The sequence below is a fragment of the Bradyrhizobium sp. Unk1 genome (genome assembly GCF_059512345.1).
Window position 1 is genome coordinate 1 of the sequence record NZ_JCAMOP010000007.1, and the last position, 226,044, is coordinate 226,044.

General features: G+C 63.4%; 207 protein-coding genes, 3 tRNA genes and 2 pseudogenes. 130 read left to right on the forward strand and 82 right to left on the reverse strand.

What is annotated here, in order from left to right:
- Positions 1–1,631: 1,631 nt before the first annotated feature.
- Complete coding sequence (locus AC5ZFO_RS10620) at positions 1,632–1,934, forward strand: hypothetical protein (protein WP_496122049.1); 303 nt, start codon at positions 1,632–1,634, stop codon at positions 1,932–1,934.
- A 47-nt stretch (positions 1,935–1,981) separates the two neighbouring features.
- Here the strand turns inward: AC5ZFO_RS10620 and AC5ZFO_RS10625 are convergent, their stop codons facing one another.
- The 3 genes and pseudogenes from AC5ZFO_RS10625 to AC5ZFO_RS10635 all read right to left on the reverse strand — a co-directional run.
- Positions 1,982–2,152 carry an Arc family DNA-binding protein gene (locus AC5ZFO_RS10625; RefSeq protein WP_496122050.1) on the reverse strand — a complete coding sequence of 57 codons (171 nt, stop codon included), beginning with the start codon at positions 2,150–2,152 and terminating at the stop codon, positions 1,982–1,984.
- Between the two features lie 95 nt (positions 2,153–2,247).
- On the reverse strand, positions 2,248–2,403 hold the full coding sequence (locus AC5ZFO_RS10630) for a hypothetical protein (RefSeq protein ID WP_496122095.1): 156 nt from the start codon (positions 2,401–2,403) through the stop codon (positions 2,248–2,250).
- 131 nt (positions 2,404–2,534) lie between these two features.
- A pseudogene (locus AC5ZFO_RS10635) lies at positions 2,535–2,894 on the reverse strand (ABC transporter substrate binding protein); the annotation flags it as partial.
- 184 nt (positions 2,895–3,078) lie between these two features.
- Here AC5ZFO_RS10635 and AC5ZFO_RS10640 point away from each other — a divergent pair.
- The 3 genes from AC5ZFO_RS10640 to AC5ZFO_RS10650 all read left to right on the forward strand — a co-directional run bounded on the left by AC5ZFO_RS10640 (position 3,079) and on the right by AC5ZFO_RS10650 (position 4,215).
- The gene (locus tag AC5ZFO_RS10640; RefSeq protein ID WP_496122051.1) at positions 3,079–3,405 is read left to right on the forward strand and encodes a hypothetical protein; all 327 of its coding nucleotides are present in this window, start codon (positions 3,079–3,081) and stop codon (positions 3,403–3,405) included.
- Positions 3,406–3,523: 118 nt separating this feature from the next.
- Complete coding sequence (locus tag AC5ZFO_RS10645) at positions 3,524–3,928, forward strand: hypothetical protein (protein ID WP_496122052.1); 405 nt, start codon at positions 3,524–3,526, stop codon at positions 3,926–3,928.
- A gap of 29 nt (positions 3,929–3,957) precedes the next feature.
- A complete protein-coding gene (locus AC5ZFO_RS10650; RefSeq protein ID WP_496122053.1) occupies positions 3,958–4,215 on the forward strand; it encodes a hypothetical protein in 258 nt (85 codons plus the stop codon).
- A gap of 837 nt (positions 4,216–5,052) precedes the next feature.
- On the opposite strand, the gene AC5ZFO_RS10655 is transcribed toward AC5ZFO_RS10650, so the two are convergent.
- On the reverse strand, positions 5,053–5,205 hold the full coding sequence (locus AC5ZFO_RS10655) for a helix-turn-helix transcriptional regulator (protein WP_496122092.1): 153 nt from the start codon (positions 5,203–5,205) through the stop codon (positions 5,053–5,055).
- 37 nt (positions 5,206–5,242) lie between these two features.
- Here AC5ZFO_RS10655 and AC5ZFO_RS10660 point away from each other — a divergent pair.
- A pseudogene (locus tag AC5ZFO_RS10660) lies at positions 5,243–5,500 on the forward strand (transposase); the annotation flags it as partial.
- A gap of 631 nt (positions 5,501–6,131) precedes the next feature.
- Here AC5ZFO_RS10660 and AC5ZFO_RS10665 read toward each other — a convergent pair.
- The 7 genes from AC5ZFO_RS10665 to AC5ZFO_RS10695 form a co-directional block, all read right to left on the reverse strand.
- Positions 6,132–6,857: an energy transducer TonB gene (locus tag AC5ZFO_RS10665; RefSeq protein ID WP_496122054.1), complete on the reverse strand. Its 726-nt coding sequence runs from the start codon at positions 6,855–6,857 to the stop codon at positions 6,132–6,134.
- The gene (gene exbD / locus AC5ZFO_RS10670; protein ID WP_074122279.1) at positions 6,854–7,288 is read right to left on the reverse strand and encodes a TonB system transport protein ExbD; all 435 of its coding nucleotides are present in this window, start codon (positions 7,286–7,288) and stop codon (positions 6,854–6,856) included. Before exbD ends, AC5ZFO_RS10665 begins: the two co-directional genes overlap by 4 nt.
- A gap of 4 nt (positions 7,289–7,292) precedes the next feature.
- Positions 7,293–8,102 carry a tonB-system energizer ExbB gene (exbB, locus tag AC5ZFO_RS10675; protein WP_496122055.1) on the reverse strand — a complete coding sequence of 270 codons (810 nt, stop codon included), beginning with the start codon at positions 8,100–8,102 and terminating at the stop codon, positions 7,293–7,295.
- Positions 8,103–8,148: 46 nt separating this feature from the next.
- Positions 8,149–10,563: a TonB-dependent receptor gene (locus tag AC5ZFO_RS10680; RefSeq protein WP_496122056.1), complete on the reverse strand. Its 2,415-nt coding sequence runs from the start codon at positions 10,561–10,563 to the stop codon at positions 8,149–8,151.
- A gap of 120 nt (positions 10,564–10,683) precedes the next feature.
- The gene (locus tag AC5ZFO_RS10685; protein WP_496122057.1) at positions 10,684–11,058 is read right to left on the reverse strand and encodes a hypothetical protein; all 375 of its coding nucleotides are present in this window, start codon (positions 11,056–11,058) and stop codon (positions 10,684–10,686) included.
- A 644-nt stretch (positions 11,059–11,702) separates the two neighbouring features.
- A complete protein-coding gene (locus AC5ZFO_RS10690; RefSeq protein ID WP_496122058.1) occupies positions 11,703–12,248 on the reverse strand; it encodes a hypothetical protein in 546 nt (181 codons plus the stop codon).
- A 71-nt stretch (positions 12,249–12,319) separates the two neighbouring features.
- On the reverse strand, positions 12,320–13,747 hold the full coding sequence (locus AC5ZFO_RS10695; protein ID WP_496122059.1) for a DUF1254 domain-containing protein: 1,428 nt from the start codon (positions 13,745–13,747) through the stop codon (positions 12,320–12,322).
- 725 nt (positions 13,748–14,472) lie between these two features.
- Here AC5ZFO_RS10695 and AC5ZFO_RS10700 point away from each other — a divergent pair.
- Positions 14,473–15,915: an FAD-binding oxidoreductase gene (locus AC5ZFO_RS10700; protein WP_496122060.1), complete on the forward strand. Its 1,443-nt coding sequence runs from the start codon at positions 14,473–14,475 to the stop codon at positions 15,913–15,915.
- A gap of 36 nt (positions 15,916–15,951) precedes the next feature.
- On the forward strand, positions 15,952–19,281 hold the full coding sequence (locus AC5ZFO_RS10705; RefSeq protein WP_496122061.1) for an adenylate/guanylate cyclase domain-containing protein: 3,330 nt from the start codon (positions 15,952–15,954) through the stop codon (positions 19,279–19,281).
- Between the two features lie 808 nt (positions 19,282–20,089).
- On the opposite strand, the gene AC5ZFO_RS10710 is transcribed toward AC5ZFO_RS10705, so the two are convergent.
- The 3 genes from AC5ZFO_RS10710 to AC5ZFO_RS10720 all read right to left on the reverse strand — a co-directional run bounded on the left by AC5ZFO_RS10710 (position 20,090) and on the right by AC5ZFO_RS10720 (position 22,751).
- Positions 20,090–21,529, reverse strand: a complete 1,440-nt coding sequence (locus AC5ZFO_RS10710) for a hypothetical protein (RefSeq protein WP_496122062.1) — start codon at positions 21,527–21,529, stop codon at positions 20,090–20,092.
- Between the two features lie 577 nt (positions 21,530–22,106).
- Positions 22,107–22,319 carry a hypothetical protein gene (locus AC5ZFO_RS10715; protein WP_080584279.1) on the reverse strand — a complete coding sequence of 71 codons (213 nt, stop codon included), beginning with the start codon at positions 22,317–22,319 and terminating at the stop codon, positions 22,107–22,109.
- A 102-nt stretch (positions 22,320–22,421) separates the two neighbouring features.
- Positions 22,422–22,751 (reverse strand): hypothetical protein, encoded by a 330-nt coding sequence (locus tag AC5ZFO_RS10720; protein ID WP_496122063.1) that lies wholly within the window; start codon positions 22,749–22,751, stop codon positions 22,422–22,424.
- Between the two features lie 229 nt (positions 22,752–22,980).
- On the opposite strand from AC5ZFO_RS10720, the gene AC5ZFO_RS10725 reads away from it, so the two are divergent.
- Positions 22,981–23,220 carry a cold-shock protein gene (locus AC5ZFO_RS10725; RefSeq protein WP_496122064.1) on the forward strand — a complete coding sequence of 80 codons (240 nt, stop codon included), beginning with the start codon at positions 22,981–22,983 and terminating at the stop codon, positions 23,218–23,220.
- A gap of 63 nt (positions 23,221–23,283) precedes the next feature.
- On the opposite strand, the gene AC5ZFO_RS10730 is transcribed toward AC5ZFO_RS10725, so the two are convergent.
- The gene (locus AC5ZFO_RS10730; RefSeq protein ID WP_496122065.1) at positions 23,284–23,667 is read right to left on the reverse strand and encodes a hypothetical protein; all 384 of its coding nucleotides are present in this window, start codon (positions 23,665–23,667) and stop codon (positions 23,284–23,286) included.
- A gap of 1,027 nt (positions 23,668–24,694) precedes the next feature.
- Between AC5ZFO_RS10730 and AC5ZFO_RS10735 the strand changes: the two genes are divergently transcribed.
- On the forward strand, positions 24,695–24,856 hold the full coding sequence (locus AC5ZFO_RS10735; RefSeq protein WP_080584152.1) for a DUF2934 domain-containing protein: 162 nt from the start codon (positions 24,695–24,697) through the stop codon (positions 24,854–24,856).
- A gap of 495 nt (positions 24,857–25,351) precedes the next feature.
- Here AC5ZFO_RS10735 and AC5ZFO_RS10740 read toward each other — a convergent pair whose 3' ends face one another.
- Positions 25,352–27,295: a hybrid sensor histidine kinase/response regulator gene (locus tag AC5ZFO_RS10740; protein WP_496122066.1), complete on the reverse strand. Its 1,944-nt coding sequence runs from the start codon at positions 27,293–27,295 to the stop codon at positions 25,352–25,354.
- A gap of 417 nt (positions 27,296–27,712) precedes the next feature.
- Between AC5ZFO_RS10740 and AC5ZFO_RS10745 the strand changes: the two genes are divergently transcribed.
- On the forward strand, positions 27,713–27,913 hold the full coding sequence (locus tag AC5ZFO_RS10745; RefSeq protein ID WP_496122093.1) for a hypothetical protein: 201 nt from the start codon (positions 27,713–27,715) through the stop codon (positions 27,911–27,913).
- A gap of 2,210 nt (positions 27,914–30,123) precedes the next feature.
- Here the strand turns inward: AC5ZFO_RS10745 and AC5ZFO_RS10750 are convergent.
- Positions 30,124–30,279 carry a hypothetical protein gene (locus tag AC5ZFO_RS10750; RefSeq protein WP_496122067.1) on the reverse strand — a complete coding sequence of 52 codons (156 nt, stop codon included), beginning with the start codon at positions 30,277–30,279 and terminating at the stop codon, positions 30,124–30,126.
- Positions 30,280–30,926: 647 nt separating this feature from the next.
- On the opposite strand from AC5ZFO_RS10750, the gene AC5ZFO_RS10755 reads away from it, so the two are divergent.
- Both AC5ZFO_RS10755 and AC5ZFO_RS10760 read left to right on the forward strand, forming a co-directional pair.
- Entirely contained in the window at positions 30,927–31,235 is a 309-nt protein-coding gene (locus AC5ZFO_RS10755) for a hypothetical protein (protein WP_496122068.1), read from the forward strand.
- A gap of 78 nt (positions 31,236–31,313) precedes the next feature.
- On the forward strand, positions 31,314–31,517 hold the full coding sequence (locus tag AC5ZFO_RS10760) for a cold-shock protein (protein ID WP_212488757.1): 204 nt from the start codon (positions 31,314–31,316) through the stop codon (positions 31,515–31,517).
- Positions 31,518–32,146: 629 nt separating this feature from the next.
- On the opposite strand, the gene AC5ZFO_RS10765 is transcribed toward AC5ZFO_RS10760, so the two are convergent.
- On the reverse strand, positions 32,147–32,368 hold the full coding sequence (locus tag AC5ZFO_RS10765; RefSeq protein WP_496122069.1) for a hypothetical protein: 222 nt from the start codon (positions 32,366–32,368) through the stop codon (positions 32,147–32,149).
- Positions 32,369–32,737: 369 nt separating this feature from the next.
- Between AC5ZFO_RS10765 and AC5ZFO_RS10770 the strand changes: the two genes are divergently transcribed.
- From AC5ZFO_RS10770 to AC5ZFO_RS10780, 3 genes are all read left to right on the forward strand, one after another.
- Complete coding sequence (locus tag AC5ZFO_RS10770; protein ID WP_496122070.1) at positions 32,738–33,013, forward strand: DUF6894 family protein; 276 nt, start codon at positions 32,738–32,740, stop codon at positions 33,011–33,013.
- A 346-nt stretch (positions 33,014–33,359) separates the two neighbouring features.
- Positions 33,360–34,367, forward strand: coding sequence for a PIN domain-containing protein (locus tag AC5ZFO_RS10775; protein WP_496122071.1), 1,008 nt, complete (start codon positions 33,360–33,362; stop codon positions 34,365–34,367).
- 195 nt (positions 34,368–34,562) lie between these two features.
- Positions 34,563–34,808, forward strand: a complete 246-nt coding sequence (locus tag AC5ZFO_RS10780) for a hypothetical protein (protein WP_496122072.1) — start codon at positions 34,563–34,565, stop codon at positions 34,806–34,808.
- A 383-nt stretch (positions 34,809–35,191) separates the two neighbouring features.
- Here the strand turns inward: AC5ZFO_RS10780 and AC5ZFO_RS10785 are convergent, their stop codons facing one another.
- Together AC5ZFO_RS10785 and AC5ZFO_RS10790 are read right to left on the reverse strand one after the other, a co-directional pair.
- Positions 35,192–36,433 carry a tyrosine-type recombinase/integrase gene (locus tag AC5ZFO_RS10785; protein ID WP_496122073.1) on the reverse strand — a complete coding sequence of 414 codons (1,242 nt, stop codon included), beginning with the start codon at positions 36,431–36,433 and terminating at the stop codon, positions 35,192–35,194.
- Positions 36,434–38,252: 1,819 nt separating this feature from the next.
- On the reverse strand, positions 38,253–38,837 hold the full coding sequence (locus tag AC5ZFO_RS10790) for a TetR/AcrR family transcriptional regulator (protein WP_282523480.1): 585 nt from the start codon (positions 38,835–38,837) through the stop codon (positions 38,253–38,255).
- Between the two features lie 160 nt (positions 38,838–38,997).
- On the opposite strand from AC5ZFO_RS10790, the gene AC5ZFO_RS10795 reads away from it, so the two are divergent.
- Positions 38,998–39,972: an alpha/beta hydrolase fold domain-containing protein gene (locus AC5ZFO_RS10795; protein WP_496122074.1), complete on the forward strand. Its 975-nt coding sequence runs from the start codon at positions 38,998–39,000 to the stop codon at positions 39,970–39,972.
- 122 nt (positions 39,973–40,094) lie between these two features.
- On the opposite strand, the gene AC5ZFO_RS10800 is transcribed toward AC5ZFO_RS10795, so the two are convergent.
- Positions 40,095–40,334, reverse strand: a complete 240-nt coding sequence (locus AC5ZFO_RS10800) for a hypothetical protein (RefSeq protein WP_028152628.1) — start codon at positions 40,332–40,334, stop codon at positions 40,095–40,097.
- A 343-nt stretch (positions 40,335–40,677) separates the two neighbouring features.
- On the opposite strand from AC5ZFO_RS10800, the gene AC5ZFO_RS10805 reads away from it, so the two are divergent.
- The 3 genes from AC5ZFO_RS10805 (at position 40,678) to AC5ZFO_RS10815 (ending at position 44,130) form a co-directional block, all read left to right on the forward strand.
- Complete coding sequence (locus AC5ZFO_RS10805; protein ID WP_282523478.1) at positions 40,678–41,586, forward strand: dihydrodipicolinate synthase family protein; 909 nt, start codon at positions 40,678–40,680, stop codon at positions 41,584–41,586.
- A gap of 144 nt (positions 41,587–41,730) precedes the next feature.
- Positions 41,731–42,702 (forward strand): SDR family NAD(P)-dependent oxidoreductase, encoded by a 972-nt coding sequence (locus AC5ZFO_RS10810; protein ID WP_028152626.1) that lies wholly within the window; start codon positions 41,731–41,733, stop codon positions 42,700–42,702.
- 309 nt (positions 42,703–43,011) lie between these two features.
- The gene (locus AC5ZFO_RS10815) at positions 43,012–44,130 is read left to right on the forward strand and encodes an alpha/beta hydrolase family protein (RefSeq protein WP_282523476.1); all 1,119 of its coding nucleotides are present in this window, start codon (positions 43,012–43,014) and stop codon (positions 44,128–44,130) included.
- 138 nt (positions 44,131–44,268) lie between these two features.
- Here AC5ZFO_RS10815 and AC5ZFO_RS10820 read toward each other — a convergent pair whose 3' ends face one another.
- Entirely contained in the window at positions 44,269–44,775 is a 507-nt protein-coding gene (locus tag AC5ZFO_RS10820; protein ID WP_028152624.1) for a MarR family winged helix-turn-helix transcriptional regulator, read from the reverse strand.
- Between the two features lie 407 nt (positions 44,776–45,182).
- Between AC5ZFO_RS10820 and AC5ZFO_RS10825 the strand changes: the two genes are divergently transcribed.
- The gene (locus AC5ZFO_RS10825) at positions 45,183–46,712 is read left to right on the forward strand and encodes a porin (RefSeq protein ID WP_063982925.1); all 1,530 of its coding nucleotides are present in this window, start codon (positions 45,183–45,185) and stop codon (positions 46,710–46,712) included.
- 268 nt (positions 46,713–46,980) lie between these two features.
- Here the strand turns inward: AC5ZFO_RS10825 and AC5ZFO_RS10830 are convergent, their stop codons facing one another.
- From AC5ZFO_RS10830 to AC5ZFO_RS10840, 3 genes are all read right to left on the reverse strand, one after another.
- The gene (locus AC5ZFO_RS10830) at positions 46,981–47,484 is read right to left on the reverse strand and encodes a GcrA family cell cycle regulator (protein ID WP_282523475.1); all 504 of its coding nucleotides are present in this window, start codon (positions 47,482–47,484) and stop codon (positions 46,981–46,983) included.
- 72 nt (positions 47,485–47,556) lie between these two features.
- Complete coding sequence (locus AC5ZFO_RS10835; RefSeq protein ID WP_007603456.1) at positions 47,557–47,754, reverse strand: hypothetical protein; 198 nt, start codon at positions 47,752–47,754, stop codon at positions 47,557–47,559.
- Positions 47,755–47,954: 200 nt separating this feature from the next.
- Positions 47,955–48,896, reverse strand: a complete 942-nt coding sequence (locus AC5ZFO_RS10840) for an acetamidase/formamidase family protein (RefSeq protein WP_282523474.1) — start codon at positions 48,894–48,896, stop codon at positions 47,955–47,957.
- Between the two features lie 232 nt (positions 48,897–49,128).
- Here AC5ZFO_RS10840 and AC5ZFO_RS10845 point away from each other — a divergent pair, with 232 nt between their 5' ends.
- From AC5ZFO_RS10845 to AC5ZFO_RS10855, 3 genes are read left to right on the forward strand one after another with little or no spacing between them, the layout of a single operon-like run.
- Positions 49,129–49,845, forward strand: a complete 717-nt coding sequence (locus AC5ZFO_RS10845; protein WP_282523473.1) for a YdcF family protein — start codon at positions 49,129–49,131, stop codon at positions 49,843–49,845.
- 60 nt (positions 49,846–49,905) lie between these two features.
- Positions 49,906–50,688, forward strand: a complete 783-nt coding sequence (locus AC5ZFO_RS10850) for a DUF169 domain-containing protein (protein ID WP_282523472.1) — start codon at positions 49,906–49,908, stop codon at positions 50,686–50,688.
- A gap of 9 nt (positions 50,689–50,697) precedes the next feature.
- Complete coding sequence (locus AC5ZFO_RS10855) at positions 50,698–51,876, forward strand: saccharopine dehydrogenase family protein (protein WP_282523471.1); 1,179 nt, start codon at positions 50,698–50,700, stop codon at positions 51,874–51,876.
- A 138-nt stretch (positions 51,877–52,014) separates the two neighbouring features.
- On the opposite strand, the gene AC5ZFO_RS10860 is transcribed toward AC5ZFO_RS10855, so the two are convergent.
- Positions 52,015–53,211, reverse strand: a complete 1,197-nt coding sequence (locus AC5ZFO_RS10860; protein ID WP_282523470.1) for an FAD-dependent monooxygenase — start codon at positions 53,209–53,211, stop codon at positions 52,015–52,017.
- Between the two features lie 147 nt (positions 53,212–53,358).
- On the opposite strand from AC5ZFO_RS10860, the gene AC5ZFO_RS10865 reads away from it, so the two are divergent.
- The gene (locus AC5ZFO_RS10865) at positions 53,359–53,829 is read left to right on the forward strand and encodes a MarR family transcriptional regulator (protein ID WP_049803079.1); all 471 of its coding nucleotides are present in this window, start codon (positions 53,359–53,361) and stop codon (positions 53,827–53,829) included.
- Here AC5ZFO_RS10865 and AC5ZFO_RS10870 read toward each other — a convergent pair.
- The 3 genes from AC5ZFO_RS10870 to AC5ZFO_RS10880 all read right to left on the reverse strand — a co-directional run bounded on the left by AC5ZFO_RS10870 (position 53,804) and on the right by AC5ZFO_RS10880 (position 58,024).
- On the reverse strand, positions 53,804–55,057 hold the full coding sequence (locus tag AC5ZFO_RS10870; protein WP_282523469.1) for an O-antigen ligase family protein: 1,254 nt from the start codon (positions 55,055–55,057) through the stop codon (positions 53,804–53,806). The genes AC5ZFO_RS10865 and AC5ZFO_RS10870 overlap by 26 nt on opposite strands.
- A 162-nt stretch (positions 55,058–55,219) precedes the next feature.
- On the reverse strand, positions 55,220–56,770 hold the full coding sequence (locus AC5ZFO_RS10875) for an undecaprenyl-phosphate glucose phosphotransferase (RefSeq protein WP_282523468.1): 1,551 nt from the start codon (positions 56,768–56,770) through the stop codon (positions 55,220–55,222).
- Positions 56,771–56,890: 120 nt separating this feature from the next.
- Complete coding sequence (locus AC5ZFO_RS10880) at positions 56,891–58,024, reverse strand: glycosyltransferase family 4 protein (protein ID WP_282523467.1); 1,134 nt, start codon at positions 58,022–58,024, stop codon at positions 56,891–56,893.
- Positions 58,025–58,224: 200 nt separating this feature from the next.
- Between AC5ZFO_RS10880 and AC5ZFO_RS10885 the strand changes: the two genes are divergently transcribed.
- Positions 58,225–60,513, forward strand: a complete 2,289-nt coding sequence (locus tag AC5ZFO_RS10885; protein WP_282523466.1) for a GumC family protein — start codon at positions 58,225–58,227, stop codon at positions 60,511–60,513.
- A 270-nt stretch (positions 60,514–60,783) separates the two neighbouring features.
- Here AC5ZFO_RS10885 and AC5ZFO_RS10890 read toward each other — a convergent pair whose 3' ends face one another.
- Positions 60,784–61,965: a GNAT family N-acetyltransferase gene (locus AC5ZFO_RS10890; RefSeq protein ID WP_282523465.1), complete on the reverse strand. Its 1,182-nt coding sequence runs from the start codon at positions 61,963–61,965 to the stop codon at positions 60,784–60,786.
- A gap of 112 nt (positions 61,966–62,077) precedes the next feature.
- On the opposite strand from AC5ZFO_RS10890, the gene AC5ZFO_RS10895 reads away from it, so the two are divergent.
- Positions 62,078–63,121, forward strand: coding sequence for a polysaccharide deacetylase family protein (locus AC5ZFO_RS10895; protein ID WP_496122075.1), 1,044 nt, complete (start codon positions 62,078–62,080; stop codon positions 63,119–63,121).
- Here the strand turns inward: AC5ZFO_RS10895 and AC5ZFO_RS10900 are convergent.
- Positions 63,111–63,332 (reverse strand): DUF2842 domain-containing protein, encoded by a 222-nt coding sequence (locus AC5ZFO_RS10900; RefSeq protein ID WP_208087159.1) that lies wholly within the window; start codon positions 63,330–63,332, stop codon positions 63,111–63,113. The genes AC5ZFO_RS10895 and AC5ZFO_RS10900 overlap by 11 nt on opposite strands.
- 110 nt (positions 63,333–63,442) lie before the next feature.
- Between AC5ZFO_RS10900 and AC5ZFO_RS10905 the strand changes: the two genes are divergently transcribed.
- Positions 63,443–64,519: a COX15/CtaA family protein gene (locus AC5ZFO_RS10905; RefSeq protein ID WP_282523463.1), complete on the forward strand. Its 1,077-nt coding sequence runs from the start codon at positions 63,443–63,445 to the stop codon at positions 64,517–64,519.
- A 5-nt stretch (positions 64,520–64,524) separates the two neighbouring features.
- On the opposite strand, the gene AC5ZFO_RS10910 is transcribed toward AC5ZFO_RS10905, so the two are convergent.
- From AC5ZFO_RS10910 to AC5ZFO_RS10925, 4 genes are all read right to left on the reverse strand, one after another.
- Complete coding sequence (locus AC5ZFO_RS10910) at positions 64,525–64,869, reverse strand: hypothetical protein (protein WP_282523462.1); 345 nt, start codon at positions 64,867–64,869, stop codon at positions 64,525–64,527.
- A gap of 117 nt (positions 64,870–64,986) precedes the next feature.
- On the reverse strand, positions 64,987–66,267 hold the full coding sequence (locus tag AC5ZFO_RS10915; protein WP_282523461.1) for an O-acetylhomoserine aminocarboxypropyltransferase: 1,281 nt from the start codon (positions 66,265–66,267) through the stop codon (positions 64,987–64,989).
- A 138-nt stretch (positions 66,268–66,405) separates the two neighbouring features.
- The gene (locus AC5ZFO_RS10920) at positions 66,406–66,990 is read right to left on the reverse strand and encodes a CoA-binding protein (protein ID WP_028149016.1); all 585 of its coding nucleotides are present in this window, start codon (positions 66,988–66,990) and stop codon (positions 66,406–66,408) included.
- A gap of 106 nt (positions 66,991–67,096) precedes the next feature.
- On the reverse strand, positions 67,097–67,921 hold the full coding sequence (locus tag AC5ZFO_RS10925) for an enoyl-CoA hydratase (RefSeq protein ID WP_282523460.1): 825 nt from the start codon (positions 67,919–67,921) through the stop codon (positions 67,097–67,099).
- An 86-nt stretch (positions 67,922–68,007) separates the two neighbouring features.
- Between AC5ZFO_RS10925 and AC5ZFO_RS10930 the strand changes: the two genes are divergently transcribed.
- The 6 genes from AC5ZFO_RS10930 to AC5ZFO_RS10955 all read left to right on the forward strand — a co-directional run bounded on the left by AC5ZFO_RS10930 (position 68,008) and on the right by AC5ZFO_RS10955 (position 71,693).
- Entirely contained in the window at positions 68,008–68,436 is a 429-nt protein-coding gene (locus AC5ZFO_RS10930) for a PaaI family thioesterase (protein WP_039147848.1), read from the forward strand.
- 157 nt (positions 68,437–68,593) lie between these two features.
- Positions 68,594–69,058 carry a 50S ribosomal protein L13 gene (gene rplM / locus AC5ZFO_RS10935; protein WP_008137961.1) on the forward strand — a complete coding sequence of 155 codons (465 nt, stop codon included), beginning with the start codon at positions 68,594–68,596 and terminating at the stop codon, positions 69,056–69,058.
- 1 nt (position 69,059) lies between these two features.
- A complete protein-coding gene (gene rpsI / locus AC5ZFO_RS10940) occupies positions 69,060–69,539 on the forward strand; it encodes a 30S ribosomal protein S9 (RefSeq protein ID WP_007611021.1) in 480 nt (159 codons plus the stop codon).
- A 230-nt stretch (positions 69,540–69,769) separates the two neighbouring features.
- Positions 69,770–70,990 carry a GGDEF domain-containing protein gene (locus AC5ZFO_RS10945; RefSeq protein WP_071913313.1) on the forward strand — a complete coding sequence of 407 codons (1,221 nt, stop codon included), beginning with the start codon at positions 69,770–69,772 and terminating at the stop codon, positions 70,988–70,990.
- 70 nt (positions 70,991–71,060) lie between these two features.
- The gene (locus AC5ZFO_RS10950; RefSeq protein ID WP_014494818.1) at positions 71,061–71,297 is read left to right on the forward strand and encodes a hypothetical protein; all 237 of its coding nucleotides are present in this window, start codon (positions 71,061–71,063) and stop codon (positions 71,295–71,297) included.
- 99 nt (positions 71,298–71,396) lie between these two features.
- A complete protein-coding gene (locus tag AC5ZFO_RS10955) occupies positions 71,397–71,693 on the forward strand; it encodes an antibiotic biosynthesis monooxygenase family protein (protein ID WP_131868129.1) in 297 nt (98 codons plus the stop codon).
- Between the two features lie 78 nt (positions 71,694–71,771).
- On the opposite strand, the gene AC5ZFO_RS10960 is transcribed toward AC5ZFO_RS10955, so the two are convergent.
- Positions 71,772–72,905: an AI-2E family transporter gene (locus AC5ZFO_RS10960; RefSeq protein ID WP_282523459.1), complete on the reverse strand. Its 1,134-nt coding sequence runs from the start codon at positions 72,903–72,905 to the stop codon at positions 71,772–71,774.
- Between the two features lie 137 nt (positions 72,906–73,042).
- Between AC5ZFO_RS10960 and AC5ZFO_RS10965 the strand changes: the two genes are divergently transcribed.
- Positions 73,043–73,759: a hypothetical protein gene (locus AC5ZFO_RS10965; RefSeq protein WP_496122076.1), complete on the forward strand. Its 717-nt coding sequence runs from the start codon at positions 73,043–73,045 to the stop codon at positions 73,757–73,759.
- 90 nt (positions 73,760–73,849) lie between these two features.
- The gene (locus AC5ZFO_RS10970; protein ID WP_282523457.1) at positions 73,850–74,623 is read left to right on the forward strand and encodes a gamma-glutamyl-gamma-aminobutyrate hydrolase family protein; all 774 of its coding nucleotides are present in this window, start codon (positions 73,850–73,852) and stop codon (positions 74,621–74,623) included.
- Between the two features lie 50 nt (positions 74,624–74,673).
- Here the strand turns inward: AC5ZFO_RS10970 and AC5ZFO_RS10975 are convergent, their stop codons facing one another.
- Positions 74,674–75,651, reverse strand: a complete 978-nt coding sequence (locus AC5ZFO_RS10975; RefSeq protein WP_282523456.1) for a GlxA family transcriptional regulator — start codon at positions 75,649–75,651, stop codon at positions 74,674–74,676.
- A 150-nt stretch (positions 75,652–75,801) separates the two neighbouring features.
- Here AC5ZFO_RS10975 and AC5ZFO_RS10980 point away from each other — a divergent pair, with 150 nt between their 5' ends.
- From AC5ZFO_RS10980 to AC5ZFO_RS10995, 4 genes are all read left to right on the forward strand, one after another.
- On the forward strand, positions 75,802–76,059 hold the full coding sequence (locus AC5ZFO_RS10980) for a tautomerase family protein (RefSeq protein WP_282523455.1): 258 nt from the start codon (positions 75,802–75,804) through the stop codon (positions 76,057–76,059).
- 172 nt (positions 76,060–76,231) lie between these two features.
- The gene (locus tag AC5ZFO_RS10985) at positions 76,232–77,647 is read left to right on the forward strand and encodes an NfeD family protein (protein ID WP_282523454.1); all 1,416 of its coding nucleotides are present in this window, start codon (positions 76,232–76,234) and stop codon (positions 77,645–77,647) included.
- Positions 77,644–78,411 (forward strand): slipin family protein, encoded by a 768-nt coding sequence (locus AC5ZFO_RS10990; protein ID WP_282523453.1) that lies wholly within the window; start codon positions 77,644–77,646, stop codon positions 78,409–78,411. Before AC5ZFO_RS10985 ends, AC5ZFO_RS10990 begins: the two co-directional genes overlap by 4 nt.
- Before the next feature lie 75 nt (positions 78,412–78,486).
- Positions 78,487–79,623 carry an asparaginase gene (locus AC5ZFO_RS10995; protein WP_282523452.1) on the forward strand — a complete coding sequence of 379 codons (1,137 nt, stop codon included), beginning with the start codon at positions 78,487–78,489 and terminating at the stop codon, positions 79,621–79,623.
- A gap of 113 nt (positions 79,624–79,736) precedes the next feature.
- Here AC5ZFO_RS10995 and glnA read toward each other — a convergent pair whose 3' ends face one another.
- Both glnA and AC5ZFO_RS11005 read right to left on the reverse strand, forming a co-directional pair.
- On the reverse strand, positions 79,737–81,146 hold the full coding sequence (glnA, locus tag AC5ZFO_RS11000; protein WP_254120141.1) for a type I glutamate--ammonia ligase: 1,410 nt from the start codon (positions 81,144–81,146) through the stop codon (positions 79,737–79,739).
- A 152-nt stretch (positions 81,147–81,298) separates the two neighbouring features.
- Positions 81,299–81,637, reverse strand: coding sequence for a P-II family nitrogen regulator (locus tag AC5ZFO_RS11005; RefSeq protein WP_007603495.1), 339 nt, complete (start codon positions 81,635–81,637; stop codon positions 81,299–81,301).
- 383 nt (positions 81,638–82,020) lie between these two features.
- Here AC5ZFO_RS11005 and AC5ZFO_RS11010 point away from each other — a divergent pair, with 383 nt between their 5' ends.
- A complete protein-coding gene (locus tag AC5ZFO_RS11010; protein WP_282523451.1) occupies positions 82,021–83,520 on the forward strand; it encodes an NAD(P)H-hydrate dehydratase in 1,500 nt (499 codons plus the stop codon).
- A gap of 128 nt (positions 83,521–83,648) precedes the next feature.
- On the opposite strand, the gene AC5ZFO_RS11015 is transcribed toward AC5ZFO_RS11010, so the two are convergent.
- Positions 83,649–84,977 carry a multicopper oxidase family protein gene (locus AC5ZFO_RS11015; RefSeq protein ID WP_282523450.1) on the reverse strand — a complete coding sequence of 443 codons (1,329 nt, stop codon included), beginning with the start codon at positions 84,975–84,977 and terminating at the stop codon, positions 83,649–83,651.
- 154 nt (positions 84,978–85,131) lie between these two features.
- Between AC5ZFO_RS11015 and AC5ZFO_RS11020 the strand changes: the two genes are divergently transcribed.
- The 6 genes from AC5ZFO_RS11020 to AC5ZFO_RS11045 all read left to right on the forward strand — a co-directional run bounded on the left by AC5ZFO_RS11020 (position 85,132) and on the right by AC5ZFO_RS11045 (position 92,644).
- A tRNA-Leu gene (locus tag AC5ZFO_RS11020) sits at positions 85,132–85,216 on the forward strand.
- 174 nt (positions 85,217–85,390) lie between these two features.
- Positions 85,391–86,752 carry a trigger factor gene (gene tig, locus AC5ZFO_RS11025; protein ID WP_282523449.1) on the forward strand — a complete coding sequence of 454 codons (1,362 nt, stop codon included), beginning with the start codon at positions 85,391–85,393 and terminating at the stop codon, positions 86,750–86,752.
- 303 nt (positions 86,753–87,055) lie between these two features.
- The gene (locus tag AC5ZFO_RS11030; protein ID WP_282523448.1) at positions 87,056–87,688 is read left to right on the forward strand and encodes an ATP-dependent Clp protease proteolytic subunit; all 633 of its coding nucleotides are present in this window, start codon (positions 87,056–87,058) and stop codon (positions 87,686–87,688) included.
- Positions 87,689–88,149: 461 nt separating this feature from the next.
- Complete coding sequence (clpX, locus tag AC5ZFO_RS11035) at positions 88,150–89,421, forward strand: ATP-dependent Clp protease ATP-binding subunit ClpX (protein WP_014494834.1); 1,272 nt, start codon at positions 88,150–88,152, stop codon at positions 89,419–89,421.
- A gap of 324 nt (positions 89,422–89,745) precedes the next feature.
- Positions 89,746–92,169 carry an endopeptidase La gene (gene lon / locus AC5ZFO_RS11040; protein ID WP_282523447.1) on the forward strand — a complete coding sequence of 808 codons (2,424 nt, stop codon included), beginning with the start codon at positions 89,746–89,748 and terminating at the stop codon, positions 92,167–92,169.
- A 70-nt stretch (positions 92,170–92,239) separates the two neighbouring features.
- Positions 92,240–92,644: a GFA family protein gene (locus AC5ZFO_RS11045; protein WP_496122077.1), complete on the forward strand. Its 405-nt coding sequence runs from the start codon at positions 92,240–92,242 to the stop codon at positions 92,642–92,644.
- Between the two features lie 72 nt (positions 92,645–92,716).
- Here AC5ZFO_RS11045 and AC5ZFO_RS11050 read toward each other — a convergent pair.
- A tRNA-Val gene (locus tag AC5ZFO_RS11050) sits at positions 92,717–92,793 on the reverse strand.
- Positions 92,794–93,218: 425 nt separating this feature from the next.
- Here AC5ZFO_RS11050 and AC5ZFO_RS11055 point away from each other — a divergent pair.
- Positions 93,219–93,410 (forward strand): hypothetical protein, encoded by a 192-nt coding sequence (locus AC5ZFO_RS11055; protein ID WP_282523445.1) that lies wholly within the window; start codon positions 93,219–93,221, stop codon positions 93,408–93,410.
- 179 nt (positions 93,411–93,589) lie between these two features.
- Positions 93,590–94,450 carry a class I SAM-dependent methyltransferase gene (locus AC5ZFO_RS11060; RefSeq protein ID WP_282523444.1) on the forward strand — a complete coding sequence of 287 codons (861 nt, stop codon included), beginning with the start codon at positions 93,590–93,592 and terminating at the stop codon, positions 94,448–94,450.
- A 123-nt stretch (positions 94,451–94,573) separates the two neighbouring features.
- Here the strand turns inward: AC5ZFO_RS11060 and AC5ZFO_RS11065 are convergent, their stop codons facing one another.
- The 6 genes from AC5ZFO_RS11065 to AC5ZFO_RS11090 all read right to left on the reverse strand — a co-directional run bounded on the left by AC5ZFO_RS11065 (position 94,574) and on the right by AC5ZFO_RS11090 (position 101,796).
- Entirely contained in the window at positions 94,574–95,548 is a 975-nt protein-coding gene (locus tag AC5ZFO_RS11065) for a cation diffusion facilitator family transporter (RefSeq protein ID WP_282523443.1), read from the reverse strand.
- Between the two features lie 2 nt (positions 95,549–95,550).
- A complete protein-coding gene (locus AC5ZFO_RS11070) occupies positions 95,551–98,769 on the reverse strand; it encodes an efflux RND transporter permease subunit (protein ID WP_496122078.1) in 3,219 nt (1,072 codons plus the stop codon).
- Positions 98,762–99,739, reverse strand: a complete 978-nt coding sequence (gene ihpB, locus AC5ZFO_RS11075) for a divalent metal ion exporter adaptor subunit IhpB (protein WP_282523441.1) — start codon at positions 99,737–99,739, stop codon at positions 98,762–98,764. The genes AC5ZFO_RS11070 and ihpB overlap by 8 nt, the downstream gene beginning before the upstream one ends.
- On the reverse strand, positions 99,736–101,010 hold the full coding sequence (gene ihpA / locus AC5ZFO_RS11080) for a divalent metal ion exporter subunit IhpA (RefSeq protein ID WP_282523440.1): 1,275 nt from the start codon (positions 101,008–101,010) through the stop codon (positions 99,736–99,738). The genes ihpB and ihpA overlap by 4 nt, the downstream gene beginning before the upstream one ends.
- A 54-nt stretch (positions 101,011–101,064) precedes the next feature.
- A complete protein-coding gene (locus AC5ZFO_RS11085) occupies positions 101,065–101,433 on the reverse strand; it encodes a hypothetical protein (protein WP_282523439.1) in 369 nt (122 codons plus the stop codon).
- Positions 101,434–101,553: 120 nt separating this feature from the next.
- The gene (locus tag AC5ZFO_RS11090) at positions 101,554–101,796 is read right to left on the reverse strand and encodes a hypothetical protein (RefSeq protein WP_282523438.1); all 243 of its coding nucleotides are present in this window, start codon (positions 101,794–101,796) and stop codon (positions 101,554–101,556) included.
- Positions 101,797–102,149: 353 nt separating this feature from the next.
- Here AC5ZFO_RS11090 and AC5ZFO_RS11095 point away from each other — a divergent pair, with 353 nt between their 5' ends.
- Entirely contained in the window at positions 102,150–103,034 is an 885-nt protein-coding gene (locus AC5ZFO_RS11095; RefSeq protein WP_282523437.1) for a hypothetical protein, read from the forward strand.
- Between the two features lie 65 nt (positions 103,035–103,099).
- Here the strand turns inward: AC5ZFO_RS11095 and pepT are convergent, their stop codons facing one another.
- The 6 genes from pepT to AC5ZFO_RS11125 all read right to left on the reverse strand — a co-directional run bounded on the left by pepT (position 103,100) and on the right by AC5ZFO_RS11125 (position 108,168).
- The gene (pepT, locus tag AC5ZFO_RS11100; protein WP_282523436.1) at positions 103,100–104,350 is read right to left on the reverse strand and encodes a peptidase T; all 1,251 of its coding nucleotides are present in this window, start codon (positions 104,348–104,350) and stop codon (positions 103,100–103,102) included.
- 104 nt (positions 104,351–104,454) lie between these two features.
- Positions 104,455–104,784 carry an HU family DNA-binding protein gene (locus AC5ZFO_RS11105; RefSeq protein ID WP_282523435.1) on the reverse strand — a complete coding sequence of 110 codons (330 nt, stop codon included), beginning with the start codon at positions 104,782–104,784 and terminating at the stop codon, positions 104,455–104,457.
- A gap of 195 nt (positions 104,785–104,979) precedes the next feature.
- A tRNA-Asp gene (locus AC5ZFO_RS11110) sits at positions 104,980–105,056 on the reverse strand.
- A 159-nt stretch (positions 105,057–105,215) separates the two neighbouring features.
- Positions 105,216–105,419 carry a hypothetical protein gene (locus AC5ZFO_RS11115; protein ID WP_071913352.1) on the reverse strand — a complete coding sequence of 68 codons (204 nt, stop codon included), beginning with the start codon at positions 105,417–105,419 and terminating at the stop codon, positions 105,216–105,218.
- Positions 105,420–105,561: 142 nt separating this feature from the next.
- Complete coding sequence (locus tag AC5ZFO_RS11120; protein WP_282523434.1) at positions 105,562–106,857, reverse strand: spinster family MFS transporter; 1,296 nt, start codon at positions 106,855–106,857, stop codon at positions 105,562–105,564.
- A 120-nt stretch (positions 106,858–106,977) separates the two neighbouring features.
- Positions 106,978–108,168 (reverse strand): aromatic ring-hydroxylating dioxygenase subunit alpha, encoded by a 1,191-nt coding sequence (locus AC5ZFO_RS11125; protein WP_282523433.1) that lies wholly within the window; start codon positions 108,166–108,168, stop codon positions 106,978–106,980.
- Positions 108,169–108,352: 184 nt separating this feature from the next.
- Here AC5ZFO_RS11125 and AC5ZFO_RS11130 point away from each other — a divergent pair, with 184 nt between their 5' ends.
- From AC5ZFO_RS11130 to mtnK, 26 genes are all read left to right on the forward strand, one after another.
- Positions 108,353–108,868, forward strand: coding sequence for a MarR family winged helix-turn-helix transcriptional regulator (locus AC5ZFO_RS11130; protein ID WP_496122079.1), 516 nt, complete (start codon positions 108,353–108,355; stop codon positions 108,866–108,868).
- Between the two features lie 175 nt (positions 108,869–109,043).
- A complete protein-coding gene (locus tag AC5ZFO_RS11135) occupies positions 109,044–111,293 on the forward strand; it encodes a TonB-dependent siderophore receptor (RefSeq protein WP_496122094.1) in 2,250 nt (749 codons plus the stop codon).
- Positions 111,294–111,315: 22 nt separating this feature from the next.
- On the forward strand, positions 111,316–112,452 hold the full coding sequence (locus AC5ZFO_RS11140; protein WP_282523431.1) for a PepSY-associated TM helix domain-containing protein: 1,137 nt from the start codon (positions 111,316–111,318) through the stop codon (positions 112,450–112,452).
- The gene (locus AC5ZFO_RS11145) at positions 112,452–112,682 is read left to right on the forward strand and encodes a hypothetical protein (protein WP_496122080.1); all 231 of its coding nucleotides are present in this window, start codon (positions 112,452–112,454) and stop codon (positions 112,680–112,682) included. Before AC5ZFO_RS11140 ends, AC5ZFO_RS11145 begins: the two co-directional genes overlap by 1 nt.
- 248 nt (positions 112,683–112,930) lie before the next feature.
- Entirely contained in the window at positions 112,931–113,296 is a 366-nt protein-coding gene (locus AC5ZFO_RS11150; RefSeq protein ID WP_094977661.1) for an NADH-quinone oxidoreductase subunit A, read from the forward strand.
- Positions 113,287–113,874, forward strand: coding sequence for a NuoB/complex I 20 kDa subunit family protein (locus AC5ZFO_RS11155; RefSeq protein WP_061847881.1), 588 nt, complete (start codon positions 113,287–113,289; stop codon positions 113,872–113,874). Before AC5ZFO_RS11150 ends, AC5ZFO_RS11155 begins: the two co-directional genes overlap by 10 nt.
- 11 nt (positions 113,875–113,885) lie before the next feature.
- Entirely contained in the window at positions 113,886–114,497 is a 612-nt protein-coding gene (locus tag AC5ZFO_RS11160; RefSeq protein WP_014494856.1) for an NADH-quinone oxidoreductase subunit C, read from the forward strand.
- A gap of 2 nt (positions 114,498–114,499) precedes the next feature.
- Positions 114,500–115,696 carry an NADH-quinone oxidoreductase subunit D gene (locus tag AC5ZFO_RS11165; RefSeq protein ID WP_282523430.1) on the forward strand — a complete coding sequence of 399 codons (1,197 nt, stop codon included), beginning with the start codon at positions 114,500–114,502 and terminating at the stop codon, positions 115,694–115,696.
- Positions 115,696–116,658 (forward strand): FkbM family methyltransferase, encoded by a 963-nt coding sequence (locus AC5ZFO_RS11170; RefSeq protein WP_282523429.1) that lies wholly within the window; start codon positions 115,696–115,698, stop codon positions 116,656–116,658. The genes AC5ZFO_RS11165 and AC5ZFO_RS11170 overlap by 1 nt, the downstream gene beginning before the upstream one ends.
- A 10-nt stretch (positions 116,659–116,668) precedes the next feature.
- Positions 116,669–117,280, forward strand: a complete 612-nt coding sequence (gene nuoE / locus AC5ZFO_RS11175) for an NADH-quinone oxidoreductase subunit NuoE (RefSeq protein WP_282523428.1) — start codon at positions 116,669–116,671, stop codon at positions 117,278–117,280.
- A complete protein-coding gene (locus AC5ZFO_RS11180; RefSeq protein ID WP_028149053.1) occupies positions 117,280–117,480 on the forward strand; it encodes a hypothetical protein in 201 nt (66 codons plus the stop codon). The genes nuoE and AC5ZFO_RS11180 overlap by 1 nt, the downstream gene beginning before the upstream one ends.
- 15 nt (positions 117,481–117,495) lie before the next feature.
- The gene (gene nuoF, locus AC5ZFO_RS11185; protein WP_014494861.1) at positions 117,496–118,821 is read left to right on the forward strand and encodes an NADH-quinone oxidoreductase subunit NuoF; all 1,326 of its coding nucleotides are present in this window, start codon (positions 117,496–117,498) and stop codon (positions 118,819–118,821) included.
- Positions 118,822–118,826: 5 nt separating this feature from the next.
- Positions 118,827–120,902 (forward strand): NADH-quinone oxidoreductase subunit NuoG, encoded by a 2,076-nt coding sequence (gene nuoG / locus AC5ZFO_RS11190; protein ID WP_282523427.1) that lies wholly within the window; start codon positions 118,827–118,829, stop codon positions 120,900–120,902.
- 4 nt (positions 120,903–120,906) lie between these two features.
- On the forward strand, positions 120,907–121,974 hold the full coding sequence (gene nuoH / locus AC5ZFO_RS11195) for an NADH-quinone oxidoreductase subunit NuoH (RefSeq protein ID WP_063982981.1): 1,068 nt from the start codon (positions 120,907–120,909) through the stop codon (positions 121,972–121,974).
- A gap of 7 nt (positions 121,975–121,981) precedes the next feature.
- Positions 121,982–122,476: an NADH-quinone oxidoreductase subunit NuoI gene (gene nuoI / locus AC5ZFO_RS11200; RefSeq protein ID WP_014494864.1), complete on the forward strand. Its 495-nt coding sequence runs from the start codon at positions 121,982–121,984 to the stop codon at positions 122,474–122,476.
- 9 nt (positions 122,477–122,485) lie between these two features.
- Entirely contained in the window at positions 122,486–123,124 is a 639-nt protein-coding gene (locus AC5ZFO_RS11205) for an NADH-quinone oxidoreductase subunit J (RefSeq protein ID WP_282523426.1), read from the forward strand.
- Entirely contained in the window at positions 123,121–123,429 is a 309-nt protein-coding gene (nuoK, locus tag AC5ZFO_RS11210) for an NADH-quinone oxidoreductase subunit NuoK (protein ID WP_008547737.1), read from the forward strand. Before AC5ZFO_RS11205 ends, nuoK begins: the two co-directional genes overlap by 4 nt.
- A gap of 8 nt (positions 123,430–123,437) precedes the next feature.
- A complete protein-coding gene (nuoL, locus tag AC5ZFO_RS11215; RefSeq protein WP_282523425.1) occupies positions 123,438–125,510 on the forward strand; it encodes an NADH-quinone oxidoreductase subunit L in 2,073 nt (690 codons plus the stop codon).
- Complete coding sequence (locus AC5ZFO_RS11220; protein WP_282523424.1) at positions 125,511–127,019, forward strand: NADH-quinone oxidoreductase subunit M; 1,509 nt, start codon at positions 125,511–125,513, stop codon at positions 127,017–127,019.
- 22 nt (positions 127,020–127,041) lie between these two features.
- A complete protein-coding gene (gene nuoN / locus AC5ZFO_RS11225) occupies positions 127,042–128,478 on the forward strand; it encodes an NADH-quinone oxidoreductase subunit NuoN (protein WP_282523423.1) in 1,437 nt (478 codons plus the stop codon).
- 1 nt (position 128,479) lies between these two features.
- The gene (locus AC5ZFO_RS11230) at positions 128,480–129,286 is read left to right on the forward strand and encodes a biotin--[acetyl-CoA-carboxylase] ligase (protein WP_282523422.1); all 807 of its coding nucleotides are present in this window, start codon (positions 128,480–128,482) and stop codon (positions 129,284–129,286) included.
- Entirely contained in the window at positions 129,286–130,956 is a 1,671-nt protein-coding gene (locus tag AC5ZFO_RS11235; protein ID WP_282523421.1) for a ribonuclease J, read from the forward strand. The genes AC5ZFO_RS11230 and AC5ZFO_RS11235 overlap by 1 nt, the downstream gene beginning before the upstream one ends.
- Positions 130,957–130,997: 41 nt before the next feature.
- Positions 130,998–131,402, forward strand: coding sequence for a methylmalonyl-CoA epimerase (gene mce, locus AC5ZFO_RS11240; RefSeq protein ID WP_282523420.1), 405 nt, complete (start codon positions 130,998–131,000; stop codon positions 131,400–131,402).
- A gap of 11 nt (positions 131,403–131,413) precedes the next feature.
- On the forward strand, positions 131,414–131,689 hold the full coding sequence (locus AC5ZFO_RS11245) for a DUF1467 family protein (RefSeq protein ID WP_038943027.1): 276 nt from the start codon (positions 131,414–131,416) through the stop codon (positions 131,687–131,689).
- A 45-nt stretch (positions 131,690–131,734) separates the two neighbouring features.
- Positions 131,735–132,082: a hypothetical protein gene (locus tag AC5ZFO_RS11250; protein WP_282523419.1), complete on the forward strand. Its 348-nt coding sequence runs from the start codon at positions 131,735–131,737 to the stop codon at positions 132,080–132,082.
- Positions 132,083–132,117: 35 nt separating this feature from the next.
- A complete protein-coding gene (gene mtnK, locus AC5ZFO_RS11255; protein ID WP_282523418.1) occupies positions 132,118–133,410 on the forward strand; it encodes an S-methyl-5-thioribose kinase in 1,293 nt (430 codons plus the stop codon).
- Between the two features lie 13 nt (positions 133,411–133,423).
- On the opposite strand, the gene AC5ZFO_RS11260 is transcribed toward mtnK, so the two are convergent.
- A complete protein-coding gene (locus AC5ZFO_RS11260) occupies positions 133,424–134,299 on the reverse strand; it encodes a hypothetical protein (protein WP_282523417.1) in 876 nt (291 codons plus the stop codon).
- Between the two features lie 212 nt (positions 134,300–134,511).
- On the opposite strand from AC5ZFO_RS11260, the gene AC5ZFO_RS11265 reads away from it, so the two are divergent.
- From AC5ZFO_RS11265 to AC5ZFO_RS11290, 6 genes are all read left to right on the forward strand, one after another.
- Positions 134,512–136,101, forward strand: a complete 1,590-nt coding sequence (locus AC5ZFO_RS11265; protein ID WP_282523416.1) for an ABC transporter substrate-binding protein — start codon at positions 134,512–134,514, stop codon at positions 136,099–136,101.
- 60 nt (positions 136,102–136,161) lie between these two features.
- On the forward strand, positions 136,162–137,085 hold the full coding sequence (locus AC5ZFO_RS11270) for an ABC transporter permease (protein ID WP_282523415.1): 924 nt from the start codon (positions 136,162–136,164) through the stop codon (positions 137,083–137,085).
- On the forward strand, positions 137,082–137,903 hold the full coding sequence (locus tag AC5ZFO_RS11275) for an ABC transporter permease (protein WP_282523414.1): 822 nt from the start codon (positions 137,082–137,084) through the stop codon (positions 137,901–137,903). The genes AC5ZFO_RS11270 and AC5ZFO_RS11275 overlap by 4 nt, the downstream gene beginning before the upstream one ends.
- Positions 137,900–138,880, forward strand: a complete 981-nt coding sequence (locus tag AC5ZFO_RS11280) for an ABC transporter ATP-binding protein (protein ID WP_282523413.1) — start codon at positions 137,900–137,902, stop codon at positions 138,878–138,880. The genes AC5ZFO_RS11275 and AC5ZFO_RS11280 overlap by 4 nt, the downstream gene beginning before the upstream one ends.
- Positions 138,873–139,925: an ABC transporter ATP-binding protein gene (locus AC5ZFO_RS11285; protein ID WP_282523412.1), complete on the forward strand. Its 1,053-nt coding sequence runs from the start codon at positions 138,873–138,875 to the stop codon at positions 139,923–139,925. Before AC5ZFO_RS11280 ends, AC5ZFO_RS11285 begins: the two co-directional genes overlap by 8 nt.
- 207 nt (positions 139,926–140,132) lie before the next feature.
- Positions 140,133–140,351, forward strand: a complete 219-nt coding sequence (locus AC5ZFO_RS11290; protein WP_063982993.1) for a hypothetical protein — start codon at positions 140,133–140,135, stop codon at positions 140,349–140,351.
- 310 nt (positions 140,352–140,661) lie between these two features.
- Here AC5ZFO_RS11290 and AC5ZFO_RS11295 read toward each other — a convergent pair whose 3' ends face one another.
- The 3 genes from AC5ZFO_RS11295 to AC5ZFO_RS11305 form a co-directional block, all read right to left on the reverse strand.
- Positions 140,662–141,612, reverse strand: coding sequence for a transglycosylase SLT domain-containing protein (locus AC5ZFO_RS11295; RefSeq protein WP_282523411.1), 951 nt, complete (start codon positions 141,610–141,612; stop codon positions 140,662–140,664).
- Positions 141,613–142,257: 645 nt separating this feature from the next.
- A complete protein-coding gene (locus AC5ZFO_RS11300) occupies positions 142,258–143,208 on the reverse strand; it encodes an ABC transporter substrate-binding protein (RefSeq protein WP_282523410.1) in 951 nt (316 codons plus the stop codon).
- 388 nt (positions 143,209–143,596) lie between these two features.
- Entirely contained in the window at positions 143,597–144,220 is a 624-nt protein-coding gene (locus tag AC5ZFO_RS11305; RefSeq protein ID WP_282523409.1) for a LysR family transcriptional regulator, read from the reverse strand.
- 128 nt (positions 144,221–144,348) lie between these two features.
- Between AC5ZFO_RS11305 and AC5ZFO_RS11310 the strand changes: the two genes are divergently transcribed.
- From AC5ZFO_RS11310 to AC5ZFO_RS11320, 3 genes are read left to right on the forward strand one after another with little or no spacing between them, the layout of a single operon-like run.
- Positions 144,349–145,218, forward strand: coding sequence for a VOC family protein (locus AC5ZFO_RS11310; protein ID WP_282523408.1), 870 nt, complete (start codon positions 144,349–144,351; stop codon positions 145,216–145,218).
- A 1-nt stretch (position 145,219) separates the two neighbouring features.
- Positions 145,220–145,606, forward strand: a complete 387-nt coding sequence (locus AC5ZFO_RS11315; RefSeq protein WP_282523407.1) for a RidA family protein — start codon at positions 145,220–145,222, stop codon at positions 145,604–145,606.
- 41 nt (positions 145,607–145,647) lie between these two features.
- A complete protein-coding gene (locus tag AC5ZFO_RS11320) occupies positions 145,648–146,352 on the forward strand; it encodes an L-2-amino-thiazoline-4-carboxylic acid hydrolase (RefSeq protein ID WP_282523406.1) in 705 nt (234 codons plus the stop codon).
- A 117-nt stretch (positions 146,353–146,469) separates the two neighbouring features.
- On the opposite strand, the gene AC5ZFO_RS11325 is transcribed toward AC5ZFO_RS11320, so the two are convergent.
- The 3 genes from AC5ZFO_RS11325 to AC5ZFO_RS11335 form a co-directional block, all read right to left on the reverse strand.
- Entirely contained in the window at positions 146,470–147,423 is a 954-nt protein-coding gene (locus AC5ZFO_RS11325) for an amidohydrolase family protein (RefSeq protein ID WP_282523405.1), read from the reverse strand.
- 361 nt (positions 147,424–147,784) lie between these two features.
- Positions 147,785–148,177, reverse strand: a complete 393-nt coding sequence (locus tag AC5ZFO_RS11330) for a hypothetical protein (RefSeq protein WP_404979839.1) — start codon at positions 148,175–148,177, stop codon at positions 147,785–147,787.
- Between the two features lie 26 nt (positions 148,178–148,203).
- Entirely contained in the window at positions 148,204–148,548 is a 345-nt protein-coding gene (locus tag AC5ZFO_RS11335; RefSeq protein WP_282523404.1) for a hypothetical protein, read from the reverse strand.
- Between the two features lie 443 nt (positions 148,549–148,991).
- Here AC5ZFO_RS11335 and AC5ZFO_RS11340 point away from each other — a divergent pair, with 443 nt between their 5' ends.
- From AC5ZFO_RS11340 to AC5ZFO_RS11360, 5 genes are all read left to right on the forward strand, one after another.
- Positions 148,992–150,122: an ABC transporter substrate-binding protein gene (locus AC5ZFO_RS11340; RefSeq protein WP_282523403.1), complete on the forward strand. Its 1,131-nt coding sequence runs from the start codon at positions 148,992–148,994 to the stop codon at positions 150,120–150,122.
- Between the two features lie 101 nt (positions 150,123–150,223).
- On the forward strand, positions 150,224–151,162 hold the full coding sequence (locus AC5ZFO_RS11345; RefSeq protein ID WP_404979841.1) for an ABC transporter permease: 939 nt from the start codon (positions 150,224–150,226) through the stop codon (positions 151,160–151,162).
- Positions 151,156–151,944, forward strand: coding sequence for an ABC transporter ATP-binding protein (locus tag AC5ZFO_RS11350; RefSeq protein WP_259258893.1), 789 nt, complete (start codon positions 151,156–151,158; stop codon positions 151,942–151,944). Before AC5ZFO_RS11345 ends, AC5ZFO_RS11350 begins: the two co-directional genes overlap by 7 nt.
- Positions 151,945–152,096: 152 nt before the next feature.
- Positions 152,097–152,897, forward strand: coding sequence for a class I SAM-dependent methyltransferase (locus AC5ZFO_RS11355; protein WP_282523401.1), 801 nt, complete (start codon positions 152,097–152,099; stop codon positions 152,895–152,897).
- A gap of 375 nt (positions 152,898–153,272) precedes the next feature.
- Positions 153,273–154,316, forward strand: coding sequence for a medium chain dehydrogenase/reductase family protein (locus AC5ZFO_RS11360; protein WP_496122081.1), 1,044 nt, complete (start codon positions 153,273–153,275; stop codon positions 154,314–154,316).
- A gap of 243 nt (positions 154,317–154,559) precedes the next feature.
- On the opposite strand, the gene AC5ZFO_RS11365 is transcribed toward AC5ZFO_RS11360, so the two are convergent.
- The 4 genes from AC5ZFO_RS11365 to AC5ZFO_RS11380 all read right to left on the reverse strand — a co-directional run bounded on the left by AC5ZFO_RS11365 (position 154,560) and on the right by AC5ZFO_RS11380 (position 158,676).
- Positions 154,560–155,588 carry an ABC transporter permease gene (locus AC5ZFO_RS11365; protein ID WP_028149079.1) on the reverse strand — a complete coding sequence of 343 codons (1,029 nt, stop codon included), beginning with the start codon at positions 155,586–155,588 and terminating at the stop codon, positions 154,560–154,562.
- Positions 155,589–155,600: 12 nt separating this feature from the next.
- Entirely contained in the window at positions 155,601–157,103 is a 1,503-nt protein-coding gene (locus AC5ZFO_RS11370) for a sugar ABC transporter ATP-binding protein (RefSeq protein ID WP_282523399.1), read from the reverse strand.
- Between the two features lie 6 nt (positions 157,104–157,109).
- A complete protein-coding gene (locus AC5ZFO_RS11375) occupies positions 157,110–158,132 on the reverse strand; it encodes a sugar ABC transporter substrate-binding protein (protein WP_028155964.1) in 1,023 nt (340 codons plus the stop codon).
- 139 nt (positions 158,133–158,271) lie between these two features.
- Positions 158,272–158,676 carry a globin gene (locus tag AC5ZFO_RS11380; protein ID WP_282523398.1) on the reverse strand — a complete coding sequence of 135 codons (405 nt, stop codon included), beginning with the start codon at positions 158,674–158,676 and terminating at the stop codon, positions 158,272–158,274.
- A 499-nt stretch (positions 158,677–159,175) separates the two neighbouring features.
- Between AC5ZFO_RS11380 and AC5ZFO_RS11385 the strand changes: the two genes are divergently transcribed.
- The 11 genes from AC5ZFO_RS11385 to AC5ZFO_RS11435 all read left to right on the forward strand — a co-directional run bounded on the left by AC5ZFO_RS11385 (position 159,176) and on the right by AC5ZFO_RS11435 (position 170,394).
- Positions 159,176–159,550, forward strand: a complete 375-nt coding sequence (locus tag AC5ZFO_RS11385) for a DUF2946 domain-containing protein (RefSeq protein ID WP_282523397.1) — start codon at positions 159,176–159,178, stop codon at positions 159,548–159,550.
- An 84-nt stretch (positions 159,551–159,634) separates the two neighbouring features.
- Positions 159,635–162,040, forward strand: a complete 2,406-nt coding sequence (locus AC5ZFO_RS11390; protein WP_282523396.1) for a TonB-dependent receptor family protein — start codon at positions 159,635–159,637, stop codon at positions 162,038–162,040.
- 26 nt (positions 162,041–162,066) lie between these two features.
- Positions 162,067–163,278, forward strand: a complete 1,212-nt coding sequence (locus AC5ZFO_RS11395) for a sialidase family protein (RefSeq protein ID WP_282523395.1) — start codon at positions 162,067–162,069, stop codon at positions 163,276–163,278.
- A complete protein-coding gene (locus tag AC5ZFO_RS11400; protein WP_282523394.1) occupies positions 163,275–163,772 on the forward strand; it encodes a TlpA family protein disulfide reductase in 498 nt (165 codons plus the stop codon). Before AC5ZFO_RS11395 ends, AC5ZFO_RS11400 begins: the two co-directional genes overlap by 4 nt.
- 28 nt (positions 163,773–163,800) lie before the next feature.
- Positions 163,801–164,322 carry a copper chaperone PCu(A)C gene (locus tag AC5ZFO_RS11405; protein WP_282523393.1) on the forward strand — a complete coding sequence of 174 codons (522 nt, stop codon included), beginning with the start codon at positions 163,801–163,803 and terminating at the stop codon, positions 164,320–164,322.
- Entirely contained in the window at positions 164,322–164,756 is a 435-nt protein-coding gene (locus AC5ZFO_RS11410; RefSeq protein ID WP_282523392.1) for a hypothetical protein, read from the forward strand. The genes AC5ZFO_RS11405 and AC5ZFO_RS11410 overlap by 1 nt, the downstream gene beginning before the upstream one ends.
- A gap of 20 nt (positions 164,757–164,776) precedes the next feature.
- On the forward strand, positions 164,777–165,295 hold the full coding sequence (locus AC5ZFO_RS11415; RefSeq protein ID WP_282523391.1) for a YcnI family copper-binding membrane protein: 519 nt from the start codon (positions 164,777–164,779) through the stop codon (positions 165,293–165,295).
- Entirely contained in the window at positions 165,295–166,857 is a 1,563-nt protein-coding gene (locus AC5ZFO_RS11420; protein ID WP_282523390.1) for a copper resistance CopC/CopD family protein, read from the forward strand. Before AC5ZFO_RS11415 ends, AC5ZFO_RS11420 begins: the two co-directional genes overlap by 1 nt.
- A gap of 151 nt (positions 166,858–167,008) precedes the next feature.
- On the forward strand, positions 167,009–168,328 hold the full coding sequence (proS, locus tag AC5ZFO_RS11425; RefSeq protein ID WP_496122082.1) for a proline--tRNA ligase: 1,320 nt from the start codon (positions 167,009–167,011) through the stop codon (positions 168,326–168,328).
- Positions 168,329–168,401: 73 nt separating this feature from the next.
- On the forward strand, positions 168,402–169,682 hold the full coding sequence (locus AC5ZFO_RS11430; protein WP_014494909.1) for a lipoprotein-releasing ABC transporter permease subunit: 1,281 nt from the start codon (positions 168,402–168,404) through the stop codon (positions 169,680–169,682).
- Between the two features lie 7 nt (positions 169,683–169,689).
- Positions 169,690–170,394, forward strand: coding sequence for an ABC transporter ATP-binding protein (locus AC5ZFO_RS11435; protein WP_028153958.1), 705 nt, complete (start codon positions 169,690–169,692; stop codon positions 170,392–170,394).
- Positions 170,395–170,524: 130 nt separating this feature from the next.
- On the opposite strand, the gene AC5ZFO_RS11440 is transcribed toward AC5ZFO_RS11435, so the two are convergent.
- Complete coding sequence (locus AC5ZFO_RS11440) at positions 170,525–171,604, reverse strand: alcohol dehydrogenase catalytic domain-containing protein (protein ID WP_496122083.1); 1,080 nt, start codon at positions 171,602–171,604, stop codon at positions 170,525–170,527.
- A 109-nt stretch (positions 171,605–171,713) separates the two neighbouring features.
- Between AC5ZFO_RS11440 and AC5ZFO_RS11445 the strand changes: the two genes are divergently transcribed.
- The gene (locus tag AC5ZFO_RS11445; protein ID WP_282523387.1) at positions 171,714–172,487 is read left to right on the forward strand and encodes a helix-turn-helix transcriptional regulator; all 774 of its coding nucleotides are present in this window, start codon (positions 171,714–171,716) and stop codon (positions 172,485–172,487) included.
- Between the two features lie 90 nt (positions 172,488–172,577).
- Here AC5ZFO_RS11445 and AC5ZFO_RS11450 read toward each other — a convergent pair whose 3' ends face one another.
- Complete coding sequence (locus AC5ZFO_RS11450) at positions 172,578–172,877, reverse strand: hypothetical protein (RefSeq protein WP_282523386.1); 300 nt, start codon at positions 172,875–172,877, stop codon at positions 172,578–172,580.
- Between the two features lie 303 nt (positions 172,878–173,180).
- Between AC5ZFO_RS11450 and AC5ZFO_RS11455 the strand changes: the two genes are divergently transcribed.
- The 5 genes from AC5ZFO_RS11455 (at position 173,181) to AC5ZFO_RS11475 (ending at position 179,027) form a co-directional block, all read left to right on the forward strand.
- Positions 173,181–174,644, forward strand: coding sequence for a tetratricopeptide repeat protein (locus AC5ZFO_RS11455; RefSeq protein ID WP_282523385.1), 1,464 nt, complete (start codon positions 173,181–173,183; stop codon positions 174,642–174,644).
- A gap of 354 nt (positions 174,645–174,998) precedes the next feature.
- The gene (locus AC5ZFO_RS11460; RefSeq protein ID WP_282523384.1) at positions 174,999–176,432 is read left to right on the forward strand and encodes a DUF1254 domain-containing protein; all 1,434 of its coding nucleotides are present in this window, start codon (positions 174,999–175,001) and stop codon (positions 176,430–176,432) included.
- 567 nt (positions 176,433–176,999) lie between these two features.
- Positions 177,000–177,665, forward strand: coding sequence for a hypothetical protein (locus AC5ZFO_RS11465; protein WP_306664559.1), 666 nt, complete (start codon positions 177,000–177,002; stop codon positions 177,663–177,665).
- Positions 177,666–177,754: 89 nt separating this feature from the next.
- Positions 177,755–178,216, forward strand: a complete 462-nt coding sequence (locus AC5ZFO_RS11470; protein ID WP_282523382.1) for a YybH family protein — start codon at positions 177,755–177,757, stop codon at positions 178,214–178,216.
- A 226-nt stretch (positions 178,217–178,442) separates the two neighbouring features.
- On the forward strand, positions 178,443–179,027 hold the full coding sequence (locus AC5ZFO_RS11475) for a DUF6647 family protein (protein WP_282523381.1): 585 nt from the start codon (positions 178,443–178,445) through the stop codon (positions 179,025–179,027).
- Between the two features lie 382 nt (positions 179,028–179,409).
- Here the strand turns inward: AC5ZFO_RS11475 and AC5ZFO_RS11480 are convergent, their stop codons facing one another.
- Both AC5ZFO_RS11480 and pdxR read right to left on the reverse strand, forming a co-directional pair.
- On the reverse strand, positions 179,410–180,681 hold the full coding sequence (locus AC5ZFO_RS11480; protein ID WP_282523380.1) for a hypothetical protein: 1,272 nt from the start codon (positions 180,679–180,681) through the stop codon (positions 179,410–179,412).
- Between the two features lie 203 nt (positions 180,682–180,884).
- A complete protein-coding gene (gene pdxR / locus AC5ZFO_RS11485; protein ID WP_282523379.1) occupies positions 180,885–182,294 on the reverse strand; it encodes a MocR-like pyridoxine biosynthesis transcription factor PdxR in 1,410 nt (469 codons plus the stop codon).
- Positions 182,295–182,404: 110 nt separating this feature from the next.
- Between pdxR and AC5ZFO_RS11490 the strand changes: the two genes are divergently transcribed.
- A complete protein-coding gene (locus tag AC5ZFO_RS11490) occupies positions 182,405–182,866 on the forward strand; it encodes a carboxymuconolactone decarboxylase family protein (protein ID WP_282523378.1) in 462 nt (153 codons plus the stop codon).
- A gap of 50 nt (positions 182,867–182,916) precedes the next feature.
- Positions 182,917–183,555, forward strand: coding sequence for an HD domain-containing protein (locus AC5ZFO_RS11495; protein WP_282523377.1), 639 nt, complete (start codon positions 182,917–182,919; stop codon positions 183,553–183,555).
- 8 nt (positions 183,556–183,563) lie between these two features.
- On the opposite strand, the gene AC5ZFO_RS11500 is transcribed toward AC5ZFO_RS11495, so the two are convergent.
- The 3 genes from AC5ZFO_RS11500 to AC5ZFO_RS11510 all read right to left on the reverse strand — a co-directional run bounded on the left by AC5ZFO_RS11500 (position 183,564) and on the right by AC5ZFO_RS11510 (position 185,607).
- Positions 183,564–184,874 (reverse strand): MFS transporter, encoded by a 1,311-nt coding sequence (locus AC5ZFO_RS11500; RefSeq protein WP_282523376.1) that lies wholly within the window; start codon positions 184,872–184,874, stop codon positions 183,564–183,566.
- Between the two features lie 156 nt (positions 184,875–185,030).
- A complete protein-coding gene (locus tag AC5ZFO_RS11505) occupies positions 185,031–185,285 on the reverse strand; it encodes a DUF3551 domain-containing protein (RefSeq protein WP_282523375.1) in 255 nt (84 codons plus the stop codon).
- A 1-nt stretch (position 185,286) separates the two neighbouring features.
- On the reverse strand, positions 185,287–185,607 hold the full coding sequence (locus tag AC5ZFO_RS11510; RefSeq protein ID WP_282523374.1) for a DUF3551 domain-containing protein: 321 nt from the start codon (positions 185,605–185,607) through the stop codon (positions 185,287–185,289).
- Between the two features lie 254 nt (positions 185,608–185,861).
- On the opposite strand from AC5ZFO_RS11510, the gene AC5ZFO_RS11515 reads away from it, so the two are divergent.
- The 15 genes from AC5ZFO_RS11515 (at position 185,862) to fabZ (ending at position 206,465) form a co-directional block, all read left to right on the forward strand.
- The gene (locus AC5ZFO_RS11515) at positions 185,862–186,581 is read left to right on the forward strand and encodes an outer membrane protein (protein ID WP_282523373.1); all 720 of its coding nucleotides are present in this window, start codon (positions 185,862–185,864) and stop codon (positions 186,579–186,581) included.
- Positions 186,582–187,079: 498 nt separating this feature from the next.
- A complete protein-coding gene (gene dnaE / locus AC5ZFO_RS11520) occupies positions 187,080–190,583 on the forward strand; it encodes a DNA polymerase III subunit alpha (protein WP_282523372.1) in 3,504 nt (1,167 codons plus the stop codon).
- Positions 190,584–190,909: 326 nt separating this feature from the next.
- Positions 190,910–191,665 carry a carbonic anhydrase gene (locus AC5ZFO_RS11525; protein ID WP_282523371.1) on the forward strand — a complete coding sequence of 252 codons (756 nt, stop codon included), beginning with the start codon at positions 190,910–190,912 and terminating at the stop codon, positions 191,663–191,665.
- A gap of 175 nt (positions 191,666–191,840) precedes the next feature.
- Positions 191,841–194,357: a caspase family protein gene (locus tag AC5ZFO_RS11530; RefSeq protein ID WP_496122084.1), complete on the forward strand. Its 2,517-nt coding sequence runs from the start codon at positions 191,841–191,843 to the stop codon at positions 194,355–194,357.
- Positions 194,358–194,587: 230 nt separating this feature from the next.
- On the forward strand, positions 194,588–195,583 hold the full coding sequence (locus AC5ZFO_RS11535) for a 30S ribosomal protein S2 (protein WP_028151700.1): 996 nt from the start codon (positions 194,588–194,590) through the stop codon (positions 195,581–195,583).
- Positions 195,584–195,717: 134 nt separating this feature from the next.
- Positions 195,718–196,641 carry a translation elongation factor Ts gene (gene tsf, locus AC5ZFO_RS11540; protein ID WP_282524947.1) on the forward strand — a complete coding sequence of 308 codons (924 nt, stop codon included), beginning with the start codon at positions 195,718–195,720 and terminating at the stop codon, positions 196,639–196,641.
- Between the two features lie 60 nt (positions 196,642–196,701).
- Positions 196,702–197,418 (forward strand): UMP kinase, encoded by a 717-nt coding sequence (pyrH, locus tag AC5ZFO_RS11545; RefSeq protein ID WP_282524946.1) that lies wholly within the window; start codon positions 196,702–196,704, stop codon positions 197,416–197,418.
- Positions 197,419–197,482: 64 nt separating this feature from the next.
- The gene (gene frr / locus AC5ZFO_RS11550) at positions 197,483–198,046 is read left to right on the forward strand and encodes a ribosome recycling factor (protein WP_282524945.1); all 564 of its coding nucleotides are present in this window, start codon (positions 197,483–197,485) and stop codon (positions 198,044–198,046) included.
- A 10-nt stretch (positions 198,047–198,056) separates the two neighbouring features.
- Entirely contained in the window at positions 198,057–198,815 is a 759-nt protein-coding gene (locus tag AC5ZFO_RS11555; protein WP_282524944.1) for an isoprenyl transferase, read from the forward strand.
- The gene (locus AC5ZFO_RS11560) at positions 198,812–199,654 is read left to right on the forward strand and encodes a phosphatidate cytidylyltransferase (protein WP_282524943.1); all 843 of its coding nucleotides are present in this window, start codon (positions 198,812–198,814) and stop codon (positions 199,652–199,654) included. Before AC5ZFO_RS11555 ends, AC5ZFO_RS11560 begins: the two co-directional genes overlap by 4 nt.
- Positions 199,655–199,658: 4 nt before the next feature.
- A complete protein-coding gene (gene dxr, locus AC5ZFO_RS11565; RefSeq protein WP_282524942.1) occupies positions 199,659–200,882 on the forward strand; it encodes a 1-deoxy-D-xylulose-5-phosphate reductoisomerase in 1,224 nt (407 codons plus the stop codon).
- 44 nt (positions 200,883–200,926) lie between these two features.
- Positions 200,927–202,078, forward strand: a complete 1,152-nt coding sequence (rseP, locus tag AC5ZFO_RS11570) for an RIP metalloprotease RseP (protein WP_282524941.1) — start codon at positions 200,927–200,929, stop codon at positions 202,076–202,078.
- Between the two features lie 174 nt (positions 202,079–202,252).
- A complete protein-coding gene (gene bamA, locus AC5ZFO_RS11575; RefSeq protein ID WP_282524940.1) occupies positions 202,253–204,811 on the forward strand; it encodes an outer membrane protein assembly factor BamA in 2,559 nt (852 codons plus the stop codon).
- 128 nt (positions 204,812–204,939) lie between these two features.
- Positions 204,940–206,007: a UDP-3-O-(3-hydroxymyristoyl)glucosamine N-acyltransferase gene (gene lpxD / locus AC5ZFO_RS11580; protein ID WP_496122085.1), complete on the forward strand. Its 1,068-nt coding sequence runs from the start codon at positions 204,940–204,942 to the stop codon at positions 206,005–206,007.
- Positions 206,004–206,465, forward strand: a complete 462-nt coding sequence (fabZ, locus tag AC5ZFO_RS11585) for a 3-hydroxyacyl-ACP dehydratase FabZ (protein ID WP_282524939.1) — start codon at positions 206,004–206,006, stop codon at positions 206,463–206,465. The genes lpxD and fabZ overlap by 4 nt, the downstream gene beginning before the upstream one ends.
- 24 nt (positions 206,466–206,489) lie before the next feature.
- Here the strand turns inward: fabZ and AC5ZFO_RS11590 are convergent, their stop codons facing one another.
- Positions 206,490–206,813: a KTSC domain-containing protein gene (locus tag AC5ZFO_RS11590; protein WP_282524938.1), complete on the reverse strand. Its 324-nt coding sequence runs from the start codon at positions 206,811–206,813 to the stop codon at positions 206,490–206,492.
- A 277-nt stretch (positions 206,814–207,090) separates the two neighbouring features.
- Here AC5ZFO_RS11590 and lpxA point away from each other — a divergent pair, with 277 nt between their 5' ends.
- The 3 genes from lpxA to lpxB are packed head-to-tail and all read left to right on the forward strand — an operon-like array spanning position 207,091 to position 209,940.
- On the forward strand, positions 207,091–207,885 hold the full coding sequence (gene lpxA / locus AC5ZFO_RS11595) for an acyl-ACP--UDP-N-acetylglucosamine O-acyltransferase (protein ID WP_282524937.1): 795 nt from the start codon (positions 207,091–207,093) through the stop codon (positions 207,883–207,885).
- Between the two features lie 19 nt (positions 207,886–207,904).
- Entirely contained in the window at positions 207,905–208,762 is an 858-nt protein-coding gene (locus AC5ZFO_RS11600; protein WP_282524936.1) for an LpxI family protein, read from the forward strand.
- Complete coding sequence (lpxB, locus tag AC5ZFO_RS11605; protein ID WP_282524935.1) at positions 208,759–209,940, forward strand: lipid-A-disaccharide synthase; 1,182 nt, start codon at positions 208,759–208,761, stop codon at positions 209,938–209,940. Before AC5ZFO_RS11600 ends, lpxB begins: the two co-directional genes overlap by 4 nt.
- On the opposite strand, the gene AC5ZFO_RS11610 is transcribed toward lpxB, so the two are convergent.
- The 8 genes from AC5ZFO_RS11610 to gltX all read right to left on the reverse strand — a co-directional run bounded on the left by AC5ZFO_RS11610 (position 209,937) and on the right by gltX (position 219,277).
- On the reverse strand, positions 209,937–210,704 hold the full coding sequence (locus tag AC5ZFO_RS11610) for an SDR family NAD(P)-dependent oxidoreductase (RefSeq protein ID WP_282524934.1): 768 nt from the start codon (positions 210,702–210,704) through the stop codon (positions 209,937–209,939). The genes lpxB and AC5ZFO_RS11610 overlap by 4 nt on opposite strands.
- On the reverse strand, positions 210,701–211,816 hold the full coding sequence (locus AC5ZFO_RS11615; protein ID WP_282524933.1) for an ABC transporter ATP-binding protein: 1,116 nt from the start codon (positions 211,814–211,816) through the stop codon (positions 210,701–210,703). The genes AC5ZFO_RS11610 and AC5ZFO_RS11615 overlap by 4 nt, the downstream gene beginning before the upstream one ends.
- 10 nt (positions 211,817–211,826) lie before the next feature.
- Positions 211,827–212,684 (reverse strand): carbohydrate ABC transporter permease, encoded by an 858-nt coding sequence (locus tag AC5ZFO_RS11620; RefSeq protein ID WP_282524932.1) that lies wholly within the window; start codon positions 212,682–212,684, stop codon positions 211,827–211,829.
- The gene (locus AC5ZFO_RS11625; RefSeq protein ID WP_282524931.1) at positions 212,677–213,600 is read right to left on the reverse strand and encodes a carbohydrate ABC transporter permease; all 924 of its coding nucleotides are present in this window, start codon (positions 213,598–213,600) and stop codon (positions 212,677–212,679) included. Before AC5ZFO_RS11625 ends, AC5ZFO_RS11620 begins: the two co-directional genes overlap by 8 nt.
- The gene (locus AC5ZFO_RS11630; protein ID WP_282524930.1) at positions 213,597–214,883 is read right to left on the reverse strand and encodes an ABC transporter substrate-binding protein; all 1,287 of its coding nucleotides are present in this window, start codon (positions 214,881–214,883) and stop codon (positions 213,597–213,599) included. The genes AC5ZFO_RS11625 and AC5ZFO_RS11630 overlap by 4 nt, the downstream gene beginning before the upstream one ends.
- Before the next feature lie 58 nt (positions 214,884–214,941).
- On the reverse strand, positions 214,942–216,120 hold the full coding sequence (locus AC5ZFO_RS11635; RefSeq protein ID WP_282524949.1) for an ROK family transcriptional regulator: 1,179 nt from the start codon (positions 216,118–216,120) through the stop codon (positions 214,942–214,944).
- Between the two features lie 267 nt (positions 216,121–216,387).
- Positions 216,388–217,692, reverse strand: a complete 1,305-nt coding sequence (gene gltA, locus AC5ZFO_RS11640) for a citrate synthase (protein WP_282524929.1) — start codon at positions 217,690–217,692, stop codon at positions 216,388–216,390.
- Positions 217,693–217,849: 157 nt separating this feature from the next.
- Entirely contained in the window at positions 217,850–219,277 is a 1,428-nt protein-coding gene (gene gltX, locus AC5ZFO_RS11645) for a glutamate--tRNA ligase (RefSeq protein WP_282524928.1), read from the reverse strand.
- 143 nt (positions 219,278–219,420) lie between these two features.
- On the opposite strand from gltX, the gene AC5ZFO_RS11650 reads away from it, so the two are divergent.
- The 4 genes from AC5ZFO_RS11650 to AC5ZFO_RS11665 all read left to right on the forward strand — a co-directional run bounded on the left by AC5ZFO_RS11650 (position 219,421) and on the right by AC5ZFO_RS11665 (position 224,227).
- Positions 219,421–221,097: a glutamine--tRNA ligase/YqeY domain fusion protein gene (locus AC5ZFO_RS11650; RefSeq protein WP_282524927.1), complete on the forward strand. Its 1,677-nt coding sequence runs from the start codon at positions 219,421–219,423 to the stop codon at positions 221,095–221,097.
- Between the two features lie 13 nt (positions 221,098–221,110).
- A complete protein-coding gene (locus tag AC5ZFO_RS11655; RefSeq protein WP_282524926.1) occupies positions 221,111–221,497 on the forward strand; it encodes a YybH family protein in 387 nt (128 codons plus the stop codon).
- 88 nt (positions 221,498–221,585) lie between these two features.
- Positions 221,586–221,819 carry a DUF2171 domain-containing protein gene (locus tag AC5ZFO_RS11660; RefSeq protein WP_063194708.1) on the forward strand — a complete coding sequence of 78 codons (234 nt, stop codon included), beginning with the start codon at positions 221,586–221,588 and terminating at the stop codon, positions 221,817–221,819.
- A gap of 95 nt (positions 221,820–221,914) precedes the next feature.
- The gene (locus AC5ZFO_RS11665) at positions 221,915–224,227 is read left to right on the forward strand and encodes a ComEC/Rec2 family competence protein (protein WP_496122086.1); all 2,313 of its coding nucleotides are present in this window, start codon (positions 221,915–221,917) and stop codon (positions 224,225–224,227) included.
- A 9-nt stretch (positions 224,228–224,236) separates the two neighbouring features.
- Here AC5ZFO_RS11665 and AC5ZFO_RS11670 read toward each other — a convergent pair whose 3' ends face one another.
- Positions 224,237–225,178, reverse strand: a complete 942-nt coding sequence (locus AC5ZFO_RS11670; RefSeq protein WP_282524922.1) for a GAF domain-containing protein — start codon at positions 225,176–225,178, stop codon at positions 224,237–224,239.
- Between the two features lie 224 nt (positions 225,179–225,402).
- The gene (locus AC5ZFO_RS11675; protein ID WP_282524921.1) at positions 225,403–225,837 is read right to left on the reverse strand and encodes a hypothetical protein; all 435 of its coding nucleotides are present in this window, start codon (positions 225,835–225,837) and stop codon (positions 225,403–225,405) included.
- Positions 225,838–226,044: the final 207 nt, after the last annotated feature.

Genomic DNA, 226,044 nt, shown 5'->3' on the forward strand with positions numbered 1-226,044 from the left:
GGGCAAGGCGGCCGTGGAGGCGCGACCCTAACGGATTACGCCGGGTTCTGGTTTCAAATGGGTCGGGGCGGACGTGCTACTACGGGACGCCCGCCACTAGAGCCGCAGGTTGCCTTCGGCAAGGCCGGCGGCGGTGGCCGTCGAAGCCACGAGTGAGCGCAGAGCTTTTCGAGCGCGCGGCACCTGCGAAGCTGACGCAGCGAGCCGAGCGCCTCGTTTAAGGAGTGCCCCTCGTTTAGGAACGACCGGCCGATTGCCGAGTTTTCCCGAGGCCCCCACGAGGGCGACCCGTCGTGACTGGCCTCACAGCGCACTGTCCGGCAACAGCGCGCTGTGAGGCCGTTTTGCCAGTCACCCGAGCGTGCACTCGCATTCGCCCGATGCCAAGGTGAACAATCCGAACAACAATCCCGATTGCGACAGTGACAAGTGCCGCTACTCCGCAGGTGAGGTCAGGATTTACCCCGGCACCCATCCTCCGCTGACCCTGTGCGCAACCTGCTGGGCTCATGAGAGCGCGCGACGGCGATTTAAGACCGGCCTGCCGGTGCTGAAATGGGCACAGGGAAAACCTGTCAGCGCTCTGCCCTCATATACGGACTGAACTCAGGCGCCGTCTGCGGAGCGGCATTCAAGGAGAGTGTTGCGCCACCACGCGGGTGCGCGGGTCTCGATGGCGAATTTCCAAAGACGCTCCAGAATACGCTCAACACCATCGAAACGGCGGCGAGGATCAAAAGGTCACGGATCATGATGCCCCTCCCTTTTGCTGGTTTAATGGGGCAACAAACCCAACGTTCCTAGACGAGCCGCTCGCCGCTTCGCGGCGTGGCCTGCGAGCCACACGTCCGACCAAACCGAGACGATCTGTCGGGATTCGAACAGACGCGTCAGCGCCATGTATTCAGCCTACAGCCATTGGAATGGACGGCGGGTCGGCCCAGTGGTCTCCTGCAGAGCCACCGGGTTTTTCCGGTCTGCGAGGGCGAGTAGCCGAGGGCGGTGTGTGGCTGAGGGCAAATGGGTTTGGATAGTAATCTTCATTTTAAAATCGCTGTCATCGCCCTTGGCGCGTTTACGACCGTCTTGGCGATCAAGCTGATATTTCTTCCTGAGGCGTTGAGGTTCCCGGCCGTCATTATTTGCACGGTAGGGTGCAGGCGCGCCGATGCTCTCGGTGCGCTGACGCAAAGGGTTTTGCGTTTCAATTCGTTGGTTAGGGCTCGTCTTTGATGTGGGGTGATCCGCTGCCCCGGCGCAGCGCGTCCAGAGCATTGCGAGCGTGGCGCACAGCCGCCTGGTTACCGGCTTTCTCGATGTGCTCTATGGCCCATATCAGATATTGCATGGCAGCCTGGGTAGAAGGATCAGTCATTGATGGTATCAAGTCAACGGTTCGGGGCTGGCGTTCTTACATCGCGCCGTCAGTTCATCTCCCTAGACGAGAGTCCGATGTAGCAATTGCGCTGAGTTGCCATTCGTTCCTGGCACTGTAGTTCATGCTGCTCGGAATTGCCTACGCGACGCGGCTGCATATTGCGCATTATGGATTTGCGAAAACCGCATTTGTCGATGCATCTTCCCGGGCTGTATAAGTCCGGAGCTTCTTCTCCCTATTCGAAGAGGCTATCATGGACGCATTGCATACGTGGCTTTCGCAACAGCACCACGGGTTGCAAACCTTCCGCGAATTCCAGCAAAGACTCTACGAAGCTTGCAAGGATGAGCCTGGCCACCAGGGTCTGTGTCGGCTGCTGAACACCGTCGTCGACAACTATGTCGATACGTTCGACGAAGAGCCGTTACCGGTCGCGGTCGCCGACCATGCCTATCAGCGTCTGCTCGATCTGGTGGCTGACATCGATTTCGCTGCAAGCGCCGAGCAGCGCCTCGCTACGATCAACCGCGTGGCAGCCAGCGATTTGCGGCACTAAAGCACGACAGCGCTATCGCCGACGGGGAGGCCGGCTTTCGCGCCATGTCAGGTCGTCTCCAGCCGCTCGATCGGCTGAGCGTCTGGCTGGCCAGCCTCGAACGACTGCTCGATTCTCTTTTCCAGCTCGGCGCTGATCGATCTGCCGTTGGCGGACGCGGCAGCGACGAGCTTCTCATAGACGGTGGGCGATAACCGGGTAGCGACGCTTGGTTTCATGATTGCGGATGATGCCTTGTGTTGTTTTGTGCAGCAAGCCCGCTCGCGTCCCAAAACTCAGGCATCCTGACGACCAAGATGACAGGGTGCGGTCATTACTCTCGCCCGGCGGCAGTGACCCTCGACGAACGAAGCCAACGCTGCATTTCTGTGATCGCTTCCGATTCGAGCGCCTGCCACAGCAATTCGCCGCGCTTCTTGCCCGGTCGCAGCCGCTCCGCTGCGGCAAACAATGCCACACTTTCCGCCAACGTGACTTCTTCGAGTGAACTATTGGACAATGGCTTCCATGGCCTCGGCTGGCGCCAGCCTCCTGGGCCGCGGCGGGAATAGGCGAACCCATAAGCCCATTGTATTGGATGAGAAGAGCGAGCAAGCCAAGTTGTGATAATGACGGAAAGATTTCGCGCAGCAGTTCAATCCGCTTTCCATGAATGGATGGACCGGCGTCGATGCTCGCTCCCGTAAAATTGCCGCCCGGGCGAGCCAGACTTTCAGCAATCCCCGGTCGAACGGGGTCGCCAGTTATCGTCACGATCGGGATACGCGATGTCAGTTTCTTGAAGATGAGCGCGCCAGGAGCACCGAGGAGAATGACGTCCGGGTTGCTGCTAACGATCCGTCGCCAAGGCTTCAAGGCCGGAGGTGTTTTGCTCTCGGCCAAACTAGCGCGCTGGACCGAGGACCGTAACGACGATCTCTGGAGGGTGACCAGCAAGAAGCGGCTCCCCCTCCGGACCAAGCCAACGCGGCCGGGATCGAGCTGAAGATCGCCAAGATGAAGGACATTCAGCGCATCATTGGCGAGCCGCCAGAGGCGCCAGTATGGTCGTGAACGCAGTATTCGTCATTTGCGAACGACGTGTTCGCCAATCGGACATGGGCATTTGTCGGGATGCTGTCCATACCATCGAGCGAGGCGCCAGTTGATCGACCATCGCCGCGACGCCACGCGCCGTGCGCAGGTGGGTCAGCGGCGAGTTGGCCGTGCCGCGCCACATCGCGTTGCTTGTCAACCTGATGCTCGACACCGGCACCAAGCCCGAGGAGTTGCAGCCATTAGCGACCAGACTTACCACGTCATCATGGCAGTGCTCTTTGTCCTCGTGAGCGGCGGCTATTTCTTGGAAGCAATGCGCCAGCTCGACCTCGATGCGTACGGCGCGAACGACTTCCGCTATGCGCAGGTTGTCGCTGAAAAGCTCATAGGCTGGGCCCTCATCACGGCGTTATTCGCGTGGCTGTGGCTCTGAACCAGACGCCCGCTGAAAATGCCAAAGGCGCGAGGGCGACCTCGGCCCGTTTTCAATCCTCCATGGCTGGATGGTGTAGGTGTGTGCCGGGCGCTGGAGACCCTTTTGGGACCAAGCGGTGATCATTGAAATTCTGGCCCAGATCATTTTACATCTGACATCGTACTGTTGGGCGTTGTTGTGGTCGAGACTGCGCAGAGAACGCAAGCCACCGCGCCTTGAATGGCAAGTTGTCGAAGGAAGCTGCGTTGGTCAGGGTGCAGGAACCTCTCAAAGAGAGCAATCAAACATGAGCCAACCAAGGTTCACCTACGATCACACAGCCCTTAAAGTTACCGCTCTCGACGCGGCCAACGAGCTGCTCAACCATGTTGGCTGGGGCGCCGACGATGAGAGCGAACGTTGCGCGATCATCGGTGTGTGTAGATCGCATATCACGGAGGCCATCGACAGGATGGCAATGACACGCGCCGACGCCTTCGCCCTCATCGACAAAGTCGCCGAACAGATGAAATCGGATTGAGATGAATTGAACGAAATGGCCGAAAGCTGATGACCGATGCATCAGACACTGATGATGTCGCGCGCTACAATCACGAGCGCAACGCCATCCTGCTGTCCGGCGATCTCGCGCGCTTCAAGCAATGGGCAACCGGCAAGGGTATCGTTTTTCGCGATGAGCTGCAGGCCGAGAACACCATGCACAAGTGCATCACCGCTGTGCAGTCGCTGCCGATGGAGCTGCGGCGCAAGTCGAAGCGGTGGCTGGAGGAGCGGGGATTAGAAGCGCTGGATAATGGCGATGTCTAGGGCGTGTCCTCATAAGGAGGAGACGTCAGCTTTTTGGGTCTAAGCAGAAATTCGTTGCTCAATCAGAGTGTTGCCGGTTTTGACCCGGAACGGACATTATGAATGTTTTGAAAGTAGTTGCGCCCCAAGAGTTTCACCAACTCGGCGGGTTGCAGATATCAGCCCTGGCAATCGGTCTGACGCAACTGTCTTCGTTCCATTAAATGGAACCAATGGGCATTCTTCGAAGGTGCGCGAAACATTTTCGCATCCCTCTAACTTAAGTGGATTGTGGGGCCTAACCGAAAGGTCGCGATATGGAACCGACCAGTCGAATATCGGACCACATCGACCATAGGACTGCCCGGTCGGTCTGTGACGAGGTGTGTGACAGATTGCAACAGAACTTATCTCTTGAAGCCACGCCTCTGCCGCCCTACCTCGAACGTCTAGTCGATGAATTGCGCAAACAGGAGCGTCATCCAATTGATGGCGTCGCAGCGCCCGCTAACCGTTTCCTTCATGCGACGCGGCGGGTAGTCGCGGCCGTCTGAGCGCGTAAAGAAGAAGCCGTCGCGGCGCTTAACCCGGCGACGGCTTTTCCGCTAATCTTGTCGCTGAGGCATTCCAGGCTTGGCCGCGCCTGACGCGATCAGGACGTGCTCGTTCAGTGAACGGTCAAGCCGTCGGCGAAGCCGCGGCTCGCCCTTAGAGGACTGCTTCGCAGGGTCTAGCTGACGTGAATTGCTCGCGTTGCGCTTTTCACAGTTTGACCCATACGCGACATTTGCCTTGGCGGCAGCCCACTATATCGCAATTTTCAAATCAAGAAGTGGCCGCGGTGTTTCGCCCACACGATCAGTAAAGATGTCGTCGCCATGCGCCGGGGGTAACGCCGGTCAGCTTTGCGAAGAAGCGGGTGAAATGAGACTGGTCGTTAAAGCCGCAGGACAGCGCCACATCCGAAAGCGGGAGTGTTCGATCGCGTAATAAGCTTTTGGCTTGATCCACACGGCGTTTCAACAGTCACTTATGCGGCGAAAGGCGCGCCCGAGACGTTGCACTGTCCTTCGCTGGCACCGGGGGCTTTGAGCAGTCGCGACGTGAGCGCAAGAAGATTGAGATGCGGTTCGCACGCCTGAAGCGCATCCTGAGGCTTGGTCGATTGCGATTGCGTGGTCCGCGAGGCGCACAAGATGAGTTTGTCCTCGCCGCCGTCGCTCAGAACCTGCGACGACTCGTGGCCCTGGCCGCACGCCGCCACCTGCCAGGGCTCTGCGCATCGCGTAGCGTCAGAGTTGAGTAACGAGCGGCAGGGCACGGCGCGTCAAAGCCGTGGCCCGTAAACAACAGGCGCCAGTCGCATCGGTAGCGGCCAACTTTTGCTACGAAATCGGCCCAAGAGGCGACATCGCAGGAATTGGTGAGGTTCAGAAGCCGCAATCCCTATACTGTTTTCCGGCGAGACGAGACAGCGACCCCACTTCAACGAAGTCAACGTCCAGACATTGGTTTCCTCGACGGTATTCGCCAAGGCCGTTGCATTGAAGGTACTCAAAGGTTTATTCGCCAGCGCTTTTCGCGCGGAGAGTAGGTCGCAAAGCCATGCTGGGCGCGGGCCGGTCCTTTGCAAACTCCAGTGATGTATTGTCGGACCTCAGCGGGCAAAATCGTCTATATGACGAGGATCCCAAGGATCCTCCTTATTTGCGGCACTGCCTTTGGAAACAGCGGGCAGTTCACTGCAAATCAGAAGACAAAGAGCCAGCAATAAGGTCCGGACTGTCATTCGACACTCCCTCAAGTGCGTGCCTCTTACAAGCACTAGGACCAGGGTCAGCACGCGGCCCTACTTTCTTATGACAGGCAATCGATGCTCGGCGTCCATAGTTGCCGGGCAGAGCGGCAACTCAGAACGTTCGGCGATGCCGGCGCCTTCAACTGGCCCGGGCGAAATTCACCGGCGCGATGTAGGTGTCCTGCGCGCCCGGCTTGGCCGCAGGGAATGCCGGGAAGGGACTCGCGCGTCGAAGAATCTCGATCGCCTCGCGATCGAGGACATCGTTGCCCGACGACTTCGTTACAGTGCTGCCGATCACATCGCCTGTGCGGTTCAGCACAAATCTCACGATGACCGTGCCTGATTTGCCGCGCGCGGCCGACGGGTAGCGCTTGAACTTTTGCAGATGGCCGAACACCAGTGCGTTGTAGGCGTTTGAGCCTGCTTCGGTGAACTGTCCGATATGTTCGCTCTTTGGCGGCGCGCGGGTTTCCGGCGCGGGCGGTTGCGGCACCGGCTTCGGTTCGTCCACCTGCTTCTCGACCTTTGGCAGCGTGACTTCCGCCTCTTGTGCCGGCGGCGGCTGCACCACCGGCTCTTCCTGCTTCTCCTCGACCTTGGGCGGTTCCGGTGGCGCGGCCTCGGCCTGCTGCATGGTTGGCCCAACGGCGATGTCCTGGTCTTGAATCTCGGGCGAACTGCTTTCGACCGGCGCCAGTGTCACTGCGATGGCGGGCAGGATGTTCGGTTCGACCGGTCTGCGGGCATGCCACAACGCAACCGCGGCCACGATCGCAGCGTGCGCCATCAAGATCGTCACGCCGGCAAATGTCCAGCGGGAAAGTCCGCGCCGTTCTGGCAGATGCAGTTCAAACGCGTTCATGGCTTGGCTGTCGGCGTTTCCAGACCGACCAAAGCGAGCTTGAGATATCCGGCATCGCGCAGGCTGTTCATCACCTCCATGAGCGCGCCATAGCTGAGGGTCTTGTCTCCGCGGACGAAAATCGTTTCGTCCCTATGATTGTTGGTCGCGGAATCGAGCGCGGCCGAAAGCTCCCCACGTGGCACCAAGGTCTCGCCAACCGCAATGGTCTCGTCCGGCTTAATGGTCACGAAGACGGGCTTGTCGGGCCGCGGCTGCTCCGGCGCGGTACTGGCGGGCAGGTTGACTCCGATGTCGACAGTGGCAAGCGGTGCCGCCACCATAAAGATGATCAAGAGCACGAGGATGACGTCGATGAACGGCGTGACGTTGATCTCGTGCTGGATTTCGAGATCGTCGCTGCCCGAACGTTGTCCAAGACGTATGGCCATGCTGTCACTCCGCGGCCCGTGGCAGCATTACCGCGCTGCCGTGCTGTCCGCGGCTGATCATCAACAGGAGCTGCGCCGAGGCGTCGTCCAATAGGCTGCGGTAGCCGCCGACGACCCGAACCAAGTGGTTGTAGATCACGACCGCGGGGATTGCGGCGACCAGTCCCATGGCGGTTGCGAGCAGCGCTTCGGCGATACCCGGCGCCACCACCGCGAGATTGGTGGTGTGGGATTCGGAAATGCCGATGAAGGAGTTCATGATGCCCCAGACCGTGCCGAACAGGCCGACGAACGGTGCCGTCGCCCCGATCGTGGCGAGCAGGCCGGTGCCGCGCGAGATCTGCCGTGTCATCGCCGCCTGCACGCGCTCCAGCCGCAAGGCGACTCGCTCTTTGAACGCCTCGTCGACGATGCCGTCGGACAGCTCGGCCTCGCGCGCGGTGGTGAGGATGAGCTGGGCGACGGCGTCCCTGTCGTTACGGCATGCGCGGACCGCCTCCGCGAGGCTGCCGCCGCTTTCCAACAGCCTGGTGCGGCGGCGGGCCTGCCGCCGCGCGCCCGCCAGCTCAATCGTTTTGGCAAGCCACACCGTCCAGGTCACGAACGATGCAAACGCAAGCCCGATCATCACCGCCTTCACGATGATGTCGGCGTTGAGGAACATGCCCCATGGCGAGAGATTGCGGGGGAGCAGCGGATTTGATGTGTCAGCCAGCGCAGCCGTCGACATCGCGAGCGGTGCAAGACTCACGATGGTCAGCGTGACGATGCGGGCGAAATTTCCAGACTTCGCCCGTGATTTGCGATCAGGCATATGGTTCTCTTTTTCGTTGTCCTCGTGGATCACCCCCGGCTCCCGCTCATATCTTCTGTGAGATGCCGACGAAGAAACCGCGCCGCGGACCGAATTGCGGAGCGAACACGCCGATGCCGGATCCGTCCCTGATTTCGTAGATCTTGTCGAAGAGGTTCACGACGTCGAACCGCACTGTGGTCGGCTTGTTCGGCGCGACGAGATAGAAGTCTTGCGATACGCCGACATTGACCTGGGTGTAGGACGGCACGTGGTCGGTATTGGCGAAGCCGGAACGAAGTCCGCTGCCGTAGATCATGGAAGCGGTAAACTTCGTGTCGTACCATTGATAGGATGCGCCGGCCGACGCCGTCACCCATTGACTGTGGTCGGTGTAGATGTAGTGGGTCGCGATGTAGGCCAGTTCGTCCGGATCGAACAGGAACTGGTTCGAGACGACATTCTTGCCGATCTGGCGCGCCCAAGCCACGTTGCCGTAGAGCTTAAGATTGCCATTGGTATAGCTTGCCTTGAATTCGAGGCCGATATTGTTTGCCTTGGCATAGTTGAAGCCATTGAGCACATAGGCTTGGCCGAACTGCCCGTCATCGAGCAGATCTCGCGCCAGCTTCACGTAGCCGTCGAGGCCGACTTCGAGGCCGGGAATCGGCCAGATCTTCTGAACCACGCCTGCATCGAAAATATGGGCTCGTTCCGGTAGCACCGGATTGTTCTGCGTAACTGCCGGCGCAGCCACCGTGCCCTGAAACAGCGCAATGTTGGTCGGAGCTGCAATCACCTGCTGCGGCGGCGTGAAGGTCCGCGCGTACCCGGCATGGACGGTAGTGCCGTCCTGAGGCACCCAGGTCAGGCTGATGCGCGGGCTGAACTGATTGGCGTCGACGTATTGCCACATCTGGTCGAAGCGCAAGCCGGCATTGAGGGTCAGGTTGTTGGTGATCTTCCATTCGTCCTGCACATAGGCGCCGAACAGCCAGCCGAGCTTGCTGGAGGAATCGTAGATGGTGACGGGCGGAAGCGGTGCGCCCGTGGTGGGGTCGAACGCCTGACCACCGCTCACCGGATCACTTGGGAACGTCGCGTTGATGCCTGTGACCAGGGACCGCTCGGCGCTCGTGGTGAACCCAAACCGCAGCGTGTGCGCGTCGGCGATCCGCCAGGCCGTGTCTTCCTGGATGCCATTGACGTAGCTCTGACGATACACGCTCGATGAAATGCCGTTGATGAGCAGGTCACCGGTCGGGTCGGGCCAGAAGTGGAGCTGGCTGTAGCGGTTGAAATAGGAAAGCTGGTAGTCGATGCCTTCGGCCGAGTGCTGGTAGGCCACGACGTTGAACTGATTGAGTTCGGACTGCCGCTCGTTGAGAAACGCGGAATCGAATCTGGTTATGTTCCCCAACTGGAAGTTGGACGGCTGCCCGGGATTATTTGGAATCTGGTACAGCGCGTTGGAGACGCCGCCGATATAGGTAATGCGGCTGTTGGGGTCGATCACCGTCGAGACGTAGGCAAAGCCCTTTTCCTGTTGCGTGCGGTCGTGAATGGCCTCATTTGCGGGCGTCGGGTTCTCGATGCCGAGATTATTGTAGAGATAGCGACCCGACACGTAATACTGCGTTTGTCCAACCGTGCCACCGTATTCGGCGAACGGCGTGATGGTCTGGTGGCTGCCGCCATAGACGCTGACCTTGCCGGAATTATCGAATGCGTCCGCCTTGGTTGTAATATCCAGCACGCCGGCCGTGCGCAGGCCATATTGCGCCGGCAGCGCACCCGTCAGCAGCGCCATATTGCCGACGATACCCGTGTCGAGGATTTGCCCGAAACCGCCGACGCCATCGGGCAGCATGATGCCGTTGATGCGGTACTGAAGATTGGCATGCTCGTTGCGCACATGGAGTTCGCCGCTCGCCGCCGAATCCTGGTGGACGCCCGGGAACTGCAACAGCGCCTTATCCAGCGTAGTGTTGTTGCCCTGCGGCAAGGACTCGATGGCCTGACGGCTCATCTCATACGAGCCGGCCCCTACCGGCGGGAAGATGTTTTGGCGGGCCGCGTCGAACCTCTGGTTCTGCTGGGCGACGACCTGCGCTTGGGTCGCCGCCTCGCGCGGTACCTGGGTCTGTGTCGGCGACGCGGACGGCTGGCGGCGCACCACCTGGCGCGGTAGTGGCGTTCGTGGCCGCCGCTCGGCGGGTGCGACCACGCGCGTTTCGGGCAGGACATTGCCGCCCTGCGCTTGGGGCGGAGGCGACGGGGTCTGTTCCGTGGCGGGAGGGCTCTGCTGCGGTAATGGCTGGGTCGGAGCCGGCGTTTCGGGCGCGGAAGGGGAGGATGGTTGCGGCGTCTGCGAGGCGGTACCGGCTTGCGCGAGCACGGGGACATCTGGCGCTGCGACCAGCGCAAGCGTCGACGCAGTTAGGAGAAGGCTGCGCGGGATGCGCAAAGGGGCGAAGTACATGAGATTCCTGACTGAGCTGATGCAAGCTGCGGGGCAAAACGACGCAAGCCCTGAGCGATGGAACCTCGGCCGATGGCGACGACAGTTTTAGTGCAGCGCTACGCGACCGAGGCAGCGGCGTCAGGAAATCGGGGGGCCGCGGGATTGAAAGGCCGAGCGGTGCGGCCGAGGGATTGCATACTCGTGCTCGACCGCACGATCGACCGACACCTCGGCGACCGTGACGAGTAGCGCAGGCGGTGTCGCCGCCAGCGCGTTCCCCATCGCCGCGTTGGCGATGCAGATCGGACAGAGATAGTCCATCCCGTCGGCAGGATGTTTTGGCGTCCGATCGTGATCGTCCAGCGTGCTTGGCGCGGCGAGGGCAACCTGGCTTAGACCTGAGCCCGTACCGCCAAAGGCATGAACGTGACCAAAGGACAACGCAAAGTTAATGGCGAGCGCAATCAGCGCCGCCCACGAACCCTGTCTGATATTGTCCTTGAACCAGCCCATTCGAAACCGAACCATCACCATTCTGGATGGGCGCTCGTCTGAGCATCTTATCTGACCTGTCGGCTCGGTCAATCTGCGCGGGGAGACGAAGCCTACTCACTGAAGCTTGCGGCCTGTAATCAGCGTGGCCGGCGTCGGCGAGCAAAGCCCGCAATGAAGCGGAGACCGATCGTCGTGTGGGATGTCCAGCTCGGTTTTCCACCTCCGCCGCTCGTGCAGTTGCGACGCCGCCACGTGCGTCGAGACACGTGCCGTCCAGAAATCGAGCGAAAGATGCGAAAAGCGGGCAGACCGGCAGTTCCGAATAGGACCGCTTTGGGTCAAAAACACGAAGAACTCAACGTGAGCAAATCTGGTCTGCGATTCCTCCGTAAGCGACTTCGTGGAGGGGCGCTGCCACGTCGCCGACGGGCTACAAGCGGACATCTGCGGAAGTCGGGGTTACATGCTCAGGGCCATTGGCAGAAACACCGTCGCTCAATGACAAATCATAGGCATACCGGAATAGATCCACAGTGCGCCCGTTGCGATCCCACAGAGCCATCCTATGAACGACCAGGGTCCTGCTTGCCACGACCAGTGCGCAAACCGTGGCCGCCTTAGTGGCGAACGACTCTCGGTTGGGAAATCATCCGAACAGGACGTCATTGAAAGTGCGCCGACGCTTTACGGATGCCAGCGAACGAATAGCAAGCGCCAACCACGTAGATGGCTATACTGAGCCCTTGCGCCGCAAGCCACACATTCTTTCCGGTCGGAATCGCATGATAATAAAAGTTAGGCCAGAAATAGTTGCAAATTACGTAGCCTGCGGCTGCTGATACGAGCGTGCATATCAGACCGAACGCACAAAGCGTAGGCGCAATCCGCTCGTGGCTCGAAATATCCAGTGGCGCACCCTGCCGATGGATTGCCTGATAACAAAAGCCGATGGCAACCATGCCAAGGCCGCCTGCCTTGAGGGTCAGTTCTGCCAGGACCGCCGGACAGCCCCACCAGAGCGTGATGTTTCTCAGAAAATCCGGACCCACGTCTCCGGCTATAGCGCCAACCATGTAGTGCGCGATGGGAATAAAGCCTGTCAGAAATCCAGTAATAAACAGCCCCAGACCCCAACGGATAAACTTCCAACTAAGTTCCGTTGGCGTAACGGCAGCACTGCCGTCCATTGCAATAGCTGCGTTGCTCATCTAGATCCTCCGGCGTGTGACGCCCTTGAAGGCACTTGGCGCGCTTGCATGTTAGCATGGCGCGCTAGTTCTCAAGCTCCGACCTTCTTGGCGGCAGGCACCGACCATGAGCCGTTGATGATCGACGGGTCTGTTTCTTGCGGCCAATACATGCGTAGCATGAGGATAAAATCTCCCTCGGGCGCGGGAAGCCAGTTTGATTCCTTGTCCTTGCCCGGGGAGTCCTTCTGGATATAGAGATCGGTGGAGCCGTCCGCGTTTTCCTTCAGCTCCTCGCGAGCGCTGACCGAGTAGCGGTTGATCGGATTCTTCACAAAGAAGTAGCCGCTATCGTACATCGTCAGCGACCAGAATCCCTCCACAGGAGGCAGATCGCCCTTGGCAAATCGCATGACGTATTTGTTCGCACCATTGTACTTGCGGCCGTCCGCATCTTTCTCCGAAGTCGGATAGACTGCATCCTGCGGTCGATTGCAGCCAAGTCCGATTGCGGTAATTAGGGCCCGCATCAGATAGTCGGTGCCATAGATTCCGCCTTTCGTTGTGAAAGCGAAGCCATTTTCGTCCTTGATGGCTTTGTTGATTTTGAATTGAATCATAATCCTGTCGACTGACAGTTCAGGCAGCCGCTTGAGGAAGTCCGCTTTCAGCTTGCTTTCGTCGAAATCCTGCCCAGGAACGATGCCGATGCGGGCAAACTTGGCAAGTTGGGGCTTGTCTGCTGCATAGGGCGGATTGCTCTTCATGAGATCGCACAGCAGCTTGAAATAAGTCACTGCGTCCATGCGATTGACCTGTTCGCGGACTGCTGTCTTCATGTCGATGGACGGATCGACCTTTCCCGGAGGTGGCGTGTATGCCTTGCCGTAGGCACTGAGCGGAACAAGCTTGCATTCGTCCTGCAACTTGTGGACGGCGGCATAATCCTCCGGCGTGCCGGTGCAATAGATGCGGCCGAGCAACCACACAATGTTGGTCTGCGATTTATACTCTTTCACGCCGGCCGGCAGCGTGCCTTTCCACCCGGGTCCGGTAATCGCATAAGTCTGAGCGCCGGTGCCGGTAGTCCGCTTTCCCGGCACCTGAAACACCGTCGTCCAACCGTCCAGCATCGGCATCAGGAAATAGCGCCCCTTCATATCCGGGATGCTTAGAACCCACGGCTCCTTGCCGACGTCGAAGAAGGAAGTCGTGTAGAGCGTGTCCGCGTTAGGCGCGGTGACGTCCCGGAACGAAGCGTCGGGATACTGGCGCAACTTTATGATTTGACCCATTGGCCCCCGCGTCCCCACGGGCTCGGCAACGTTGGTAATGACCCGGCGCGTCATCTCCATGGTCACCAAGGGATAGCCGAAGATGTAAGCGTCGCTCGCGAGCCAGAACTCCTCCAGGCCCTCTCCCACGCCAAGGAAAGCATCTTGGCCGAGTGCGGATCGACTAGCAGCTCCTGCGAGCAGGCCCATTCCTCCAAATGCGAGGGATCGGCGGGTGATATCCATGGTATTTCCCTTTCAAAAGAATTCAAAACTGGCGGGCAGCGAACGCAAACCTCCAGCCCAATAGGTAGCGGCTACCTCACGTGGCGGCATTTACGGCTTGGCCGCAGCACAAACGCCATCAACGTTGACGGCGAAAGCCGCTACCGCACGATCTGTGGGCGGAACAGGAGTGACGTTGAGATAGATCAAGGCTTCTGGGCCTGAAGCTTAACTTCCGTATTGAGGTAAAAGCAGCAGCAAACGTGGAGGTTATCCGCTAAGGGTCAAGATGCGAAGAACTCGATCTGCGCAAAACTAGTCCGCTGCTGAGGGTTCGCCACTTCGCTGATGGGCCAGGAACCGACTTGCGAGAAGTGGCAGCTTTGGGCGGCAAAGCGGCATCGGCCGACGAGTTGCTTTCGACCTCCATCCTTTCCTCCACCCCCAAAGTTCCCTCTGTGGACCGGATTTTCTTGGTTTCTTTTGCAGGTGACGGAAAGTCGACTCGCGCGGGCTTTTAGGCGCTCCTCATCCGCGAGACATTCTGTCGCTGAACCATTTGTTTTGCCGGAGGACTAACCTCTAGGCGGAAATCTGCCGTTCGCAATGTCGAACGGCCGTGCAGCGGGGTGCTTCTGCGCCACGTCGGTTGCAACAGCCGTGGCGTGGTCGTCCTTTCCGCTGATCCGTCTAAGTGCATGAGAACTGACTGCCGAAATACTACCGCTAGTCACGGAGGAGATGCCATGACGCAGATTCGGCTGGCCTCGCTGCAGGGCGAGGCGATTACGCTTGAAAGCGATGCAATTGAGGCCTTTCGCCAAACCTTGCGGGGTAACGTCTGTCTGGCCGAGGAGCCGGGCTACGATGAAGCACGTACGATCTGGAATGCGATGATCGATCGCCGTCCAGGCGCGGTCGTGCGCTGCAAAGGGGCCGCAGACATCATTCGTGCCGTACGGTTTGCGCGTGAGCACGGCCTCTTGGTCGCCGTGCGCGGTGGCGGCCACAACATCGCGGGCAATGCTGTTTGTGACGGCGGGCTCTTGATCGATCTCTCGCTCATGCGTTCCGTCCGGGTTGATGCATTTCACCGCACGGCGCGCGTGGACCCGGGGGCAACGCTTGGCGACTTCGACAAGGAGGCACAAGCTTTCGGCCTTGCTACCCCGCTCGGGATCAACTCGACGACCGGCGTTGCGGGATTGACGCTGGGCGGCGGCTTCGGATGGCTTAGCCGCAAGTTCGGGCTTGCCGCCGACAACCTGATCTCGGCCGACGTGGTGACGGCCGAAGGTGAGCTCGTCCGGGCAAGCATCGCCGAGAATACCGACCTGTTCTGGGCTCTGCGCGGAGGCGGAGCCAATTTCGGGGTGGTGAGCTCGTTTGAGTTCCGCCTGCACCCTGTTGGTCCAATGGTTCTGGCCGGGCTCATCATCCATCCCTTTGCCCGGGCGAAGGAACTGCTCGCGGGCTATCGTGACGTCGCCGCCAAGGCGCCTGATGAGTTGACAGTGTGGGTGGTGCTCAGGCAGGCGCCGCCCCTGCCGTTCTTGCCTGCCGAGGTTCACGGCAAGGAGATCGTCGCGTTCGCCGTCTGCTACGCGGGAGATGAGAACGAGGGCAAGCGTGCATTGGAGCCGTTGCGCGCGCTCGGAGAGCCGATCGCGGACGTGATCGGCATGCAGCCCTTCGCGGCGTGGCAGACTGCGTTTGACCCACTGCTCACGCCCGGCGCCTATAATTACTGGAAGTCGCACAATTTCGTTGAGCTCAACGACGGTCTTCTCGACACCCTGGTGAGCCATACGACAAGCCTACCGACCGGGGAGTGCGAGATTTTCATTGGTCAGCTTGGTGGCGCCACCAGTCGCATGGCCGTCGACGCCACGGCGTTCCCCCACCGCGATACGAAGTTTGTCATGAACGTTCACACGCGATGGCGCGACCCGGCGGATGAGCGACGTTCGATCAGCTGGGCGCGTCAGCTCTTTGCTGAGACAGCATCCCACGCAACCGGCGGCGTTTACGTCAACTTCATGCCGGAGGACGAGTCCGATCGCGTGGCGGGCGCCTACGGCCCGAACTATGCTCGTCTCGCGGCGCTGAAGGCCAAGTACGATCCCGGCAACCTGTTCCGGCTAAACCAGAACGTCAGGCCGTCCGCCGCACAGCGACCGGCCGCCTGACAAGAGACCGTAGTTGAGGGGGCAACGGAGACGAAGTTGGACATCGGAGAATGGCTGCGCACCCTGGGCTTGCAGTCCTATGAGCAGACGTTCCGCGACAACGGAATTGACCTTGAGATCCTATCCCACCTGACGGTTGAAGATCTCAAGGAGATTGGAGTCCAGGCCGTAGGCCATCGGCGGAAGATTCTCGATGCAATCGGCCTGCTGCCAGCGGACCTGGCGGCGACGCGGACCCCTGCGTCGGTCGAGCGACGTCAGCTCACGCTCATGTTCGTCGACCTCGTCGGATCGACCGATCTCAGCCGCCGTCTCGATCCCGAGGAACTGCGCGAGGTCATGCGGGCCTACTCGAACACGGTGGCGGGAGAGATTGCGCGACTGGAGGGCCACGTCGCGAAGTTTCTGGGAGACGGGGTGCAGGCCTATTTCGGCTGGCCGCGCGCAAGCGAAGATGCGGCGGAGCAAGCTGTCCGGGCGGGACTTGCCGTCGCAACAGCGGTCAGCGGCATGTCGTCAGGCGCAGGGGGCCTGCTGGCGGCACGTATCGGCATCGCCACCGGGCTTGTCGTGGTGGGCGATCTGCTCGGGGAAGGTGTTGCGCAGGAGGAAACGGTCACCGGGGAGACACCCAATCTCGCTGCCCGTCTGCAACAGGTTGCGGATCCCGGTACGGTCGTTATCGCCGACAGCACGCGCCGCCTGGTCGGCGATCTCTTCGAATTTGTTGAGCTCGGTCCCCTTCAGCTCAAGGGCTTTGCCGAGCCGGTCCAAGCGTGGCGGGTCATCGGCGAAGGCAGGGCAGAGAGCAGGTTCGAGGCCCTGCACGGCGCCCACGTCACGCCACTCGTCGGGCGCGGCGAGGAACTCGATCTGATGCTGTCACGGTGGCGGCTTGCAGAAGGAGGGGCTGGACAGGTCGTCTTGCTTTTTGGCGAGCCGGGAATTGGAAAATCACGATTGGTGCTCGCACTGCGCGAGCGGCTACAGACCGAACAAATCGCGCTCGCTAGCTATGCCTGTTCGCCGCATCACCTGAACAGCCCGCTCTTTCCCTTCATCTCGCAGCTCGAGCGCGAGGCGCGGTTCGCACCTGAGGATGCCGCGGAAGCACGGCTCAAGCGCCTCGAATTACTCCTTGGCGAAAACGGCGAAGGGCTGTCTAGCGATGCAATCCAGCCTCTTGCCGATCTGCTTGGCATTCCAACTGAGAGACCGAGCACCCAGCCAGAGATGTCGCCGCAGCAAAGGAAGGCGCTCCTGTTCCGCACATTCCTAGCCCGGCTCAATCGACTTGCCGCTTGTGGCCCGGTTCTGATGGTGCTTGAAGACGCGCACTGGCTCGATCCGACCTCGCGCGAGCTGTTCGACCAAATCGTGGATCGTCTCCAGGACTTACCAGTGCTGGTCGTCGCCACATTCCGCCCGGAGCTCCCGCCGCCATGGACCGGGTTTCCGCACGTTACGTTGCTCATGCTAAACCGCCTGCCACAGGCGCAGGTGGTCGTGCTCGTCGACCGGATCACCGAAGGTAAAGCGCTTCCCGCCGAGGTTCTCGATCGGATACTGGAGCGGACCGAGGGTGTGCCGCTTTTCACCGAGGAACTCACGAAGGCCGTTCTTGAAGCCGGGATTCTCCGCTACACCGGCGCTCGTTACGTGCTCGCCGGAGCATTGCCGTCCCTGGCGATTCCAGCGACGCTGCACGATTCGTTGATGGCGCGGCTTGACCGTCTCGCTCCCGTCAAGGAGGTCGCCCAAATCGGAGCCTGCATCGGCCGCGAGTTCGATCACGAGTTGCTTGCTGCAGTCGTGTCGATGCCAGAGGTGGAGCTCGCCGCGGCGCTTGACCGCCTGGTGGCCGCAGAGCTCGTTTTCCGGCGGGGCCTCGCGCCTGCCGCTACCTATGTCTTCAAGCACGCCCTGGTGCGCGACGCCGCCTATGAAAGCCTGCTCAAACGGCGCCGCCAGGAATTGCACGCACGGATTGCCACGTCGATCGAAGCGCTGTTTCCGCAACTTATCGAAGCGCAGCCGGAGCTCGTCGCCCGTCACTTCGGCGAGGCCGGATTGGCAGAGAAGGCCATTCCATACTGGCTGAGGGCCGGTCGCCTCGCAGCCGCTCGATCGGCGAATATGGAGGCAATTGCCCATTTGAGATCAGGGCTCGAGTGCGCCCGAACTCTTCCCCTCGGCGCATCACGCTCGCGCTTCGAGCTCGACCTGCAGCTTGGGCTTGGCGGCCCGTTGATTGCAACGAAGGGATTTGCGTCGCGCGAGGCGGAAGCGGCGTTCCAGCGCGCGCAGGAGCTCAGCCGCGAGCTGCAGAGCGAGGCTGATCTCTCCGCCGCGTTGAAGGGGCTCGGCCACGTCTATCACGTACGCGCCAACCTGCGCGAGGTCACAAGCCTCGTGGAGGAGACGGAGTTGCTGGCCAAACGAAGCGGTGATCCCGTGCGTCAGGCCGAAGCCGATCATCTTGCGGGAGTGCTCTCGTTCCACCTTGGCCAGTTTCAATTCTCGCGCGATCGGCTCGAGAGGAGCGCACAAGCCGGCGAATACCGCGGCCGCTATTATTCCGAGGTTTACGGAATTAATATGAGCGTATTCTGCCGTGCCTATATGAGCCATTGCGACTGGCATCTCGGCTATCCCGTTCGTAGCCTCAGGATTGCTGAGGAAGGGCTCGCAGTGGCGCGTGAGATTTCACATCCATTCAGCATCGCGCTCGCGCTCAACTATCTGGCGATGCTCCATCAATTCCAGCGAGAGCCAAATGCCGCACTGCAAGCCGCTGTCGAGTCACGCGAAATCTGCGCCAAGTACGGCTTCGACTACTATGGCGCATGGGCCAGCCTCGTTCGCGCCTGGGCGATTGCAGAATCCGGCCGGCTTGACGAAGGTCTTGCAGACTTTGATGGGGGGCTTGAGGATTTCCGGCGTACAAGTGCGGGGCTACGTATTCCGCACCATCTCGGCTTGCTCGCCGCGCTTCGTCGCAAGGCTGGATACGCCATGGCCGGGCTTCGGGTCATCGACGAAGCGGTCGCACTTGCGGACGCAAGTCTCGAGAACTGGTGCGCCGTCGAACTTCACCGGGAGCGCGGTGAACTGCTGTTACTCGCAGCCGGGGCGGAGGCCGAAAATCAAGCGGACGCGGAGTTCGAGGCTGCGATTGAAATTGCCGCTGCCCAGGGGGCAAGGCTGCCCGAGCTTCGGGCAAGCGTTGCGCGCGCCAGACTTCAAGCGGCACGCGGCATGCGGCAAGAGGCGCGCGACACTCTTGTGCCGATCTACAGCTGGTTCAGCGAGGGCTTGGAAACACGCGATCTCGTGGAAGCTCGCAAGTTGCTGGCAGACTTGTGACCAAGTTGACGATTAACCAGTCGATCTGGGCGCCGGACAACAGAGCATCTCGCAGGCTGACTTTGGGGTCAAAGGGCTACCAAGGCCGAACCGACCGGTTCAGGCCGCCGGGCAAAGCGGACATCCTGCAGACACGCCACTTCTGCTTCGGGTCTTGGTTGTGTGCAAACCGATAGGTCGTCACGCGGCCGTGGTCGCCAATCATCGCAGGCGGCCGATGCTCTCGCGTAGGATCGTCCAATGTCCGGCCAAAGTGGGTATCGCGACGCGGTATTGCGCGTTTGGACGCACTTTCCGGCCTTCAGGCGGCGCGGATGGCTGCAATCAGGCTCGGTTTGCCGACGATGTTCATCACCCGTGTCAGGTTAGCCGACATCCGAATTGGCTTCGCGTTGTTCAGCTAAGGGCCAGCAACGGACTCAACATCGCAAACGCTACTCTACTCGATTACTTCGTCGGCGCGAGCGAGGAGATAAGGCGGGATAGGCGCGGGCGCTCGATCGGGCGGAGCCGGCGGCGGCGCGGGGGCTGGGGTGCTGGATCGGGCGGCGGCGGCAACTCTCCGGCGGCCGCTAGTGTCAAGGCGCTTCAAACAGCCCCGGATCGGCCAACCTGGGCGTGACCATGAATGACCCGAAGGTGAAGGGGAAGTAGCCCCATCGCGAACAGCCCGATGGCCTACGAATCCAGCGGGCTGTCTTCATGATGCGTTCGCTTATGAGCAGGAGCAGTCGGAGGACCGAATTCGTTGGAGCGATTGCCGTGGTTTTGAGGACCGGTGCTAGATCGCCGACGAAGAGGAGCGCTCTCAAACGAACAAAAAGTCATTCGCCGTCATCAAGTGCGTGAAGTTTGCAAGCGTAACTTGATCAGCTCCCGCCATGATAATGGTGCTAGTTCCGCTTTGGGTGATGACAAGGTCATTGAACGACTGCACGCCCGCAACATCAATGAAAGCTATCTTGTCATCCTGGCATTGGCTGAAATCCCGGATGAGATTGTTGGCACCGACGGTCATCAGACCATTGTCCTTGAATACAAACGTATCGGCACCTCCATGAGCATTGCCGCTCAGCTCGCCATCTCCCCACATCTCATTGCTGACCGTGCAACCTTGCCCAGCCGTCCCCGCGTATAGTGCATCGCTGCCGCCCTTGGCACGACCGGACATTTGCGCCGCATCGCCCCACAAGAAGTTGTCGACCCGGCCGATTTCAACGGCGTGGCCGCCGACGAGAAGATCATCGCCTCCTTGGGTCGCCCCGCCCATGGCCTGGGCGTCGCCATAGAGCTGGTTCACAACATCAGTCGCCGACCTGTCGCCGCCGCTTAGACTGTCATTACCTCCGCTGGCGGCGTCGAGCATCGTAACAGCATCGCCGACGGCGAAGTTCTTGCTCCCCTGCAACGTCGCAACGTCGTCGCCGCCTTGCGCATGGCCGGACATTGTGGCGCCGGCGTCCCCGTAAAAGGACACTGTAGAGCCGCCCTCGTTGACGAAAGTATCGTTGCCGCCCTTGGCAAAGCCGGAGATGTTGCCGCCGGCGTCGCCATAAAAGGTCTTTGACGTTACCGCCCCACCGGAGCCCATGAAACTGTCGTCGCCTCCCTCGGCATGGCCGGACATGTTACCTCCGGCATCACCATAGAACACCTGCGTGGCGAACAAGGCCCCGTTGAAGGTGTCATTGCCACCTTTGCTGTAGCCGGTCATGTCACCGCCGGCATCTCCGTAGAATGTGTTGCCAGACTCCGTTCTGGCTGTGAATGTGTCATCGCCGCCCTGGGCGTGGTCGAACATGTTGCTCCCGGTGTCCCCAAAAAAGATATTTGTAGCCTGCCTGGAGCCCTGGAAGCTGTCATTGCCCCCCTTGCTGTGGCCAGACATGTCGCCGCCCGCGTCGCCATAAAAGGTGTGGGTGCCACCCTGTACCGTCTGAGTTATAAAAGTGTCGTCGCCGCCCTGAGCGTGACCCGACATGGCGCCGCCGGCATCGCCGAAGAACGTATTGATTTGCTGTCTGCCAGTTCCACTCAAGAAGGTGTCGTTGCCGCCCTTACTGTGGTCCGACATGTCCGCGCCAGCGTCCCCGTAGGCAGTGACACCAGCCAATGGGAGTCCGTTGAACGTGTCATCGCCGCCCTGCGCAAAATCGAAAATGCTGCCAACCACGTCGCCATGAAATGTGTAATTGGAAAGTCCGATTTCATCGAAGGTGTCGTTCCCTCCCTTCGAAAAGTCAAACATGCTACCACCAGCATCCCCGAATAGGGTCGGTGGGTCAGGGGTGCCTATCAGGTTGTCGTCGGTGCCAAATTGACGATTGACTAGGTCACCCGGAGTAAGTGGAACAGGCTGCCTGCGCATCGGAAGTCCTCCTCGACTGCATCCAACACAATCTTAAGGTGTTTCGTCAGGCGGCGATCAAACTATAAGTGGGTACATCTTTGGGCCACCCGGTTCTTCACGCTAGATAGTCAGCCTGGCAGACCGAGTGAACGTCACTTTTTTTCTGTGGCCTGTTTATGGATGCCGAGGCCCTATCCAACGTCAGGCAAGCCTATGTGGAGCGCTTGCACTGTGGCTCGGCACGCGCGCGACATTGGTGCCCAGCACGGAAGGACCGAGCTTGTGCTGGCACAGTTTGCGGATGACACGTGCGAGCTCGCACTTTGAAGGTACGGCCAGTAATTCGCACTATGTGGCCGCGTTGCAGGCCGTAACGCAAAAGATGGGCTTGCCCGAATCCTATGTCGCAGGATTAGCCAACTAGGCCGCTACAAGGTGGCCCGCCGGCCCGCAAGATCGGAGATTTTCTTTTTCGCTAGCCGTCCCGGCAAGATATGCCGAAGTTGTCGCAGGTGATCGCAAAAGCTTCTTTCGACTTCGCATCTGCAAAGCAAAAGCGGGTGCCGATCTCTACGCGATCGCTCCACCAGTCGACAGTATTTTGTTTTGCAATGCGGGAAGCCTCTCCGCGCAGCAAATCTAACTGTCTTCCAGCGGCATGAACGATCAAGCAGTTTTCCTTTGCCATGAATGCTTACCTCAAGAAAATGAAATCGCCGCGCAAATTGATGCGACCGCGGAGCTAGCTGGCAGGCCTATGTCTTGTATCCGTGGGACCGCTTCCAGTTACCTAGCCAAGGAGGTTATCTGGGCCAGTCGATTGGTCGCGGTTCACTTTGCTTGAGAGCGACCGAACAAGCATCTCCAGCTTCGATTGCTCTTCGCTCAAGCGCTTTTCTACAAACTGGCGCTCGAATTTTGTCAGAGTGGTTTGCAATAAGAGGCGATAACGTTGGATATTGTTGCGATGTGCCTGTGCCAAATAGTCGTCAATCATCGTCGTCTTCCTCTGGCGGATACCAACCATTCCACTTTTGCTTACGAGGGTGAAGCGACCCGAGGCAACATTGAGTGGAGTATCTTCGCTCTCGAAGCCGGCATACCCGGCGGCCCCGGCCATCTAATTTCTGACGGATTCAGATAACAGAAACAAAAAAGTCCCCGAAATGACGATGCCCCGCGCTCTCGTTCAGGGTAGTGCGGTTTGCTGTTCCGATCTGTGAACTACTTCACAAGCTCCATGGTCGTCGCTTTTATCGCTCACTCGTCAGTTATGTCAGATGATTGCTTCGAAACTCCCCCGGCCGTTCGCGCGCTGAGTTTTGCTTGTTAGCCCAACGCGCTGGACCTTGGCTGCTGTCATTGTTCAATCGGGAGGCGGACGTGGCGAAAGGCATTGTGAAAGGTTTAACGCAACCAAAGGGTTCGGTTTCATCCAGCCTGATGACGGCGGCCAGGATGTTTTCGTGCATATTAGCGCAGTGGAGCGCGCCGGCTTATCGGGCTTGGCTGAGGGGCAGAAGGTCTCTTACGAAATCCAAGTTGATCGCAAGCGCGGAAAGAGCAGCGCAGAAAATCTGCGCGTCTGACGGCGTCCGCGACCATAGCGAAGCGCTGCGGTTTTGATCACGGCACCTTTTGTCCGAGGTCACTTAGGAGCGCATGGAGATGCGCTCGCCGGAGAAGCAGGTCGACCAGCCGTCGTGGGTCTGGGACGGCAGCCGACGCTTTCGTCCCGCATCCGAATTTGCCAAGCATGGAAGTCTCGACTGCGGCGCCACGCCAAGAGATTGTCCTCGGCCAGCGTCGGTCTCAGACGTGCCAAGCCACCTCGAATGCAGCCGGGCCGCCTCGAAGCTTTCAGCCGAGCCAATCTGGTGCGTGCCCGGTTCGGTGCGGGGATAGAAGCCAACACTCCAGCCCCACTGATCACCGCTTGTCGGGACACGGGCGCGCTTGCCGATCGTGCCCACATGCATGTCGTTGTAATAGACGTGCCAAGTCTTTTGATGCTGATTGTCGTTGCGGGCTGTCATGCGGGGCTTTATGGCACCTCGGCGACCCCAGGGAGCTGGTGCTGCGGCTCACCAAGATTTCCACCGCCGTACCGCCGCCGTTTCGTCGCGTAGCGTCAAAGTCCGCTAGGCCGCGCCGCGATACTCGGCCGCAATGATGGGTGCATAAGAACAAACGGGATTGGGAAGCGTTTATATCGCACAGTTCAAACCCAGGGAGGTTGTCATGGTCAAGAAGGCGTTTTTCGCTCTCAGTGCCGCAGCGGTGCTTGCCCTGGCGCCCGGTGCAGCGTCCGCCCAACGCGGCTTTCATGGAGGGTGGCACGGCGGCGGCTGGGGAGGCGGGTGGCGCGGTGGCGGTTGGGGAGGACCAGCGGTGGTGGGCGTAGGTATTGGCCTCGGGCTCGCCAGCGCGGCCGCTTGGGGACCTGGCTGGGGGTGGGGAGGACCCGGCTGGGGAGCGCCTGGTTGGAGTTACGCAGCGTATGGCGGTTGCACGCGATGGCGTCGGGTCTGGACGGGCTGGGGTTGGCGTCTCGCGCCGGTGAACGTATGTTGGTGAGGCGCGTGATCGACTGATGGCCATGGCAGGTGGATCGGTCGACTAACTTGATTATTCGAGAATGTCTTGGCCGGCCTCCGAAGCTGCACATAGGTGCCGCTCTCGTGCATTCGAGCCAGCCGTGCTCAATCGCCCGGCAAGTCCCGCCCCGAAGCCGGGGCCGCTGCCCTGGAGCGTGTAAAGGAACGCGTCGATCTTTTCGACGTGGACGCGCCCGTCTTGCGGCTTGCGGCGAACTCGACGAAGCTTGCGCGCGGCGGCTTTCGGGTCTTCGTTCGGTGACCAGCTTCATAAATTGCCTGATTCAATGATCCAGCACGGCTCAGGAATGAACGGCCTTAGCCCGTAGTCCATGAATAAGCTCTCATGTCCAGACGGCAGGGAATACGGGCCTCAGAACTTCCGTTCTTGGGATCCACGTGCTGCGGCTTTAAATTGGGACTTCACTGCCCGTGAAGCAAACGACGAGGTAGTAGGAACATTGAGATGGCCAAACCGAGCGAGAAAGAAATTGCCGCCCGCGCATACAAGCTTTGGGAAGAAGCAGGCATGCCTAAAGGCAAGGACGATGAGTTCTGGCATGCCGCCGAGCAAGAGCTTCTGAATGAAGACAAGTCTAACCCAATGCGGACACCGGACACGTTGTGAGAAAGACCCGCTTCTTTTTTCGACTACCGCTCTTCAGTCGGAAGCCCCACTTGTAAGGTGTGATCTGCCGGGTCTCGGTCAACTTTGATCATGCGACTGGCGGCGCATAGCGGGCGTGCGGCACGATCTGCACTTTATAGAGGTTTTGAGCTTCCAAAGCGGCGTGTGTCGTGGCCGGCGGATGGCCTTAAGCGGAAAGGCTGGCGCGGGTTTCAGCGGGCGCATTCGACCTCCAGCTGACCAAGCCCCACATTCAAGCACAGACCGATAGTCGGGAAAGGACTGGGCAGGCCGCCGCGGCCTTCCATGCGACGGCACAAGCTTCGGCTTCCGCTCGATCGGGCTCGCGAACAGCCGCTTGGGCGCGCTCACGGGCTCCCTGACAGCAGCGTCTGGTGAGCTGGCCCGTCCTGCCTGCGCTTGGGGCGACGGCGCGGGCAAGCCGAGAAGGCATTGAAGCCCGTGCCTGCACCATCCGGCCGCGATATTCTCTCGCTAACCCGTCCCGCCCGGGCGGCGGCGGCTGCCGGCTATGGCATTGGCGAGGTCCTGCTCGAAAAAGGGCTTCGCAAGCCGCGGCAGTTCCTGGGCCGGGCCCTTGGGCAATTCTGCGTAGCCGGTCGCTATGATGATCGGAAGGTCTGGCCAATTGCGATGAACCGCTTCTGCAAGTTCAGATCCGGTCATGCCGGGCATCCCCTGGTCGGTGATCAGGAGATCGATGTCCCCTTTTTCTCTGATGAGGCTCAAGGCTTCCGCGCCGCTTGATGCGGAGAAGGCGGTGTGGCCGAGATCCTCCAGCATTGCGAGGGTATTAAAGGCGACAAGGGGATCGTCGTCGGCGCTGACGATCCTCAGAGCGCGCGTGAAGGTGGCGGGGGGAGGTGTGATGGACTTCGTGTCAGCCCTTTCATCGGTGAGGGCGATGGGCAGGCAAAGTTCTGCCGTCGTTCCCACGCCGGGTTGGCTCTTGAGATAAAGTTTGCCACCCGATTGCTCGGTCATGCCGAGCACCATCGGCAGTCCAAGACCCGTCCCCTTGCCGACGCCTTTGGTCGTGTAAAAGGGTTCGATCGCGCGCCGCAAAGTCTGCTCATCCATTCCGGTGCCGGTGTCTTTCACGGCGATGCAAAGATAACGGCCGGGCTTTAGTCCGGGCTCGTTCTGGACGGTCCGCTCGTGCGCGGAGATGACGATGGAGCCGCCGTTTGGCATCGCATCCCTCGCGTTCATCGACAAATTCAGAATGGCGAGCTCAAGCTGGTTCGCATCCGCCGAAACTTTTGGTAGACCCAGCGAAAAATGCGTTTCGATCTGGACGGTTGAGCCGAGGGAGCTCCGTAGCAGCTCGCTCATGCCATTGATAAGTTCGGTGACATCGACGGTCTGGAGCTTAAGCTCCTGACGCCTCGCAAACGCCAGCATCCGCTGCGTGAGCGCCGCGCCGCGCTGTGCGCCCTGCAGGGCGTTGTCGAGAAACTGCTGGACCTGGGCATCGGCGCCGGGCAGGCGGCGTTTCACCAGCTCAAGACTGCCCTGAATGGCCATGAGCAGATTGTTGAAGTCATGCGCGACGCCGCCGGTGAGGTGGCCGATCGCTTCCATCTTCTGCGACTGCATCAGCGCTTCGCGGGTGCGCTCAAGTTTTTCTTCGGCGATCTTGCGCTCCGTGACATCCCGGGTGATTTTAGCGAAGCCGACAAGCTCGCCCCCGGTATCGTGGATGGCGTCAATGACGACATTCGCCCAGAACCTCGTGCCATCCTTGCGGACGCGCTGGCCTTCTCTTTCATATCGGCCTTCTCGCCGGGCGGTCTCAAGCGCGACGGCCGGAAGCCCGGCTTGCCGGTCTTCGTCCGAATAGAAGACAGAGAAGTGCTGGCCAATGATCTCCTCCGGCTTGTACCCCTTGATCCGTTCCGCACCAGCGTTCCAGCTGGAGACCAGGCCATCGAGGCTGAGAAGATAGATCGCGTAATCCGTCACTCCTTGCACGAGGAGGCGGAACTGTTCCTGGTTGCGGCGGAGCTCTGCTTCGGCCGCCCGGCGCTCTGTCAGGTCGCGCGTTACTTTCGCAAAGCCAACCAGCCTGCCGTCATTGTCGCGAATGGGATCGATGATGACATAGGCCCAGAACCGGCTGCCGTCTTTACGCACACGCCAGCCTTCGCTCTCGAATTTGCCATCGCGCTCGGCTGTTTCAAGCGCGCGCCGTGGTAGCTCCGTAGCGCGGTCCTCTTCAGTGTAGAAGCGGGAAAAATGCTCGCCGATGATCTCGGATTCTTCATAGCCCTTGAAGCGCCGCGCACCGGGATTCCAGCTGGAAACGATACCTGCCGTATCCAGCATATAGATTGCATAATCCGTCACCGCCTCAACGAGCATACGGTATCGGCCCTCAGCCGACTGAGAGTCTTCGAAATATTTCCGGCTGTCCAAAGGTTTCCTCGGGGGGTCGGTGTTTACGGAGTTTAACAGGAGTAAACCCGCGTAGCCGCAAAAAGTTCCATCGGCGCGCTTCTTGCGGTGGCCGTGCGAGCCCAGCGTCGTGTATTGCGTTTCAGGCCATAGCTGCAATCACATCGGCAAAGCGAACCTCTCTGTCCAACGCCACTGCATCACTGACCGTGTGCCTTGTGCAAATAGTGCCGCAATGCACTTAGTGTACCACGCGCCTCTGCTGCCTCAGCCAAAAGGTCAGAACATGCATCTGTACGCGTGCATGTGGCCGTTGACTGATGTCTTGCGGAATTTCTCTGCGCTGCGCTTGGCATTCGCTTCATTCAAGCAGCTGCTTGCCGGAGGTTGAACGTTGAGCATTGCCAAATCGTAGCACGCTGGTAGAAGGGCGCTTCACTGAAGGAGCACCATGTGGCTAAGAAGACTACAAAGAAGCGTGCACGTCGCGAATACACCAAAGAGGATATCAAAGAGCTACGCGCTCACTCGAAGGCAAAAACGCCGGTAGTGAAGATCGCTAAGTTGACGAAGCGGACGGAAGGTTCGTTGCGCCAAAAAGCACAGTCACTTGGTATCGGATTAGGCCACCAGCGCTAAAGGTTGGTGGATCTCCACCCTCGAAAGCTTGATAGGAACAGCTTCGGTCTGCGCCCGTTTCAGAGGATCGTGTATCAAATCAACAAACTGAACACAAAAAACTCCAACCCCGGCTCGTATCAAAATCAGTGACTTTCAGGGTTCACGCCTGGCTCGTTCTCCAGATCGAGAAAACGGGAGTGTAAGGTCATTTCATTCTTAGACCCGTCAAGCAAAACGCGAACGCGGTGGCGCGTTCCGCCAGATCCCCGAACAACGCCATGTCGGCCGGCCATTCTGGGACCCGCCGCTGCGTTCAAGATGATCCGTTGCCCTTTCACCAGCTCGTTTTTGACGAGTGTGAGATCCAGTAAGTTCGGCAGGCTGCGTCTGTTTGGCGGGGTCATGGTGAAAACTTAGCGCCGCCGGACGCGGCGCAAAATGTCTCGTCGTCGTACCGTGTGGTTTGCAATCAGCAGCCCGACAGCCAAGACGGCGAGAGGACAGCAACAATCTCGCAGATCATTTTGGACCTCGAAACGTTCATTTACTTCACGAGATCATCGAATCGTCAAGGCTCGTTGTGTTGCGCGACGGAATTACGTTAGAGGATCGTTTGGAGACAAATTGACCAAAGAGGATTTCCCGGTCAGCTACCAATCAAGCTTAAGCGTCAGCTCGCAACGGCGACCGAGCAGGAAGCATCAAGAGCATCAGCGAGTCGAGCGGCGGTTTTGGGTTCAAGGCGGAACAGGCTTTATAGCCTGTGCGACACGGGTCGTAGGCGCGTCTCACTGCTAAACTTAGGCCTTAGGCTCGTCCGGAAAATCGAAGCTGAGAAAAATGAGGGTGACCGCTCCGACGATCAAGAGTACGACGCACAGCGCCGCGATTCCGTAGGGCCACACTTAGGTCTCCGTTGGAAAGAACGAAGCCGACGCGCCGAGTATGATGACGCGCCGACTTCGCCATGCTTAACCCGGACAGGGGCAACTCGTCCGGTGATGACAGCGTAACTGGGAAGCCGAGCGGCGCAATCGAAGCCCGAAATTAAGCTTGAGCGGTAGGGTAAATGCGGACACCAGTTTCAGTGGCCGGATAGACCTGATCGCCGTCCTAATCCTTAGATTCCCTAGTCTCGCATGCTGAGGAGCCAAACTGTCAAACGATCTCGTCGTTCAGCTCGGCGCGAAGCTAGACCAATTTCAAACCGACATGAACCAAGCCGGCGACATCGCGGAATCCGCAATGGCGCGTACCATGGACGCACTCAAGTCTGCGGGCCTCAACCCGCTGGGTAAGATCGACGACAAACTGGCGCAAATGGCCGCGGATCAACTTTGGTCAACCGCGTCTGGCGGCGGGGGCGGGTTGTTCGGACTGCTGTTCGGTGGCTTCGACGCAGTCAACGCCAACGGCTCTATTGGTGGGCTATTGGGTCGACGCCGGTGGGCGGGGCTCCGGTGGTTAACGCATTTAACAGCGGCACCAATTTCGCACCGGGCGGCATGTCGTTGGTCGGCGAGAATGGCCCCGAGTTGCTGAACATCCCTCGCGGATCTCAGGTAACGATGCGCCGCGCAATGGCGGGATGGGCGCTGGCACTACGGTTCACGCGGGCAGCACCGTGGTCATCCAGGGCGACGCCAGCGAGAAGACTGTAGGCCTTATCAAGGCCGCGTTGGCACAGCGTTGCCGGCGAAGGTGGTCTCTGCGGTGAAGCGCGCTAAGTCGGGAAGGAGTTTCTGATGGCGTTGAGGGACGGGGCGGTGAAGGGTGCTAGCGCTGCTGTACGACGGGCCCTGTCGCAGACAGCCGACATAGCGGCGGCCCTTTCGTTGTTCAGCTGAGGACCAGAAGGCGAAGTAGCCACACAGGCCTAACGCACAGGCTGGCCTGGCTCCCAAGGTAACGGCGGCTCAGGTCGAGCAGGGGCGGCCGACCTGTAATCGAGGCAGCGGTGAGCAGGCGTCGGGAGGGACGCAGCTGACTTCATACGATCCGCGAGCTTCTCGCAGTCGTCTAGCGTGGCGATGTTCGGGACGACAACGTTGGTTGACCCAATGGCGATCATTAGCAGGTACGCAAGCATTACAACTACCCCCCGGGTTGTATGGAAGGCTGTACTCGCGCGCGCCAGATTAGCCAAGCGAAATATGACAGATTTGTTTCAGTGGGCCGGCGCCCCTGGACCCTGTGGAAGCGGTGGATAGGTGAGGAGGCGTGATGCGCTAGCTGGCGGCGAGTAGGCGGAACAGAGCGCTATTCCCATCAATCTGGGCTGTTTCGCGCGAGCCCGCAAAGCCCGCCTTCACTGGCGTGTCGCCGTTGTAAACTCGCCACTCCCACAACGTCGGCTTCAATTGGATCACCTCGACTTCAAGCAATGATTTCCTTTCCATCCGTCGAGTATGCACGGCGAATGATGATCATTCGAACCCAGAAGTTGGGCACAACCCGTTCAAGGAGCAATCCAGAACGCAACAACGATGACCGCCAGCGACGCGGCGATCAAAACCAGATCGACTTCAAGCCAGTCGGGAATCCGCTTCGTAGGTTCTTTGGGCATCGCATCGCCCTCTATCGGATTGCCGGAATTCTACGGTGAACGGCCGCCGGCCAATATGAGCCCATTCACACACGTGCGCGTTGCGTTGCGTACTTCCTCTAACAACGGACCCATATGAAACAGTTGGGCGAACCGCGAACCGACCCATATGGATCGGTTGATCCTGAGGAAGCGGTGGATAGGTTCTCGCGTTACGGCTGGGCGGGTGGTGCAACTTGCCGGGGGATGGATATCCGTAACGCCATGACCGCATTCTATCTCAAGGCAGGCTGCTGCACTCGGTGTCATGAACCCACGACCAGGGCATTCATGGTTGATGAGCAAGTCTACTGGAGGGTCAGCGCCGGGCTTGCGTTTTACCAAAAGCAGAAGGCGCCAGTGTGTGAGCCGTGCGCCACCGTCAAGGAAGTAGCTCGCTGCACATCCGAGGATCGTGTGCGTCGTGTGGAATGCTGAGCCGCACCGATGCCGGCACGATTGAAGCGAAACAAGCGCCGCCATTCCACTCACATCAGTCCCGAAGCTGTCGAGTTATTTAAGCGCGGCTTCGACCTGCAGCGCGGCCCGCACGATCCGTGCGCGTTGCTCGACATAAAGGTAGCCATTGCCACAGCGTTGGGCCGCAGCAAGTTCGCCGCCTGTCCACTAGATCGCGAGCCGCGGTCATTGATCGGCTGTGACCGCGAGCCAGTTGGGGTCGTGCTGGAGTTCAGGGCGGAATTGCTGAGGAGGAGCCTGAAGACGAATTCGTCGACTGCCGCCGCCCCCGTGTGAAGGCGCGGGTTGCGGCCAGCCTTTCTTTCGTCGAAATTCGGGCACTAGTTTTGCTTTTTGGAAAATGGAGAATTCAAAGTGGCTATGGGGACAGTAAAGTGGTTCAACCCGACAAAGGGTTATGGATTTATTCAACCGGACAACGGCGGCAAGGATGTGTTTGTCCACATCTCCGCAGTTGAGAAGGCTGGTTTTACTTCGCTGGCAGAGGGGGCGAAGGTTAGCTTCGACGTCGTGAATAATCGCGGAAAGGACTCGGCGGAAAATCTACGCGTCGGGTGAGCCTGCCAGACCGCGATGCGACGGCTTCAATTCGTCGATAGTCTATCGTCGAATTTCCTCTTGGCCATCCTGCGTTGGTTCGCTGGGGAGTCAGAATGATGAGCGAGGAAGAAGCCGACCGCTATCGAACCGAAGCTGAGGAATGCCGCCGTTTGGCCGATAGAGCAATGAGACAGCCGGACAAGGAAGCCTGGCTGAGCCTGGCGGCGGATTGGCTGAGCCTAGCCGAAGGCGCTAGCATGCAAGTGGGGCGTAGGGGATAAGCTTGTTGTTTGGTTCTGTTCGCCTAGCATTCGTTGACGCGAAAAGGCCGCAGCGGTTTTTCACTGCGGCCGGCCGGGTTAAAATGAAAACGTGAAATATGGAGTCCAGCCCCGGCGACATAAAGCCTACAGCGACGGCGCCGGGGCGCAATGTCAGCAATGTCACACTCTGGAAAACGTTTCCGCACGTCAGCTTCACTGACTGAGGTGGGGCTCGCCGGGGCTGGCGAAGGCGAGCCCTAACCCCAAGGCCGCGAAAGCTCCGGCTGCCTTGACGGATGCAGCAGTCTGCACCTGACCGGCGCAGATGCGATCGTTAAAACAATATCGAAATTTGGTGGCTCCCTCGACGAAGCCAGCGTCAATTTACCGCTGGTGCCCGAGGCCGATACCCAACACGATGGCCTTCTGACGCAGCGCGCCCTCGGTTCGTTTGGTCATCTTGGCGATTTTGACGACCGGCGTCCGAGCCTTGGAGTGCGCCTTAAGTTCCTTGATATCCGCAACAGTCCACTCGCGGCGAATTACTTTTTTCTTTTTAGCCAAAAACGGCGCTCCTTCAACGTTGAGGGCGCGGTCTAACAACATGGCGCGTGCCGCGCAAGCCGCGCACTTATGCGACGCGGCGCGACGGCGATGTAACCGCGCGCCTTAACATGCGGGACGCCATCGCGTGAGGAGTTTCAAGGGGCAGGCTTCAGGCGGCGTGACGCAACGCGTCGCGCATGTGTGGCCGGAAGATCAACCTTGGCAAGAGGATTGAGCCGACACCGATTGATTGGACCGCATGGCAGGCGGAGCGCGCGGTGCATCGTTGGCCTGTAAGGCCGGCAAGCCGCTGAGAGCGCGCGACGGCGGAGCAGGGTGCTGAGGTGGATGACTTCGAGCCCGTTTGCTAGCGCCAATGTCTGCGGACCCTGTCGTTTTGGACAGGTGCTAACCTCCCGAAACGAGCACATGATCGCGGCTAAAGAACGGAGGGCTGCGGCTTTGCAACGTTACTACTTCCCAATCTTCCACAACGGCGAGACGCAGGCGGACGAGGTGGGAGAGCTATTTGGCTCTGCTGAACTGGCGGTCCAATACGGCGCCCGTGTCGCTGAGGATATCGCCAGCGATCCCGACTATGACCCTGGTGTGGGCACGGTTGTGATTGTGGTTGACGACTCCGGTGCGGAGATCGCGCGGCAAAGGGTCGGTCGTGTTACCTACAGGGGCGAGGAGATCGATTGATAGGATGTCCCGGCGTCGGATGCCACAGAGTTGGTCGACTATTTAGGACCGGTGATGTTGTCGGGTCGCGCAATTGATGTGGCATCCAAGATCGTACCGCCGGAGCATTGGATAAAGGAGGGCCTGCATACCTGGCTTTCGAAGCATGATCAAAAGACGGTATCCGATTTGTCCAAAGCTGTGGACTGCGAATGTCACGTCGGACCCGCAGTGCATCCCGGCGTGGTTTGGCAGGGAATAGTTCCGCCTCAGATTTTTCAGTGACACCGAGTCTGCCCAGCGGACGCTTACAGGGCTTGAAAAACCTGAGGTAGTACCGTTCAATCGCCGGCTGGGGAGTCGGCGCATGATCACGCTATTCATCGATACCAATGTCCTCCTATCCTTTTACCACCTCACGAGTGAGGACATAGAAGAACTGAAGAAGCTCGTCGCTCTCGTGGAGAGTAAGGACATCGAGCTTATCGTCCCCAAGCAGGTGGAAAACGAGTTCTGGCGCAATCGTGGCGCCAAGATCGTCGACGCCATGAAAAAGCTCCGGGAGGCAAAATTCAATGCTTCATTCCCATCCTTCTCCAAGGACTACGGTGAATATGCCGAGATACGGGAGCTCCTGAAGAAAGCCGATAAGCTGCATGCGGACCTAGTCAGCAAGATCACGACGGATGCCAAAAAGATGTCCCTGGCCGCCGACGAGATTGTCACCGGTCTATTCAAAAAGGCGACTAAGCCGGCATTCGTCCAGGAGCACTACCTTAGCGCGCTCATGCGCACACGCCTGGGCAATCCGCCCGGTAAGGATGAGAGTGTCGGCGACGCGATGAACTGGGAGACCTTGCTGGCGACCGTCAAAGAGGGAACAGATCTCCATCTTGTCTCGGAGGACAAGGACTACCGCTCTCAGCTATCTGAGGGCATTTTCAATGAATTCCTGCGCCATGAGTGGCTGTCAAAGAAGAACTCAGAGCTGCGCTACTATTCCAAAATCTCGGACTTCTTCAAAGAGTGTTTTCCCACCATCAAGATCGCCAGTCAGATCGAGAGCGATCTTGCTATTACGAGCCTGAGTAATAGCGGAAGCTTCGCCTCTACGCACCCCATCATCGCGAAGCTGGATGCGTTTGACCAATTCACTCCCGAGCAAGTGGAGCGTCTTATTCAAATTCCGGCGCAGAACAGTCAGGTGGGCTGGATCATCGACGACTCGGATGTCCATTCGTTTTATTCAAAGCTATTGGACAAGTACGCGAAGTCCCTCAAGGCCGAGGATTTGGAGACGTTGAAAGAGCTGGTCGAGAAAGGCAAGGATAAGCCGAAGCCGCCAAAGCAGATCGACGATGATATTCCTTTCTAAAAAAGCGCCCTCCGAAGAAGGCGCTAGTCTGAGGTGAGGATTGCTCAGCTTGGTTGGAGCGGGCCATCGGCTGCACTCCGCCGCAACGTTCTCCGTGGACGCCACGGCATCGGCTCCAAGCCACGGCGGACGGGGTATCAGGTTCGCGCGATGCCGCAGGCGCGGAGAAAATTGCGGAGGGCGTTGCGCGTCAGCATGCGCGAGGCCGAAGCCGTCATGCATGAGCAGATCAATCGGGATGATGACTGCACCTTTATGGCGCAGGAAATCTCGCGGATGCGCGCCGTGATGAGTGATCTCGTTAAGGAGCGCGTCAGACTCGGCGATACCGAACCCATTGTGGTGGCGAGCCTCTTCATTGACCGCCGACTGCCGAGCCCGCCGCGCGGCCGTATAGCAAAGCGCCGCCTCGTGCTTGGCGCCGCGCGGGTGAATGGATAGACCGCAAGCTCCGCGAGATGGACGAGTAAGGTCGCTCGGCAGGATTCTTCCGTAGCCGTCTAACGCTGACCGGAAGCACCGCCCCCCGGGCCTCGTTTTTCCGTTTGGCCGGGCTCGAGCGCGGTGGGCGGCTGTAACCCCCGCGACCATTCTCTGACGTGAGCGCCAGTCTCAGCCTGCCGGGCGCGCCGGAGAAGGGCATCTTTCTCGACCCCCGGAGGCATCGCCTTAGCCCGCTCCCGCAGTTCCGCGGCTTGCTCAACCAGACGTTCTTCAGCAGATTGAATTTGTTCGAAGCGGCGGCGGATTTTTCGCATGGGGTTCTCCGTGCAGTTCCCGCCCGGCAGGAATCAAATCTTGCGGGCTGGTTTAGGTTCCTCGGGCTATTTTCCACTCAGCGCAGCGGCGATCTTACCGCCGATGGCCTCAACCGCGCGGCGGGCTGCCTCGTCGGCCAGGTGAGCGTATCGGTTTGTCGTACTCGGATCGGCGTGACCGAGCAGGGTGCCGATCACCGGGAGGCCCATCTGGTCACCGATCCCGACGCTGGCAAAACTGTGCCGCAGATCGTGGATCCTGACACCGGTCACGCCAGCCCGCTTGCAAATGGCTGCCCATGGGCGCTTCAGGTCCGCGCGCGGTTTCTCATTCTTGGTACCGGCCGATTCTCCAGCGATGACGAAAGCACCCAGCTTGGTCAGGCCCTTGATGATGTCGATTGCCGCAGCCGGTAGATAGATCGTCTTTCTGCCAGTCTTCGAGTCGGGCAACCGCAACACACCGCGATCCAGATCAGCTTCATCCCAGCGCAAGTGCAGGATCTCCCGCAAGCGCGCGCCGGTCAGCATAAGAATCCGGATTGCGGCGGTGGCGTAGGGCGACATTTTCACAAGCTGCCCGACAGGCGCGTGCTTGGCGTCACCGGCCTCAACAGGCAGGCCAACGGTCTCCGCCTCTATCATGGCGTTGCCAATCGCCAGTAGCTCGGCGGTCGTTAAATAGCGCTCGCGGCCTTCCTCTTCGTTCAGCTTCGCGCCGGAGGCAGGGTTCGTACCTTCCGGCACGTGGCCATGCCGCGATCCCCAACCGTACGCCGCAGACACCAGCTTGATTGCCCGGTTAGCGGATATGCGGGCCTCGCGCGTCATCAGAGCGTGCGCGCGTTGTACATCAACTCGGGTCAGCACCACTGCCTTAGTCGAGCCGATCCGAGGCTTGACGTGCTTCTTTAGGAGCATGCGGTAAAGGCCCGCGGTGGACGCTTTTTTGTGCTCGGCGACGTATTCCTCGATGTATTTCGAGACCAATTCCTCAACCGTTAGGCTGGCCCGCTCGTCGCTCCGATTTTGGGCAAGGTCTTTCCCCAATGCGGCGTTCGCGATCGCCTTGCGGGCCGCCTCGCGGGCCTCATTGGTCTTCAGGGTGCCGACCCGGCCCAACTTCAATCGCTTCTTGCTGCCGCCGGCTACGGGGCGGAATTCGGCGAAGTAGGTGCCGGTGCCCGTGGTGGTGCGGTAGAGACCGAAGCCCGCAAGATCGTTGTCGAAATAGTAGGTCGTCTTGTTGGGAACCGCAGACTTCATCAGCGCCGCTACGCTATCGGTCGAAATCCTGATCGTTGCCATGCCCCACCAAATTTATAGCCAGTATGTAGCCAGCAGTCTGGCTATTGGCTCGGAAAAGGCAAGGGGTCATTGGTTGGATTACGTTTGATTTACAGTGATTTGTTGCGCGCCATCCAACGTCAGGAATGGCTATAAATCAGGTCGTTTATAACTGGGAGACTAGGGGTCGGAGGTTCAAATCCTCTCGCTCCGACCATTTTTTCCAAATCATCGGGTGGATCGACCGGGGGCGTGGAGCCTGCTCCCGCTGCGCGACGCATGCGCGACGACCGGTAGCGGGAGCGAAGCCATTGGTGGAATGACGTTTTTCCGAAGCGATTTAACGCGTCGGGCAAAACAGGAGCATGATGTCACCATGTAAGCCTGTGGGACGGGGGAATATTCACGACAGCTGCTTCAATGCATTGCGTCGCAGGGACTTGGGAGGCGCGACGTCCGGAGCGGAGTTGCCTTCTCCCCGCGCTATGATGTGTAACCTGTCCTGGCGGCAAGCAAGTAGCGTCCGCGCCGCGCGAGTTTCACGGTAGTCAACCTCCCGGTTGCGAAGGCGCTCGGCCTGGTGCTTCCAACGTCCGTTCTGAGCCGCGCAGACGAGGTGATTGAATGACATCTTGCTGAAGATGAAGTTCACCAGACCTCATGTCTTGCGTCGGGGGGTGCTAGGATGGGTAGGTAGTCCGCTAGAGGTCGCGGACAGCTTTAAACGGTTTGGTAAGAATGGAGTCTTGATACTGGGACGGGCTTGGGGACTCGCGGGGTCCCTTAGATGGAGCGTTCAGCGCGATCTAAACGAAAAGTACGTCGAAGGCGCTGGGTTGTTTGTTACGGTAATTTCTCTATTGAATGTCGAGACGAAGATGGCGCGAAGGATGTGGCAGCCAAGCTGCATAAGCGCCGATACCGTGTCACAGCCCGGACAGCCGATGGCGTCTCACCTTCGTGGCGAGTAGAGCCAGACGAAATCGACGCGTGGATATCTTCACCCACGCGCCCTAGTCGCTCGCCGCGGGTTCGACCTTCGAAGAATCGATAATTTGCGAAACACTCGAGTTGGATAGCGGCTTCAGCGCGTTGGTTTCGCCCGCGTCCACTCCAACTTCGGACACACTCTAGCCCCTATTTGGCTGCTGGAATGCTGGCGAAACTCGCGACTCATCTGGAGTTGCAGCCAACTTGGGTCCGAGATTGGTTTCGCAGGAGGAGCGAGCGCTCCTGCAGCTATCCAGCGATCGGTCTTGCGTGTGATCCATCGCAAGGCCTGTAAAGGCCCCAGTCTTCCCCATTGGCTGGGGCCTTCCTTTTGCGCCAGATCACAAAAATATTGGCATCACGGCGTTTGAGGAACGACTCTCCAGGGGAGAGATTGAAAAATCGGTCTGTGGCGAATCTGGACCTCCTCAAGGTCTCGCCATCCACCCGGAACGGCCCCACCGTCCGACGCGCGTTTGGCGATGGGCCGGTTTTCGTAGGTATTCACTCAACCCCGCCGGCTCACAAAGTCGGCGGGGTTTTTGAGCTAGCCGTCTTGGTATCGGACTCCTAGGTTGTCGCAGGTGCGAGCGAAGGCATCTGTAGCATTTGCGTCTTCAAAGCAAAAAAGTGTGCCGACGTCGGCACGATCGATCCACCAGTCGACCTTGTTCCCCTTAGCAATGCGGGAAGCCTCTCCGCGCAGTAGGTCGAGCTGTCTTCCGGCGGCATGGACTATCAGGCAATTTTCCTTGGGCATATGTTTTGTCCTCAATAGGGAAAGCTGAATTGATCGCCATCAAAAATGGAAAACTCATGGCCATGGGCTCACGGGCGACGTTTTCGCAAACTACCTCAGATACCCCACCACCATCCGCGTCGTCTCATCCACCAGCGTCCTCACCGTCTTCTCCGACAGCATCTCGGCCTGGTTCAGCACTGTGTTGTGCGCGACCGCCTCGATCGCGCTGACGCAGATGAAGGTGGCTAGTCCCGGGTCGATCTTGCGCATCTCGTTGCGGCGGCTTTCGAGATAGGCGCGCACGAGGGTGTGGACCTCGCGGTTGAAGGCTTCGACGTCCTTGAGCTGGCCGGTGCGCGGGATCTGCTCGGCGAGCACCCGATGTAGTTTGGGGTCGATGCGGTGGGCTTCGATCGCGACGGTGACGAGGCGGCGCACGGCTTTGTCGATCGGCAGGTCGGCGACCTCGGTGAGGGCGGCGCGGACGATGCCCATGATCTCCTCGTTGTGACGGTCGATGACGGCGGCGACGAGCGCCTCCTTGCTGGGAAAATACTGGTAGAGCGAGCCGACGCTGACACCGGCGATTTCGGCGATGCGGTTGGTGCTGGCTTTCTCAAAGCCTTCGCGGACCAGAATGCGAGCAGTCGCCTCGACCAGCGCGTCGACGGTGGCGCGGGATCGCGCCTGCAAGGCATTTTTCCGGGGTTTTGTCGGCGGTTTGCGGGCCACGGCCTTGTGATCTGAATGCGAGTAGGAAAAGCGAGTGAATGCTCGCATTATATCCGCAAGTGGCGGCGGGTCGGCAAGCCTCTTTGTCGCCGTGTCGAAAGAGCCAGATGGGGATGTGGCCATGAGCGTTGCCAGAATCGTGTCGGCCTTGCAGTTCTGTCCGGGCGGTTGCGTCTTCGGCGCCCCGGCCCGGCGCGATCCTGCGCCAAGCCTGCAAAGCCGTGCCCTCAACCTGCTCCTGCGGCAGCTTCCGTACAAGCAACAGCTCGCGTCCGCCGGGGCCGTGCAGGCGCATGTCCAGAAGCTCGCCGTGCAGCCGGTCTCGTTCGAGCCGCCGAATCTGGGCCGCGGCGTCGAGGTGACGTTGACCAAGATGGGCGGATGGCCGGTCTATTACACGGCGCCATCTTCGGGCCATGAGGGCTGCAACCACGTGATGTTCCTGCACGGCGGTGGCTTCATCAACGAGATCGTGCCGGCGCATTGGCGTTTCGTCGGCCAGATGACGCGCAAGGCGCGCGTCGTCTGCGTGGTGCCGATCTATCCGCTCGCACCGCGTGCCACCGCCAAGGATCTCGTGCCGGCGACGGCCGAGCTGTTGCGGATGCTGCTGGAGGATGTCGGGTCCGCAAAGGTCACGGTGGTCGGCAATTCCGCCGGCGCGGGCCTCGCGCTCGCCGCATGCCAGTGGCTGCGCGACCGCGGGCATCGGCAGCCGGGCCGGCTGATGCTGATCTCGCCCGCGGCCGATGCCTCGGTCAGCCGCCCGGAGCAGGTCGAGATCGCGGCGCGCGATCCGATCCAGGACATTGCGGGGATACTTGAGGCGGGGCGGCTCTATGCCGGCGAGCTCGATGTCGGCCATCCCTTCGTCAGCCCGCTCAACGGCGCCTTCCGTTCGCTCGCGCCGATGACGATCTTCTCGGGCACGCGCGACCTTCTCTACCCTGATAGCGTCGATCTCGCGGAGCGAGCGAGGGCGGCGGGCGTGCCGATCGAGCTGCATCTGCTCCGTGACCAGCCGCACAATTTCGCGCTGATGCCGACGCCGGAAGGGCGACAGGCGCGTGCGATCATTCTGCGTGCAGTGGCTTAAAGGGAAGGCGTGATCGTCGTCACTGGGGCATGCCGCCGCAATGGGGGCTGGCGCTAGCGGTGCCCGCGCGGAGAGACCAGGCTACCTCCGGGGCGTTTCCTCATCCGTAGTCTTGCGGGGCCTTAGGCGTGGCCCTTGATCTCGTAGTGACCCGGCACGCATTTGTAGCGCTCGAGTCGCCAATTGGCGTGATAGATCGGGTGCTCGCCCATCCATTTGGCAAGCGGGGCCTGTGCGCCGATCGCGCACTGCATCATCGACATCTCGGGCGTCATGTTGCTGTCGGTCACGATTTCCTCGATGCAACTGCCTGAGCTGGCTGCGCTCAGCCGGCAGAGCACGGCAACCACGGTCACGAACATTCCTGTCACCTCATCGGTAGTTTCAGACCACGAAGAGGATGCAAGCGGAGTGCCAGAGCCTGTGACACAAACAACACGCTGGCCTGGCCGACTCGACCCAGCGTCCATCTCCATTCGATGATTCGGATTGTAAAAAAATTGCCCCTAAACCGAAGCCGGGCAAATACGGGTAATCCCCAAGGAAAAGGGGCGCGGAAGGATCGCAGTAATGAGCGATTGTGGGGGCAGCGCCGCGCGAACCGCCCCTTCACAAGGCCTGCGCAGCCGATAGGGTCGGAAGCGGGCGGATACTCGTCAAAAGAGCGGGACCGCCACAGAACCAAAGGAAACGCGAGGGCAGACCATGAAGGCACGACCGACCGGCGTGATCCCGCCGATGACGACGCCGTTCCGGAAGGACGGCGAGATCGACCTTGGGCTCGTGGCGCCCCAGGTCGACTGGATGATCGGCGCCGGCGCGCATGGCGTTGCGGCCGGCGGCTCGACCGGCGAGGGACACACGCTCGATCACGAGGAGTATCGCGACCTGATGGCCGCGACGGTCGAGGCGGTGAAGGGACGCATTCCCGTGATCGCCGGCATCATCGTGGACTCCACGCGCGATGCGATCCGCCGCGGCAAGCTCGTGCGCGACATGAATGTCGCCGCACTCCAGGTCACGCCGGTGCATTATCTGTTCAAGCCCGACGACGAGGCGATGGTCGCGCACTTCCGCGCCATGGCGGACGAGACCGGCATGCCCATCATCATCTACAACGTGGTGCCGTGGTCCTATCTGTCGCCGGCGCTGCTGGTGCGGATCATGACCGAGGTGCCGCTGGTGGTCGGCGTCAAGCAGAGCGCGGGCGATCTCAAGCTGTTCGCGGATCTCATGATGATGGCGCCGGACAAGCTGATCTACAGCGCGGTCGATGCCCTCATGTATCCGTCCTATACGCTCGGGGCCCATGGCTCGATCGCCGCGATCCTGACCGCGGCGCCGCATGCCTCCGTCGCGCTGTGGGATGCGGTGAAGGCGGGCGACCATCCGCGCGCGCTCGAGCTGCACAAGAAGCTGTTGACGCTGTGGAACGCTGTTATCGCCGACAATCTGCCGGCCTGCACGCGTTACGCCCAGACGCTCCAGGGCTTGCCCAGGACCTATCCGCGCGCACCGATGCCGGAGGCCTCGCCGACGCAGCAGGCCGCCACCCGCAAGGCGTTGGAGGCCCTCGGCGCGTTGAACGGGGCGCGCGTCGAAGCGGCCGAATAGTCCGCCAGCCGAAATTACTGATGTCGAATGGCAGCGCCGTTCCGCTTTTACCTGCGGATGCGGCGCTGCTACATTTTGCGCGCGCCCCGATGCGCGGCGCTAGCTGTGAAGAAACATACCGACAAGGGGAGGGACCGAAGTCCCATGAAGGATTTTGCAGGAAAGATCGCCGTCATCACCGGCGGCGGCACGGGGATGGGACGCGAGCTCGCACGGCAGCTCGTCGCCGAGGGCTGCAATGTCGCGATGTGCGACGTCTCGGAGGCCGCGATGGCCGAGACCAAACGGCTGTGCGAGGTCGAGAAGCTGCCGCAGGGCCTGCGGGTCACGACCCATGTCGCCGACGTCTCGATCGAGGACCATCTCAAGCGGTTTCGCGATGAGCTCGCGGAGCAGCAGAAGACCGATCGGATCCATCTCCTGTTCAACAATGCCGGCATCGGTGGCGGCGGCAGCCTGTTCACCAACACGCGCGAGCAGTGGGAACGTACCTTCAACATCTGCTGGGGCGGCGTCTATCTCGGCGTGCGGACCTTCCTGCCGATGCTGGTAGCGGCGGACGAGGCCCACATCGTCAACACCGCGAGCGTCAACGGCTTCTGGGCCTCGATTGGCATGGGGCAGGCGCACACCGCCTACAGCTCGGCCAAGTTCGCGGTGAAAGGATTTACCGAAGCGCTGATCAACGACCTTCGCCTGCACGCGCCGCATGTCAAATGCTCGGTGGTGATGCCTGGCCATATCGGCACCTCGATCGTCTCCAATTCGCGCAAGGTGCAGAGCGCCGACGGGTCGGAGCGGCTCAATGCCGACGAGGTCGCGCTGACCCGCAAGCGCATGGTCGCGGCCGGCGTGCCGGATGCTGACAAGATGTCGGACGAGGACATCCAGGCTGCGTTCGCCGAACGCGCCCGCAGCTTCCTCGAGGACGCGCCGACGACGGCTGCGCAGGCCGCGAAGATCATACTCGACGGGGTCAAGGCGGAGCGGTGGCGAATTCTTGTGGGCGAAGACGCAAAGCGCCTTGACGAACGCGTGCGCGCAACGCCCGAGCAGGCCTATGACCGCGCCTTCTATGAAAGCTTTACGCAGGAAGTTGGCTGGCGGCTCGGTTGAGTCGGTTTGGCTGAGACTGTCAACGAACGTCCGCGTATGTAGGTATGACGACCATCATGGCAAGAGGTGCGGACGTATTATTACGCAGGTAATTTACATGTTACGCTGGTAACTTTACGTGCCACCTCTTGCCAATTTCCGACGCCTTATGACGATTTGGAATGTCACGCATGCGACATGCTCCATCGTTCAAGCAATGTTCAAGTGATGGTGATGTGAAACGGGTCTCATTCGGCGCACGGCAGCTTGGTTGGTGAACCAAAATAGTTTAGTCAATCAGGGGTAACGCCATCATAAAGCGTAGCTCCGATGATACCCGCATGCCTCTCCGACGACTGGATCCTCTGCCCGGAGAGAGAGGATATTTCCGCTGAATTCACGCGGCTCCTCACCGCGGCGCAGGAGGGCGGCGCCACCATCGCAGAATGCCTGATGATCGCGCGGCAGCTCAAGCAGGGCGGCGAGCAGTCCTGGCACCGCGAGTGGAAGCGGCTGGCGCAAGCCAACCGGCAACGAGCCGAGGCGGCGTTCGCGGAAGGCCACATGGCGACCGCGCAGCGCAACTGGCTGCGGGCGATGAACTACTACGGCGCGGCCGCGATGCCGCTGGACCAGGCCGACGAGCGTCGCTGGGTCGCGGTGCTCGCCATGCAGGAATGTGCGCGCCGCTTCCTCACTGCGCGCGGTCCGGCTGGCGAGGTCGTCACGATTCCCTGGGCCGATGACGGACACGTTTTGCAAGGCTATTTCCTGCCTGCGTCGCCGGCCGGCAAGCGGACTCCGACCGTGATCTGCATCGGCGAGCCCGGACACCGCAAGGAAGAATTCCTGTTCAAGCTCGCGCCGCATGCGCGCGAACGCGGATTGTCGATGCTTGCGCTGGACCTGCTCGGCGACCAGCGCGACGACTATACCGACACGCTCTTGCAGCGCCGCGACCTCGAGAGCTCGATTGCCAGCGTCATGGATTATCTGGAGACGCGCGGCGACGTCGATTTCGATCGCGTCGCCATCGTGGCCGACGGGTGGGGCTCTTCCTTCGTCGCGCGCGCGGTGTTGCAGGAGCCGAGGCTCGCCGCGGCCGTCTGCGATGGCGGTCTGTGGGACCTGCACGAACGATCCTTCTTCGCCAGCCGCTTCGCGATGAGCGACCTCAGCATCGTCCCGGTGCCGTCGGCGCCGCTGATGGCCTCGAGCGTCGACTGTCCGGTGCTGATCACACTCGGCGAGGACGGCTGGCTCAAGGCCGACCGGGCGCGCCAGATCGTGCAGAAGTCGCGACTCGGCAGCTCCGACATCGTGCTGAAGGTGTTCACCGCGCAGGAGACCGGCGCGGCACAGGCCCACGCGGACAATCCCAGCCTTGCCAACGAATACATCTTCGACTGGCTGGAATCGCAACTGGGCGCCACGGGGCGGCGGATCTGAACGCCGCCGGCTGTCTTAAGGCGCGATGAGATTGGGATGAATCGTCATCGCGCTTTAGGTTTGTCGTTCGGGCATGATCTTTTCGGAAAACCGCTTCGCACTTTGCGCTAACGCGGCCATTCGGGTCCGGATCATGCTTTAGTAGTCGAGGGATATCCTGACGCAGGCCTTTTCGAGCCGGGTCTTCAGCGTCGCGAGCTTGCCGGTGAATTCGGTCAGTTCGTTCTCGTCGAATTCCTGGAAGACGAATTCGCGGATCGTCTTGTATTGCTCGTTGAGGCTTGCGATGTGCTTCTGCGTCTTCTCGACCAGCGACAGCCGGACCACGCGGGCATCGGTCGGCGAGGGCCGCCGCCGCAGCAGGCCCTTCTTCTCCAGCAGCTTGGACTGGGTGGTGACGAAGGACGGATCGACGTGGAGCAGCTTGGAGACCACGTTGACGGGCACGCCGTCGTCCTTGTCGAGGTCGGAGATCGCCATCAGGATCAGCCATTGCGGACCGCTGATGCCCAGCGTTCTCGCCCAGAACTGACGCAACTCCTCCAGATACATGTTGATCGACGATATTTCCCAGGTGAAACGCCTGATGATATCGAGATTGCCGATGGAGCGGAGGCGCGCCCCTTCTTTCCTCGTCGCTGACACAGCGTCACTCCCGTGATCTGATTCTTTTCCGGCCGGTGTCTTGCACGGTCATAGTCCACGCAAGTCTGCCCTGACGCAAGTGCAGAGCAGGGTAATTTTGTCACTAAAACTACAAAGATGATCAGCTCAGCATATTCCCTCGCTCGCGGTGTTGCGCGCGGGGCACAGGTTTAGTGAAACAACAAAGCTGACTAAATAAACTATTTTGATTAGCGGAACGGCGCAGGCATATTGGCCCGTGACGGTGGGGGGTACTCAATCGTCCCGTTGCAGGTGGTTCGCTCACGTCCCTCGCGTCGATGCGGGTGTGTCCAAAAGCGCGAAGCGGCCGAGCGGATTTGAAAAGACGGGGATCTGGGGGGCCTCACGGTCCGGTCTCCGTAAAATGAGCAACTTGGAGGTTTTATATGAAAGTGGTGAAGAGCCTTTTGCTCGGCACTGCGGCGGGTCTGATCGCCGTCGGCGGAGCACAAGCGGCCGATCTTCCGGTCAAGGCCAAGGCGGTCGAGTACGTCAAGATCTGCTCGCTCTACGGCGCGGGCTTCTACTACATCCCGGGCACCGACACCTGCATCAAGCTCGGCGGCTATCTGCGTGCTGAAGTCGCGCTCAATGCCGGCGGCAACTACAGCGCCGCCTACAACGGTGTTTCCGGCGCGAACAACCGCCTGTCGAACTACTATTTGGCGCGCGCTCGCGAGGACCTCAACATCGATACCCGTACCGCGACTGAGTACGGGGTGGTTCGCACTTACTTTGACGCGGTGTTCACCTGGACGACCGATAACTATACGGGAAGCGGCTCGGCAACAGGCGCGACCGTTTACTCGCAACTCGGAAGCACGGGCGTGTCTGCGCCGAACAACGCAAGCTCGGGCACGATCTCGGGTGGTACGCTCGGCGTCTACTATGCGTTCATCCAGTTCGCCGGCTTCACCATGGGTAAGTCCGTGTCGCAGTTCGACGCGCCCTGGACCAACTATCCCGGCAACAACTTCGACCAGCTCGTTGGTGGCAGCGGCTCCGTGAACGGCGTCGCCCAGTTCACCTACACGGCCGATTTCGGCCAGGGCGTGACCGCGACCGTTTCGGCGCAGGACCAGACCCAGTTCTTCACGACCAACATCTGGAACACCGCCGGCATGTCCACCAGCGGCGTCCTCGGCGGTGCTTACGGCTCGAACGATATCGGCGGCACTAGGTCGCCCGACATCGTCGGCATGGTTCGTGTCGACCAGGCCTGGGGCCTGTTCCAGGCGTCGGTGGCTGCGCACGACAACCACGTCGCCTACTACGGCGCGTCCGAAGTCACCGGTCATCCGGAAGACAAGTGGGGCTGGGCCGTTCAGCTCGCTCTGCAGATCAAGAACATCCCGACCGGTGCTGGCGACGTGATCAACATCTCGGGCGTCTATACCGACGGCGCGAGCCGCTACAACTTCCAGTCGCTGGCGGCGACCAGCTACTCGATGTTCGGCGGTTCGGGCAGCGCGTATCAGAGCATCGGCTTTGCCGGCGTGTCTGACGCGGTGTTCGGTCCCAACGGCCAGCTCGAGCTGACCAAGACCTACGGTTTCCGTGGTGCCTACACCCACAACTGGAACCCGTACTGGAATACGGCGCTCTACGGCGCGTGGGCTGCGGTCAACTACAGCGGCACGGCGAAGGGCCTGATCTGCGGCAGCGCTGCGTTCGCCTCGCTGACCGGCACCTGCAACCCGGACTTCAACATCGGCCAGATCGGCGTCATCACCCGCTGGACGCCGGTCAAGAACCTGACCTTCTCGGCTGACTTCGTCTACAGCCACCTCGACCAGAAGTACTCGGGCGTGATCACCACCCCGGCGCTGGCGTCGGTTGCCAAGCCTGCGGCAACCTACGAGCTGAAGGACCAGGACACCTACAGCCTGCTGCTGCGCGCCCAGCGCAACTGGTAAGCTGAAGACCGTTCCGATCTGATAGAGCCCCGGCGGGAAACCGCCGGGGCTTTTTCATGAAAGCGGCCTTCGGAAAATCCGGCAACACGTTGCAAACGACGAAGACGAGCTATGCGAATCGATCGCCCTCAAACTTATTTACTTACCTGAGTTGATCAGCTATCTTGTTTTCAGCCGATTACGAAAGTCACGGCTCTTAGCTTCATGCTAAGCCTCCAGAAACCTCCGGTGATGCCCCGCCGGAGGTTTTTCGTTTTGGGATTTTCCTTCAGCCGCGCATCACACGGGCGCGCGAGTTCGGCCGGTAGGCGAGGCGGCTGTGGCCGACGCAGTAGGACTGGCCGTCGGGCGCGGTATTGCCGCAGAAGCAGAAGTCGTCTGCGCCCGGCGTCGAGATCGGCCAGCGGCAGCGATTCTCGGCGAGCTCCAGCAGCGAGCAGCGGTTGGTATCGTCGATCGGACCCGCGACCACAGGTGTGTCGGTGTCACCGTAGATCGTGGCGAGCATCTCATATTGCAGCCGCGGTACGGCTCTCGTCCCGCGCCGCGGCGCGAGGCTCCGCTCGAGCTTGCGCTCGTCGCTTGTCCTGCCGCGCGTGAGATTGAGCCGGGACAGCTTGCCGATCACCGCGTTGCGGCTGACGCCGATGTCGGCAGCGATCTCGCTGCAGGTGAGGCCGGCCTCGAAGTGCTGCCTCAGAAGCTCAATTCGTTCGTTGGTCCAGGTCGGTGAAGAAGCAGTCGGTGAAGAAGTTGGTGAGAGAACAGGCATTGTAACGGTCCCAGGTTGCAGATGTCGGCCATCCGCCTCTCGAGATCCGTCCGCCTCACGTCCGGCGCGCGCTCACGTTCTGCCGTTGTCGCGAATCGACAGAAGCCCGTCCTTGATGGCGAGACGGATGCCTTCCTCGATCAGTGTGCGTGCGACGCCGGGAACGCTGGTGCCGTGGGTGCCCTGTCTCACCAGTTTTTCCAGATAGGTGATGGTCGAGAGCGCCAAGGTTACGGGAATGCGGTCAGTCTCGGCTTTTTCGGTGGCCATGGCCCGAACGCTAGCCTCTTACTCGGGTACATAAAAGTAACGATTAAGACTCTATTTAGGTTCGGGGGTGGGAGTCAAATCCGGGCGAGACCGGTGTTTTAGCTCATTGGAATCACTAGGGAAATCAGGCGCAGCTCCGCGCGCCGCGCGGGATGCCGAGCGGTGGTGGAGCGGAGACGAGGCCGGGCAGGCGGGTGCGGCTAGCCGTGCACGATCGCCTTTTCGATCATGCAATGGATGCCTTTGCAGCCGTTGACGGTCTGCGTCACCCGCAGGTCGGCGGCCAGGCTGCACAGCGTGTAGGCGTCCTCGCGCGACAGGTTTCGCGTCTCGCCGAGCAGCACGATCATGTCGCGCAGCGCGCGCACCACGCACTGGTCGAGGTCGGGGTCCATGGCCATGGTCATGTAATGCGTCGCCGTTTCGGCGCGGGGATAGTCGAACCTGAGGTCCTTGCGCAACGTCAGGCGGAAGCGGCCCTGGAGCGCGGTCTCGATCGCGGTGACGCAGACCTCGCCGTCGCCCTGCACGCCATGGCCGTCGCCGCAGGAGAACATCGCGCCCGGGACGAACACCGGCAAAAAGAGCGTCGCACCGGCCCCGAGCTCCTTGTTGTCGAGATTGCCGCCCATTGCGCGCGGCACAAGCGAGGAGATGCGGCCCCAGGCCGGCGGCGGCGAGACGCCCATCACGCCGAAGAACGGCTTGAGCGGCAGATCGAGGCCCCAGGGCATGCGGCCGACCATCCGCGACCGGTCGAGTGGGATGTTCAGGATGCGCGTCTCGTGGAAATCGTCGGGCAGCGTGCCGGACAGCGGCTTGATCATGTTCCAGCCCCAATCCTGCCGGAGCTGGACGTCGAGGATCTCGACCGCGAGCACGTCGCCGGGCTCGGCGCCCTCGACCGCGATCGGGCCGGTGAGGATGTGACCGGGCAGCATGCGCTCGTTTTTGGCGTGAACCTCGAACATCTCCGGCGGAATGTGAAATTTGTTGCGGTCGGGCAGCATGTCGGGCCCGCCGCTGATGGTGTCGACCGTCACCTCATCGCCGCTTTTGACGGTGAGGACGGGTTTGAGCGCGGCTTCGAAGAAGCCCCAATGGCAGGTCTCGGGGCTTGAATGCAGGTGGTGATGGGTCATTGGCCGCGTCCAATCGGGTTCATCAGAACTCGTCATGAGAACCTGTTATGCCCGGGCTTGACCGGGCGATCGATCCTCTTTCAAGAAGATTTCTGAAGATGGACGGGCCGGTCAAGCCCGGCACGATCATTTCAGCGAGGCTCCCCTGTATTTCGTTCTTTCCAAGACCCTCGGCATCGCTCTGCTGCCGATCAATCTCCTGATCGAGCTCGGAATCCTGTCGCTGCTGCTGATGGCGACGCGGTTTGCTGCGGTCGGCCGCAAGCTCGCCGTGGCCACGCTGGTGCTGCTGGCGCTGGTCGCGTTCTCGCCGATCGGCAATCTTCTGCTCTATCCGCTGGAGTCGCGTTTCCCGGCGTGGGACCCGTCGCGGGGCGCCCCCGACGGCATCATCGTGCTCGGCGGCTCGATCGACACCGATCTGTCGGCGGCGCATCGCACGCCCGTGGTTGCGCACGCGGCCGATCGCATGCTGGCGCCGGCCGACCTCGCGCGGCGCTATCCGAACGCGCGTATCGTCTTCACCGGCGGCTCGGCGAACCTGGTCGCGACGGAGGCGAAGGAGGCCGACTACACCGCGCCGATCCTGGAAAGCCTGGGCATACCGAAGGAGCGCCTGATCCTCGAGCGCGACTCCCGCAACACCTGGGAGAACGCGATCTTCACAAAGCAGCTGGTGACGCCGAAGCCGGGCGAACGCTGGCTTCTGGTCACGTCGGCCTTCCACATGCCGCGCGCGATGGGGATCTTCCGCAAGGCCGGATTTGACGTCGAAGCCTATCCGGTGGATTGGCGGATGGGCGGGCGCGACGGGCTCTTCGCCTTCACCCGCAACGGGGCCGATGGTCTCGGCAAGACCGACGTCGCCGTGCGCGAATGGATCGGCCTTTTGGCCTATCGCATCATGGGGCGGACCGGCGAGTTGCTTCCGGGACCGGGCAAGGACTAAAACGAGAGCCGCAAAACAAGAACAGAGTACCGGCGCGCGATCGCCGGTCGGGAGGACGCCATGCAACAGCAGAGCGCAGACAGGATCGATCTTGCCGGCCTCGTCGCCGATCTCAACAGCCTGCTGCGGCTGAAGACGACTGTGATCGGCATGAAGCTGTTCCCGCGCACCGCCGACATGGAGGCGATCCCGAAAATCCGGCGGCCGAACGCGGTCCATACCACCGACCAGATCGTCAGCATGGCTGCACGTCTGGGCTGGACGGTCGGCATCACCGCCGACGATCTTGTCGGCGCGCAGTGTCGCGCCGTGATCGGGCTTGCGCCGCAGGACGAAAAATGGCTCGCCGGCGAAAACTATGTCGGGGTCTGGCACGGCACCGCCGAGGACGCGCGCAAGCGCCAGGAGGCGCTGGACGTGGTTCCGTTCGGACAGTATCAGGCGCTTGCGGTCAGTCCGCTCGCGAGCGGGCGGCTCGATCCGCCCGACATTTGCCTGGTCTATGCAACGCCGGGGCAGATGATCATCCTGATCAACGGGCTGCAATATACCGGCTACAAGAAGTTCGAATGGGGCGTCGTCGGTGAGACCGCCTGCGCGGATTCCTGGGGGCGGGCGCTGAAAACCGGCGAACCCAGCCTGTCCTTGCCATGCTATGCCGAACGGCGCTATGGCGGCGTGCCGGACGAGGAGATGCTGATGGCCTTGAAGCCCTCGCATCTCGCCAAGGCGATCGAGGGCATGAAGGCGCTGGCCAAGAACGGCCTGCGCTATCCGATTCCGCCCTATGGGATTCAAAGCGACGTCCGCGCCGGCATGGGCGTGAGTTACGCGAAGAAGTAAAGGTCGACCATGAGCTCAGCAAAATTCGACATCGTCGTCTACGGTGCGACCGGTTTCACCGGCCAGCTCGTCGCCGAATATCTGACTCAGCATTACAAGGGCGACCACACGCTCAAATGGGCGATGGCAGGCCGTAGCCTCGGCAAGCTCAAGTCGGTACGCGATGCGATCGGCGCGCCCGGGAATACGCCGCTGATTGTCGCGGATGCGTCGGACGCGGCCTCGCTGAAGGCGATGGCGGAGCAGACGATGTCGGTGATCACCACCGTCGGCCCGTATCAGCTCTATGGCGAGGAACTGCTCGCGGCCTGCGTCGCCACCGGCACCGATTATTTCGATCTTTGCGGCGAACCGATCTGGATGCGGCAGATGATCGACAAGTACGAGGCGGGCGCCAAAGAGAGCGGCGCGCGTATCGTGTTCTCATGCGGTTTCGATTCCGTGCCGTTCGAGCTCGGTGCGTTCTTCGTGCAGGAAGAGGCCAAGCGCGCGTTCGGCGCTCCGGCCTCGCGTGTGAAAGGCCGCGTGCGCGACATGCGCGGCACGCTCTCGGGCGGCACCGCGGCGAGCGCCAAGGCGACCTTCGATGCGGTCGCAAAGGACATCAGCCTGATCGCGATCCTGAACGATCCGTTCGCGTTGACGCCGGGCTTCACCGGCCCGAAGCAGCCGAAGGGCAACAGGTCGCTGCTCGAGGAGGACCTGCAGTCCTGGGCCGCGCCGTTCATGATGGCACTGATCAACACGCGCAACGTCCATCGCTCCAACATGCTGATGGGCTTTCCCTACGGTCAGGACTTCGTCTACGACGAGATGGTTCTGACGGGTCCCGGCGAGAAGGGCGAAGCCAACGCGCAGCGCGTGGTGGCCGCCAACGCCGAGAAGACCGGTCCGAACGCGCCGAAGCCGGGCGAGGGGCCGTCGAAGGAAGAGCGGGAGAACGGCCGCTTCGACCTGCTCTATGTCGCGATCGCGCCCGACGGCCGCATGGTTCGCGCCGGCGTCACCGGCGACCGCGATCCCGGCTACGGCTCGACCTCGAAGATGATTTCCGAATGCGCGATGTGCATGCTGCGCGATGTGACAGACGTCCCGGCAGGATTCTGGACACCGGGCGCGGCGATGCAGCACAAGCTGATCAAGCGGCTGCGCGAAAATGCTGGGCTGACGTTCGGAGTGGAGAGTTAGGCGCGCTTGCGCGGTTAAATGACGGTGTCGTCGCCCGGCTTGACCGGGCGACCCAGTATTCCAGAGACAGCCGTGATGGAGTGAGAGGTCGCGGCGTACTGGATGCCCCGCCTTCGCGGGGCATGACAGTGTTTATCGCTACGCCGCCCGCGCGTCATACGCGTACATGAACTCCATGCTCTTCGATCCCAGCGGCAACAGCCATTTCATCATCTGATTGCGGACCCAGGCGCCGGTGGCGCTGAATTCGCGCTTGCTGTTGCCGTTGCGGCGGGCCATTGCGACGATCTTCTCGGTGCGCGGACGCCGCTCGGCCTCGAAGGCCTGGAAAGTGGCGCCGAGCTCCTGGCCCTCCTGCATCAGCCGCGCGAGCCGCATCGCATCCTCGAGCGCGAGCGAAGCGCCCTGGCCCGCGTGGGGACTGGTCGCATGCGCGGCATCGCCGATCAGCAGCGAGCGCTTGCGCGACCAGGTCGGCAAGGTCGCGACGTCGAGCGTGTCGGTGACCACGATGTTCTCGGCCGCGTCGATGATATCGGGGATCGGATCGTGCCAGCCGTGATGGAAGCCGCGCAGATGCTGCTTTAGCGTCGCGTGGTCGAGCGCGCGGAACATCGCCGCGTCCATGCCGTGCGCGGGCTGCGTGCTCCACCACATCACGCCGTCGTTCGGATCCGGGCTGCAATAGCCATAGCCGAAGAAGCCGCTCTTGCCGAACGTGGTCTCGACGTGCCGGCCGATCGGCCTGCCATCGAGGACGGCGTGCGGCACGAAGCCTCCGAACCCGATCAGTCCGGTGTCGAACGGTTGCGGACCGTCCGGCACGACCTGGCGGCGCACGACCGAGTGCACGCCGTCGGCGCCGATCAGGAAGTCGCCTTCGGCCGTGCTGCCATCGGAGAAGTAAGCGATGATCGGCTGGTCGCCGCGGTCCTCGATCTTGATCAGGCGCTTCTCGAAATAGAGCGAGACGCAGGCGCACCAGGCCTTGTCGATCAGGATTTCGTTCAGCGTGGCGCGGCAGACATTGACGGCCGGCTGGCCGAAGCGCCGCGCCATGTCGCGGTTGATCGAGCCGAGCCGTTCGCCGCTCTGCGAATAGAAATCGAAGGATTCGGCGATCGAGCCGCGGCTGATCAGCTCGTTCGCGAGCCCGATCTCGTCCATGACATGCATGCCGTTCGGTGCGATCTGGAGGCCGCCGCCGATGCCTTTCGAATAAGGCCAGGCCTCGTAGATCGCGGATTCGATGCCGGCGCGGCGCAGCAGGATCGCGGTGACGGGCCCGGCGATGCCGGCCCCGATGATGAGGGCCTTGCGGGGACGGTTGGACATGGCTTGCTCCCGACGTTTCCGTGGTGCTAGGAAAAATTACGATTGCTAAATCTCTTAGCAACTAAGATATATATCGAGTAAGATAAGGAGCCGACCTTGTCAAGGACGAAGGCGCGCGCGGCGCTGTTGCAGGAGCTCGAGGAGGCGATGCGGCGGTCGTCCGCGCAGGGCGTGCTCTATGGCCAAACGGTTGCGAACGTTGCCGGAATTGCCAATTCCGACCTCGAATGCATGGACATCCTCTATCTCGAGGGCCGCGTCACCGCGGGCCGGCTCGCCGAGGTCACGGGGCTGACGACGGGCGCCATCACCGGCGTGGTCGACCGGCTCGAGAAGGCCGGGCTTGTGCGCCGCGAACGGGACGAGAAAGACCGCCGCAAGGTCTTCATTTCCGTCGTGCCGGAGACGGCGATGAAGATCGGCCAGCTCTACGTGCCGATGCAGCAGGCGATGGAGAAGGTGTTTGGCGCCTATTCCGACGAAGAGCTGCGCCTGCTGCTGCGCTTCGCGACCGAGGGCTACAAGGGCGTGCTCGCGGCAACCGAGGCGCTGAAGGGACTGCTCGACACGCCGCCGGAAAAGCGGCCGGATCTCAAACTGAAGAAGCTTCGTCGGTAGGCTTCTTGTAGATTTGGGCCGCTGCGATCATGCCCCACATCGCGCCCAGCATCATCCAGAAATGCCGCCAGTGGTCGGTGTCGATTACAAAACTCTCGCCGACGGTGCCGACGAAGGCGGAGAAGATCGCGAGATAAGCGCGCTGCCAGGGCACACGGACGAAGATGTGCCTGATACCCATGATGACCGTGGTGAAGACCAGCGCGGGATAACAGACGCCGGAGAGCCAGCCGCCGGACATGAAGGCGTTGAGATAGGAGTTGTGGGTGTCCTCGGGGAAGAAGCGGTGGAATTGCAGGGGGCCGATGCCGAACGGCAGGTCGAGCGCCATCTCCGCGCCGAGGATGTGCCGGCCGAACCGGCCGAAGCGGCCTTCGTCATAGCTCTGGTCGAAGCTCGCGCGCTGCTTGAACATCTCGGCGGTGGAATCGAATGACAGCAGCACCGCGATCAGCGCGAGGCCCAGCACCGCGGCGACGATCGCCATGACGACGATGCGCGAGCGCTGCGCGTTGGTGCGGCTGGTCAGCACCATCAGCGCCAGCATGAAGGCGGAGGTCAGCACCAGTCCGCCCCAGGCGGCGCGGGAGAAGGCGAGCAGGATCGCCAGCGACATGATGCCGAAGGCGATGACGTTGCGGAACGCCTTGGCAAACTTGTCGGAGACCACGCTCTGGAGCGCGAACAGCGCCGGCAGGATCAGGAAGGCGCCGAGCACATTCGGGTCCTTGAACGTGCCGCGCGCGCGCCCGTAGAGGGTGAGGAGATCGTCTCCGCCGGGAACCAGATGGAAGTAGCCGGCGACCGCCGACAGCGAGGCGACCATCGCGCCGACCACGAGGCCGCGGCGGAGCATGTCGAGCCGGGCCGCGGTGTCTTCCGAGGTGACCATCGCGAAGAACACGACGGTGACCGCCATGTACCAGGAGGTCGCAATCCAGCTCGCCACCTCGGACTGTTCGTACAGCGGGACCGCGCTGATCGTGTAGCCGACATTGAGCAGGACCAGCATCAGGATCAGCGGCATCAGCACGAGCCGCAGGCGCAGGCCGGTCGCGAAGAAGGTGACGGCGGCCAGCAGCGTCACGATCTCGTAGGGGCTCGGCTCGATGAAGACGATGGCGCCGGAGGCGCCGACCAGCCACACCAGCGCGCGCTGGATGGCCAGCACGCCGGGCGCAGCCGGCGCGGCCAATTTCACTCCACCGGCTGTCGCCGCATACGCCATCACATGCCCATACGCTTACGCAACTTGTACGCCACAAACACGCTGTCATCGCCCGGCTTGACCGGGCGATCCAGTATTCCGCGGCGCGCGTTGCAGAAGACGGCTGGCGCTGCGGAGTACTGGATGCCCCGGTCAAGCCGGGGCATGACGGAGGAACTCATCTCAATACGCGTTGTCGTTCTTGGTCAGCAGCGAGACCGGCGTCTTCAGGAGAATGACGAGGTCGAACAGCACCGACCAGTTCTCGATATAGTAGAGATCGAATTCGACGCGCTTCTGGATCTTCTCTTCATTGTCGATCTCGCCGCGCCAGCCGTTGATCTGGGCCCAGCCGGTGATGCCGGGCTTGACGCGGTGACGCGCGAAATAGCCGTCGACGGCTTCGTCGAACAGGCGGCTCTGGAGCTTGCCCTGCACCGCGTGCGGACGCGGGCCGACCAGGGACAGATTGCCCGAGAACACCACGTTGAAGAGCTGCGGCAGCTCGTCGAGGCTGGTCTTGCGGATGAAGCGGCCGACGCGGGTGACGCGCGGATCGTTCTTGGTGACGACCTTGGAGGCGGTCGGGTCGGCCTGATGGTGGTACATCGAGCGGAATTTGTAGACATCGATGCGCTCGTTGTTGAAGCCGAAGCGTTTCTGACGGAACAGCGCCGGGCCGGGGCTGTCGAGCTTCACCGCCAACGCCACCAGTCCCATCACCGGCAGGGCTGCGAGCAGCGCAAGGCCGCCGACGATGCGGTCGAACAGCCACTTCATCACCAGGTCCCAGTCGGTGATCGGCGCCTCGAACACGTCGAGCGTCGGCACCTCGCCGAGATAGGAATAGGAGCGGGGACGGAAACGCAGCTTGTTGGTGTGCGCGGAGAGCCGGATGTCGACCGGCAGCACCCAGAGCTTCTGCAGCATCTCCAGGATGCGCGTCTCCGCCGAGATCGGCAGCGCGAACAGCACGAGATCGACCCGGGTGCGGCGGGCGAATTCGACGATGTCGTCGACCTTGCCGAGCTTGCGCGCGCCGGCGCAGGTGTCGAGCGCGCGACTGTCGTTGCGGTCGTCGAACACGCCGAGCACGTGGATGTCGGAATCCTCCTGGGCGTTCAGCGCCTCGACCAGTTGCTCGCCGTTGCTGTCGGAGCCGACGATGATGGTGCGGCGGTCGAGCCGGCCCTGGCGTGCCCAGGCGCGCACCAGCGAGCGCAGCACCAGACGTTCGCAGATGAGCGCGGCGAGGCCGAGGAAGTAGAAGGCGGCAAGCCACAGCCGCGACATTTCGCTGCCGAACTTGGCGAAGAAGGATACGCCGATGAACAGCAGGAAGACGAACGACCAGGAGGAGATCATCCGAGTCATCTGCCGGATCTGACCGCGGAACAGCTGCACCTGATAGATGTCGGCGGCCTGGAAGCAGATCACGGCGGCGACCGCGACGGCGATGATCTCCGCGGGATAAACCCAGCTGAAGGAGCCGGCGAGCGGCATGACATAGCCGACATAGAGCACGATGCCGACGAGGCTCAGCAGCGCGAAATCGGCCAAGCGGACGAAGCCGGTGATCACAATCGGCGAATAGGCGCGGGCGACCTTCTGGTTGACGATTTCGAGCGCGGCGGGCGAGAGCCGGCGACGGCGCTCCACAAAGGGTTGGTCAGCCGGCTTCGCCGCGGCGCTTGTGGCGGCGTCGAGCATCGAGCGTGCGTTGAGCGGTTCCACGGGCGTCCACGTCCATTCCAAACAACCCGCGGGTCGCAGCGTTGCGCCCCGGGCGAGCATCCCCTGGCAGGTCGATTATCGGACAAATCGGAAGATTCTCTAAAGCGGTCTTAAGGATGGTTAATGATTGGCAAATGCGTCGCGATAACCCGCGAGCACGCCGTCAACCATCGCCTGCTGGGAGAAGTGCGCGGAGATGCGCCCGCGCAGGGCGGATGCGCGCTGCGCGGTCGCCTGCGGATCGTCGAGTGCGGCCGCGATCGCTTCCGCCATGGCCTCGGCGTTGCTCGCCGCAAACAGCGCCGGGCTGTCATGCCCGAAGATTTCGGGGATGCCGCCGACGCGGGCCGCGATCATGGGAATGCCGGCCGCGCCGGCCTCGATCACGACGTAGGGCATGGAATCACCGCGCGAGGGCACGACCAGAAGCCGTCCCTTGGAGAATCCGTAGCGTGCTTTGACGTGACCGATGAAGCGGATGTCGCTGGAGAGGCCGAGCTTGTCGACCTGCGCCTTCAGCGCCGCCGTCTCCTCGCCGTCGCCGCCGAGCGTAAGGGTGACCTTCTTGCCGCCCTCGTGCAGGCGCGCCACCGCATCGACCAGCAAATCTGCGCCCTTGATGTGCCTGAACTCGCCGACATAGGCGAGATCTGTGGCATCGTCGGCGATGCTAACAGGCTCGAATTCTTCCGGCGTCACGCCATTGAAGACGCAATGCACCACGCCCTTGGGCGTGCCGACGATGCGCTGATAGGTGTCGCGCGCAAACGCGCTCTCGAACAGGAACAAGTCCGTCGCGTCCATCAGCGTGCGTTCGAGCCGCGCGTAAAACTCGCCCTTGAAGGTGTTGAGCGGATAGTGCAGCGAGCCGCCATGCGGGGTGTAGATGCGGATGGTGTCGTTGGATCGCCGCCGCATGCGGACGAAGGCGCCGGCCTTGGCGCCGTGGCCGTGCGTGACGTCGGGTTTGAGCGCGGCGATCAGGCGCCGCATCCGCAGCCACACCAGAAAATCGTCAGGCGACGGCTCACGGCGGATCGCCAGCCGGTGCACGCCGAGCTTCAGCCGCGGCGCGAGCTCGGCCAGCGCCTTGTCCGCGCGCTCGCCGCCGGTGAGGCTGTCGGCGAGAATCCCGACGTGATGACCGCGATCGACCTGACCGTTGGCGAGATCGAGGATGTGGCGGAAGATGCCGCCCACGGGAGCGCGCACGGCGTGCAGGATGCGGAGCGGCCGGTCGGGAGAGGGGGGCATGATCAGAACCAGCGCTCGACGGCGAATGCTCGAACAATTCTCGAAATATCGAGATGGATTAAGAGCCCTCGTGGTTAACAAACGGTGTCGGCGCCGTGCGCGCTCGTTGCGGCAGGGGCGATTAACCCAGCGGCAACCTTAATGGAGTGTAATCGCCCCGGTTGAGGTAGAGTCGCAGCGTTGCCCTGCGGGAGTGTTCGATGCGTTTAGCGTTCTGGCGTGCCGGCAAGGACAAGGCGGTGGTCGAGCGGGCTGTTTCGAGGCTCAAGGGCGAAGCCAGGGTCATCGAAGCCGCGCCCAAGGTTGAAGCCAAGCCTGCATCCGCTGCTCCGAAGCAGGCACCCGTCGAATCCGGCGACATCGATCTCCATGCGCTCGGCGGCGCGCTGGCCCGCAAGCGCGGCTGGATCATCGTGCCGACGGTGCTGGCCCTGGTCGCCTCCGTCGCTGCCGTCAACCTGGTGACGCCGCGTTTCAAATCGGAATCGCGCATCCTGATCGACGGCCGCGAGAACGTGTTCCTGCGGCCGAGCAGCGACCGCAGCACCGAAGAGCGGCAGTCGCTCGACCCCGAGGCGGTGACCAGCCAGGTGCAGCTCGTGCTGTCGCGCGATCTCGCGCGCGAGATCATCAAAAAGAACAAGCTCGCGGAACGCCCCGAATTCGATCCGGTGCTGCAAGGCATTTCGCCGCTGAAGTCGCTCGCGGCCATGATCGGCATCGGTCGCGATCCGTTCTCGATGACGCCGGAAGAGCGGGTGCTGGATGCCTATTACGAGCGGCTCCAGGCCTACGCCGTCGACAAGTCGCGCGTGATCGTGGTCGAATTCCAGTCCGCCGATCCGGACCTTGCCGCGCGCGTCGCCAATTCGATCGCCGACGGCTATCTCGTGCTCCAGCAGAATGCGCGCCAGGATCAGGCCCGCAGCGCCAGCCAGTGGCTTTCGGGCGAAATCGAAAATCTGCGCAAGAAAGTCTCCGACGCCGAAGCCAAGGTCGAGGACTTCCGTTCCAAGTCGTCGCTGTTCGTCGGCACCAACAACACCACGCTCTCGAACCAGCAGATGGGCGAGGTCAATACCCAGCTCAACAACGCACGCTCGATGAAGGCGGATGCTGAATCCAGGGCAAGGCTGATCAAGGAGATGCTCCAGAGCGGCAAGCCGATCGAAGCGTCCGAGGTGGTAAACTCCGAGCTGATGCGGCGATTGTCGGAGCAGCGGGTGACGCTGCGGGCGCAGCTCGCCGAACAATCGTCCACGCTGCTCGGCAATCACCCGCGGATCAAGGAGCTGAAGGCGCAGCTTGGCGACCTCGACAACCAGATCCGCGACGAAGCGGCCAAGATCTCTCGCTCGTTCGAAAGCGATGCGCGGATCGCCAGTGGCCGGGTCGACGGCCTGACGGCGAGCCTCGATCAGCTCAAGAAGCAGGCGACCTCGACCAACGGTCAGGACGTCCAGCTCCGCGCGCTCGAGCGCGAAGCCAAGGCCCAGCGCGACCTGCTCGAGACGTATCTTGGGAAGTATCGCGAGGCCAGCACCCGCGAGAGCATCGATACGGCGCCGGCGGAAGGCCGCATCATCTCGCGCGCCATCGTCTCGAATACGCCGGCCTATCCGAAGAAGCTGCCGATCGTGCTGATCGCGACGATCGCGACGCTGCTGCTCTCGTCCGGCGTCGTCGTCACAGGCGAGCTGCTGCGCCAGACCGCGCCGCGCGCGGTGGCCGTGTTCACGCCGGCGCAGGCGCCGGTGCGCCAAGAGCCGGTAGTCCAGCCGGTAGTCCAGCTGGCGGTCCAGCCGGTGGCCGAACCGATGCTCGATCCGGTTGTGGAAGAGCTTACGCCGCTTCAGCCCGAGATGACGGCCGATGCCGACGTCACTGAATTCGCCGAGATCGAGCATCTCGCCGACAGCCTGCGAGCTGCAGGACCGGCGGCGAAGAAGGTCACGGTGCTCGGCACCGCGGCCGGCGAAGCCATCACGCTGTCGACGCTGACGCTGGCCCGGCACCTGGCGCGCGATGCGCGCGTCGTTGTGGTCGATCTCGCCGCATCCTCGCCGACCATAGCCGCGGTGTCCGTCGATGCTTCGGCTCCCGGCCTCGCCGAGCTGATGCAGGGTGAGGCCTCGTTCGCGCAAATCATCACCCGGGACAAGCTCTCGCGGCTGCATCTGGTCATGGCCGGCCGTCCCGGCTTCGACCGCAGCCTGCTGCAATCGCCGCGGGTGACGCTCGCGATCGATGCGCTGCTCCGCGCCTACGACCACGTGCTGGTGGACGCCGGCAGCGCCTCGGACCTCCCGGCCGAACTGCTCACGGCGCATGCCCGCGCCGTCGTGGTGCCCGATGCTTCGATGGCGGCGGATGCCCGCACGCTGATGTGCGAGCAGTTGAGGGCGGTCGGCTTCAGCGAGGTGACGATGCTGAGCAGGCCGGTGCAGCCGTCGAATGCGGTGGAGACGCCGCGGGTCGTGGCGGCGTAGGCGAGGGCGCGGGCTCAGTCTATCGTTCAGTTGAAGGCGACATCGGTGCCGCCTCTTACCCTCCCCTGGAGGGGGAGGGTCGGCTCGCGGCGCGTCAGCGGGGCGAGACGGGGTGGGGTGATCTCTCCTCACGGGCACTACTGATTGTGGAGGGACCGTCACCCCACCCCGTTGCGCATTGCGCTGCGCTCCATGCGCAACGACCCTCCCCCTCCAGGGGAGGGTAAGGGGCAGCTCCGCGAGTGGTTAGATATTCGCAGAAGGGTACGCCTACCCGAACGCCTGCCGCAGCCGCCGCGCCAGATCGAACAACATCTGGTTCTGCTTCACCAGCCGTTTGCCGTGGCTGAGCGAGGACATCGCCATCGCCGCGAGTTTTCCGCGCGCGGTCAGGGGCACGAAGCTGTCGAAGATGTCGTCGTCGTCCTTGCAGAACATCCGCTTGTAATCGTCCGAGCCGATGCCGAGATCGAGCGAGCGGTAGCCGCGTTCGGCGTAGCGGTCGATGATGTAGCGCATCAGGATCAGCCCGGGGCTGTAGCGGGCGTGCTCGGACATCGTGTAGGTGTTGAACATCATCGAGAAGCGCTGGCCGTCGGCGACGCCGGCGAAGATCGCGATCACCTCCTCGTCGCACTCGAGCGCATGGATGTCGATGACGCGGCCTTCGCCGCGCGCCGACAGGCACGCGCTGCGAACGAACGCTTCGACGCCGGGTTCGGCAAAGACGTTGGGCAGTTTCTGTTCGGCCATTCGCGCCGGCTTGACGCGGAAGAACCAGTCGAGCAGGCGGGTGACGTCCGCGTCCGTGGTGGCGAGGTGATAACGATAGCCGGCAAGCGCCTGGAGCTTCTTTTCCTTGCTCTTGAGGCGGCGGCGGAAGGAGTTGCTGATCCGCGATGCGGGCGCCCCGCCCGGCTCCATCGCCAGGAGAGGGCAGCCGTTGATCGCACTCTGCCGCGGCAGCTGCGCGAACGGATTGTGCTGGTCGTGCCAGCGCAGCGGCTGCTGCGTCAGCGCGAGCACGTCGGCATGCTCGCGCAGCGGCGCAAGCAGCGCGTCGAGATCGGCGATGGCGACCTGGGCTGCGAACTCGGCGTTCCACAGGCCCATGTTGAAGGTCGTGTGCTTGCCGCCCATGAAGCAGGCGGTGCGCACGCCGTGGGTTTGCCGCAGCGAGAGCGGCAGCAGCAGGAGCGGCTGGCGCTCGGCGTCGCGGGCAATGACGATGAGGGGGCTGGCGCCTTCATGGCTGCCGACCAGCCGTTGCCATGGGCTGAGCAGGTCGAAGCGCTGGTATGGCGTGAAGAGGTGGCCGCTCTCCTCGAACGCGCGCCAGACCGTCTCGGCCTCGGCCAGATCGGTGACGATATCGACATGCGCGATACGGTTCGCTTTCGACCGCGCTGGCGATTCTGCCGTCCGGCTTTGCATCGCCGCAGCCATGGTCATTCACGAAACCTGTCGAGAAACGAAAAATTTGCGTAGTTCGGCCTGTGGCCGACCTTTGCAAAGAAATGTCAACAAAGAGTAATGACAATCAGGCGAACGCGAAGGTGGGATATTGGCATCCGACGATAGATGGCTGGAGCGTTTGCGGCTTGAGCTGGCCTGGTTCACCGGCCAGGCTGTGCTGCGCAGCCGCGGCGCCGGCGCGATCCTGCGCTTTCAACACGTGCGGCCGCGGCGGCGCGGCGCGTTTCAGCCGCTGCGTGAAAACGAGATCAGCCCGCAATTTCTCGATCGCGCCATTGGTGCGCTGAAGCGGTGGGGGTATGACTTCCTCGGCATGGACGATGTCTGCCGCCGCGCGGTGACGCTGCCAGAGAAGCGGCGCTTCGTGGCGCTCACCTTCGACGGCGCCAACAAGGACCTGATCAGCTTCGCCTATCCGGTGCTGGCGCGCCACGCCGTGCCGTTCACGATCTATGTGCCCACCGCGTTCCCCGATGGAGTCGGAGAGGCCTGGTGGCTCGGGCTCGAGCGGATGATCGCGCGCGAGAGCCGCATCAACCTGATGATGGGCGAGAAGGAGCAGCGGTTCACCGTCACAGGCAACGCCGAGAAGCGGGCGCTGTTTTCGTTCATCGAGAGCTGGCTGCGCTCGTTGCCGCAGGCGGATTTGTCGGCTGCGATCGCCGATCTCTGCACGCGCTACCGGGTCGATCTCGCCGCGCTCTCGCGCGAAGCGTCGATGGATTGGGAGGATCTGGCAAGGCTTGCGGCGGATCCGCTGGTCACGGTCGGCAGCGCGACCGTGAACTATCCCGTTCTCGCCAACATGAAGGACGCCGCCGCGTTGCGCGAGATGACGATGGGCAAGGCGGTCGCGGAAGCGGCCTTCGACCGCGAGATCAGGCATCTGGCCTTTCCGTTCGGCGATCGCTCGTCTTTCCGGCGCAGCCACGTCGTCATGGCGGAGGAGGCCGGCTTTGCCAGCGCCGTCTCGACCATCCCGGGCATCGTGGATGCGGAGGGGCGCACCAATCTGCGCGCGCTGCCGCGGATTTCCTGGGACGGCCGGATACAATCACTGCGCATGCTGCGCGTGCTGGTCTCCGGTGTTGCCTTCGCGCCGGTGAAACCGACCGCCAGCGCTACGAATTAGATTTGACCCGGTCCGGCCGCTGCATCCAGCTCACGATCGGCATCGCCGGCAGCACCCAGCCCATGCCGACCACCACGTAGTAGATCGCCTGCCGCCAGCCGGATTCGGCTATCCACGGCATCTGCGCCAGCGCCATGCCGAGCAGCGCCCAGACGGTGGCCAGCACCAGGAGCAGGATGGCGCCGAGGAACTTGCGGGTGCGGATCGTCATGGCGGAATGCTGCGGCCTTCGCGTAACTTGCGCTGCGGGAGCGGGGGACTATAAGGGGCACGCAGTCCGGTTCAAGTCTCTTTGCAACAAGGCTTGGTTTTGCCCCTGAAATGACGACGATTTTCGCTCCGACCAACCCGCATCGCGCCGTGCGCTGGTGGCTGATTTCCGTGGCCGCGCTGATCGCGGTGATGGTGCTGGTCGGCGGTGCCACGCGTCTGACGGAGTCCGGCCTTTCGATCGTCGAGTGGAAGCCGGTCACGGGCAGTGTTCCGCCGCTGACAGAAACGGCGTGGAACGAGGCGTTCGAGGCCTACAAGAAGATTCCGCAATATCGCGAGCTCAATGCGGGCATGAGCCTGTCCGAGTACAAGGAGATCTATTGGTGGGAATGGAGCCACCGCTTTCTCGGCCGTTTCATCGGCGTGGCCTATCTCTTGCCGTTCCTGTTCTTCCTGTGGCGCGGCGGCCTGTCGGGTGAGTTGAAGCGGCGGTTGTGGCTGCTGTTCGCGCTTGGCGGACTCCAGGGCGCCGTCGGCTGGTGGATGGTGGCCTCCGGCCTGACGGAACGGGTCGAGGTCTCGCAATATCGGCTCGCGACGCATCTGATGCTGGCGCTGCTGATCTTCGCCGGCATCGTCTGGACGGTGCGGCGGCTCAAAGAGCGGCCGCAGATCGCAGCTCCCGCGCGGCTGAGGTTCACAAGCGTGCTGCTCCTCGTCGTGACCTTCGTGCAGATCTATTTCGGTGCGCTGGTCGCGGGCCTGCGCGCCGGGCGCGCCTACAACACCTGGCCGCAGATCGACGGCGCGTTCATTCCATCGGCTGAGCGGCTATGGTTCGAGACGCCGTGGTGGCGCAACATGTTCGACAACGTGTTGACCGTGCAGTTCGAGCACCGCATGACGGCCTATGCGCTGTTCGTGCTGGCGGCGCTGCACGCGTTCGATGCGGTGCGTTCGCGCACGGCGGCCGGCGGTGCGCTCTGGCTGTTCGCCGCGGTCAGCCTGCAGGCTGTGCTCGGGATCCTCACGCTGCTCAACCAGGTGCCGATCGATCTCGCGCTTTCGCACCAAGCGGTTGCGATCGTGGTGCTCGCGCTTGCGGTGATGCAGGTGGAGCGGCTGGCCTCGCGACAATCTGCACAGGCGCAGCCGCGCGCGGTTCCGGTCGGTCAGGCCGGCTGATCAGGTCAGCAATAGCCGTAGACGCCGCAGGCGTAGGGCAGGCGCCAGAAATAGCCGACCTGCGGTCCGCCGTAGTACGGGCCCTGATAATCGTAGCTCCAGGGCCGGCCGTAATAGCCCGGCAAGGTGTTGGAGCCTGGCAGCAGCGGCGTGCCCGGCAGGTTGCGGATGTAGCTGCCGATGCCATAGGCCGGCGAGATCAGCGCATCCGGATCGGTCTCGACATAGACCTGTGGCGGGTCCTGCGGCGGCGCGGCAGCGCGCCGTCTCGCTGTGGCCGGCAGATCGGCGGCAACGGCGGCTGAGACCGTCAGCATGGCCGCAAGGGCAGGCACCATCCAGCGCAGCATCGTCGGCTCCGAATCAAAGGGGCGATCCAAGGACGATGTATGCGGCAGATATGGTTAACGACTGTTAACTGGGCCGTCATTCCGGGGCGAGGCAACGCCCCGGAATGATCAGGAAAGCTACGCCCCCAGCGCCTGCTCCAGGTCCGCGATCAGATCTTCCTTGTCTTCGATGCCGATCGAGAGCCGCACCACGTCGGGGCCGGCGCCGGACTTCACCTTGGCGGCGTCGTCGAGCTGGCTGTGCGTCGTCGAAGCCGGGTGGATGACCAGCGAGCGGGTGTCGCCGACATTGGCGAGGTGCGAGAACAGCTGCAGCTTTGATACCAGGCTGACGCCGGAATCATAGCCGCCCTTCAGGCTGAAGGTGAACACGGCGCCTGCGCCCTTCGGCGCGTATTTGCGCGCGAGCTGATTGTACTTGTCGCTTGCCAAGCCCGCGTAGCTCACCGAGGCCACTGCCGGATGGCCGGCGAGGAATTCTGCGACGGCCTTGGCGTTGTCGCAGTGCTTCTGCATGCGCAGCGGCAGCGTCTCGATGCCGGTCAGGATCATGAAGGCGTTGAACGGCGACAGCGCCGGTCCGAGGTCGCGCAGGCCCAGCACGCGGCAGGCGATCGCGAATGCGAAATTGCCAAAGGTCTCCTGGAGGCGGATGCCGTGATATTCCGGCCGCGGCTCCGACAGCATCGGATATTTGCCGCCCGTGGACCAGTCGAACGTGCCGGCATCGACGATGATGCCGCCGAGCGAATTGCCGTGGCCGCCCAGGAATTTCGTCAGCGAGTGCACGACGATGTCGGCGCCATGGTCGATCGGGCGGATCAGGTAGGGCGAGGCCAGCGTGTTGTCGACGATCAGCGGCACGCCCGCCTTGCGCGCCACCGTCGAGATCGCCTCGATGTCGGTGATGCTGCCGCCGGGATTGGCGATCGACTCGATGAAGATGGCCTTCGTGCGCGGCGTCACCGCGCGCTCGAAGCTAGCGATGTCGTCGGAATCGGCCCACACCACGTTCCAGCCAAAGCTCTTGAACGCATGCGAGAACTGGTTGATCGAGCCGCCATAAAGCTTGCGCGCGGCGATGAACTCGTCGCCGGGCTGGAGCAATTGCTGCAGCACCACGACCTGTGCGGCGTGGCCCGAGGCGACCGCAAGCGCGGCGGTGCCGCCTTCGAGTGCGGCAACACGCTCTTCCAGCACCGCGTTGGTGGGGTTGCCGATGCGGGTATAGATGTTGCCGAACGCCTGCAGGCCGAACAGCGAGGCGGCGTGGTCGGCGTCGTTGAAGACGAAAGAAGTGGTTTGATAAATCGGGGTCGCGCGCGCACCGGTGGTGGGGTCGGGCTGTGCACCGGCATGCACGGCGAGGGTTGAAAATCCCGGAAGGCGATCGCTCATTGAGGGCGTCCTGTTCTTGTGATCTGAAATCGCGCGGCATGCTGATCGGCGACGGGCCCGCCGTCAAGGCGCCGCGTCACATCGGAACGATCGTGCTACGCGTTGTCGCGTGAGCGAAATGAATCCTTCGCGCTTGCGTTAGCTTTGCTCGCTCTTGTTTTTGGCGGCGCGATCCGATGCCGCGGTGTCGCCGCCGCCGACACTCATCCGATTGAGGGATAGCCGCATGCCTTGCGTCGGCGCCGGCGGCCGTTTGGAGCTCAGCGTGCGTGAATTGACGCCCATCCAGGAAATCTCGGACGACAAGCGGCCATATTCGATCTTGGGGCAGCGGTTCATCACGACCTTGATCCCGGCCGCCTCGGCCTTCGCCGCGGCTGCGTCATCGCGCGCGCCAAGCTGCATCCAGATCACCTTCGGCAGCGGATCGAGCGTGAGCGCTTCTTCCACCACCGGCATGATGTGGCTGGAGTTGCGAAAGATGTCGATCATGTCGACGGGGCGGCCAATGTCGGAGAGCGAGGCGACAAACGGCTTTCCGAGCAGATCCTTGCCGACATGGCCGGGATTGACCGGGATCATGTCATAGCCGCGCTGCGCCAGATATTTGAACGCAAAATAGCTCGGCCGCACATTGACCGGCGAGGCGCCGACCATCGCGATCGACTTCACGCTGTTGAGGATGCCGCGGATGTAATTGTCGGGATAGGCGTCGTGGTTCATTGGCTCTTCTTTTTGCTGTCATTGCGAGGAGCGAAGAGACGAAGCAATCCAGACTACCTCGGTGGAAAGATTCTGGATTGCTTCGCTTCGCTCGCAATGACGAATTCTATTCATCCCGCCATGTCGGCGTGCGCTTCTCGATGAAGGCGCCGATGCCTTCCTCGGCGTCGCGCGCCATCATGTTCTCGGTCATCACCTCTGCCGCATAGCGATAGGCGTCCGCAAGGCTCATCTCGGCCTGGCGGTAGAACGCCTCCTTGCCGAGCTTGACGGTGTAGGCCGACTTCAGCGCGACCTGTTCGGCGAGTGCGATTGCGGCGTCGCGCTCGGTGCCGGCCGCGACCACGCGATTGATGAGCCCGATATCGCGGGCGCGGGTGGCCGGGACCGGCTCGCCGGTCAGCAGCATTTCCATCGCCTGCTTGCGCGGCACGTTCCGCGACAACGCCACCATCGGCGTGGAGCAGAACAGCCCGATATCGACGCCCGGCGTGGCGAAGCTCGCCGCTTCCGAGGCGATCGCGAGATCGCAGCTTGCCACGAGCTGGCAGCCGGCCGCGGTCGCGATGCCCTGGACGGCCGCGACCACGGGCTTCGGCAGGTGCACGACCGCCTGCATCATCGCGCAGCAGGCGTTCATCATCTCGGCAAAGAAGGCACGGCCGCGATCCGGGTCAGTGCGGCGCGCGGTGAGCTCCTTCATGTCGTGGCCGGCGGAGAAGGCACGGCCGTTAGCGGCGATCACGACCGCGCGGACCGCCTTGTCGTCGCGGATCTCGTTGAGCTCGGCATGGAGGGTTGCGATCATCGCCGCCGACAGGCTGTTGCGCGCGGCCGGGCGGTTCAGCGTCAGGACCGCGATGGGGCCTACGGTCTCGCGCAGCAGGATCGACGGTTGCGGGGAGGGGGCGTGGGCGGCCTGGGCGGACATCGAAGCGTTTCCGGTTGGATTCTTGCAATTGGATGACGCAGATAACTTAATGTAACAGGGGACGTGAAGCGAGGGTGAGGCGAAGCATGGCGTTAGCGAAAATGAGCGTGGCGGAGGTCGAGCAGTTTCTGCGTGACGAGTTTCCCCAGGCCTTCAGTGGCGATGACATCACGATCGAGAGCGCCGACGGCCAGACCTGCCTTTTGCGCCAGCGCTACAGCGAAAGGATGCTGCGGCCGGGTGGAACCGTGTCCGGCCCGACGCTGATGGCACTGGCCGATTTCGCGATGTACGTGGTGCTGCTGTCCGCGATCGGGCCGATCGGGCTCGCGGTCACCACCAATCTCAACATCAACTTCCTGCGCAAGGGCCAGCCCGGTCAGGACGTGCTGGCGGAGGCACGGCTGCTCAAGCTCGGCAAGCGCCTGGCGGTCGGCGAGGTGAAGCTGCTGTCCGGCACCTCGCCCGATCCGATCGCCCATGTCACCTCCACCTATTCCATTCCAAATGTTTGATCTTTTGGCAGGTAATATAGCACCATATTTTTAAGATATTGATTTTGCTATTTTAATTCCCACTCTGGGGCATTGACCGTTGCGCGTCTCTTCTCTAGAAAACCGCCAGTCCGGTGCGGTGTTCGCGCCGATATCTCCCGTCCACGGAAACTCCGATATGAAAACCTTTTCGGCAAAGCCGGCTGAGGTGACGAAGAAGTGGGTCCTGATCGACGCCAAGGGTCTGGTCGTCGGCCGTCTCGCCACCATCGTCGCCATGCGCCTGCGCGGCAAGCACCTCCCGACCTACACCCCGCACGTTGATTGCGGCGACAACGTCATCATCATCAACGCGCAGCATGCGGTCCTCACCGGTCGCAAGCGCGAGCAGAAGACCTACTACAAGCACACCGGTTACGTCGGCCACGTCAAGGAGCGCACCGCGCGCCAGATCCTCGAGGGCAAGCATCCCGAGCGCGTGCTCGAGAAGGCCGTCGAGCGCATGATCCCGCGTGGTCCGCTCGGTCGTGTGCAGATGGGCAACCTCCGCGTCTATGGCGGCGCCGATCATCCGCACGAGGCCCAGACGCCCGAGAAGATCGACATCGCCAAGTTGAACCGCAAGAACACGAGGGCCGCATAACATGGCCGAATCCATCCAGTCGCTCGACCAGCTCTCGCAGCTCAAGACGGCGGCGGCGCCCGACGCGCCCAAGCACGAGAAGAAGGTCGACAAGTTCAACCGCGCCTACGCCACCGGCAAGCGCAAGGACGCGGTCGCCCGTGTCTGGATCAAGCCGGGCGCCGGCAAGGTCACGGTCAATTCGCGCGAGGTCGAGGTCTATTTCGCCCGTCCCGTGCTGCGCATGATGATCGAGCAGCCGTTCTCCGTGGCCGCGCGTTCCGGCCAGTACGACGTGATCTGCACGGTTGCCGGCGGCGGTCTGTCCGGCCAGGCCGGTGCCGTCCGTCACGGCATCTCCAAGGCGCTCACCTATTTCGAGCCGGAGCTGCGTACCGTGCTCAAGAAGGGCGGCTTCCTCACCCGCGACTCCCGCGTGGTCGAGCGTAAGAAGTACGGCAAGGCCAAGGCCCGCCGGTCCTTCCAGTTCTCGAAGCGTTAATCGCTTCGGTCACATTCGCCGCGAAAGCGGCTTCAATGAGATGCAAAAGGGCGCTGATTTCAGCGCCCTTTTTGTTGTTCGTTTGTATGCAAATTGATGGCGTGTTTCCCGAAAACTTGGCCCTGCATGAAAACCTGAATGGAACTCGCGGGACATAGCGTCGCATCTGGAAGGGCGCGCAAGTCGGCTGGGCCGATCGCGTAACTTGCTATGTCTAGAAGGGGGCCGACATGATGTCGCTCGATAGCATCACGCTCTATTTGGTCGCCACCATGGTTGCCGCACTGCTCGGCGCCATGATGGTGTTTTTCGGCACGCAGGAGAACAGCCCCGCGCTGAAATGGTGGGGCACGGCGTATCTCCTCGGTGCAGCATCCGTTGCGCTATGGACCGCGGCCGGCGACAAGCTCGGCCCGCATCTTTACCTTGCGCTGAACGCGGTCGGCTTCGTCGCCTGCGGCATGGTGTGGAATGCGGCGCGCGTCTTCCACGGCCGCAAGCCGAACTGGCCGGGTCTCCTCGTCGGCGCGCTGGCCTGGGCCGCCGCCGTGACGCTGCTTGATCCCGCCGCGTCCATGCTGCGCATGATCGTCGGCGCTGGCATCGTCTCGGTCTATGCGGCATTGACCGCCAGCGAGCTCTGGGTCGAGCGGCGCAAGAGCCTGCAACGGCGCTGGCCGGCCTTCGTGGTGCCGGTGATGCACGGCTGCGTGCTGATGCTGCCGATCGTGCTCGGCAGCTTCCTGCGACCCAACGATGCCGGCTTCTCCGGCAGCATCTGGGTCACGGTGTTTGCGGTCGAGCTCATCCTCTATGCCGTCGGCACCGTGTTCGTGATCTTCATGCTGGTGTCGGAGCGCACGGTGACGGCGCACCGGACCGCCGCGTCCACCGATCCCCTGACCGGCATGCTCAACCGCCGCGGCTTCTCGGAAGCCTGCGGGCGCGTGATCGAGCGTGAAGCCAAGGCCGGCCGTCCCGTGACCGTGATGATCTTCGACATCGACCACTTCAAGTCGATCAACGACCGCTTCGGCCATCCCGCCGGCGACGAGATGCTGAAACTGTTCTCGACCGTCGTCGTCAGCAACCTGCGCATGACCGACATGTCGGGCCGCATCGGCGGCGAGGAGTTCGCGGCGCTGCTGCCGTGTTCGCTGGAGGAGGGGGTGCTGGTTGCCGAGCGCGTGCGCGAGGCGTTCGAGACCTCCGGCGTCGTCGTCGATGAGGGCCCGGTCGACACCACCGTCAGCATCGGCGTCGCCGGCGGTCCGGCCGGCACCGAGCTCGAGGTGCTGCTGGCCTCGGCCGACACCGCGCTCTACCAGGCCAAGCGCGGTGGCCGTAACCGGGTCGAGGCGGCGGAGGAGCTGCCGCTGTCGCTGGAGAACTGGCGCCGCCAGAGCGCGGCGCGGGTCGGTGCGCCGCAGGCGCGTCCGGCCACCGCCTGAAGCCAGGAGGGGCCTCAAGGGGCGCCTTCGGTAATCCGCTGTTTACCATTCGATCCCTACCATTGCGGTCATGGAATCGATCCGTCGACAGAACCCGCAGGCTGCCCTGATGTCGCTCGAAGCCGCTGCGGCCTCGGCACGCGGCGGCTTCGCCTGCGTGTTCTCCACCGCGGATGAATACGAGCGCGCGCTGATCACCGAGCGCCGCGCCCAGGGGCGCTACACGCAAAGCCGTAGCTACTGGCCGCTCGCGCTGTTCATCGGTTGCGCGCTCATCGTGGCAGGCACCGCTCTGCTGTTCGCCTGAGAGCACGCATTTTTGACCGGTCAGGGCGCCGATTCGGTGCCTTTTTCTTCGTTGCGGTCTACGCTAGACACATCCATCAAACAAACAGGGTGGAAACCGATGATCACCGAGATCGCGCAAATCGACGTCAAGCCGGGCAGCGAGAAGGACTTTGAGGCGGCTGTCGCCAAGGCCAAGGCTGCCTTCGGCGGTTCCAAGGGCTTTCATGGCTTCGAACTGCACAAGTCGATCGAGAAGCCGCAGCGCTACCGGCTGATGGTGAAGTGGGCGACGCTGGAGAACCACACCGTCGATTTCCGCGGCTCGGAGAGTTTCACCGAATGGCGCGGCCTCGTCGGCCAGTATTTTGCTTCGCCCCCGGAGGTCGAGCACACCGAGACCGTGCTGACGACCTGAGCTGTTGCACGACGCCTTACGCCGCCTCTTGTCGTTTGAGCATGATCTTTTCGGAAAACCGCTGCGCACTTTTCCGGATCATGCTGCCAGGGGCGGCGCCTCATACGTCTTGAAATGGTCGATCATGACCTTGGCGATGGCGACCAGTGGAAGCGCCAGTGCCAGGCCCCAGATACCGAACACGACGCCCAGCAGGATCTGGAACGCGAACAGCGTGGCCGGCGGGATGTCGAGCGCCTGCCGCTGCAGGATCGGCGTCAGCACATAGCTCTCCATCGCGTGCACGCCCATGAAGAGGAGGAAGGCCGACAGCGCCGGAATCCAGCCCGAGGCGAGGCTCGCGAGCACCACGACGACGCCGGCAATGATGGCGCCGACGGTCGGAATGAAGGCGAGCAGGCCCGCCTGAATCCCCAGGATGAACGAGCCGGGGATGCCGATGATGGCAAGCCCGATCCAGGTCACGATGCCAACCGCAATCATCACGACGATCTGCGCGATCAGCCAGCGTTCCAGCGTCTCAGCTGTCCGGTCGATGATCAGGGTGACGCGGGTGCGATGCCTCGCCGGCGCGAGGAACAACAGGCCGTCGTGATAGACCCTGGGCTGGGCGGCGAAGGACAGCCCCAGGAACAGCACGATGAAGATGTTTCCCACGCCGTGAATGGTGCCGAGCAGCAGCTTGAAGGTCTGGCTCACGATCGCGCCACCGCTGGAGGCCAGCGCGCCGGCGCCGGGCAAGGAACCGCGCGGGGGCGCTGCTGGCGAGGGTGTCGAGTCCGATGGCGGATTGGTCGAGGCGTCAGACGCAGCGTTGCCGAGATCGAAGAAGCTGGTGTCGATCCCGTGGCTGTCCAGGAAGGTCTTCACGTTGCCGATCTGCGACTTGATGGTCTTGCTCAGCACCGAAGCCTGCTCGGCGATGGTGGCGCCGCCGAGATAGGCGACGCTTGCAAGCAGCATCGCAAGCACGACGCAGACGATCGCGAGCCGGACCGGATGCGGCAGGTGCACGCGGCGGCCGAGCGCGTTGGTCAGCGCATTGAGGCCGACGCCGAGCAGCATGCCGGTGAAGATCAGCAGCAGCGTGGTCGCAAAATACCAGGTGAAGACCAGCATCGCCGTGAACAGCACGACGCCGATGCCACCGACCGAAATTGCCCAAGCCAGATCGGTGCGGGTCGTGGGGCGTTGGTCTGCGCGGATGGTCACATCATGTCCTTTTCGGCGGCTGCGGGCGGGGCACTCTTTCGACAAACGCGCTTTCGATCAAGACCGCGTCAACGCGCTGGTTTGACGCTGTCGCGCGAACGGTGCAGAGCGATGAGGAGAAAACAGGTGGGGGGCGCTTGAGTTTCATCAGCAAGTGGGCCGGTCTGCTCGGGCTTCTGGCCGTGATCGTGATCGGCGACCAGATCCGGATCAACCGGCCCGGCCACAAATACCGCCTCACGGTCGAGGTGACGACGCCTGACGGGATCAAAACCGGGTCCGGCGTTCTCGCTGTCGTGCCCGACCGCAACTATAACCGTGGCGGCCGCACCACGATGCGCGGGGAGGCTGTGTTCGTCGATCTCGGCCAAGACCACGGCAAAGGCAAGAACCTGGTGGCATTGCTGGCGCATCAGCAGGGCGGCAAGCTCGACCTCGACGACATCAACTATGTCGCGCTCCGTGCCTATGGCGCCGCGCGCGGCAACCGCGTCTCGTTCAACGATATCAGCCGGCAGGCCGGCATTGTCCCGGTGCAGGGGGAGCTGATCCCCGTGCTCGTGAGCTTTGGCGATCCCCGAGATCCCCGGACCGCGCGCCTTGTCGCCGGCGACCATGCGGATACGGTCTTGGGTGACGGCTACGCCATCCGCGGCCTCACCGCCGAGGTGGTGCCCAACGGCTTTTGGCCGATAGATTTCGGCGGGGTGCTCGGGGAGCCCGTGACGCGCGGAATCGAGGCGAAATTGCCCTGGCTGGCCACGCCGGACGATCCGGCGGCAACCGCGCTGAAGGCCGCCGGCCTGCCCCTCGTGGGGACAACCGACGCCGGGGAGGCATTTGCGCGAAAATAGCATTGCCGTCCCGCGATCCCTTCTGTTGAATTTGTTCCATCCCAAGGGCATGTTTGGAGAATGTTCTTACGCGGGAGGTCGGAACGGGAGATGAGAAAGCCGGTCGTCGGCGTGATCGGGAACGCCCATCGCGTCGAAAATCGATTTCAGGTCCAGATGGTCGGCGAGCGCAATTTGCGCGCCGTGGCCGAGGTCTCGGGCGGCTTGCCGATGATGTTTGCGGGAGCGCCCGACATCACCGATATCGGCGCGCTGCTCGACGTGGTCGACGGGATCGTGCTCACCGGCGCCCGCGCCAACGTCCATCCGACCCGTTTCAATGTCGACCCGTGCGAGCGGCACGAGCCCTACGACATCCACCGCGACGAGGTGGCACTGGCGCTGTCCGTCGCCTGCGTGTCCCGCGGTATTCCGCTGTTCGGCATCTGCCGCGGCCTGCAGGAGATGAACGTCGCCTTCGGCGGCTCGCTGCATCCGGAGATCCGCGAAATCCCCGGTCGCATGAACCATCGGATGCCGCGGCTTGAGAACGGCGAGATTCATCCCGATCCGACCGTGGTGTTCGCCGACCGTCACGACGTCGACCTCACGCCCGGAGGCGCCTTCGCGCAGCTGCTCGGCTGCGAGAAGATCAGGGTCAATTCGCTGCACGGCCAGGGCATTCTCGACCCCGGCAAGCGCGTGCTGATCGAGGGCATCGCCGAGGACGGCACCATCGAGGCGATCCGCATCGCCGAAGCCCCGACCTTCGCGCTTGGCGTGCAATGGCACGCCGAATACGACCCGCAGCGCAATCCGATCAACCGCAAGCTGTTCGAAGCGTTCGGCGAGGCGATGGTCGTACGCCAGCGTGCGACGGTGTGACAAGAAGCTCGCTCGCACCTCTCCACTGAACGGCGCCGTGGTTTCGCAGCTTACGCCGTCCGCTCCATTCGTCTCGCGCGATAGGCCTGCGGCGACATCAAGGTCAGCTTGCGGAAGGCCTTGCGAAAGCTGCTCTCGTCCTCATAGCCGGCCGTGCGTGCGATGGTCTTGATCGGCTGCGCGGTCGTCTCCAGCAGCGTGCGCGCGTGCTCGACGCGGCGACGCATGATGAAGGCTTGCGGCGGCTCGCGCGTGAGGCCCTGGAACTTCCGGTTCAGCGTGCGCTCGCTGAGGCCGAGCGCATCGGCGAGGCGCTTGACCGTCATCGGGCTCTTGCCGGTGCGGCGAACCAGCAGGTCGGCCCGGGTCAGCAGCGGGTCCTGCGACAGCAAATAGCCGACGGGCATGAAGATCGACTGGGTGCGTTGCGCGGTGTCGATGACGACGTAATCCGCACAGAGCTTCGCAATCGCCTTGCCGTCGACCATCTCGATCAGCCTGAGCAGGAGGTCGACCCACGACATCGGTCCGGCCGCGCAGACGATGCGGTCCGCGACGGTGATGACGGCGTCGGCAGCGAGGTCGATGGTAGGGTGGCGCTGCCGCAGCTCGCCTTGCAGCCACCAGGTGATGGTGGCGCGGCGGTGGTCGAGCAGGCCGCTGCCGGCAAGCAGGAACACGCCGCTGCAGAACGCGCCGATCAGCCGGCCGCTCGCATGCTGCTGACGAAGCCATGCGCCAGCGCGGGCATATTGCGGTTGCAGGCGTTCCGCCGTGACGTGATCGACGAGGTTGCCGGGGACGAGGATCGCGTCGAAGCGACCGCGTTTGCCGACCGCGCCATCGACGGCGACCATCTGGCCGCCGCCGGCGCGCACCGGCTTGCCGTCGAGCGAAAGCACCTCCCAGGCGAAGCGCGTTTTCGTACCGCTCTGCTGCATCACGTGATTGGCGAGCGACAGGATGTCGGCGATCCCGGCGATCGCCGAATGCATGCAGCCTTCAAGCGCGAGAATTGCGAGCTTCATGAGACCTCCAGGACAGCGCGGCGATCCTATCCGATCGGCGCGGGGCTGCGTGGCGGAAATTGCCCGATCTCTGTCTCATCCGCCACTGCCTTGCCGGCGCTATCAGGTCCAGTCTCGTGCCGTCGTCACACGACATGATTGGAGAGAGACATGCCTTACGTCACCATTTCCACCGTCCGCGGCATCCTGGATGCCGCGCAAAAGAAGACCCTGCTCGAGCGCGTCACCGATCTCCTGGTCGAGGTCGAAGGGCAGGGCAACCCGGATTTCCGCCGCAACGTCTGGGTCAGGATCGAGGAGCAGGAGCCGGCGCACTGGTCGCTCGGCGGCATGCAGCCGACGCCTGAGATCATCGCCGGTATGTTCGGCACGATCGGCACGGATGGCGTGCGGGTCCCGCGGCCGTAGCAGCGCAGCGAGCGCGGGCGGACCAGCCCAAGGGCGTGGTTCGCCACCGCCCTGTGCTCAATCGATCTGCGGGGCGATTTCCATTGCATCGCACAATCACGACCATGGCCTGCACGCAGCCACATTGAGGTTCGCAAGACGCGCACCATATGCTCTGCAAGGGAGCCCTGCCGTGCAGACCATGAAGGCGGCCCTCGTTGCGGCGATTGGCGTCGTGGCTTTGATCTGCTGCCTCCTTCCCAGCTCAGCGGAGGAGAACGGCCGTCTTGCATTGATCGTTTCGATAGACGGAGCCATCGGCCCTGCGTCCGCCAGCTACGTGAAGGAGGCTTTGGCCAAGGCAAGCGAACGGCGCGCCGAGGTGGTGCTTCTGAGACTGAACACGCCCGGCGGTCTCAATTCCAGCATGCGCGAGATCATCGCGGATGTGCTGGCCTCGCCGATCCCTGTCGTCGGTTACGTCGCGCCCTCCGGCGCCCACGCGGCGAGCGCGGGGACCTATATCCTTTATGCGACCCACATCGCGGTGATGGCGCCGGGCACCAATATTGGCGCCGCGACGCCGGTGCAGATTGGCGGGCCGGTGCCGGGACTTCCGAGCGGACCAGCGGACAAGGGCGGCAAGGACAAGAAGGACGGCGACCAGCAGAGCGAGTCCAAGGATCAGCTCAAGGATCAGCCCAAGGATGCGATGACGGCCAAGGCGACCAATGATGCGGTTGCCTTCATCCGCAGCCTTGCGGAGCTGCGCAACCGCAATGCGGACTGGGGAGAGAAGGCGGTCCGTGAGGCTGCCACGCTCTCTGCCAACGCCGCGCTGGAGGCTCATGCCATCGATCTCGTCGCGCGCGATCAGGCTGAATTGCTGAGGCAGCTCGATGGTCGCGTGGTCGAGGTTGCAGGCGGCAAGACGCAACGCCTGGTGACGAAGGATGCCGTCGTTGAAGCCATCGATCCCGGACAGATATCCCGCTTCCTGGCGGTCATCACCGATCCGAACGTGGCGTTCATTCTCCTGATGGTCGGCATCTACGGCTTGATCTTCGAGTTCATGTCTCCCGGTGCCGTCGCCCCCGGCGTCGTCGGCGCGATCTGCCTGCTGATCGGCCTCTATGCGCTCAATCTGCTTCCGATCAATTATGCCGGCCTCGCCCTGATGTTGGTTGGACTCGTGCTTCTCACCATCGAAGCCTTCAACCCGACCGTGGTGATCGGGCTCGGAGGGATCATCGCTTTCGTGCTGGGAGCGCTGATGCTCTTCAGGGGCGAGGCGCCGGGCTACCAGCTGTCGTGGTGGGTGATCGGCATCACTGCGGCAGTGTTCGCCGGCTTTGCGCTCGTCGTGCTCGGTTCGCTTCGGCGCGTCGGCAGGGCCCCTGCACTGGTCGGTGCGCAGGCCATGCGAGGTCTGCCCGCCGAGGTTCTCGACTGGAATGGGAACGAAGGTCATGTCTTCGCCCATGGTGAGCGCTGGCAGGCGCGCGGCGCCGAAACGTTCAAGCCCGGAGAGACGGCCGAAGTCGCCAACGTCGTCGACCTGACGCTGCTGATACGGCGCGCACCAACAGGCGATGGAGGTACATCATGATGCTGGAATATCTGACCTATGCGGCGCTCGCGTTGCTTGTCATCATGTTCCTGTCCCAGGCTATTCGAATCCTGCGCGAATACGAGCGTGGCGTCATCTTCACGCTCGGCCGCTTTACGGGCGTGAAGGGCCCGGGCCTCATCATCCTCATTCCGATCGTGCAGCAACTCGTGAAGGTGGACCTGCGGGTGATGGTGCAGGTCGTGCCGCCGCAGGACGTGATTTCGCGGGACAACGTCTCCGTCAAGGTCAACGCCGTTCTGTACTTCCGCATCGTCGACCCCGAACGGGCCATCATCAAGGTCGGCGATTACATGGCCGCCACCAGCCAGCTCGCCCAGACCACGTTGCGCTCGGTGCTCGGCAAGCACGAGCTCGACGAGATGCTTGCCGAGCGCGACAGGTTGAACGCGGACATTCAGGAGATCCTCGACAAGCAGACCGACGTCTGGGGCATCAAGGTCACCGGCATCGAGATCAAGGACGTCGATCTCAATGAAACCATGGTGCGCGCGATTGCCAAGCAGGCCGAGGCGGAGCGGTTGCGGCGGGCCAAGGTGATCAATGCGATGGGCGAGCAGCAGGCTGCCGAAAAGCTCGTCGAGGCCGGCCGGATTCTCGCGCAGGAGCCTCAGGCGATGCAGCTACGTTATTTCGCGGCCCTGCACGACATCGCGGGCGAACGGTCCTCGACCGTCGTCTTTCCGCTGCCGATGGGCCTGCTCGACCATCTTTTGCCGCGGCGCGACAACCCGCAGCCATAAGCGGCAGGATGACCCATCTTCGGCCCAAATGGAGGTGTCGAATATTGCTCCCAACTTAAACGGGAGGAGAATTCGATGACGAAGCATGCCGCCAGACCAGCAAGCCGCCGCCGAAATCGGACGTTGATGCTCACCGTCCCGCTGGTCGCCCTCGCACTTTGGTCGTGGGGGATCGATACGGCGCAGGCCGCAGAGCCGGGCAAGGACGCGACGGCGGCCGGCCTGCCGCGCATTCTCGTGCTTGCGACGGGAGGCACCATCGCAGGCCAGGCCGACGCCCGCGCGACCGGCGCGTACAAATCCGGCCAGATCACTGGCGAACAGTTGATGCAGTCGGTGCCGGGCCTGGACAAGCTCGCGAAGCTGAACGCCGAGCAGATTTCGTCGATCGGATCCCAGGACATGAACGACAAGGTCTGGTTTGCCCTGGCCCGCCGCATCCAGGACGCCTTCGACAAGAATGAAGCCGATGGAATCCTCATCACCCACGGCACGGATACGCTCGAGGAGACCGCGTTCTTTCTCGACAATGTCGTGCGCGGCGACAAGCCGGTGGTGATCGTCGGGTCGATGCGTCCGGCCACGGCGGTGAGTGCGGACGGCCCCGGCAATCTATACGAAGCGGTGCAGGTGGCGGCCGATCCGCGCTCTCGCGGCCGCGGCGTGATGGCCGTGCTGAACGACAAAATCCAAAGCGCCCGCTCGATCACCAAGACCAACACCACGAGCATCGAGACGTTCAGCTCCCCCAATGACGGCCCGATCGGCTATGTCGACACCGCCGGCGGCATCCGTTTCATGACCCAGGCCGGAGGCGTCAAGCGCGCGACCTATCAGCTCCCGGCAGGCGAGCAATTGCCCCGCGTCGAGATCGTCTATTCGCATGCCAACATGGACGCCGTTCCGATCGAGGACGCCATTTCCCACGGCGCCAAGGGCATCGTGCTGGCCGGCGTCGGCGACGGCAACACCTCGAAGCAGGCCCTCGATGCGCTCGAGGCGGCGGCGAAGAAGGGCATCATCGTCGTCCGCTCGACGCGGGTTCGATCCGGCTTCGTCACCCGGAATGTCGAGGTTGACGACGACAAGAACGGGTTCGTCGTGTCCGAGGATCTCAATCCGCAGAAGGCCCGTGTTCTCACCCAATTGCTCATCGCGGGCGGGGTGACAGGGCCGGCCGAGCTCCAGCGCGCCTTCACTGCAACGTGGTGATTGGGCAGGTCGTATCCTGCAGGGTGGGGTAGCGGTAACCCAGCCTGCGCTCCCGAAACGAAAAGGCGCTCCTCGCGGAGCGCCTTTTGCCTGTCGTAGAGAGTGTGGGCTGCTTAGCCCGAATAGTACATCTCGAACTCGACCGGGTGCGGGGTCATCTCGAAGCGGGCGACTTCGGTCATCTTCAGCTCGATGTAAGCGTCGATGAAGTCGTCGTCGAACACGCCGCCGTTTTTGAGGAAGCCGCGGTCCTTGTCGAGGTTTTCGAGCGCCTCGCGGAGCGAGCCGCACACGGTCGGGATCTGCTTCAGCTCTTCCTTCGGCAGGTCGTAGAGGTCCTTGTCCATCGCCGGACCCGGATCGATCTTGTTCTTGATGCCGTCGAGGCCGGCCATCAGCATCGCGGCGAAGCCGAGATAGGGATTGGCGAGCGGATCGGGGAAGCGCACCTCGACACGCTTGGCCTTCGGCGAAGCGGTGTAGGGGATGCGGCAGGAGGCCGAGCGGTTGCGCGCGGAGTAGGCGAGCAGCACGGGAGCCTCATAGCCCGGGACCAGGCGCTTGTAGGAGTTGGTCGACGGGTTGGTGAAGGCGTTGATCGCCTTGGCGTGCTTGATGATGCCGCCGATGTAGTGGAGGCAGGTCTCCGACAGGTCAGCGTACTTGTTGCCGGCGAACACCGGCTTGCCGTCCTTCCAGATCGACTGGTGCACGTGCATGCCCGAGCCGTTGTCGCCATAGACCGGCTTCGGCATGAAGGTGGCGGTCTTGCCGTAGATGTGCGCGACCTGGTGGATGCAGTACTTGTAGATCTGCATGTGGTCGGCCATCAGCGTCAGCGTGTCGAACTTCATGCCGAGCTCGTGCTGGGCGGACGCGACTTCGTGGTGATGCTTCTCGACCTTGACGCCCATCTTGGCCATGGCGCCGAGCATTTCGGAGCGCATGTCCTGCACGGAGTCCTGCGGCGGCACCGGGAAGTAGCCGCCCTTGGTGCGGACGCGGTGGCCGAGATTGCCGCCCTCATATTCGGTGTCGGAGTTGGTCGGCAGCTCCGAGGAGTCGAGACGGAAGCCGGTGCTGTAGGGGTTGGCGGAGAAGCGCACGTCGTCGAACACGAAGAACTCGGCTTCGGGGCCGACGAACACGCTGTCGCCCACGCCCATCGACTTCACCATGGCCTCGGCCTTCTTGGCGATGCCGCGGGGGTCGCGGTTGTAGGGCTCGCCGGTGGTCGGCTCGAGCACGTCGCAGGTGATGACCATGGTGGTCTCGGCGAAGAACGGGTCGATCGTCGCGGTCACCGGATCCGGCATCAGGCACATGTCGGACTCGTTGATCGCCTTCCAGCCGGCGATCGAGGAGCCGTCGAACATCGTCCCTTCGGCGAAAATGTCGTCATCGATCATGCTGACGTCGAACGTCACATGCTGCCACTTGCCGCGCGGATCGGTGAAGCGCAGGTCGACGTATTTGACGTCGTTGTCCTTGATCGATTTCAGGACGTCTTTGGCGGTCTTCATGCATACCCCTTTTGGCTCTGCGGGTCGGTTTCCAGGTGAGCAGGATTGTTCTCGCTTTTGGCGAGTTCGCGCGCGACCGCACAAACGAAATCAGGCCGCCGAAGCAGCCTTTTTCTTGTCGGAGTGTCGCAAAATGCGGGATAGCACCCGGCTCAGATAGCGTCCAGCCCGGATTCGCCGGTCCGGATGCGGATCGCCTCTTCGATATTGGAGACGAAAATCTTGCCGTCGCCGATGCGCCCGGTCTGCGCGGCGCGGCGGATCGCGTCGATGGCGCGCTCGACCAGATCGTCGCCGATCACGATCTCGATCTTCACCTTGGGCAGGAAGTCGACGATGTATTCTGCGCCGCGGTAAAGCTCGGCGTGACCCTTCTGCCGGCCAAAGCCCTTGGCCTCGGTCACCGTGATGCCTTGAAGGCCGACTTCCTGAAGCGCTTCCTTCACCTCGTCGAGCTTGAATGGCTTGATGATGGCTTCGATTTTCTTCACTGCGCGCCTCCCGGCCTTTCGATCAAATAGCAACGTCTTCGTCAGGATGCGCTTTTCTTAACGCACGATCTTGTCTTCGCTATGCCGGGATACCTGACCAGCCCGGCAACAACGGCCGGCCACACCCTGATAGAATGCCAGTGAGCACGACGAACCGAAGCGGCTTCCTCGAAAGCAGGGTCTATGCCAAGTTGCAAATGCCCTGATTATTGGAGCGTTATCAGCCTTTTAACGTGCATCTCTGATAGGTGGAGCCGACTGGCACAAAATACCCCAGACTACGAAATAGGCAATCAGTTCAATATCTGTGCAAATCGCTGTTCTGCCGGATGGGTCGGTACGGAACGTGCCTGTTGAAAAGGCGTTTGGACCAGGGAAGTGGCATGGAAGTTCTGACCAACGCTGAAATGCAGCGTGCCGACCAGCTCAGTATTGCGGCAGGCACGCCCGGCTTCAAGCTGATGCTCAGCGCGGGACAGGCGGTCGCGGAGGCCGCCAATGCGCTGGTGGAGGAGGGGCCGATCCTGATCGTGGCCGGTCCCGGCAACAATGGCGGCGACGGTTTTGTCGCAGCCGCCGAGCTCGCCGCGCAAGGCCGCGACGTCTCGGTGATCCTGATGTGCGAGCGCGACCAGCTCCAGGGTGACGCGGCCTCCGCGGCGCGCGGCTGGAAGCACCCGGTGCTGCCGTTCAATCCGCAGGCGATCGGAAGACCCGCGCTGATCATCGATGCGCTGTTCGGCGCGGGCCTCAGTCGCCCGGTCGACGGCGAGGCGCATGCGATGATCGAAGCGATCAACGCCAACGGCGCCCTGGTGCTCGCGGTCGACCTGCCGAGCGGCATCAACGGCACCAGCGCAGCCGTGATGGGCGCGGCGGTGAACGCCACCGAGACCGTCACCTTCTTCCGCAAGAAGCCGGCGCATTTGCTGCTGCCCGGCCGGATGCATTGCGGCCACGTGCGCGTTGCCGACATCGGCATCGACGCGCAGGTGCTGGACGAGATCGCGCCGCGGACCTTCGAGAACGATCCGGATTTCTGGGGCACCGCCTTTCCGGTGCCGCGCATCGACGGCCATAAATACGCACGGGGCCACGTGCTGGCGGTCTCGGGCGATGCCGCCGCGACCGGCGCGGCGCGGCTCGCTGCCCGTGGCGCGTTGCGGGCCGGGGCGGGCCTCGTGACGCTGGCGAGCCCGCGCGATGCGCTTGCGATCAATGCCAGCGCGCTGACTGCGGTGATGGTGCGTCCCGTCGACACCGCGATCGAGTTCGGCGAACTGCTCGGCGACAAGCACTACAACACCTGCCTGATCGGCCCCGGCGCGGGCGTCGGCGATCGCACCTGCGATCTGGTCCACACCGCGCTTCACGCGCAGCGGCATCTGGTGCTGGACGCGGATGCGCTGACGAGCTTTGCGGCAAATCCCGAGCGGCTGTTCGAATCGATCAAGTCCTCGCAGGACAGTGCGGTGGTGCTGACGCCGCACGAGGGTGAATTTCCGCGCCTGTTCTCCGACCTCAGCAATAAACATCCGGGCCGCTCGAAGCTGGAGCGCGTCCGTGCCGCCGCCGAGCGCTGCGGTGCGGTCGTGCTGCTGAAGGGGCCGGACACGACGATCGCCGCCCCCGACGGCCGCGCGACCATCGCCGCCAACGCGCCCCCCTGGCTCGCCACCGCCGGCGCCGGCGACGTGCTCGCCGGCATCATCGCAGGACTTCTGGCGCAGGGCGTGCCGGCCTTCGAGGCCGCCAGCATCGGCGTCTGGATGCATGGCGAGGCGGGAAGCGAGGCGGGCCCGGGGCTGATCGCGGAGGATCTCACCGAGACGCTGCCGGCCGTGCACCGGCGGATCTATAATGCGCTCGGGGTGGAGTACTGAGCTCGTCCGCCACCTGCGCGAAGTAGGGTGGGCAAAGCGAAGCGTGCCCACCGTCCTATCGACATCAGGAAAGAAATGGTGGGCACGGCGCGAAGAGCGCCTTTGCCCACCCTACAAAGCCGGTGCCCTCACTCCACCGCGTACCAGCGCACCAGCCGCGGTGCGGCCCAATCGGTCACGACGGATTCGATCAGCCAGGGGCCGGGTGAGGTCGCCGCGAACGCGATGCGCTGGGTCTGGCCGGGCTCGATTGCGAGCGTGTCGAGCCAGTAGGGCTTCCAGCCGTCGTCGAGCTTGTCGAGCAGGCGGAAATGATGGCCGTGCAGGTGAAACACGGTTGTGACCGGTCCGGGGTTCTTGAGGGCCAGCACGACGGTGCGGCCGGTCCTGGCGCGGAAGGCCGGATTGGAGGAGACGGAGAAGTTTGCGGGCCGTGTCCAGCCGGCCTCGGGCGCGCCGAGCGCGACATCGAACCGCAGGGCGCCTTTGAGGTCGAGCTTCTCGGGGAGGTCGTTCAGGGGGAGCGGCTGTGGCGGCAGCAGCGGCGCGCGCCGCTCGAGCTTGCCTGATATTGCGAGGCTCCCGACCTGGCGCGCCTCTTTGCCGTCATGCAACAGGAGTGGGGCCGATTTGGCCGCATCCACGAAGGCGTCGGCGCGCGCGCCGGGGGCGAGCACCAGGGCGCCGTTGCGCGCCGGGAACGGCTCGGCCGGCTGTCCGTCCAGGGCCATCACCTGGACCTCGTGGCCTTCCAATTTGATCGCCAGAACAGAACGTCGCGAGCCGTTGATAAAGCGCAGCCGCAGCCGCTCGCCGGCCGCGGCTGAGAGTTCGAATGAAGTCCGGCCATTGAGGGTAAAGAGCGGTGTCGTGTTCTCGGGCGCGCGGCCGGGCGGAAGCGCGGTCCCATCCGGCCGCAGCCGCCATTCCTCGATCAACAAGACCTCGTCGCGGTCGACGGCGACGCGATTCGTCTCGCCGGCGATGATCGGAAGCGGGCGCGCGGGCAGCTTCAGACCGTCTTCGAAGAGGCGGAAGTCGGCTGCCAAAGTTCCTGCATTTGATATTGAAACAATTGAGGTTTCAGTCACATCCGGCGCGGTCGGCGCACGCCCTCGCAACGGGTCGGCCGCGGCCGGGCCGTTCAGGCCGTACCAGACTGGCGCAAGCGGGACAGGCAGGTCGTTCCGAAACACAACCTCGCAGCGGTCGCCTCGCTTGAGACGGACGTTCCCGATGTGGCTTACGGCGGCCAGCTCCCAGATCGGTGTCGCCGGCTGACCCGGCCTGAGCGCCAGGGTTGCCGGCCTTGCCTGCAGGGTGAGCTGGGCGGTGACAGCGGGGGCCGCACCGCCGGCGATCAGCCCGGCCGCGGAGGCTCCAATTCCGGCTCCAAGTCCGGCTCCAAGTCCGGCCAAAACCTCGCGCCGGGTCGGGTCAAAGATCCGCGTTTTCATGGCTCGATGCGGACCATGAAGCGCTGGATAAGTCCAGCCGTCGCGCCTACTTAAAGCCTGTCTCTATCGGGCCATTTTTTTGCTGCGAACAGTCAGGCACATGCTATAAGCCCGGCCGCCCGCGGCATCGCGGCCGGTCTTGATGCAAATTCACGCGGGCGTGGCGGAACTGGTAGACGCGCTGGATTTAGGTTCCAGTGACGAAAGTTGTGGGGGTTCGAGTCCCTCCGCCCGCACCAAGCGCTTTCAGCGTTTGCACGGATTACCGAAGGGCTGCTTCCTCACGGAGTGTTTCCGGCGGAAGTGGTCCGATGAACCACCGGCGTTGAGGCGTCTTGCCTCGCGCCGGTTCGATTAATGACAGCGTCCCGACGCATGCGTGCCGGGACCGAGCGAGAAGAAGATTGGACGCCATGCAGGTCACAGAAACCCTCTCGGAAGGTTTGAAGCACGAGTTCAAGATCAGCGTTCCCGCGTCTGATCTCGACGCCAAGGCCGGTGCCAAACTCGTCGATCTCAAGGACAAGGTCCGCATCAACGGCTTCCGTCCCGGCAAGGTGCCGGTCGCTCACCTGAAGAAGGTCTATGGCCGTTCGGTGATGGCCGAGACCATCGACCAGACCATCCGCGACACCAACACGCAGCTGTTCTCGGACCGTGGCTTCAAGCTTGCGACCGAGCCGAAGATCACCATGCCGAGCGAGCAGGCCGAGGTCGAGGAGCTGCTGAACGGCAAGACCGATCTGACCTACACGGTCGCGATCGAAGTGGTGCCCGCGATTGCGCTCGCCGACTTCAAGTCCTTCCAGGTCGAGAAGCCCGTCGCTGACGTGTCCGACACCGACGTCGACGAAGCCATCAAGCGCATCGCCGACACCAACCGCGGCTATGCAGCCAAGGCCGAGGGTGCCAAGGCCGAGTCGGGCGACCGCGTCACCATCAGCTTCAAGGGCACCATCAACGGCGAAGTCTTCGAGGGCGGCACCGGCGAGGGCATCCAGGTCGTGATCGGTTCCAATACCTTCATCCCCGGCTTCGAGGAGCAGCTCACCGGCATCGGCGCGGACGAGACGCGCACGCTGAAGGTGTCGTTCCCCAAGAACTACATGAACGACAAGCTCGCCGGCCAGCCGGCCGAGTTCGAGACCACCGCGACCTCGATCGAGGCGCCGCAGGACGTCGCGATCGACGACGAGTTCGCCAAGACGCTTGGCCTCGAATCGCTGGACAAGCTGAAGGAAGCCGCGCGCGAGCGTCTGGCTGCCGAGTTCGCCGGCGCGACGCGCCAGCGCGTCAAGCGTGCGCTGCTCGACCGCCTCGACGAGGCGCATCGCTTCGAAGCGCCGCCGTCGCTCGTCGACGAGGAGTTCAATCTGATGTGGAACTCGGTCAAGGCCGAGATGGATTCGGCCGGCAAGACCTTCGCGGACGAGGATACCACCGAAGACAAGGCCAAGGACGAGTACCGCAAGATCGCCGACCGCCGCGTGCGGCTCGGCCTCGTGCTGTCCGAGATCGGCGAGAAGAACAAGATCACCGTGACCGACGACGAGGTCGGCCGCGCCGTGATCGAGCGCGCGCGCTCGATGCCGGGCCGCGAGAAGGAAGTCTGGGACTATTACCGCAACAACGCCCAGGCCCTGGCCCAGCTTCGTGCACCGATCTACGAGGACAAGGTCGTCGACTTCATCCTCGAGCTCGCCAACGTGACCGAGAAGAAGGTCTCGCGCGAGGACCTGTACAAGGACGAGGACGCGGAAAAGACCGCGGCCTGAAGGCTTTGAAAAAGCCTTCCATTAAGGATGATCAGCGAAGGGGCCCGGCTAGCCATCTGGCTGGCTGGGCCTGTTTGCGAGAATCAGCTTCAAGTGCCCCGTGGATTAAGCCTTAATTCGCTCCGCACTTGTCTGGCGCGAATTGGGCTATATCTGTCGGTACGCCCTGTACCCAAGTCTTATACCAAGCGTTCTACCTCTACCCACTTCCTGCATCACTGGCGTCCATCGGCCTTCCGGCAAACCCAGCCAAGCTGGCAGCCAAGACTGGCAATGTCCGCCTCCTAAAACCCTAGGTGACTCATGCGCGATCCGGTTGAAACCTACATGAACCTCGTGCCCATGGTGGTCGAGCAGACCAACCGTGGCGAGCGCGCCTACGATATCTTCTCGCGCCTGTTGAAGGAGCGCATCATTTTCCTGACCGGTCCGGTCGAGGACGGCATGTCGACGCTGGTGGTCGCGCAGCTCCTGTTCCTTGAAGCGGAAAATCCGAAGAAGGAAATCTCGATGTACATCAACTCGCCGGGCGGCGTGGTGACGTCGGGCCTCGCGATCTACGACACCATGCAGTTCATCCGCCCGCCGGTCTCGACGCTGTGCACGGGCCAGGCCGCCTCGATGGGCTCGCTGCTGCTCGCCGCCGGCGAGAAGGACATGCGCTTCTCGCTGCCGAACGCGCGCATCATGGTGCATCAGCCCTCCGGCGGCTTCCAGGGCCAGGCAACCGACATCATGCTGCACGCGCAGGAAATCCTGAACCTGAAGAAGCGGCTCAACGAGATCTACGTGAAGCACACCGGTCAGACCTACAAGACGATCGAGGACGCGCTGGAACGCGACAAGTTCCTCACGGCCAACGACGCGAGGGACTTCGGCCTGGTCGACAAGGTTATCGACAAGCGCTCCGAGGAGCCGGCGGCGAAGCCGCAGTAGCGCGAACGCGGCTGCAAAATCGATCCCTGGAATACCTTTGGGGATTTCCCGGGATCGTCAGGGCGACGTTGACGTTAACGGCGTACTACGCAGGGGCGCAAAAAGCAGTCTTGCGCCCCGCGACAGGCAGAAAGTTCCGCTTTCGTGCTTGTTTTTCGTGGCAATCCAGCAACTCCGGGGCGATTTCGATCACTTCGTCCGTGCCAAGACGTGAAATCACGGTATTGTCACGGGTAGCCAGCGCCCCCTCGATTAGCGAATTCTTGATAGTCGGGTGACAGCATGGTTGGCTACGATTGATCGGCTATGATCGCGGAGAATCGAGTGACCGTGATTCGCACGGGATGTAACGCGTAGGGTCTTTTTTGGTACGGAATTTGCTCTATTTGAACTTCATACGGCCTGCGTGCCGGAATGGAGCGATCGAGCGGAGCGGGATCGAACCGCGGACGGAGACATGAATGAGTAAGGTCGGCACGAGCGACTCCAAGAACACACTGTATTGCTCGTTCTGCGGCAAGAGCCAGCACGAAGTCCGCAAACTGATCGCGGGTCCCACGGTCTTCATCTGCGACGAGTGCGTTGAGCTCTGCATGGACATCATCCGCGAGGAGAACAAATCCTCGCTCGTGAAGTCGCGCGACGGCATTCCGACGCCGAAGGAAATCTGCAAGGTCCTGGACGATTACGTCATCGGCCAGAGCCATGCGAAGAAGGTCCTGTCGGTCGCGGTGCACAATCACTACAAGCGCCTCAACCACCAGACCAAGCACAACGACGTCGAGCTCGCGAAGTCGAACATCCTGCTGATCGGTCCGACCGGTTCGGGCAAGACGCTGCTCGCGCAGACGCTCGCCCGCATCCTGGACGTGCCGTTCACGATGGCCGATGCAACGACGCTGACCGAAGCCGGCTATGTCGGCGAGGACGTCGAGAACATCATCCTGAAGCTGCTCCAGGCCGCCGACTACAATGTCGAGCGCGCCCAGCGCGGCATCGTCTACATCGACGAAATCGACAAGATCAGCCGCAAGTCCGACAATCCCTCGATCACGCGCGACGTGTCGGGTGAGGGCGTGCAGCAGGCGCTGCTGAAGATCATGGAAGGCACGGTGGCCTCGGTCCCGCCGCAGGGTGGCCGCAAGCATCCGCAGCAGGAGTTCCTGCAGGTGGATACCACCAACATCCTGTTCATCTGCGGCGGTGCGTTCGCCGGCCTCGAGAAGATCATCTCGGCGCGCGGGCGGTCGACCTCGATCGGCTTCGCCGCCCAGGTGCTCGCGCCGGAGGATCGCCGTACCGGCGAGATCTTCCGTCACGTCGAGCCTGAGGACCTCCTGAAGTACGGTCTCATCCCCGAATTCGTCGGCCGTCTGCCGGTCGTGGCGACGCTCGAGGATCTGGACGAGACCTCGCTGAAGAAGATCCTGACCGAGCCGAAGAACGCGCTGGTGAAACAGTACCAGCGGCTGTTCGAGATGGAGAACATCGAGCTGACCTTCGCCGACGAGGCGCTTGGCGCGGTCGCCCGCAAGGCGATCGAGCGCAAGACCGGCGCGCGTGGTCTGCGTTCGATCCTCGAGGCGATCCTGCTCGAGACCATGTTCGACCTGCCGGGCCTGGAAGGTGTGGAAGAAGTCGTGATTTCCCGCGAAGTCGTGGAAGGTACGGCGCGTCCGCTCTACATCTACGCCGATCGGTCCGATCGCGCCGTCGAGAACGCCAGCGCCTGATTTGCGGCGCTGGAACGCTCCAATCGTCTTTGACAGTAGCGGCTGCGGAATGGTTCTCCGCAGCCGATGTTGCGTCGCTTATACGCGTGCGTAAGCGCCTGATGGCGCGCGTCTTTCAATGACTTGACACCCCCCCGGTCGATAGCCACCTAATGTCGGCGGCGAGCGAGAATTCTCTTCAAGATTCGCCTCAGTTCCGATCCGGCAAGCCCGGTCCAACCTTCGAATGGTAGGCCGGTTTTCTGGATCACCTCGGCACCTTGTGGCGGTTGCGCATGAGAGAAGCGGACTGCGTGCGAGGGGGCAAAGCAAAAGGAAAAGGCCATGACTAATCCCAAACCCCGGCCAACCATCGTCCATGGCGAAACGCACGCCTATCCCGTGCTGCCGCTGCGCGACATCGTCGTCTTCCCGCACATGATCGTTCCGCTCTTCGTCGGTCGCGAGAAGTCGATCCGCGCGCTCGAAGAGGTGATGAAGAACGACGCGCTGATCATGCTCGCGACGCAGAAGAACGCGTCCGACGATGATCCGGCGCCCGACGCCATTTACGAGACCGGTACGCTCGCCAGCGTGCTTCAGCTCTTGAAGCTTCCCGACGGCACCGTGAAGGTGCTGGTCGAAGGGCTCGAGCGTGCGCGCGTGCAGAAATACACCGATCGCAGCGAGTACTACGAAGCGACCGCGATTGCGCTCGCCGACACCGATGCGAAGTCGGTCGAGGCGGAGGCACTGTCGCGCTCGGTCGTGTCCGACTTCGAGAGCTATGTGAAGCTCAACAAGAAGATCTCGGCCGAGGTCGTCGGCGTCGTGCAGGCGATCACCGATTTCGCCAAGCTCGCCGACACCGTTGCCTCGCATCTCGCCGTCAAGATCGCGGACCGCCAGGGCATCCTGGAGACGCTGTCCGTCACCACGCGCCTCGAGAAGGTGCTGGGCCTGATGGAGAGCGAGATCTCGGTGCTGCAGGTCGAGAAGCGCATCCGCTCGCGCGTCAAGCGCCAGATGGAGAAGACCCAGCGCGAGTATTATCTCAACGAGCAGATGAAGGCGATCCAGAAGGAGCTCGGCGACGACGACGGTCGCGACGAGCTCGCCGATCTCGAAGAGAAGATCTCCAAGACCAAGCTCTCCAAGGAAGCGCGCGAGAAGGCGCAGCACGAATTGAAGAAGCTGCGCCAGATGTCGCCGATGTCCGCGGAAGCGACCGTCGTGCGCAACTATCTGGATTGGCTGCTGTCGATCCCGTGGAACAAGAAGTCCAAGGTGAAGAAGGATCTGGAAGCCGCGCAGTCGGTTCTGGATGCCGATCACTACGGGCTGGAGAAGGTCAAGGACCGTATCGTCGAGTATCTCGCGGTGCAGTCGCGCGCCAACAAGCTGACGGGCCCGATCCTGTGCCTCGTCGGACCTCCCGGCGTCGGCAAGACCTCGCTCGGCAAGTCGATCGCGAAGGCGACCGGGCGCGAATTCGTGCGCGTCTCGCTCGGCGGCGTGCGCGACGAGGCCGAGATCCGCGGTCACCGCCGCACCTATATCGGCTCGATGCCCGGCAAGATCATCCAGTCGATGCGGAAGGCGAAGTCGTCCAATCCGCTGTTCCTGCTGGACGAGATCGACAAGATGGGCGCCGATTTCCGCGGCGATCCGTCTTCGGCGCTGCTCGAGGTCCTCGACCCCGAGCAGAACGGGACCTTCAACGACCACTACCTCGAGGTCGACTACGATCTGTCCAACGTGATGTTCATCACGACCGCGAATACGCTCAATATTCCGGGACCGCTGATGGACCGCATGGAGATCATCCGGATCGCGGGCTACACCGAGAACGAGAAGGTCGAGATCGCACGCAAGCATCTGATCCCGAACGCGGTGTCCAAGCACGGCCTGGACTCCAAGGAGTTCTCGATCGACGACGACGCGCTGCTGCTGTTGATCCGCCGCTACACCCGCGAAGCGGGCGTGCGTAATCTGGAGCGTGAGCTCTCCACACTCGCCCGCAAGGCGGTGAAGGAGCTGATGATCTCCAAGAAGAAGTCGGTCAAGGTCACCGAGAAGACTCTGGAAGAGTTGCTCGGCGTGCCGAAGTACCGCTTCGGCGAGATCGAGAGCGAGCCGCAGGTCGGTATCGTCACGGGCCTTGCCTGGACCGATGTCGGCGGTGAGCTGTTGACGATCGAAGGCGTCATGATGCCCGGCAAGGGCAAGATGACGGTCACGGGCAATCTGCGCGACGTGATGAAGGAATCGATCTCGGCGGCGGCGTCCTACGTGCGCTCGCGTGCGATCGTCTACGGCATCGAGCCGCCGCTGTTCGACCGGCGCGACATACACGTGCACGTGCCGGAAGGCGCGACGCCGAAGGACGGTCCGTCGGCGGGTGTGGCGATGGCCACCGCGATCATCTCGGTCATGACCGGCATTCCGGTCCGCCACGATGTCGCGATGACCGGCGAGATCACGCTGCGCGGCCGCGTGCTGCCGATCGGCGGCCTCAAGGAGAAGCTGCTGGCCGCTGCCCGCGGCGGCATCAAGACGGTGCTGATCCCCGAGGACAACGCCAAGGATCTCACGGAGATTTCCGATGCGATCAAGGGCGGCATGGAGATCATCCCGGTGTCGCGTCTGGACGACGTCGTCGCCAAGGCCTTGGTGAAGAAGCCGGTGCCGATCGTCTGGGAAGAGGATACCAAGGTGACGGTGAAGCCGGACGGGGACGAGGCCGCCGGCGGACTGACCGCTCACTAAGGTTCAGCGAAAGATGATAAAACGGCGCCTTCGGGCGCCGTTTTTGTTTGGGGCGCAGGGGATCAGGGCGATGCAGATCGACGGGCAATGCCATTGCGGGCAGGTCACCTTTGAGGCTGAGATCGACCCCGAGACGGTGTCGGTCTGCCATTGCCGGGACTGCCAGACCCTGACGGGATCGCCGTTCCGGGTGACCGCGATCTGCACCAAGGCGGACGTGCACGTGATCAGCGGTACGCCAAAAGTCTACGGCAAGCGCGGCGACAACGGCCGGATGCGCTTCCAGCACTTCTGCTCCGACTGCGGTTCCCCGCTGTTCACCAGCGGCGAGGGCGACCAGGCCGACGATTGGGGCATCCGCTGGGGCTCAATCCGCCAGCGCGACAAATTGGGTCCCGTCAGGCAGATCTGGTGCCAGTCGGCGGCGGTGTGGATCGACGCGGTGCCGCTGCTGCCGGGGAGGCCGGGGGATTAGGCTGGCTTGGCAAGCCGAAGCTCGCCGCAAAAAGCCCGCCGTGGCAGCCTGCGTCGCTGCGCGAGCGCAGGCTGGTGGGCGGTCACGGATTCGAACCGCGGACCCTCTCGGTGTAAACGAGATGCTCTAACCAGCTGAGCTAACCGCCCCAAGGCGCCTCTTTAGCCCTCCCGCGGGTGTTCGAGCAAGACCCGAGCGCATTGCAAATAGGGCTTGAGCAAAGACCGGCTTTGTGATGATTGTCACAGGCGTCCGCCCACGAGTCGGCCAATGTCCACCGCAATTCACGATGGACGGGTGGCCAATGTGTGCTCTGCTGGACCTCATCTACCGACATTGTTGCCGGGCGTGTTGCGCGAAGCGCGACGCATGAGCCGCCGCGGCTCAATCATTCCAATTTGGTAGTTCCGGCTGACGGCGTGCCGATCTGGCGGCTGTCTGCCTCGTTGCGCCTGACATCGGACGCCCACGAGTCGCCCTCCAAGGGTCCAAAATTGCCCTTTTTCGGTCATCTTTTTGATCGCCATCCGAACCACCGTTACGGCTCCCTGTGGCAGCGTGGAGTATCGCCGTGATGAGTGATCTTCGCATCAAGCTGGAAAGGTACGAGTCGAAAGCCGCCCACTGCATGAAAGCGGCTCAAGAAGCTTCTGATGAGGCCGGTCGGGCCTTCTACGAGGAGCTTGCCAACTATTACGACGAGCTGGCAGCCGACTTTCGCCGCGTCCTTGCCAAGCGAACCGGAGTTTCGCTCGCGGCCGAATGATCCGGCGTAGCGCAGGTCGACAGTTGAAGACCTCAGCGTCCGTCAACCTCTGACGCCGTGCCGTGCGGCGTGAACGCAAGAACGTCTCGCTGACAGGTGGACCGAACAGGCCGCCTCAGTTGACGGCGTCCTTGCTTTTCGGCATCGGGGTCTTTCGACCAAGCTGCCGGAGGGGATCCATGGAACAGCCAAGCGGACACGAGCAAAACGCCGATCAGATCGCCTATTGGAACGGTCCGAGCGGGCAGCGCTGGGCCGATCGGCACGCTGCCCAGGAAAGCCTGCTCGGACCCATCGCCGACGTGCTGATCGACCGCGCCAGGCCGAAGCCGGGCGAGCGCGTGCTCGACGTCGGCTGCGGCTCCGGTGCGACGACGTTCGCGTTCGCGAAGGCGGTCGCGCCTGATGGCTTCGCGCTCGGCCTCGATGTTTCCGACCCCATGCTGTCGCAGGCGCGCGCGTTTGCCCCAAAAGGCCTGCCGCTCGATTTCGTGCTGGCGGATGCGACCGTCCATCCGTTCGAGCCGGCGAGCTTTGACCTGTTGGCGTCGCGCTTCGGCGTGATGTTCTTTGCCGATCCCATTGCGTCCTTCACCAATCTCCGCCGCGCGCTGAAGCCGACCGGACGGCTCGCCTTCGCCTGCTGGCGCGAGCCAAAGGAAAATCCGTGGATGATGGCGCCGCTGATGGCGGTCTACAAACATGTCCCGAAGATGCCGCCGGTCGGGCCGGAAGAGCCGGGCCCGTTCGCGTTTGCCTCGGAGGAGCGCGTGATGCGTATCCTGAAGGGCGCCGGCTTCGTGGACGTGGCGATGGAGCCGCACAATCTCGCGATGGATGTCGCCATCGGCGGCGGCCTCGATGCCGCCGTCGACGGCGCGCTCCAGATCGGCCCAGCCAGCCGCGCGCTGCAAGGCCATCCGCCGGAGACCTATGCTGCGGCAAAAGCCTCGATCCGCGAGATGCTCGCGCCGTTCATGAAGGGGCAGAACGTGGCGCTGCAGGGCGCGATCTGGATCGTCACGGCGAAGGCGGCGTAGGCGGCGCTCTATCCACCGTTATTGCGAGCGTAGCGAAGCAATCCAGACTGCCTCCGCGGAGGCAGTCTGGATTGCTTCGTCGCTTTGCTCCTCGCAATGACGGCGTGGATGGGCCTGTGAGGCCTACACCACATCATCCGGCGCCAGCGCGCAGCCGTTGTCGGGATGCGTCTCGATCTGAAGCGTTGTGTGGCCGATGCGGAAGGACGCCCTCAGCATCTGCGCCGTCTCCATCAGGAATGCATCGCCGGCGCCGGTGGGCATCACGAGATGGCAGGTCAGCGCCGTCTCGGTGGTCGAGATCGGCCAGACGTGGAGATCGTGGATTCCCGAGACGCCGGGCCGCTCCAGCAGAAAGATCTTGATCGCGGCGATGTCGGTGCCCTTGGGCGCCGCGGCCATCGACATGTCGATGGAGCCGCGCAGCAGGCTGGTGGTGCTCCAGAGGATGGTGGCGCAGATGACGAGGCTGGTGACGGGATCGAGCCAGAGCCAGCCGGTCCAGATGATCAGCGCTGCCGAGATCACGACGCCGAGCGAGACCGCGGCGTCGGCCGCCATGTGCAGATAGGCGCCTTCGATGTTGATGTCGTCCTTGCGTCCGCGCGCGAACAGCATGGCGGTAAAACCGTTGATGAGAATGCCGATACCGGCGACCACCATTACCGTGACGCCCGCAACCGGCTCCGGCTCGCGGAGCCGCAAGATCGCCTCCCAGCCGATCGCCCCTGTTGCGACCAGCAGGAACACTGCATTTGCCAGCGCCGCCAGGATGGTGGAGGCACGAAAACCGTAGGTGAAGCGGCCGCTCGGCGCGCGCCTTGCCGCGATCGATGCGCACCAGGCCACGACCAAGCCGAGCACGTCGCTGAGGTTATGGCCGGCATCGGCGAGCAGCGCGGTGGAGTTGCCGATATAGCCGTAGATCGCCTCGGCCACGACCAGCGCGGTGTTGAGCGAAATGCCGATCGCGAATGCCGTGCCGAAATTGGCGGGCGCATGGACATGCGCGTGGCCAGGACCGTGGTTATGCCCGTGGTCATGCCCATGGCCGGCATGATCATGGTGGTGGTGACCGTGATGGTCGTGGCTGCCCAAATCTAGCGCTCCCCGGACGCGGCCAAATCAGGCGCCATTGTAGGCGTTTCGCCTGCCGCGTCACGCCGGAACAGCGCATAGAGCGCCGGCAGCACCAGCAGCGTCAGCACGGTCGAGGAGATGATGCCGCCGATCACCACGGTCGCGAGCGGACGCTGCACCTCGGCGCCGGCGCCGGTGGCGAGCGCCATCGGCACGAAGCCGAGGGAGGCGACCAGGGCGGTCATCAGCACCGGGCGCAGCCGGGTCAGTGCGCCCTCGCGTACGGCTTCTGCGATCGGCCTCCCTTCGCTGCGCAGCCGCTCGATGAAGGCGATGATGACGAGGCCATTGAGCACGGCGACGCCCGACAGCGCGATGAAGCCGACGCCGGCGCTGATCGATAAGGGAATACCGCGCAGCAGCAGCGCGGCGACGCCACCCGTCAACGCCAGCGGCACGCCGGAGAACACGAGCGCTGCATCCGCCGCCGATCCCATGCCCATGAACAGCAGCAGGAACACCAGCAGGAGCGCCACCGGCACCACGATCGTCAGTCGCTTGGTCGCCGAGACCAGCTGCTCGAACTGGCCGCCCCAGCCGATCCAGTAGCCCGGCGGCAGCTTGACCTTTTCGGCGACCGCGGCTTCCGCCTCGCTCACGAAGGAACCGAGATCGCGCGCGCGGACATTGGCGGTGACGACGATGCGCCGCTTGCCGTTCTCGCGGCTGATCTGGTTGGGACCGGGCGTCGCATCGACGGTCGCGACCGACGACAGCGGAACATAGCGCATCTGGGCAAGGGGAGAGGCGGTCAGCGCTGTTCGAACGGCGGTGCCGCTTGCCGCTTCCTCGCTGGGCGGCAGCGGGATCGGGATGGCCCGGATCGCCTCGAGATTGCCGCGCAGGTGCTCGGGCAGGCGCACGACGATGTCGAACCGGCGGTCGCCCTCGAACAGCTTGCCCGCCGACTTGCCGCCGACCGCGATTTCGACAATGCCCTGCACCTCGCCGATGCTGAGCCCGTAGCGGGCAAGCGCCTGGCGGTCGAGCCGGACGGTGAGGATCGGCAGGCCCGAGACCTGCTCGATCTTGACGTCGCTGGCGCCGCGGATGCCGCGGATTGCGGCCTCGACCTGCTTTGCTGCGCCCTGAAGGATATCGAGATCGTCGCCGAAGACCTTGATGCCGACGTCGCTGCGCACGCCGGAGATCAGCTCGTTGACACGGAACTGGATCGGCTGGGAGATTTCATAGGCGGTGCCGGGAATGTCGTCGGCGGCGTGGTCGATGGCCTCGATCACCTCCGATTTCGGCTTGTCCGGGTCGGGCCATTCCGCGCGCGGCTTCAGCATGATGTAGCCGTCTGTCTGCGCCGGCGACATCGGGTCGGTCGCGATCTCGGCGGTGCCGATGCGGGTGAAGAATTCCTTCACCTCGGGAATCTCCTTGATGCGCTTTTCCAGCGCCTTTTGCAGATCCAGCGACTGTGTGAGGCTGGTACCGGGAATCCGGATCGAGGCCAGCGCGACGTCGCCTTCGTCCAGGCTCGGGATGAACTCGCCCCCCATGCGCGCGGCCGCAATGCCGCTTGCGATCACGATGATGGCGGCCATCACGGTGACCGCGACCCGATTGTCGATCGCGAGGCGGAGCAGGGGGAGATAGATGCGCTTCGCCACCCGCATGAACAGGTTTTCGTGCTCGGACACCTTGCCGGTGACGAAGATGGCAACCGCCGCCGGCACGAAGGTGATGGAGAACAGCACCGCGGCGCCCAGCGCCATCAGCACGGTCAGCGCCATCGGCGTGAACATCTTGCCCTCGACGCCGGTCAGCGTCAGCACGGGCAGGTAGACAACCGCGATGATCAGCGTTCCGAACAGGCTCGGCTTGATGACCTCGCGCGACCCGCGCAGGATCGCGCGCAGCCGTTCGGGGGTGGAGAGCAGGCCGCCTTTCTGGCGCTGCGCCTCGGCCAGCATGCGCAGGCAGTTCTCGACGATGATCACGGCGCCGTCGACGATGATGCCGAAATCGATCGCACCCAGGCTCATCAGGTTCGCGCTGACTTTTGTTTCGACCATGCCGGTGATCGTCATGGCCATGGAGAGCGGAATGACGCAGGCCACCACGAGCGCGGCGCGGATGTTTCCGAGGATCAGGAACAGCACGGCCACGACCAGGGCCGCACCTTCGAGGAGGTTGTTTTCGACCGTGCGGATGGTGGCCTCAACCAGATGGGTGCGGTCGTAGACGGTCCGCGTCACGACGCCGTCGGGCAGCGATTTGGCGATCTCGTCGAGACGGGCTGCGACGCGGCGCGCCACGCTGCGGCTGTTCTCGCCGATCAGCAGCATGGCGGTGCCGAGCACGGTCTCCTCGCCGTCGCGCGTCGCCGCTCCCGTGCGGAGGTCGCGGCCTTCCTTGACGGTGGCGACATCCCTGATCCTGACGGGATTGCCGCCGCACGAGCCGATCACGATGTCCTGGATTTCGCTGATGTTGCCGACCTGGCCCGGGGAGCGCACCAGATATTGCTCGCCGTTGCGTTCGATATAGCCCGCGCCGACATTGGCGTTGTTGGCGGCGAGCGCCGTCATGACGTCGCGAAAGCCGAGCCGGTAGGCCATCAGCTTGCCGGGGTCCGGCAGCACGTGGAACTGCCGCTCGAACCCGCCGATGGTGTTGACCTCGATCACCCCAGGCACGTTGCGAAGCTGCGGCCGGATGATCCAGTCCTGCACGGTGCGCAGATCGGTCAGCGAATAGTCATGACCGCCTTGCGTCTTCGCCCCCGCCTTGGCCTCGACGGTGTACATGAAGATTTCGCCCAGGCCGGTCGAGACCGGGCCCATCGCGATCTCGACGCCCGCCGGAAGCTGGTCCTTCACCTGCTGGATGCGCTCGCCCACGAGCTGGCGGGCGAAATAGATGTCGGTGCCGTCCTTGAACACGACCGTCACCTGGCTCAGGCCGTAGCGCGACAGCGAGCGGGTGTAATCGAGCTTCGGCAGGCCGCCCATCGCGGTCTCGACGGGGAAGGTGATGCGCTGCTCGGTTTCCAGCGGCGAATAGCCGGGCGCGCGGGTGTTGATCTGGACCTGGACGTTGGTGATATCAGGCACGGCATCGATCGGTAGGCGTTGGAAATTCCAGGCTCCGAAAGCGACGGCGCCGAGCGCGAGCAGGAGGACCAGCCAGCGCTGCTGAAGCGAGACGGCGATGAGACGCTCAATCATGTTCGGCCTCGCCCTTGCCCATCTCGGCCTTCACGACGAAACTGTTCTCCGCGACGTAATGCTCGCCGGCCGAAAGACCCGCCTTGATCTCGACATGGCGCGGATCGGAATCTCCAAGCTCCACGGGGCGCGCCTCGATCTTGTCGCCGTCCTCGCGGACGAACACGATGGTCCTGCTCTCCAGCGTCTGGATCGCGCTTCGGCGCACGGCGACCGCGACGTTGCGCGCGGCGAGGATCAGCCGCGCCGTGACGAACAGGCCGGGACGCAGGCGCCCGTCCGGATTTGCCAGCACCACGCGGGCGAGCGCGGTCTGGGTCTCGCTACTGCCGATCGGGGCCATGTAGGAGATCGTGCCCTTGATCTCGCCGCGGCCGTCGTCGGGATCGATCAGCACCTCGTCGTTGAGGCGGACGCGCCGCAGATCCTGCCGGTAGATCGACAGGTCGACCCAGATGGAGGAGAGGTCGGCGACCACGAAGGCCGGCTTCTGCTCGGAGGCGTATTCGCCGAGCGAGATCTGCCGCTCGATGACGGTGCCTGCGATCGGCGCCTTGAGCTCGTAGACGGTGAGGCTCTGGTTGCTCTCGATCGCGGCGAGCAGGTCGTCCTTGCCGACCCTGTCGCCGATGCGCTTCTGGATCGATTTGGCGACCCCCGGAAAGCGCGGCGTCACCTGCACGACGGCTTCCTGGTTAGCGCGCAAGATGCCGTTGAAGGACAGCGTATCGGTCAGCGTCGCACTCGCAGCTTCCGCCAGCACCACGCCGGCGGCGGCCAGCTTGACGTCGGAGATGCGGATGCGGTCGGCACCGTGCTCGTCCTGCTCGACATGGTCGTTCGGCTTCTTCTGTTCGGAATGCTCGGCATGTTCCGTCGGCGCGACCTTGGTGGGCGCGAGCAGGGAATAGCCGTAAGCGCCGAGTGCTGCGGCCACGATGGTGATCAGGATGGTGGAGGATGTCTTCATCGCGCGCTCTCCCGGGCCAGCGCAAAGGGATTGCCGACGAGGCCTTCGATGGTCGCAACGCCGGCATGGAAGTTTTGCAGCGCCTCCTGCTCGCGCAGCCGCGCTTGCGTAACGCTCGCCTGGGCGTCGAGCACTTCGAGCAGGGTGAAGCGGCCCTGGCCGTAGCCCTGCGCGATCGCTTCCGACGCCTCTGTGGCCTTGGGGATGGCGGTCTCGCGCAGCACCGCGAGCTCGCGCAGCGAGCCCTGGAGCGAATCGTAGGCGCGGCCGGCGACCACGATCAGCGTGTTGCGGTTGGCTTCGCGCTCGGCCCTGGTCTTGGCGAGGCTTTCCTGCGCCGAGAGGATGTTGCCCTGGTTCTGGTCGAACACGGGAATCGGCACCGAGACGGTGAGGCGCACCGCGTCGTCGTTGGTCTCGCTGAAATGGCGCCAGCCGGCGGCGATCCGCACGTCGGGATAGGGCCTGAGCCTGGCCATCAACAGCTCGGCATTGCGCTGGGCATAGATCGCGGTCCAGCGCACCAGCTGCGGATTGGCATCGATGGCGGCGACGACCGACTGGAACGTCGGCGTCTTTCCCGTGGTGTCGAGCCGGCCGGAGACCTCGCCGAATTTTGCCGCGGGATCCCCCATCAGCACCGCGAGCTCCCGCCGGGCGCTCGCCAGCGTCGCCTTGAAGCGTTCGCGGTCGGCCTTCACCAGGGCGGACGCAACCTCGGCGCGGCCGGTCTCGGCCGGCGAGGAGGCGCCGGCCTCGACGCGGCGGCGCAGCAGCGGCGTCAGCCGGTCGATCGCAGCGATCTGCTCGTCGAGGATCTGGATGCGCCGCTGCGCGCCGAGCACGCTGAGGAAGGCAATCGCAGTTTCCGACAGCACCTCCAGCCTGACGGCCTTGCGCTGGATCGCGGCCACCTCGATGCCGGCGGCGCCCGCGGCGATCCGCGCATCACGCTTGCCGAACAGCTCGAAGGCCTGGCTGATCTGGAGCGTGGTCTCGGCCGATCTCGTGCCGCGATAGATGCCTGACCCGAACGAATTGTCCTGTTCATAGGACAGTTCCGGATTGAGCAGCGCGCCGGCCTGGATGCGCTGCCCCGTGGCGATGCCGACGTCGCGCTCTGCCGCGGTGAGCCGCGGGCTCGCGGCCAGCGCGCGCGACAACGCGCTCCGCATCGTAAGCGTCTGGGCGTGCGTGTGCTGCGTCAGCCAGGGGCCAACGAAGATCGCCATCGCGCAGGCAAGGCGCGCGGCAGTCCGTCTGCAAGACATGAAGTGACCTGTGAACAATAGCATCGTAGGCGCAAAGGCGCCCGGCTGATCAGTTCAGGTCAGGTGTTTGGGGGGCGGAGAGTCGGTGTCAGGCGCAACGCCGATCAGCGCAGGCTCGCGCTGCGCGATCGGTGCGGCAACGATGTCAGCGGCAGCTGCAGCCAGCATCGGCTGCGCGACGGCGACCGAGAAGCAGCCGTGGCAGTGATGGCCGCCGAGCGCCTTGTGATCGCCATGGCCCGCAGCAGAACCGTCTTCGACAATCGAGGCGATCTCCGAGCCGCCGCCAGGCGTGGTCACGTCGATGTCGTGCAGGCCGTGCAGCGCGCCCGCGAGCAGATAGACAACCGCGATCAGCACAGACAGCAGTCCGCGCCAGTTGCGCGGGCGGCAAAATCCTGAGGGCTGGCGGTTCGCGGGCACGACGTCACTCTGGTTGCGGTCTGTGCACGGCCTAGCATGGGGCCGGGAACAGTGTCGACCCGCAACATTGTTACGTCCCTGGAACAATTGCCGCAGCAGCCCGTGGGTTGCGACCGCCTCTTACTGCCGGGCGATGACGCGCAAGGGTGAGGCGAAGGTCTCGATTGCCGCCGTGCCGGCCGGCTCCGCAACGTGGGGCGTGCCGTCAGCCTCCACGGTATTAATGGCACAACGACTCGCTTCCATGGCCTGCTTCAGCCATTCGATGGCTTCATCGATCCATTGGTCGTGGTGCTCGGGATCGGCGATGGCCTTCTCCCGGGATGCATTCGCCTGATTCAGGCACGCGGTTCTGCGATCCACACGGCGCTCCCGATCTGGAGGTTCGCCCCGATCGCATCTTTGACGATCCCGGCGCCGGCGTCGTTAACATAGGACAGTAAGGCGGTTGCAAACGCGAAAAGGCCCCAGCCCGGGGCTGACCGGCTGAGGCCTCTTGTGCTCACAATCTCTATCCTTGGGACTTGATCAGACAATCCGCATCCCGCCGGTTCGTTCCCGCCGGCTGGGAAAATTAGGAACGTTCGTCCGCCGACCTCATTAGCGCCCCGGAGCATTTGAGGAGGATGGACTATGAACGGACTGATCTATCTGATCGGCTTGATCGTCGTGATCATGGCGATCCTGTCGTTCTTCGGCCTGCGCTGAGAACGGCAATGGAAACACTCGTACGGGACAACACGATGGAAGGCGGCGTAGCGGCTGCCGAGGGCCGCCGCACCATTCAGTGGAGCTCGGTGTTCGCGGGCGCTTTCGCCGCCGGTGCGATGTCATTCATCCTGGTCGGCTTTGGCGTCGCCATCGGCCTCGGTGTCAGTTCGGCCTCGCCGACATGGCGTGATGCCTCTGTGGCGCTGGCGCTGCTGTCCGGGCTCTACGTGATCATTCAGGCGATTATCAGTTTCGGCGTTGGCGGCTATATCGCCGGCCGGACGGCGCGACCTGCGCCTGTGCTGGCCACGATCGAGGACGACGCCGAGCGGCGGGACGGGCTTCATGGGCTGACGTCCTGGGCTCTGGCCGTGCTGATCGGCGCGACGCTGCTGGCGATCATCGGTGCTGCCGCGATCGACCGTTCGCCGATACGCAGCTCGTCCGGGAATGCGACCTCCGCCGAGCCGCTGTTGAGCTACGAGCTCGACAAGCTGTTCCGCGCGCCGCGGCGGCCTTCCGTCGACATGCGGGAAGCCCGTGCCGAAGCCGGACGCATCCTGATGACGTCATCGAGCCATAGTGGCGTCGCGCTCGATGATCGCAATTATCTCGTGCAGCAGGTCACCGCGCTGACCGGACTGGCGGCCGCCGATTCCGAGCGTCGGGTCGACGCCCTGATCGCGGACGCGCGGACCGCGATCAACCGCGCACGGCGCAATTCGGTCATCGTCGCCTTCTCGGTGGCGGCGGCGGCCCTGATCGGAGCCATGGTGGCCTGGGCCGCGGCGGTTGCCGGCGGGCGGCACCGCGATGGAGAGCCGCTGCCGGACTGGATGGCGAGCTCGGACCGCTTCCATCGTAGCCCTCGCGCGATGCCGGTGCCGTAGCTCTCGAGAGTGGCCGGGAGCAAGCCCGGCCACATCACCTCCAAGAGAGACGCTACGAAGAGGTGCTAAGCCTTTTCTTCCCAGATCATGGCGAGATGCACGATCGTCTGCACCGCCTTTTCCATGTCCTGCCGGCTGACCCATTCGAGCCGCGAATGAAACGCGTGCTCGCCGGCGAAGATGTTGGGGCAGGGCAGGCCCATGAAGGACAGGCGCGAGCCGTCGGTGCCGCCGCGGATCGCGGTGCGCATCGGGCGCAGGCCGGCACGGCGGATCGCCTCGATGGCGTATTCGAGGATGTGCGGGTGACGGTCGATCACCTGCTTCATGTTGCGGTACTGCTCCCGCACCTCGAACTTGTAGGTCGAGCGCGGATACTCCTTCATCACGTCCTTGACGATATTCTCGAGCAGGACTTCCTTCTCCTTCAGCCCCTCCTCGGTGAAGTCGCGCACGATGAAGGACAGCGTCGCCTGCTCCAGCGCGCCGTCGATGCCGATCGGATGCAGAAAGCCCTGCTTGCCTGACGTCGTCTCGGGTGAGCAGCCTTCCTTCGGCAGCCGCTCGACGATGGCGGCTGCGATCTTGATCGCGTGCTCCATCTTGCCCTTGGCGTAGCCTGGATGGGCGCTGACGCCGTTGATGGTGATGGTGGCGCCGTCGGCCGAGAAGGTCTCGTCCTCGACGCTGCCGGCGCTCTCGCCGTCCATGGTGTAGCCGAAATCGGCGCCGAGCTTCTTCAGGTCGACATTGTCGACGCCGCGGCCGATCTCCTCGTCCGGCGTGAACAGGATCTTGATGGTGCCGTGCTTCACATCGGGGTTGTTGATGAAGAAATGCGCAGCATCCATGATCTCGGCGACGCCGGCCTTGTTGTCGGCGCCGAGAAGCGTGGTGCCGTCGGTGGTGATGATGTCGTTGCCGATCTGGTTCTTCAGCGCGGGATGTTCGGTGAAGCGGATCACCTGGCTGGTATCGCCCGGCAGCGTGATATCGCCGCCGCGATAGTCCTTCACCAGCTGCGGCTTGACGTCCTTGCCGGTCACGTCGGGCGAGGTGTCCATGTGCGAGCAGAAGCAGATCACCGGCACCTTCTTGGTCGTATTGGCCGGGATCGTTCCGTAGACGTAGCCGTAGTCGTCGAGATGCGCGTCGGCGACGCCCATGGCCTTCAGCTCGGCGGCGAGCACGCGGCCGAGATCTTTCTGCTTCTCGGTCGAGGGCGAGGCCGGGGATTCCGGATCGGACTGGGTGTCGATGGTGACGTAGCGCAGGAAGCGTTCGGTCACGGTGTGCGTGAAGGTGAGGGAGGACATTTCTGGTCAAACCGCCGGGTCTTTTGGGGAGCAGGCGGTATATCAGAAAAGCGGGCCGTGATGCGGCCGGAACGAAGCGGATCAGGCTTAACGAAACGTAGCTATCAGATCGCTTCCTTGAGCTCCTTGACCGGGCGGAAGGCAACCTTCTTGCTGGCCTTGATGTGGATCGCCTCGCCGGTGGTGGGGTTGCGGCCGGTGCGGGCGGCGCGCTTGCGGACCTGGAGGATGCCGAGACCGACGATGCGGACGCGGTCGCCCTTCTTGAGGTGCTTGGCGATCAGATCGACCATGTCGGTCAGGACGGCCTCGGCGTGCTTTTTCGAGAGGTCCTGGCTCTCCGCGATGTCAGCGGCGAGGTGCTTGAGCGTGACGGTGGCGGGAGCGGCGGCCTTCTTCGCCGAATCCTTCTTGGCCGAATCCTTTTTAGCCATGTCTGGCCTCCTCAATGACAGGGAAGCCCCGGAAAAGCCGGTCAAGCGTGGGGATCCCTCCAAGTCCTGGAAGGCGTAGACGATTCGGGCGCGGGCTGACTATGCCACGAGTTCCCGCCGGACGCCGGCAATCGCCGACAGTGTCGCGAAAGGCGTCGAAAAGTTCGGGCTAAGACTATGAAGGGATTGCCAAAATGGCGCGAGAGACGGGGCTCGAACCCGCGACCTCCGGCGTGACAGGCCGGCGCTCTAACCAACTGAGCTACTCCCGCGTGGTTCGCTGAAAGCGCGCGGAACGAGGGGGGACTTAAAGGCGGGGCTGGGTGAAGTCAAGGACGTTGCGCTTTGTCAGGACGCATCGGCTAAGCATTGCTCTGGAAAACGAAAAAGGCCGCCAGGCGGCGGCCTCCGTCAGCCCCAAACAGGGCGTGTCAGCGAATCTCCGACGTGCCTGCGCTGGTCACGGCCACCGGCTTGCCGGCCTTGATCACGTGAGCCGATTGGGCGGTCTGGCTGGTATCGACATTGGTGCGGGCTGCGATCCCGAAGCCGGCGACCAGAATACCGGCAACCAGCGCCACCACCACGATCTTCAGGTGGGTGCCACGATCAGCCGAGTGAATTGAGTGGTTCATATGAGCCTCCCGACGGGCTTAGCCGCCGTCTATCGGCTCATGTCTTAAGGACCATCTGTTTCCGGATGGTTTCGCGGGTTCCGCAAAATGGTTTCATTAATGCGCCCGCTTGGTTTCGCAGGGCTGGCGGCCGGAACGGGTCTCAGGCGGCCGCCCGGCCGATATCGTCCCGGATCGTGCGGGCCGCCCAGACGAACAGCAGGGCTCCCAGTGTGGTCGTGACCGCCGCCGAGAGCAGGGAATAACGTACGGCGTCCGCGCCATAGGTGCCCTTCAGGGCGTCGTTGACCATGCCGACCGCGAGCGGGCCGACGCCCTGGCCGAAGCAGGTGGCGGTGAGCGCGATCAGGGCGGAGGCGAGCGCCCGCATGCTCGGCTTGGCCACCGTCTGCGCGATCGCGAAGATCGGCCCGAGATGGAAGCCGACCAGGAACGAGGTCAGCGCCAGCATGGCCACCATCATCGCGAAATCCTGGATCAGCATGCACAGCGCGAACACCGGGCCGGCGAGGCCGGAGGTGATCGCGGGCGCCCACAGCTTCCAGCGATCGTCGCGGCGGCTGATCTGCGCCACCACGAAGCCGCCGAGCAGGGTGCCGGCCATGCCGGCGAGCCCCTTGAAGGTGCCGGCATAGGTGCCGATCTCGGCGCTCGACAGATGGTGCACGCGTGCCAGGAATGGCGGGATCCAGGCCGCCGTTGCGTAGTTCGTGTAGGTGGTGAGGCAGAAGCCGATCAGCACGATGATGAAGCTCTGCTGCGAGGCCAGGAAGCGCAGTGTCGGCCCGAGCGGCTCGGGCACGAAACTCTCCTGCATCGCGCCGCGCTTCGGCTCGGAGATCGTCAGCCACAGGATCAATGCGAGCAGGATGCCGGGCAGGCCGGCGACATAGAACGCCATCCGCCAGCCATAGTGCTGGTTGACGTAGCCGCCGATGAAATAGCCGAGGAAGACGCCGAGATAGGTGCCGATGGCGTAGATGCCGAGCGCGCGCGGCCGCTCGTTCTTGGTGAAGAGATCGGCGACGATCGATTGCGAGGCGGGCGAGCCTGCGGATTCGCCGATGCCGACGCCGATGCGCGCCAGCGCCAACGAGGTCACGCTCGAGGCCGCCCCGCACAGCGCCGTCATTGCACTCCAGAACGCAAAGGCCACCGCGACGATGTTGCGCCGGTTGAGCCGGTCGGCGACGCGCGCGATGGGAATGCCGAGCAGGGAATAGAACAGCGCGAAGCCGAAGCCTGCGAGCAGGCCCATCATGGTGTCGCTGAGCTGAAACTCCTTCTTGATCGGCTCGATCAGGACGTTGAAGATCGTGCGGTCGAGGAAGTTCAGCGCATAGATGATGGTGAGCAGGCCCAGCACGTAATAGCGCTGCGCCGGGGGCTTTGCCGCCGCAGTCGTTTGCACCGACATCTGTGATGTCACATCGACCATCGCATCCCCCCAATTTGTCTTTGTTGTCGTTGCCGGTCCAGCCCTTCGTGGGGCTGGTCGAGAGCGTTTTCGAGCGAAGTGGATACCGGTTCGCGTGAAGAAAACGCGCCAAACAAAAACTCAGCCTTCGCGGATGTAATTCCCCGCTTCGAATTCGACCGGCGCAGTACTTGTATCGAACGACACGCCGATCGGATCGCGGTCCGCCTCCATCGCTTCCAGTTGCTCGCTCAGCATGCGCCGGATCATCAGGATGCCGCGGTCGCTCTGGCCGAAATGCTCCTCGGAGTGGATGGTCTGCGGGCCCTGGCCGACCTGGGCCTCGTAGTCGCCGGGGAATTGCTGGTGCTCTTGCTCGGTCATGTCCCACCAGAATTTGCCATTGAACTTCGAGCGCATGCGGCCGATGTCGCCGGAGTTCTTGACGCGTCCGGCGACGTAGATGCGGAACGAGGTGTCGTCGATCGGCAGCGTCCAGCCGATCGACTCGACGCGGGCAAATTGCGCCACGCGCGGATTGGGCACGACGCGGAGCGTGGGGAGGGCGGCTTCGGTGACGCGGTAAAACACCTTGCCGTCGTCCTGCTTGCGGATCGAGCGCACGGCGATGCCGCGCAGCGTCTTGTCGAACTTCACCTCCGGCATCGAGGCCATCATGTTGGTGAATTGTGGCCCCGAGAACGAGCCGTGCAGCACCGGCACGTGATAGGGATCGACCACGTTCTCGAAATGCTGGAGCCAGTTGCAGGGGATGATCGCGGGGCCGCCGCCGCCGATCGAGGAATCGTCGGCTTCGACGAACTCGCCTTCGTCCATGTTTTCCAGGCATTCGTAAGCCGGCAGCACCGGGCGTTTCTCGGCCGGGCCCATATAGGCGAAGATCAGCCCGTAGCGCTCCTCGACCGGGTACCAGGGCTGGCGCACCTTGTCCCTGAACTGGCCGCCGTCGGGCTCGCAGGGCTGCTCGAGACAGTGGCCTTCGGCGTCGAACTTCCAGCCGTGATAGCAGCAGCGGATGCCGTCTTCCTCGACCTTGCCATAGTAGAGCGTGGTGCCGCGATGGCAGCAGCGCGCGTGCAACAGGCCGGCGCGGCCGTGCTTGTCGCGGAACAGCACCAGATCCTCGCCGAGCGCGCGGACCTTCTTCGGCGTGTCGGTGGCATCGCTGACCAGCCCGACCGGATGCCAATAGCGGCGCAGCAACTCGCCCATCGGCGTGCCGCGAACGACCGAGGTGAGCTCGGTGCGCGTGTGTGCCGGCTTCATCGCATAGGCGGTGCCGAGATCGCGATCCCGCTGGGTCATCGTCATGCTGTTCCTCCCCGCCGCTGGCCTTGGTGGCCGGGTCGTTTTTTGATGCGGTGCCCCAGTGAAAATTAATTCGATGACAATGTCAAAGATCTTTCAAAATGCCTCTTAATCGCATTTGGAAGTGGTTGGGGAGGTTGCGCTACCAGCGCTTGGCACGCCCCGGCTTTCTTGGCAGAGGTGGATCATGAGCCAGACATCGAGCAGGGACGGGCACGCGGCGCCCGATGCGGACGAAAGCCATTCGCCGGCGCCGATCACCGTGATGCTGTCGTCACGGCTGATGGTGCTCGCCAATTTGCTCAAGCGCGGCGCGATCCTGCGCTACAAGCGCCTCGCCGGATTATCCTCGGTCGAGTTCGGTCTCGTCGCCTCGCTTGGTCGCCGTCCGCCGATGAGCGTGGCGCGGCTCGCCGAATCCGTCGGCCAGGACAAGGGCCAGATCAGCCGCGCGCTCGCGGAGCTCGTCTCGCGCAAGCTGATCGCGAAGTCGGCGAACCCGAAGGACGGCCGCGAGGTGCTGGTTGCGCTGACCGCGGCAGGGCTCGCAGCGCATGATGCGATCGTCGAAGGCGCGCAGGAGCGCAATCGGCAATTGCTGGAACAGTTGAGCAAGGACGAGTTCGAGACCCTGCTGGCGCAGATCGACCGTCTCACGGCGACAGCCGAGAAGATGCTCGAAGCCGAGAAAGTTTCGCGCTGATCTCGCAGCAATCTCCGGAAATATTGGATCTCTTCTAAGAGTCCTTCTAAGACCTTTTCAATTAGGGAATTCGCGCGCGCTCACCTAAGCGTCACCGCAAACGCATGCCGTTGGGGGAACGATGGCATGACGTAAGCAAATAGACATCTTGGGGTGCGCGTTGAACAATCTTCGTATGCTGCGGTCGGCCGTATTGGCGACCGCGTCCGCTTTCGTATTGATGCCGCAGGCTTCACTCGCACAATCCTCGGCACAAAGCGGCGCGCAAAATCTGCCGTCAGTGACCGTCAACGCGCCGGAAGCACGCCGCCGCGCGCCTGCTGCCGCCGTGCGCCGCCCGGCGCGGCCGTCGGTAGCGACCGCCGCCAGCCGCAGACCGCTTCAGCAGCGCAATGTCGGCTTCGTCGAGACGCCGCGCGGTCCGGTGAACGGCTATGTCGCCAACCGCAGCTCGTCCGGCACCAAGACCAGCACGCCGATCATGGAGACACCGCAGTCGGTGTCGGTGATCGGCGCGGAGCAGATCCGCGACCAGAAGCCGAACAAGCTCGACGAAGTGCTGCGCTACACCGCCGGCGTGCGGGCCGGCACCTTCGGCGCCGACACCCGCAACGACTGGTGGCTGATCCGCGGCTTCAAGTCTGACGATGTCGGACTGTTCCTCGACGGCATGCAGCTGTTCTACACCTCCTATGCGAGCTGGAAGCTCCAACCGCCGAACATGGAGCGTGTCGAGGTGCTGCGCGGCCCCTCGGCGGTGCTCTACGGCGGATCGAGCCCGAGCGGCATCGTCAACGTCATCAGCAAGCTGCCGCCGGCCGAGCCGGTTCGCTACGTCGAGACCGGCGTAAACAATTTCGGCAACGCCTATGTCGGTTTCGATGTCGGCGGTCCCGTCGCGACACAGCCCCAGGATGGCAAGCTGTTCTACCGCGTCGTCGGCCAGGTCCAGAACGGCCCGACGCAGGTCAACTTCACGCCCGACAACAATTACTTCATCGCGCCGTCGTTCACCTGGAAGCCGGATGCCGACACCACGTTCACGGTGCTGGCCTCGGCCTCGAAGCAGGACACGCGCGGCATCAACTTCCTGCCCTATCAGGGCACGGTGACCAACGCGCCATTCGGCAAGATCCCGACCAGCTTCTTCGTCGGCGATCCCAGCGTCGACAAGTTCACGCGCGAGCAGGAGATGCTCGGCTACCAGTTCGAGCGCAATCTCACCGACGATTTGACGTTCCGCCAGAATGCGCGATTTGCGCATATCGACCTGACCTATCGCGGCTATGTCGGCAATGGCTGGGACAACATCAATACGGCCACGATGGGCCGCTACAATTGGTATGCGAAGAACACCGCCAATCAGGCCAATCTCGACAACCAGCTCGAGTATCGCTTCAACAGTGGACCTGTCCGGCACACGATGCTGTTCGGGGTCGATCTGAAGGGCTACCAGATCGACGACTACCAGATATTCAATTTCGGCACCGTTCCGTCGATCAACGTCTTCAATCCCGCCTATGGCGTCAACGTCCCCCTGACGGGCGCGCCGTTCCGCAACTTCCTGATCACGCAGAAGCAGGCCGGCACCTATCTGCAGGACCAGATGAAGCTCGGCAATTTCACGCTGGTGCTGAGCGGCCGCAACGACTGGGTCGAGACGACGCAGGCCGCCCGTGACTCTGGCGCCACGATCGCCAGTCGTGATGACAGCAAGTTCAGCGGGCGCGCCGGACTGATCTACAATTTCGACAATGGCATCGCGCCCTACATCTCCTACGCCACGAGCTACAATCCTGTGATCGGCCTCAACGCCGCCAACCAGCTGTTCCTGCCGGAGACCGGACAACAGGCCGAGATCGGCGTGAAGGTGGCGCCGAAGGGCTTCGACGGCTATTTCACCGCCTCGGTCTTCGACCTCAAGCGTCAAAACGTGTCGACCACTGCGGGCACGGTGTTCCTGCAGAACCAGACCGGCGAGGTGACCTCGCGCGGTATCGAGCTCGAAGCGGTCGCCAACGCCACGAAGGAGCTGAAGCTGATCGGCGCCTTCACGGCCTATCATCTCTTCAACAGCAGGGACCTCGATCCGTCCCTGGTGGGCAAGACGCCGACCAACACGCCGGAGCTGCTGGTGTCGGGCTGGGCCGACTACACCTTCAAGGACGGTCCGCTTGCCGGATTTGGTATCGGCGGCGGCGTGCGCTATGTCGGCTCCTCCTGGGCCGACCCCGCCAACACCCTCGAGGTTCCCGCGGTGGTGCTCGGCGATCTCGCGCTCCACTACGAATGGCAGAACTGGCGGACGGCGCTCAACGTGATCAACGTAACCGACAAGATCTATGTCGCGAGCTGCTCGTTCCCGACGTCCTGCTTCTACGGCGACCGCCGGCGCGTCACCGCCAGCGTCTCCTACAAGTGGTAAGCGCGGGCGAGGGGAGGGGCTCGTGAAGGCGCGCACGGTCAGGCTCTGGTCCGTGGTCCACACCTGGACCAGCCTGATCTCGACCGTCTTCCTGCTGCTGCTCTGCCTGACCGGCCTGCCGCTGATCTTCCATCACGAGATCGATGAGCTCCTGGGCTATGCCCCCCAGCCCGAAGCTCATGCGGGCGCGGCGCGCGCGACGACGCAAGCCGTCGCCGACGCCGCGCTCGCCGCCGATCCCGGCCGGGTGCTGCAATATATCTCCTGGGACAAGGACGAGCCCGGGATCGTGACCGCGTTCACCAACGGCGCCGCCGACGGGCTGCCTGACAACACCACCGTGCGCGCGTTCGATGCGGTGTCGACCAAGCTGCTCGGACCGGTCGGTGTCGGGCCGATGCTGATCATGCTCAAGCTGCACACCGACATGTTCGCCGGCCAGCCCGGAAAACTGTTCCTCGGCGGGATGGGCCTGCTGTTCGCCATCGCCATCATCTCAGGCGTGGTGCTGTACTGGCCGTTCACCCGCCGGCTGCGCTTTGCCACCATTCGCGATCACGCCTCGCGCCGCGTGCGCTGGCTCGACTGGCACAATCTGATTGGCGTCGCGACGGTGGCCTGGGCACTGGTGGTTGGCCTCACCGGCGTCGTCAACACCTGGGCCGAGCTGATGCTCAACCAGTGGAAGGCCACCGAGCTTGCCAGCATGGTCGCGCCCTATGCCGGCAAGCCGCCGCCCTCGCATCTGGCCTCGCTCGACGACGTCGTGGCGCGCGCGAGGCAGGCGGCGCCCGGGATGGAGGTTGCCTTCATCGCGTTTCCGGGAACGCCGTTCACCTCCTCGCACCACTTCGCCGCCTTCATGCGCGGCGATACGGCGCTGACGGCGCGGCTCCTCAAGCCGGTCCTGCTAGACGGCGAAACAGGGGAGGTCGCCGACAGCCGGGCGCTGCCGGTCTATCTCCAGGCGCTCCTGATCTCGCAGCCGCTGCATTTCGGCGATTATGGCGGGATGCCGCTCAAGGTGATCTGGGCCGTGCTCGACATTCTTACGATCGTTGTGATCGGCAGCGGCCTCTATCTCTGGCTGGCACGGCGGCGCAAGCGCGCGCCCGCTCGGACCGACGCATTCGCCAGACGAACCCCGGTCCCGTCGTGATGCATGGCTCCTCTGACCGCTCGGGCCTGTGGATACGTGTCTTTGCTGCACCCATCCTCCTCGCGGCTGCGACCATCACCGGGCTGCTGGCTGCGCTGCTCTGGGGAACGGTCGGCCAGTATGTCGCCTGGGTGACGGTGGGAGCCCCGGTGCTGGTCGTTGTCTGGGTTTGGGTGCGCTGCCGCACCCAGAAAACCGGGCAATTATCGCGGACGACACGCGGCAAATAGCTGCCTCGGCCCGTATGCCGCAATCCTCGAACGGCTGCCCTGCAAAACTGTGGCCGCCCTTGCTGGGATTGGCGATCTGCTCCATACCAGCCGCGGGGTGATTCCGGGATTTCTATCGTTCTGGGGGCGGCAAAGGGCCTAAAAAGAGCGTGTCTTGCGCCCATTGGTGCACTGCGCTAAGGCTCAGAACAATTCCAAACTGGACGAATCCGTGGCTGTCCCGAGGCTACGGGAAAAAGGGCTCGTCAATGAGCGGCATTCTGCAGAACTATCTTCCACTCGTCGTCTTTATAGGGGTAGCTGCTATCATCGGCCTCGTGCTGCTGATCGCGCCCTTCATCGTGGCGTTCCAGCAGCCGGACCCGGAAAAGCTGTCGGCGTATGAGTGCGGTTTCAACGCCTTCGACGACGCTCGCATGAAGTTCGACGTCCGCTTCTATCTGGTCGCCATCCTCTTCATCATCTTCGACCTCGAGGTGGCGTTCCTGTTTCCCTGGGCGGTGGCGTTCGGCAAGCTTGGCGCGACCGGCTTCTGGTCCATGGTGGTGTTCCTCGGCGTGCTCACGGTCGGGTTCGCCTATGAATGGAAGAAAGGAGCACTGGAATGGGATTGAACCCTGCATCGTCCACAGGTCCGGTCGTCGCGCCGGCCCCCAAGGGCATCCTTGATCCGTCGACCGGCAGGCCGGTTGGCGCCAATGATCCGTTTTTCCTCGAGGTCAACTCCGAGCTGTCCGACAAGGGCTTCTTCGTGGCCGCGACCGACGACCTCATCACCTGGGCCCGTACCGGCTCGCTGATGTGGATGACCTTCGGTCTCGCCTGCTGCGCGGTCGAGATGATGCAAGTCTCGATGCCGCGCTACGACGTCGAGCGCTTCGGCTTCGCCCCGCGGGCCTCGCCGCGCCAGTCCGACGTGATGATCGTCGCCGGCACGCTGACCAACAAGATGGCGCCCGCGCTGCGCAAGGTCTACGACCAGATGCCCGAGCCGCGCTACGTCATCTCGATGGGCTCCTGCGCCAACGGCGGCGGCTACTACCACTATTCCTACTCGGTCGTGCGCGGCTGCGACCGGATCGTGCCGATCGACATCTATGTGCCGGGCTGCCCGCCCACGGCGGAAGCGCTGCTCTACGGCGTGCTGCTGCTGCAGAAGAAGATCCGCCGCACCGGCACCATCGAACGCTAAGGTTTTACGTCATGGACGACGCCAAGCTCGACGCCCTGGGGCAGACGATCGTTAGCGCGCTTCCGGGCGCCGCCATCGGTCATTCGGTTGCCTTCAACCAGCTCACGGTGGATGTCGAGGCCAGCAAGATCGTCGAGGTGGTCAAGTACCTCCGCGACGATCCGAAATGCCGGTTCATCAACTTCACCGACATCACGGCCGCGGACTATCCGTCGCGCGAAAAACGCTTCGACGTGATCTATCACTTCCTGTCTCCGACCCTGAACACGCGGATCCGGCTCAAGGCGCAGGCCGACGAGACCACGCAGGTGCCGTCGCTGATCGACGTGTTCCCGGGCGCGGACTGGTTCGAGCGCGAGGCCTACGATCTCTATGGCGTGTTCTTCGTCGGTCACCCCGACATGCGCCGCCTGCTGACCGATTACGGTTTCGAGGGTCATCCGCTGCGCAAGGATTTCCCGACCACCGGTTTCGTCGAGGTTCGCTACGACGACCAGGAGAAGCGGGTGGTGTACGAGCCCGTCCGGCTCAACCAGGAATTCCGCAAGTTCGATTTCCTCTCGCCGTGGGAAGGGGCGGACTATCCGCTTCCCGGTGACGAGAAGGCGGGACCGAAGGTCTGATCATGAACGAGCAACCCGAACAGCTTCGCAATTTCACCATCAACTTCGGCCCGCAGCATCCGGCCGCGCATGGCGTGCTGCGTCTGGTCCTGGAGCTTGACGGCGAAATCGTCGCCCGCGTCGATCCCCATATCGGCCTGCTTCACCGCGGCACCGAAAAGCTGATCGAGCAGAAGACCTATCTCCAGGCGATCCCGTACTTCGACCGGCTCGACTACGTCGCGCCGATGAACCAGGAGCATGCCTTCTGTCTCGCCGCTGAAAAGCTGCTCGGCATCGAGGTGCCGCGCCGCGGCCAGTTGATCCGCGTGCTCTATTGCGAGATCGGCCGCATCCTCTCGCACCTCCTCAACGTCACCACGCAGGCGATGGACGTCGGCGCGCTGACCCCGCCGCTGTGGGGCTTCGAAGAGCGCGAGAAGCTGATGGTGTTCTACGAGCGCGCCTCCGGCAGCCGTATGCACGCAGCCTTCTTCCGCGTCGGCGGCGTGCATCAGGACCTGCCGCAGAAGCTGGTCGACGACATCGAGGCCTGGTGCGATCCGTTCCTGAAGGTCGTGGAAGACCTCGACCGCCTCCTCACCGCCAACCGCATCTTCAAGCAGCGCAACGTCGACATCGGCGTGGTGCCGCTCAAGGAAGCCTGGGAGTGGGGCTTCTCGGGCGTCATGGTGCGCGGCTCGGGCGCGGCCTGGGACCTGCGCAAGTCGCAGCCCTATGAGTGCTACGCCGAGATGGATTTCGACATCCCGATCGGCAAGAACGGCGACTGCTACGATCGCTACCTGATCCGCATGGAAGAGATGCGCCAGTCCGTGCGCATCATGAAGCAGTGCATCCAGAAGCTGAATGCTGCCGACGGGAAGGGGCCTGTTGTCGTCGAGGACAACAAGGTCGCCCCGCCGCGCCGCGGCGAGATGAAGCGCTCGATGGAAGCGCTGATCCACCACTTCAAGCTCTACACCGAAGGCGTCCACGTGCCGGCTGGCGAAGTCTATGCCGCGGTCGAGGCGCCGAAGGGCGAGTTTGGCGTCTATCTGATCTCCGACGGCACCAACAAGCCCTACAAGTGCAAGATCCGCGCGCCGGGCTTTGCCCATCTGCAGGCGATGGACCACATCTGCCGCGGCCATCTGCTCGCCGACGTCTCGGCGATCCTCGGCTCGCTCGACATCGTGTTCGGAGAGGTCGATCGGTGATGGCGCAGGCGCCAATCCAGTTTGACCGTGCCTCGGGGGCCCTTGAAGGGGCCAACCTGTGGGAGCGGACGGCTGCCTTGGCGCTGGTGACGGGATCGAAGATCTCGTCGCACTTCTCGCATATGGGCTACATCGCCTGCGCGAACCTGCTGCGGAAAACGCTGCCCGAGCGCAACATCGCGATCAGGCTCAATCCCGACGCCGTGTTCGAATTCCCCTACGGCGACGGCTATTGGAGCAAGCTGCTCAACCGCTCGTACAACTACGAAGACGAGCTGGAGGTCTTGTTCGCCGACTCCATCGACGTCGACTACACGCTGCTCGATTGCGGCGCCAATTACGGCTACTGGTCGGTGCTGGTCTCGAGCAAGCCGTTCGGGTCGCACAAGGCGATTGCGATCGAGCCATCGGGGCAGAACTATCCGAAGCTCGCCAACAACGCCCGCGTCAACGGCTACCGCTTCGAGACCCTGAAATGCGCGATCGGTGCGGCACGTGGCACCGCGCGGCTGTCAGGCACCAAGCATGAGGCCTTCAGCATCGCCGGCGCACCGTCGGCGGGCGGCGAGGACGTGCCTGTCATCGCGCTCGACAATCTGATCGACGACGGCAAGGTGGCGGCCCACGGCAAGTACCTGATCAAGCTCGACGTCGAGGGCGTCGAGATCGAGGCGATCAAGGGCGGCGCACGGCTGCTCGAGACCGACAGCGTCATCATGTGTGAAGAGCACGGCAGCGATCGCAGCCATGCGGTGTCGCGCTTTATCCTCGAACAGACGCCGCTGAAGCTGATCGTGTTCGATCCGCGCAGCAACCGGATGGAGACCGTGACCGAGCTGTCGATCCTCGACCGCATCAAGGTCTCGACCCACGTCGGCTACAACGTTTTCGGCACCGCAAGCGCATTTTGGCAGGACAGGATCGATGCCCTGAATGCGAAAACCGCGCGCCGTATGCAGTGAGAGATAAGAGATGTCTGTTCGCCGATTAGCACCGAAGGAAGTCCAGCCCGCGAGCTTTGCGTTTACGGACGAGAACCTCGCATTCGCCAAGCAGCAGATCGCGAAATATCCGGCCGGCCGGCAAGCCTCCGCTGTCATCGCCATCCTCTGGCGCGTCCAGGAACAGCACGACGGCTGGGTGTCGGAAGCCGCGATCCGCGCCGTCGCCGATCTGCTCGACATGCCCTATATCCGCGTGCTGGAAGTCGCGACCTTCTACACGATGTTCCAGCTCGCTCCCGTCGGCAAGAAGGCCCACGTCCAGGTCTGCGGCACCACGCCGTGCCGCCTGCGCGGTGCCGAGGATCTCATCCACGTCTGCGAGCATCGCATCCACCACGAGCCGTTCCATCTGTCCAAGGACGGCAATTTCAGCTGGGAAGAGGTGGAGTGCCTCGGTGCCTGCGTGAATGCGCCGATGGTGCTGATCGGCAAGGACACCTATGAGGATTTGACCAAGGAGACCTTTGGCAAGGTGCTCGACGGCTTCGCCTCGGGCAATCCGCCAAAGCCGGGTCCGCAGAACGGCCGCCAGTTCTCGGCGCCGACGGGTGGGCCGACCACGCTGAAGGAGATCACCTGATGCGTGATCTCCCCGCAATTGGAGGGAACGAGGCCGTGAACAAATGGGGCTTCGTCGCCATGCACGCCGCGGTCGCGGCCGCCTTCATGTTCCTGCTGCAGCGCTTCGTGATGAACGCGACGCAGGAGAGCAGTCTACTCTGGGCGCTGACCTTCGCCGTCTGCGCCGCCGGACTCGCCTACAAGCAGTCCAATCGTTGATCGGAAAGCACTGAAATGCTCGAGGACAAGGACCGCATCTTCAAGAACCTCTACGGCCTCCACGATTGGGGGCTCGAGGGCGCGCGGCGCCGCGGCGCCTGGGATGGTACGAAGAATATCATCGACAAGGGCCGTGACTGGATCATCAACGAGATGAAGGCCTCGGGCCTGCGCGGGCGCGGTGGTGCCGGCTTCCCGACCGGCCTGAAATGGTCGTTCATGCCGAAGGAATCGACCGACGGCCGGCCGAGCTATCTCGTCGTCAACGCCGACGAATCCGAGCCCGGCACCTGCAAGGATCGCGAGATCATGCGGCACGATCCGCATCTCCTGATCGAAGGCTGCCTGATCGCGAGCTGCGCTATGAACGCGCATGCCTGCTACATCTATGTCCGCGGCGAGTTCATCCGCGAGCGCGAGCATCTCCAGGCCGCGATCGACCAGGCCTATGAGGCGAAGCTCGTCGGCAAGGACAATGTCAACGGCTGGCCGTTCGACATCTACGTCGCGCACGGCGCCGGCGCCTATATCTGCGGCGAGGAGACCGCGCTGCTCGAAAGCCTCGAGGGCAAGAAGGGCCAGCCGCGCCTGAAGCCGCCGTTCCCGGCCAATGTCGGCCTGTTTGGCTGCCCGACCACCGTCAACAACGTCGAGTCGATCGCGGTTGCGCCCGACATCCTGCGCCGCGGCGCGGCCTGGTTCGCCGGCATCGGCCGTCCGAACAATGTCGGCACCAAGCTGTTCTGCATCTCCGGCCATGTCGAGCGGCCCTGCAACGTCGAAGAGGCCATGGGCATTCCGTTCCGTGAGCTGATCGAGAAGCATTGCGGCGGCATCCGCGGCGGCTGGGACAACCTCAAGGCCGTGATCCCCGGCGGCTCCTCGGTGCGCATGGTGCCGGCCGAGCAGATCATCGACACGCCGATGGATTTCGACAGCTTGAGCAAGCTGCGCTCGGGCCTCGGCACCGCGGCCGTGATCGTGATGGACAAGTCGACCGACCTGATCCGCTCCATCGCCCGCATCTCCTATTTCTACAAGCACGAGAGCTGCGGCCAGTGCACGCCGTGCCGCGAAGGCACCGGCTGGATGTGGCGCGTCTTGACCCGCATGGCCGACGGCCGCGCCCACAAGCGCGAAATCGACATGCTGCTGGAGGTGACGAAACAGGTCGAAGGCCACACCATCTGCGCGCTCGGCGACGCAGCCGCCTGGCCGATCCAGGGCCTGATCGCGCATTTCCGTCACGAGATCGAAGCGCGCATCGACCAGTATTCGCACAAGGCTGACATCGACGATATCGGCGTCCGCGATCCCGTGAACATGGTCGCGGCGGAGTAGAGAGAATGACCAAGCTCATCATCGACGGCAAAGAGATCGATGTCCCCGCCGAGTACACGCTGCTCCAGGCGTGCGAAGCCGCGGGCGCCGAGATTCCGCGCTTCTGCTATCACGAGCGGCTGTCGATCGCCGGCAATTGCCGGATGTGCCTCGTCGAAGTGAAGGGCGGCCCGAAGCCGGTCGCAAGCTGCGCCTGGGGCGTGCGCGATTGCCGTCCGGGCCCCAAGGGCGAGCCGCCGGAAATCTCCACGCGTTCGCCGATGGTGAAGAAGGCGCGCGAAGGCGTGATGGAATTCCTTCTCATCAACCATCCGCTGGACTGCCCGATCTGCGACCAGGGTGGCGAGTGCGACCTCCAGGACCAGGCGATGGGCTATGGTGTCGACACCAGCCGCTTCGCCGAGAACAAGCGCGCCGTCGAGGACAAATACCTCGGCGCGCTGGTCAAGACCTCGATGAACCGCTGCATCCAGTGCACGCGCTGCGTCCGCTTCTCGGCGGAAGTCGCCGGCGCGCCCGAGATGGGCGCCACCGGCCGCGGCGAGGACATGGAGATCACGACCTATCTCGAGCACGCGCTGACGTCCGAATTGCAGGGCAATCTCGTCGACATCTGCCCGGTCGGCGCGCTGACCTCGAAGCCCTATGCTTTTGCGGCGCGCCCGTGGGAGCTCGGCAAGACTCAGTCGATCGACGTGATGGATGGCGTCGGCTCGGCGATCCGCGTCGACACCCGCGGCCGTGAGGTGATGCGCGTGCTGCCGCGCATCAACGAGGCCGTGAACGAGGAGTGGATCTCCGACAAGACCCGCCACGTCGTCGACGGCCTGCGCACCCAGCGCCTCGACCGGCCCTATATCCGCGAAGCCGGCAAGCTGCGCGCTGCGAGCTGGCCCGAAGCCTTCGCCGCGATCGCCGCGAAGGCGGCGCGCACCGACGGCAAGCGCATCGGCGCGATCGCCGGCGACCTCGCCGGCGTCGAAGAGATGTTCGCGCTGAAGGACCTGCTCGCCAAATACGGCTCGGGCAATCTGGCCGTGCAGGGCGGCGACGCCTTCGATCCCGCGCTCGGCCGCGGCTCCTACATCTTCAATCCGACGCTGGTCGGCGTCGAGCAGGCCGACGCGCTGCTCATCATCGGCGCCAATCCGCGCAAGGAAGCGGCCGTGTTCAACGCCCGCATCCGCAAGCGCTGGCGCGCCGGCGGCTTCAAGGTCGGCGTGATCGGCGCCAAGGTCGACCTGACCTACGACTATGATCATCTGGGTGCGGGCACCGACACGCTCGGCGAGCTCGCGGCCGGCAAGCACTCCTTCATGGACGTGCTGAAGAACGCCAAGAACCCGATCATCCTGGTCGGCGCGGGCGCGGCCTCGCGTCACGACGGCGCCGCCATTCTCGCCGCCGCCGCCAAGCTCGCGCTCGATGTCGGCGCGGTGAAGGACGGCTGGAACGGTTTTGCCGTGCTGCACGAGACCGCCTCGCGCGTCGGCGCACTCGACATCGGCTTTGTCGCCGGTGGGGGCGGGCTGAACGCGGCGCAGATGACGACCTTCGGCACGCTGGACCTGCTGTTCCTGCTTGGCGCCGACGAGATCAAGCCGTCGGATGGCACCTTCGTCGTCTATATCGGCACCCATGGCGACCGCGGCGCGCATCGCGCCGACGTCATCCTGCCGGCCGCCGCCTACACCGAGAAGTCCGCGATCTACGTCAACACCGAAGGTCGCGTGCAGATGACCGGCCGCGCCGCGTTCCCGCCGGGCGAAGCCCGCGAGGACTGGGCGATCGTGCGCGCCCTGTCGGAGGCGCTCGGCAAGAAGCTCGGCTACGATTCGCTGTCGGCGCTTCGCCAGGCGATCTTCAAGGCCGTGCCGCACCTGATCCGTCTCGACCAGATCGAGGCCGGTTCCGCCGACCAGATCAAGAAGCTGGCCGGGAAGGGCGGTTCGCCCGAGAAGGCGCCGTTCAAGGCGGCGATCGAGGACTTCTATTTGACCAACCCAATCGCGCGTGCGTCCGCCGTGATGGCGGAATGCTCGCGGCTTGCCTCCGGGCAGATGCTGACCGCAGCGGAGTGAGCCGATGGAATTCTTCGAAAGCGCATTCTGGACCGGTTTCCTCTGGCCGCTGATCATCATGGTCGCGGAGAGCGTCCTGGTGCTCGTCGTCCTGCTGGTCGCGATCGCCTACATCCTGCTCGCCGACCGCAAGATCTGGGCTGCGGTGCAGATCCGTCGCGGCCCGAACGTGGTCGGCCCCTGGGGCCTGCTGCAGTCCTTCGCCGACCTGCTGAAATTCGTGCTGAAGGAGCCGATCATCCCGTCCGGCGCCAACAAGGGCGTGTTTCTCCTTGCTCCCTTGGTCTCATGCGTGCTCGCGCTCGCGGCCTGGGCGGTGATCCCGACCAATCTCGGCTGGGTGATCTCCGACATCAATGTCGGCGTGCTCTTCATCTTCGCGATCTCGTCGCTGTCGATCTACGGCATCATCATGGCCGGCTGGTCGTCGAACTCGAAATACCCGTTCCTGGCCGCGCTGCGCTCGGCGGCGCAGATGGTGTCCTACGAGGTCTCGATCGGCTTCGTCATCATCACGGTGCTGCTCTGCGCCGGTACGCTGAACCTGTCGGCCGTGGTCGAGGCCCAGCATGCCCGTGGCCTCGCCAGCCTGATCGGGTTGCCGCAGCTCACCATCCTGAACTGGTATGTGTGGCCGCTGTTCCCGATGTTCGTGATCTTCTACGTCTCGGCGCTGGCGGAAACCAACCGTCCGCCCTTCGACCTCGTGGAAGCTGAATCAGAGCTCGTCGCCGGCTTCATGGTCGAATACGGCTCGACGCCGTATCTGCTGTTCATGCTCGGCGAGTATGTCGCGATCGTCACGATGTGCGCGCTGGCGACGATCCTGTTCCTCGGAGGCTGGTTGCCGCCGGTGGACCTGCCGCCCTTCAACTGGGTGCCGGGGATCATCTGGTTCTCGCTCAAAGTGTTCTTCATGTTCTTCCTGTTCGCGATGGCAAAGGCGATCGTGCCGCGCTACCGCTACGACCAACTGATGCGCCTCGGCTGGAAGGTGTTCCTGCCGCTGTCGCTGGCGATGGTGGTCGTGGTGGCTGGCGTGCTGCATTTCGCCGGCATCGCGCCGAAGTGAGGCCGTCATGGGTATCAATGTCAACGCCACTGCACGCTCGCTCCTGCTGTCGGAATTCGTCTCGGCGTTCTTCCTCGCCATGCGCTATTTCTTCCAGCCGAAGCCGACGCTGAACTATCCCTTCGAGAAGGGCCCGATCTCGCCGCGCTTCCGCGGCGAGCATGCGCTGCGCCGCTATCCGAACGGCGAAGAGCGCTGCATCGCCTGCAAGCTGTGCGAAGCCATTTGCCCTGCGCAGGCCATCACCATCGAGGCCGGCCCACGCCGCAACGACGGCACCCGCCGCACCGTGCGCTACGACATCGACATGGTGAAGTGCATCTATTGCGGCCTCTGCCAGGAGGCTTGTCCGGTCGACGCCATCGTCGAAGGTCCGAACTTCGAGTTCGCGACCGAGACCCGCGAGGAACTGTTCTATGACAAGGCCAAGCTGCTCGCCAATGGCGACCGCTGGGAACGCGAGATCGCGAAAGCGATCGAGCTCGACGCGCCGTACCGGTGAGATGAGAGCATGATCCTTCCCGCGCTGTTCTTCTATCTCTTCGCCGGCGTCTGCGTCGCTTCGGCGGTGATGGTGATTGTCTCGCGCAATCCCGTGCACTCCGTGCTGTACCTGATCCTGGCCTTCGTCAACGCCTCCGGCCTGTTCGTGCTGATGGGCGCCGAATTCCTCGCGATGATCCTGATCGTCGTCTATGTCGGCGCCGTCGCGGTGCTGTTCCTGTTCGTGATCATGATGCTCGACGTCGACTTCCTCGAGCTGCGCGAGGGCTTCATCGAGTACCTGCCGGTGGGCCTCGTGATCGGCGGCATCTTCCTGTTCGAGCTGCTGCTCACCGTCGGCTTCTGGGTCATCAACCCCGGCGTCTCCAAGACGATCACGGCGGCGATCCCGACCAATGTCAGCAACACCGAGGCGCTCGGGCTCGTGCTCTATACGAAGTACATCCACTACTTCCAGCTCTCGGGCATGGTGCTGCTGGTCGCCATGATCGGCGCCATCGTGCTGACGCTGCGCCACAAGGCGAACGTGAAGCGGCAGGACATCAACGTTCAGAATGCACGCACGCCCGAGATGGCGATGGCGATGCGCAAGGTGGCGCCGGGGCAGGGGCTCCAGGACAGCGACGCGGCGGAGTGGGTGAAATGACGATCGGGCTCGGACATTATCTGGCGGTCGGCGCGATCCTGTTCACGCTCGGGATCCTCGGCATCTTCCTGAACCGCAAGAACATCATCGTCATTCTGATGTCGATCGAGCTGATCCTGCTCTCGGTCAACATCAACCTCGTGGCATTCTCGACCTTCCTCGGCGACATCGTCGGCCAGGTCTTCGCATTGCTGGTGCTGACTGTTGCGGCTGCGGAAGCCGCGATCGGTCTCGCCATCCTGGTGGTCTATTTCCGCAACCGCGGCTCGATCGCGGTTGAGGACGTCAATCTGATGAAGGGCTGAGCTCAGTCATGGTTCAGGCGATTGTCTTTCTGCCTCTGCTGGGCGCCATCCTTGCCGGCCTGATCGCGCTGTTCGGCGCGCATGCCCGCAACCCCTCGGGTGACGCGGTCGAGCATCACGGCGACCATGGCCACGGCGACGCGCACGCGTCGGCTGCCCATGATGATCATGGCCACGACGATCACGCGCATGACGACCACGGCCCGGTCGAGCCGCCGGCCGCGGGCTCGCGCGGCGCCGAGCTGATCACGACCGCTCTGCTGTTCGTCTCGGCGGCGCTGTCCTGGATGACGCTGGTCGATGTCGGCTTCATGCACCACGACATGCGGATTCCGCTGTTGCCCTGGATCCTCTCCGGCGACCTCCAGGTCTACTGGTCGCTGCGGGTCGACACGCTCACCGCCGTCATGCTGGTGGTGGTGACGACCGTGTCCTCGCTCGTGCACCTCTATTCCATCGGCTACATGGACGAGGATCCGTACCGGCCGCGCTTCTTCGGCTATCTCTCGCTGTTCACCTTCGCCATGCTGATGCTGGTGACGGCCGACAACCTCGTGCAGCTGTTCTTCGGCTGGGAAGGCGTGGGTCTCGCCAGCTATCTCCTGATCGGCTTCTGGTACCAGAAGCCGTCGGCGAACGCGGCGGCGATCAAGGCTTTCGTGGTCAACCGCGTCGGCGATTTCGGCTTCGCGCTCGGCATTTTTGCGATCTTCATGCTGACGAGCTCGACCGATTTCGAGACCATCTTCCATGCGGCGCCGAGCCTGACCGGCAAGACCATCGACTTCCTCGGCTGGCATGCCGACGCGCTGACCCTGACCTGCCTCCTGCTGTTCATGGGCGCGATGGGCAAGTCGGCGCAGTTCCTGCTGCACACCTGGTTGCCGGACGCGATGGAAGGCCCGACCCCGGTCTCCGCGCTGATCCACGCCGCGACCATGGTCACCGCCGGCGTGTTCATGGTGGCGCGCCTGTCGCCGCTGTTCGAGCTCGCGCCGAATGCGCAGGCCGTCGTGATGTTCTTCGGCGCCACCACGGCGTTCTTCGCCGCGACCATCGGCCTCGTGCAGAACGACATCAAGCGCATCGTCGCGTACTCGACCTGTTCGCAGCTCGGCTACATGTTCGTGGCGATGGGAGCAGGGGCCTATTCGGTCGGCATGTTCCACCTGTTCACGCACGCCTTCTTCAAGGCGCTGCTGTTCTTGGGCTCCGGCTCGGTGATCTACGCGATGCACCACGAGCAGGACATCCGCAACATGGGCGGCCTCTGGCGCAAGATCCCCTACACCTATGCGGTGATGGTGATCGGCACGCTGGCGCTCACGGGCTTCCCGCTCACGGCGGGCTATTTCTCCAAGGACGCCATCATCGAGTCCGCCTACGCCTCGCATAATCCGTTCGCGATGTACGGCTTCGTGATGACGGTCGTCGCCGCCGGCCTGACCTCGTTCTACTCCTGGCGCCTGATCTTCAAGACCTTCCACGGCGAGCCCCATGACGAGCATCACTACGAGGCTGCGCATGAGGCTCCGCTCTGGATACTGGTCCCGATCGGCGTTCTCGCGGTCGGCTCGATCGTCGCGGGTTTCCCGTTCAAGGAGCTGTTCGCCGGTCACGGCGTCGAGGAGTTCTTCCGCGAGTCCGTGAAGATGAACCCGCACATCATCGAGGAGATGCACCACATCCCCGAGACCATCGCCTTCCTGCCGACGGTGATGATGGTGCTGGGCTTCCTGGTGTCGTACCTGTTCTACATCCGCCGGCCGTATCTGCCGGTCGAGCTCGCGAACACCCAGCCGATGCTGTACCAGTTCCTGCTCAACAAATGGTACTTCGACGAGCTCTACGATCTCATCTTCGTCCGTCCGGCGAAGTGGATCGGATATCAGCTCTGGAAGAAGGGCGATGGCTTCATCATCGACGGCCTCGGCCCCGACGGTATCTCGGCCCGCGTGCTGGACGTCACCCGCAACGTGGTGAAGATCCAGACCGGCTATCTCTATCACTACGCGTTCGCCATGCTGATCGGCGCCGCCGGCCTGATCACCTGGTTCATGTTCGGCTTTGGAGGCCAGTAAATGACAACCTGGCCAATCCTTTCGGTCACGACGTTCCTGCCGCTGGTTGGCGCGCTGATCGTCTATCTCAGCCGCGGCGATGACGAGGCGGCCCGGCGCAATGCGCGCTGGATCGCGCTGTGGACCACGCTGATCACCTTCGCGGTGTCGGTGATCCTGGTGATGCGCTTCGATCCGTCGAGCGCCGACTTCCAGTTCGTCGAGAAGGCGAACTGGCTCGCCACCGGCATCACCTACCACATGGGCGTCGACGGCATCTCGCTGCCGCTGGTGATCCTGACCACCGCCATCATGCCGTTCTGCATCATCGCGAGCTGGAAGGCGATCACCAACCGCGTCCGCGAATACATGATGGCGTTCCTGATCCTGGAAACGCTGATGATCGGCACCTTCTCGGCGCTCGATCTCGTGCTGTTCTACCTGTTCTTCGAGGGCGGCCTCATCCCGATGTTCCTGATCATCGGCGTCTGGGGTGGTCCGCGCCGGGTCTACGCGTCCTTCAAGTTCTTCCTCTACACGCTGCTCGGCTCGGTGCTGATGCTGCTCGCCATCATGGCGCTGTACTGGAACGGCGGCACCACCGACATCCCGACCCTGATGCACACCGCCGTGCCGCGGTCGCTGCAGACCTGGGCGTGGCTCGCCTTCTTCGCCTCGTTCGCGGTGAAGATGCCGATGTGGCCGGTGCACACCTGGCTCCCCGACGCCCACGTCGAGGCGCCGACCGCGGGCTCGGTGGTGCTGGCTGCGATCCTGCTGAAGATGGGCGGCTACGGCTTCCTGCGCTTCTCGCTGCCGATGTTCCCGCTGGCCTCGCACGACTTCGCCCCGCTGATCTTCACGCTCTCGGCCATCGCCATCATCTACACCTCGCTGGTCGCGCTGATGCAGGAGGACATGAAGAAGCTGATCGCGTACTCGTCAGTGGCGCATATGGGCTTCGTCACCATGGGCATCTTCGCCGGCACCATGCAGGGCGTCGCCGGCGGCATGTTCCAGATGATCTCGCACGGCATCGTCTCCGGCGCGCTGTTCCTCTGCGTCGGCATCGTCTACGACCGCCTGCACACCCGCGAGATCGCGGCCTATGGCGGCCTCGTCAACCGGATGCCGCTCTACGCGCTGACCTTCATGGTCTTCACCATGGCCAATGTCGGTCTGCCCGGTACCTCCGGCTTCGTCGGCGAGTTCATGACGCTGCTCGGCACCTTCAAGGTCTCGATCCCGACCGCGTTCTTCGCCACGACAGGCGTGATCCTGTCGGCCTGCTACGCGCTGTGGCTCTACCGCAAGGTCGTGTTCGGGGCGCTGGTCAAGCCGTCGCTGACGAGCATGAAGGATCTCACTTTCCGCGAGTGCGTGACGCTGTTCCCGCTGATCGCGCTGACGATCCTGTTCGGCGTTTATCCGAAGCCGGTGCTCGATATGTCGGCCGTCTCGGTCCAGCAACTCGTCAACAATTACAACACCGCTGTGACGGCCGTGAAGGCCGCCGCACTGCTCCAGTGATCGGGCAGGTCAGGATATCGCCATGAGCTTTGAGACTGCAGGTTATCAACTGGCGCCGGTGCTGCCCGAGATTGTGCTCGCGGTCGGCGCGATGGCACTCTTGATGCTGGGAGCCTATCGCGGGCAGGGGACCACCAGGACCGTCACGACGCTTGCGGTCCTGCTGCTGGTCGTGGTCGGCGTGCTCGTCTACGCACAGCCCGCTGGCAAGCACGTCACCTTCGGCGGCAGCTTCATCGTCGACGATTTTGCCCGCTTCATGAAGATCCTGGCCCTGATCGGCTCGGCGGTGACGCTGGTGCTGTCGACCGAGTTCCTGTCGGACCCGTCGCGCCGGATCTTCGAATACGCGATCCTGGTGCTGCTCTCGACGCTCGGCATGATGGTGCTGATCTCGGCCGGCGATTTGATCTCGCTCTATCTCGGCCTCGAGCTGATGTCGCTCGCGCTCTATGTCGTGGCGGCCTCCAACCGCGACAACGCCAAGTCGACCGAAGCCGGCCTGAAGTACTTCGTGCTGGGCGCGCTGTCGTCGGGCATGCTGCTGTACGGCGCCTCGCTGATCTACGGCTTCACCGGCACCGTGAGCTTTGCCGGCATCGCCGCGGCCGCGACCGTCTCGAATATCGGCCTGGTGTTCGGCCTGGTCTTCCTGCTCGCCGGCCTCTGTTTCAAGGTCTCGGCGGTGCCGTTTCACATGTGGACGCCGGACGTCTACGAAGGCGCTCCGACGCCGGTGACCGCCTTCTTCGCCTCGGCGCCGAAGGTCGCCGCGCTCGCGGTCTTCACCCGCGTCACGCTCACCGCATTCCCCGGCATCGTCTCGCAGTGGCAGCAGATCCTGGTGTTCGTGGCAATCGCCTCGATGGCGCTCGGCTCTTTCGCCGCGATCGGCCAGACCAACATCAAGCGCCTGATGGCCTATTCCTCGATCGGCCACATGGGCTTTGCCTTGGTCGGCCTCGCCTCCGGCACGGTCGAAGGCGCGCAGGGCGTCTTGATGTACATCGTGATCTATGTGGCGATGACGCTCGGCTCGTTCTCGATCATCCTTGCGATGAAGCGCAACGGCCAGGCCGTGGAGCAGATCAGCGATTTCGCCGGCCTGTCGCGGACCAATCCGCTGCTCGCCTTCATGTTCGCGATGCTGCTGTTCTCGCTCGCGGGCATCCCGCCGCTCGCCGGCTTCTTCGCCAAATGGTACGTCTTCGTCGCCGCCATCAAGGCTAACCTGTTCACGCTCGCCGTCATCGGCGTGCTGACCAGCGTGGTGGGTGCCTACTACTATCTCAGCATCGTCAAGACGATGTACTTCGACGAGCCGGCCGGCCAGGTCGATCCGGTGCGCGTCGAGGTGAAGACGGTGCTGGCGGTCTTTGGCCTGTTCAACATCCTGTTCGCGCTGTTTGCGGGCCCGGTGGTGAGCGTCGCCTCCGCCGCGGCAAAGTCGCTGTTTTAGGATGGGGTTCGCGCTCGGTCCTCGCGCACTCTCGGCGGGCTACAGGCTCGCAGCTTTCGAACGGACCGGCTCGACCAACACCGACGCGATCGAGCACGCACGGGCCGGCGAACCGGGGTCGATGTGGTTCGTGACGTCGGACCAGACCGCCGGCCGCGGGCGCCGCCAGCGCGCCTGGGTCGCGCCGAAGGGCAATCTCGCCGCCAGCGTCCTCGAGGTCCTGGATATTGCGCCTGCTGTTGCCGCCACCATCGGGTTTGCGGCGGGGCTTGCGGAAGAGGCCGCCCTGGAGAAGGTCAGCCTCGAGGCCGCGTTGCGGCTTGGTCCTGACCGGCCCAGATACGCCCTGAAATGGCCGAATGACGTCCTTGCGGGCGGCAAGAAGCTGGTCGGTATCGGCCTCGAAGCCGAGGCTATCGGCGATCGTCTCGCCGTCGTCGTCGGCATCGGCACCAACGTCGTGGCGGCGCCGGAGGGGACGCCGACGCCGGCCGTTTCGTTGGCCGCACTCGGCGTCCAGATCAGCGCGGAAGAGCTGTTCTCGGCGCTGTCGGACGCCTGGGTCGAGTTCCTCGGCATCTGGGACAATGGCCGCGGCTTTGCGGAGATCCGCAGGCTCTGGCTGGAGCGCGCCTGCGGCCTCGGCGAACGGGTCGCGATCAACACGGGGACGATGACGCTGGAAGGCATTTTCGACACCATCGACGACACCGGCTGCCTGATCGTCCGCACCGTTGACGGCCGACGCCTGCCGGTGGCGGCCGGCGAGGTGTTCTTCGGCTCGGCCGCCTCCGTGGGAGCTGCGTGATGGCAAGGCCTGACGAACTGGTATTTGCGCCGCTCGGCGGCGTCGGCGAGATCGGCATGAATTTGTCGATCTACGGCCTCGGCAACCGCCAGCAGCGCGCCTGGCTGGCGGTCGATCTCGGCGTCTCCTTCGGCGACGAGGAGCATCTGCCGGGCATCGACCTGATCATGCCCGACATCAGCTTCCTGGAGAAGGAACGCAAGAATCTGATGGGCCTCGTGCTCACCCACGCCCATGAGGACCATTTCGGCGCCATCATCGACCTCTGGCCGAAGCTGAAATGCCCGATCTACGCCACGCAGTTCAGCGCGGCGCTGTTCGAGGCCAAATGCGCCGCCGAGCGCAACGCGCCGAAGATCCCGGTGACGGTGGTGCCGTCGGGCGGCCGCGTCGATATCGGCCCGTTCAACGTCGAGTTCATTCCCGTCGCGCATTCGATTCCCGAGGCGCACGCGCTGGCGATCCACACTGAGGTGGGCACGGTGCTGCACACCGGCGACTGGAAGATCGACCCGACCCCGACGCTGGGGAGCCCGACCGACGAGAAGCGGCTGCGCGAACTGGGCGAGGAGGGCGTGCTCGCCCTGATCGGTGATTCCACCAATGCCGTGCGTGACGGCCGCTCGCCCTCGGAAGCCGAGGTCGCGCGAACCATCATCGACCTGGTCAAGGCCGCCAAGGGCCGCGTCGCGGTGACGACCTTCGCCTCCAACGTCGCGCGCATCAAGGCCGTCGCCGCCGCGGCCAGGGCTGCCGATCGCGAGGTCGTCGTGGTCGGCCGCGCCATGGAGCGCGTGGTGCAGGTCGCACGCGAGACCGGCTATCTCGACGGCGTGCAGAACTTCCGCTCGCCCGAGGTCTACGGCCATCTTCCGCAGGACAAGGTGCTGGCGCTGTGCACCGGCAGCCAGGGCGAGCCGCGCGCGGCACTGGCGCGCATCGCCAATGACGACCATCCCGAGATCACGCTCAACCGCGGCGACAGCGTGATCTTCTCCTCGCGCACCATCCCGGGCAACGAGAAGGCCGTCGGCTCGATCATCAACAATCTGGTGCTGCAGGGCGTCGAGGTCCTCACCGACCGCGACCATCTGGTCCACGTCTCCGGCCATCCCCGCCGCGACGAATTGCGCGACATGATCGCCTGGACCAAGCCGCAGCTCCTGATCCCCGTCCATGGTGAGGCGCTGCACCTGAACGAGCATGCCAAGCTCGCGCGCGCCGCCGGCGTGCCGCGCGTGCTGGTCGTTCGCAATGGCGACCTGATCAAGCTCGGCCCGGGCGATCCCGGCATCATCGGCGAAGTGCCCTCCGGCCGTCTCTACAAGGACGGTACGATCTTGGAGGACTCCAAGTCCCGCGCCGTGGTCGAGCGCCGCCGCATGGCCTTCTCCGGCTGCGCCTTCGTCGCGGTCGCGATGACGGAGCAGGGCGAGCTTGCCGACGATCCCGAGGTCGATCTCGTCGGCATTCCCGAGAAGAACCGGGACGGCGAGCCTTTCGACGACATCGTCTTCGACGCCGTGGTCTCCACCATCGAGGGCCTGCCGAAGGCGCGCCGCCGCGATGCGGATGCCCTGGCCGAGTCGGTGCGACGCGCTGTCCGGGCCGTCATCAACGAACATTGGGGCAAAAAGCCCCCCTGTCTGGTACACGTCCTGACGGTGTAGTTGAGCATGGTCTTCGGATCATGCGCTGAGGGAGAAGAAACATGCTGGGTCGCCTCAACCACGTCGCGATCGCGACCAAGGACGCCGTCAAGTCCGCCAAGATCTATGGCGCGGCGTTCGGGGCGCAGATCTCGGAGGCGGTCGCGCTGCCCGAGCATGGCGTCACCACGGTGTTCGCGACGCTGCCCAATACCAAGATCGAGTTTATCGAGCCGCTCGGCGAGGCCTCACCGATCGCGAAGTTCCTCGAGCGCAATGCCGACGGCGGCATCCACCATATCTGCTATGAGGTCGTCGACATCATCGCCTCGCGCGACACGCTGATGAAGGAGGGCGCGCGGGTGCTCGGCGACGGCGTGCCGAAGATCGGCGCCCACGGCAAGCCGGTGCTGTTCCTGCACCCGAAGGATTTTTCCGGGGCGCTGGTCGAAATCGAGCAGGCGTAGGGCGCCGGATCATGGCCATCCAGATATCGACCGCGCTTGCGATCTACTTCGTGATCTGGTGGATCGCGCTGTTCCTGACGCTGCCGTTCGGCGTGCGCAGCCAGCACGAGGACGGCGTCGGCGCGCCCGGCACCGACCCCGGCGCACCGGTTCTGACGCGGATGAGAGGCAAGCTGATCTGGACCACGATCATCTCGGCGATCATCTACGGGATCGGCATCGCGGCCTATCATGCGGGCTATCTCTCGATCGAGCGCTTGTCCAAATTGATGGGAATGCCGTTTTAGGTTTCTTGCTGGGATTTCCTGGTTAAATCGTTGTTGGGGGAACGAATGACTTTTCAGCGGATCGTCATCGCGCTGCTGGTGTTGATCGTCGCCGGCCTTGGCGCCATCGGCTATTTCGAGTGGAGGATGGCCGTGCAGGTCCGAACGCTGAAGGCATTCGTCGAGGGCTCTGTCTTCAACGAAGCCGTGATGGCCTGCGAGCAGGCCAAGAGCTCGACGCCGTTCAAGTGGAACGGGGGCAAGAGCACCTCGGTGATCGGCCTGAACTCGGTCAAGCTGGACAAATACACCGTCAGCGCCAGCTACACGCTGGTGGCGGACAGCATCTATTGTGATTACGATCCCATCAAAAGAAAGGCCGAGATCGGCTCGAGCTTCCTGGAGCGGGAGTAACGATCCGGCCATGCCAAGCATGGGATGGGATCGTTATGGCGCAGGGGCAGGCGGGGGACTACCGGATTCTGCATGAGGCGGCCTTGCGGGCCTATCTCGCGGGCATTCCCGACCTCAAGGCGCTCCTCGGCGGCGAGCCGGCCGCCTGGGGCATCACCGAGGTCGGCGACGGCAATCTCAATCTCGTCTTCATCGTCAAGGGCGCGCGCGGCGGCGTCGCCGTGAAGCAGGCGCTGCCCTACGTCCGCCTCGTCGGCGAGAGCTGGCCGCTGCCGCTGTCGCGGGCCCACTACGAATATCTCGCTTTGTCGAAGCAGGCCCAGCTCGCGCCCGGCCTCGTGCCGGCCCTGCTGCACCACAACGAGACGCTGGCGCTGACGGTGATGGAGCTGCTCGAGCCCCACATCATCATGCGCAAGGGGATGGTCGCCGCAACGCAATATCCCGGTTTCGTGGACGACATCACCACCTTCATGGCGCGCACCCTGTTCTTCACCTCCGACCTCGCGCTGTCGGCGGCCGAGAAGAAGCAGGGCATCGCGGCCTTTGCCGGCAACCACGCGCTCTGCAAGATCACCGAGGACCTAATCTTCACCGATCCCTACCGCATTGCCGAGCAGAACCGCTGGACCGCGCCTTATCTCGACGGCCTGGCCGCAGAGCTACGCGATGACATGGAGTTGCATGTCGCGATCTCCCGGCTGAAGCTGAAGTTCATGGCAAGCCCCGAGGCACTGCTCCACGGCGATCTCCACACCGGCTCGATCATGGTGACGGAGAGCCAGACGCGCGTGATCGATCCGGAATTCGCATTCTACGGCCCGATGGGATTCGACGTTGGCGCGGTGCTTGCGAACCTCCTGATGGCCTATTTCGCCTCCGCCGGCCACGAGCGCGCGCCGGGCGAGCGGCAGGCGTTCGAAAGCTGGGTGCTGGAGACGGTCGAGCAGGTCTGGAGCTGGTTCGCCGGCAAGTTCCTCGATCTCTGGCGCGCTGGCGCCACCGGCGACGCCTATCCGGCCTCGCTCTTCGCCGGCGAGAAGGGCGCCGCACGCCTGGAAGCCGAGCGGCAGACCTACATGCAGCGGCTGTTCACTGACACCGTCGGCTTCGCCGCCGCCAAAACCCTCCGCCGCATCTTCGGCCTCGCCCACAATATCGACTTCGAGCTGATCGAGGACCCGAAGAAGCGCGCGATCAGCGAGGCCCGCGCCGTGCGGCTGGCGCGCGCGATGATGGTGGAGACGGGGGCATTTGGGACGATTGCCGACGTCACCGGCACTGCACGAAAGCTGCGGGACTGGATGCCGGAGTTTGCGAACGGCTAGGGGCCGATGCGCTTCAATAAAGCCGCATCGGCAGCAGGACGCCGTCCGTGCCGGCCAGCAGACCCCAGGTCTCGTTGGCCGCGACCTCGAACTCCCGGCTCTGGACCATGCCGTCCTCGACCTTGAGGGCGACCTTGTACTTGCCGGGCGGCAGATCGATCTTTTGGCTGTCCGGTATTTCGGCTGCGGCGGAGTCCGAGTGCGCGAGTTTCTCGCCGGCGTGCGCCGCCAGCTTGACGGTCTGGTCGGCGACGGTGATGACCGCCGCCTCGTCCGACTTGTTGCCGAGCATCAGCTTTGCCTGCCTCGGCCTCGGCAGGAGGCCGGCATTCGCGATACCCGGCTTGCGCAGCGAAAGTTCGGCGATTGTCCTGTCGTCCTGACGGGAAAGCCGGAGCAGGACCGGTCCACGGGCCGTCGTGAAGGTGATCACGGCCCGGTCCGGTTCGACCACCGTCTCGATCCAGCCACGCTTGCCGAGCTCGGCGCGATAGAAGCCGAGCACGGCCGCGAGATCGCGCGGGGTCTCGGCGTAGACCGACGTGATGAACGGCGAATTCTTCGCCGTAGCGATGCTCCAGCTCTCGGGCAGTGGCAGACCGGTGCCCTGGGAAACCCTGGCTTCGAAACCCGCACTTGCGCCCCGTGCGACGGCGCCGACGGGGATGCTGAGCAGTCGTTCGACGAAATTATCCGGAGTGTCATGGCTCCGGACCGCCCACCACGTTTCGTCAAGATAGTCGTTCACGCCGGTGGTGCGACTCCAGCTGAACCGGATGCTGTCCGCCTCGCTGTACCGGCCAAGGCTGGCCGTGACCGGGCTTGCCATCGCCGCCGTGGCGGCGACCAGTCCGCCCGCAAGCAAGATACCTAGCGTTCGGCGATTCATTTTTTCCGCGATCCCTGGGGCTCAGATAACGATCCTGAGCTTGGTCGCGTTGATCACGAGAAATGTTCACTGGTCCCGGTCGTTCGATGACGCACTGCGTCAACCGGTTGCCTCAGGAACCGGCATCGGCTGCCACCAAAACGGAGCTTGCATTCGACAGGCTGCGAATGATCAAATCCCTGATCGGAATGCCTGCGTTGTTGGGGGAACACATGATGTTCAGGATGATCGCGATTGTCGCCGGCTTGGGTCTGGCGCTCGCCGCCCCGGCAGAGACCCAGGCGCCGCGCAAGGGCGGAACCATCCGCATGACGGCGCCCTACGGCTCGAGCTTCACCAGCCTCGACATTCACACCACACAGCGCGCCCAGGACGAGATCTACGCCAAGGCGCTGCACCGGTCGCTCTACATCTGGAATTCCGCGGAGGGCAAGCCGGTTCTGGAGCTCGCCAAGGAGGACGTGGTCTCGGGCGGCGGTCTCGTTCACACCTTCAAGCTGCGCGACGACGCCTATTTCCACAACGGCCGCAAGATGACGGCCGACGACGTCATCTGGTCCTACAACCGCATCATGGACGGCACCAAGGCCTATCCCGGCGCGCGGTTTGTCCGCGTGATCGAGGGCGCGGCCGCGGTCGAGAAGGGCCAGGCCAAGGAGATCTCCGGCCTCAAGAAGATCGACGACTTCACCGTTGAGATGAAGCTGACCGAGAAAGTCGATCCGGGCTTCTACTTCTTCACGGCGCTGACCTCGATCTATCCCGCCGACGAGGCCGCCAAGGAGAGCTTCATCCAGAAGCCGATCGGTCTCGGGCCCTTCAAATTCGTCGAGCACGTGCCGGGTTCGCGCATCGTTCTGGAGCGGTGGGACCGGTTCTACAAGCCCGGCAAGCCCTACGCCGACAAGGTCATCGTGTCGATCATGGGTGAGGCCGCGGCGCGCGATGTCGCCTTCCGCAACAAGGAGATCGACACCTCGGTGCTGGGCCCTGCGCAATACGTCGCCTATCAGTCCGACGCCGACCTCAAGGGCACCATCGTCGAGGTCGCCGAGGTCTTCACGCGCTACATGGGCATGAATCCCTCGTTCAAGCCGTTCACCGACAAGCGCGTCCGGCAGGCGATCAATTACGCGATCGATACCGACCTCATCATCAACAAGCTGGTCAAAGGCAAAGCCTATCGCGCCACCAGCTGGCTGCCGCTGACCTCGCCCGCTTACGACAAGGCGATGAAGCCTTATCCCTACGATCCCGCCAAGGCCAAGCAGCTGCTTAGCGAGGCCGGCTATCCCTCCGGCTTCGAGTTCGAATGGACCACCAGCCAGAACGAAAGCTGGGGCCTGCCGATCGTCTCGGCCGTGATCCCGATGCTGGACAAGGTCGGCATCAAGGCGAAGGTCAAGCAGGTCGAGACCGCGGTGCTGGCGGAAGTGGTGCGCAGCGGCGACTACCAGGCCTTCATCTATTCGCAGGCGACCGGCCCGGATCCGCAGGCCGCGCTCAAATGCTTCCACTCCTCGACGCCGCAGCCGGCCTGCAACTACATGAACTACAAGAATGCCGATTTCGACAAGCTGATCGATGCGGCAGGGCAGGCCGACGATGCCGCAAAGCGCACCGAGCTGCTGCAAAAGGCCAATGCGCTGCTCTATGAGGAAGCGCCGGTCTGGTTCTTCAACTACAACAAGGCGGTCATGGCGGTGCAGCCGTGGCTCAAGGGCGTTCAGCTCAATGCGACGGAGCTGACCCATCAGAACGTCGAAGATCTCTGGGTCGACGAGACCTCGCCCGCGAAGTGACATGCGCTCTCGCGCTCCCTCCATCGCGACGAGCGGTGGGGGGAGAGAGGAAAAGCCTGGATGCTCTCGTTCCTGCTCCGCCGTCTCCTGCAAACCATTCCGACCGTGCTCGCCGTCGTGCTGCTGGTCTTCGTGCTGTTCAGCGTCGTTCCCGGCAGCATCGTCTCGTCCATGAGCGACGACAGCGATCCCCAGGTCGAGCTGCGCATGAAGAAGCAGCTCGGCCTCGACGATCCCCTCTATCTGCGCTTCGGCGTCTACATCGCCAAGCTCGTAACAGGTGATTTCGGCACCTCGTTCCGGACCCGCGAGCCTGTCACGACCATGATCGCCAAACGGGCATGGCCGACGCTGCAGCTCATCTTCACGGCCATGACGTTTGCGATTCTGATCGGTGTTCCACTTGGTTTCATTGCAGCGCTGAAACCAGGGGGCATCGTCGATACGCTTGCCATGGTCCTGGCGGTGTCGGGCCTTTCCATTGCCAAATTCTGGCTCGGGCTGGTTTTGATGTATCTGTTTGCGTTGAAGCTCGGCTGGCTGCCGAGCTTCGGCTATGGCGATGGAGGGCTGAAATATCTGCTGCTGCCGGCCGTGACGCTCGGCGTCTCGCCGATGGCGCTATTTGCCCGCACGACGCGCGCCGCGGTCCTCGAGATCATGACCGCTGATTTCGTCCGCACCGCGCGCTCGAAGGGCATGAGCGAGACCCGTGTCGTGAAGTGGCATGTGATGCGCAACGCGCTCGTCATCATTCTCACCACCGTCGGCCTTCAGTTCGGTGGGTTGATGGGGCAGGCGGTCGTGGTCGAGAAACTATTCTCCTGGCCGGGCATCGGTTCGCTGCTTGTCGACAGTGTGCTCCAGCGCGACATTCCTGCCGTCCAGGGCTCCATTCTCGTGGTGGTGCTGGCCTTTCTCGCGATCAATCTGCTGATCGACGTGCTCTACGGCGTGATCGATCCCAGGATCAGATACGCATGAAGCTCCGCGCCAATCTCATCATCGGTGGCGCGTTGTTCGCGCTCGCGATCCTGGTTGGCCTGCTCGCGCCCTGGCTGGCGCACACCGATCCCGTCCTGGACGCCAACCTCATGAACGCGGAGGAGCCTCCGAGCTGGACCTGGTGGTTCGGCACCGACGACCAGGGCCGCGACATCTATTCCCGCGTCGTCTACGGCGCGCGCGTCTCGCTGACCGTCGGTATCGTCTCGCAGCTCATCAACAGCGTCATCGGCGTCGCGCTGGGCTTGAGCGCGGGCTATTGGGGCGGCTGGTGGGACGATTTCGTCAACGGCCTGACCAATCTGATGCTCGCAATCCCCTCGCTGATCTTCGCGCTCGCCATCATGGCGGTGCTTGGCCCCGGCCTCACGAGCCTGCTGATCGCGCTCGGCCTGACCAACTGGTCCTTTACCTGCCGGATCGCACGGGCCTCGGCGCTGTCGCTGAGGAGCCAGGGCTATGTGCAGGCGGCGACCGTGCTCGGCTACGGTGATCTCAGGATCATGATCACGCAGCTCTTGCCGAACATGCTCGGACCTATCGTCGTGATCGGCACGCTCGGCATGGGCAGCGCGGTCCTGTCCGAAGCCGCCTTGTCGTTCCTCGGCCTCGGCGTCCGCCCGCCCTTTCCGAGCTGGGGCAGCATGTTGTCGGATGCTCGCGAGCAGATCACGACGGCGCCGTGGCTCTCGGTCTTTCCGGGCCTTGCCATCTTCCTGACGGTGCTCGGCCTCAACCTGCTCGGCGACGGCCTGCGCGACATTCTCGATCCCCAGTCGCGGAGCCGGCGGACATGACGGGCGCGCCGCTGATCGAAGTCGAGGATTTGCGCATCGATCTCGACGACGGGGTGAGGCGCGTCGCGGCGGCCGAGGGTATTTCATTCCGCATCGATCGAGGCGAGACATTCGGGCTGGTCGGCGAATCCGGCTGTGGCAAGAGCATCACGGCGCTCGCCTTGATCGGGCTGTTGCGGCAACCGTTGTCGATCGGCGGCGGCGTCATCCGGTTTGAGGGGCGGGAGATCCAGCACCTTTCCGCGGCCAGGCAGCGGGAGCTGCGTGGCAATCGCATCGCCATGATCTTCCAGGAGCCGATGACGGCGCTGAACCCGGTCTCGCCGGTGGGGCGGCAGATCGCCGAGATGTTCGTGCTGCACAAGGGCAAGAGCTGGCGGGAAGCCAATAAGCTGGCGGTCGAGGCGCTGGCGAGCGTCCGCGTCCCCGCACCGGAGCGGCGCGTCAACGATTACCCGCACCAGCTGTCCGGCGGCATGCGTCAGCGCGTCATGATCGCCATTGCGCTCGCATGCGGTCCGGATCTTCTGATCGCCGACGAACCGACCACCGCGCTCGACGTGACCGTGCAGGCCGAAATCATCGAGCTGATGCGCAATCTGTGCGCCGAGAGGGGGACGGCGATCCTGATGATCAGCCACGATCTCGGCCTCGTCGCCAATGTCTGCCGCCGCGTCGCCGTCATGTATGCCGGCCGCATCGTCGAGGAGCGCGGCTCGGCCGATATCTTTCGAGCGCCTTCGCATCCCTATACGCAGGGCCTGGTCGCCTCGCTGCCGCGGCTGGGCAGTCGGGCCGCGCTTGGCCGCACCAGGCTCAAGGAGATCGCGGGCGTGGTTCCAGCCATCACGAATTTCCCGGAGGGCTGCCGGTTCAATCCGCGCTGTACGCAGGCCACCGGGATTTGCCGCACGGTTGCGCCGCAGACGGATTTGCTGGAGGCCGGCGGTTTCGTCCGGTGTTACCACCATGCATGAGCCGCAATCCATGCGGAGTGATGCGAGGCCGGACGACGATGTCATTCTCAGCGTCGAAGATCTCGCGGTTCATTTTCCGATGGGGGGCGGCTGGCTCGGCCGCAGCCGGCGGGTGCTCCGTGCCGTCGACGGTGTCGATCTCAGGCTGAGACGAGGCGAATGCCTCGGCCTCGTCGGCGAGTCCGGCTCGGGCAAGTCGACGGTCGCATTGTCGATCCTGGGTCTGTTGACGCCGACGCGCGGTCGCATCGTGCTGGACGGGCAGGTGGTGACGAACAGGCAATCCGGCGACCGAAAGTCGCTGGCCCGCACCGTGCAGATCGTCTTTCAGGATCCCTACGCCTCGCTCAATCCCCGCCAGACCGTCCGCCGCACGCTTGAAGATCCCCTGCGTGTGCATGGCGTGACCGCAAAAAGCGAGATCGAGGACCGTGTTGCGATGATGCTGCGGCATGTGGGCCTGCGGCCGGAGCAGGCCGACCGCTATCCGCATGAATTCTCCGGCGGCCAGCGCCAGCGCATCGGGATTGCCCGCGCCCTGATTCTCAATCCCAAAATCGTCATCTGCGACGAGCCCGTGTCGGCGCTCGACGTCTCGATCCGCGCCCAGATCATCAACCTGTTGCTGGAACTGAAGGAGACGCTTGGTCTTTCCTATATCATGATCAGCCACGACCTCGGCGTCGTCGAGCACATGAGCGACCGCGTCGCCGTCATGTATCTCGGCCGCATCGTCGAGAATGGCGACTGGCGCGAGATTTTCGAGCGGCCGGCGCACCCGTACACGCAAGCCCTGATCGCCGCCATCCCCGATCCGCTGCGTCATGCACCGCTAGCGACGACAGGGGGCGATCTCCCCAATCCGCTCAATCCGCCGAACGGATGCGCCTTCAGCCCGCGTTGTCGGTACGCGGAGGCCGTGTGTCGCCACGAGCCGGGGCCGGTGCTGGAAACGCGAGCCGACGGGCACGCGGTGCGATGCTGGCGGGCTGACGAGATTGCGGGGCAGATGCAATTGGCTTCGACCGAGGGCGGGCATCCCTAGGGATGGAAGGCGCGTTCGTCGCGGTCAGAAGCGTCGCTCCAGTGGCCCGCTAGTCACGCCCGGTCCGCCCTGACGGGCGGACGATTTTTGGGGCCCGCCCATGAGCCATCGCGTGGGGTTGATCCTTGGCGCGGTCCAATCGCGTACCGCCCTATTTTCATGTGTGCTACATGGTTCGGTAGCAAGATGTAGCAGGAAAGGCAGATCATGACTGACGATCAGGTCAATCTCGTCGTTCAGCACCTTTGCGAGCAATTGCACTTGGCGCTCCGGTTGAAGGGCAGCGAGGCTCATCCACCAAACGCCAAGGATATTGGATTCGATCCGGCCTCTGTGAGAACCGTATTGCTGACCGGCTTGCGTTCGGCGGGTGTCACGACCCACCACGAGGCGGTCGGGAAGAGCGAAGAGCCGCCGTGGTCCTAAACACAAAACGCGGGACAGAAGCCTCGCGCCAATGTCTCAGTTGGGTCAGCAGCCGACAAATCCACTACAGCGTCCATAGGTCTGTTAAGGGCCATCGGCGGACGTGATTGCCTGTGAATAATCTAGCAGTCCGGGCCGCGGAGCGGCACCGGTCGAGGTGTTGGATCATCCGGCCGCCGGAGCCGAACAACCACCCAGTCTCTAAGCGGAACGCAAACCTACCCGGCGCCGGAAACTAGATTGCCGACACAGTTTCTCGACGAAACGAATGTGGGCTAAGGGGTGTGCGTGTGGGCAGTCGCAAGCTGTTCTATCTCGGGCGTTCGGCCGCCGCAGTTAGCACAGGATAGCGGGCATAGAGCGTGTCGACGCGGTCCCGCCACATCGCCACGAACGCACCCGAGGTGAGACTATCGACAGACTTCCATTCGCGTTTGACCGCAGGCAGCGTGTTACCCCAGATAGCGCGCTTGCACCATCGCTCGCCCTTCGCCGAGCCCTCCTGGGTTGCGCACATCGACTTCCAGGCAATCCGCTGCGGACGGCTGATGTGTTGGGCGGCTCCTTCCCAGCCCTGCTGGTGGATCAGGTAAAGGTCGGAAAAGGTCGGCTTCTTCTGCGTCAGTATTTCGAATAGCGCAGCCTCGCTGAGAAACTTGTAGGCGGCACCCATAGCGTTGTCGCGAGGATTGAGGATGTCGCCCGATCCATATTTGCTGAATTCAAACTTGCTCAGCTGGAACAGGCCGATATAGGAGCCGGTGCGTTGCTTGGGATTGAAATCGGATTCGATTTTGGCGACCGCCTTCATGAAATTGACATCGACACCGAACGCTTCGGCTGCACGTTCGATCTCCTGGACGGGCGTTCCGAGCGGAACGTCGCTCAACGCCGACAAGGCGATCTTTGCGGGTTTCTCCGGCGGCGGAATTTCCGAGTAGACGTAATATTTGAGATACGACGATTTGCCTTCGCCCGGATTGGGCGAAGCAACGGGCGGACGGTCCTGCAGTAGCGTTGCCGAGTTCTCGGGCGACGCTGCCTCAAGGCTGGCGACCTGCAACATTGGCCCTTGCGAAGTGGTTACACCGGACGGCGGCACCGAGTCCGGCGCCGCGGCGCTGAATCCCGCCGCAACGATCGCATTAGCCGACAATCCTGTATCGAATTTCGTCTCGATGGCTGGGGCCGGAAACGCGGCGCCGGCATTTGTCAGGACCGTCGTCACATTCAGCGGGATGCCGCTGAATGCATCAGCCACTCTTGCATTCGGCGTTGCGATGCTTGGGCGCGGTAACGTGATCTGACCAATCGCGGCAAGCGAAGTCGCTGTCAGCGCGCCGGCAATACAGCTTGCTTGCCAAATCTTCAATGTCGCCAGCCGCGCGGCCGCGGTCCCCCCATTTATGTCCCCGACTTGGCACGCAGATTAAGGAGGCGAGGGGATGACAATGGGGCGCACCTGTGGCGCAGGTGCGGCCAGTCTCGGCCGCGTCGCCAAGATTGCCTAAATTGGAAGTTGCGGTTGTGATGCGCCTCCTGCCGAGGAACAGGACGGGCGCCATATCGCGCAACTATCGCTAAACGAGGCATCTTCGCGCGTTAGCGCATCGAGACCGGCGCCCGCGCGCACGCCGCTCCCAAGCATCTCGAGGCCGCGACGTCGCAAGACCCGAGCACGGTTCGCTGGGATGGACAATCGCAATCCGCTTTACGACCGCTCGCGTCGGTCTCAGCGGAGCCGATCTAGCCAAACTCAGGTCTGCCGTGACCGTTGTCTCCGCTCGGGCCAGAGCGTTGCAGCTTACCACAGCGCCTGCCGCACATGTCCGGTCTGACCTCAACGGCTGACTCTTCGGACGTCATCGCGAACATCGCCTTCGGGCCAAAAGCTGAAGTCACGGTCTCATTCGATGGTGGCATTGGCACGGGCGAGCAGCGCCGGTGAAATTTGCACACCCAGCGCTTTGGCGGACTTGAGATTGATGATCAACTCAAACTCAGTTGGTTGCTCAACGGGCACATCGACGACTCTAGCACCTCGCAACAGCTTCGCGACCTGACGGGCGCATTGGCGGAAGACCACGCTTAATCGGGGCCCATAAGCAATCAGGCCGCCCGCCTCAGCTTCTTCGGGCCATTGCAAAATGGCTGGTAAGGCATGCAAGGCAAAGCGGTCGCGGATCAGAAAACGAAGAGCGCCGCCCAGGATAGGGGACGCCAAGACATTAACTGCGTCGACCGGCGTCGCCTTCATAGCATCTATGGCACGGATGGCTTCGGTCTCGGACCGTGCGGAAAATGGAACGACCTCGATGCCGAATGCATGCGCAGCACTTTCGAGAGCTTCGAAGTTTCGTATTGGCTCGTGATCGGCAAACAAAGCTATTCTTCGAGCTCCGGGAAGTGCCTCATGCAGCAACTCCAATCGCTTCACATCGAGCTGAAATGCAAAGATCGCGACGCCTGTTGTATTGCCCTCAGGATGCGGCATTGAGGCGACCAGTTTGCTGCCAAGCAAGTCATCGGCAAGCGCAACGATGGGAACGCGCTGAGTTGCGTTCTGTGCAGCACGAGCCGCGTCTGGTCCGAATACCACGAGCACATCCGGCAGCGCCTTGGTCAACTCAACGGCGACCTTCGCGTAAGAGGCGGGGGCTACGCCAATGGCCCGACTATCGATCTCAAGATTATGTCCCTCGACAAATCCGGCCTGGCCAAGTTCATCGAGGAGGGTTTGCGGTCCCGCTGTTGCTAAGATTGCAACGCGATACTGTCGCCCGGGCTGTTGCGCTCGTGCAACGCTCGAGCTCATCGCCGCACCGGAGAGAAGGGTCATAAACTCGCGGCGTCTCATACCGCCTCCAGGCTAAGGCGTCTCCGCAAAGTGCGACGTTTTAGATTTCTCCGCTCGGTGCTTGCAACTACAGGCTATTCCAAGTTTAGCGGGCTTCCTAGCGGCTGGATGTCTGATTTGGGTCATGAACGACAAAGCTCGAACTGAGCACAATAGGTCTGCTTTCGGGCAAATTGCCACCAATCCGCTCGGTAGCAGGCTGGGTTGATCCTGACCGCCGAGCCGTCATTCAAGCTCCCGATGAGGAGGCGAGTGCGGCTCGAACGACCGAGCTGGGCTTGAGCTTAGCGCTCGTCAGACACGCGATCGCCGCATGATGATGTTCTGATCCTGTTTTGCCCGAGGTCTCCAACGTCGTCGCGGCGAGGCTGTGGATTGCCGGTCAAGCCTATCGTCTGATGCCGACCAGACGGGGGCGGCGATTGGCGAGCGAGTTCTCGGCCGGCAGGGCGCGCAACCATTCGCGGAAGCTGACGATCTCGGGGCAATCCGCGGTGCCTTCAGGCGCAATCAGCCAATCACCGAGGCCTGATCCCTCATCGATCCGGTCGCAGCGATAGCCCGGATGGTGGCCGAGACCGCGGGCGATCAAGAGGTCGACCTTGCCCTCGACCAATTCGTGCAGGCCGGCCGGCTGCAGCACCCGCAAACCGATCTCCACATGCGCGCTGCGAAACTCCGCCAATTCGAGGCGGCGCAAATCGAAGCTGCCATGGACCCCCAACTGCAGCAGCACCGCACCCGCCGGCTTCAATTGCGAGGTTGCCTCCGCAATGTGGCGAAAGCCTTCGGAGACCCCGGGCAGATAGGCCTGACCGGCCGCGGTGAGGATCAGCTGCTTGTGCAGCCGCTCGAACAGCTGCACGCCGAGGCGTGCCTCCAGCGCTTTCACCTGCTGCCCCACAGCGGCAGGCGTCACGTGCAGCTCGTGCGCGGCCAGCTTGAAGCTGAGATGCCGGGCGGCGGCTTCGAATGCGCGGAGCGCGTTGAGCGGGGGAAGGGCGTAGGTCATCGCACCGCAGTTTGACACCGATGGGCCTTGGGCTTGCAATAGATTTTCTTGCGCTGAACCGCAGGAATGATGCTTTGCGCTGAGGCGATATCGCCGGATACGGTCGGCCTGCAATCCGGAGACCCCCCATGCCGCGCCGAATCGATCATCTCGTCATTTGTGTCCACGATCTGGAACAGGCCGCGCTGGATTGGCAGCGGCTTGGCTTCAACCTCACGCCGACCGGCGTGCACCCGTTCGGAACGAGCAACCGCCTGGCGCAGTTCGCCGACAATTTTCTGGAGTTGCTGGCCGTCACCGACAATGCGTTGGTGCCGCCTGCCACGCCGAGCCATTTCAGCTTCGCGGCCCACAACCGCGATTTTCTTGAGACCGCAGAGGGAATGTCGATGCTGGTCCTGCACAGCACCGACGCCCATGCCGATGCCGCGCGTTTCAGGGCCGACCGCATCGGCGATTATGCTCCGTTCGATTTCGGCCGTGACGCGGTGCTCCCGGGCGGGGGAACGGCGCGCGTCGCGTTTTCGCTGGCCTTTGCCACCGATCCCGCCATGCCCGGGATCGCGTTCTTCACCTGCCAGCAGCGTCACCCGCCGGAACTGTTCTGGAAGGCGCAGTATCAGCGCCATCCCAACGGTGCCCTCCGTGTGGTCGAGGTGGTGATGTCGGCGGCGGAGCCGGCGGCGCATCGCCGCTTCCTCGAGCGCCTCACGGAAGGCACGGCCGAGCTTGCGCCCGGGCGGCTGACGATTGGTGAGCGCGGCAATCAGATCACCTTGCTTGACCCGTCCGAGTTGGCACGCCGGCTACCGTGCCTCGCGAACAGCACGTCGCCGCGCTTTTGCGCGGCGCGTCTGGCGGTCGCTGATCTGGATGCGACAGGGCGAACGCTGAAACAGAACGGCGTCGGCTTCGCGATGACCGGTGCCGTGCTGTTGGTACCACCCGCCACCGCGCATGGTCTGGCGCTCGAATTCGTCGAACAGGAGGCAAACTGACATGGCTCACATCGTCAATCACAATCCCGCGACGGTCCATCCTCCCGCCGGCGGTTACAGCATGGGACTTGAATTGACGCAGCATCGTCGCCTGTTGTTCATCAGTGGTCAGGTGCCCGAGAAAACTGACGGCGCCGTGCCCGAAGGTTTCGAGGCGCAGTGCGCACAGGCCTGGCGCAACGTGATCGAGGTGCTCGCCGCCGCGGGCCTTGGCGTCGAGCATCTGGTCAAGGTCACCACGTTCCTGACTGACCGGACTCAAGTCGTGACTAACCGCACCATTCGCAGCAAGGTGCTCGGCGAACATCGGCCGGCGTTGACGGTCGTGGTCGTCGAGACTGTTGACAGCAAATGGCTGCTGGAGATCGAGGCGATCGCCGCGGAATGAAGCCGGCTTCGCCAACCTTGCAACGAGCCGTCAGGTGTCCAATGGCTGAGATGATCCATCCCTTCTACCAGACGCATCGGAGCGCAATGGAGACCGCCATGCGTGAGCGGCTCGACCTTGCCGAAGCGATGCTGCGCGAGCGCACGCATCTCGTCGACATCGACGGGATCAGGCGGGAGGTGATAGACGAATTCGAGATTGTCCTCACCCAGATGCCCTATGTCGGCGGCGCGGCAAGCCGCATGAGCGATTTCTTCATGCGTCTCATGGGCTTTATGGCCGTCAGCCGGGTGCTGCGACGACACGGGGTGCCGGTGCCTGTGATTGGCGAGATCGAGCGAGACACCTACAAGGCGCAATTGCTGACCGTATCAGAAGCGGAGCGTCTCGCCTCAGGGCGGCAATTCATGTCACCGGGGAACCAGGACTTGCTGCGCGAGCAGGCGGCAAGGAGCGTTACAAAAGCTCATCAGGAGGAGTTTCCGGAAGACTTCGTCTACGATTTCGTAGAGCCGGGTCCGCAAGACAGCTTCGAATTCGGCATCAACTACACGGCCTGCGGCTTCTGCAAGCTCGCAGCGCGCCACGGGGACAAGGACATCCTGCCGAACATCTGCGGCCTCGATTTCGTCGCCTACGCAGCGCGCGGCATCCGCCTGGAAAGGACACAAACGCTGGCGGGCGGCGCGAGCCACTGCAATTTCCGCTTCTCGCGGTTCCCGCCGGATGAGGCCGTGAACCCATAATCGGCCGCGCTGACGGCTCGCGAAAGTCCGCTATGCCTCGGTAGCGATCAAATTGCGCATCGCAGCGAAATGACGCGATGGGCCATAAGTGGACTCATGCACCGCAGCAAGCTTGGTTCACGTCCAGCGAAGCCGCGCCAGGATCGCGCGACCCATGATCCAGTCCTTGTCACTTTCGGTGAGGAACGGAAGCTCCTCCGTGAATTGCGTCACGCGCTGCCGGTAGGTGGCCCGGGCGAATGAATTGGTGACATCTGTTCCCCAGTGGCAGCGCTCCGGGCCGTAGGCGTCGAACAGGCGGTGGATATGCGGGATCACGTCACGGAATGGATACGGCTCGGTCGAAATCAGCGGTACCGACGATAACTTCACCGACACATTCGGATATTTTGCGAGCGCGACCGACTGGGCGATGGCTTCCGGCACCGTGTTGTTTCTCCCGGATTCCGATGAACCAGGACGAGGGCGCAAGCCCGCGCCGACGCCCATGTGGTCGATGATGAGTGTAAGTTGCGGGTGTCGCTCGGCGATGCGCGCGAACAGCGACGTCTGGCCCGACGTGAGAAACATCACAGGCAGGCGGGCCTTCTCCGCCGCCGGCCAGAACCAGTCCGCGGTTCCGTCTGTCAGCCACGCCGCTTCGCCGGGGCCGAAGTTCAACCTCACGCCCAGCACGCCGGGCTGGTCGCGCCAAGTCGCAAGCCGTGCTGCGCGGTCGGGCTTGTCGAGGGCGACACGCGCCATGATGGCGAAGCGGCCCGGGGACCGTTTGACCGCCTCCTGGGCATAGTCGATGCGCTCGCCTTCGAGCGACACCGGCGGAACGATGACGACGCGATCGACGCCAGCCTCGTCCATCAGTGGAGTTATCCGCTCGATGGTGAAGGGCTCCGGAAGCTGTGGTTTGCCACCGGCGAGCCAGGGTCTTTCCGGGGTGTTCGCCGGCCACAGGTGAACCTGCGAATCGACGATCACTCGTTTTTGCTGCGCGACTGTTGCCGTGGCGTGCTGCATTGACAGCGCGACGCCGGTCGCGACGGTGCCGGTCAGAAAACCACGGCGTGAAGGCATGTGATGTCCTTCCTGTTCTATAGTTTTAGTCACGACATGATGGTGATCGACACGGCGCCCCTGAGCGGGGATCATAGCAATTGGCTTGCAATATTGGCGATCACATCAGGAAATTGCGAACATAGAAATAGGGGTCAACGGTCAATTTGCGCCGCAACAGTCCTGAACCGCGCATGTCTCAGGTGGGTCAAAAGCCGCCCATGGGGCGGCCAAACCGGGCGGCGTCCGCTCTGCATTCAAAGATGCCATGGCCCAAGTGGGCTGTCCTGATCGCCGATCGACCGGCACTGCATGACGTGCTGTTCGTCCTTCCAACTTTCCAACCGTTACGTCACACCGGTGTGTCCGGCTGTAATCTCGTTTACGCCGTGAGAGCGGCGGGTACCTGGTAGCGTTCGTTCCTGGCCATCATCGCCCATGCCATCCTGGCGAGTTTGTTGGCGAGCGCGATGGCAGCGAGCTTGGTGGGTCGCCACGCCAACATCGCGGTGAGCCAGGGCCGATGCCGGGCGCCATGGATCTTGGCATAGCGGATCACGGCGAGTACGTTGGCGCGGAAGCGGCCTTTGAGGTCGCTCCGGATGGAGTCATCCGCGTCGCTATGCCATTTAAGGCCGGTGTCTGCTCGTCCGTAACATCGGTAGCCACTGAGAGAAGGGTTCTTGTGAGTTCGGCCGAACTTCGTCGCGCAGGCAGCCGATGTCGCCTTGGGGTCAATCTCGACATTCTTGCAGTTGGCCAGCCACGCCGTCACCTCTACGCGCTAGCGCAGCAGATGAGCTAGATCTGCTCGGGGTCATTGGAGGCAACGGTCTCCTTGAACAGCTCAACCCTGCCGTGCGTGTTGTCTGTTAGCGCAAAGACCTCGTAAAAATCGATCTGCGGCTTCATGCCGTAGCGCTGGATGATGCCCTCGAGCCACGGCCCGGTATAGAACGCCGTAGCGTCCTCGATACGCTCCCACTGGTACACGCCACCCGCCCAGCCGCTTTCGGACCAGATGAAGTGCTTGCTGATCAGCCCCGTCACCCCGCGGAAGTTGGGGGCGATCTTGTGAAAGTGCTCGCGACACGCGGCGTAGTCGATCTTCGGCGGCAGTGTGTATCGTACAATGGCGGTAATCATGCGACCTCCTTGTAGGTATGGCCCGGCGCAACATTGATGCCATTCCCGGGATCAAGCTAGCGAAGCGGGAAGCCGACCATTCCAGAGCATGCTGAACTTAGCGTCGAAGTTCAGCCTATCCTGCGTGATCTCGGTACAGGCGTTGCTCAATTCGCGGAACGCAGGCTTCATGCATGCTGGTGCGTGTGCCCAATTCAGATATTGACCATCTACTCGCGCCGATCGCGATCAAATGCGACAGACGCCGCCGTGAGTAGGTCAACACGATTGACAAGAGCCTTAATCGCCGCGCAGCTATCTCCTTCCAATTTTTTGCGTTAATGTGAGGCTCTTCACACCTGTGTAGCAGACGGGCTCGGATGATGCCCAAAGAGAGGTGAGCTAAGGCCCCGCAAAGCGCCGCCCAGTTCTATTCCATTCACACGCGAGTTTGGGAGTGACACATGGAAAAGCGCGAAATTGGCAACAGCTTGACGGAAGGTCTGACCGAAGCGAAGCGGGGCGCCTTCTCCCGCCGCTCGGTGCTGACGTTGGTTTGCACCCTCGGCGCTGCGGCGCCGTTTGGAATGTTCGGAGCGGCTCGCGCGCTGACGGCATCCGGGACTGGATCGCTGTCTTATATTCCTGGCGAGCCTCTTATTTGCCGCGCCGCAGCGAACAGCGAAGAGCTGCAGGGCCCACCCCGTCAACTCAAACTTGCCTGGAATGCGAACGCGGCGTGCACCGTCGCTGCGGCAGTCGCAAAGGAGCGGGGTATCTTCGCCAAGCACAACCTCGATGTCGAATTCGTCAATTTCGGCGGTTCGACCGACCAGTTGTTGGAGGCGATTGCAACTGGCAAGGCGGATGCCGGTTTGGGATTGGCCCTGCGCTGGCTCAAACCGCTGGAGCAAGGTTTCGACGTTCGGATCACCGCGGGTGTGCACGGCGGCTGCATCCGGCTCCTCGGCTCCAAGGCTGCGAATATTGACAGCCTGGAATCCCTGCGCGGCAAGGCTATCGGGATTAGCGATCAATCGAGCCCAGCGAAGAACTTTTTTTCGATCTACCTCGCCAAAAAGGGCATCGATCCGGCCCAAGAGGTAGAGTGGCGCCAGTACCCGGCCAATCTGCTCGCGCTTGCCGTCGACAAGGGCGAAGTGCAGGCGCTGGCCGAGATAGATCCGCTGCCCTACCTCTGGCTCAAGGAAGGCAAACTCAACGAGATCGCGACGAACTTGACGGGCGAATTCGCCGACCGCACCTGCTGCGTTCTCGCGATACGTGGCAGCCTCACCCGAAGCGACATGCCGGTGGCGGCCGCTCTGACCCGATCGATACTGGAGGGGGCAGACCTAGTTGCCAGCGATCCCGCCGATGCCGCAGCAATCTATTCGGGCTACGGCGGGAGAGGATCCGTAGGGGATCTCGCCACCATGTATCGCAGCCATACTCACCACAATCACCCGGTCGGGGCCACGCTCAAGAAGCAGCTTCTACTCTACACCGACGAACTCAAGGCAGTGAACGTCATGAAGCGAAGCACTGACCCGGCCAAGTTCGCCGACCGGATTTATCTTGACGTTCTAAGCTGAGCCGATTGGGAAGATTCGCAGTGAGCTCGGTCATCGATGAAGTGCCGAGGCCATCACAGAAATCTGGTTTCGGCTTCTTTGAAAGTTCGACCACTCGGTCGTTGATCGGCGGACTGTCTGTGGCCGCCGCATGGCTTGTGGTTGCCGCGCTCACTGCGTTCTGGCCGGATAAGCCCGAAAGCGATTGGACCTACACGGGCAGCTTCGCCATCGCCTGCGCCGTATTGGCCGTTGCCCTTGCCTTGGCAGCCTTTGCAGGCGTTCGTTTTGGTGCTTTTCAGCGTCTCCAGCGGCTCTCCCCGTGGCTGTTTGCGCTCGCGCTGTTTTTTGCTGCCTGGGAGGCCGTCACGGCGAAGCTCGGATTGCTGCCGTTGCCGTTCTTTCCGCCGCCGCAGGCCATTGTCGAAGTCGTAATCGATGATTGGGGGCGGCTGGCTGAAGGCATCTTCGCCTCAGCGCGTCTGCTCGCGACCGGTTATTTTCTCGGTGCGGCGGTGGGGTTCGTAACCGGCGTGGCGATCGGCTGGTCGCGGCTCGCCGGTTATTGGATCCATCCAGTTTTGCGGTTCATCGGGCCGCTGCCCGCGACAGCTTGGCTGCCGCTCGCATTTTTCGTTTTCCCGTCGAGCTTCAGCGCCAGCATTTTCCTGATTGCGCTCGCCACCGGGTTTCCGGTCACCGTGCTGACCTGGTCGGGCGTCGCCTGCGTGAAGAGCGCCTATTACGATATTGCGCGGACATTGGGAGCAACCCAGCGCTTCCTCGTGCTCAAGGTTGCCATTCCGGCGGCAATGCCACATGTCTTTGTCGGCCTGTTCATGGGTCTCGGCAACTCGTTTGCGGTTCTTGTCGTAGCCGAGATGCTGGGCGTGAAGGCGGGGCTCGGCTGGTACCTGCAATGGGCGCAAGGTTGGGCGGCCTATGCCAATATGTACGCCGCGCTGCTGCTTATGGCGTTCTTGTGCTCCGGGCTGATCACGCTGCTGTTCCGCTTGCGGGACCGCCTGCTATCCTGGCAGAAAGGTCTGGTGCGATGGTAGCGGCGATCGCAAGCGATCACGCGGTCCGTGGATCGACGCTAACGCTCCGCGAAGTGAGCCACAGCTTCGATCTCGAAGGGCAGCCCCTGCCGGTATTGGACCGCATCAGCCTTCAGGTCGGCCGCGGCGAATTTGTCGCTCTCCTGGGTCCGAGTGGGTGCGGAAAATCGACCCTGCTGCGGCTGGTCGCGGGGCTCGACACTCCAACAGCCGGCTCCCTGCTAGCGGAGGGAAGAGAGATCGAAGCACCCGATCCGTCGCGCGTCGTCGTTTTTCAAGACCCAACGCTCTATCCATGGCGGACGGTACGGAGCAACGTTGCACTCGGTCTGGAAGCCCGCGGGTTGCTACGCACTCATGGCGGGCGTATCGAAGACGCCTTGCGCCTGGTGGGGCTCACGGGCTTCGCCAATGCCTACCCGCACCAGCTTTCCGGTGGCATGGCGCAACGCGCCGCTCTGGCGCGTGCGCTTGTCAACGACCCGAAGCTGCTCATTCTCGACGAACCTTTGGGCCAGCTCGACTCGCTGACGCGCATCGCGATGCAGGCGGAACTTGTATCACTTTGGCAGCGCTCGCGCTTCACGGCGCTGCTTGTCACGCACGATGTCGAGGAGGCGCTCTTGCTCGCCGGCCGCGTCATCGTGCTGAGCGACCGACCTGCACGGATCAAGGCCGAAGTCGTCAACAGCCAGCCCTATCCTCGCCACCGGGGCGATCCGCACTTCGTTGAGCTTCGTCGCGAGGTGTTCGAGCAACTCGGCCTCGATGAGGCATGGTAGCCGTCAAAAGGAGCTCGCCGTGACGGATATTTTCATACGCATCACAGAGCAAGCAGCACGGCGTGCTTGCCGCGATCGCAACGCGATTGTGTTAGCGGCTATGTAGCCACCTCGTGGGGATCTATAAATTTGGGAAGCGCACGGACACTTCGATGACCTCAGAATTCAACGTCCACAACGCCGCGGGCTATGAGCAGCTCATGGGCCGCTGGAGCCGAAGACTCGCGGGGCTCTTCATCGACTTCACAGGGGTTTCCGACGGCGAAAGGATTCTCGACATCGGCTGCGGCACCGGTAGCCTGACCTTCACGCTGGCCAGAGCCGCCGACCTCGCCGAGATTACCGCGATCGACTATTCACCAGTCTTTGTCGAGGACGTGATCCGGCGCAACACAAACCCGCGAATAAAAGTCCGGCAGGCTGATGCCTGTGCACTGCCCTTTGAGGGCGGCACGTTCGATCGCGCTTTGGCGCTTCTCGTGCTCCACTTCGTTCCCGAAGCGGGCAAAGCAGTAGCCGAGATGCGCCGCGTCGTTCGGTCCGGCGGCGTGGTCGCGGCAGCGGTGTGGGATCATCTCGGCGGCATGCCCGGCATGCGAATGATGGTCGACACGGTCGCGGCACTCGGTGAAAGCGGGCGCCAGCTGCGCAGTCGCTATTGCTTTCAACCGATGATGCAGCCGGGCGAACTGCGACGGACTTTTGCCGAACAGGGTCTCGTGGACATTGCCGAAGTGGAGCTGATGATCCGCATGGACTACAAAAGCTTTGCCGACTATTGGGCGCCGATTGCCGCTGGCGAAGGTCCGCTCGGTACGTATGTGGCAGCGCTCGACGCTGCGGAGCGAGCGCGCACCGATGCCGCCGTGCGCGATGCCTACGAGGCCGGCCGGCCAGATGGCCCGAGGTCCTTTGCAAACGTCGCGTGGGCGTGCCGAGGCATCGTTCCCTAACTCACCGGCCAGAGCCGTCTCTTCGGAGGTCCTGAACCCGAAATCGTTCACCGAATCGCGCGGCGGCCTTCGGAATTGTCGCGATGGGCGAGGTCAGCTTTGGGGTCAGAAGCAGCGGCCGAGGGGCACGCGAGAGAGGTCCGGTCTGCCCCTGACAGCCGATACCTGCGAGGCTTCTTGGGCTTCTTCGGCTCGGGACCAAAATGGACCTTCGGCTCTACTGGGCCGTCCCCATCGGACTGGCTGCTTTGAGCCAGATCAAGGTAGAACTTCAGGCCGGCCATATCCTCAATGCTTGCCGAGGTGGCGATGCAAAGTCGTTGCGGAAGTGTGCCCGTCCTTGCGCTGGATCACGACATTGCAAGGAGATCGCCGATGATGGAGCCGCGCAATCGAGTTGTTCAAGTCAGCCTCTTCGGTGATCCCGAGAGGCTGGAGGTGGTCGACGCTCCCTTGCCGACCGCCAGCCGGGGCGAGCTGCGGGTCCGTGTACTTGCGTCGAGCCTCAACTACACCGAGGTGTTGATCAGGCGCCATCTATACCCGCAAACGATGGGCCTCCGGCCGCCGTTCGTAATGGGCTACGACGTGGTCGGGGCAATCGATCAGCTCGGTGAAGGCGTGCACGACTTTCAGATTGGCGACCGCGTGGCCGACATGACGGTGGTCGGGTCAAACGCCGACTATCGCACGCTTCGGGCGAACGACGTGGCCCGCGTGCCGGAGGGCGTAGACGCGGCGGAGGCGGCCACGTTGATCTTGAGCTGGACGACCGCGTACCAGCTTCTGCACCGCGCGGCCCGGGTCCAGCGAGGCCAGCGCGTGCTCGTGCACGGCGCCGCCGGCGCGGTCGGCCAGGCGCTGCTCGTGCTCGGGAGACTGGCCGGCATCGAGCTGTGGGGCACCGCGCGCGGCGAGCACATGGCGCTCGTCCGAGAGCTAGGCGCAACGCCGATCGACTACAAGCATGAGGACTTCACGCGGGTCCTGCCGGGCGGGTTCGACGTCATCGTCGACGGCGTTGGCGAAGACGGCTATCGCCGCTCATACGCGGCGCTCAAGCCAGGCGGACTGCTCTGTGCCATCGGTTTCTCGGCGAGCGTGCAAGCACAGCGTCGCATGCTCCCTATCGTGATGGAGATCGCGCGCCTTTACCTGTGGAGATTGTTGCCCGGCGGCAAGCGGGCCCGGTTTTACTCGGTAAATGCCATGCGGACGCGACATCCCACCTGGTTCAAGGAGGACTTGGAGCGGCTGTTCGGGCTTTTGGCAACTGGTGCCATCCGGCCGCGCGTCGCCGAGCGGATCTCCTTCGACGAGGTCGCCGATGCTCACCGTCGCCTCGAGACTGGTGGCCTCGAGGGCAAGCTCGTGCTGTGCCCGGATCTCTCGTCGCGACACAACCAGCGGGCTGCCTGAGACGGCGCCAGACATGTATCCACGGATAGATTCCTGGATTGCTTCGCTGCGCTCGCAATGACGGGGGAGATACCGGCCTTTCGAAGCGGGCGCCATGATGACATCCTGCTCCTGTTTTGCCCGACGTGTCAAACGTCGATGCGGTCGCGCTCACGCAATTGCGGGTTTGGTAAGGGGCTGAACTTCCTCATAGCTTCTACTGTGCATGGGGTTGTTTTCGCGTTTTTTGTTTTTGAGGGCCGTCTACTCCGCCGCTTTTTCCCTCAGCCGCTGCGCGTAGACGTTGATGACCAGCGCCGCCAGCAGGATCAGGCCGCGGATCAGGATCTTCAGGAAACTGTCGATGTTGACGTGGTCGAGGCCGTTATTCAGGACACCGAGAACGAACAGCCCGACGATGGTGTTGCCGATGCCGCCGCGGCCGCCGAACAGGCTGGTGCCGCCGACGACGACGGCGGCGATGGAGTCGAGCAGATAGGTGTCGAACTCGTTCTGCTGCGCGCTCCCGAAATGGGCGACGCCGAGCATGCCGCCGATGCCCGAGCACACGGCCGAGATCACCATGACGGCGCCGAGGATGAGCTTGACGTTGAGGCCGGAATATTCGGCCGCTTCACGGTTGCCGCCGACCATGTAGACGTAGCGGCCGAAGCGCGTATAGGTCAGCACCAGATGGCCGCCGAGCAGCATGATGGCCGCGACGATGACGATCCAGGGGATGCCGCCGATCGAGCCCGAGCCGAGCGTGGTGATCAGGCCGGGCACCTTGTAGGCGATCTGGCCGCGCACCAGCAGCGCCGAGACGCCGGCCGCGATCTGCATCATGGCCAGCGTCATGATGAAGGAGGGGATGCCGATCACGGTCAGGCCGAGCGCGTTGACGAGGCCGAGCAGCGCGCAGAGCAGGATCGACAGGATGATCGCGACCGCGCCGGGCAGGGGGATGTTGGCGATGTTGACGTAGGATTCCTGCAGCGTGAAGTAGGCGACCGCGATGCCGGTGACGTTGGCGATGCTGGCGATCGAGAGGTCGATCTCGGCGCAGAGGATCACGAAGGTGAGGCCGACCGCGATGATGCCGGTGACCGACACCTGCGTGAGGATGTTGCCGAGATTGTCCAGCGTCGCGAAGGAGGGGCTGGCAAAGGCGAAGAAGGCGGACAGGAAGATCAGGGTGAGGAACGGCGCGATGTTGCGCATCTGCGAGCGCAGGAAGGGCGCTACGCCGCGCGGCCGCCGACCCGCCGCCAAAGCCGTCTCACTGCTCGCCATGGTGCTTCTCCGTCACGCCGCTTCCAGCAAGCGGTCCTTGCTGACCGGCTCGTTCTTGAATTCCCGCACCAATGCGCCGCGCTTGAGCACGAGGATGCGGTCGGCCAGCGACAGCACCGTTTCCGGCTCGGTCGACAGGACGATGACCGCGAGCCCCTTGGCGCGGAGATCGCGGACGATGTTGATGACGTCGTTCTTGGCGCCGACATCCATGCCGCGGGTCGGCTCGCACAGCACCAGCAGCTTCGGCGGATAGGTCAGCCATTTCGCCAGCGCGACCTTCTGCTGGTTGCCGCCGGAGAGCATGCCGAGGTCGAGGCCGACCACCGGCGGCCTGATCTGCAGCTGCTCGACCTGGCGCCTGGCGATGTCGCGCTCCTGCGCCGGCTTGAGCAGCAGCGACGAGATGCGGTCGAGAATGCTGATCGAGATGTTCTTGTAGACCGGCTCCTGGTGAAACAGCATGGCGCGCCGGCTCTCGGGCACCAGAGCCACGCCGGCGCGCCGCGCCGCCGCCGTGCTGGCGAAGGTTCTTGGCTTGCCCTCGACCGCGAGCGTGCCGCCGTCCGGCTTCAGCTTGCCGAACAGGATGCGCGACAGCTCCTGCTGGCCGCAGCCCATGAACCCGTAGATGCCGAGCACCTCGCCGGCGCGCGCCTCGAAGGAGATGTCCTTCAGGCTGCGTGCCAGCGACAATTGGTCGACCTTCAGGACGACGGAACTGTCGCTCGGCCGAGGCAACATGAGGTCATCGGTGTAGCTGTGCTCGAGCGCCTCGCCGCCGCGGCCGATCATGGCCTCGATCAGCGCGCCCTTGCTGGTCGCGACGCTAGCTGTCTCGGCGACCTTCCGCCCATTGCGGAACACGGTCACCGTGTCGGACACAAGCAGGATGTCCTCGATGAAATGAGAGATGAAGACGATTGCAGTGCCTTCCTCGCGCAGCCGTCGCAGCGTCGCGAACAGCCGCTCGACCTCGGGCGGGGAGAGGGCGGAGGTCGGCTCGTCCAGAATGACGATGCGGGCGCCGGAGAACAGCACGCGGGCGATTTCGATCAGCTGCTGCAGCCCGATCGGGAGGTCGCCGAGCCTGGACATCGGATCGACGTCGATGCCGAATCGGGCGAGCTGCTCGCCGGCCTCGCGCGCCATGCGCCGCCATTGCACGAGGCCGAACCGGTTGGTCGGCTGGTTGCCCAGGAACACGTTCTCGGCGACGGTAAGATCGGGCGCGACGGAGAGCTCCTGATGCACCATGGCGATGCCGGCCGCGTGCGCATCGCGGGCGGAGCGGAAATGCGTCTCCTTCCCGTCGATCAGGAAGCGGCCAGAGAATTCGCTGTGCACGCCGGCGATGATCTTCATCAGCGTGCTTTTGCCCGCGCCGTTCTCGCCGACGAGACCGTGGATCTCGCCGGGTGAGAGCGCGAAGTCGACACCACGAAGCGCCTCGACGCCGCCGAAGCTCTTCGTGATGCCCAGTAGTTCCAGGATGGGCGAACGATCCTCTCGCATGGAGGCTCAGATCAGGAAGTGATCCTGCATCCACTGCATCCCGGCGGCGTTGGCCTTGGTCACGACCGGGCCGTCGGTGACGACGTTCTTGGGAATGCCCTGTCCGCTCTTCTCGCCGCCGACCACGGCGGAAACGCCCGCGATGATGGCGCCGCCATGGATGCGGCAGGACGGATTGCGTACGGTCGCGAACATGCGGCCTTCGCTCACCGCCTGGATCGCCGGTGGCATCGCATCGACGCCGCCGATCAGGATGTTGGTGCGATTGCGCGCCTTCATGATGTTGGCGGCGGCGAGCGCCATGTCGTCATTGTGGAAGAATGCCGCGTCGATCTGCGGATATTTGGTCAGATAGGTTTCCCAGAGTCGCGCGGTTTTCGACACGTCCCAGTCGGCGGGCTGGGTGTCGAGCACCTCGATGTTCGGGAACTGCTTGACGACGGTGTTGAAGCCTTTGGCCCGGCCTTGCGCGCCGGTATGGCCGAGCGCGCCCTGCGTCATGATGATCTTGCCTTTGCCGCCCATGGCGTTGCACAGCGCCTGCGTCACCGAGGCGCCCATGAACTCGTTGTCGGGGGCAAGGAAGGAGTGGACGTTGATCTGGTCGAGCGGGGCAATCAGCGTGTCCATGTCGATCACCGGCGTGCCGGCATCGATCATCTTCTGCACGGGCTGGGTGAGGGTGCCGATGCCGAAGGCCTGGATCGCGACGAAGTCCCATTTTTGCGAGGCCATGTTGTCGATCGCCGCGCGCTGCTTCACCGCATCGAGCTGGCCATCGAACCAGGTCACCTCGACATTGAACAGCTTGCCCCAGAATTCCGCCGCCTGTTTGCCTTGGGCGCACCAGGTGGCCTGGAGGCCCGCATTGGAGAAGGCCGCCTTCAGCGGCTTCTCGGATCGTCCGACCTCGGCTGCAAGGGCGGGGTTTATGCCCATGCTGCCGAGAAGGGCAGTCGCGGCGCCGGCGGTCGCCGCCGCCTGAAGAAGATCGCGCCTCGTCGTCGAGAAATCTTTCGTCCCGGACATCGCTCGCTCCCATAAAATTTTCGTCGGCGCGTCATTGATTGCGCGACCGATGTCCGAAAGTCTCTCACAAGAGTTCCTGCCACTCAATCTGCAATCGATCGCGAGATCGCCGCAGCTTGTGTTGGTGCAGCGCAAAGCGTCAGGCCGGAATGGTGGCGAAGGCGTCGATCTCGGCGAGCAGCCGGTCCCAGGCCTGTGCGATGTCCGGCGACCATTCGTCGCCGAGCAGGTCGCGCAGCGTATCCCTGATGACGGCGAAGAACGCGATGAACAGCTCGCGCGGAGTGCCGTAGCCATCGTGCGAGGCGACCTCGCAGGCGATCAGCCTGAAGTGGCCCCGACGCTCACCAGCGAAGTCGAGGATCGCCTCGATCGTCAGCGCAAGCATCGATCCCATCACCAGCTCGCTGCCCTGCGAGCGGAACATGGTCTGCGTTTCGGGATGCTGTTCGAACAGCCGTTGGTAAACGAGTGGCGTGAGATCCGCGCAACGCGATGCTGCGAGTTCGAAGCTGTTTTCGATTGGATTAGAGGGAGCGCTCATCGGCATCGAAGCCATGCGGGCAAAAGAAGACTTGCGGGCAAAAAAAGAGCGGGGCCCTAGCCCCGCTCGAAAATTGTGTCGACCCTATTATCCCCGATTCTAAGATTTGCTCTTGATTGACGGGGCGACGCTGCGTTTTGCGCGCCAGGGGCTCCTCCCGAGACTTGGACCACCAGACTTCGACCTCACGGTCAGGCCTGAGCAAGAGGGATGCTAGATCAACTTTTCTCACTTGTCATCATTTTCAGCAACGATTGTTCAAAATTAGAGCAGCTGACGAAATGATCGGGCTGTTTTCCTTGTAAGCATATGACAAATATAAGAAATCTGTGGATGGGGCAGGATTGCCGGACTGCCTCAAATGCCGGTCTTCCCCTCGGTGGGGCGGCCCGACCACAGTTTTCGAGAAATTTGCGGTGGGCCAAGAAGCCGGCGGAACTGACCTCGACTCAGGTCTCGGCGAGGTGTTTAGTTCGTAGGCGAACGAATGGTTCGGCGGATGCGCGCACGGCTGCAAAAATTCCTACCCCTGGTCCTGCTCGCTTTGGTGATGCAGGTGCTGGCGCCGATTGCCGCCTGTCTGGCGGCCGGCCAGGCCGTGGCCGATCCGTTGTCTGCCGGCGTCATCTGCCACAGCGCCAGCGAGCAGGGCGGTCTGAACGACCAAACCGGCGCGCCGACCGCACATGGCGCCGCGTGCGCGCTGTGCTGCCTGGCGCAGGCAGGCGCATCGCTCGATTCGCCGCCGCACGTTGCGCTCGCCATTCCCTTCCGCCACGCCGCGCGCGTGGTGTGGCATGCGGCGGATGTATCCGCCGTCGCGATCCATAAGGGCACAAGCGGCCAGGCGCGCGCGCCACCTCAATTTTCCTGACGACCCTCGTGATTGCCGCGGTCCGTCCGTAGGCGATCGATGCTGTCGAATGGCCGGAGAGAAAGCCGGCGTCAGGAATGCCCCATGTTACGTTGTCATGCCCGCCGTGGCGTGAGCGTCGTCGCGGTCCAGGCCGCGCTGCTTGCGTCGTCGAGCGGAGTCTTTGCTCAAAGCACGAACACGGAACTGCCGGCGGTGACCGTTGAGGCGCCGCAGACTGGCCGTGCCAAACCAGTCACCCGGCCTTCGCGGCCGCGATCCGCTTCGGCCGGCCGCGCCGCGAGGCCCGTTACGCCGAGTGCGGGCGTCAGCGCATCGACCCCAAACCGGGCCGTGACGGCCAGCGCGGCGCGAGACGGTCTCAATCAGGCACCAACCGGCCAGACCGAGACGACCATCTATCGCAGCCAGTTCGACAACCGGCCGGCGGTTACCGTGGCCGACGTGCTGCGCGAGAGCCCCGGCATATCGGTGAAGCAGGGCAACGGACCCCGCGATATCGGCATCTCGATCCGCGGCTCCAACGCCCGCAACGGCTTCGGCATCCGCAATCTCGTGATCTTCGACGACGGTTTTCCGGTGACGCAGCCGGACGGCCTATCGCGCAGTGACCTGATCGATCCGCGCGCCTATGCCGCCATCGACGTGATCCGCGGCCCCTCGTCGGCGCTCTACGGCAATTATGCGACCGGCGGCGCGCTCAATTTCCGGACACGGCCGGGCGGCACGATCGACGGCGTCGAATATGGCGTCGACGGCGGCAGCTACGGCTATCTCAACAATTACTTCGCGGCCGGCAAGAAGGTCGGGAACTTCGAGGGCTCGCTGTTCGCAAGCGACACGCGAGGCGACGGCTATATCGGCAACAGCTGGTTCAATACGCAGACCGTCAACTTCCTCGGCACGCTCAAGGCGACGCCCGACGACCGCTTCACGGTCAAGATCATCAACAACGACCTCAGCGCGCGGTTGCCGATCCGGCAGTCGCTGAACCAGTACTATCAAAACCCTTTCCAGCAGGGCTGTGCGACCGGCGTCTCGGCCGCTGCCGGATGCGGCACGGTCACACTGTTCAACAACGGCTTCAATGCAACCGCTGGAACCGACAAGGAGACGGCCGTGCAGGCCGGGCTTGGCCGCAACGACCGCCGCACCATCGTCGGCGGCCGCTGGGAGCACGATTTCGACAACACCACGACCTGGCGCAACCAGTTCGTGTTCGACGACAGGAACATCAATCAGCCGACCGGCACGACCAGCGCGATCGGAGATTTTCCCTCGTACAATTTCATGAGCGACGTCACCAAGCGGGGCGAGATTATCGGCCTGGAATCGACCACGTTCTTCGGTGCCTTCTACAACACCCTGACGGCCTCGAGCGACACGCGGAACGTCATGCCGGGGGGCAATGCCACACTCGGCAGTCTGTCGAGCAATCTTTATAGCCAGACGACCAATTACGGCGTTCGCGCGCGGGAAGAGCTCAAGCTGACGACATCCTTGACGGCTGTCGCAGGCATCGGCTGGGAAACTACCGTTCTCAAGGGGATCAACACTGCGTATGCGTACGCTGGCCCCACAGGCATTACCACGACGACGCTGACGACCGCGGACAGGCAATTCCAGAACACTGCGCCTGAACTAGCGTTGCTCTATGCGGTGAACAACGAGTGGCTGCTCAGGGGGCGGGTTGCTACGGGGTACGGCACTCCGCAGGTTTCGAACCTGTTTGTCCTGCCGAGTGGGCAGTCGGGCAACAATACCCAGCTCCAGGCTCAGAAAAATCTGGGCTACGACCTCGGTTTCGACTGGATACCGAACAACACGCTCAAAGTCAGCGCGACGGGCTTTTACGAGTTCTTTCGCGACGAACTTGTATCGCAGGCAACGCCTGTCAATTCACCTAACACGAGCTACACGTTCAATGCGCCGCGCTCGGAGCATCGCGGCATCGAGCTTGCGGCCGACTGGAAGTTCTCTCCGGGCTGGCGGTTCATGGCGGCGTACACCTACCTCGACGAGGTCTATACCGAGTATGTCGAGAACATCACCAATGGTGCGGTCTTCAGCTTCAACCGGGCCGGCAACAAGATCCCCGGCATCTCGCCCAACGAGCTGACAGCCCGGGTCGGCTACGACGAATTTGCCGGGCCACTGGCAGGTCTCGGTGGCTTCGTGGAAGTCCAGTGGAAGGACTCCTTCTACATGGACAATGCAAATCTGCTGAAGGCGCCGGGTTATGAGCTGGTCAATTTGAACGTCCACTACAAGACCGAACTGGTGTCCGACACCTTCAGATCCCTGAACCTGTTCCTTGAAGTCAGGAATGTTTTCGACCGTACCTACGTCGCGTCGGCAAACAACATCGCCAATACGGTGACGGCGGCCGGCCTTCAAAATCCTGCGAGCGTGCTCGCAAACACGACGGGATCGATCTACGCGGGCTCGCCGCGCCTGTTCGTTGCGGGTATGAAGGTGGCATTCAGATGATCCGGGCTCTCGAAGGGAATAGGGCCATGGTCCGAAATGGCTTGCTCGGGATAGCTGCTCTCGCCTTATTGCAAGGTGCGGCGCTCGCGCAGATGCATGGTCAGCACACGTCCGAAGCGGCGTGCGAAGAGCCGACACTGCGCTGCGCGACCAAAGTGACGCCCGCATTCGGACCGGACGGAACGCTGTGGCTGGTCTGGATGGCGGGCGGGCAGGTTTCCGTTGCGAGTTCGCAGGATGAGGGGCGCAGTTTCTCGGCTCCCGTCCAGGTCACGACGAAGCGGCTGAACCTCGACTGGGGGCCGGATGCGCGGCCGAAGATCGTGGTCGATCGCAAGGGCGGCATCGCGCTCGCATTCTCGATCTTCAGGGATGAGGCTTTCAACGGCCAGGTGCTCTACACACGCTCAGCCGACGGCGGGAAGAGCTTTGCGGAGCTGAAGCCCATCACCGCCAACAATGAGAGCCAACGTTTTGAAGCGCTGGCGCTCGATCAGGATGGAACGGTCTTCGCGGCGTGGCTGGACAAGCGCAATCGCGTTCCCGCGAAGGAGGCGGGACGGAAGTACGAGGGAGCAGGGCTGTTCTTTGCCTCGTCGCGCGACGGCGGCGCCACCTATACTGAGGCGAAGCTTGCGCGTGACAACACTTGCGAATGCTGCCGGTTGGGGCTGACATTCGCGGCGCCCGGGCGGCCGGCGGTGATCTTCAGAAATATCTTCGAGGGCGGCGTGCGCGATCACGCGGTCATGACCTTCGCCGACGTCTCGACGCCGGGTGAAATCCATCGGGTCAGCAATGACGATTGGCAGATCAACGCCTGCCCGCATCACGGACCGAGCCTCACCGTTGCGCCGAATGGGACCTATCACGTCGCCTGGTACACGAACGGCAAGGCGCGCAAGGGATTGTTCTACGCCCACTCGCGCGACGAAGGCCGCACCTTCTCTGCGCCCATGGCGCTGGGGCAGCCGAGCCGCAATCCGACGCGTCCTTACGTGCTCGCAGGTGCGGCGGGAACGGTGATGGTCTGGAAGGAGTTCGACGGCGAGAAGACCTCGGTCCAGATGATGATTTCCCGCGACGACGGCGAGAGCTGGTCGCCGCCGAAGACGATATCGAGCACGACCGACACCTCCGATCATCCCTTGCTCGTTTCCAATGGCCGACAGGTCTATTTGTCATGGATGACGAAAGCGGATGGCTATCGGCTCACAGCAATCGAGGACCAGCCATGAAACGTGGATTTGCAGCCATTCTGGGTCTGGGTATCCTGATCGCGTCAGCGGCCACGCTCGGAGCAGCGCCGGCCCTGAAACCGTTCGAGCGCGGCACCTGGCAAGGCGTCCTTAGGGGGCATGCGGGCCGCCCGACGCTCGTGCATTTCTGGGGCGTGACCTGCGGGCCCTGCAAGGTCGAGCTGCCGCTGCTCGGGCAGTTTGCGAAGGACCATCCCGGGATCGACGTGGTCACGATCAGCGCCGATCTCGTGCCGAACCTGCCCGCGGCAACGCAGTCGATGCTTGACAAGGCGGGGCTGTCGTCGACCGAGAACTTCATCTTCAACGATGGTTTTGTCGAGCGTTTGAGGTTCGAGATCGATCCCGCCTGGCAGGGCGACATTCCCCGTACCATGCTCATCTCCCGGGACGGGACAATCACGACGATCGAAGGCTCGGCCGAGATGGCCGATCTCGAAAAATGGTCGGGCCAACAGCTCGCCACACACTGACATTCAATCTGCAAACGGGAATACCGATATGAAGACCATGTTGAAAGATCTGCTGCTCGCAGCATTCGCTCTCGCGCTCTGCACAGCACCAGCGGCGGCCGAGGACGTCAAGGCCGGCGATCTCGTCATCTCGCAGGCCTGGAGCCGCGCGACGCCGGGCGGCGCCAAGGTCGCCGGCGGCTATCTCACCATCGAGAACAAGGGGACAACGGCGGACAGGCTGGTCAGCGTTTCCGCCGACATCGCGGGAAAGACCGAGGTCCATGAGATGGCGATGGACAACGGTGTGATGAAGATGCGTCCGCTCGACAAGGGGCTTGTGATCGATGCCGGCAAGACGGTGAAGCTCGCGCCCGGCGGCAATCATCTGATGCTCCAGGAGCTGAAGGGTCCGTTCAAGCAGGGTGACAAGGTACCGGTGACGCTGGAGTTCGAGAAGGCCGGCAAGGTCGCCGTCTCCCTCGACGTCCAGGGCGTCGGTGCGCAGGCGCCCGGCGATGGCGGGCACATGATGAAGAAAATGCCGGATCATTCGGGAATGAAAATGTGATGAAGCTGATCAAGTCTCCGATGATCTCGCGTCGATCCCTCACAGGCCTTGCGCTCGCGATGGCTGCGTTGCTGTCGGTTGCCGCGACACCGCTTGCGGCGGCGACGGACGACGACAGCTTCTTCACGCATCTGCACACCGAGAAGGCCATGGCCAATGTCACGGTCTCGCCGGGCCGCGCCGGCCCGGTCGAGATCGCCATCCAGCTCGAAACCACGGACGAGACGCCGCTCACGGCCAAAGCCGTGTCGGTGACGCTCGTGGACACGCAGTCCGGCCGGAAGCTCGCGCCGGTCGAGGCCTTGCGCGACGGCGAGGACAGCTGGCACGTGAAGGTCGCGCAATTGACGCCCGGACGCTGGATGCTGGGTCTCGGAATTTCGATCTCCGAGGCCGATCATGTCAGCGTGGAATCGCCGATCCTGATCAAGTGACGATGTAGAAGGACCCAAACATGTCGAAGAAATCCTGCCTGTTCCTGATCGCCGTGCTGGCGGCGTCGCCGGCATCGGCGCATATCACGCTCGAGACCAAGCAGGCGACGGTTGGTTCCTACTACAAGGCCGTCTTCGCCGTGCCGCACGGCTGCGCGGGTTCGCCCACGGTGAAGATCAGGGTGCAGATTCCGGAAGGTGTGATCGCGGTGAAGCCGATGCCGAAGGCGGGCTGGAGCGTTGATGTCGTCGAAGGCAAGTACGCCAATGAATACGACTATCACGGCAACAAGCTTTCCACCGGCGTCAGGGAGGTGGCCTGGTCCGGCGGCAAGCTGCCGGATCACAATTACGACGAGTTCGTCATCAGCAGCTTCCTGACCAACAGCCTGAAGCCCGACACGACGCTGTATTTTCCTGTCGTTCAGGAGTGCGAGACTGGCGTCAGCCGCTGGATCGAGATCCCGGCGGACGGGGCGGGGCATTCGCATGAGGGCAAATCGCCGGCGCCGGGCGTGAAGCTGCTGCCAAAGCCCTGATGCGCCTGCTCGCCGCGCTCGCGACGCTCCTCTGCATTGTCGGCTTCACAACCGGCGCGTCGGCACATGCGGCGCTCGTCGCGGTCGAGCCGGCGAGCGGGAGCATGCTTGCGAGCGCGCCGAAGGCGGTGGAACTGCGCTTCAACGAGGCGGTGACGCCGGGCGCAATCCAACTGATCGACGGCGCGGGTAGGGCGCGGGACGATGCGCGCGTCAGCGCGTCGGGCGAAACGATCTCGGTCGCGATGCCGCCCGACCTGCCGCAGGGCACTGCGGTCGTCAGCTATCGCGTGATCTCGCAGGATGGCCATCCCGTCGCGGGATCGGTGATCTTCTCGATCGGCATGCCGACGGGGACGCAACCTCCCGCCAATGCGGATCGCGGGTTGAACGTGCTGATCTGGCTGGCGCGGGTCGGTCTCTATGTCGGGCTGTTCGTCGGTGTCGGTGGCGTGTTCTTTGCGCGCTGGGTTGCGTGGTCGACGACGGGCATGACCGTTCCGCGCGTAGCGCTCGCCATCGGCATTCCGAGCGCCGCAGCGTCCGTTGGTGCGTTGGGCCTCGATCTTCTCGGGCTGCTGCCAGCGGCTCTCGCGACGGCCGCCCCCTGGAAGGTCGCGTTCGCGACCAGCGCCGGCCCCGCGCTGCTGGTTGCGATTGCTGCGATGCTGCTCGCGTTGATGGCGCTGCGCAGCGCATGGTATGCGCGCGCTCTTGCGATCATCGCGCTCGTCGGCGTCGGCCTGTCGCTTGCCATGACCGGGCACGCCGCAACGGCCCCGCCGGAGGCGTTGACCCGGCCGGCGATCTTTCTCCACGGTCTCGGCGTCACCATCTGGATCGGTGCTCTCGCCCCGCTGGTCGCGCTGGTGTCGAAGCCGACGACCGCGACGCTTCCCGTCGTGAACCGCTTTTCCCGCATCGCTGCGCTGGCGGTCGGCGTGCTGGCCTTGACCGGCCTCGCACTCGCGATCGTTCAGCTCGAAAAGCCGGTGGCGCTGGTCGAGACCCGCTACGGACTCATCCTCTCGATCAAGCTTGCATTGGTCACAGGATTGCTGGCGCTCGCCGCGCTCAATCGGTTCAGGCTGACACCGGCCCTGGCCCAGGACGAGAAAGGGACGCCCGCGCTCAAGCGCTCGATCCTGCTGGAAGGCGCGATCGCACTCGCCATCCTTGCCGTCGTCGCCGGCTGGCGCTTCACGCCGCCGCCGCGGACGATCATTCCCGAGACGCCGCTGGCGATCCACATCCACAGCGACAGGGCGATGTTCCAGGTGCTGGTCTCGCCGGGCAAGGCCGGGCTCGACGATTTTGTGCTCCAGCTGATGACCGGCGAGGCCACGCCGCTGATCGCGAAGGAGGTGACGCTGACCCTGAGCCTGCCGGAGCGTGGCATCGAGCCGATGGACCGGGGCGCCTCGCTCGAGCCGGACGGCTATTGGCACGTGCGCAAGGTCGAGCTTCCCTTCGCCGGTCGCTGGCATGTGCGGATCGACGCTCTGGTGACCGATTTCGAGAAGGTCACGCTGGAGGACGAGCTCGATCTGGGGCTACCTTAAAGCGTGCCGGTGCGGTTCATGCTGAACCTGAAGGCAACGGAAAAATGACAGGAATTCCGCCGCCTTAGCGGCTTTTCCTCATTCCCGGTCTTGTGTTTTCGCTCCCAATCCGCTTTCACTGCAGGCGATCACTGATTCCCAGAGTATTGCCATGCGGTTGTCGCGATTCTTTCTGCCCATCCTGAAGGAAAATCCGAAAGAGGCGGAGATCGTCTCGCATCGGCTGATGCTGCGCGCCGGCATGATCCGGCAGGAGGCGGCCGGCATCTATGCCTGGCTGCCGCTCGGCTTCCGCGTGCTTAAGAAGATCGAGCAGATCGTGCGCGAGGAGCAGGACCGTTCCGGCGCGCTGGAACTCCTGATGCCGACGCTCCAGCTCGCGGACCTCTGGCGCGAGAGCGGCCGCTATGACGCCTACGGCCCGGAAATGCTGCGCATCGCCGACCGCCACAAACGCGAGCTGCTGTACGGGCCGACCAACGAGGAAATGATCACCGAGATCTTCCGCGCCTACGTCAAGTCGTACAAGAACCTGCCGCTGAATCTCTATCATATCCAATGGAAATTCCGCGACGAGCAGCGTCCGCGTTTCGGCGTGATGCGCGGCCGCGAGTTCCTGATGAAGGACGCCTATTCCTTCGACCTCAACGAGGCCGCCGCGCGCGTCGCCTACAACAAGATGTTCGTGGCCTATTTGCGCACCTTCGCGCGGATGGGGCTGAAGGCGATCCCGATGCGCGCCGAGACCGGCCCGATCGGCGGCGATCTCAGCCACGAGTTCATCGTGCTCGCCGAGACCGGCGAATCTGGCGTGTTCATCAATCGCGACGTGCTGGACCTGCCGGTGCCGGGCGAGGACGTCGACTATGACGGCGACCTGACGCCGATCATCAAGCAATGGACCTCGGTCTATGCGGCGACGGAAGACGTCCACGACGCCGCGCGCTTCGAGCAGGAAGTGCCTGCGGACAAGCGGGTGAACACCCGCGGCATCGAGGTCGGGCAGATCTTCTATTTCGGCACGAAATATTCCGACGCGATGAAGGCGCTGGTTGCGGGCCCCGACGGCGTCGACGTGCCGATCCATGGCGGCTCCTACGGGGTCGGCGTCTCGCGCCTGTTAGGTGCCATCATCGAGGCCTGCCATGACGATGCCGGCATCAAATGGCCGGAGGCGGTGGCCCCGTTCCGCGTGTCGATTCTCAATCTCAAGCAGGGCGATGCCGCGGTCGATGCGGCCTGCGAGAAGCTCTATGCCGAGCTCACCGCCAAGGGCGTCGACGTGCTTTACGACGACACCGACCAGCGGGCCGGCGCCAAATTCGCCGCCGCCGACCTGATCGGCATCCCCTGGCAGATCACGATCGGGCCGAAGGGCCTCGCCGAGGGCAAGGTCGAGATCAAGAAGCGCAGTGACGGCTCCCGCGAGACGATGTCGCCTGCGGACGCGGTCGCGCGGCTGGTCGGCTGAATATTGTTCATCGCGCGATATCGCGGCCGCCAATCCGGCCACAATTGACCCCGAATCATGGGATTATCGAGCGATGGATGAGACCATGACCGAGACCAAGCAAACCGCGCCTTTTGCGCCATTCGAGTGGATGCTGTCGGCGCGCTATCTGCGGGCGCGCCGCAAGGAGGGATTCATCTCGGTCATCGCCGGGTTCTCCTTCCTCGGCATCATGCTGGGCGTGGCGACGCTGATCATCGTGATGGCGGTGATGAACGGCTTTCGCAAGGAGCTGCTCGACAAGATTTTGGGCCTCAACGGCCACATCCTGGTGCAGCCGCTGGAATCGCCCCTGACCGACTGGAAGGACGTCGCCGACCGCCTCAGCCAGGTCCAGGGCATCCGGCTCGCAGCGCCCGTGGTCGACGGCCAGGCGCTGGCGTCCTCGCCGTGGAACGCCTCGGGCGTCCTGGTGCGTGGCATCCGCTCCGACGACCTCAACAACCTCACCTCGATCGCCAAGAACATCAAGCAGGGCTCGCTCGAGGGTTTTGACGACGGGCAGGGGGTCGCGATCGGCCGCCGCCTCGCCGACCAGCTGTCCTTGCATGCCGGCGACAGCGTGACGCTGGTGGCGCCGAAGGGCGCGGTCACCCCGATGGGCACGACACCGCGCATAAAACCTTACAAGATCGTGGCGGTGTTCGAGATCGGCATGTCCGAATACGATCTCGGCTTCGTGTTCATGCCACTGGCCGAAGCTCAGGCCTATTTCAACCGCAGCAACGACGTCACCTCGATCGAGGTGTTCACCACCAACCCCGACAAGATCGACGCCTTCCGCAAGGCGGTGACGGAGGCCGCGGGCCGGCCGGTGTTCCTGGTCGACTGGCGGCAGCGCAACTCGACCTTCTTCAACGCGCTCCAGGTCGAGCGCAACGTGATGTTCCTGATCCTGACCATGATCGTGCTGGTGGCCGCGCTCAACATCGTCTCCGGCCTGATCATGCTGGTGAAGGACAAGGGCAGCGACATCGCGATCCTGCGCACGATGGGCGCCTCGCAAGGCTCGATCATGCGCGTCTTCCTGATCACGGGCGCCTCGATCGGCGTGGTCGGTACCCTGGTCGGCTTTTTCGTCGGCCTCGTGATCTGTCTCAACATCGAGTCCATCAGGCAATTCCTGTCCTGGCTGACCAGCACCGAGCTGTTCTCGCCGGAGCTCTACTTCCTGTCGAAGCTGCCCGCCGAGATCGACGTCGGCGAGACCACGGCGGTCGTCATCATGGCGCTGACGCTGTCGTTCCTTGCGACGCTGTACCCGTCGTGGCGCGCCGCGCGCCTCGATCCCGTCGAAGCGCTGCGGTACGAGTGAGGGGCTGATGGAGAGCCAGCAGGGGGCGGAAGATGTACCGGTCATTTATCTCCACGAGATAAAGCGGCAGTACTTGCAGGGCGAGGTGCCGCTGACGATCCTCGACAACGCCAAGCTCGCGCTGTGGGCCGGGCAATCGGTGGCGTTGGTCGCGCCGTCGGGCTCGGGCAAATCGACGTTGCTGCACATCGCAGGGCTGCTCGAGGCGCCCGATTCCGGCGAGGTCTATGTCAATGGTGCGCCGACCTCGCAGCTGCCCGATATCGAGCGTACCCAGCTTCGCCGCACCGATATCGGCTTCGTCTACCAGTCGCACCGGCTGCTGCCGGAGTTCTCGGCGCTCGAGAACGTGATGATGCCGCAGATGATCCGCGGCCTGAAGAAGTCGGAGAGCGTCAAGCGCGCCAAGGAGATCCTCGGCTATCTCGGCCTCGGCGACCGCATCACCCATCGGCCCGCGGAACTGTCGGGCGGCGAGCAGCAGCGCGTCGCCATCGCGCGCGCGGTGGCCAACGCGCCGCGGGTGCTCTTCGCGGACGAGCCGACCGGCAACCTCGATCCGCACACGGCCGATCACGTCTTCCAGGCCCTGATGCAGCTGGTCAAGGCGACCAAGGTCTCCATGCTGATCGCGACCCACAACATGGAGCTGGCCGGCCGCATGGACCGGCGCGTGTCGCTGTCGAACGGCCAGGTCGTCGAGCTCGAATAATAAAAAGTGCGAAAACAACCCCATGCACAGTAGCCGGCCTTGGCCGGCTACGATCGGGGTGACGCCTTCCAGCCATTTGACATGTCGGGCCTATCGGCTGCGACGGCGCATCGCCGCAGCGGAGGGGCCGTTACGGCCTGATCACCGTCAATTTGAACGGTCCGCCATTGGCGGCCGCATGTGCCACGGCGTCGTTGGCATGGTCGAGGTCGAAGGCCGTGGTCTCGTACTCCTCCAGCCGCAACAGTCCGGCGCGCACCAGCGCGATCAGGCGGCTCGCTGCATCCGGCGGATACATCCAGACGCCGTGGATGCTGATGCAGTTGCGCATGATCCAGGGGTAGGGCAGCTCGAGGCCGGCGCCGCCCGCCATGCCGACACCGCCCATCAGCACGACGCGGCCGTAAGCGCGCACCGTCATGATCGCCGCGCGTACGACGGTCGTGCTGACCGAGGGCGGCATGATGTCGAACACGCAGTCGATCGGCCCCGGTGCGGCGCGCTTCATGCTTTCGCAGTCGTCGCTCTCGTTGCCGGTGAGTTTCACCGGCTTCACCCGATCGCCGAAGCGGCGGACGAGGTCGGCCAAAATCCTGTCGTTGCGACCGGGCGCGACCACGCAGGCCGCGCCCATCGCGAGCGCGACGGAGACGGCCGCGCTGCCGAAATTGCCGGTGGCGCCGCTCACCAGCACGGTCTCGCCGGGCTGAAGGTTGGCGGCGAGGAAGCCGCCATAGGGCACCAGCGCCGTCCCCAGCGCGCACCATTGCGAGGCTTCCGCGGACGTGAGCGCGCCAAGCCGTTTCACGTTCTCGGTCGGCACGCGCATCCGCTCGGCATAGGAGCCGTGGCGAAAATGCCGTTGCAGGCGCATACCGCCGGGGCCGGCGGCCGTGAGCCCTTGCAGGGCGATATCGGGCGCCACGATGTCATCGCGCGAACGCACCGTCGGGTCGCAGAACACCCAGTCGCCAACGGCGAGCTTGGTCGCGTCCGGGCCGATCGCGCGCACCCGGCCGATGCCGCCGGGACCCGGGATGATCGGCAGGTCGAGCGCGTAGTTTCGCATCCCGCTGAAAACCTCGTTCATGTAGGACAGGACGCGCGTGGCGACGACGTCGACGATGACCTCGCCGGTGCCGAGCACCGGCTCCGGCACATTCTCGATCACCAGCGGCGATCCGAAGGATTTGAGTACGGCAGCTTTCATGATGTTCACCTCAAAGTCGGGTGAACGGGCATATGCGCCGTCTTGGAAAGGTCAGGAAGGCCTGGTATTATCCTAGTATTCTTCAGGCCCTCCATCGAGGACGCTCGTCATGGCCGACCCGCGCCGCATCGAATTCGGCGACTTCCTGCGGTCCCGCCGCGAAAAGCTGACGCCGAAGACGGTCGGTCTTCCCGCGGGCAGCCGCCGGCGCACCGCGGGCCTGCGCCGCGAGGAGGTCGCCCAGCTCGCCGGCATCGGTGTCGACTGGTACATCCGGCTCGAGCAGGGCCGCACCGTCAGCCCCTCGGTCACGACCGTCGACGCACTCGCCCGTGCGCTGCGCCTGAGCAAGACCGAGCATGCGCATCTCAAGGCGCTGGCGCGCGACGGCGACAAGCGGGCGTTCGTGCGCGAGATCGTGCCGCTGCCGATCCTGCGGCTGATCGAGAGCCTGCCGCATCCGGCCTATATCACCGGGCGGCGCTGGGACGTGCTGGCCTGGAACGACGCCGCCGAGCAGGTTTTTGCGTTCGGCCGGTTGCCAGAGGAGGATCGCAACACGATGCTCCTGATGATGACCAACAAGCAGACGCGCAAGGCTTACGGCGCGGGCTGGGCGGAGGTCGCCAAGCGCATGGTCGCGATGTTTCGCGCCACCCACGACGTCTGGGCCGGCGATCCCGCCTTTGCGGAGTTGCTGACACGGCTGCGGCAGGGCAGCCCGGAATTCGTCAAATGGTGGGAAGCCCACGAGATCCGCAGCACCGCCTCGGGCCTCAAGACGATGTCTCATCCGACTCTGGGCGTGCTCCATTTCGAGCACACGAGTTTTCAGGCCAATGACGATCCCGCGCTGAAGCTCGTGATCTACACGCCAGTCTAGGGCGTAGAACGTTGCAATCAGATCGGGAAGGCCACCGGCATATGTCCCGTGGCCTCCGCGCTTATTGTGGTTTGCGGGGCGGCGCCCCGACTAGAGATCGATGCTGACGGCGATGTTACGGCCCTGTAGTTCGGCAATCTTCATTCCTTCAGCCTGCACCTGCGCAAACTCCGGGTCCTTTGAAACGGCCTCCTGCACCTTGCCGTAAACTTCCCAACTGGAGTAGCGCGTCGTAACCAGCAACTCTCCTGCCCAGGGACCGGTGTGGAAACGGGAGAGCCGAAGAAATTCGGCACCGTGTTTTTCAAAGATCTTCTTCGCCTGCCTGATGATCTGGACCGTTTCCTCGACCTTGTCGGTCTTGAAGCGAGTAAATTGAACGATCGGCATGGGCTACCTCCATAGCTGTGTAAACTGTCCAAGAGGCATGTATCGAGCGACGTTTGAGGAGCGAACCTCCGGTTCAATCTCGATGAAGGTTCGTCTTCAGTGGCGTGATCCAGGTTCAGGCTTCGCAAGCGGAAGAACCGTCGCTTGCCAAGCAACAACCTGAGCGGAGGTAAACTTAGTCTGCAACCCTGACCAAAACGAAGACGCGAAGATTTGCTACTCTTCGGAATCCGGGCGTTTGGCCCCTGCGGGGAGGCAACGGTGACGAACTCGGAAGTATCCAACGACCCACCGGACAAACCGATGTCCGACGAGCAACCGGACAAAGCGACATCCGATAAGGAGCAACCGGGGAAACCGCCGTCCGATCGCAATCTAAAGAGGCGCCTGCGGGCACGATTGCAGTTAATCGGCGGGGCGCTTGCCTCGATTGCCGCCGTCGGCGCGATCGCGGGGGGCTTCGTCGGGTATTGGAATGCGTGGAAGACCCTTCGCACGGACGCTTTTCCGGAAAAGCAAAGGACCCAGATGGAGGCTACGGTACGGCCCGACATCGCTCCCCGGTTATCTCTCGTCGTCCTGCCGTTCGCGAACCTCAATAACGATCCGGAGCAGGACTATTTCGCTGATGGCATTGCGACCGATCTGACGACCGACCTCGCGCAAATGCCCGGCGCGTTCGTCATCGGACGCGGAACGGCCTTTACATACAAGAACAAGCAGATCGACTTTAGGGCGCTCGGCAAGGACCTTGGTATCCGCTGGGCAGTCCAAGGCGCGGTGCGGCGCAACGGGGATCAGGTCCGGGTCAACGTATCCCTTACTGATCTTCCGAGCGGGCGCGACGTCTGGTCGGATCGTTTCGACGGCGATCGTACCAATGTCGCGGCCTTGCAGGACCAGATCACGGTGCGGCTCGCCCGCTCGCTCAACGTTGAACTGATCCAGGCCGAAAGCCGTCGTAGCGAAACAGACCGATCACGCAATCCTGACGCCATGGACTTCAGTATGCGCGGCTGGGCAAAGTTCTATGAGACGCGGCAGAAGACAGAAAATGCTCAAGCAAAGGACTTGTTCGACAGCGCGCTACGGCTCGATCCGGACAACGTTGAGGCCATGGTTGGGAAAGCGCAGTGTTTAGCTGCGGATGTGAATAACGGATGGTCTGCGTCCGTTGTTGAAGACAAAAAGCAAGCGATCGACCTCATCGACAGAGTTCTGTCCAAAAGCTCGGCAAGCGCGAGGGCTCATGCGATCAAGGGAAACATTCTTCTCTTTGGACACCCTGAGGAGGCATCGGCTGAATACGATGCTGCGCTCGAAATTGATCCAAATTATCCAGCTGCCTACGGTAGTAAAGCAATCACACTTATCGCCTCCGGGCGGGCGCGCGAAGCCTTCTCCCCGGCCCAGTTGGCTCTCCGTCTCAGTCCCAAAGATCCTTTTGCTTTTCTTTGGCGTTTCTGGCTCTGCCATGCACACTTGCATCTGCACGAATATGGAGAAGCCATTGAGGAATGCAGGCGCTCGGTCAATCTGAACAACTCGTACTGGTACGCCTATGTAGATTTGGTCTCGGCTTACGGAACTACCGGGCAATTGGAGCAGGCCCGGCAGGCGTTAGCCGAATTGAACAAGGTTCGACCAAACTTCACCGTGCAGGCGTACGGTCAACTTGTTTATGCATTCTCAACTAACCCGCAGTTTCGGCGTGAGATCGACGACATTGTCGGTGGGCTGAGGAAGGGAGGCGTGCGGGAGCAATGAATGAGGTGAGAGCTAGACGCCTCTTGAACAGGAAAGCATTCAGGCCAATCACGATCCGGCGCTAAGCTCGTCATCTACACGCCGGTCTCGGGCGTCGGCTCACAATCGCCAAGTGCCAGCTTCCGAGGGGCAAGCGGGAGCGCCGCGATCGGTCAGAGCAATACCGCCCGTGGACCCAGAGCGGACGTCCTTTGATCTAAATCAAACCAGAACGCGGCGCTTCGCTTCTTAGCTGGCTTACCCACCGTCCGTTCTTTGCCTGAGTTGGAAGGTGGGGAAAAGCCCCAAAGCGGGGTGCTATTTCATCCCCAGGGACCATTGGTCGCCGGTGCAGGGATATTCGGGAGGACCTTCATGAAAAGGCAACTGTCGTCGCTTGCTGCGATCCTGTCAGGTCTGATTTTCATGGTGCCAACCTCGACCCCGAGCGCCGCCCAATCGATTTCGGCGGAAGAGGCACAAGCGATCGCTGCGGAGGCGTATGTTTACTTCTATCCGCTCGTGACGATGGACCTGACGCGCAAGCAGCTCATCAATTCCGATCCTAAAACTGCGGCAATAGGCGGTCCTCCGAACACGTTCGACAATATCCAGGCCTACCCGACCGCAGACATGAAGGTGGTGGTGCGGCCCAATTTCGACACGCTGTATTCGAGCGCTTGGCTCGACCTGACCCGCGAACCCATGGTCGTTTCGGTTCCTGATACCGGTGGCCGCTACTACCTGCTGCCGATGCTCGACATGTGGACCGATGTGTTCGCGTCGCCGGGATGGCGTACGACAGGCACCAAGGCAGCGAATTTCCTGGTCGTGCCGCCGGGCTGGAACGGAAACGTGCCGGCGGGCTTCGCGCGTATCGACGCGCCGACGCCTTATGTCTGGATCATCGGGCGCACCAAGACCGATGGTCCTGCCGACTATGCTCCGGTTCACGAGGTGCAGAAGGGGTACAAGATCACACCGCTATCTGGATGGGGTAAGCCCCCGGTCGCCGTGACACAGACGATCGATCCCAACGTTGACGTCAAGACGCCGCCGAAGCTGCAAGTCGACACGATGGCAGGCGATAAGTTTTTTGCCTATGCGGCGGAGCTATCCAAGGTCCACCCGCCACACATCACAGATGAGCCGATCATCGCGCGCATGGCGCGGATAGGGCTCGAACCGGGCAAGAACTTCGATATGACCAAAGCCGATGCCACGGTACGGAAAGCGATCGAGGATGCGCCGGCTCAGGCGCAGAAACTGATGGCATGGAAAATCCCAACGCTGGCGCGCGTCGCAAATCACTGGTCCATGAACACGGACACGATGGGCGTTTACGGGAACTACTACTTGAAGCGCGCGATCGTCGCCCAGCTTGGACTCGGCGCGAATCTGCCGGAGGACGCGATCTACCCGAACAGTGTTGGCGATGAAAACGGCAAGCCGCTCGACGGCGCAAACAAATACATCGTCCGCTTAGCCAAGGACGCAGTGCCGCCGGTCGAGGCATTCTGGTCAATCACCCTGTATGACGATGAAGGCTTCCAGGTTGCCAATCCACTCAATCGCTTTGCGGTGAGCAGCTGGATGCCGTTCAAGCGCGACGCCGACGGGTCGCTCACACTCTACTTCCAGAATGACAATCCCGGCGGCGATCGCGAAGCCAACTGGCTGCCCGCGCCCAAAGGCCCGTTCAACCTCACCATGCGCCTTTATGCGCCAAAGTCGGACGCATTGACCGGCGTGTGGAATCCACCGGCCATCAAGCGGGTCGATAGTGAAACCGTTGGCCGGCAGCAATGACAGATGCCAAGGGAGCCCCGCGGAGCAAGGCAAGCGCAGCGCATTTAACGCGCCCAAGGATGGCTCGGCGAATACACTGGCGTCTACGTGCGTCCGATTGTGACCGGCATGGGGATCGTCACTTTGCCCTGTGAAAAACGAAGTGACGATGCAGGTGAGGGCGCGGCCGGCGGGCGCGCGACGGCGCGAGGAATGTGATCGCGGCGAAGCGCGTTATGCACGCTGGTGGGCAGAGTTGCAGATTGAACCGTCGGACTCGTGGTGCTAGTTTCAGCAACGTCATTCCGTTTTCGGTTTGATGCGACGGGCGATCGGGCTTACGGACTGCCGCCCGTTCATTTGAAATTGGAATACTTGAGCCAATAGTGCCCCGCCTCCGGCCCCCCTTTTGAGTGCGGTCGGACAATGTTTTTCATTGGGCCTCCGTTCTTCCCATTGACTCGGAGGCGGGTTTTTTCAGTCGAACTTTGCAACAAGTCGATCTTCGACATGTGCATTCTGACGAGCCATGCGGATCGTGCCGCACCAAATCACCATCCCATCGCGGGGCGGGGCAGGCATTGCCTGATGGTTGCATTGCTCTGTGCCGCTTCCCTGCTTCAGGTCGCGCCCGAGGCGTGGGGACAATGCTCGGCGCGCGACGTGTTACAGAATCAACTGAAGCTCGGCAAAGTTCGTGCGGTTGATTTGCCGCAAAAACTCATCGGGGCCGCCCGCGATGTTTCGACATGGAGGACGATTGCAGTCGGCACCTTTGGCAACTCCATTGCGTTGCGCAATGCATTGGATGCCGTAGGTTGCAATATCGGTGGGCTGGCCGCGGAAGTTCTGGCTCGACCGGCCTTCACCGTCAGTGCCAACAAGATAGACGTGGCGCTTGTGGCGGTATCCGCTGTCGAGCTCGGCTTTAAAACCGATAGCGTGCCTCTGGCCGTCATTTACGCGCGGGCCCGACAGCTCGGCTTTGAACTTGCGGCAGCGGAGGTCGGTCCCCAATTGCGCCTTCAATATCTTGATCAGCCCATGGGCGAATTCCTCATCGTGGGAATGCAGCCAATCAAGACGTGGAGCGGAGAGCCGGTGGTTTTCAACGTGGCAAACGGCGGAGCCGGATTGATCCTGATCGGCCAGGACGGCAGAGATGACGCGGAAATACCGGCGACCTCCCGCTTTCTGTTCGTGCGGCCGCCTGACCCTGGCGGCGGAATCGCGGCCGCTCTGCTGCCACCATGAAGACGAACCAATAAAGTTCGAGCAAACAGTGGGGTCCGCAAAGGCGCGACCTCTCGGCTGGCGAGGTATCAACAGTAGGGAGTGACATCATGCGCAGATTTGGAGCTGTATTTATCTCGCTGTTACTATCTGCAATTCCCGCGACTGCGTCAGATCAAAATCTCAAGGAGGAAGTTGGAAAGATAGGTTCAGCATACGAGCAATACTTCAGCAACAAGGACGCCGCCGGCATTACTACGCTTTATACCAAGAACTATATGCGAGTGACTGAAGACGGCGTAGTGGACAATACCAGATACTATGAGAACGCTTTCAAGGCGGGAGTTAGTCGCCTCGAGGTCAAGACGACCGAGGTTCAGCCATTGTCAGAAAACATGGCTCTGGTCACCGGCGAATCTCGCGTGACTGGCAGCAGCGAGACAGGCGCTCCCATAGACTTCACCGTTGTTTGGACCGCTCTCGATGTTCGTGAGGACGGGCAATGGAAGATTCGCATGCTGACGTCGGTCCCCAAACCGCCGCCACCCCAGCCGCAGCAGGCCGCAAAGTAACTCAAGAAGAGCGGGCGATGGAGCTCTGCTCGCAATAGTTCTCAACATCACCTGAAGGAAGCAAGTACGAGGCGCGCCGCTCACCAGCATGTGACCGGCGTTGTGAGTTCTTTGGATGTGAATGGGTTCACAACGACGTCGCCAGGCGAATGCTATGTTCCAGCCATTCAACGGCCGACTGATTTTTTGAAGAGTTTCTTTTCGAACAGCCTCTGAGGAGAGGGTCATGTTCAAGCAATTCCTCTTGGTCGCGGCGATAGCTTCCCTAACGTTAGCCACGTCCACCAAAGCCGATTGCGAATATGCTTCGGAGCGCAGCGCGTCCGCCAAGTCGCGTTCGGTTTCGTTGCATTCCGATGCAGCGCAACTTGCGGAAGCCCAGTTCGATGACATTGTGACTTGGCTCTCATCGAATTTCGACCTGCCTGCCATCAAACAGCGTCCCGTCGTTGAATTTGCGTCGAAGATGGAGCTTGCGAGGTTGCGCGCAAGAGACCGTACTTTTTCGCAAGGCTTCATGGAAAGCGATGGGCAGCGCGGGGTTGTGGCACTTTACGACAACGAGACGAGAACGATCCTGCTTCCTGATGATTGGGGCGGCACTTCGCCGACCGACCAATCGGTCCTGGTACACGAAATGGTCCATCACCTTCAGAATGTTGGAAGGCTCAAATTTGATTGCCCACAGGCGCGAGAGAAGTTGGCCTACCTGGCTCAGGATAAATGGCTGGAGCGGTTCGGACTTAGCCTGGAGAGCGAGTTCGACGTCGACATGTTCACGGTGCTGGTTTCTTCGGCATGCATGTATTGATTGTGACCGGTCGATCCCAGTCGCTGTCGAACGATTGCCTTTCCAAAGGAGCGCAAAGCCAAGATCATCTCGTACGTACCAACAAGATCTTCAGCGGATTTGATTGATGGCCAGACTCTTGGCGGTCCTTGCAATTGCATTGGCGATCCTGGCGATGGCTCGGGGGCAGCAGAATCAGTTTGTACCGCTGCCGACAGGATTAATGCCAGCGGTGCTTGTTCCCTGAGTTCTCCTTAAGGTGACGGGTTCGTCCATTCAGCCGGTGGCGTACAGATCCGCTCGTGGGCCCAATGCGTATTTCCGAGGTGGTGCAGGCGAAGTCAGCAACGGCCCCAGAGTGAAGCTACGTTATGCCACGGGCCTTCGAATTGCGCTCCTGCGCTTACGGCGACGGCGCTGCCGAAGGCGGTGCGGTGACGTTCGGCAGCGGAATTGCTGGCCGAGGGCTCGCCGGCCAGGGACCGTTCGGCTTTGCCGCGACTGACGAGCACGCCGCCGCAAGCTCAGTCCGCATCGACGCCAGGCCCGTCAGGTCGATGTCGAATTTCGCGACGTCCACCTTTTCGTCCGGCATCGGCGTGGTGCGCCGGACATGGAGGGAGCGGGAGGCCATGATCGCCTTGACCATGTCAGGGTCGATGCTGCCGCTCCACATCTCGTACTTTGCGGCTCGCACCGGAAACCCTCCGGCTTCCTGGTCCTTGTCGGCGTCTGCCGTCATCATGACCGTACTTTTGCCGACGCTCGCCTCGTCGATCTCGCCCGCGAACATCAGCGGCATGCGATTCCTGGTTTCGCAGAACATGCGCCATTCCATCGTTCGGAACGAGGAGCCGCTCTCCTTCTTCATCACCGCGATCTTGCTGATGAACGGCCGCGTTGCCTTCTCCAGCCTCCACATCCCCTCGGCAAACGGTCGGGTGTCGATTCCGAAACGATAGAGCTCGGGTCGCGTCAGCATATGCAGGTTTTCGAACTTCACGGTACGGATGAGACCGTCGAGCTCGCGGCTGATCCCCATCGCCGCGATGAATGCAGCTCGGTCGCGGTCGGCGTTCGCGATCCGGCGCTGCCTGTATTCCGCGACCGCCTGCGGCGCCGGATGCCCGTGAAAGACGAGGACCAGCCTGGAGTTATGGACCGCCAGGGCGGCGTCGGGAGCGACCTCGCGTGATGTCGCCCCGAGAAACAGGTAGCCGCAGGCCGAGTTGCACATCGCATGATAGGTCGTGAGCTCCGCCTCGACCTCGCCGCCGGCGGCCTTGGTCTTCAGGCATGCGGCGTCCACCTGCGTGCCGGCGGCGCACGCCGTCGCGATCGTCCGGCCGACCCGGGCGACCGCCTTGCGACTGCGCAGCAGCCGGCCGATGACGTAGGACTGCTCCACGTTCCCGCCGGGCGAATGAAGGTAGATCGGACGTTGCGTGTCCTTGACGCCGGCCAGGAAACGGCGAATGCGCTGGCTGGCGTCCCCATCGATCTCGCCCTCGATGGCGATCCAGCGGTCGCAGCCAGGACCGCACGCGTCCGGTGCCCCCTTGGCAAGGTAGATCGTCAGCTTGCGCGCAAATCCGGCCTTTTCGGAAGGCGTTTCCTCGGCATGCAGTGCGCATGGAAGCAGCATGGCCACGAAAAACAAAATACGGGCAAGCATGTAACGACTGGGCCACGCGCGGTGAAGATACACACCGACGTTACATGATGATCGGCGCGCATACAACTTTCGGTGGCATGCCGGCCGGCGTTATTGCGTCGGGCGGCGCGTCGCAGCTATATCACGCAAATTCACACCAACGGCGATTGCGGGGTCACGGAACGTGACGCCGTGCTTTCTCGAAAGACCTGCACGGGCGTTCGTCACGTCAGACGATCGATGATTTCGAAGAGCCTGTCGCAGGACGCTTCGATCCGCTTTTGCGGCGATGTGGCGATACCCAGCAACAGACCGGGGCGCGCCGAAGCCGTGGACGCATACCACAGCGACAGCGGAGTAGGCGCCAGTCCGAACGATGCCGCTTCCCTGGCGATGGCGAGATCGGGCGCTCCATCCGGCAGTCGCAGGACCGCGGCCAATCCGGCAAGCGCAACGTTGGCGGTGCGCGTCCGAAGCTCTTTCAGCAACGCATCGCCTTGCGCGGCATAGACCCGCTTCGTGCGCCGGAGATGCCGCAGATAATGGCCCTCGCGCATGAAATCGGCGGTGGCGAGCTGCACCGCGGGCCCGGGCGCCGGTGCGAGGCAAGCCGCGGCTTCGGCAAATCGCGATGCGAGAGCCGCCGGCGCAACGACAAAGCCGAGCCGCAGGGCAGGGGTGACGGTCTTGCTGAAAGAGCCGATGTGGATGACGCGGCCCGCGCGATCGAGCGAGGCGAGTGCCGGCGTGGCCCGGCCCTTGAGCTGAAGCTCGCTGAGATAGTCATCCTCGATCACCCACGCCTTGCGCCGGGTGGCCCAGTCGAGCAGGCGCGAACGCCTTGCCAGCGACAATGTGGATCCGAGTGGCGCCTGCTGTCCGGGCGTCACGACGACGAGCGCGGCGTCGGGAGCATGTTTCAGGCCGTAATCGACATCGATGCCGTCAGCGTCGACCGGGATCGGCGCGATCGACAGTCTTGCAAGCGCGAGACCGTGCCGCGTGAAGGGAAAGCCCGGATTCTCCACCCAGACCTTCGTCTTTGGCTCGGGGCCGAGGACACGGAGCGCCAATCCGAGGCCGCCGCTGAAGCCGCTGGTGATGATGATCTGCGACGGCGTGCACTCGATCCCGCGCGCCAGCGCAAGGTAGGCTGCGATCTCGCGTCGCAAGTCGAGCTCGCCGCGCGGATCCGGATAGATCGCCGGCGCGCTCATTTCGACGCGAACCGCCTGCGCGCGCATCCTTGCGAGCAGCGTGGCAGGAAAAGTCTCTTGCGCAGGCACGCCCATCTGGAAGATCGCCGGCCCCGCCGTGAGCTCCTGGTACATCTCCATGAACGAGCCGGGGGCCGGGGCCTTGTCCTTCCGAACGGGAAAGGACGGCCGATCCGCGACATGCGTTCCAGTTGCGCGTGACGCGACGATCAGTTGGGCGGAGGCCAGCTTTTCATATGCCGCGCGCACGGTGCCCCGCGCGACGCCAAGCTGGGCTGCCAGATCCTGCCAGGAGGGCAGGCGCGCTCCGGGTGCGAGCACGCCGCTCGAGATGGCGGCCCTGATGCCCCCATGGATCTGCTCGGCCAGCGGCGTCTTCGCAGAGCGATCCAGTTCCAGCCGCAGCGGTTTGGTCATGCCCCTTGGTACACGAGTTTCGTGCGTTCTTGGTGCTTTTCTGTGGACCATGGCAGGGGCATCTATGGGGGGAGACTAGGGCCGGGCATCGATCATCAAGGAGCAGGACAATGACCAAGCGTCTCGACTACGACCGTATCGCGCCGGCCGGCGTGAAAGCGTTGGGCGGCGTCTACGGCTACATCATGCAGAGCAATCTTCCAGTGGCGCTGGTCAACCTCGTCTACCTGCGCGTATCCCAGATCAACAACTGCGCCTATTGCCTCGACATGCATATGCGCGATCTGCTCAAGAGTGGGGTGAAGATCGAAAAGCTCGCGCTGCTGCAGGCGTGGGAGGAAGCCGGCAATCTGTTCGACGCGCGCGAGCGCGCCGCCCTCGCATGGGCCGAAACGGTGACCCGCGTCGCCGATACCGGCGTGCCGGATCAGGCCTATGAAGCCGCGCGCGCGGTCTTCGAGGAGCGTGAGCTCGTCGACCTCACCATCGCGATCGGTCTGATGAACACGTATAATCGCATGGCGATCAGCTTCCGTAGAACGCCGCAGGCCGCCGTCGAGAAGGCCGCCTGACGGCCCAAGAACGGCATCGGCCGAAACAGATGCAAAGCAGGAGCTTGAAAATGACGAGCGTGATTTCCGGCGTCAAAATCCCCGACAGCAAGCTGGCGCGCGAAGCCACCGAGCTGGTGCGCAGTTACGAAGACGAGTTGCTGTTCAACCATTCGGTTCGCGTCTACGTGTTCGGCGCGATGAAGGGGCTGCGTCAGAAGCTGAAATTCGATGCCGAACTGCTCTATGTCGCGGCGCTGTTTCACGACCTCGGCCTTGTCGATCATTACCATACGGCGACGAAACGATTTGAGGTCGACGGGGCCGACGCCGCGCGCGACTTCCTCCGCGCGCGCGGCATTGCCGAGCCGCAGGCCGATCTGGTGTGGGAAGCGATCGCATTGCATACCACCCCCGGCATCCCGCAACATATGAGGCCGGAAATCGCCCTGACGAACGCAGGCGTCCTGGTGGATGTCGTGGGCGTTGGCTATGACGACTACACGCCGGAGCAGCGCGACCAGGTGATATCGGCGTTTCCGCGCGGTGATTTCAAGAACGAGTTCCTGAAGGTGCAGACCTGTTCAGCCCTGAAGAAACCCCAGACGACGTTTGGGACGGTGAATTTCGACTACATCGAGGATCACGATCCCAGCTTCCGCAAGCCCAACGCGTGTACGCGCATCCGCAATACGCCCTGGCAGAGCTGAGCTGCCGCTCAAGCCACGGGATCCCTGACGGCATCCGAACGGCTTCGGTCATCCGGCGCCAGCGGTGGCGCCGGCCTCGTGGGAGCGTTCTTCAGCGAAGCTCCGTCGCTCGCTGGAGTGATCTCGACAGGCGCGGGCCCAGTGTCGCGCCAGGCGACGATCCAGATCAGGAAGCCAAGAAGCGCGAGCGCGGCTCCGACGGGACCGGTGGAGGTCCAGCCCAACCCCTCGCGTATGGCAAGGCCGCCCAGGAACGGGCCGAGCGCATTGGCGGTGTTGAACGCCGAATGGTTGAGCGCAGCAGCGAGCCCCTGTGCGTCTCCTGCGACGTCCATCAGCCGCGTCTGCAGGACGGCTCCGAGCGAGACGCTGGCGCCGATCGCGAAGACGTCGGCCGCCAGCAGCCAGGGATTGCCGGCGGCAAGCGGAAACACCGAGAGCGCGCCCGCTGAAAACAGCAGGATGACGCCTGCCGTCGGCATCAGCGCGCGGTCCGCAAAGCGTGGCACGAACAGATTGCCGAGCGTGGCGCCGATGCCGAACACGGCGAGAAAGAACGGAATGACCGCGGGGCTGACCTTGGTGACCTCGATCAGGGTCGTAGCGAGATAGGTGTAGACGGCGAACATGCCGCCGAAGCCGATGGCGCCGATCGCGAGCGTGATCCAGACGCGGCCGCTTCTGAGCGCCGCAAGCTCTCGCCGCGGATCCGATTGGCCGCCCTGGTCGCGCGGCGCGAACAGAGCGCACAGCAGGACCGTGATCAACGCCAGCAACGATACGAGGCCGAAGCTCGCGCGCCAGCCGACCGCCTGGCCGATCAGATTGGCCAAGGGCACACCGATGATCGTGGCAGAGGTCAGGCCGAGCATCACCTGGCCGATCGCCTGCGAGCGGCGGTGTTGCGGAACGAGCGAGGCCGCGACCAGCGCGGCGATGCCGAAATAGGCGCCGTGCGGCAATCCCGACAGAAATCGCGCCGCGATCATCCAGCCGAAGCCCGGCGCGAGCGCGGTGAGCGCGTTGCCGAGCGCGAACACGGCCATCAGGGCCAGCAACTGGGTGCGCCGGGCGAACCGCGCGCCAAGCACGGCGATCAGCGGCGCGCCCAGCACCACGCCGAGCGCGTAGGCACTGATCGCGTGCCCCGCGGCCGGCTCGTCGATCCCGAGGTCGGCAGCGAAGAACGGCAGCAAGCTCATCGATGCGAATTCGGTGGTTCCGATCGCAAAGCCACCCATCGCGAGCGAGAACAGGACGATGGCGAGGTGAGGGGGCGCTGAGGCGGGGGGCGAGGTCGCGTGAGGCGAGGTCGTCATGTGTCCTGCATTGGTGGCGTCAACGGGAACCAGCCCAGCGAACGTCGCCACCCCTGCAAGATTTGTTGTCGTACTTAAACCGGGATCAGCCGGCGTCAACACCAGAGACCCAACGCAGGGCGCGCCGCATATCAGCGTCCCGATTGGCGCGTGACACTAGTCGATGCGCCTCGATCGGCGAGGAGCTCCCGGTTTCTTCTGCGGAAAGTACGGATTCACCGTGCAGCTCGCGGAGCGGCCGACGGCGAGAAATCTGCACTGTTCGAGCGAAGTGTAGCGGCAGTCGAAATAGCCGACAGGGCCGTAGATCTGCATGCAGACGGGATAGCTGGGATCGTAGGTCTGCGCGTGCGCCGGCACGCCCGAGAAGAGCAGGCCGATGGTGACGAGCGCGAAGCGGGCGCGGCGCATCTCAGCGCGGCGGGTAGTAGCCGGGTGAATAGCCCGGTGTCTGCGCGCGCGGACGATTCTGATAGGCGTAGGGATCGTCGCTCTGGCCGGTGAAATACGGATTCGCGATGCAGGTCAGCGCGCGGCCCGACGAGCTTGCCTGACACTGTGCGTAACTGTCGAACGTGCAATTGCTCAGCCCCGGCCATTCCTGGCCGGTCAGGCAGAACGCGTGATGCGTGCCGAATGCGCGTGCGGGCGTGCTGGCACTCAGCGTGAGCGCGAATGTGGCGATTGCGAGCGAAAGTGTGGCGACAATGGGGAGGGCAATCTGTCTACGCATATCAATCTCCAATCACACAATCGTGCGTGCATCAGGTGTCCAAGCACAGATGCAGCATACGTCGTGTAGTCGACATTGGAACTCATGAAAACCCTTGTTTCAAAGGGTTTCCCGCGCGCGCTGCTAAACATTCATTAACGCAGCACAGCCCTTTGGCTCCGACTGTTGCGTCGGAGTTACAGCAATTCCGTCGAGCGCTGATATGACGACGCCACGGCCCGGGGGCCTAACGACGAAACTGGAACGGGAATCAAATGAACAAGAATCTGTTGCTTGCTGCTGTGAGCCTTGTCGCGTTGAGCGCGACTGCGCCGGCGCTGGCTGCTGACCTCGCTGCGCGGCCTTACACCAAGGCGCCTGCGATGATCGCGACCGTCTATGACTGGAGCGGCTTCTACATCGGCATCAACGGCGGCGGCGGTTCGTCGCACGCGACCTGGGATTTCGTCGGCGTTGGCCGCGAAGGTTCGCACGATGCGACGGGCGGCACGGTCGGTGGTCAGATCGGCTATCGCTGGCAGTCCGGCCAGTGGGTGTTCGGCGTGGAAGGCCAGGGCAACTGGGCCGATTTCTCGGGCGACAACACCAGCGCGCTGTTCGCCACCCGCAACCGCACCAAGATCGATGCGTTCGGTCTGATCACCGGTCAGGTTGGCTACGCCTGGAACAACGTCCTGGTCTACGTCAAGGGCGGTGCGGCTGTGGTCAGCAACAAGTACGAGATCTCCAGCACGGCGGGCGCGCTGCTCTCCTCGTCCAGCGACAGCCGCTGGGGTGGCACGGTCGGTGCCGGCCTCGAATACGGCTTCGCGCCGAACTGGTCGGTTGGCGTCGAGTACAACCACATCTTCCTGTCCGACAAGGACGTGACCTTCGCTGGCTTCGCCGGCTCGGAGCGCATCCGCCAGGACGTCGACATGGGTCTCGTTCGCCTGAACTACAAGTTCGGCGGCCCGCTGATCGGTCGCTACTAAGCAAACGACTGAGACTGATCGCTCTCCGTGGAGCGGTTGTCGAAGCCCCGGCCGTTGGCCGGGGCTTTTTTATTGTTTGAATTCAGCGAGTTAACCATCCCATTTCGAGGTGGCTGAGACGGCTTGACTCCCAAGAACGAAATGAGAACAATGTTCTTCATACGTTCTGGTGATGGAGCAAGCCATGTTCAGGATTTTCGTGGAAGAAGCCGCCGCACTCGCCTCGATCTCGCTGTTCGTCGGGATGATCGCAATCTGGGCGCAGGTGATTCCGCAGCTCTAGAGCTTCGGTTTTGTAAACCGATGCTCGGGAACCCGACTTGCCCCCTCAGGAGTGCCCTTGGGGAAAAGCGGGACGACGCGGCCGATCGGTCGCTCCGGCGTGGACTCTGAAGCGGTGACGCCCCACCATTGTGAGGCGAGTCGGCTGGATGTCCTCATGATCCCCCTGGAGCCGGCGACCGCTCCATCTCATCTGCAAGAGGCCGTCACGCGACCATGCCGAGCGCCGGATTTGTCCACCTTCACGTTCACTCGGCCTATTCGCTGCTCAAGGGCTCGATCAAGATCGCCAAGCTCGCCGAGCTCGCGAAAAAAGACCACCAGCCCGCACTGGCGCTGACCGACACCGACAACATGTTCGGCGCGCTGGAGTTCTCCGACAAGATGGCGGGCTCCGGCATCCAGCCGATCGTCGGCTGCGAGCTCGCGATCGATTTCGGCGACCAGGATCCCAATGCGCGCAATGCGCTGCTGCCGTCGCGTGTGGTGTTGCTGGCGGCCCAGGAGCGCGGCTATCGCAGCCTGATGCGGCTGAACTCGCGTGCGTTCCTCGAATCGCCTGACAGCCACGCGCCGTTCATCAAGTTCGATTGGCTCGACGGTGAGACCGAAGGCTTGGTCGCACTCACGGGCGGCCCTGACGGTCCGATCTCGCTCGCGCTTGCCAGCGGGCAGGCCGAAATTGCGGCGACGCGCTGCGAGCGTCTCGCCGGCCTGTTCGGCGACCGCCTCTATGTCGAATTGCAGCGCCACAACATCGACAAGGAGCGCCGCGTCGAAAGCGGGCTGATCGACATCGCCTACGCAAAGGGCCTGCCGCTGGTTGCGACCAACGAGCCGTATTTCGCTTCGACCGACGATTACGAGGCGCACGATGCGCTGCTCTGCATCGCCGGCGGGCGGCTGATCGCCGAGTCCGATCGCGTTCAGCTCACGCCCGATCACCGCTTCAAGACCCGCGCCGAGATGGCGGTGCTGTTCGCCGACATTCCGGAGGCGCTGGCCTCGACGGTGGAGATCGCCGAGCGCTGCTCGTTCCGCCCGATGACGCGCAAGCCGATCCTGCCGTTCTTCACGGTCGGCGCCGCCGCAAGCTCCGACGCCGCGTCGGTCGAGGCGGCCGAGCTGAAGCGCCAGGCGGAGGAGGGGCTCGCCAATCGCCTGCGCGTGCACGGCCTGTCGCAGGGCACCACGGAAGAGGACTACGACAAGCGCCTGGCGTTCGAGCTCGACGTCATCATGCGCATGAAGTACGCGGGCTACTTCCTGATCGTGTCGGACTTCATCAAATGGGCGAAGGGCCAAGGGATTCCGGTCGGACCGGGGCGCGGTTCGGGCGCCGGCTCTCTGGTCGCCTGGGCGCTGACCATCACCGACCTCGACCCGATCAAGTTCGGCCTGCTGTTCGAACGCTTCCTCAATCCGGAACGCGTCTCGATGCCGGACTTCGACATCGATTTCTGCCAGGACCGCCGCGGCGAGGTGATCAGGTACGTCCAGGAACGCTACGGTCGCGACCAGGTCGCGCAAATCATCACCTTCGGTACGCTGCAGGCGCGCGGCGTGCTGCGCGACGTCGGCCGCGTGCTGCAGATGCCTTATGGCCAGGTCGACAAGTTGACCAAGCTGGTGCCGCAGAATCCGGCCGCGCCGGTGACGCTGGCCGCCGCGATCGAGAGCGAGCCGAAGCTTCAGGCGTTCCGCGATGAAGACCCGGTGGTGGCGCGCGCCTTCGACATCGCGCAGCGCCTCGAAGGCCTGACCCGCCACGCCTCGACGCATGCGGCCGGCATCGTGATCGGCGATCGCCCTTTGAGCGAACTCGTGCCGATGTACCGCGATCCCAAGTCGGACATGCCGGTGACCCAGTTCAACATGAAATGGGTGGAGCCGGCCGGGCTCGTGAAGTTCGACTTCCTCGGCCTGAAGACGCTGACCGTGCTCGACGTCGCGGTGAAGCTCCTGAAGCCGCGCAACATCGACATCGATCTCGCGACGCTGCCGATCGACGATGCCGAAAGCTACCAGATGCTGGCGCGGGGCGAGGTGGTCGGCGTGTTCCAGGTTGAAAGCCAGGGCATGCGGCGCGCGCTGGTCGACATGCGCCCCGACCGTTTCGAGGACATCATCGCGCTGGTCGCGCTCTATCGCCCGGGCCCGATGGCGAACATCCCGACCTATTGCTCGCGCAAGCACGGCGACGAGGAGCCGGAATATCTGCATCCGGTGCTGGAGCCGATCCTGAAGGAGACCTTCGGCGTCATCATCTACCAGGAACAGGTGATGCAGATCGCGCAGGTGATGTCGGGCTATTCGCTCGGCGACGCCGACCTGCTGCGCCGCGCCATGGGCAAGAAGATCCGCGCCGAGATGGACAAGCAGCGCGACATCTTCGTCGCCGGCGCGGTCAAGAACGGCGTGCCGAAGGGGCAGGCCGAGACCATCTTCGAGCTGCTCGCAAAGTTCGCCGACTACGGCTTCAACAAGAGCCACGCGGCGGCCTACGCGCTGGTGTCCTACCACACCGCCTATATGAAGGCGCATTACCCGGTGGAGTTCATCGCGGCGTCGATGACGCTCGATCTCAACAACACCGACAAGCTCTCCGAATTCCGTTCCGAGGCGCAGCGCCTCGGCATCAAGGTCGAGCCGCCGAACATCAACCGCTCAGGCCCGACCTTCGAGGTCGGCGACAAGACGATCTACTACGCGCTTGCCGCGCTCAAGGGCGTCGGCATCCAGGCGATCGAGCAGATCATCGAGGAGCGGACCAGGCGCGGGCTGTTCACCTCGCTCGCCGACTTCGCCGCGCGGGTCAATCCGCGCGCGATCAACAAGCGCATCATCGAAAGCCTCGCTGCCGCCGGCGCCTTCGACACGCTGGAGCCGAACAGGGCGCGGGTCTTTGCCGGCGCTGACTCGATCCTGGCCGCCTGCCAGCGTGCGCATCAGGCCGAGACCATCGGCCAGAACGACATGTTCGGCATGTCGGCGGACGCGCCGACCATCATGCTGCCGCAGATCGAGCCCTGGCTGCCGGCCGAGCGGTTGCGCCGCGAATACGACGCGATCGGATTCTTCCTGTCGGGCCATCCGCTCGACGATTACGCGATTGTCCTGAAGCGCCTGCGCGTGCAGAGCTGGGCCGAGTTCTCGCGCGCGGTGAAGACCGGCGCCACCGCCGGCAAGGTCGCGGCCACCGTGGTGTCGCGCATGGAGCGGCGCACCAAGACCGGCAACAAGATGGGCATCATGGGGCTGTCTGATCCCACGGGCCATTTCGAGGCGGTGCTGTTCTCCGAAGGCCTCGCGCAATACCGCGATGTGCTCGAGCCGGGCGCCGCCGTGCTGCTCCAGTTGGGCGCGGAATTGCAGGGCGAGGACGTCCGCGCCCGCGTGCTGCATGCCGAGCCGCTCGATGACGCCGCCGCCAAGACGCAGAAGGGCCTGCGCATCTTCGTGCGCGACACCAAGCCGCTGGAGTCGATCGCCAAGCGACTGGCCGGACCCGATATGGCGGCCTCGAACGGCGCCGCGCCAAAAGTCGGCAGTCCCGGCATCGCGCCGCGCTCGAACGGCGACGGCGAGGTCTCGCTGGTGATGATGCTCGACCTCGAGACCGAGGTCGAGATGAAGCTGCCCGGCCGCTTCAAGGTCTCGCCGCAGATCGCCGGCGCGATCAAGGCGGTCGCGGGCGTGGTGGACGTGCAGCAGCTCTAGAGCGCGATGAGATTTAGAAGAATCGTCATCGTGCCGTGGATCGTTGTTGGGGCCTGATCTACGCGCAAATGCGTGCCGCGTTTGTCGCAAGGGAAAATTGCTGCGCTTTTTCCGGTTCAAGCTTTAGCGGCCGATTGCAAACATATGCAGACGAGCGCAAGCTCGTGCAGTCATCGCGCGCGAGGCGAGCGACCGTTGCGGCTTTGCAGCATGGTTCGCGGTGCAGCAATCATCAGTTGCATCATTTATCATTGGTGATTTCTTCACATCGGCGGACCTATCCTCGCAACGCTTCCATTCGTCCACTGTCCCTGGGGAAACATCACATGTGCGACCAGTGCTCTGAATCTCTGCATCAGGACATCGCGCCGTCGCGGCGGTCCGCGATGCTGTTTGGCGCCGCCGCGTTTGGCATGGCCTTCGCCGGCGGAGCCATCGCCAACGGCGCACTGGCAAAGGAGGCCAAGCTGCCGCCAAAGCCGCAGAACGTGCTGCCGCCTGATGCGGCGCTGAAGCGGTTGATGGAGGGCAATGCTCGCTACGTCGACGGCGTGTCGCGGCGCCACGATTTCAAGCACGAGCGCGAAGCGCTGGCCGGCGGGCAGAACCCGTTCGCGGCCGTGCTGAGCTGCGCGGACTCGCGCATTGCGCCGGAATATGCCTTCGACTCGGGCCGTGGCGATCTCTTTGTCTGCCGCGTCGCCGGAAACTTTGCCGGCACCGAGACCATCGCCAGCATGGAATACGCAGTCGCCGTGCTCAACGCGCCGCTGATCCTCGTGCTCGGTCATGATGCCTGCGGCGCGGTCGATGCGACGCTGAAGGCGATCAAGGACAACACGTCGCCGCCGGGCCACATTCCCTCGCTGGTCGATGCGATCGCGCCCGCCGCCAAGGCTGCGATGCAGCAGGGTGGTGACGTGCTCAACAAGGCGATCCGGCAGAATGTTGTCGACAACATCGCCAAGCTGAAGACGGCCGCGCCGATCCTCAATGCGGCGGTGGAGCAGGGCAAGCTGAAGGTCGTCGGCGGCATCTACCGGCTCACCACGGGAACAGTCGATCTGATCGCGCAGGGCTGAGCGCGGCTCGCGCCGCGATGCGGTCGTGAGGCTTACGCGGGCCTGACGCAGGGGCTTGATGGGGCGGGGGCGCCATGCCGCCGCCTCAATCCGCGCCTTTCGTTCAACAACCATTCAGCCGGCCGCGCGTCTCATGTACGGTGGCAGCTCAACAACGATAGCGGGCAAGCAAGCCATGCGTGGGACCTACAAGGCCTTCATCTGTTTTCTCTTGCCGATCCTGGCCTTCGCTGCGGCCGCGCCCGATCCGGCGCGCGCGCAGCAGCAGGAAAAGCGCATCGCGCTCGTGGTCGGCAACGGCGCCTACGCCAAGTCGCCGCTGGCGACGACCGCGAACGATGCCGGCCTGATCGCGCAGACGCTGCAAGCGGCGGGCTTCGACGTGGTCGGCGCGCGCGATCTCGACGGCGACACGCTGCGCAAGAGTCTTCGCGATTTCATCCAGAAGGCGCAGGCCTCGGGTCCCGGCACCGTCGCGATGATCTATCTGGCCGGCTACGGCGTGCAGCTTGCCGGCGAGAACTATTTCATCCCGGTCGATACCAACATCGCCCGCGACACCGACATCCCGACCGAAGGCCTGCGCATCAGCGACTACGCCCGCCAGCTCGCTTCCATTTCGCTCAAGGCCAACATCGTCGTGCTCGACGCGGCGCGCGCGCAGCCCTTCATCGAGGGCGGCCAGCCGATCGCGAGCGGACTGGCGCTGGTCGAGCCCGATCCGAACATGCTGATCGCCTTCAACGCCGCGCCCGGCACGGTCGCGCCGGAAGAGCCCGGCCCGTACGGCATTTATGCGCAATCGCTGGCGGAGATGATCCGCACCGGCGGTCTGCCGCTGGCGGAGGTGTTCGACCGCGTCCGCCTGCGCGTCAACGAGGCCAGCAAGGGCGCGCAGGTGCCCTGGAACGAGGCGAAGATATCGGCACCCTTCTCGTTCTTCGAGCGCGGGCCCGATGCGCCGCCGCCGGAGGCCGCGCCCGACCAAGTTGCCGCGATCCGCAACAAGCCGATCCGCGATCTCGGCGTGCAGGACGCCTATGCGGCCGCGCTCGAGCGCGACACGTTGCCGGCCTATGAAGAATTTCTCGCGGCCTATCCCGGTGACCCGCTGTCGAAGCGCGTGATGGCGATCGTCGCGGCGCGCCGCGAGGCGATCACCTGGCGGCGGACCTATCGCGCCGATACGCCGGACGCCTACTGGTCGTATCTGCGTCGTTATTCGCGCGGTCCGCATGCCGGCGATGCACGGCGCAGGCTTGCAATCCTGACCGCGCCGCTCGAGCCGCCGCCGACTTTCGCGATGATGGACTATGACGTGCCGCCGCCGCCGCCGGAGGAGATCGTCTATGTCGACCGTCCCGTGCTGCTGTTCGGCGACCCCGTGTTCGGCTTCGCGCCGCCACCGCCACCGCCGGTCTATTATCTGCCGCCGCCGCCGCCGGATTTCATCGTGCTGGAGCCGCCGCTGCCCGTGGTCGGCCTGTTTGTGCTGCCGCAGCCGCTGTTCGTGCCGATCCCGGTGTTCGTCAGGCCGCCGGTCTATGTCGCGCCGCCGCCGAACAACATCGTCTTCAACAACATCCATAACACCACCGTCATCAACACCGTGATCAACCGGCCGCCCGCCCCGCCCGCGGGAGCGGGAGGAGGGGCCGGGCCCGGCAATCTGAGGCCGACGATTGCCGACCGCGCCAACCCGGTAGCGCCAGTGTTGCCGCAAGCCGCTACGCAGCGCGCCGCGCTGATCCAGCAGGGCAAGGCGCCGATGCCGCCGAGCGCGACGGTCCAGCCGACGGCGAGGCCGGGGACACCTCCCGGGACGCCGGCCAATGTCGCGCCGACCGGCACGCCTCCCCCCGCACCGCCGACCAGGCTGCCGCAGGCCAACACGCTGCCGGTTCCCGGCGCCCAAGGCGGGCCGCCGGCTGGGGCAGGGACGCCGCAGGGCGGCAGGCCCTTGGCGCCGACGGCAAATGCACCCGGCGCGCCCGCGCCGACGCATCCGGGGGCGCCGACCACGGCTGCGCCCGGCACAACGCTGCCGCCCCATCCTGGCGCGCCAACGGCCGGCACTCCGACGACCGTTGCGCCCAACGCGAATCCGGCTGCGCCCGGCCAACCGCCGAAGCCGCCGGTTGCTCAGACCCCGCCCGGTGGCGTGCCCGCTGGCGGCAAGTCTGCAACTCGCGAGCCGGCTGGCGCGTCGTCGCCTGCTGCGGGCACGCCGCCCGGCACGCCCTCGGGCGCCGCGGGTAAGCCGGTCACGCCGCCGCCCTCGGCCGCGCGCGAGCCCGTCAAACCGCAGAACTTGCCCGCGACGCCTCCAGCGCAGGCCGCCCGGCCGTCGCCGTCAGCTCCAGCACCGCGGCCGCAGGCCGTGGCGAGGCCGTCGCCGCCACCGCCCGTTGCCCGCCCGGCACCGCCGCCGCATGTCGCATCGCCTCCGCCGGCCCGAGCGGCTCCGCCTGTGGCTGTTGCACGGCCGGCGCCTCCGCCAATGGCCCGGCCTGCACCTCCACCCATGGCGCGGCCCACGCCGCCACCGCCGGTCGCCCGGCCGGCTCCACCGCCGCCGCCGCGGATGGCCGTCGCGCCACCGCCCCCACCGCGTCCGGCGGCACCTCCACCGCGCCCAGCGGCGCCACCGCCGGCGGCGAAAAAGTGCCCGCCGAACCAGCCCAAATGCTAGGTCTTTGCTAGGTCTTTGCGGACTGGCGTGGTCTTTACGGAAGAGGGCCTTCGGGGGACGAAAACCGCCCCCGAAAGGCCCTTATTTCCTTGCTTCTGGCCGAAATGGCGCTATATAGCGCCCCATCTCACACGGAAACATGGCTCACAAGGCCGTCCGGTGGCAACCGGGGCGAGAACGCTCCGTTTTGCTCACACGTTTCCGGAGGAACCAACCGGAGAATTGAAACTATGGCGCTACCCGATTTCACCATGCGTCAGCTCCTCGAAGCTGGCGTGCACTTTGGTCACCAGTCTCACCGCTGGAATCCGAAAATGGCACCGTTCATTTTCGGCGCCCGCAACAACATCCACATCGTCGACCTCGCGCAGACCGTGCCGCTGCTGCACACCGCCTTGCAGGCGGTTAGCGACACCGTCGCCAAGGGCGGCCGCATCCTGTTCGTCGGCACCAAGCGCCAGGCGCAGGACGGCGTCGCGGACGCTGCCAAGCGCTGCGCGCAGTATTTCGTCAATTCGCGCTGGCTCGGCGGCACGCTGACCAACTGGAAGACGATCTCGGCTTCGATCAAGCGCCTGCGTCATCTCGATGACGTGCTGTCCGGCGGCGACGCCAGCTCCTACACCAAGAAGGAGCGCCTGACGCTTCAGCGCGAGCGCGACAAGCTCGATCGCTCGCTCGGCGGCATCAAGGACATGGGCGGTCTGCCCGACCTGATCTTCGTGATCGACACCAACAAGGAAGACATCGCGATCCAGGAAGCCCAGCGGCTCAACATCCCGGTCGCCGCGATCGTCGACACCAATTCGGATCCCAAGGGCATCACCTATGTGGTCCCGGGCAATGACGACGCCGGCCGCGCGATCGCGCTGTATTGCGACCTGATCGCACGTGCGGCGATCGACGGCATCTCGCGCGCCCAGGGCGATTCGGGCATCGACATCGGCGCCTCGGCTCGTCCGGTCGCCGAAGAGCTGCCGGCCGCTTCCTCGAGCGGCTTCCAGGGCCTTGCCGGTCCGCGCGGCACCGCCGACGACCTCAAGAAGCTCCCGGGCGTGTCGGGCGCGATCGAGAAGAAGTTCAACGACCTCGGCATCTTCCACTTCTGGCAGCTCGCCGAGCTCGATCACGACACCGCGCACAAGATCGGCGAAGAAGTCGGTCTGCCGAGCCGTGCGGATGCCTGGGTGGCCAAGGCCAAGGCGCTGACCGCGGAAGCGGAATAGTCAAAAAGAGCGATGGGTTGGCCGGATATAAGTCCGGCCACCATTTCAGTTGACGCGAATTCCTGAGATGGACCGCGGCGGGGCTGTTTGATGCCACGCCGCGGCAAACCGGCAGGCAAGAAGGATTTTCAACGATGGCAACGATCACAGCTGCGATGGTCAAGGATCTGCGCGAGTCCACCGGCGCAGGCATGATGGACTGCAAGGCCGCGCTCACCGAAAACGACGGCAACATGGAAGCGGCGCAGGACTGGCTGCGCAAGAAGGGCCTGTCGAAGGCTGCCAAGAAGTCCGGCCGCGTCGCTGCGGAAGGTCTGATCGGCGCGCTCACCAAGGGCACCAAGGGCGTCGTGGTCGAGGTCAACTCCGAGACCGACTTCGTCGCGCGCAACGGCCAGTTCCAGGGCCTCGTCAAGATGGTCGCCCAGGTCGCATTCGACGTCGGTGCCGATGTCGAGAAGATCAAGGCCGCCAAGGTCGGCGACGTCACGATCGAAGCCGCAATCAACGACGCGATCGCCACCATCGGCGAGAACATGACGCTGCGCCGCGCAGCTTCGCTCGAAGTGAAGCAGGGCGTCGTGTCGAGCTACGTCCACGGCGCCGTCGTCGAAGGCGCCGGCAAGATGGGCGTGATCGTCGCGCTCGAATCGCCCGGCAAAGCCGACGAGCTCGCTGCCCTCGCTCGCCAGATCGCGATGCATGTTGCGGCCACCAACCCGCTCGCGCTCGAGCCGTCCGGCCTCGATCCGGCGGTCGTGAAGCGTGAGAAGGACGTGCTCGCCGACAAATATCGCCAGCAGGGCAAGCCCGAGAACGTGATCGAGAAGATCGTCGAGTCCGGCCTCAAGACCTATTACAAGGAAGTCTGCCTGCTCGAGCAGGCCTTTATCCACGACACCGGCAAATCGGTGGCGCAGGCGGTGAAGGAAGCCGAAGGCAAGGTCGGCGGCGCGGTGAAGATCGCGGGCTTTGTGCGCTATGCTCTCGGTGAGGGAATCGAGAAGCAGGAAAGCGACTTCGCGGCCGAGGTCGCAGCGGCCAGCGGCAAGAAGTAAGCGCCGGTACGTTCCTTCCGGCTTGCCGCCGGAAGCGGCGCCCGGACGGGGAAAGTGCTCATGACTGATCCGGTCTATCGTCGCGTCGTGATCAAGCTGTCCGGCGAGTATCTCGCGGGACAGCAGGGTTTTGGCATCGATCAGCCGACCCTCGACCGGGTTGCGGACGATCTGATCGCCGCCCGCCAGCTCGGCACCGAGGTTGCGGTGGTGATCGGCGGCGGCAACATCGTGCGCGGCGTCGAAGTGTCCGCGCAGGGGGTGTCGCGCACCACCGGCGACACCATGGGCATGCTCGCCACCATGATGAATTGCCTCGCGCTGGAGGCGACGATCGAGCGCAAGGGCACGCCGGCACGTACGCTGTCGGCCTTCGTCATGCCCGAGATTTCCGAGCTGTTCACCCGCACCGCAGCGCACAAATACCTCGCCGAGGGCCGGATCGTGCTGCTCGGGGGCGGAACCGGCAATCCGTTCTTCACCACCGATACGACCGCGGTGCTGCGGGCGGCAGAGATCGGAGCCGAGGCTGTGCTGAAGGCGACCAATGTCGACGGCGTCTACTCGGCCGACCCGAAAAAGGATCCGACCGCCAAGCGGTTCGACCGGCTGACGCATTCGCAGGCGATCGAGGGCGGCTACAAGGTGATGGATGCGACCGCCTTCGCGCTTGCCCGCGAGACGTTGCTGCCTATCATCGTGTTCTCGATCGCGGAGCCGGGTTCGATCGGCGCTGTGCTGCGTGGCGGCGGCCACGGAACCGTCGTCGCCGGCTGACGGCTCGTCGGTCGCGCCTGAAAGGGGGCGGAAGGGGTCGCCGGGATTTTGAAGGAGAAACGTGATGGCCACGGGTAATTTCGACCTCAACGAAGTGAAGCGTCGCATGCAGGGCGCCGTCCAGGCCCTAAAGCACGAGCTTGGCGGCCTGCGCACGGGGCGCGCGTCGGCCTCGATGCTCGACCCGGTGCAGGTCGAGGCCTACGGCAGCCACATGCCGCTCAACCAGCTTGCCACCGTCAGCGTGCCGGAGCCGCGGCTGATCTCGGTGCAGGTCTGGGACAAGTCGATGGTCAAGCCGGTCGAGAAGGCGATCGTCGATTCCAATCTCGGCCTGTCGCCTGCGACCGAAGGCCAGGTGCTGCGCCTGCGCATCCCCGAGCTCAACGAGGAGCGTCGCAAGGAACTCGTCAAGGTCGCACACAAATACGCGGAAGCGGCCAAGGTCGCCGCGCGTCATGTCCGCCGCGACGGCCTCGACGTCCTCAAGAAGGCCGAGAAGAATCACGAGATGTCGGAGGACGATCAGAAGCGTCACGCCGACGAGGTGCAGAAGGCGACCGACGGCACGATCTCCGAGATCGACCAGCTGCTGGCCACCAAGGAAAAAGAAATCCTGACCGTCTAAGGCCACTTCCATGTCCAACGCCGCCGCGCCAGCAACCGAAGGACCCGACCGGTCCGACGCGCCTGCGCATGTCGCCATCATCATGGATGGCAACGGGCGTTGGGCGGCCGCGCGCGGCCTGCCGCGGGCCGAAGGGCATCGCCGCGGTGTCGAGGCACTGCGCCGGGTGGTGCGTGCCTCGCACGAGCTCGGCATCCGCTATCTCACCATCTTCTCCTTCTCTTCGGAGAACTGGTCGCGTCCGGCGAGCGAGATCGGCGATCTGTTTGGTCTCCTGCGTCGCTTCATCCGCAACGATCTCGCGAGCCTGCACGGCGACGGCGTCAAGGTCCGCATCATCGGCGAGCGCGACGGACTCGATAGCGACATCTGCGCACTCCTCAACGAGGCCGAGGAGCTGACGCGCGACAACACGCGCCTGACGCTGGTCGTCGCCTTCAATTACGGTTCGCGGCAGGAAATCGCGAAAGCCGCCCAGAAGCTCGCGCGGGAAGTCGCAGACGGCAAGCGCGCCCCTGAAACGATCGACGCCGAGACGATCGGGGCTCATCTCGATGCGCCCGACATCCCCGATCCCGATCTCATCATCCGCACCAGCGGCGAGCAGCGGCTGTCCAACTTCCTGATGTGGCAGGCCGCCTACAGCGAGCTGGTCTTCGTGCCGATCCACTGGCCCGATTTCGACAAGGCGGCGCTGGAAGGCGCGATCGCCGAATTCGCCAGACGCGAGCGCCGTTTCGGCGGTCTGGTCGCGAAAAACGCCTCGTGAGCGAACCCGACGCCGCATCGGCGGGCGCGAAGCCTGCCCCGAGCAATCTGGTGATGCGAGTCCTCGCGGCGCTGGTGCTGGCGCCGCTCGCCATCGCGCTGGCCTACGCCGGCGGCTGGCTGTGGGCGCTTCTCGTCACGCTGGTGTCGATCGGGCTGTTCGCGGAATGGCTGATGGTGGTGGGCGCGGGGTCTGCCGCACTGACCGGGGCGGGGACCATCGTCATTGCCATGATGGGGGCCTGCGTCGCCTTCGGCGCGCTCAAGACCGCAATCATCACCGGCCTCATCGGCGGCGCGATCGTGATGCTGATCGCGCGGGGCAAATTCATCTGGGCGGCCACCGGCTTCGCCTACGCATCGGCGGCGCTGCTGGCCTCGATCCTGGTGCGGCAGGATCTCGTCAATGGCTTCGCAGCGCTGATGTTCGTGCTGCTGGTGGTGTGGGCGACCGATATCGGCGGCTATTTCGCCGGACGCAGCATTGGCGGGCCGAAATTATGGCCGCGCGTGAGCCCTAAGAAGACCTGGTCCGGGGCGCTCGGTGGCTTCGCGGCGAGCCTTTTGGTTGCGGCCGGCTTTGCGGCGTGCGGGATCGGAAAGGCGGTTCCACTGCTGCTCGTCAGCGCCATCCTGTCGGTGGTATCGCAGGCGGGCGATCTGTTCGAATCCGCAGTGAAGCGGCGCTTCGGCGTCAAGGATTCCAGTCACTTAATTCCCGGCCATGGCGGGCTACTGGACCGTCTGGACGGTTTTGTTGCTGCCATCCTGATGGCATGGATTATCGGCTTTCTCCGCCATGGTGTGCATAGCGCCGGAAGCGGTCTTATGGTTTGGTGAGGATATGAGCGCGGTCCCATTGCGTAACAACAAGGCTGCGGCGTCGAGCGTCCGCAGTGTCACGGTTCTCGGCGCCACCGGCTCGATCGGCGACAGCACGATGGATCTGCTGCGCGCTTCTCCCGAGCGCTATCGCGTCGAAGCCCTGACGGCGAACGGCAATGTCGAGGCGCTGGCCAAGCTCGCCAAGGAGTTTTCCGCGCGCTACGTCGCGATCGCCGACACATCCAAGTTCGCCGAACTCAAGGCTGCGCTTGCGGGAACGAGCACGGAATGCGGCGCGGGCGAAAGCGCGGTGATCGAAGCCGGCGCGCGTCCGGCCGATTGGGTGATGGCCGCCGTCAGCGGCGCCGCCGGACTGAAGCCAGCTTTGGCCGCGGTGGATCGCGGCGCGCATGTCGCGCTCGCCAACAAGGAATGTCTCGTCTGCGCCGGCGATTTCTTCATGCAGCGCGCGGCGAAAGCGGGCGCCTGCATCCTGCCGGCCGATTCCGAGCACAATGCGCTGTTCCAGGCGCTCGGCTCAGGCAATCGCGACGAGCTCGTCCGCGTCATCATCACCGCCTCGGGCGGACCGTTCCGGACCTGGAAGCCGGCCGACATCGAGCAGGCGACGCTCGAGCAGGCCCTGAAGCATCCGAACTGGAGCATGGGCCAGAAGATCACGATCGATTCCGCCTCGATGATGAACAAGGGCCTCGAGGTGATCGAGGCATCCTATTTGTTCGCGCTCTCGCCCGACGAGATCGACGTCCTCGTGCATCCGCAGTCGATCATCCACGGCATGGTCGAGTTCTCCGACCGTTCGGTGGTGGCTCAGCTCGGTTCTCCCGACATGCGCACGCCGATCGCGCACTGCCTCGGCTGGCCCGACCGCATCAAGGGGCCGGCGGCCAAGCTCGATCTGGCCAAGATCGGCCAGCTGACCTTCGAGGCGCCGGATTTCGAGCGCTTCCCTGGACTTCGGCTGGCCTTCGATTCGCTCCGGACCGGGAAGGGGGCGACCACCGTCTACAACGCCGCCAACGAGGTTGCGGTCGCCGCCTTCATCGCCGGCAAGATCCGGTTCGGCGCGATCGCGCGGCTGGTCGAGGCGACGCTGGACGATTGGATCCGTGGCGGGAACCAGGCTCCCCTGACGTCCGCCGATGATGCCATCTCTGTTGACCATGTTGCGCGAAATAGAGCTGCCGCCCTATTGCCTCAAATTGCCTTAAAGGCATCCTAGATGGCACGGGGCCAGGGCCTTGCGGCGCTGGATGAGGGAATTCGATGATCGACTTTTTCGTCCATAGTTTCAATGCGTTGAGCCATGGGCTCCTCGGCTACGCGGTTCCCTTCCTGTTCGTCCTGACGATCGTCGTGTTCTTCCATGAACTCGGCCATTTCCTGGTCGCGCGCTGGGCGGGCGTTCGGGTGCTCACCTTCTCGCTCGGTTTCGGACCGGAGCTGGTCGGCTTCAACGACCGCCATGGCACCCGCTGGAAGATCTCGGCGATCCCGCTCGGCGGCTACGTCAAGTTCTTCGGCGACGAAAGCGAAGCTTCGACCCCGTCGGCCGAGACGCTCGCGGCCATGACGGCCGAGGAGCGCGCCGGCAGCTTCCATCATAAGAAGGTCGGCCCGCGCGCCGCCATCGTCGCGGCCGGACCGATCGCCAATTTCATTCTGGGCGCGCTGATCTTCGCCGCCATGGCGTTCTATTACGGCAAGCCGAGCACGATCGCCCGTGTCGACGGCGTCGTCGCCGACGGCGCTGCGGCCGCGGCCGGCTTCAAGATCGGCGACGTCGTCGTGCAGATCGACGGCAAGCCGATCGAGAGCTTTGCCGACATGCAGCGAATCGTTGCGATGAATGCCGGTTCGGCGCTTGCCTTCCAGGTCAAGCGGGACGGCGCCATCGTCTCCCTGACCGCGACCCCGGCGCTGCTCGAGCGCAAGGATCCCTTTGGCAACAGCCACCGCCTCGGCGTGCTCGGCGTCGAGCACAAGTCTCAGGCCGGCGAGGCCTCGACCACGCCGGTCGGCGTCGGCGAAGCGCTCAAGATCGGGGTCGAGCAGGTCTGGTTCATCATCACCAGCACCTTCAAGTTCCTTGGCTCGCTGTTCGTCGGACAAGGCAATCCCAACGAGGTCAGCGGCGTGCTCGGCATCGCCAAGATGTCGGGGCAGGCGGCCAGTGCCGGCTTCCAGTTCGTGATCAATCTGTGCGCGGTGCTGTCGGTGTCGATCGGGCTGTTGAACCTGTTCCCGATCCCGCTGCTCGATGGCGGTCACCTGATGTTCTACGCGGCGGAAGTGGTCCGGGGCCGGCCCTTGTCCGAGCGGACTCAGGAGATGGGGTTCCGAATCGGGCTCGGTTTGGTGCTGATGTTGATGGTGTTTGCCACCTACAACGACATCCTGAGGATGGCAGCATCCTGATACGGGCTTTTTTGTGGCGTTGCTTATGAGCAACGTCTTGGAATGAAATTGAAATTGCGGTGTCCGCGGCCGTTTGCGACACCGGGGAAATTGGCTACAAGCGGCTTCGAACTTGGGGAATCTCCCGGACCGGCGTTGGGGTTGGGTCTGGTACTGATAAGGGCGCGTTGCGCAATGAAGTTTGGACTGCGACTCCGGGGGGGCTTGCTCGCAACCCTGATCTTGTTCGGCGCGCCGGTGCTTGCCCCGGTTGGGGCTGGTTTTGTGTCTTCGTCTGCGCTTGCTCAGACCGTCCAGTCGATTTCCGTCGAAGGAAATCGCCGTGTCGAGGTGGAGACGATCCGCTCCTATTTCAAGCCTGGCCCGGGTGGCCGCCTGGATCAGGGCGCCATCGATGACGGCCTGAAGGCCCTGATCGAGACCGGCCTGTTCCAGGACGTGCGAATCAATCGCGGTTCCGGTGGCCAGATCATCGTCTCCGTGGTGGAAAACCCGGTGATCGGTCGCATCGCGTTCGAAGGTAACAAGAAGATCAAGGACGAGCAGCTCACCGCTGAAGTCCAGTCCAAGGCGCGCGGCACCTTCTCCCGCGCCATGGTGCAGTCCGACACCCTGCGAATCGCCGAAATCTACCGCCGCTCGGGTCGCTATGACGTCCGCGTCACGCCCGAGATCATCGAGCAGCCGAATAACCGCGTCGACCTGATCTTCACGGTCGACGAGGGCGCCAAGACCGGCGTCAAGTCGATCGAGTTCGTCGGCAATAACGCGTTCTCGTCCTACCGCCTGCGCGACGTCATCAAGACGCACGAATCGAACCTGCTGAGCTTCCTCGCCAGCAACGACCTCTACGATCCCGATCGCGTCGAGGCCGACCGTGACCTGATTCGCCGTTTCTATCTCAAGAACGGTTTCGCCGACGTCCAGGTGGTCGCCGCGCTCACCGAATACGATCCGGAGAAGAAGGGCTTCAACGTCACCTTCAAGATCGAGGAAGGCTCGCAGTACCGCGTCGGCACCGTCGACTTCCGCTCCTCCATTCCGAACTTCGATCCGACCACGATGCGCAACTATTCGCGCGTCAATGTCGGCGCGCTCTACAACGTCGAATCGGTCGAGAAGTCGGTCGAGGAAATGCAGATCGAGGCGTCGCGTCGCGGCTATGCCTTCGCCGTGGTCCGTCCCGGCGGCGACCGCAATTTCGAGGCGCACACCGTCGCCGTCGTGTTCAACATCGACGAGGGCCCGCGCACCTATATCGAGCGCATCAACGTCCGCGGCAACACCCGCACGCGCGACTACGTGATCCGCCGCGAGTTCGACATCTCCGAGGGCGATGCCTACAACCGCGCGCTGGTCGACCGTGCCGAGCGCCGCCTGAAGAACCTCGACTACTTCAAGAGCGTGAAGATCACGACGGAGCCGGGCTCCTCCAGCGACCGCGTGGTCCTGATCGTCGATCTCGAAGAGAAATCGACCGGCGACTTCTCGGTCTCGGGCGGCTACTCCACCACCGACGGCGCGCTCGCCGAAGTCTCGATCTCCGAGCGTAACCTGCTTGGCCGCGGCCTGTTCGCCAAGGCGTCGGTGACCTACGGCCAGTATGCGCGCGGCTATTCGCTGTCGTTCGTCGAGCCGTATCTGCTCGACTACCGCGTCGCGCTCGGTCTCGACCTCTATCAGCGCCAACAGCTGTCCAACAGCTACATCTCCTACGGCACGAAGACGCTCGGCTTCTCGCCGCGCCTTGGCTTCTCCCTGCGTGAAGATCTGGCGCTCCAGCTGCGCTACTCGATCTACCAGCAGGAAATCACTCTGCCGTCCTCCCTGGCGAACTGTAACAACAATCAGTTCCTGGCGGATGGCGTGACGCCGAATCCGGCTTTCAACCCGAGCCCGGCCTTTGCCAATGCAACTGGTATCGCCCTCGCCCCATCGACCGGCGGTCTCGGCTGCTACTCCGACGGCGAAGCCTCGCTGCCGGTCCGCAAGGAGCTTGCCGGCGGCAAGACCCTGACCTCGGCGCTCGGCTACACGCTGACCTACAACACGCTGGACAACAACAAGAACCCCACCGACGGTCTGCTCGTCGACTTCCGGCAGGACTTCGCCGGCGTGGGCGGCGACGTCACCTACCTGAAGTCCGTCGTCGATGCGAAGTACTACGCTCCGCTGGTGTCCGACATCGTCGGCCTCGTTCACCTTCAGGGCGGCATGCTGAACAAGATCGGCAACAACGATATCCGCATGCTGGATCAGTTCCAGATGGGCCCGAACTTGGTCCGCGGCTTTGCTCCGAACGGCATCGGTCCGCGCGATTTGAATCCCTTCGGCACGCAAGACGCGCTTGGCGGTACCAAATATTGGGGCGCTTCGTTCGAATTGCAGATGCCGTTCTGGTTCCTGCCGAAGGAAGTGGGTCTGAAGGGCGCGGTCTACGCCGACGCCGGTGGTTTGTTCGACTATCAGGGCCCGACGACGTGGTCGCTGACCAACGAAATGACCACGACCAGGAACTCGAACTGTACGCCGTCGACCATCAACCCGTCCACCGCTGGAACCTGTACCGGCCTGGTGTATGACAACGGCAACGTCGTCCGTTCGTCGGTTGGTGTCGGCCTGATCTGGCAGTCGCCATTCGGACCGCTGCGCTTCGACTACGCCGTGCCGCTCACCAAGGGCAAGTACGACCGTACCCAGGAGTTCCGGTTCGGCGGCGGCACCTCGTTCTAATTCGATCAGCAGGGCATGAGCCGGCCCCTTGTTGGGGCCGGTTTCCAAAAAGATCGTGCTCAATCCGTGAGATAAGGCATGATGCGGCCTGACCGCTTCATGCCGAAGCCGGACCGCGATGGGGTGGAATGGCGCAGCCGACCTTCTTCAAAAAGCCGCCGGCCTCGGCGCTGGCTGACATTGCAGCGCTGACCGAGGCGCAGCTCGTCGACCCTGCCAGGGGCGGTCACGTCATTACCGGTCTTGCTTCGCTCGACGAAGCCGGCCCGATGCATCTGGCGTTCTTCGACAACCTCAAATATGCCGACGAGCTCAAGGCGACCAAGGCCGGGGCTTGCCTGGTGAGTCCGCGCTTCGAGGCCCAGGTGCCCGCGCATGTGGCCGTGCTGCGGGTGGCGCAGCCGTTCCGCGCCTTTGTCGGGCTCGCCCGGGAATGGCACGGCGATGCGCTGCGCCCGCAGTCCTGGGTCGGCAATGACGGCATCGCGCCGTCGGCCATTATCGATCCTTCGGCCCGGCTGGAGGACGACGTCATCGTCGATCCCCTGACCGTCATCGGCCCTGACGTCGAGATCGGCAGCGGCACCGTGATCGGGGCCGGCGTGGTCATCGGTCCCGGCGTCAAGATCGGCCGGGACTGCAATGTCGGCGCCCGCACGGCCATCCAGTGCGCGCTGATCGGCAACAACGTCCTGATCCATCCCGGCTGCTCGATCGGCCAGGACGGCTATGGCTTCATCTTCTTCGGCCCCGAGGGCCATCTCAAGGTGCCCCAGACCGGCCGCGTGCTGATCCAGAACAATGTGGAAGTCGGCGCCGGCACCACCATCGATCGCGGCTCCCTGCGCGACACCGTGATTGGGGAGGGCACCAAAATCGACAACCAGGTCCAGATCGGCCACAATGTGACCATCGGTCGGAACTGCCTGCTGGCGGCCCAGATCGGGCTCGCAGGCAGCCTGACGATCGGCGACAACGTGGCGCTGGGAGCAAAGGTTGGCATCAACAATCACCTCAAGATCGGCGATGGGGCCCAGGTCACCGCGATGAGCGGCGTCAAGGATGACATCCCGCCGAACGGACGCTGGGGCGGCTTTTTCGCCAAGCCGACCAAGCAATGGTTCAAGGAAATTATCGCGGTGGAGCGCCTGGTACGCGACAGCAGGGCCGATCCGAAGAACGAGGGACGGGAATGACGGAGGAATCACCTGTTAAATTCGAGCTGGTGGATATCAACGCGATCCTCCGGACGCTGCCGCACCGTTTCCCGATGCTGTTGATCGACCGGGTGATCAATATCCGCGCCGATTACAGCGGCATTGGCATCAAGAACGTCACCTTCAACGAGCCGGCCTTCCAGGGGCATTTCCCGGAACGCCCGGTCTATCCCGGCGTGATGATGATCGAAGCGATGGCACAGACCGCGGGCGTGATCGGCATCACCTCGGTCGAAGGCACCGAGAAGCCGCGCGCGGTGTATTTCCTCACCATCGACAAATGCAAGTTCCGCAAGCCGGTGCTGCCCGGCGACACCATCGAATATCACATGCGTTCGATCGGCCGCCGCAAGGCGATGTGGTGGTTTCACGGCGACGCCAAGGTCAACGGCCAGATCGTTGCGGAAGCCGACGTCGGCGCCATGCTGACGGACTGAGCAGCTCAAGCCAGCGGAAATGGATTATGCGCCGCAGCCGTAACGGCTGTCGGCCGTCTCGCGCCTGATATTCCGGTTGAAGAACTGGCCCATGGACGGTGCGCCGAGCAGGCTGTCGACTGTCTCGGCCGCGACCCCGCAATAGCGGTCATACTGGCCGTCGATCGCGACGATGAGGGCCTGCCGCGCGCGGTCGTAGCAGACCCGCTGAAGCACCGTGCTGCGGGTGATATCGCGGCACTCGAACGTCCCGAGATCGACGAAGCGGCGTTCGCAGGTCTCGACCGTCTCGGAGACGATCGGGGCGGCCGCGAGCTGTGCGAGCAGAACTGCCAGGGCCCTGACCACGATGACTTCAAGCTCCACATGAAGGCGTTGAAGGGCTGGAGCATGATCCGGAAAAGTGTGCAGCGGTTTTCCGAAAGGATCATGCTCAAACAATAGCCTGAAGCGCGATGACGATTCATCCCAATCTCATCGTGCTTTAGGACGGCCGGCTCATCCGGTGCCTGAAACAGGCCGAGATGATACGTCACTGGACAGATCGGGCATAGTCGCGCTAACCACCGGAAAACCGAGCGACTTCAACACATAATCAGACCTTCTTGATGAGTCAGATTGCTTGATGAGTAAGATTGATCCCACCGCACGGGTCGAGGACGGCGCCGTGATCGGCGAGGGTACCGAGATCGGACCCTTTTGCATCATCGGTCGCAACGCCCGGATCGGAGCCAATTGCAAGCTGCTTGGACAGGTCACCGTCATCGGCCACACCTCGATCGGCGATGGCTGCGTGATCTCGCCCTTTGCGGTGCTCGGCGGCGCGCCGCAGGACCTTAGCTACAAGGGCGAGCCGACCACGCTCGACATCGGTTCCGGCAACACCATCCGCGAGGGTGCGACGATGAATGTCGGCACCGTCAAGGGCGGGGGAAAGACGCGCGTCGGCAACAACGGCTACTTCATGAACAACAGCCATGTCGGCCATGACTGCGTGGTCGGCAACAACGCGATCTTCGCGACCTCGGCGACGCTCGGCGGCCATTGCGAGATCGGCGACGCCGTCTATATCGGCGGGCTGTCGGCGGTGCATCAGTTCACCCGCATCGGCTCCTATGTGATGGTCGGCGGCCTCTCGGGCGTGCGCGACGACATCATTCCGTTCGGCCTCGCCAACGGCCAATATGCGGCGCTGGAAGGCCTCAATCTCATCGGCATGAAGCGGCGGCAGTTCACCAAGCAGCGGCGCGCGACCGTGCAATCGTTCTACCAGAAAGTCTTCCACGGCCCCGGCACGTTCGCCGAGCGGCTCGCGGCGGCCCAGCCGCTCGCGGGCGAAGACCCCGCGATTGCCGAGATCCTCGACTTCATCGGCAAGCGCAAGCATCGCCCGATCTGTCTTCCCGCCATCGAGAAGTGATTTCGGGATGGCCGCGGGCATGACATCGGCGGCTTCAGAGATTTCATCGCCGGTCGGCGTCGTCGCCGGCGGCGGCGCCATGCCGTTCGCGGTCGCCGACTCGCTTGCCGCCCGCGGCATCACGCCGGTGCTGTTCCCGCTGCGCGGTGCCTGCGATCCGACGCGGGTGGAGAAATTTCGCCATCGCTGGATCTCGGTCGGCCAGCTCGGCCGCGCCATGCGGCTGTTCCGCGAGGAGGGCTGCCGCGACCTGATCTTCATCGGCACATTGGTGCGGCCCGCGCTGTCCGAAATAAGGTTCGACGTCACGACACTGCGCCTGCTCGGCAACGTCATCCGCGCCTTCCGCGGCGGCGACGATCATCTGTTGTCCGGCGTCGGGCGCATTCTCGAGCAAGGCGGCTTTCGCATGGTCGGCATCAAGGATGTCGCGCCGGATCTGCTGATGCCCGAGGGCTGCATCAGCCGCGCCTGGCCGAACGACAACAGCAAGGCCGACATCGAGCGCGGCCGCGCGGTGCTGACCGCGCTCGGCCCGTTCGACATCGGCCAGGCCGCGGTCGTGATCGACGGCCATGTGGTGGCGATCGAGGATATCGAGGGCACCGACGCGCTGCTCGCGCGCGTGGCACGCCTGCGCGAGGAAGGTCGCATCCGCGCTGCGACAGGACGCGGGGTGCTGGTGAAGGTGCCGAAGAGCGGACAGGATTTGCGCTTCGACCTGCCGACGATCGGCCCGCGTACCCTTGAGGGCGTCGCTCGCGCCGGGCTGGCCGGCATCGCCGTCGTCGCCGGTAACACCATCGCCGCCGAGCCGCAGGCGATGATCTCGCTCGCCGACACCAAATATCTCTTCGTCATCGGCCTGCCGGCGTGATGCAGAGCCGCGATCCCAAGCGAAAGATCTTCCTGATCGCGACGGAGGAATCCGGCGACCGGCTCGGCAGCGCCTTGATGAAGGTGTTGCGCCAGCGGCTCGGCGACGGCGTGCAGTTCGTGGGCGTCGGCGGCCGGACCATGGCGCGCGAGGGGCTCGAGACGCTGTTTCCGATCGAGGAGCTGTCGATCGTCGGCTTTGCCGCGGTGGTGCAGCAATTGCCGAAGATATTGCGGCTGATCCGCCAGACCGTGGACGCCGTGCTGGAGGCCGCGCCCGACGCGCTCGTCATCGTCGACAGCCCCGATTTCACCCATCGCGTTGCCCGCCGCGTGCGCGCGAAGAATCCCGCGATCCCGGTCGTCGACTATGTCTCGCCGCAACTCTGGGCCTGGCGGCCGGGACGGGCGCGGACCATGCTCGGCTACGTCGATCATGTGCTCGGCCTGTTGCCGTTCGAGCCGGAGGAATACCGCAAGCTCGGCGGGCCGCCATGCAGCTATGTCGGCCATCCCCTGATCGAGCAATTGCCGTCGCTGCGGCCAAATGCGGAGGAGCAGCGGCGGCGCGACGGCGAGCCGCCGGTTCTGCTGGTGCTGCCCGGCAGTCGCCGCAGCGAGATCAGGCACCATCTTGACGTGTTTGGCGCGACACTCGGACGGCTCCAGGCCGAAGGCCGCGCCTTCGAACTGAAGCTGCCGACCATGCCCCATCTCGAAGCCACCATCCGCGAAGGCATCGCGAGCTGGCCGGTCAAGCCGCAAATCGTGGTCGGCGAGACCGAGAGGCGCGCCGCGTTCCGATTCGCGCGCGCGGCGCTGGCCAAATCCGGCACCGTGACGCTGGAGCTCGCGCTATCAGGCATTCCGATGGTCACGGCCTATCGCGTCGGCGCGATCGAAGCCTTCATCCTGCGCCGCGCGATCCGCGTCTCTTCGGTGATCCTCGCTAATCTCGTGATCGGCGAGGATGTCATTCCGGAGTTCTTGCAGGAGGATTGCGTACCGGAGAAGCTGGCGCCGGCGCTGACGGAGCTGCTCACGGACACGCCGCTGCGCAAGCGACAGGTCGAAGCGATCGCCCGGCTCGACACCATCATGTCCACCGGCAACAAATCGCCGAGCGTGCTCGCCGCCGACATCGTGCTCGCGACGATGCGGAAGGGGAGGCGGAGCTAAGCCAAGCCGCCGTCGATCCGAAAACACTGGCTGGTGATACGCTGGCTCTCGTCGGATGCGAGAAACAGCGCCATGCTGGCGATGTCCTCGGGCGTCACCGCATCGGGCACCGCCTGGCGGGTGCGCAGCTCGGAGATCTTCTGCTCGTCCGGAAACCAGAGCCGGCGCTGGCGCTCGGTGATCACCATGCCGGGCGCGATCGCGTTGACGCGAATGCGGTCGGGGCCGACTGACCTGGCCAGCGAATTGGTGAAGCCGACGATCGCCGCCTTCGCCGCGGCATAGACCGGCAACGCCGGCGCACCGCGGATCCACGCCACCGACGACATGTTGATGATCGAGCCGCCGCCGCGCGCCTGCATCTGCGGCACCACCGCCTGGGCCGCAAAGAAGACGTGCTTGAGATTGACGCCGATCGTCCAGTCGAATTCGGCCGGCGTCACCTCGGCCAGCATCTGACGTTGGTCGTTGGCGGCGTTGTTGACGAGGACTACGGCATCGCCGAGCGATCCGTGCACCCGTGCCATCGCAGCGCGCAAGGCGTCGATGTCGAGGAGGTCACAGGGCACGAACAGGGGCGCGGAGCCGGATGTGGCTGCGACGTCCCGCGCCAGCGCTTCGCCGGCGCTCGCATCGATGTCGAGGAAGGCGACGCGGGCGCCCTGGGTCGCGAAGGCGCGCACGAAGGCGGCGCCGATGCCGCTGGCGCCACCGGTGATCAATACCACGCGGCCGGCAAGGCTGGGATAGATGGTCCGGGTCATGCGATCAGCCGCTCCGTCTCGGGGTCGAACAGGCAAATGCGCCGCGTGTCGAGCGCGAAGGAGGCGGGGGAGCCCGGCGTGGGCCGGACATCAGGCGAGACGCGCGCCTGCGCCGGCTCGCCGCCAAGCCGCAGCAGCACGATGGTCTCGGCCCCTGTGGGCTCGACCATCTCGACCGGCGCGGTGACGATGACGGGGGCGCCCGTCGCACCGGAGAACGCCCGGTTCCCCTCGGCGATGCATTCCGGCCTGATCCCGAGCACCACCTCGCGGCCGACATAGGACGCCGCGTCGTCGTAGTCCTGGAGGCGAAGACGGACTTCGTCCGGCCGCCCGGCTCCAATGACGGCCACTGGCCCGCCGGTGTCGGCCTCGAGCCGCGCTGGCATCGTGTTCATCGGCGGCGAGCCCATGAAGCGGGCGACGAACAGATTGGCCGGATAGCGGTACACGGTGTCCGGATCGGCAAACTGCTGCACCACGCCCCTATGCATCACGGCGATGCGCGTTGCCATCGTCATCGCCTCGATCTGATCGTGCGTGACATAGATGATGGTGGCACCGATGCGCTGATGCAGCCGCTTGATCTCCATCCGCATCTCGACGCGCAGCTTCGCATCGAGATTGGAGAGCGGCTCGTCGAACAGGAAGAGCAGGGGATCGCGCACCAGCGCCCGCCCCATCGCCACGCGCTGGCGCTGGCCGCCGGACAATTGCGACGGCTTGCGGCCGAGCAGCGGCTCGATCTGGAGGAGGCGAGCCACATTCGCCAGCGCTTTCTCCTGCTCAGCTTTCGGCACATGACGGCATTCCATGCCGAACGTGATGTTCTGGCGCACCGTCATCGACGGATAGAGCGCATAGGACTGGAACACCATGGCGATGTCGCGATCCTTCGGGGGAACATCATTGACGACGCGTCCGCCGATTTCGACGGTGCCTGCACTGGGGCGATCGAGCCCGGCGACGATGTTGAGCAGGGTGGACTTGCCACAGCCGGATGGCCCGACCAGCACGGTGAACTCGCCGCTCTCGATGTCGAGATCGATACCTTTCAGCACCTCCAGATTGGCGTAGCGCTTCGACAGGGTGCGAATGCTCAACGCGGCCATGAAAACTCCATCATTTTACGGCGCCGGCAGTGAGGCCGCGTACGAAGTACTTGCCGCCGATCAGATAGATCAGCAGGGTCGGCAGGGCGGCGATCATTACGGCTGCGCTTTGCACGCCGTGCTGCGGGATATCGGCGACCGCGGCGGATAGCGCGATCAGCGCGGCGGTGACCGGCTGCTGCTGACCGGTCGTGAATGTCACGCCATAGAGAAACTCGTTCCAGATATGCGTGAACTGCCAGATCACGGTGACGACCAGGATCGGCGGCGAGAGCGGCAGGATGATGCGCCAGAAAATGCGAAAGAAACCTGCGCCATCGATGCGCGCTGCTCTGATCAACTCCTGCGGGATGGCAACGTAGTAGTTTCGGCAGAACAAGGTGGTGAAGGAGAGCCCCTGGATCGTGTGGATCAGGACCAGGCCCGTCAGCGTGTTCATCAGGCCCGTATCGCGCAGCACGATGGTCCAGGGCAGCAAACGCATCTGCTGCGGAAGGAAGATGCCGAGCGTGACGATACCGTAAATCCAGCTATCGCCGCGAAAGCGCCAGAGCGAAACCGCGTAACCGGCGACCGCACCAAGCAGGGTGGAGAAGATCGTCGCGGGAATGGTCACGAGCGCGGAGTTCAGCATGTACGGCCGGATGCCGGCGCACGTCTCGGCGACGCAGAAACCGCTCCAGGCGGCGGCGTAGTTGCTCCAGGCCAGGTGTTGCGGCCAGCCGATCATCGAACCTTGCGCGATCTCCTCGTTGGAACGGAGCGAGTTCAGCACGACGACAGCCAGGGGCGCGAGCCATGCTGCAGCGATCAGCGAAACGATGAGATAGATCAGAATCCGGCTTGGGGCGAAGGTTCGGTCACGCATGGATCGCCCGCCGCCGCTGGACATAACGCCACGCTGCATACGGCAGCAAAACTGCGAGAAGAAGGAGCAACATGAGGACTGCCGCCGCCGCTCCCCGTCCGAGCAGGCTGCGCTGGAACATCAGGTCATAGACGACGAGGGCCGGAAGCTGGGTCGCTATGCCGGGCCCGCCATTGGTGAGCGCGCGAACGAGGTCGAAGGTCGAAATCGCGAACTGCAGCTGGATGACGATGACGGTGATGGTGATCGGCCAAAGCGTCGGCAGGATGACGCGCCGGTACATCCTGACAGGTCCGGCGCCGTCGATCTGCGCGGCCTTGATCAGGTCGGCATCGACGGAACGGAGGCCGGCGAGGAAGAGCGCCATGGCGAAGCCGGAGGATTGCCAAATCGCGGCGATGACAATGGTCCAGATGGCCATGTCGCGGTCGATCAGCCAGTCGAACCGGAAGGAGGTCCAGCCAAGGTCGTGGACCAGCTTCTGGATTCCAAGGCCGGGATTGAGCAGCCAGCTCCAGACCGTGCCGGTGACCACGAACGACACCGCCAGGGGGTAGAGGAAGATGGATCGCAGCACGTTCTCGCCGCGAATGCGTTGATCGAGCAGGATGGCAAGGATGAGGCCGGTCGCCAGACTCAGCAACACGAAGGCGCTGCCAAACAGCAGCAGATTGTCCAGGGCGATCTGCCAGTTCCGCGATGCCGCAACCGCGGAATAGTTGCGCAGACCCACCCAGCCCGTAACAGGGATCAGCGTGGATGGTGTGAACGATATCCAGATCGTCCATAGCGAAAACGCGATGAGGTGCGCGGCGGACAACAGCAGCGGCACCCAGATCGCCAGATATTCGGGCAGCCGGCGCACCCGGTCAGAAGTCGCCGGCCGGCCCGGTCCTGTCGAGACGGCGATGGTCAACGTGCGCCCTCGACGGCCTCGGCGAGGCGAGTGGCCGCTTGCTCCGGCTTGATCGTCTTGTTCTTCACGTACTCCGTGATCACGTCGATCATCGCTGCGGTCATACCGTTTTCCTGCGCCATGTTGTGCGCAAGACTGAGGACGGCCTGATTGCTGGCGATAGAGTCCTTCAGAGCTGCTGCGGTCCGGCGTTGACCGTCCGACCAGCCTTCACCGGAAAGATCGACATCGGTGCGCACGGGGATCGATCCCGTGATCTGCGAATACATCGTCTGGATCGCCGGATCCATGACGAGCTGGGCCATCAGCGTCTGGCCGGCTTGCAGGTCGGGCTCCTTGCGCTGCCAGAAGATGAAGGCATCGGCATTCAACAGGAAAACCGGCTTGCCATTGTCGCTCGGCCCCGGGGCGATCATGAAGTCGTCGAACTTGAAGCCGGCGTTGCGCAATACGCCCTGCGCCCAACCGCCCATGATCATCATGCCCATGTCGCCGTCGACGAAACGTTTCAGGTTGGTCGAAAAGTGCTGGGCGCCGACGTTGGGGTCCATCCAGTCGGCGATCTTGCGGACCTGTGCGAACGCCGCCTTGATCTCGGGGCCCTCCAAGGCCTTCTTTTCGAGGTTCATGATGGCCGCGCGGTAAGAGATGGGACTGATGCCCGCCAAAGCGGCCTCGAACTTCTGCCCGTCATCGGGGCGGGTGCCGCCGTTGGCGACGGGATAGGCGACGCCGCCGGATTTCATCTTTTCGGCGAGATCATTGAAGTCGGCCCAGGTGACGGGGATCTTGTCAGCCTTGGCCTTGTCCATCGCGCGCTTGGAGAGAAACAGCATGTTGGTGCTGTAGATCTGCAACGGCAGCGCAATCCACTTGCCGCCCGGCTTGTGCAATTTCGCAAGGTCCGGAGCGACGACCTTTTCGTAACCGGCGGCCGCGACGACGGCGTCGAGATCGACGGTCGGGGCAATCTTGGACCAGGCCGCAATCTCGGGGCCCTTGAGCTGCGAACAGGCCGGCGGATCGCCGGCGATGATCTGGGCGCGCAGCTTGTTCATCATCTCGGTGGTGAAACCCGGAACGGGCGAGTGCTGCCAAGTGCCGCCTTTCTCCTCGAACTTCTTGCCGAGCGCCGTGATGGCCGCACCATCGCTGCCTGCGGACCATTGCGAGATCGCGGTCAGGCGCGGCTTGACCGCGCCTTGCGCGCGGGCGAAGGCCGGCAATGCGAGCGCGGCCGCGGATCCAGCGAGTAGACGGCGCCTTGTTGTCGTGATCGGCATGGCAGTTCCTCCCGGTGTGAACTTTCTTGGCGCGCTGAGCCACGCGGCTCAGGGCATGTCAGGCGGCCTCCGTCGAAGCCGCGGGCATCCCGCCGCGGCTGGCGAGACAAAAGGCGGCGAAGGCGAGAGCTGCTTGCGGATCGTTGCCGTTCGAGGGCGGCACGAAGGCGAACGAGACCTGCGCCAGTTTCCGCCCGCCGAGAAGGCAGGCGTCGATCCCATCGACCACAGCCTTGCGATCCTCTTCGGAAAGAAGCGACGGCCAGCCGCTGATCGCGACGCCGTTGCATGGCTTCACGTTCAGCGTGTTGCCGATCGAAAGGCCCAGCCGGAACAGGCGCTGACGCAACTCCTGGCGCATTCGCGACGAGCGCGGGATCGTGCTCACAAATTCGCTGCCGAGCTGGAGCAATTCGGCCTCGGTGACGCCGAGGAGCTCGGCGAGGGCTGGAAGCGACGTGTAGGCTTCGACGCAGCCATGGTGACCGCAGCGGCAGCGCGGTCCGTCGGCGTTGAACACCATATGGCCGAGCTCGACCGGCTGCAGGGCATCGGCCTCAAGCGGATCGTCCATCCAGGCGCCGGCAACGCCCTGGCCGACGAAGACGAAGAGATGTGCGCCGCTGAAGGGATAGTTTTGCGTACGGCAGCAGTGAAAAATGGCGTGTGCGACGACCGAGTTGGTGAACTCGACCGGCACACCAGCAAACATCCCGCCGAGCATGTCGCCGATGCGTTCGACGTCGCACGGAATGATCGGATTGCCCGCGACGCTCAGGCGGCCGAGGCCGGGAATGGTGATGCCGATCTGCGCGAGACTGATGCGGCGGCGGCGCGTCCAATCGCGCAGCAAGGTGAGGGCTTCGCGGAACACCCGGCCGACGGTCTCGACGGTCGGCTTCTTCAGCAACGGAACACGCTCGGTGTAGTGCATTTCGCCTGACAGGCTGCCAACGCCCACGCTGAGCCACTGGCCGGTCAGCTCGAGGGCCGCGAGCGCCACCGAGCCATCGAGCGACACGAGGCCTGTCGGACCGCCGACATAGGGGGCAGGGCGCCGCACTTCCTCGATCAGGCCTTCGGCTTTCAGATCAAACAGGATGCGCGACAGGCTCGCCTCGGACAGGCGCACGGCCTTGGCCAGCGGCGGCCGGAACGAGCCGCCGGACTGGAGCAAATGAGTCAAAATGGCAGCGCGCGTCTGCCGCCGACTTCTCGGCTGCTCCGGCATTTCCATCCCTGTCGTCATTCTTACTTAGTGTAAGAATTTGCGCGCGGAGCGTTTCGACTGTCAAGCGATTGCGGGCGCGATGAGTCGACTTGTTGTTGTGCGTGGCAGCAAGGACGGGATGTGATCCGATCAGTTTCGTAGGGTGGGCAAAGCGAAGCGTGCCCACGGACAGGTGGTGGGCACGCTACGCTTTCCCCACCCTACGACGCATGCACAAACAAAAACGGCGCCATCCGAAGATGGCGCCGTTCCGAAAGCCGTAGTGGCTGAGACTTACTTCCGATCCTTGATCGCGACGTAGTCGCGGCGGGTGACGCCGGTGTAGAGCTGGCGCGGACGGCCGATCTTCTGCTGAGGGTCCTCGATCATCTCGCTCCACTGGCTGATCCAGCCGACGGTACGGGCGACCGCGAACAGCACGGTGAACATCGAGACCGGGAAGCCCATCGCCTTCAGCGTGATGCCCGAATAGAAGTCGACGTTCGGGTAGAGCTTGCGGTCGATGAAGTACTGGTCGCTGAGCGCGATCTTCTCGAGCTCGAGCGCCACCTTCAGCATCGGATCGTCGCCATGGCCGGTCTCCTTGAGAACGGCATGACACATCTTCTGCATGATCTTGGCGCGCGGATCGTAGTTCTTGTAGACGCGGTGGCCGAAGCCCATCAGGCGGACTTCGCTGTTCTTGTCCTTCACCTTGGCGATGAATTCCGGAATCTTGTCGACCGAGCCGATCTCGGCGAGCATCGCGAGCGCGGCTTCGTTGGCGCCGCCATGCGCCGGGCCCCAGAGGCAGGCGATGCCGGCGGCGATGCAGGCGAAGGGGTTGGCGCCGGAGGAGCCGGCGATGCGCACCGTCGAGGTCGAGGCGTTCTGCTCGTGGTCGGCATGCAGGATGAAGATCTTGTCCAGCGCGTCAGCGAGCACCGGGTTGATCTTGTACTCCTCGCACGGCACCGCGAAACACATGTGCAGGAAGTTCTCGGCGAACTTCAGCGAGTTCTTCGGATACACGAAGGGCTGGCCGATCGTGTACTTGTAGGCCATCGCCGCCAGCGTCGGGATCTTCGCGATCATGCGCATGGAAGCGATCATGCGCTGCTTCGGATCGTTGATGTCGGTGGAGTCGTGGTAGAACGCGGCGAGCGCGCCGACGGAAGCCACCATCACCGCCATCGGATGGGCGTCGCGGCGGAAGCCCTGGAAGAAGCGGGCCATCTGCTCGTGCACCATCGTGTGATGGATCACGCGCTCGTCGAAATCCTTCTTCTGCGCGGCGGTCGGCAGGTTCCCGTAGAGCAGGAGGTAGCAGGTCTCGAGGAAGTCGCCGTTCTCGGCGAGCTGCTCGATCGGGTAGCCGCGGTATTCCAGCACGCCGGCGTCACCGTCGATATAGGTGATCTTGGACTCGCAGCTTGCGGTCGAGGTGAAGCCGGGATCGTAGGTGAACAGCCCGGACTGGGCGTAGAGCTTGCCGATATCGACGACATCAGGCCCGACGCTGCCGCTGTGGATCGGGAGATCGTAGTTCTTGTTTCCGACCGTCAGCGTGGCGGTCTTATTGCTTGCTTTTGCGTCCATCAGAGGTCCCCGATGTGTGGTGAAACGGGCCGGACCCGGAAGGCCCCAATGACTTGTTGGGGCAGGCCGGATATTCCAGAAGGTACGGGTGAGATGGGTATATTATTGCTGTGTGCGCTGCAAGATCGCCGCACGCATGGTCGACTTACGTCGTAGCCTACTCCTTGGCCTGATCCTCAAGCCGGCCCAGGCTTTCCTGGCGTCCCAGCACGTCCAAAACCTCAAATATACCAGGCGATGTCGACCGCCCCGTCAGCGCCGCCCGCAGCGGTTGGGCGACGGCGCCGAGCTTGAGACTATTTTCCTCGGCAAAGGCGCGCAGCGCGGCCTCCGCATTCGCCGCACTCCATGTCTCGACTTTCTCCAGCGCGGAATGAAGCTGGCCGATCAGCTTGCGGTTCTCGGGCGTCAGCAGCGCTGCCGCCTTGGGATCGAGCTCCAGCGGCCGGTCGGCAAAGATGAAATAGGCGCTGTCGATCAACTCGATCAGCGTCTTGGCGCGCTCCTTCAGGGCCGGCATGGCCTTGAGAAGCTGCGCCCGCGTGGTGTCGTTTAACTTGGCCTTAAGCTCGTCGCGGCTGGGCACAACGTGGTCGAGCACGTCCTCGAACATCTTCACGAGTGATTGATCGTCAGCGTTTCGGATGTAGTGGCCGTTGAGGTTTTCGAGCTTGGCGAAATCGAAGCGGGCGGCGGCGCGACCGACGCTGGCGAGGTCGAACGCGGCGATCATCTCCTCGGTCGAAAAGATCTCCTGGTCGCCATGGCTCCAGCCGAGCCGGACGAGGTAATTGCGGAGCGCGGCAGGGAGGTACCCCATGGCGCGGTAGGCATCGACGCCCAGCGCGCCGTGGCGCTTCGATAGTTTCGAGCCGTCCGGGCCGTGGATCAGGGGGATGTGGGACATGCTAGGCAGCGCCCAGCCCATGGCGTCGTAGATCTGCTTCTGGCGGGCGGCGTTGATCAGATGGTCGTCGCCGCGGATGACATGGGTGACGCCCATGTCGTGGTCGTCGACCACCACAGCGAGCATGTAGGTCGGATTGCCATCGCCGCGCAGCAGGACGAGGTCGTCGAGGTTCTCGTTCTGCCAGACCACACGGCCCTGGACCTGGTCCTCAATCACGGTCTCGCCGGTCTGCGGCGCGCGCAGGCGGATCGTGGGCTTGACGTCGGAGGGCGCCGTTGCCGGGTCGCGGTCGCGCCACAGGCCGTCATAGAGGCGGGTGCGGCCCTCGGCGCGCGCCTTCTCGCGCATCGCGGTGAGCTCTTCGGCCGTGGCGTAGCAACGGTAGGCCTTGCCGTCGGTGAGCAGTTGCTCGGCGACCTCGCGGTGACGGGCGGCGCGGCTGAACTGGTAGATGACGTCGCCATCCCAGCCGAGCTCCAGCCATTTGAGGCCGTCGAGGATGGCGCCGATCGCAGCCTCGGTGGAGCGCTCCCGGTCGGTGTCCTCGATCCGGAGCAGCATCTTGCCGCCGTGCTTCTTCGCATAGAGCCAGTTGAACAGCGCCGTGCGGGCGCCGCCGATATGGAGGAAGCCGGTCGGGGAGGGAGCAAAGCGGGTGACGACGGAATCGGTCATTCTTGGCAGGGCCCATGCATTGGAGGCGGTGGTATATAACAGGACCGGAGCATAACTAAAGCCCGGCAGCGGACCGCTAAGCTCTTGGCTCAGCCAAGCGAATTTGGCAGAAGGACCGCTGATTTCCCTACAGGATTTTCGTAATGACAGAACCGGTGGCGACTGAGGTTGGGCGCGATTTCATTCGTGACATCATCCAGGCCGACCTCGATCAGGCCAAATACACGGAGATCGTGACCCGGTTCCCGCCGGAGCCGAACGGCTACCTGCATATCGGCCACGCCAAGTCGATCGCGCTCAATTTCGGCATCGCCCAGGAGTTTCCGGGCCGCTGCCATCTGCGCTTCGACGACACCAACCCGGTCAAGGAAGAGCAGGAATACATCGATTCCATCCAGGCCGACGTGCATTGGCTCGGCTACGACTGGGGCAAGAACCTGTTCTTCGCCTCGGACTATTTCGACCGCCTGTACGAATGGGCGGAGAAGCTGATCCGCGACGGGCTCGCCTATGTCGACGACCAGACCCAGGAGGAGATTCGCCTCGCGCGCGGCACGCTGACCGAGCCCGGCAAGAACTCGCCGTTCCGCGACCGCAGTGTGGACGAGAATCTCGACCTGTTCCGCCGCATGAAGGCCGGTGAATTCCCGAACGGCGCGCGCGTGCTGCGGGCGAAGATCGACATGTCCGCGGGCAACATCAACCTGCGCGACCCCGTGCTGTACCGCATCCTGCATGCGCACCATCCGCGCACCGGGACCAAGTGGAGCATCTATCCGAGCTACGATTATGCGCACGGCCAGTCGGACGCGATCGAGGGCATCACGCACTCGATCTGCACGCTGGAGTTCGAGGACCATCGGCCGCTCTACGACTGGTTCATCGAAAAGCTGCCGGTGCCGTCCAAGCCGCACCAGTACGAAATGGCGCGGCTCAACCTGACCTACACGCTGCTGTCCAAGCGCGTGCTGACCCAGCTCGTCCGCGACGGCCATGTCGCCGGATGGGACGATCCGCGCATGCCGACTGTCGCGGGGATGCGCCGTCGCGGCGTGCCGCCGGCAGCCTTGCGCGAATTCGTCAAGCGCATCGGCGTTGCCAAGGCCAACAGCGTCGTCGATGTCGGCATGCTGGAATTCTGCATCCGTGAGGAGCTGAACCGCACGTCGCAGCGGCGCATGGGCGTGCTGCGGCCGCTCAAGGTGGTCATCGAGAACTATCCGGAAGGGCAGACCGAAGAGCTCGAGGCGATCAACCATCCCGACGATCCCTCGGCCGGCACGCGCAAGATCACGTTCGGCCGCGAGCTCTATATCGAGCAGGACGACTTCATGGAGAACCCGCCGAAGAAGTTCTTCCGCCTGTCGCCGGGCAACGAGGTGCGGCTGCGCTACGCCTATTTCGTCAAGTGCACCGGCGTGATCAAGAACGAAGCGGGCGAAGTGGTGGAGCTGCGCTGCACCTACGATCCCGCGACCAAGGGCGGCAACGCGCCCGACGGCCGCAAGGTCAAGGCGACCATGCACTGGCTGCCGGCGGCGACGTCGGTGCCGGCGGAGATCCGCATCTACAACCAGTTGTTCTCCAACCCTAGCCCGGACGCCTCGAACTTCGCGGCCGATCTCAATCCGCAGTCGCTGGAGATCCTCTCCAACGCGCGGATCGAGGCATCGGTTGCGGAGAGCAACTCGACCGAGCCGATGCAGTTCGAGCGTCAGGGCTATTTCGTGCGCGACAAGGACTCGACGCCGGGCAAGCCGGTGTTTTCGCGCACCATCGGCCTGCGCGACACGTTCGCGAAGGAAGTCGCCAAGGGCTGAGGGGATCGGGCATATGAACAGTGAGGCCGACGCCATCGTTTCCGCCATCATCGCGAAATGGTGCGCCGGCTTCGCGACACTCGATGCGGCTGCACTGTCGTCGCTCTATGCGAAGAACGCGTTCTTCTTCGGCTCCAATCCAAAGCTCTATCGGGGCAGGGACGGCGTCGCCGATTACTTCAACGGCCTGCCGCGCTGGCGCCAGCCGAGTGCTGCGTTTTCCGAGGTGCGCGCCGCGCAAGCCAGCCCGGACCTGATCAACATGGCCGCGATCGTGTCGTTTGACCTCGCCGGCGAGAGGGCGGAGTTCTCGGTCAAGATGAGCTGGGTCATCCTCCGCGAGCACGGCGACTGGAAGATCGTCAATCACCATGCCTCGTCGCGTGCGCCGTTGATCTGATGTTGCTGCCGCCCACGGCATCGTCATTGCGGCGATAGCAACGAACGCTGCCCCCGCGCGTTGGGGTGGGTCCAACAAGGAACCCACCATGCAGAACATCGCAGAGCATATGGAAGTCATCGGCGCCGATGGCGTCCACATCGGCACGGTCGACAAGGTCGAGGGCAACCGCATCAAGCTGACCAAGAAGGACAGCGGCGAGGGCAGCCACAAGGGCCACCATCACTTCATCGACAAGGGCCTCGTCGCCGGTGTCGAGGGCAACAAGGTCCGGCTCTCGGCCAAGGCGGACGTCGCCGTGACGATGGAAGAGGAAAAGTAGGGGGACCTTCGCTCCGTTCCTGATCCGTACCGCTATTCGCCTGCCTGCACGTTCCGGTAGCCTCCAGGCCTGTCGCGTATCGTAAGGTGCAGGGAATGGCGGAGCCGGGCCGGCCAGTTCGGTCCCAGGGGATCGCGGGGACTTGGATCGCGGGGACTTGGATTGCGGGGACTTGGCCCGTCGGCCGAGCTGCATCCGCGGGCGGCCTCGTGCCGGCAGGGTTCGACCTCTGGACGTCGCTGGCCGGGACCCTGCGCGAATGGGCGCGCGCCGAGGCCGGCGCCGGGCGATTGTTGCCGTGGGTGATGCCGGTCGCGTTCGGCGGCGGTATCGCGCTCTACTTTGCCGCCGATCATGAGCCGGTGCTGTGGGTCGTTGCCGCAACGGCCATCGCACTCATGCTTGGCGCCGTGCAGTTGCGGCGGAGCCGGTTGTTTGCGCCGGCGATCATGATCGCGGCGGTCGCGGCCGGTCTTGCCACGGCGACCTGGAAGACAGCGCGGATCGCGCACACGGTGCTGGCAAAGCCGCTCTATTCCGTCTCGCTGTCGGGCTTCGTCGAGACCCGCGACATCCGCGAGCGCACCGACCGCTTCGTGCTGCGCGTCACGGCGATGGAGGCGCAGCGCAGCGACGTCAAGCTCGAGCGCGTGCGCCTCTCCGTGCGCAAGGGGACTGCGCCCGAAGTCGGCAGCTTCGTGCAGTTGAAGGCGCGGCTGTTGCCGCCGTTGTCGCCGGTGCGGCCCGGCAGCTATGACTTTTCGCGCGACATGTTCTTCCAGGGCATCGGCGCCTCCGGCTTCGTGATGGGCACGATTGCGGCATCGGTGCCGCCGGATGCCGGTGGCTTGCGGCTGCGTTATGCCGCCTTCATGCAGGGTCTGCGCGATGCGATCGACGCGCGCATCCGCGTCACGCTCGAGGGCGACAACCGGGCGATCGCGACCGCGCTGCTCACGGGCCGGCGCGATGCGATTACCACGCCCGTCAACGACGCCATGTTCATCTCGGGGCTCGGCCATGTGCTCTCGATTTCCGGCTATCACATGGCGGTCGTCGCCGGCGTCGTGTTCTTCGCGGTGCGCGCGCTGCTGGCGTTGATCCCCGGAATGGCGGCGGGCTTTGCCATCAAGAAATGGTCGGCGGCCGCCGCACTTGTCGCAGCCGCGTTCTATCTGCTGCTGTCGGGCGCGGAGGTCGCGACGCAAAGATCGTTCTTCATGACCGCGGTGGTGCTGATCGCGGTCATGGTCGATCGCCGCGCCATCACCTTCCGCACGCTGGCGGTGGCCGCGTTAATCGTGCTCGCGGTCGCACCGGAGGCACTTGTGCATCCGAGTTTTCAAATGTCCTTCGCCGCGACGCTCGGACTGGTGGCGCTGGTGCAGATCGGCATGCCGAACCTGTTTGCGTCGCCCGATCATTCGGCGACCGCGCGGATTGCGATGTGGGGCGGGCGCGAAATCGCGATGCTGTTCCTGGCCTCGCTGATCGCGGGGCTCGCGACCACGCCCTATGCCGCTTACCACTTCCACCGCGTCACTCCGTTCGGCGTGCTCGCCAACCTCGGGGCGATGCCGGTGGTCTCGGCCCTGGTGATGCCCGCGGGCCTGTTGGGTTTGATTGCAGCGCCGTTCGGACTTGATGGTCCGTTCTGGTGGCTGATGGGGATCGGCATCGACTGGATGGTTGCGGTGTCGCGCTGGGTGGCCGCTTTGCCGGGCGCGGTCGGCCGCATCTCGGCCTTCGGCATCGCGCCGCTGATCGCTGCAAGCTTGGGAATCATCGTGATGGGCTTGTTGCGCACGCCGTTGCGCTGGGCCGGCGCGGTGGTGCTGTTAGCCGCGATCCTCTGGGGACTGTGCGCGCGGCAGCCCGATGTCCTGATCGCCGGTGACGGCCAGAGCGTCGCGGTGCGGGGCAGGGATGGACACCTGCATCTGATCAGGTCGAGCAAGGACGGTTTTCTTCTGAAGGAATGGCTCGCCGGAGACGCCGATCCGCGCGACGCCGGCAGTGCCTCACTGGCCGCCGGCGTGTCGTGCGACGAGGCCGGCTGCGTGACGCCGCTTGCCGACGGGCGCCTGGTCGCGCTGGCCTTGCGCATCGATTCATTGGCTGACGATTGCAGCCGCTCCGCGCTGGTGGTGACGGCGCGGCCGGCGCCGCCGGATTGCGCGGCGATGGTTGTCGACCGTCAGCGTCTCGCAAGGCAGGGCGCGCTGGCGTTGACGCGAAGCGGCGACGGCTTTGTGGTTCAGGCGGCGAAGGCAAGGGGAGCGGACCGTCCGTGGTCGCCGGCGGTTGCCGGCGAGGCGGATTTCGGCGCGAGCCTTGGGCCGCAGGCGGCGGCTTCCCGCAACCGCGATGCGACGCCATCGGAAGCCGACCTGCAGGCCGAGGATTGAGCGGACGGGTTACAGATACCAGGCCAGCACGGCATCGAGCCTGGCGTTGCCGATCACCGGCAGGACGACCATCTGGCTCAGTCCAGAGGCGCAGGCCTGCGAGGCCGCGGCCGAGCCGTCACGTGCGAGATCGTCGTTGAGCGCGGGCATGCCGGTGGCCCAGGCCCCGCCGATGCTGCCTTCGCCTTTGGCGATGGATTTCGTCGCATAGAGCGCGGCGAGGTCGGTCTGCGCGCTGCAATCGCCGGCGCGGAAGACCAGCGCGGAGCGGGCCTCGTCCGGGACCCAGATCTCGAAGCGTCGTGCAATCGGGGTCGCCTGCGCCGAGAGGAACGTCAGCACCCAGGTCTGATCGGTGCCGGTCCGATAGGGAACGCCGACCCCGAGATTGATTCCGACCTTGGCGGCGTCCTCCCAGCGCAGAAAACTCCTGGCATCGTACAGGTCCTTGATGACCAGCGGCAGGCCGGCTTTCCAGATGCGGCCGGGCAGGCCGAAGCCACGCGGAAATCTGGTGTGGCGGGAGTTGAATTCGAACATTTCGGCGGTGCCGTAATAGCCGTCGACGAGCGCCATCTCGTGGGAGGTTTCGGCATCGTTGTGCCAGAGCTCGATCGCGCCGACATGGGCCTCGTCGTCGCCGCAGAACAGCACCATGACGGCTTGCAGGAATTCGCCTGAAAACACCGGCACTGCCACGCCGCATGTCAGCCCGGCGGCGATGGCCTGATCGGTCCGCTTGAAATAGGAATCGGTGAATCTGGTGAGGATCACGGGGTGGCCGCTGGCCCAGGCCTTGCCGGGAAGCCCCTCGTCATATCCGAAGTGCAGATCTTCGCTCACGGCCCTGAACGCGGACAGCCCTTCGCCGTAGAGGCTGCCGCCGAATTCCAGCCGCATGCGTGTGCGGTCAGGCACCCAGAGTTCAACGACGCGAATGAAGGTCTTCATTGAACGTGTCCGCCGTCTCAAGCCGCACCAAGCATCGGCCATTTGGCTGCGGAACGGACGTTCAAAATTCAGGCAGGACAGCGCAAACTTCGTGCGGTGGGAGGCGCAACGGCTTGGTCCGCCCGAGGGAGTTTCGCGGGACACGAACGACACCATCTCGCCGGCCTCGGCCGGCGATGGCGATTTTCAATCCTGGCCCGACCTGCCGGCCGGGAATGGCTATGTCAGCCGATCGGCAGGCGGGTGATGGTCGGCCGGCTGTCGGTGATGATCTGCGGCTTGTGCTCGCGCTCGCCGAGCGGCTGGGTCACCGGTAGTTGCAGCACGGTCGCGCGCTGGCCTTCGACCAGCTGCGTCACCAGCACGGATTTGCCGTCGGGGAATTCGATCGCATCATGATGGCGATCGGGAATGTGCGGATCGATCTTGCCGAACTTGCCGACGCGCGAATTGACGGTACGCGTCCAGATCCAGCGATTGTCGTAGCGGACGTTGTCGGCGAAAGCGAGCTCCGTTCCCGGGAGCAGGCAGACCGCGACGGTCGGATCGGCTGCGGAGGCAAAGCCGCGCGTCGAGGTGCCGCGGAAGGTTGTCGTGACGACCGTCTCGCCGACTTCGGCGGGACGCGACGCGACGGCATGCAGGCTGTAGTCACACATCGGGTGCTCCTCATGCAGGGATAGCGACCCACGTCTCTCAATCGAGGCGCAGGCCTCTATCAGAGTGGAAATGTGAAAGGTTCTGCCCGGTTGTAGGCAAATCTACGGCTCGCCGCAGCAAGCCGCAATCACATTATCTTTCCCGAATCCACTAGGAACAAAGCCCGCCCCTATGCATTCTGCAGGCGCGTGTCAGCGCCCCGCAGG

What these genes read in the sequence shown, in the direction of transcription:
- AC5ZFO_RS11070 (WP_496122078.1), bottom strand. Translation starts at nt 98,769, where the DNA reads ATGATTGAGCGTCTCATCGCCGTCTCGCTTCAGCAGCGCTGGCTGGTC.
- AC5ZFO_RS10785 (WP_496122073.1), bottom strand. Translation starts at nt 36,433, where the DNA reads ATGGCAACGATCAGGATTTCGACCGATAGCGTAGCGGCGCTGATGAAG.
- AC5ZFO_RS11450 (WP_282523386.1), bottom strand. Translation starts at nt 172,877, where the DNA reads ATGCCGATCGTTCAATTTACTCGCTTCAAGACCGACAAGGTCGAGGAA.
- AC5ZFO_RS11335 (WP_282523404.1), bottom strand. Translation starts at nt 148,548, where the DNA reads ATGATTACCGCCATTGTACGATACACACTGCCGCCGAAGATCGACTAC.
- AC5ZFO_RS11275 (WP_282523414.1), top strand. Translation starts at nt 137,082, where the DNA reads ATGAAGCTCCGCGCCAATCTCATCATCGGTGGCGCGTTGTTCGCGCTC.
- rpsI (WP_007611021.1), top strand. Translation starts at nt 69,060, where the DNA reads ATGGCCGAATCCATCCAGTCGCTCGACCAGCTCTCGCAGCTCAAGACG.
- AC5ZFO_RS11355 (WP_282523401.1), top strand. Translation starts at nt 152,097, where the DNA reads ATGACCTCAGAATTCAACGTCCACAACGCCGCGGGCTATGAGCAGCTC.
- mce (WP_282523420.1), top strand. Translation starts at nt 130,998, where the DNA reads ATGCTGGGTCGCCTCAACCACGTCGCGATCGCGACCAAGGACGCCGTC.
- gltA (WP_282524929.1), bottom strand. Translation starts at nt 217,692, where the DNA reads ATGGACGCAAAAGCAAGCAATAAGACCGCCACGCTGACGGTCGGAAAC.
- AC5ZFO_RS11615 (WP_282524933.1), bottom strand. Translation starts at nt 211,816, where the DNA reads ATGGCCGCGTTGAGCATTCGCACCCTGTCGAAGCGCTACGCCAATCTG.
- AC5ZFO_RS10685 (WP_496122057.1), bottom strand. Translation starts at nt 11,058, where the DNA reads ATGGGCTGGTTCAAGGACAATATCAGACAGGGTTCGTGGGCGGCGCTG.
- AC5ZFO_RS11340 (WP_282523403.1), top strand. Translation starts at nt 148,992, where the DNA reads ATGGAAAAGCGCGAAATTGGCAACAGCTTGACGGAAGGTCTGACCGAA.
- AC5ZFO_RS11660 (WP_063194708.1), top strand. Translation starts at nt 221,586, where the DNA reads ATGCAGAACATCGCAGAGCATATGGAAGTCATCGGCGCCGATGGCGTC.
- nuoI (WP_014494864.1), top strand. Translation starts at nt 121,982, where the DNA reads ATGGGTATCAATGTCAACGCCACTGCACGCTCGCTCCTGCTGTCGGAA.
- AC5ZFO_RS11170 (WP_282523429.1), top strand. Translation starts at nt 115,696, where the DNA reads ATGGCGCAGGCGCCAATCCAGTTTGACCGTGCCTCGGGGGCCCTTGAA.
- dxr (WP_282524942.1), top strand. Translation starts at nt 199,659, where the DNA reads ATGAGCGCGGTCCCATTGCGTAACAACAAGGCTGCGGCGTCGAGCGTC.
- AC5ZFO_RS10710 (WP_496122062.1), bottom strand. Translation starts at nt 21,529, where the DNA reads ATGTTTGACTTTTCGAAGGGAGGGAACGACACCTTCGATGAAATCGGA.
- AC5ZFO_RS10805 (WP_282523478.1), top strand. Translation starts at nt 40,678, where the DNA reads ATGAAGGCACGACCGACCGGCGTGATCCCGCCGATGACGACGCCGTTC.
- mtnK (WP_282523418.1), top strand. Translation starts at nt 132,118, where the DNA reads ATGGCGCAGGGGCAGGCGGGGGACTACCGGATTCTGCATGAGGCGGCC.
- AC5ZFO_RS10690 (WP_496122058.1), bottom strand. Translation starts at nt 12,248, where the DNA reads ATGAGCAACGCAGCTATTGCAATGGACGGCAGTGCTGCCGTTACGCCA.
- AC5ZFO_RS10730 (WP_496122065.1), bottom strand. Translation starts at nt 23,667, where the DNA reads ATGACAGCCCGCAACGACAATCAGCATCAAAAGACTTGGCACGTCTAT.
- AC5ZFO_RS11015 (WP_282523450.1), bottom strand. Translation starts at nt 84,977, where the DNA reads ATGAAAACGCGGATCTTTGACCCGACCCGGCGCGAGGTTTTGGCCGGA.
- AC5ZFO_RS10840 (WP_282523474.1), bottom strand. Translation starts at nt 48,896, where the DNA reads ATGACCCATCACCACCTGCATTCAAGCCCCGAGACCTGCCATTGGGGC.
- AC5ZFO_RS11675 (WP_282524921.1), bottom strand. Translation starts at nt 225,837, where the DNA reads ATGTGTGACTACAGCCTGCATGCCGTCGCGTCGCGTCCCGCCGAAGTC.
- AC5ZFO_RS10925 (WP_282523460.1), bottom strand. Translation starts at nt 67,921, where the DNA reads ATGTCCGCCCAGGCCGCCCACGCCCCCTCCCCGCAACCGTCGATCCTG.
- frr (WP_282524945.1), top strand. Translation starts at nt 197,483, where the DNA reads ATGGCCACGGGTAATTTCGACCTCAACGAAGTGAAGCGTCGCATGCAG.
- AC5ZFO_RS10795 (WP_496122074.1), top strand. Translation starts at nt 38,998, where the DNA reads ATGAGCGTTGCCAGAATCGTGTCGGCCTTGCAGTTCTGTCCGGGCGGT.
- AC5ZFO_RS11165 (WP_282523430.1), top strand. Translation starts at nt 114,500, where the DNA reads ATGAACGAGCAACCCGAACAGCTTCGCAATTTCACCATCAACTTCGGC.
- AC5ZFO_RS10845 (WP_282523473.1), top strand. Translation starts at nt 49,129, where the DNA reads ATGGCGACGCGGTTTGCTGCGGTCGGCCGCAAGCTCGCCGTGGCCACG.
- AC5ZFO_RS10970 (WP_282523457.1), top strand. Translation starts at nt 73,850, where the DNA reads ATGAGAAAGCCGGTCGTCGGCGTGATCGGGAACGCCCATCGCGTCGAA.
- AC5ZFO_RS10620 (WP_496122049.1), top strand. Translation starts at nt 1,632, where the DNA reads ATGGACGCATTGCATACGTGGCTTTCGCAACAGCACCACGGGTTGCAA.
- AC5ZFO_RS11235 (WP_282523421.1), top strand. Translation starts at nt 129,286, where the DNA reads ATGGCAAGGCCTGACGAACTGGTATTTGCGCCGCTCGGCGGCGTCGGC.
- tig (WP_282523449.1), top strand. Translation starts at nt 85,391, where the DNA reads ATGCAGGTCACAGAAACCCTCTCGGAAGGTTTGAAGCACGAGTTCAAG.
- AC5ZFO_RS11555 (WP_282524944.1), top strand. Translation starts at nt 198,057, where the DNA reads ATGTCCAACGCCGCCGCGCCAGCAACCGAAGGACCCGACCGGTCCGAC.
- AC5ZFO_RS10995 (WP_282523452.1), top strand. Translation starts at nt 78,487, where the DNA reads ATGACGAAGCATGCCGCCAGACCAGCAAGCCGCCGCCGAAATCGGACG.
- nuoL (WP_282523425.1), top strand. Translation starts at nt 123,438, where the DNA reads ATGGTTCAGGCGATTGTCTTTCTGCCTCTGCTGGGCGCCATCCTTGCC.
- AC5ZFO_RS10680 (WP_496122056.1), bottom strand. Translation starts at nt 10,563, where the DNA reads ATGTACTTCGCCCCTTTGCGCATCCCGCGCAGCCTTCTCCTAACTGCG.
- nuoG (WP_282523427.1), top strand. Translation starts at nt 118,827, where the DNA reads ATGACCAAGCTCATCATCGACGGCAAAGAGATCGATGTCCCCGCCGAG.
- AC5ZFO_RS11310 (WP_282523408.1), top strand. Translation starts at nt 144,349, where the DNA reads ATGCCGCGCCGAATCGATCATCTCGTCATTTGTGTCCACGATCTGGAA.
- AC5ZFO_RS11315 (WP_282523407.1), top strand. Translation starts at nt 145,220, where the DNA reads ATGGCTCACATCGTCAATCACAATCCCGCGACGGTCCATCCTCCCGCC.
- AC5ZFO_RS11305 (WP_282523409.1), bottom strand. Translation starts at nt 144,220, where the DNA reads ATGACCTACGCCCTTCCCCCGCTCAACGCGCTCCGCGCATTCGAAGCC.
- nuoH (WP_063982981.1), top strand. Translation starts at nt 120,907, where the DNA reads ATGGAATTCTTCGAAAGCGCATTCTGGACCGGTTTCCTCTGGCCGCTG.
- AC5ZFO_RS10735 (WP_080584152.1), top strand. Translation starts at nt 24,695, where the DNA reads ATGGCCAAACCGAGCGAGAAAGAAATTGCCGCCCGCGCATACAAGCTT.
- AC5ZFO_RS11120 (WP_282523434.1), bottom strand. Translation starts at nt 106,857, where the DNA reads ATGGTCGATGTGACATCACAGATGTCGGTGCAAACGACTGCGGCGGCA.
- AC5ZFO_RS10775 (WP_496122071.1), top strand. Translation starts at nt 33,360, where the DNA reads ATGATCACGCTATTCATCGATACCAATGTCCTCCTATCCTTTTACCAC.
- AC5ZFO_RS10920 (WP_028149016.1), bottom strand. Translation starts at nt 66,990, where the DNA reads ATGAACCACGACGCCTATCCCGACAATTACATCCGCGGCATCCTCAAC.
- AC5ZFO_RS11470 (WP_282523382.1), top strand. Translation starts at nt 177,755, where the DNA reads ATGCGCAGATTTGGAGCTGTATTTATCTCGCTGTTACTATCTGCAATT.
- AC5ZFO_RS10945 (WP_071913313.1), top strand. Translation starts at nt 69,770, where the DNA reads ATGATGTCGCTCGATAGCATCACGCTCTATTTGGTCGCCACCATGGTT.
- AC5ZFO_RS11060 (WP_282523444.1), top strand. Translation starts at nt 93,590, where the DNA reads ATGGAACAGCCAAGCGGACACGAGCAAAACGCCGATCAGATCGCCTAT.
- AC5ZFO_RS11630 (WP_282524930.1), bottom strand. Translation starts at nt 214,883, where the DNA reads ATGCCGATCACGACAACAAGGCGCCGTCTACTCGCTGGATCCGCGGCC.
- AC5ZFO_RS11375 (WP_028155964.1), bottom strand. Translation starts at nt 158,132, where the DNA reads ATGTCCGGGACGAAAGATTTCTCGACGACGAGGCGCGATCTTCTTCAG.
- glnA (WP_254120141.1), bottom strand. Translation starts at nt 81,146, where the DNA reads ATGAAGACCGCCAAAGACGTCCTGAAATCGATCAAGGACAACGACGTC.
- AC5ZFO_RS11655 (WP_282524926.1), top strand. Translation starts at nt 221,111, where the DNA reads ATGAACAGTGAGGCCGACGCCATCGTTTCCGCCATCATCGCGAAATGG.
- AC5ZFO_RS11155 (WP_061847881.1), top strand. Translation starts at nt 113,287, where the DNA reads ATGGGATTGAACCCTGCATCGTCCACAGGTCCGGTCGTCGCGCCGGCC.
- AC5ZFO_RS11325 (WP_282523405.1), bottom strand. Translation starts at nt 147,423, where the DNA reads ATGCCTTCACGCCGTGGTTTTCTGACCGGCACCGTCGCGACCGGCGTC.
- AC5ZFO_RS11490 (WP_282523378.1), top strand. Translation starts at nt 182,405, where the DNA reads ATGACCAAGCGTCTCGACTACGACCGTATCGCGCCGGCCGGCGTGAAA.
- AC5ZFO_RS11385 (WP_282523397.1), top strand. Translation starts at nt 159,176, where the DNA reads ATGCGCGCACGGCTGCAAAAATTCCTACCCCTGGTCCTGCTCGCTTTG.
- AC5ZFO_RS11525 (WP_282523371.1), top strand. Translation starts at nt 190,910, where the DNA reads ATGTGCGACCAGTGCTCTGAATCTCTGCATCAGGACATCGCGCCGTCG.
- AC5ZFO_RS10865 (WP_049803079.1), top strand. Translation starts at nt 53,359, where the DNA reads ATGCGGCGGTCGTCCGCGCAGGGCGTGCTCTATGGCCAAACGGTTGCG.
- rseP (WP_282524941.1), top strand. Translation starts at nt 200,927, where the DNA reads ATGATCGACTTTTTCGTCCATAGTTTCAATGCGTTGAGCCATGGGCTC.
- AC5ZFO_RS10855 (WP_282523471.1), top strand. Translation starts at nt 50,698, where the DNA reads ATGAGCTCAGCAAAATTCGACATCGTCGTCTACGGTGCGACCGGTTTC.
- pdxR (WP_282523379.1), bottom strand. Translation starts at nt 182,294, where the DNA reads ATGACCAAACCGCTGCGGCTGGAACTGGATCGCTCTGCGAAGACGCCG.
- AC5ZFO_RS10955 (WP_131868129.1), top strand. Translation starts at nt 71,397, where the DNA reads ATGATCACCGAGATCGCGCAAATCGACGTCAAGCCGGGCAGCGAGAAG.
- AC5ZFO_RS11125 (WP_282523433.1), bottom strand. Translation starts at nt 108,168, where the DNA reads ATGACGATGACCCAGCGGGATCGCGATCTCGGCACCGCCTATGCGATG.
- AC5ZFO_RS11515 (WP_282523373.1), top strand. Translation starts at nt 185,862, where the DNA reads ATGAACAAGAATCTGTTGCTTGCTGCTGTGAGCCTTGTCGCGTTGAGC.
- lon (WP_282523447.1), top strand. Translation starts at nt 89,746, where the DNA reads ATGACTAATCCCAAACCCCGGCCAACCATCGTCCATGGCGAAACGCAC.
- AC5ZFO_RS10720 (WP_496122063.1), bottom strand. Translation starts at nt 22,751, where the DNA reads ATGGCCGGGGCCGCCGGGTATGCCGGCTTCGAGAGCGAAGATACTCCA.
- AC5ZFO_RS11250 (WP_282523419.1), top strand. Translation starts at nt 131,735, where the DNA reads ATGACTTTTCAGCGGATCGTCATCGCGCTGCTGGTGTTGATCGTCGCC.
- AC5ZFO_RS10715 (WP_080584279.1), bottom strand. Translation starts at nt 22,319, where the DNA reads ATGGCAAAGGAAAACTGCTTGATCGTTCATGCCGCTGGAAGACAGTTA.
- exbB (WP_496122055.1), bottom strand. Translation starts at nt 8,102, where the DNA reads ATGCCTGATCGCAAATCACGGGCGAAGTCTGGAAATTTCGCCCGCATC.
- AC5ZFO_RS11230 (WP_282523422.1), top strand. Translation starts at nt 128,480, where the DNA reads ATGGGGTTCGCGCTCGGTCCTCGCGCACTCTCGGCGGGCTACAGGCTC.
- gltX (WP_282524928.1), bottom strand. Translation starts at nt 219,277, where the DNA reads ATGACCGATTCCGTCGTCACCCGCTTTGCTCCCTCCCCGACCGGCTTC.
- AC5ZFO_RS11160 (WP_014494856.1), top strand. Translation starts at nt 113,886, where the DNA reads ATGGACGACGCCAAGCTCGACGCCCTGGGGCAGACGATCGTTAGCGCG.
- AC5ZFO_RS10980 (WP_282523455.1), top strand. Translation starts at nt 75,802, where the DNA reads ATGCCTTACGTCACCATTTCCACCGTCCGCGGCATCCTGGATGCCGCG.
- AC5ZFO_RS11415 (WP_282523391.1), top strand. Translation starts at nt 164,777, where the DNA reads ATGTCGAAGAAATCCTGCCTGTTCCTGATCGCCGTGCTGGCGGCGTCG.
- AC5ZFO_RS10700 (WP_496122060.1), top strand. Translation starts at nt 14,473, where the DNA reads ATGACGCAGATTCGGCTGGCCTCGCTGCAGGGCGAGGCGATTACGCTT.
- AC5ZFO_RS11260 (WP_282523417.1), bottom strand. Translation starts at nt 134,299, where the DNA reads ATGAATCGCCGAACGCTAGGTATCTTGCTTGCGGGCGGACTGGTCGCC.
- AC5ZFO_RS11270 (WP_282523415.1), top strand. Translation starts at nt 136,162, where the DNA reads ATGCTCTCGTTCCTGCTCCGCCGTCTCCTGCAAACCATTCCGACCGTG.
- AC5ZFO_RS11030 (WP_282523448.1), top strand. Translation starts at nt 87,056, where the DNA reads ATGCGCGATCCGGTTGAAACCTACATGAACCTCGTGCCCATGGTGGTC.
- AC5ZFO_RS10870 (WP_282523469.1), bottom strand. Translation starts at nt 55,057, where the DNA reads ATGGCGTATGCGGCGACAGCCGGTGGAGTGAAATTGGCCGCGCCGGCT.
- AC5ZFO_RS10810 (WP_028152626.1), top strand. Translation starts at nt 41,731, where the DNA reads ATGAAGGATTTTGCAGGAAAGATCGCCGTCATCACCGGCGGCGGCACG.
- AC5ZFO_RS11435 (WP_028153958.1), top strand. Translation starts at nt 169,690, where the DNA reads ATGGAGAGCCAGCAGGGGGCGGAAGATGTACCGGTCATTTATCTCCAC.
- bamA (WP_282524940.1), top strand. Translation starts at nt 202,253, where the DNA reads ATGAAGTTTGGACTGCGACTCCGGGGGGGCTTGCTCGCAACCCTGATC.
- AC5ZFO_RS11530 (WP_496122084.1), top strand. Translation starts at nt 191,841, where the DNA reads ATGCGTGGGACCTACAAGGCCTTCATCTGTTTTCTCTTGCCGATCCTG.
- nuoF (WP_014494861.1), top strand. Translation starts at nt 117,496, where the DNA reads ATGCTCGAGGACAAGGACCGCATCTTCAAGAACCTCTACGGCCTCCAC.
- exbD (WP_074122279.1), bottom strand. Translation starts at nt 7,288, where the DNA reads ATGGCCATACGTCTTGGACAACGTTCGGGCAGCGACGATCTCGAAATC.
- AC5ZFO_RS10915 (WP_282523461.1), bottom strand. Translation starts at nt 66,267, where the DNA reads ATGAGCGATCGCCTTCCGGGATTTTCAACCCTCGCCGTGCATGCCGGT.
- AC5ZFO_RS11500 (WP_282523376.1), bottom strand. Translation starts at nt 184,874, where the DNA reads ATGACGACCTCGCCTCACGCGACCTCGCCCCCCGCCTCAGCGCCCCCT.
- AC5ZFO_RS11130 (WP_496122079.1), top strand. Translation starts at nt 108,353, where the DNA reads ATGAGCCAGACATCGAGCAGGGACGGGCACGCGGCGCCCGATGCGGAC.
- AC5ZFO_RS11405 (WP_282523393.1), top strand. Translation starts at nt 163,801, where the DNA reads ATGAAGACCATGTTGAAAGATCTGCTGCTCGCAGCATTCGCTCTCGCG.
- ihpB (WP_282523441.1), bottom strand. Translation starts at nt 99,739, where the DNA reads ATGAAGACATCCTCCACCATCCTGATCACCATCGTGGCCGCAGCACTC.
- AC5ZFO_RS11105 (WP_282523435.1), bottom strand. Translation starts at nt 104,784, where the DNA reads ATGGCTAAAAAGGATTCGGCCAAGAAGGATTCGGCGAAGAAGGCCGCC.
- pyrH (WP_282524946.1), top strand. Translation starts at nt 196,702, where the DNA reads ATGACTGATCCGGTCTATCGTCGCGTCGTGATCAAGCTGTCCGGCGAG.
- AC5ZFO_RS10990 (WP_282523453.1), top strand. Translation starts at nt 77,644, where the DNA reads ATGATGCTGGAATATCTGACCTATGCGGCGCTCGCGTTGCTTGTCATC.
- AC5ZFO_RS10850 (WP_282523472.1), top strand. Translation starts at nt 49,906, where the DNA reads ATGCAACAGCAGAGCGCAGACAGGATCGATCTTGCCGGCCTCGTCGCC.
- nuoE (WP_282523428.1), top strand. Translation starts at nt 116,669, where the DNA reads ATGTCTGTTCGCCGATTAGCACCGAAGGAAGTCCAGCCCGCGAGCTTT.
- AC5ZFO_RS11665 (WP_496122086.1), top strand. Translation starts at nt 221,915, where the DNA reads ATGGCGGAGCCGGGCCGGCCAGTTCGGTCCCAGGGGATCGCGGGGACT.
- AC5ZFO_RS11320 (WP_282523406.1), top strand. Translation starts at nt 145,648, where the DNA reads ATGGCTGAGATGATCCATCCCTTCTACCAGACGCATCGGAGCGCAATG.
- AC5ZFO_RS11535 (WP_028151700.1), top strand. Translation starts at nt 194,588, where the DNA reads ATGGCGCTACCCGATTTCACCATGCGTCAGCTCCTCGAAGCTGGCGTG.
- AC5ZFO_RS11495 (WP_282523377.1), top strand. Translation starts at nt 182,917, where the DNA reads ATGACGAGCGTGATTTCCGGCGTCAAAATCCCCGACAGCAAGCTGGCG.
- lpxD (WP_496122085.1), top strand. Translation starts at nt 204,940, where the DNA reads ATGGCGCAGCCGACCTTCTTCAAAAAGCCGCCGGCCTCGGCGCTGGCT.
- clpX (WP_014494834.1), top strand. Translation starts at nt 88,150, where the DNA reads ATGAGTAAGGTCGGCACGAGCGACTCCAAGAACACACTGTATTGCTCG.
- AC5ZFO_RS10835 (WP_007603456.1), bottom strand. Translation starts at nt 47,754, where the DNA reads ATGGCCACCGAAAAAGCCGAGACTGACCGCATTCCCGTAACCTTGGCG.
- rplM (WP_008137961.1), top strand. Translation starts at nt 68,594, where the DNA reads ATGAAAACCTTTTCGGCAAAGCCGGCTGAGGTGACGAAGAAGTGGGTC.
- AC5ZFO_RS11285 (WP_282523412.1), top strand. Translation starts at nt 138,873, where the DNA reads ATGCATGAGCCGCAATCCATGCGGAGTGATGCGAGGCCGGACGACGAT.
- dnaE (WP_282523372.1), top strand. Translation starts at nt 187,080, where the DNA reads ATGCCGAGCGCCGGATTTGTCCACCTTCACGTTCACTCGGCCTATTCG.
- AC5ZFO_RS11370 (WP_282523399.1), bottom strand. Translation starts at nt 157,103, where the DNA reads ATGCGAGAGGATCGTTCGCCCATCCTGGAACTACTGGGCATCACGAAG.
- AC5ZFO_RS10905 (WP_282523463.1), top strand. Translation starts at nt 63,443, where the DNA reads ATGACGACGATTTTCGCTCCGACCAACCCGCATCGCGCCGTGCGCTGG.
- ihpA (WP_282523440.1), bottom strand. Translation starts at nt 101,010, where the DNA reads ATGTCTTGCAGACGGACTGCCGCGCGCCTTGCCTGCGCGATGGCGATC.
- AC5ZFO_RS10885 (WP_282523466.1), top strand. Translation starts at nt 58,225, where the DNA reads ATGCGTTTAGCGTTCTGGCGTGCCGGCAAGGACAAGGCGGTGGTCGAG.
- AC5ZFO_RS11135 (WP_496122094.1), top strand. Translation starts at nt 109,044, where the DNA reads ATGCTGCGGTCGGCCGTATTGGCGACCGCGTCCGCTTTCGTATTGATG.
- AC5ZFO_RS10890 (WP_282523465.1), bottom strand. Translation starts at nt 61,965, where the DNA reads ATGACCATGGCTGCGGCGATGCAAAGCCGGACGGCAGAATCGCCAGCG.
- nuoK (WP_008547737.1), top strand. Translation starts at nt 123,121, where the DNA reads ATGACGATCGGGCTCGGACATTATCTGGCGGTCGGCGCGATCCTGTTC.
- AC5ZFO_RS10950 (WP_014494818.1), top strand. Translation starts at nt 71,061, where the DNA reads ATGGAATCGATCCGTCGACAGAACCCGCAGGCTGCCCTGATGTCGCTC.
- AC5ZFO_RS11455 (WP_282523385.1), top strand. Translation starts at nt 173,181, where the DNA reads ATGTCCGACGAGCAACCGGACAAAGCGACATCCGATAAGGAGCAACCG.
- AC5ZFO_RS11510 (WP_282523374.1), bottom strand. Translation starts at nt 185,607, where the DNA reads ATGCGTAGACAGATTGCCCTCCCCATTGTCGCCACACTTTCGCTCGCA.
- AC5ZFO_RS11045 (WP_496122077.1), top strand. Translation starts at nt 92,240, where the DNA reads ATGCAGATCGACGGGCAATGCCATTGCGGGCAGGTCACCTTTGAGGCT.
- AC5ZFO_RS10815 (WP_282523476.1), top strand. Translation starts at nt 43,012, where the DNA reads ATGATACCCGCATGCCTCTCCGACGACTGGATCCTCTGCCCGGAGAGA.
- AC5ZFO_RS11600 (WP_282524936.1), top strand. Translation starts at nt 207,905, where the DNA reads ATGACATCGGCGGCTTCAGAGATTTCATCGCCGGTCGGCGTCGTCGCC.
- AC5ZFO_RS11390 (WP_282523396.1), top strand. Translation starts at nt 159,635, where the DNA reads ATGTTACGTTGTCATGCCCGCCGTGGCGTGAGCGTCGTCGCGGTCCAG.
- AC5ZFO_RS11460 (WP_282523384.1), top strand. Translation starts at nt 174,999, where the DNA reads ATGAAAAGGCAACTGTCGTCGCTTGCTGCGATCCTGTCAGGTCTGATT.
- AC5ZFO_RS11010 (WP_282523451.1), top strand. Translation starts at nt 82,021, where the DNA reads ATGGAAGTTCTGACCAACGCTGAAATGCAGCGTGCCGACCAGCTCAGT.
- AC5ZFO_RS11420 (WP_282523390.1), top strand. Translation starts at nt 165,295, where the DNA reads ATGCGCCTGCTCGCCGCGCTCGCGACGCTCCTCTGCATTGTCGGCTTC.
- AC5ZFO_RS11300 (WP_282523410.1), bottom strand. Translation starts at nt 143,208, where the DNA reads ATGAGACGCCGCGAGTTTATGACCCTTCTCTCCGGTGCGGCGATGAGC.
- AC5ZFO_RS11115 (WP_071913352.1), bottom strand. Translation starts at nt 105,419, where the DNA reads ATGAACCACTCAATTCACTCGGCTGATCGTGGCACCCACCTGAAGATC.
- fabZ (WP_282524939.1), top strand. Translation starts at nt 206,004, where the DNA reads ATGACGGAGGAATCACCTGTTAAATTCGAGCTGGTGGATATCAACGCG.
- AC5ZFO_RS11475 (WP_282523381.1), top strand. Translation starts at nt 178,443, where the DNA reads ATGTTCAAGCAATTCCTCTTGGTCGCGGCGATAGCTTCCCTAACGTTA.
- AC5ZFO_RS11145 (WP_496122080.1), top strand. Translation starts at nt 112,452, where the DNA reads ATGCATGGCTCCTCTGACCGCTCGGGCCTGTGGATACGTGTCTTTGCT.
- AC5ZFO_RS10755 (WP_496122068.1), top strand. Translation starts at nt 30,927, where the DNA reads ATGCCGGCACGATTGAAGCGAAACAAGCGCCGCCATTCCACTCACATC.
- AC5ZFO_RS10930 (WP_039147848.1), top strand. Translation starts at nt 68,008, where the DNA reads ATGGCGTTAGCGAAAATGAGCGTGGCGGAGGTCGAGCAGTTTCTGCGT.
- nuoN (WP_282523423.1), top strand. Translation starts at nt 127,042, where the DNA reads ATGAGCTTTGAGACTGCAGGTTATCAACTGGCGCCGGTGCTGCCCGAG.
- AC5ZFO_RS11095 (WP_282523437.1), top strand. Translation starts at nt 102,150, where the DNA reads ATGGAAACACTCGTACGGGACAACACGATGGAAGGCGGCGTAGCGGCT.
- tsf (WP_282524947.1), top strand. Translation starts at nt 195,718, where the DNA reads ATGGCAACGATCACAGCTGCGATGGTCAAGGATCTGCGCGAGTCCACC.
- AC5ZFO_RS10975 (WP_282523456.1), bottom strand. Translation starts at nt 75,651, where the DNA reads ATGAAGCTCGCAATTCTCGCGCTTGAAGGCTGCATGCATTCGGCGATC.
- AC5ZFO_RS11180 (WP_028149053.1), top strand. Translation starts at nt 117,280, where the DNA reads ATGCGTGATCTCCCCGCAATTGGAGGGAACGAGGCCGTGAACAAATGG.
- AC5ZFO_RS11620 (WP_282524932.1), bottom strand. Translation starts at nt 212,684, where the DNA reads ATGCGTGACCGAACCTTCGCCCCAAGCCGGATTCTGATCTATCTCATC.
- AC5ZFO_RS11440 (WP_496122083.1), bottom strand. Translation starts at nt 171,604, where the DNA reads ATGAAAGCTGCCGTACTCAAATCCTTCGGATCGCCGCTGGTGATCGAG.
- AC5ZFO_RS11365 (WP_028149079.1), bottom strand. Translation starts at nt 155,588, where the DNA reads ATGGCGAGCAGTGAGACGGCTTTGGCGGCGGGTCGGCGGCCGCGCGGC.
- AC5ZFO_RS11380 (WP_282523398.1), bottom strand. Translation starts at nt 158,676, where the DNA reads ATGAGCGCTCCCTCTAATCCAATCGAAAACAGCTTCGAACTCGCAGCA.
- AC5ZFO_RS11410 (WP_282523392.1), top strand. Translation starts at nt 164,322, where the DNA reads ATGAAGCTGATCAAGTCTCCGATGATCTCGCGTCGATCCCTCACAGGC.
- pepT (WP_282523436.1), bottom strand. Translation starts at nt 104,350, where the DNA reads ATGTCCTCCCTCACCTTCACGCACACCGTGACCGAACGCTTCCTGCGC.
- lpxA (WP_282524937.1), top strand. Translation starts at nt 207,091, where the DNA reads ATGAGTAAGATTGATCCCACCGCACGGGTCGAGGACGGCGCCGTGATC.
- AC5ZFO_RS11280 (WP_282523413.1), top strand. Translation starts at nt 137,900, where the DNA reads ATGACGGGCGCGCCGCTGATCGAAGTCGAGGATTTGCGCATCGATCTC.
- proS (WP_496122082.1), top strand. Translation starts at nt 167,009, where the DNA reads ATGCGGTTGTCGCGATTCTTTCTGCCCATCCTGAAGGAAAATCCGAAA.
- AC5ZFO_RS10695 (WP_496122059.1), bottom strand. Translation starts at nt 13,747, where the DNA reads ATGGATATCACCCGCCGATCCCTCGCATTTGGAGGAATGGGCCTGCTC.
- AC5ZFO_RS11245 (WP_038943027.1), top strand. Translation starts at nt 131,414, where the DNA reads ATGGCCATCCAGATATCGACCGCGCTTGCGATCTACTTCGTGATCTGG.
- AC5ZFO_RS11290 (WP_063982993.1), top strand. Translation starts at nt 140,133, where the DNA reads ATGACTGACGATCAGGTCAATCTCGTCGTTCAGCACCTTTGCGAGCAA.
- AC5ZFO_RS10650 (WP_496122053.1), top strand. Translation starts at nt 3,958, where the DNA reads ATGACCGATGCATCAGACACTGATGATGTCGCGCGCTACAATCACGAG.
- AC5ZFO_RS11350 (WP_259258893.1), top strand. Translation starts at nt 151,156, where the DNA reads ATGGTAGCGGCGATCGCAAGCGATCACGCGGTCCGTGGATCGACGCTA.
- AC5ZFO_RS10830 (WP_282523475.1), bottom strand. Translation starts at nt 47,484, where the DNA reads ATGCCTGTTCTCTCACCAACTTCTTCACCGACTGCTTCTTCACCGACC.
- AC5ZFO_RS11465 (WP_306664559.1), top strand. Translation starts at nt 177,000, where the DNA reads ATGGTTGCATTGCTCTGTGCCGCTTCCCTGCTTCAGGTCGCGCCCGAG.
- AC5ZFO_RS11480 (WP_282523380.1), bottom strand. Translation starts at nt 180,681, where the DNA reads ATGCTTGCCCGTATTTTGTTTTTCGTGGCCATGCTGCTTCCATGCGCA.
- AC5ZFO_RS11395 (WP_282523395.1), top strand. Translation starts at nt 162,067, where the DNA reads ATGGTCCGAAATGGCTTGCTCGGGATAGCTGCTCTCGCCTTATTGCAA.
- AC5ZFO_RS11670 (WP_282524922.1), bottom strand. Translation starts at nt 225,178, where the DNA reads ATGAAGACCTTCATTCGCGTCGTTGAACTCTGGGTGCCTGACCGCACA.
- AC5ZFO_RS11430 (WP_014494909.1), top strand. Translation starts at nt 168,402, where the DNA reads ATGGATGAGACCATGACCGAGACCAAGCAAACCGCGCCTTTTGCGCCA.
- AC5ZFO_RS11150 (WP_094977661.1), top strand. Translation starts at nt 112,931, where the DNA reads ATGAGCGGCATTCTGCAGAACTATCTTCCACTCGTCGTCTTTATAGGG.
- AC5ZFO_RS10900 (WP_208087159.1), bottom strand. Translation starts at nt 63,332, where the DNA reads ATGACGATCCGCACCCGCAAGTTCCTCGGCGCCATCCTGCTCCTGGTG.
- AC5ZFO_RS10625 (WP_496122050.1), bottom strand. Translation starts at nt 2,152, where the DNA reads ATGAAACCAAGCGTCGCTACCCGGTTATCGCCCACCGTCTATGAGAAG.
- AC5ZFO_RS10765 (WP_496122069.1), bottom strand. Translation starts at nt 32,368, where the DNA reads ATGTTGTTAGACCGCGCCCTCAACGTTGAAGGAGCGCCGTTTTTGGCT.
- AC5ZFO_RS11505 (WP_282523375.1), bottom strand. Translation starts at nt 185,285, where the DNA reads ATGCGCCGCGCCCGCTTCGCGCTCGTCACCATCGGCCTGCTCTTCTCG.
- AC5ZFO_RS10770 (WP_496122070.1), top strand. Translation starts at nt 32,738, where the DNA reads ATGATCGCGGCTAAAGAACGGAGGGCTGCGGCTTTGCAACGTTACTAC.
- AC5ZFO_RS10880 (WP_282523467.1), bottom strand. Translation starts at nt 58,024, where the DNA reads ATGCCCCCCTCTCCCGACCGGCCGCTCCGCATCCTGCACGCCGTGCGC.
- AC5ZFO_RS10825 (WP_063982925.1), top strand. Translation starts at nt 45,183, where the DNA reads ATGAAAGTGGTGAAGAGCCTTTTGCTCGGCACTGCGGCGGGTCTGATC.
- AC5ZFO_RS11400 (WP_282523394.1), top strand. Translation starts at nt 163,275, where the DNA reads ATGAAACGTGGATTTGCAGCCATTCTGGGTCTGGGTATCCTGATCGCG.
- AC5ZFO_RS11650 (WP_282524927.1), top strand. Translation starts at nt 219,421, where the DNA reads ATGACAGAACCGGTGGCGACTGAGGTTGGGCGCGATTTCATTCGTGAC.
- AC5ZFO_RS11055 (WP_282523445.1), top strand. Translation starts at nt 93,219, where the DNA reads ATGAGTGATCTTCGCATCAAGCTGGAAAGGTACGAGTCGAAAGCCGCC.
- AC5ZFO_RS11360 (WP_496122081.1), top strand. Translation starts at nt 153,273, where the DNA reads ATGATGGAGCCGCGCAATCGAGTTGTTCAAGTCAGCCTCTTCGGTGAT.
- AC5ZFO_RS10800 (WP_028152628.1), bottom strand. Translation starts at nt 40,334, where the DNA reads ATGTTCGTGACCGTGGTTGCCGTGCTCTGCCGGCTGAGCGCAGCCAGC.
- AC5ZFO_RS10860 (WP_282523470.1), bottom strand. Translation starts at nt 53,211, where the DNA reads ATGTCCAACCGTCCCCGCAAGGCCCTCATCATCGGGGCCGGCATCGCC.
- AC5ZFO_RS11220 (WP_282523424.1), top strand. Translation starts at nt 125,511, where the DNA reads ATGACAACCTGGCCAATCCTTTCGGTCACGACGTTCCTGCCGCTGGTT.
- AC5ZFO_RS11205 (WP_282523426.1), top strand. Translation starts at nt 122,486, where the DNA reads ATGATCCTTCCCGCGCTGTTCTTCTATCTCTTCGCCGGCGTCTGCGTC.
- AC5ZFO_RS10910 (WP_282523462.1), bottom strand. Translation starts at nt 64,869, where the DNA reads ATGCTGCGCTGGATGGTGCCTGCCCTTGCGGCCATGCTGACGGTCTCA.
- AC5ZFO_RS10665 (WP_496122054.1), bottom strand. Translation starts at nt 6,857, where the DNA reads ATGAACGCGTTTGAACTGCATCTGCCAGAACGGCGCGGACTTTCCCGC.
- AC5ZFO_RS10780 (WP_496122072.1), top strand. Translation starts at nt 34,563, where the DNA reads ATGCGCGAGGCCGAAGCCGTCATGCATGAGCAGATCAATCGGGATGAT.
- AC5ZFO_RS11635 (WP_282524949.1), bottom strand. Translation starts at nt 216,120, where the DNA reads ATGGAAATGCCGGAGCAGCCGAGAAGTCGGCGGCAGACGCGCGCTGCC.
- AC5ZFO_RS11265 (WP_282523416.1), top strand. Translation starts at nt 134,512, where the DNA reads ATGATGTTCAGGATGATCGCGATTGTCGCCGGCTTGGGTCTGGCGCTC.
- AC5ZFO_RS11610 (WP_282524934.1), bottom strand. Translation starts at nt 210,704, where the DNA reads ATGACCCGGACCATCTATCCCAGCCTTGCCGGCCGCGTGGTATTGATC.
- AC5ZFO_RS11445 (WP_282523387.1), top strand. Translation starts at nt 171,714, where the DNA reads ATGGCCGACCCGCGCCGCATCGAATTCGGCGACTTCCTGCGGTCCCGC.